We start from the raw sequence: 220,914 nt of genomic DNA on the forward strand, positions 1-220,914 counted from the left end.
TACCCTTCTTCGTCGCGGTCGGCCAGAATGCCTAACGAACGTAACGTAGCAATTTCTTCGTCGATCTGGCCAATACGTGTGCTGAGTTGATCGTAATACGTATCAGGGACGCTGAGAAATTCGACGCCCCGATCACGTAGTGCAGTCACAGTTTCCAAGATGTTGTCGGTTGCAACGGCAATGTGCTGAACACCAGGACCGCCGTAAAAATCAAGGTATTCTTCTACCTGCGATTTCTTTTTGCCCTCGGCTGGTTCATTAATCGGAAACTTAACCCGCCCGTTGCCGTTGCTCATCACCTTGCTCATTAGCGCAGTGTATTCCGTCGAAATGTCTTTATCATCGAACGAAACCAGTTGCTGAAAACCCATCACGTCGTGATAAAATGCCATCCACTCATTCATTTCATGCCAGCCAACGTTGCCCACCATATGATCGACGTAGTTGAGACCCACATCAGTAGGCTGGTAATCGGGATTCCAGGGCTCGTAACCCGGCAGAAAAACGCCTTTGTAATCGTTACGTTCCACAAACACATGGACTGTATCGCCGTAAGTATGAATACCCGAACGTACTACGTAGCCATGGTCGTCCTGTTCATTCGTTGGTTTTAAATACGGTTTAGCTCCCCGGCGAACGGTTTCCTCAAAAGACCGCTTAGCGTCGTCGACCCATAACGCAATTACCCGAACACCATCGCCATGTTGGTCAAGATGTTGACTGATTTCCGAATCACCGTGCAACGGAGAGGTTAGCACAAGTCGAATTTTTCCCTGCTGTACTACGTACGATTCGCGGTCGCGCAGGCCCGTTGCCAGACCTGCGTGCGCCAGCGGCTGAAAACCAAAAGCTGTCTGAAAATAATGAGCCGATTGCCGGGCGTTACCAACGTAAAGCTCCAGATAATCGGTACCGTTCAGCGGCAGGAAATCGTCTAGTTGGGGTTCAAGAATGTCTAATGCTTCCATATCTGTTTGTTGATGTTGTTATTGCTGACGCATAGGAGACGTAGCATGCTACGTCTCTACAGCCACGATTTATAGTATTTACCGTCGTCAATTTTTAGCGCCTGTTCGGTGATCATGAGCGGGCGGAAGGTATCGACCATGACAGCGTATTCCTCTGTTTCTTTTTTGCCGATGCTACGTTCCATCGCACCCGGCGCCGGACCGTGCGGAATTCCGCCGGGATGTAGCGTAATGTGTCCGGGAGCGATGCCGTTTCGGCTCATAAAATCACCATCGACGTAGTAGATTACCTCATCTGAATCGATGTTCGAATGGTTATAAGGGGCCGGAATTGCCTGTGGATGATAGTCGTATAGGCGGGGCACGAATGAGCACACAACGAACGTATCGGTCTGAAACGTCTGATGAACAGGCGGTGGTTGATGAACGCGTCCGGTAATGGGTTCGAAATTATAGATCGAAAAGCCGTACGGATAATTATATCCATCCCAACCCACTACGTCGAACGGATGCGACGCGTAGACTAGTGAATGAAGCGAACCCTGTTTCTTAATTTTTATCAGAAAATCACCAGTTTCATCGTGCGTTTCCAGTTCGGTAGGGCGAATGAAATCGCGTTCGCAGAAAGGTGCATGTTCGAGTAATTGGCCGAAATGATTCCGATAGCGTTTGGGTGTGTAAATTGGTGAATGCGATTCGACATAAAGCAGTCGCGTTTGTTCACGATTATCGAAATCAATCTGATAAATCATTCCGCGCGGAATAATCAGATAATCGCCTTGCTGAAATGGAATGTTACCAAGCAACGTCCGCAATTTGCCCGATCCACGATGCACAAAAAGCAACTCGTCGGCGTCGGCGTTTTTATAGAAATACGTAGTAAGCGACTGACGCGGAGCCGCTACGCCTACAATCAGATCATTATTTACCAATAAAGGGACTCTACTTTCTAGAAAATCGTTGGCAGGTGCTACGTCGAAGCCAATCAATTTTCGCGACAACATAGTTTTCGCTTTGGCCAGTTTGGGCGCTACGTCTACACTTTCCAGTACATCGCGTACCATTGTAGGTCGGTGTACATGATACAGCAACGACGACATGCCATCGAATCCAATCGTACCGAACAATTGCTCATAATAAAACGCATCTGCACTACCAACAGGCTTCACAAACTGCGTGTGCCGTTTTGGAGGAATCTGGCCGAGTGAGTGGTAAAATGGCATTGTAGTTTGATTAGAGGAATTTTGTTGCTATAACAACTATTGTTTAGCATACAATTATACTAACAACTTTTAAAATAGAATATTGTTTAGAATAAATTTTATTTATTGGTGTTGAGGTATGCAATACAGATAAGCAAAAACGCTCATAATTATGCGCTTCTTTATTTTAGAATAGTAGAGGCCAGTCCTTTTCTCTAATTTTGGCCGTGCAAACCTGTTCGGGAAACATGGGCCGAATAAGAGTTGCCAACTGAACACTATTTCTTGTAACCTCAACATGCAACCTACGCTTCTAATTCTGGCCGCCGGTATGGGCAGCCGTTACGGTGGCATCAAGCAGCTCGACCAGTTTGGTCCGAACGGCGAAACCATCATGGATTATTCTCTTTTCGATGCCATCCGGGCCGGTTTCGGGAAGGTCGTATTTATTATTCGCGAAGAACTTCGGCAAGACTTTGAGGAAGTTTTCGGGAAAAAATTAGCCGGAAAAATAGAGGTCGATTATGCAATTCAGTCGCTGGAATCATACGTACCCGAAGAGTTGGGCGAAGTAAAACGGACGAAGCCCTGGGGTACCGGTCATGCTATGTTGTGTGCCTGGCATCAGACCAAAACACCGTTTGCGGTAATCAATGCCGACGATTTTTACGGTCTCGAAGCCTTTCAACTGATTGGTGACTTTCTAAAAACCGACACCGACGACGAGCTTCATGCTATGGTTGGCTATGAAATTAAGAATACGCTCTCGGAAAATGGTTCGGTATCGCGGGGAGTTTGTTCGGTGGGACCAAACGGCCATTTGCTATCAGTGATTGAGCGGACAAAAATTTACGAACAGGAAGCCGGACAAGATAACAAACGTATCGTTTTTGAAGAAGGTGATACGTTTACACCTTTATCGCCCGAAACGCCCGTGTCGATGAATTTCTGGGGTTTCAAGCCTTCAGTGTTTCCGCTTGTGAAGCACCAGTTTGAGAGTTATGCAATGGCTAATATTGATTCGCCCAAAGCCGAGTTTTATATTCCAACGGTAATGACGAATCTGATTGAAACGGATACCGGTCATTGCAAGGTTTTCCGGAGCCAGTCGGCCTGGTTTGGCGTTACGTATCCAGAAGATAAAGCAACGGTTCAGGCTGCTTTGCAAAAGCTTCACGACGATGGCGCTTATCCAGAAAAACTCTGGTAATGAACGTACTGATACGTCTAAATACAAAAACGCCCCGAAAGCTTTGAAACTTTCGGGGCGTTCTGTTAGCGTAACGTAGTGGTGCCGGGTTCTCAAACCCGACACCACTACGTTACAGTCAATCAAGTTGGTATTATTTTTTCGTTACTCGAATTGCAATTCGACGATTTTCGGCACGACCCGCTTCTGTATCATTCGACGCTACCGGATGTTCAGGGCCATAACCTTCGGCTTCCAGACGCGATTTATCAATGCCAAGCTTAACTAATTCGCCCAATACCATATCGGCACGATCCTGCGAAAGTTTTTTATTGATTGCTGCGCTGCCTGTATTGTCGGTATAGCCACCGAGCTTGATGTTTACAGCCGGATATTCTTTCAGAATGGCGGCAATGTTGGTTAATTGCTCCTGTGATTCAGGACGTAGCGTTGCTTTTCCTGTATCGAACAATAGTCTGTCGAAGTTGAACCAGGTTGTTTTGTCAACAGGCTTGCTCTTGTCTTCAATGAACTTAATGAGGTTATTCTCAATGCCCAGTTCTGGAATGTTCAGTTCAAGGCCCGATGGTAGTTTCCGCTTGAAGAATGCTCCTAATTTGGCCGCAGCATCTTCTAATGCAGAACCGGCAGAATCTACGGCTGCATTAACCGAATCGGCAGCCGCTCCCATACCCGTAGCTGCTTCGCCCAATGTAGCGGACGTGCTATCGATGATGGTTTCGGTTGTAGTAGAGACGGTTTCTTTTTCTGTTCCGCATGAACGCATGAAGTAGAACAAAGCGCCCAAACCCAGTAGTAACAATAGCCAGGGCAACCATTTCGCTCCTGACGAACGGTCGTCCTGATTCTGATAGGCAGGCGGTGGGGTAGGGCGAGCTGGCGGTACATTGCTGGTTGGCGCAACACGAGCAGTTGGTTGATTAACGGATGAGATGAACTCACCAGCTTTGCTACCTAATCCGCCTAAGATGCTTAATCCCGGAATAGCTCCTAATAAGGCTCCCAGACCTGATGGCATGGCCGATGTAAGATTCGATGCCTGTCCACTCAATAGACTACTTAGACCTGAAATGCCTGTTCCGTCATCGGCCAGTTTTTTACCTAGCACACTTACCAGAACCGGCCCTGCCAGATTCAGCAGCGAAGAAGCTGATGTTTGTTTAACGCCACTGTAAGAAGCTAAAGAGCTGGTCAAGGCATTTGTTTTGTCGCCAAATAAGCTTTTCAGAATGCTCGCCCCCATCGACAGCAGGCTACTGGATTGAGTTTTATTGGCCAGAATATCGCCTAGTTGGCCTAAAATACCATTCTCAGGAGTAATCAGATTACCAGTTGCTGGATTAGGCGACATTATTTCGCCAATCATGTCCATAACTGAACCGGCCCCGCCCGGCTCGTTCACTTTCTGAATAAGCCCGCCTAAAATGGCTGGCAATGCTCCCTCAATAGCCCTTTGTGTGTTTTGCTCATTTTCGCCGAGCATTCCACTGAATTGGCTTAAAACACCGTTGCTGAGATAGCTTTTTGCTAGGTCTAATAAATTGATTGCCATATACTTATCTTTTAGTAGTGACTTTAATCTGCGTTCAGTAATTCAGGGTTGAAACCAGAAACCTAATCTATTGTTTGGATGGCCAATAAGCTACATTAGCTGGCCTTTGTTTCGCTGATTAAGGATTTTGACCTACTGTAACGACAAGCCATTAGACGGGGTTGGTAACATTCGTCACAAAACGTATTGAGAATAATGACAAGTGATATAAACAAAAAAAGCTCGCAGTAGAACATTAATCTACTGCGAGCTTTGAGTACTGATAATCAATACTTATTCGCCGGCACTTTCGGGGAATTTCTCGACAATACGTTCGGCTTCCCGGCTCAGTTGAGCTGTAATACGGGAAGGGTTTGCCAATGCGTTTTCAACTGATCCACGCCAAACTAGTTTGCGGGTTTTCGCATCAACCATATCAACGACCAGTGTCCCGGCTTTGTAATTTTCTTCCCGATATTGAGGTGCCGACCAGCCCCACCAGCTAGGTCCCCAGCCACGATAACCCCAACGCCCCCAGCCTAGATAGGGGCCGTAGATAGATGAAGAAGGTGTAGAAACAGTACGTGTTTTGTTTTCTACAAAGAAGTGGTATCCAACAAGCAAATCAGGCTTACTTTTATCTTCTTTCAGACCTTTTTCCTGCAATACACTACTCATCGTATTTTCAACACTTTCCGTTGCCAACTGATTATAATATACCGGATTTTGACCTGCTTTTACGTCTGAGTCCATCCATGTAAACGTTTTATACTTATTAAAGTCAGCTTTACTGCTTTTATCGACCGCTACGCGGGGCGAGCAGCCAAAAGCTACAGCCAATAGGCCGATCATCATCACGAATCCTTTCATAACGTTTGTTGTCTATTTGTCTATAAAACGAATAGACATTGAGGATGTTTGATTCATGTGAGCTTTTGGCACCTTACTACGTTAGTACAAAACGGGATGTTTTTTATGCCAGGACGTAGCATCCTGATACGCTTTGGCCACAGCCAGTACTTTACCTTCTTCAAAAAGTTGTCCCATGAACGTAATGCTGGTCGGCAGATTCTGTTTGGAGAAACCATTCGGCAGCACGACACACGGATGGCCAGTCAAATTTGTAAGCGTAAGATTACCACCGGCATACGTGGGCGATACGTATACATCTACTCTGGCTTTTTTGAGTTGCGTGGCCATGTCGTTGATGAGCTTGGTACGTGCCCGATTGGCCTGAATGTATTCAACAGCCGGAACGAACCGTGAAGAACGAAAAGAATTCGGCCAGGCATTTTTAGTCTGCCGAGTCAGTAAATCATCTTTTCCCGAACGGGTAAGTTCATCAAATGAAGCAGCCGCTTCGACACCCAATAAGAACGATATTCGGTTGGCTGGCACTTCCGTTGGCAAGTCAAAAGGAATTAATTCAGCGCCCAAACTACGTAGCGTTTGTAGCGTGAGTGAGTCGTTGGAACGGTTAGGATAATTGCTTTCAAACGCTTTTTTGACATAGCCAATTCGCGTACCTTTTAAATTGACCAAAGGAGCGTAACGAAAGGGGGCTGCCATAACCGTTGGATCGTTGCCATCGGGGCCGTAAATAGCGTTGAAAACCAGCGCGCAATCTTCTACCGACCGGGTAATTGGCCCAATTTTATCCATGCTCCAGCTCAACGCCATTGCCCCATGACGGCTGACACGGCCAAACGTGGGGCGTAGTCCAGTGGTACCGCAAATCGTTGATGGTGAAACGATTGAGCCCAGTGTTTCGGTGCCAATGGCAAACGGCAATAAACCTGCCGATACGCTTGAGGCTGATCCGGCCGACGAGCCACTGGAACCATTATTCGTGTTCCATGGATTACGGGTCATGCCACCGAACCAGACGTCGCCCATGGCCAGCGCACCCAGCGTCATTTTACCACAAAGCACGGCTCCGGCTTCTTCGAGTCTTCGAATTACCGTAGCGTCCATATCAATTTTCTGGTCTTTGTATGGGTCTGCTCCCCAGGTCGTTTTGTAGTCTTTGGTTGCCAGCAAATCTTTAGCTCCATAGGGAATGCCATGTAGAGGCCCCCGGTATTTTCCGGCTTTCAATTCGGCATCGGCACGTCGGGCCTGACGTAGTGCCAGATCATCTGTCAACGAGATTACGCAATGTAATTTAGCGTCATAAGTCTTGAGCCGTTCCAGGAAAAATGTTGTTAATTCAACGGACGAAATCTGTCTGGTTCGGATAAGCTGGCCCAACTGACCAACTGTGTAGTACGCTAGCTCTTCCCGATTTTTGGATAGGACGATTTTCTCGGGGGCCGATGCTTTAAACGACGATGCGCCGATTGGCATCACAAAACCAGACGGTAATGGATTAAAATAAAGAGCCGGTGCTACGTCGTTCGGTAGATCAATTTTACGCAGTGCCTCGTAATTTTGCCGGGCATTGTTCAGATTATCGAGCATCGAATCCCGTTCGGAAGGCGTAAATTCCAGGCCGAAAACTCGAGCTGCTACGTTGACCATATCGGCAGTTATCGGCTTTTTGTCGTCATCGCTATTGACAAAAGCTCCAAGTAAAAAACTACCAATGCAGGCGACAAGAAGAAGGGAAAATTGTTTCATAATTCAGGTTATTCAGAAGTGATAACCCAAATTAATGCAATGCACGTACTAAGCCGATTGTAGGCGTAAAAATTCTTCGTGTAATCGAATGATTTGTGGCACTAACAACTGACTTTCGTCATTGTGTACTACGTAGTTGGCCAGCTTAAACCGGTCGTCGTCGGTAATCTGACGGGCAATAATGTTGAGAATTTCCTCGCGCGAGCGGTGCGGGTCGCGTTTGTGAATGCGCTCGATACGTAGTTCGGCAGGTGCATGAACCACAATCACTTTGTTGAGGGAGTTATTATCTCCGGCTGCTTTCATAATCGCAGCTTCTTTAATGACGTAGGGCTTCCCAATCTGCTGACTCACCCATAAATCTGTATCGGCAAATACGCGCGGATGAATAACCGCGTTCAACGCTTTTAGCAGATCGGGATTTGCAAATACCTGTGCGGCCACCCATGCCCGATTATAACGCCCTAACGCATCATAAGCATTACTGCCAAGAACGCGGCTAATATCAGCTTTTAGAATAGGATCGTGCTCAGTGAGCCATTTAGCGCGTTCGTCAGCTTCGTAAACGGGAATGCCTAAAGCCCGAAAAACATGACAAACTGTACTTTTGCCAGAGCCAATACCGCCCGTTACGCCTATTTGAAGTGGAGTCATAAATGAGTGCAGGAGGCAAAGACAAACAATAAACGTAGTAGCCTATTTCTTCGCTTTTGTAGTACTAGTCGGTGGCGACAATAATTCACCCACTTCGAAACTCACGGCCACCCGGTCGGCGCTGGCACGTAGTAACGGATGACGTAATGAGTTGACGGGCAACTCTTCGTCATAATTATCAGCGATACGTTTTCGAGGTATTCTGACCAGTATTGTATCGGGCAAGCCACGGACCAGTTTGGCCGGTCCTTCAATCTGGATGGTTCGGGGAGTCAGGTTAATAACGCTCGAAACAACGTAGCGAGGGGCCAGATTTATATGTGCGCTATCGGGTTTCAACTGAACCGTTTTGCTTAAGCGACGGTCGAAACTAATCGCCACTGTATCGGCTATCACATGGTTAACGTGTAATTTTTTGGAGTGTTCGGCTAATGATGCCGTAAGGGATGCCGTATTAATGGCATTGGTCTGCAACGGATTTTTAACAACGTAGTTAATCGGCTCTGTCCGAAAAGGTAACCACGAATGACGTAACAGTCCCCAACCGTCGCTTGATACGTTAACCAGTACGGTGCGTGGCAATGGCGACGTTGGTATAAAGAGCGAGTCATTATAGACAAACCGAATCGGATACTCAACATTGAGTGTGTAACCCGGTTTGTTTAACTCGCTTAGAAACCAGAACAACGTAGCAGCTCCCAAACAGAGCAACGCTTTGACTGGTTGGAAAGAGCGGACGTTTTGCGTATGGGTGCTCACAGAGGGGAGGACACGTTTCAAATTCCAGGTTTCATGTTCCAGATTTTACCGACTAAACCAGAATCTGGAACATGAAACAACCTTGAAGTTACTTGCTTTCTTCGGCTGGTTTAGAAGCCTCGCGTGAAATAGACGTTTTCTCGAACGTCATTTTTACGCCACGATCTACTTCCAGCGTAACAGTCGTTCCATCGACCGAAGCAATCTTTCCGTGCAGCCCGCCAATAGTCACTACGTTGTCGCCTTTCTTCATGTTGTCGACAAAGCTTTTCTGGTCTTTCTGCTTTTTCTGCTGCGGACGAATCATGAAAAAGTAAAAAATACCGATGATACCGATCCACAATAATACGTTGTAAATCATCGACGTATTTGAACCGGTAGAGGCTTGTAAAAGAATGGAATACATAGAGTTAGTTACGTTTTGACTCTTGGGATGAGGTAGTTTTGGCGTTCACCATGGCTTTAAAATGCAAATCGGTCATGGCTGGTTCCGTATTCGCAAAGATGGTAATGGTTTTGTTCTGTTCACCACTTTTGCCCCGGCTATTGAAGCGGACACGTACTGATGATTTTGCACCGGGAGCTACGGGTTCGTGCGGCCAGTCGGGCGTAGTGCATCCGCAGGAAGCTGTGATGTTGTTGATAATGAGCGGGAATTCGCCGGTGTTGGTAAAGGCAAAAATGTGTTCAACCGTGTCACCTTCGGTAAGGCTACCAAAGTCAAAAATCTCTTTCTGATCGAAAGTGATTTTGGGCATTTTTCCAGAAGCTTCCTGTTTCGAGGTTTCACCCTGCTGTCGGTTATCGCAGCCTATTTGCCCAGCACTAACAAAGGCTACAGCGGCTACAAGCAACCATTTTTTAAGATGCATTTCTATTGGGTTATTAAGTTGTTGTAAAGTTATAGGGTTATAAAGTTGTAGCGTTACGTCTTGATTAACGCTACAACTTTATAACCCTATAACTTTACAACTAAACATTTATGCGTTCTGCTGTTTGATTTGGGCCATTAGTTTGTCAACATCTTCCAGCAGCCGTTCTGCTTTTTCGCGGGCATCGTTAACTACCCGTTGCCCTTCGTTTTTCGACGAATTTTCGGGTAAATCAACGGAGTTTCCTAAATCATCGAGCAGCATATTGATCTGTTCCCGGTATTTCGATAAGCGAAAAGAAAGTCTGTCGCGGGTAATTTTCCCCTTGTCGGGCGCATAGAGCATGCCAAGGAGCGAACCGGCGGCAATACCGGTCAGTAAAAAGGTTAAATCACGGCCAAGTCTGTTCATGTCACTAACGTTATAAGGTTTTCGAGTTATAGAGTTTTAAGTAGGGCAGAGTTGGTTTCAATGGTATACCATTTTACATCCGCTCCGGTAGCCCGGCTTACAACTTTACGACTACATAACTCTATTTATTGTCCAGTAGCCCACGTCCGCTTTTGCGTAAACGGCCAGAGGCTTGTAATTTCTCCGACAGATTATCTAGTATTCCATTGACAAATTTACCGCTTTTAGGCGTACTATAGCCCTTTGCCAACTCGATATATTCATTAATCGTTACTTTCACCGGAATGTTTGGGAAGCTTAGTAGCTCACAAACAGCCAGTTTTAGAATGATCTGATCAAGTATCGCTACGCGCTCTACGTCCCAGTTTTGAAGCTGGTCGGCCAGTAATTGTTCATATTCGGTCTCGTTCTCGATTGATTTCTGAAATAATGTATTCAGAAATAACTCATCTTCTTCCCAATCGTCGGTAAGCGGTTCAAGTTGCAAACCCGTTGCGCTATGAACCGATTTCAACGTTCGAATTGCCAGCCCACGAACTACCTCACTGTTTTCGGCCCAACTCAAATCAATTTCGGCCAAATGTCCACGAATGGTTTCATGCTTGAATATCAGAGTTCTAAGCACGTATTGTGCCAATGTTTGATCTTCGTCGGCGGTGTGGGTACGTTGGTCACAATAGGCCCGATACGTATCGTCGGTTTTAAGCACTTCACGCACGGCTTTTCTGACAAAAGGCAGATCGTCGGCCCACGTAATGTTGTGGCGAAGTGCTTCGTTACGTAGTGGCTGATGTTCGGCCAGTGCCTGCACTACGGTGTTATCGTTCAGATCCGATTCAAATGGGAAAGGTGTTTCATCGGGATCGCGATACTGACGCTCACGGTCAACACGTGTTGCACGCCCAAGATCGACCAGCAGCAGCATTACTCGCAAATAATCGTCGTAAATTCCGTTGACCTGCTTAATCATCATCTGCGACAGATGGGTGCGGTCTTTTTTAGTGCGAGCCTGATAGAAGATAAAACCATCATTGGCGGCTTTCAGAACTTGCCGTGGAGCCTCGTTATCCTGAGCGGGCTGATTGGTTTTGATAGCTTCCAGAAAGAGTACCTCGGCTAGTTTTCTGTAACCTTCGAGTTGCCGTTTATTCTGCGGCTCCATCGAGTTGAGATCTGGCTGAAAAATGTCATTGATGCCATCGATGGCTAATTGTTGATTGGAGAATTGGGCCTGTCGAAGCGCATAGAGTGCCTGCATGACCTTTATTCGAAGTAGTCGCCTATTGAGCATCTGCCTGAATCTGATAAACTGCCGGTAGGAAAAAGAACTGATTTTTCTACAAAATTAAAGCTTTTTGCTGGAAATGGCAAGGAAAAAGCGCGGGGCATGGGTCAGGGATAGCTTGGAGAAGGGTTTTTAGGGAATGCATGACCTGAATAGTACAAACGGTTTTTGGCCATTCCATCCTTACACCGCCCCTTGCCACCCCTGCCCCAAGCCCTACGCTTTTTCCTCTGCAACTTTTCCGAACACCCTACGGTTAGGAAATAAAGCCTGTCGACGTCTTTGTGAAAGCTCTAGCTTATCTCAACAAATACCTGGTTAAGTACAAGTGGTACCTAATTCTGGGAACGATTTTCACGATTATCTCCAACCTGTTTGGCATTTTTCCGGCGCAATTAGTACGTTATGCGCTGGATCTGGTGCGCGAAACACTGGATGTATATTATCTCTACGACAAATCTCCGCTGCAAGCCGATCTGTATTCCATTTTCGGGGTCAGTATTCTGTTGTTCGGTGTACTCACGCTAGTGATGGCGCTGCTGAAAGGGTTTTTTCTTTTTCTGGTGCGTCAGACGCTTATTGTTATGTCACGGCATGTTGAATACGATCTGAAAAACGAGATATATGACCATTACCAGACACTCCCGCTCAGCTTCTACCGTCAGCATAACACCGGCGATTTGATGGCGCGGATTTCGGAAGATGTGAGTAAAGTGCGTATGTACATTGGGCCAAGTATTATGTATGGTCTGAACCTGATCGTACTGTTTATTCTGGTTATCAGCTACATGGTGAGCATTAACGCCCGATTATCGTTGTACGTACTACTTCCGCTCCCGATTCTGTCGGTAGCCATTTATCTGGTCAACAATATTATTATTCAACGCTCGGAAGAAATTCAACGGTCATTGTCGCGTTTGTCGACGTATGTACAGGAAGCGTTTTCGGGAATTAGGGTATTGAAAGCATTTGTGCAGGAAGATAACTCGGCCGCTAAGTTTGCGATTGAAAGTGATGAGTACCGTGCCAAATCGCTTGGTTTGACTCGTGTCGATTCGCTGTTTTTTCCCATCGTTGCCATTCTGGTTGGGTTGAGTAACGTACTGGTTGTGTATGTGGGCGGGCAGGAAATTCTGGCTGGTCGGCTTACGCCGGGTAATATCACCGAGTTCATTCTCTACGTCAATATGCTGACTTGGCCCGTAATGGCGCTCGGCTGGACGACCAGTCAGACACAACGGGCGGCTGCATCGCAGGAACGTATCAACGAGTTTTTACGGATAAAAACCGATATCGTTTCGCAGAAAAATCTGCAACATATCATCAGCGGGGGTATTACATTTAAGAACGTCCGGTTTGTGTATCCCGATTCAGGAATTGTTGCCATCAAAGATTTTTCGATGAATGTTCGGGCTGGCGAAAGCGTAGCGATTCTGGGTACGACGGGGTCAGGGAAAAGTACGCTGGCCAATCTGCTGACCCGGATGTATGACGTAACAAATGGCGAAATTCGGGTCGATGATATTCCAATTAAAGATTATAATTTGACCTCGCTACGTGAGCAGATGGGCTACGTACCACAGGACGTCTTCTTATTTTCCGAAACCATCAGTAACAATGTTCGTTTTGGCAAACCCGATTTGCCACAGGAGCGGGTAGATCAGGCGCTACGTGATGCTGATTTGTATCAGAACGTATTGAGTTTCCCCGAGCAGTTCGATACGCGTGTGGGCGAACGTGGTGTTACGTTGTCGGGCGGTCAGAAACAGCGGTTGAGTATTGCACGCGCCATCGCCCGTGATCCTAAAATCCTGATTCTGGATGATTGCCTGTCGGCTGTCGATACCAACACCGAAAACATCATTCTCAACAACCTGCAACGTATCATGGCCGACCGGACGTCCGTCGTGATTTCGCACCGGGTTTCCTCCGCCAAACTTGCCGACCACATCATCATGCTCGACGATGGCGAAATCATCGAACAGGGAACTCACGAAGAACTCCTTGCCCTAAACGGCGCCTACCGCGAACTCTACGAAAAACAGTTGCAAACGGAGGAAGTGTAATTGATTTATAGATTTTGATTGTCATCAGGCGGAGATAGTTGGTATCTTCGCCTGAGTTGTTTTGTAATAGTACTATTACTAATTGGGTATGGCTACAGGAAATCCCCGCGTCTGGTTCAAAAGCATTTCATTAGAAAACATCCGCTCTTTCGGTACGAATCAGAAAGTCGATTTTACTGGCAAGGATGGTAAGATAGCTCAGTGGAATGTAATTCTGGGAGATAATGGAACAGGTAAAACAACTGTCCTGAAAGCCCTGGCCGTTATTACAGGTAGAGCTACCAATAGCGATATTATTCCAATGGTTAGAAATAACGGTGAGCGTCCATCAATCAGAGGAATCATTGATACTGGAGAAAAGAGCTTTGACCTATTCAGTAATATTAATTTACAAGCTTTTAAGAATGTTGGCCTATTTGTATCATCAAGTTATTTAGCTAAAAATTACAATGAACTTGGAGAGCAATTTGTTCTTTGTGCTTATGGAGCGGCAAGGCGAATAGGGCCTCCTGAAAATGTGCAAGACCAGACAAATACGGTTGTCAGCTTATTTAATGAAACAGCTCATTTGACCAGTGCAGAATCTTGGTTATTGGAAGCAGAGCTAAATTATTTAAAGGGTAACAATTCTAAAGACTATTACGAATTAGTGAAGCGGTCTTTACTAAAACTCTTTAGAGGAGAGGTTGAAGAAATTAAATCTAAAGGCTATAATAGCTCGGCAACTGTATTTTTTGAAACTCAATACGGAGATGTGATGATGCGGGAATTAAGTCTAGGTTATAAAACGCTAATTGCCTGGATAGTTGACTTTGCAAAAACCTTATTTAGTTATTACTCAAATAGCGAAAATCCACTTGCCGAACCCGCCGTTTGTTTAGTCGATGAAATTGATTTGCATTTACATCCTAAATTTCAACGTACCATTATTCAGTTTCTAACTGATACGTTTCCCAATACACAATTTATTGTTACGGCGCATAGCCCGTTGATTGTGCAATCGGCAGAGGATGCGAATATTATTCTATTGAAACGAGAAGGCGATGAAACCCATGTTGCTGATGGAATTGATGTACACAGCTGGCGTATCGACCAGATTTTAAGCAGTGACTTATTTGGAGGTATCGGTGGCCGTTCACCTGACGTAGAAGAAAAGATGAAACGTCGCCGGGCATTACTACGGCAAAATGAAATGACCGTCGAAGAAAAGGCAGAGTTTAATGCTCTCGAAAAAGAGTTAGGCAACTTGCCCGTTAGCGAGTCTCGCGAAGCCCTTAAAGCTTTAGATATTATAAGCCAGGCACTTATCAAGCAATAATTACAAGTGGTAAAAATTGATAAGTCAACAGTTGATGTTCCGGCAATACTCACAAAAGAAGGTCGGGGCGGAATGGCAACAAATGCGTTAATTCAGAGAGCTGAAGCTGGTACTCCGACGTTTGAGTTTGATAGTAGCATTTATGGACATAAATCTGTCAAAGTGTTGCTACGTCAATTGCAACATGGGAAATGTTGTTTCTGTGAAGACCATATTGCGCATGTTGAACATGGTGATGTTGAGCATTTTCGACCGAAAGGTGGTTTTCAAAAAGATGAATTGCAATCATTACAGACACCTGGTTATTATTGGCTTGCTTACGACTTTTACAATCTATTTTACTGCTGTCAGATTTGCAATCAGGTTTATAAAAAGAACTACTTTCCACTTGCCGACGAAAACAAACGTGTTCGCTCGCATAGTGAAGATTTTCGATTGGAGGATAGTTTACTAATTCATCCAGAATTAGATAATCCTGCTGAACATCTAACTTTTGTGGGTGAAGTTATCAAACCGGTAAATGGTTCTCAAAAAGGTATTGAAACGATTAAACGAACAGGTTTAGAGAGGCCAGAATTAGAAGATGATCGTTTTGTCTATTTAAAGACATTACGTATTCTGGCTGCGGTAGCAAGAGGTGATGGGCCACAAGCCCAAAATGCTCGAGAGCATTTTAAAGAAATTGGTAAATCGTCTGCAATATATTCTCTTATGGTTCGCGCGAATTTTCGGGATTTGGTTTGACGCATGAATTGAATCAAAACCATAGCAAGAGCTTACTCAATCACCCACCAGCCGTAGCTTTCGGGAGCTAGCTCTACGGTTAATTCGACTTCGTAATTTCGATTTAGTCGGTATGATTTGGGCTTGCCTTCGCCCTGACGTATTAGGACCGTTTCGTGGAGGCCGGTGTAGTATAGTGGCAACGTAATGGTACGTGAAATCTTTGTTTTGAGTGGATTGAAAAGCATAACCAGCCCTTTCTGTTTTGAGCTTGGGTCTACGTGCAGGAAACCATCCCAGTCGCGGCCGTCGGCACGGCGTAGGTGAATCAGGTCGGCGTTGAGAATGGTTCGGTATTTCTTGTACCAGTCAATGACCTTTGTTACGGTACGTTTGGTTTCGTCAGTATCGTATAAACGTGGACCGCGATAACAGGCTTGTACGCCAGCACCGTAATATTGCATCATCAGTTGCTCATAATCAGAAAGATGCTCACTGAGGGGTTCCAGAACCGCTTCGGGGCCACCGCCCTGATACTTGGTAAGCGGTACGAATCCCCAGCCCATCGCGGGTGTTTTCTCCCACGTACCGTCGAAGATATTCTGTCGATTCAGGAGTTTCTGTTGCTCGCGGGATAGTGAAAAGTTGACCTCCCGATAGCCCAGCGCAATCTTATTTGTACCATCCATGAAATACCAGTCGGGCGCGTTGATGTAAATGCCCTTTTCGTTCAGAAATCGGTAAAACCCCTTCTGCATTTCCATTTGCACCCACTGCGAATCGTCCAATCCTTTATGGCCCGGATGTTTGGTCGATGCACAGACATCGCCGGGGTAGGGACCGTCATGTTCAAGCAAATCGAAGCCAGTTTCGGTAATGAATTTCTTTAGTTTGTTCAGGTAATCGATTCCCCACTGACTAGCCAGACAAGGCGCATGGCCGAAAAACGCTCCTTTATCAGGAAGGCCGGTTTTGGGGTCTATTACGTCGGTTTCATCGTCAATCCGGCGGCTGCTGAATAGTGAATAGCCACCAAGCAGAATTTTTCGGCTGTGGGCATAATCAGCCAGTGCTTTGAATTTCTGGATGTTGGCATCGCTGACGTCTTCCATGTTCAGACCACTGCCAAAGCTGAGAATCACCATTTCATAGCCCGTCTCTACGCATTGGTCGATGGCGCGTTTAACCACCGCAGGATCAGTACTGACAAGGTGCATGAAAATAGGATTCTGCGTAGTCCAGGGCGTAACGGTTCGGTAGAAACGACGACGCGCTAATCCATTGCGTTCGCGGTCGTATGAATCCAGCAACAGCTCATTGCTACGTATCGACGTATACGTTTGGCCGGGTTCCAACGTAACACCGATGCCGAGCGTCGGATATACTTCGAGCAGACAGGGCGTCTCGTAATTATAATTGACCTGCGAGGTATAAAGTGAATCGGTTTTCCAGTGCGTGGCCTGATCCGATAGATCGTAGCGCATGGCGTTGTTAAACGCAAAGTTGTTCTCGATATAAATACGCTGCGGTTTCTTCATCTGGTCGGGCTTACCAACCACCGCCGATTCTTCTTCGGGCGTTGCCAGAATTTCGTTCACAACCTGATCGATACGTAGTGGATTCTGACTTTTATTCTCAATCGTTACCCATTTGCAAAGTGTCGGAATGCCATCGTAAAGGACGTAGTGAACGGCTACGTCGATGCCTTTTAATTCAGGAAGACTGGATTGAAACAGTAGCGTAAGTTCTTTGCCTGATGGCTGTTTTTTGTTTAATGTCCAAGTACGTGACTGCCAATTGATATATGGTTTCGGCGACGTAACGCTAAAGGATTTAAACTGAAAATCGGTTGAATTTGCGGTGAAACTATCGAGCCATTCTTCGCGGAGATAGGCATGTTCTTTCTGGCCGTAAAGTCCGCCAACGCGATACGTCTTTCCATTCAACGTTAGCATCGCTTCGGGACGTATCGAGCGTACAAACTGCTCCTGAGTAACCAGATGCTGATAATCAACCGTAGCCAGATTGGGCGAAACTCGAAACCGTCGGGCGATTAAGCCATTTGCTACTACCAAATCTTTACCGTTGTTGTCCTGATAAACCCCCGCTTTCTGTGAGACGGGCTGAATGAGCCAATCTCCTTTAAAGGCGTTATGTTGGTAAACCGGCAAAGAATTTGTCTGACCAAATCCGTTTAGCAATAGCAGCCAAAAACTGAACAGTAAATAGATACGTATCATCTGAAGAAAAAAGTCATCAAAAATCCAGTTTCGCCAGTTCTTCTACGCGAATATCCAGAGCACACCGAAAATGACCGAGTGGGCAGGCCGTCTTACCATGTAAATTACAAGGTTTGCAGTCAAGTTTTTCGGGCGTTTGAACCACTCGCGATACGTCGGCCAGTGGACCAAAACCAAATTCAGGCACCGTCGAACAGAAAATAGCCGTTGTAGGGGCATTCATGGCCGAACATAAATGCAGCGGTGCCGAATCGTTTACGTAATTCATCGTTGCCTCTTGCTGCAACGCGGCAGATTGTAGCAAACTCAACTTTCCCGCCAGATTCACTACTCTTTCACTACGTCCGGTTGCCTGCCTGATTTTTTCACAATCAGTTGTATCGGTGGGGGCTCCTAATAAATAAATTGTCAGATTTTCGGGCAATGCCTGAATTAATTCTACCCATCGTTCGGGAGGATATTGCTTGGTAAACCAGACCGACATCGGAGCCATACAGATGTAGCGTTGCTGCTGGTATGATTTTACGGCTTCATAATCTGCTCCCGACGGATACAATTTGGGCCGCGCCAACGTAGCACTGACAGAAGCGGCCCGGTTTGCATCCAGTGCTTTAAGCAGTGCGAAATTACGATCAACTTCGTGTACGCCCGGTTCGAATCGGTGTTCGACCTGATGGGTAAAGAAGCGGGAAAACGGATTTTTCGAAAAGCCAATCGTCTGACCAGCACCCGACAACGTAGTAAGCAATCCCATCGTGCCAAATCGTTGCAGATTCAGCACAGCGTCGTATTTTCGGCTGCGAACGATACGTAGCAATCGCCACAAATCCCGATATTTAGTGCCTTTTTTATGCCAGATCAATACGTCATTCAAAAACGGATGATTAGCCAATAAACCTTCATTTCCTTTACGTACCAGTACGTCGAGTGTTGCTTCGGGCCAGGCCGCGTGAAATTGTTCGAGCAGAGCGGTAGCCAGAATGACGTCGCCGATGAAGGCGGTTTGTATAATCAGGAACCGGGGCGAAGTGGTTGTGGTTATCATCAGTACGCTTAATACGTCGTTATGACTGCGTAAATTATTTAGAATGGAAGATTACGAAGTTTATACCCTGCCCAACGGCATTCGAATTGCGCATAAACAAATACCACATACTCAGATTGCTCATTGCGGCATTATGCTCGACATCGGGAGCCGCGACGAGCAGCCGCATCAGCAGGGACTAGCCCATTTCTGGGAACATATGGCTTTCAAAGGTACGGAGAAACGAAAACCCTACCACATCATTACCCGACTGGAAACGGTTGGCGGTGAATTGAATGCGTATACGACCAAAGAAAAAGTCTGTTTTCACGCATCGGTTCTCGACGCCCATTTTGAAAAAGCGACCGAATTGCTGGCTGATATTACGTTTCATTCGGTATTTCCCGAAAAACAGATTGAACGTGAGCGGGGTGTGATTCTGGAAGAAATGGCGATGTATTACGATTCGCCCGAAGATGCCATTCAGGACGATTTTGATGAGCTTGTGTTTCCGAACCATGCGTTGGGCGGAAATATTTTGGGCACGACCGAAACCGTATCGTCCTTTAGTCGCGAAGACCTTCAGCGGTTCATTGCCGAGAATTATGATACCAGTCGGATCGTATTTGCATCGGTGAGCAAACTGCCGTTTAAACAGGTGGTAAAACTTGCCGAAAAATACCTGCGCGACGTACCAACTCAGCAATCGATACGTCTACGTAAAACTCCGACCGACTACGTACCACGTCATACGCGTGTGGAGCGCCCGATTACGCAGGCTCAGTGTGCACTAGGACGACCGGCTTATGGGCTGACGGATGTACGTCGGTTACCGTTTTTTATGCTGGTGAACCTGCTTGGCGGCCCCGGTATGAACTCGCGGCTGAACTTGAATCTGCGCGAAAAATACGGTCTTGTTTACTCGATTGACGCCAGTTATACGCCTTATCTCGACACCGGTTTTCTGGGTATTTATTTTGGCACCGACCCTAAAAAAGTAGACAAGGCGCAATCGCTGATTATGAAGGAATTGAAACGCCTTCGTGAGCAGCCGCTTACTACGTTGCAACTGCATCAGACCAAAGAGCAACTGATAGGGCAACTGGCAATGGCCGAAGAAAGCAACAATAGTTTTATGCTGATGATGGCCAAGAGTCTGCTCGACATCAACCGGGTAGAAGCGTTGACGGATATTTTCAACGATATAAAAGCCGTTACGTCGGAGCAGCTTCAGGATCTGGCGCAGGAAGCGTTCGACGAAAATCAGTTTAGCTCGCTCACATTTGTACCAGAAAAATAAGATAAGGCCCGAACAGGCTCCGGCTGTTTGATTGGGAAGTAGTAATTATAACTTCCGATCAGCATTCAGTTCAAACAGCCGGAGCCTGTTCGGGCCACAATAGTTACTCATTCAGTTATTGGCAATCAAGTATAACTATGACAATCAATGAAGCTCAACGTACCGTCGACGACTGGATAAAAACTGTAGGCGTTCGCTACTTCAACGAACTCACCAACATGGCTATGTTGACCGAAGAAGTAGGCGAAGTAGCCCGAATTATTGCCCGACGCTACGGTGAGCAATCGGAAAAAGAATCGGATAAACAGAAAGATCTGGGCGACGAAATGGCCGACGTTTTGTGGGTGCTTATCTGTTTGGCTAACCAAACCGGAATCGACCTGACGGAAGCGTTTGAGAAGAATCTGGCCAAGAAAAACATCCGTGATGCTACCCGGCATTTGAATAACGAGAAACTGAAATAAATCCATTTCTCAAGCGTATTTATAGTAGAATAAAAGGAAATAGTAGTAGAAAGGCTATGTGGACGTAGCAGATTTATAGGTAAAAAAGTGTAGATTTATCTACGATTTTTTCTTCATCAAGGGTGAATACGTTACTCAACTACGATAAAGCTACGGATGCGCAAATCTGGGACGATTTTCTGCAGGGCAGTAAAGTGGCTTACTCGTTTATGTATGAAAAATATGCCCGCTTGCTCTATAACTATGGCTATAAAATTGCGCAGGATCGCCAGCTAACCGAAGATTGCCTACAGGATTTATTTCTAAACATCCTCGAAACCCGCGAACGGCTCGGCCAGACCGATTCCATCAAATTTTACCTCATGCGCTCCCTTCGGCGCGAAATCGTTCGTAAGCTGAACGGGCAGCAGCGTTTCCTGTCGGGAAGCGAAGAGCAGATCGATTTTAAGGTTGAGTTTTATTACGAACCGACCTGGCTCGATTCGCAAATAAGTCAGGAGCAGTCGGAAGCGGTTTTGCGGGAATTAAACCAGCTTCCCGCCCGGCAGAAAGAAGCGCTGTTCCTGAAATTTTTCGACAATCTGAGTTACGAGGAAATTGCGGGTATCATGGGTATCGAAACCACATCGGCTTATAAAGTGATCTACAAAGCCATTGCTTCCCTCCAGAAACGTATGTCCGCCGACTTGCTGATGCTGTTGTTAATAGCCAGTAGTCGATAAGCAAGGGTTCTATCATTTTCCTGCTAAAAAATTTTCTCTTTCCGAGGGATAATTCGACTTATTATTTTCTTCTGGTGATAAATGGACACGTATCACCGTATGGAGAAGTCTTACCAGCAGTTTACCCTTCGTGACTTTGTACTTGATGAAGCGTTTCGTAAATGGGTTTTTCAGCCCGACGAAATCAACATGACGTACTGGCACACGTTTATGCTGAAAAATCCTGATAAGCAGGCCATAATTGATGAAGCCGCTTCACTGTTGCTGCACCTGAATGCCCGCTATGACGATCTTACCGACGCCAGTCAGCAACGTATTCAGCAGGTAGTCGAACGAGCTTTTGACGATCAGGCTGTCAAGTCAGTTGTGCAGCCACTTTGGGGTTGGCAACGGCCCAAAGCCATTTGGCAGGTTGCCGCATCAATAGTAGGCCTGCTATTAATTGCTGGCGGCATTATTTACTATCAGCTCTTACCGAAACAACAGCAGATCCATACCGCTTTTGGCGAAAACCGGAATGTAACACTACCCGATGGGTCTACCGTATTGCTGAATGGGAACTCTACCCTTACCTACACCGATCAGTGGGACAACGAAGAATCTCGTGAGGTCTGGCTCGATGGGGAAGGTTTTTTCAAGGTGACAAAAAAACAGAACGTAGCAGGACGGGTGAAATTTATTACTCATACACCCGGCCTCGATATTACTGTACTGGGAACGCAGTTTAACGTGAATACCCGCCGGGGAAGTACAGCTGTAACGTTGGTAGAGGGCCGAGTTCAATTGTCGAAGCCCGATGCGCCGTCTGGACGTATCATCGATATGAAACCCGGTCAGTTTGCTTCCACAAAGCCAAGCATTGAAAACGTAGAAATCCGGGAAGAGAAACCCGAACTACATACCTCATGGGTCGACCATCAATTTGTTTTTGACAATACGTCGCTGGCCGACATTGCGCAGCAGCTCCGCGATACGTATGGGCTGGAAATCGTCTTTGAAGATAGCGATCTGGCGAACCGACGGTTTACAGGAAACCTCTCGAACCAGAGCATCGAAACTTTACTGACCACCCTTTCGCTCACATTCGACCTTACTGCTCAGCGCGATGGCAACCGGATCAGTTTACGACATAACCCCTAATTTCTTACCAACAAATTTTACCCGCGACAACCTATGAAGAACCAGTATATTGTCCTTTCCATGCTATTGGTCGGGGTTTATACCATGCCGCAGCCCTCCGTTGCGCAACTTCTGACCCGCGCTCATCGAGGTTATGAAGGCACAACGAGCCAGCAGCAGACGGTGCCAGAAGTGCCGACAAGCCCACGTACGAATCGAGCCCGTTCGCTGAAAAAAGCACTTACGGAGCTTGAGCGTCGATTTACTATCAATTTTGCGTTTGATGAACAACTGTTAGCCGGTCGGCAAACGGAACTGAACCTGGACGGCCTTTCGCTGGAGCAGGCACTGACCCAATTAGTGGATTCACAAGGGCTACGGTATCGTAAAGTGACCGACAAACTGTTTGCTATTCAGGCTCCTTTACAAAAAAACGTAAACGCTGGTCTCCCGGTAGAAGTGGCCGTGCCGATAGCCAGCGAACGTACTGAAACGGTAACACAAGCGGTCAACGCGCCACAGGTCAGACGTATTACCGGAAACGTAACCGATGAAAATAACCAGAGTTTGCCGGGCGCAAACGTCATCGAAACGGGAACCACCAACGGAACCACAACCGATGCCGAGGGTAATTTTGTATTGAACGTCAGCGATGCCGCTACTACGGTAACCATATCGAGTGTAGGTTATACGCGGCAGGATGTGCCAATTGGTAGCAACGGGGTGGTAAATGTAAAACTTGTTCCGGACGATAGAACGCTTAACGAAGTGGTTGTGATTGGTTACCAGACCGTTCGGAAACGGGACGTGACGGGAGCCAACGACGTAGTGAGTCCGACACAGGCCAATAAAGTGACTGCTAACTCACTGGCTGAGTCGATTCAGGGGTTGTCGCCGGGTGTAACGGTACGTAACACGGGCGTGCCCGGTCAGCAGGCTTCCATCCAGATTCGGGGCGTTGCCAGCTTCCTCAACACGGAACCGCTTTATGTTATCGACGGTATGATTGCTGATGCGAACGTAACGATCAATAATGATGATATTGAATCGATTCAGGTGTTGAAAGATGCGTCGGCAGCGGCAATTTACGGTTCGCGGGCGGCAAACGGGGTTATTATTATTACCACCAAACAGGGGAAAGAAGGTCCGGTTAGAATTTCGTTTTCTGCTAAATATGGCGCACAGGACGTTTACAAACGTTGGGATATGATGGATGCGGCCGGTTTTGCCGCTCTCCAGCGCACACAATACCAGAACTCTGGACAGACTCCTCCGGCGAGCGTAGCGACGGGCAGCTTCAATCCGAATATTAACACCGATTGGCAGGATCAGGTGCTACGTACCGGAAGTTTGCAGGATTATAACCTTACACTGTCGGGTGGTACCAAAACCGGTACGTATCTGATTTCGGGCAGCTATTTCAAAAACAACGGTTACGTTATTGGAAGTGGCTTCGACCGGGCCAGCTTGCGGATCAATACAAAAAGCCAGTTCGGCCGTTTTACCTTCGGCGAAAACGCACTGATAACCAATTCGAGTGTAGAGAATTTTCCGGCCGGAAACCCCATCTACGACATGGCCGGGATGTTACCAGTTATTCCGGTGCAAGACCCGCGCTACGTAAGTGCAACGAATCCGGCTGGTTACGGCATTGGTACGTACCCCGACGCTGTTACGTATAACTATAATCCCGTAGCGGCTCGGAATCTGGCTTCCAACAAAAGCAATTTTGCCAAACTGGTCGGTAATGCATTTCTGGACGTAAAACTGGCTGAATGGCTAACGTATCGTGCCAACGCGGGTCTGGAAGTAAGCTTCGATTATACCCAGAACCTCCGCAAAATTGGCGTTTATCAGTACAACGCGGCTGTAGTCCCTAGTTCGATTAGTGAAGATCGGTCGCGCTATTACAGTCTGTTGTTCGAACATACGCTGAATTTCAACAAAACGTTTGGCGCGCACGCTATTAACGGCGTAGTCGGTATCAGCCAGCAAACGGCCCGGCGCGATGGCACAACGGGTGCTCGTACAAATCTTACTACGTCGGGCGATCAGTATTTTACTACGATTGATGCCGCAACGGGTATATCTAATTCGGCTGGAGGCACAGGAACGTACTACCGGATTCTGGGTTACCTCGGACGTATCAACTACGCGTTCAACGATAAATACCTGCTGACGCTGACCGGACGTATCGATCAGGATTCCCGTTTTGGAGCGGAGTACCGTACCGGTTTCTTTCCGTCGGTTGCCGGAGCATGGCGGATTAGTCAGGAGCCATTCTTCAAGGTTAGCTGGATTTCAGACCTGAAGTTGAATGCTTCGTATGGTAAGCTGGGCATTGTGGTGCCAACGCTGGGTTCGTTCCCATATACGGCGTTCATCAACAGCAATCCGCGCACTATTTTCGGGGTCGATCAAACGGCGAACGTTGGTGCATATCAGGCGCAACTGGCAAACCCGTCGCTACGTTGGGAAGAGCGGATTTCGCAAAACTATGGCGTGTCGGCCAGTTTCCTGAACAACAAGGTTACGGCTGAAATCAACGTATATAATTCGCTCTCGTCCGATGCTATTCTGAATCTGGCTGTGCCGGGTTATCTGGGAAATCTTCGGGGCAATCCATATGTAAATACGGCGTCTATTCGCAACCGGGGTGTCGAGTTTTCGGCAACGTACCGAAACAACGAACACGCTTTGAAATGGGACGTATCAGGTAATTTTACGACCATCAAAAACCGGGTCGAAAACATTGGCAATCAGGGTCAAAACACCGATTACATTCAGAGCGGAAACACGCGCTCGAAAGTAGGTAATCCGGTTGGGCAGTGGTACGTACTGAAAACGGCGGGCATTTTCCAGACGCAGGAAGAAGTCAACAACTATAAAAGCGCAAGCGGCAAGGTGATTCAGCCGAATGCTAAACCCGGTGATATTAAGTACGTTGATGCCAACGGCGATGGGCAAATTACGCAGAACGACGACCGTCAGTTTGTAGGCTCGCCCTGGCCGAAATTGCAGGCAGGTGCCCAGTTCAACGCCAGCTATAAGCAGTTTAGTCTGAACGTTCAATTCTTGGGCGTGTTTGGCTACACAATTTACAACGACGTTCGTCGCGGGTTAGACAGCTACCAGAATGTAAACTTCCGTCGGGATATTAATCCTTGGTCGACGTCGAACACAAGTGCTACCGATCCACGTATCGGTCTGGAAGCTGGCGATCAGGGAATTATCTCCAATAATTTTGGCTATACCGACCGTTGGCTGGAGGATGCCTCGTATGTGCGGCTACGTAACGTAGAGGTCGGCTACACACTTCCATCGGCGTTTCTGAACCGGATCAAGGTGCGCAATTCACGGGTGTTTGTGAGTGCGCAGAATCTGTTCACCATTACGAGCTATTCGGGTCTCGACCCTGACGTAACGGGATCGAATATTCAGGAGCGCGGTCTTGATAACGGACACTGGCCTTCACCCCGCGTGATTTCGGTTGGTATAACCGGTGATTTTTAAGGCATAAAGTACTACGTCGTCGTTACGTTCAACAACTCATTTTACTTATGAAAAAGAACCTTATCTGTCTGGGGCTGGCTGCTATATCGCTGCTTACCGCCTGCGACCGAAGCTTAGATATTGTGAATCCAAACCAGCTTACCACGCAATCGTTCTGGAAAACAGGAGCCGATGCGCTGGCTGGGGTTAATGCTGTCTACAGCACCACACACCGGGGCGCTATTTCGCGCTGGATGCCATTCTATTACATCATCCGTTCGGATGAAGGACGGAGCCAGAGTCCGGCAACCGATATCGTGAATAACATGGACCAGTTCCTGATAACGGATTATAACTACGGCAACGCTACGGGTATCTGGAACGACAATTATATTGGCATTAACCGGGCCAACCAGGTGATCGACAACGTACCGAATATCCAGATGGACGCTACGTTAAAAAACCGCTATATCGGTGAGGCTAAATTCCTGCGGGCGATGTATTACTACCATCTGGTTACGCTGTGGGGAAACGTACCACTTGTGCTAAAAACCTCCGTAGTGGGTGATAAACCTGCTTCGGCTACTAGTGCGCAGGTGTGGGCGCAGATTGAAAAAGACCTTACCGAAGCGGCTGCTACGTTGCCCACTACGTATGGTTCGGCTGATCTGGGACGGGCTACGAAGGGAGCGGCTTATGCGTTGCTGGCGCGTGCACAGATGCAACAGAAGAAGTATGCCGATGCTGTTACACCTTTACAATGGCTGGTAGAAGGCGATGGAAAGAGCATTTATTCGCTGATGCCCAACTATAGAGATAACTTCTTGTCGACTACAGAAAATAACAAGGAGTCGGTATTTGAATGGCAGTTTCAGATTAACCCCGCCGAGTATACCGATGATGATACCGAAACGCCCAACCAAAACTACGGTACGTCGCTGGCGCAGTTTTTTGGGCCAAGTGGCATTGGCTGGTCTGATGGTGAAGCGAGCCGGTGGCCCACGCGTGAATTCTACGAAAAAACGACAACTGGTGCTCGTGATCCTCGTTTAGCAGCTTCGTTTCTGTATGATTCGACAGACGTACGTGGCCCCGGTTTCACGATGATTTACGGCCAGACATTCACACAGCGCTATGGCAATGACAACAAGCGCGTGTGGTTCAGGAAGTTTCAGAACGATGCCACGAAAAATGAAGAAGGCTATCGCTCACCGAACAACTGGCGGTACATTCGTTATGCCGACGTATTACTGATGTACGCCGAAGCGCTCAACGCTACGGGCAAAACAACACAAGCGTATACGTATGTCGACGTAGTGCGTCAACGGGCCGGATTACCTACGCTTACGGCGGCAAAACCCGGCTTGACGCAGGCACAGTTTTTGACGCAGTTGAAACACGAACGGGTCACAGAGTTATCGGGCGAAGGTCATCGCTGGAACGATCTGGCTCGCTGGGGTGATTTAGGCCCTGAGTTAGCTCCACGCGATCCGGCTTTCTCTACGTTCGTTAAAGGAAAAAGCGAACTGCTGCCCATTCCGCAAATAGATCGGGATTTAAACCCGAATCTGATTCAGAATCCAAATTATTAACAATAGATAGCTAAAGAAAGCGCGACGGATTTCTAACACGTTTAGAGATTCGTCGCTTTATTATTAACTCAATCGTGTATGAAAAACTGGTTTGGTTATTCATTATTGGCCTTTGCACTGGCTGGTGCTGTCAGTTGTAAATCGTCCGGTCCAGGCTCAACTACGCCACCTGTAACGACTGTTGATACGGTAGGGAAATTTCAGAACCCACTTCTGACTGCGGCTCCTGACCCCTGGGTTACGTATAGAGATGGGTTTTACTACGTGATGCATACCACAGGCGGAAACCTACGTATCTACAAAACACGTAGTATGAGTCGGCTCTCCTCGGCTCAGCCTGTAACGGTCTGGACTCCTCCTGCTTCGGGGCCAAACTCCCGCGATATATGGGCGCCAGAACTCTTTTTTCTGAATGGCAAATGGTACATCTATTACGCGGCCGATAACAATGGTGTTGATGCCACGCACCGGATGTTTGTGCTCGAAAATGCTTCGGCTGACCCAACTCAGGGGACTTGGGTCGATAAAGGGCAACTTAACCTGCCGGAAAACAGATGGGCAATCGACGGAACCGTGTTGCAGCTAAACGGTCAATTATATTTTGCCTGGTCGGGTTGGGAAACGGATTTGGGCGGTTCGCAACACCTGTATATTTGTAAGCTCACAAATCCATATACGGTAGAAAGTGGTGCAACGCGCGTCCGGCTGTCGTCGGCTGATTATGCGTGGGAAAAGCAGGGATTTGGTGTGAATGAAGGCCCCGAATTTTTGGTGCACAACAACAAAGTTTATCTGATTTATTCGGCTAGTTTCTGCGGTACAGATTTATACGCGCTTGGTCAGTTAACGGCTGACGCGAGTGCTAACCTGCTCGATCCTAAAGCTTGGACAAAATCGGCAAACCCTGTTTTCGGGCCAAATGCCGGTAATGGAGCCTATGGGGTTGGACATAACAGCTTTTTCACTACGCCAGATGGAGCCCAGAACTGGCTTGTTTACCACGCTAATGCCGGGCCGGGGCAAGGCTGTGGGGATCAACGTTCTGTACGTATGCAACCGTTTACGTGGAAAGCAGACGGCACACCTGATTTTGGTACACCAACACCATTAACTGAATGGATAAAACGGCCAACTGGTGAATAAGAGAATGTCAATAAAAAAGGCGGCAGATACTATTACGTTTCTGCCGCCTTTTTTATTGATAAAGAAATCTATTTCTGGAACGATCCGAATACGTAGTCCCAGAAGGGTGATGATACGCCGTAGTTGCTTTCAGGATTTTTATAGTGGTGAACACTATGATTTATCCACAACTGCTTGAAGATATTCTTCGGTGGTGCGTAAGCGTGTACGATGAAATGGGTAGCCAGATAACCCGAATAGCCAACCAGAAAGCCGGGGAAAAAGGCATAAGCCGCTTCTCCCATCAGCAGAAAGAACACACCGAAAAAGAAAGCCGCTACAATAACAGCAAGTGCTGGTGGCATAGCAAGCCGGGTTTTGTCTTTCGGATATTCGTGGTGAACGCCATGGAACGTGTATTGAATTTTCGCCCGTTGTGGAGTAGAAGGTGCCAGGTGATACAGATAACGGTGTAATACGTACTCGAACAACGTAAACGAAAACAATCCTACCACAAATAAAAGACCAATCATGCTATTGGTCATGTCAGTATATGTAAAGGCGTACCAAACCAGAAAAGCCGACAAAACGAGCCACATAGTGATAGGAACCATAATATGTGTTCGAGAGAGCGCTTCCAGAATTGGGTTATCAAATAACTGTTTGGTGCCGCTATTTTTGGGTCGGGTTTTTCCATGCCCGGCCATCGTTTGCAATTTTTCTTTGGTCGATTCCATAAAGCTGTACTCAATTAAGAATGCAAAAATACAACGAAAATCTTTATTAAGGAGATGATTTTAATTAGTAAAATTAGTTTACTATCTTGGTTATGTCTTATTAACCTCGATCTGATCGGATAGTTTTTCCTGCATGGCTTTCACATCTCCCTTGGGTAATTTAGGTCGGATTATTAGACGGAGTGAGTTGCTGTATGTCAGGTAGTTGAACATCCAGTTGAGGAAGATGAACAATCTGTTTTTTACGCCAACTATAGCCATCAGGTGAACAAATAACCACGTTATCCAGGCGAAAAATCCCTGAAATTTTAAATATGGCAAATCAACAACAGCCAATCCACGGCCAATGGTTGCCATTGTGCCCAGATCATTATAGAAAAATTCTTCGGGCTGTTCGTTACGTACCCAGTGAAGCAGGTTTTTGGCTAAATGGTTTCCTTGCTGAATGGCGGGCTGTGCTACCTGTGGGTGTCCGTTGGGCCATTTCTCTTCAGTCATCAGTGCTACGTCGCCAATGGCAAATACGTCTGTAAAGCCCTGAACCTGACTGTATCGATTCACCTGAACACGTCCGCCACGGCCAAGTACTTCGGGAGGCAAACCTGCCAATGGATTCGCTTTAACACCGGCCGCCCAGATCAGATTGTTGGTACGTAGTGTTGACCCATCGTTCATTGTGACGATACGTCCATCGAAGTCTTTTACCCGTGTATTAAGTTTCACATGCACGCCCAGATCCTGTAAATACTTCAACGAGTGCTCCTGCGACTGAACTGACATTGGCCCTAACAACTCGCCACCCGACTCGATGAGGTAGATGTCCATCATCTTAAAATCCAATTCTGGATAGTCGGCAGGAAGAACCGTTTTACGCATTTCGGCCAGCGTACCGCAGAGTTCTACCCCTGTTGGCCCACCGCCTACCACTACTACGTCCATCAACCCTTCTTTTTCGTCAAGGGTCTCAACGCTCAGTGCATCCTCAAAATTCTGAAGCATGCGGTTACGTAGCGCAATAGCTTCAGATACAGACTTCATGGCCAGTCCTTTTTCAATAATATTCTGCTGGTTGAAAAAGTTGGTGTCGGCACCCGTAGCCATAACCAGATAATCGTACGTAACAGGCCCTAATTCTGTATCGACGGTTTTATCGGCTGTGCGCACGTTTGTTACGTTGGTAACCCGGATATGAACGTTCTGACAATTCCCAAATGCCGCTCGTAGCGGAAACGAAATCGAATTTGCTTCCAGACCCGCAGTTGCCACTTGATAATAAAGTGGCTGAAATTCGTGGTAATTATGTCGATTAAGCAGAACTACCTGAAATTCACTACGTCGGGATAACTTGCGAGCCAGCTTTAAGCCGCCAAAACCTGCGCCTACAATGACGACTCGTTTTCGATCTGTTTTAGGTATGTTTGGGTTCATTCGTATCAGTTTACCGTTCTCAACTTAGGATGGCCGGAGACTGTTCTTATTAATGACACTTAAACTGCTGTCTCCCCTAAATTTTAACTGTAAAATTTTAGCCCACCATCGGTTTGGCTTCCTGAAGGACTCGCTCGTAGTGAGCTTCGTAAAGCGGCAAGATACGCGATAACTCGAATTCTTTAGCCCTTGCCAGTGCGTTTTCTTTGAAAGTAGGCAGGTTGGCGTCATCCAGAACGTAAAGCGCATTTTTGACCATATCGTCAACATCACCCACTGGGCTCAGAAAACCTGTTACGCCCTGAATATTCAATTCGGGCAAACCACCGGCATTAGACGTGATTAACGGAACTTCGCAAGCAAGTGCTTCAAGAGCTGCCAAACCAAAGCTTTCATTTTCAGATGGCATGATGAATAAATCAGCAACTGACAGCACCTCTTCAACAGCATCGAGTTTACCCAGAAACCGAACCTGTTCATAAATGCCAAGATCGCGTACGAGCCGCTCTATACGGGCGCGTTCGGGGCCATCGCCAACCAATAATAATTTGGCTGGGGTTTGCGCCTGAACATGATAGAATGTCATGACGGCATCATCGATGCGTTTTACCCGACGAAAATTTGACGTGTGCACAATCAATTTTTCACCATTTGGGCAGATCGCTTTCTTAAAATGCTCCTTCTGTTGGCGTTTAAACCGACTGAGGTCGATGAAGTTTGGAATTACTTCAATTTCCCGGTGAACCTTAAAGTGTTTGTAGGTGTCCTGCCGCAGATTTTCGGAGACTGACGTAACACCGTCCGATTCATTAATGCTGAACGTAACAACGGGCTCATACGATGCATCTTTACCTACCAGCGTAATATCGGTGCCATGAAGCGTAGTTACTACTGGTACGTAGCGCCCTTGCGAACGTAGTATCATTTTGGCCATATACGCTGCCGATGCGTGTGGAATGGCGTAGTGAACGTGCAGTAAATCAACGTTTTCGTTCAATACTACATTCACCATTTCACTAGCAAGTGCCGATTCGTATGGAGCGTATTGGAAGAGCGGATAGGAAGGTATATTTACTTCATGATAGAAAACATTTTCATTGAAAAAATCGAGACGAGGTGGCTGCTGATACGTTATGAAGTGAATCTGGTGACCATTTTTCGCTAACGCTTTGCCCAATTCGGTGGCTACAACGCCACTTCCCCCAAAAGTTGGGTAACACACGATGCCAATTTTCATGCGTGATAGAACGAGTTTGGTGTGTCAACAACAAACCTGTACAAAAGGATTCATTTCGGCAGCGGTAAAGAAACTTAGGTATATAAGCAAAATCAGTATTGTTGGCTATTAATGCTTGATTTAGTCTGATTCTTTGCGGGTTTTCTCTTTACTGCTTCCTCTAAAATCTTTATTTTTGAAGGAAAAAATAATATAAAGGAAATCTGAGATTCAAATTAACGACTTAGGTTCAGTGATATAACATCCATGAAAGCAATCGGCCTCCTACTCTTTTTTGTACCATTTCTTAGTTACGCACAGGATAAAAATACGTTTCGTAAAACGACCTGGGGAATGACACGAGCGCAGGTGATTGCCTCTGAATCACCACGTAAACCCGTGAAAGATGGAGCCGATCGGGTTGAATATGCCGACATACCCGTTGGGCCGGCGAAGTGCAAGCTATTTTATGAATTAACTCAGGATCAGTTAATACGGTCGCATTTTTACTACCGTCCTCAGAATAAAGACCAGTATACAACAACTGCTTTACATGAGGATGCACAAAAAGCATTGAACCGCAAATTCGGAAAACCCGTTGCTACGGATAAGGCGAGTATGAGCGAGTTGGCAAGAAAAGCACCCGCTCATGGTGTTGCACTAAGCATTCTTGATGGAAACATGGTTAAATCGTTGATGGCCTGGGAAACTCCTGTTACGCTGGTTGTGCTGACGTACTGGAAGCCCGAAGGCGGCAAAGGGGCCGATATTATGATGCTGGATTATTTCAGCAGAGCGGCTAAACCAAAGAAATAGATTTTTAGTGCCTGTTATTGAGGGTGCTACAGTGAATTCTTTCTTGACTTATAAGGCTGGCTTTTTACTGATTTTCCAGAATAAGCTTCAGTTGTATCGCTAAATTTCACGTACTACGTTGGATTAAGGTATTAGCTTAAAAGTTTATGTTGGTGCGTCAACCCATTCCTTTCTCGGCTTTTACATTTGGCTTTCTGCGGCTCATACGCGTGCAGAATTTGCTGATTGTTATGCTGACACAATTTCTGGCGCGTATGTTTCTTGTTGGCCCCCAGCCCGACGAGCAACCAATTAGCCATCTGCGTTTGCTGATTGATCCGTCGCTGTGGCTGCTATCTGTATCAACCGTTTGTATTGCTGCCGCTGGCTATATTATCAATGATTACTTCGACGTAAAGATTGATCTTATCAACAAGCCCGAGCGAGTAATTATCGGTCGTTACCTTAAGCGTCGAATTGCCATTGGTGTTCATCAGGTGCTAAACGTAGTGGGTTGCCTGATAGGGCTTTACCTGAGTAAATGGGTCTTTCTGGTCGATGTAGTATCTGTTACGTTATTGTGGTTTTATTCGGCGCAGTTCAAACGCCAGCCTTTTGTTGGCAATCTGATTGTTTCGCTGCTAACGGCTTTTTCGTTGATTGTGCTGGCCGTTTATTATCGCCAAAATGTCGATATGCTATTGATTTACGCCTTGTTTTCGTTTGGTATATCGCTCATTCGTGAAATCATCAAGGATATGCAGGACATTCGGGGGGATGCCCGATTTGGGTGCCGGACGTTACCTATCGTTTGGGGGCTTCGCCGGACAAAATACCTGCTTTATGTATTGATTGGGGCCTTTGTAATCAGTCTGTTTCTGATTGCGCTTTCCTTACAGAATTTTCGGCTCAACCTTATTTTTCTTCTGCTCGCCATTCCACTTTCATGGCTGATTTACAGACTTGTTATTGCAGACACCCGGCGGGATTTTGGTTACCTGAGTGGACTCTGTAAGCTCATTATGCTGATGGGCGTAGTAAGCATGATCTGGGCCTGAAAACCGTTAACTCAAACATTCCTTCTTTTAGTTGATTGATAGATTAGCTTTGGCCTATTAATCAAATTCGCATCATTTTATGAGAACTCTTATTGCTTCGTTACTACTGACGTTGAGTTTGTTACGTACTGGTTTGGCTCAGGATTGTCTGGGTATTACGTTTAAACAGGGTGCCAGTTTTGAAATGAGTATGTTTAATGCCAAGGATAAACCCACAGGTAAAGTCCTCTATGAAGTGAAGGACGTGCATAAAGAAGGCGGTTCGACAGTTATTGAAATGTCGACCATAGTTCAGGATGCGCGAGGTAAATCACAGGCACCGGCCATTATCCGCTACACCTGTACAGGCACCGAATTACTCGCCGATATGTCGGGTATGATGCAGTCGATGCAAAATAGTGGTTTGAAAGACAGTGAGATGAAATTAAAGATCAACAAACTGGCATATCCCGCTAAATTCAGTGTTGGGCAGAAACTAACTGACGGGCAGATGGAGGCAGAAATGGTGAGTAGCGGAACAGCTATGATGACCATGAACATGACCATGACGAATCGGCAGGTAGAAGGGCAGGAGTCATTGACAACGCCCGCTGGTACGTTTAATACCTATAAAATTACTGCCGATACCAATTTTGAGAGCCGGGTGATGGGAATGCCCATTCGTAATTCGATGAAGACGATTGCGTATCGGGCTGAAAATCAAATTCTCGATGTAAGATCAGAAACCTACAATAAAAGCGGAAAGCTCATGGGATACACCCTGCTTACCAAAGCTAATTAAGACCAGTACAGAAAAAATTGACCTTTGCGCAACTTTGTTGCAAAAAAGTAGGTTGAAAGGAAGTACGTTTGCGAAAAGCGTCGTATTTTCGCCCTATCTATGAAAACAGATATTCTCGAGCGCAAAGCCGATTACATTGGCATTACCGGTTCCGTACTGTGCATTATTCACTGTCTCATTACGCCCATGCTGTTAATGACGACATCTTTTTTTCAGGATGAGCAACTTCGTATCGGCTACCTCAGCCTCGATTACGTCTTTATTGTTGTTAACATCATCGCCGTTTATTTTGCCACAAGGCACTACGCTCCAATAGGTATCAAACGGGCGCTGTGGGGCTTTCTTCTTCTATTTTCGTTCGCCATTATTCTGGAAGATGTAAACGAAGCGTTCGAATACCTTGGTTATGCAGCATCCGCAGGTCTTGTAATTACTCACCTGCTGAATATCCGGCAACATCGTTTAAATCACGTTCACTGACCTGGATTTAAGAGATTTAGGGTTTAGTTTGGCCCATAAGCCCGGTTGCCGATGAACGTATCGTCGGCGAGGGTTTTCAGAAAGGCAATAATCTGTTTTTGTTCGGTGCTAGTGAGCGAAATTCCGAGTTTTCCATCTTTTTTCAACAGCGGATCGAGCGTTGGGCTGTTCGTAACGCCCGAATTATAGTGCTCTAAAACCTGCTCCAATGCAATAAAACGGCCATCGTGCATATATGGATACGTCCGATCTATGTTACGTAGGCTGGGCACTCTAAATTTCAGCCGGTCGGTTTCGTTGAGTGTAATTACGTAGCGCCCCTGATCGTTGATTGGCCCAGCAGGAAGTCCGTTATTTCGGTAACTTTTATCTGTAAATAAATCGGTAGCATGGCAACTGGCGCATTTTTGCTGAAATAGATTCAGTCCTGCCAGTTCATCAGGTGTTAATTCCCCACCCGCTTCTTTTCGAACGTATTTATCGTAACGGGAATCTGCCGAAACAAGCGTAAGCATAAACTGGGAAAGTGCCTTCAGAAAGCGGGCTGTTGTGACCGTATCAGAGCCAAAGGCCGCTTTAAACAGCGATTTGTATTTCGGAATTTTCTGAACCCGGCTCAACGCATCCGAAAATTTCAAATCCATCTCCACCGGATTTTGAATTGGCGTCATCGGAAGCATATCCAGATCGGTAACACCACCATCCCAGAAAAACTCACGATCCCAGGCCAGATTCTGTAAACCGGGTACGTTACGTGTTCCTGTTTTACTATCGATACCGTGGCTCAACGGATGATCGGAGTGAGCAAAACCGGCAAATTGTTGATGGCAGAAACCGCAACTAACCGTACTATCGCGCGAAAGCTGAGGATCGTAAAACAACGTTCTCCCCAACGTAACGCCTTCTACAGTCAGCGGGTTTAGGGCTAAATTATAGACCGATTCGGGAAAATTGGCGGGTTTACGCAACGTAACAGGCGTAGTCTGATACCCCACACCACCGCCAGTGGTTGGTGGATCGGTGCCGGGCGCCGGGTCAACTTCTTTCTGTTTCTGACAGGCAATCGTCAATCCAAACAGAGTTACGCTGATAACTATTCCGACGCGTTTTGCCAGTTGAGAAGTTAGTTTCACCATTAATTTGCCTGCATACGGTCGTAACGTATCATCTGTGCGTAGTTATTCGCAATGCCTATCGAGAAATCTTCAAACATAACCGTCGAATGTTGAGCGATACTCAGCTTCGTTGACCCATCGAAGACTTTCAGCAAATCGGTAGTTAATTGTACAGCGGGCGTTGTTGTGGGTTGAACACTAATAACATCTGACCCAAACGGTAACGTAACAGTTCGTAGATTATTGATGGTTTTCTTTCCGTTATAACCACCACCAAAACCGCCAACATGGTAAAAAAACTGATTATTCTGGGTAGCGGGCGCTACGTTCGAAATACCTTCTAGTTTCAGGAAAATATAGCCGGAATTCCAGTCCCAGTACATAGGGTCGTGTGTTGTGAGGCCGGGATCAAGCACACCGGTTCGTTTGCTGATATCGGCAAGGCTGCGTAAGCTATCGACCCCAATCAGAAACGATACGCCTGTGTAGTTACCGGCTGGCAAATTGGCCAACGTAACAGTTTGTGAAGCCGGGCGCGATTCTTCGATCAAAAAATAGCTGCTGTCCTGCGGAACTACGTAGTCACTACCGTCCTGTTTTTTGAGCCGGATATTGCTGACGTAGTAATTGAATTTAGAAACGGTGAATGATTCGCCTGTTGAATTCTTATAGGTAGTGTTGTTGAGCTGTAAATCCGACGTTCCTACTATATTATTGAACACGATACGTAGCTTGCCGGGTTTGGCATTGAAGGAATCATCAGTATCGGGCGTATCGCAGGCACTGATGGCCAGCGCAATACAGGCGCTAATCACCCAACTAAGAGCAGTAATACCTTTCATCATGGTTCTAGAGCTGTTTGCAGGCAGAGGTTGGTTGTACGTAATAGTAACGCTGATAAAGCTGAAATCATGTAGAAAATTGTGATTTTAATCCATGTAAGTAATCGCATATATAAGAATGGGTTCCTTAAAAAATATTTAGCCTATAATATTTGTGGAATAAAGAATCCTGTGCTTAAATTTATATTCCCGTTACGCAAATTATGCCATTCCCGTAGCCGGGTTACCCGATGATTTTTTTCACTATAATCAGCTCGTAAACCGACCAGATACGTCATGACATTAGTACGTAACCACCGTTACTGGTGGGCTTTAGGATTCTTTTTTCTAAGTCTGCTACCCATAATTGGAAAATCGTCTGCCGATCGCTCTGCCGATCAGATTCTTGGCCGATGGTTGTTTCCGGCAAAAGGATCGAGTGTTGAAGTATATCGCAATGGAGATCGTTATTTTGCCCGTATTGCCGATGTTAGTCAAACTGGTAGCCAGTTTTTCGGTTTAGAAAAAGACCAGTTGCTCATGCGCGATCTGGTTTTTGACGGAAAAAGCTGGTCGGGTGGCGAATTGATTCATCCGAAAACCGGTCAGCATTTCGGGATCGAACTTAAACTGGTTGATGCGCAGACGATGACAGCTACGGTCTATAAAGGGTGCAAGTGGCTGCATAAAGAATTTGTCCTGACCCGACCTACAAAAGTGTAACCTTCCTCTCTTTTATAAAAAACGGCGTCGCTCAGCAATGGGCGACGCTTTTTGTTTTCTGATGGGCCGAGTGGTGGTTAGCCCTGATAAATGGTAGAAAGTTGGGGAGACTTTTTCCGCAAAATAGTTGTTTTACTAACGACGATGAACTAGGTTGCTCGTCGAAATAAACCACAAACCTGACTAACGGACAATGATTTCACCTTGGTTAATTATGATTATTGTCTTCGGCCTCAGCGCTTTTGTGAGCTGGCGGTTACGAAGTAAATTTAATGAATACTCACAAATCGGCTTAAGTAACGGATTGAGTGGAGCCGAAGTTGCGGAGCAAATGCTACGCCAGAATGGCATTTACGATGTTCGCGTTGTGTCGGTAGAAGGTATGCTGACCGACCACTATAACCCGCAGGATAAAACGGTTAACCTTAGCGCCGACGTGTATTATGGTCGAAGTGTGGCGGCTGCGGCTGTTGCCTCACACGAATGCGGCCACGCGGTTCAGCACAACGTAGCTTACGGCCCGTTGAAGTTCCGGTCGGCTATGGTACCTATCCTGACGGTTTCGTCGCAGTATATGCAGTGGATTTTGCTGGCGGGTATTTTCCTGCTGCAAACAACGCCTATTCCGCTGGCTATTGGCGTTGCGCTGTTTGCATTGACTACGTTGTTTAGCTTTGTTACGTTGCCAGTTGAGTTCGACGCCAGCCGTCGGGCACTGGCCTGGATTCAGAATAACGGCGTGGTGAATTCCCGCGAATATGGTTATGCTAAAGACGCGCTTTGGTGGGCAGCTATGACCTACGTAGTGGCGGCTTTAGGTTCGCTGGCTTCCCTGCTTTATTATGCCAGCCTGCTGTTGGGTGGCCGACGTAGCGACTAAGTTATACGATTTATAAAAGTGAAGCGGGGACGTAGTGAAATTTTCATTACGTCCCCGCTTCACTTTTATGTATTTTCTGATCAGACCATAAGCAGATTATTGAGTTGCAATAGTGCTTCATAGCCCGACGATTGAGGCATTGTAGGAGTAGGAGCCGACGTATCGATAAGCATACCAGCAACTGCAACCGCTAAAGCAATTACGAGCGCTGGCCAGAAACCAACAATCGTAAAGCTGTCCATAAACTTGTCAATCAATTTGAGCAAGAGGGCAGTAACTACAACCCGAACCAGACCTGTCAACAGGAAAAAAGTGACCAGGTTGAGCGGGAAACGAACAAGCCAACCGACTAAAAAATTAAGTAAGCCAAGGATAACGGCAATGAGCAGCGCTGTTCCAAAACTCTTGACATCAACTTGAGGCATAATGTAGGCTAGGCCAAAAATGACGGCAGCATCAAGTAATAAGTGTAGTATAAGATTCATAAAATGGTAGAATTAGTTCATTTCAACAACCGCTTTCCCCTTACGATAGTTTAGAGAATATAGTACTAATCGTTACTGATATGACCCGGCTTTTGATTTTATTTTTTGTGCTGTTGATGTCCTATGCGCGCAGTTCGGCACAACAGCCAACCGCAATATCATCGCCGAACGACGCTGCAAAAGTGTATCGGTTTGGTGAACCAAGTCGGGATGGTATCGGTAAAATTTATCGAGGGCGTGAAATCGCACAAGTGATGGGTCATCTGGGAGCGGCCTGGCTTGAACGACCCGAGCGCGAACAGGAAGAACGTACCGATTTATTGCTCAAAGCACTATCTCTAAAACCAACCGACGTAGTGGCCGATATTGGCGCTGGTACGGGTTTCTTTACGTTCCGAATGGCTCCTGAAGTGCCACAAGGTCGTATACTAGCCGTTGATATTCAACCTGAAATGATTACGTATCTGAACGAAGGGAAATCAAAACGGAAACTCACAAACGTAATGCCTATTCTGGGTACCGAATCAAATCCAAAACTGGCCGCAAACAGCATCGACATGGCTATAATGATTGATGCGTATCACGAATTTTCATACCCCCGCGAAATGGTAGCGTACATTGTATCGGCCCTGAAACCGGGTGGACGTATCGTATTAGTTGAATATCGGGCCGAAGACCCAACGGTTCCAATCAAACCGCTTCACAAACTGAGTGTAGCTCAGGCCACTAAAGAAATGAAAACTGCTGGTCTGCGTCTGCTTAAAACCGACAATCGACTGCCGCAACAGCATATTATGTTCTTCGGAAAGTAAAATATCAACGTAGCATTTAGGGAATTGGCAACGTAACACCTTTTTCTACAGCTAATTAACCTCTGTCCCTTACAACCTTTTGCTATGTATAGGAATCTTTAGGGAAATTAGCCAGATAGCCTTATGCGTATTGTTTACCCGCTCATTGGAGTCATTTTTCTATTGCTCAGTTGTCGGACGAATGACGGTGATGAACTGATTGTTGCACCCGTAAAATCGCTTTCCGATTTACCTACCGATTATCGACCAATTCAAACTGGGGGCGTAGTGACTGGCCGGTTAAAAAGCGAGGTACATGCTGGTCAGTTGAGTAGCGAATGGCGTTATAACAAACAAGGTAATTTGCTGGAAGGTCGGCGATTTCGTTCAGGGGAGCTGCTGGTAGCTGACCAATACTACTATGATGTAGAAGGCCGATTACGGTTTATCCAGCATTTTGAAAGTGCGTGTATGTTAGTAAGTACTTCTCAATGTTCGGCACCTGTAAAATGGACTAGCTACGATGAGGTAGACGTTGATAATGCAAATCGTATTCAGGAAAGCCGTACGTTTTTAAACCAGTCGGGCAAGTGGGAACTACGTAGCATAACTAACTACGTTTACGATAGCCAGGGCAGGGCCATTAAACTAATACGTCATGACGGCAGCCGTAAACTATCAACCACGCAGGAATTTACCTACGATAACCAGAGCAATGTCACTGCCCTACGAGAGATAAATCACTACGTAACGTCTAGCCCTGATCTGGCCGACCGAACATTTACCTATAATTATGATAAAGGCTTAAACCCCTATGTTGGTACTGTACACTACGTATCACCCTACTTTATAAGTCGCAATATTCAGTCAACCCCTGGTACTACGTATGAGTATAATATCAGAGGTTACCCAACAAAGATTCATCAGAGCAACGTAGTGACTGAATTGGCCTATTACTGATTCGCCAGTTTACTTTTCCGAAAGCCATACGAAAAGTAAATAGCCAGTCCAATAACTAGCCAGATACCAAAAATCTGCCAGTTACTAGCCCCTAACTCGGTCATTAAATAGAGATTAGTCAGTATACCAATTACAGGAAGTAGCGAAAAATTGTAGCGAAAACCCTGTACAGCTAACAAGAGCCATACGCCCCAAAACACAATCAACAGAGGTTTCTCGTCTACTGTCTGGGCCATATCGCTTGTCGTTAGTGTATACGCCAGTGCGGCCAGAAGCACAACGCCAATGATATATTTTCCATTGATGTAAGGCACTTTAAACTTCGATTGTGCTGTCAATCCTCTGGCATCCAGAAATAATATACCTGCACAGACAAGAATGAAGGCAAAGAACGTACCCACGCTTGTCAGATCGACAAACGTTTTGAGGTCCATGAACAAAGAAGGCACTGCCACAATGATACCTGTAATAATAGTAGCAAAGGAGGGCGTTTTGTATTTGGGGTGAACCTGCGAAAATCGTTTCCAAAGCAGGCCATCGCGACTCATTGTCATCCAGATACGTGGTTGCCCAAGCTGATATACCAACAGAGCACTCGTAATAGCAACAACGGCACTCACCGAAATGACTCCAGCCACAAAATCAAGGTTTACTTTTTGAAATACATAAGCTAGAGGATCGCTTACACCTAACTCTTTATAATTGACCATTCCTGTAAGCACCAGCGTGATCAATACGTATAAAACAGTGCAAATGCCTAAACAATAGAGCATAGCGCGGGGAAGATCGCGTTGAGGGTTCTTACATTCTTCAGCCGTAGTCGAAATGGAATCGAAGCCGATAAAGGCAAAAAAGACCGATGCTACCCCGCTTAAAACACCCGAAACCCCATTCGGCGCAAATGGCGACCAGTTGGCTGGTTTTACGTAAAAAGCCCCTACACCAATAACTAGTCCGATGACGGCTAATTTGAGTACGACCAGAATATTGCTTGCCGTGCGTGATTCTTTAATGCCGATGTATACTAAAGCTGTAATTAACACCGTAATGGCTCCGGCAGGTAGATTTGCAATTAACTTCAAACTACCTAGCATGGGCGCATTAGCGTATGCATCAGCGAGCAGACGTGTATTTTCGGGTAACGTAGTCAGCGCAGTTCCTGCCTGTTTCGTTTGTTCAACTAATTCGAAGGCACGAGATGCGGTACCGTAATCAGTTGCGAAGTATTTAGGAAACGTAATCCCAAAACCACTGAGCATAGACGTGAAATACTCCGACCATGAAATGGCGACAACCATATTACTGACCGCATATTCGAGAATAAGCGCCCAACCAATGACCCACGCGAAAATCTCTCCAAAAGCCACGTAAGCATAGGTATATGCGCTGCCACTCACCGGAACAGTACTGGCAAATTGCGCATAACTCAAGGCCGTGAACACGCAGGCAATAGCCGTAAAAACAAACAAAAGTGATACTGCCGGACCACCGTTATAACTTGCCAGACCAATTGTGCTAAAAATACCAGCCCCAATAATAGCCGCAATGCCAAATGATGTTAAATCGCGAACTCCCAGTGTTTTTACCAATTTGCTGGATTCTCCTTCGGAGGCATCACTTAAGATTTGAGTTACGGTCTTTTTGCGAAAAAGAGACATAGGCTAACGGGAGAAAAACAGGGTCTATTGATGTTAAACGGCTAAAATATAAATTTTTTCACTGTTCCCTTAAAATAGCCCTATTACGGCCTATATATCCTTATACAAGAGCGATAATAATAAGCAAAGGTTACTAAACTACTGACTATCAGAATTTACAATTTACTTACTAATAAGGGTACTAAATATTAAATTATGGTCACACGGGTTCACCAAATCTGTGTACCATGTACAAGAAAATGAAAACCCTATTCTGGTTTAGAAAAGCACAAACAAACACCAATCGCAAAGGCACTATCTACGCTACCATAACTATTCAGGGCGAACGCTCCGAACCTTTTAGTACTGGCATACAGATAGTAAAAACAAACTGGGATGCCAAACGGCAACAAATTACGGGTAAAGCCAATCAGGTGTTTAATGATGAATTAGTGAACCTTACTAACTCGCTTTTAGCCATTAAACAGCAATTACAAGCACAGGGTAAAGAGGTAACGGCTAATTCTGTTAGAACTGAATTTCTCAAAAAACAGGAAAAAGCTCCATCAATTTTTACACTGATGGATGAACACGAACAGCATCAACGGCTTTATGGTGTAGGCAAAAAGGGCAAACCCCTTACAGATGGTACGTTTGCATTTTACCATACCAATCGTATCCGATTTACTGAATACGTTACCAGCCGAAAAATAGAACATAATCCTGAGCACATCAATGCAATTTGGTTAACGAAATACACGGACTATCTAAGAAACCAAAAAGAGGGAAAGCATCTTAATTCGACATCTATAAAAATGGCGATTGGCTACTTAAAACACGTTTTGCGGTTTGCGTTGGCAAACGAACGAATACAAAAAGCGCCCGCCCTTTTTTATAAATCTGGTCCGCTTCAATTTACTGAGCCTAAGCCACTCACAGAGAAAGAAATAGAAAAATTGCATAACCATCAATTTAAGTGGTCGCAACAGAAGGCCGTAGACTGTTTTTTATTTCTACGGTATACTGGCTTGCATTACGTGGACGGTAAACAACTAACCAGCGCGGCTATACGTGTCGATGAAACCGGGATGGAATACTTGTACATAAAACGGCAAAAATCGGAGGAAATCGCCCTAGTACCTTATCATCCTGAAGCTAAAAGGATTGTCGAAAAGTACGGCAGTATTGAAAATTTGCCCTTTACAGAATACAGCAACTTTAGCAATCAGCTTGTAATAGCGGCTAAAGAGTCAGAAATCCGCTCACACATTACGCCGGGAATGGCACGCGATACATTTGCCGATGATTGTTCTAACAATATGGGAATGAGTGACGAAGCCCTTGCCGGGATGCTTGGACACACGACTACCAATATTGTAAAAAAAGTATCGAAAAATAAAAATTGGTAGAATTAAACGTGAATGCAAAGTTTAATTTTGTTTACTTCAAGCAAAATATTTACCACCATGAACACAAAAACAATTGCCCTATTCGCCTTACTTGCCTTTGTTGGATGTAGAAAGGATAACGAACCTACTCCAACAACAACGCAAATTCAAACCACCTACGTAGGCGACTATCAACTGAGCGGAACAGAAACAACTGATGTAGATGGACGGGTTACGCCCATCCCATTAAATCAAGGAACCTTATCTGTTTTTGCTGGCACGAAACCTAACACTTACTTTTTTTGGGAGCAATTAGGCACAAGGGAAGTAGGGTACTTCGTAAAAGTCAACGGTACGTCATTTACAATTGAACCGTATTATGACCAGATTTTTTATGACGGTAATAGATGGTTAGCCCTAGTGAATGGCACAGGAAGTTTTGAAAAGGGGAGAGTTCAAATATCTAAGTCAACAAATAATTTTAACATTAATAATCCAACGTCTAACCCTAAGCCGAACAATCACCAGATAACTAAAAAGTACGATTTCTCTGGAAATCTTAAGTAAACAGAAAACCCCGGCCAATTGGTCGGGGTTTTACACTAAGGGATGTTGTTGATATAAAAAATACATGTATACTTGTTGGTATAAAGATAAGTACACCTTTTTCTTCCCGCTTAAACTATACCAAATGAAATAGGAAAGGATACGAGTCATTTATTAACCAAGTGTAAGTATAAAACATAGCATATTTATTTTATACGATATCACTTTCTAATTAATTACTCTTTAGTTATACTTATAATACAATTATTATTTATGACAGCATCTGACTTTATTAGATACTTCTCAGCTAAAACATGGTTTAAGATTCAATTCGCTCGTAAATATCCTAAAATAATACGATTAGGCGAGGTGACTATAACTCAAAATCTAATTTTGAGTTTTGCTTTATGGTTCAAATATTTTTCTAAATCTGTCTATTTGTTCGAAGCAAAAAACGAAAAGGCTAATGGTAATGATATAGAATTGTTTATACGAAATAAGAGAGGTAAGCTGATTTCGTATCCATGTCAGGCCAAAATAGTTGACAAAAAAATCAAAGAGGTTTATAGTCAAATTAACCACTCTAGTAAAAGTGGCCGTCTCCAAATTGACGCCTTGCTAAATTACAGTAAGCGATTAGGAGGCATTCCAATTTATGTATTATATAATTACAGTAAGGAGGTTTTTTCTTTACATAGTTTAAAAGGCATAGAAGAATTATATGGCTGTAGTTATGTGCCTGCTGCATACCTTAAACACAATTATTGCCCTAGCAAGACTTGGAAAACACCTTTACCTACATTTAAAGATTTACATCCCCTAATTGGAAAGCCTTTTTTCTGTCTTTTTGAATTAGGTAGTAAAGCACTGAAAGATATAACAGACGAGCTTATTGGCGCAGATAATGATCCGGGAAATATCATTAATTGGACTATAAAAGAATATACACTTGATGAATTACAATCAGATAGATCATGGAGGGCGCTTGACGATTTTGAAAACTTAGAAGATTCCGAAGAAACTCCTATTCTAGAGAATGAAATTAGAGACATATATGGTTCTAGCGAAGACTTAGATTTGTTTGCCCCAAAGTATAGAATTATTATTAATTGATAACAGAATGTATATTTCCTAATTATATATTCACTTTGTAATAAAAGATACCTATTGATTCTAGTTTAATCAGCAAAAACTAACAGGTAATACTAAATATAATACCCCTATAATTTATGCCGATTTTAGCCCATTAATGAAACCATATTATGCTAACCACAGAATTATATGTAGCGGAATAAAAACACTGTTCATATAACTGTCGTTCAGGTTGCCAACCTCTATACTCAAACCAGTCTTCCAAATCAATAGGTTCGATAGATGTATATTTGGCATTATCTTTTAAATAAGATTCACCAGCTACAGTTGTAGAAGGAACTTTTGAACCACGTTTAAAATTATTAGCTAATCTTGGAAAATCATAGCTTCGAAATGAATATTCAATTATCCCATTTTTAGAAAAAACAGCCATAATTTCGTGCGTGCCAACTTCAATAAAGCGTAAAACAGCTGAAGTTAGACTCACATTAAAGAAATTAGATAGCTCTATTATTCGATCTATTGAAAATTTTTTGCCCCCAGTTAAGGCTCTTAATTTATCTCGTGGCATTAATAAGTTAGCCGCAAAATAATCAGCCTCTCTCTCTATTTCATCAGAATGTGAAAGGGATAAGTTCGATGCATGAACGGGAATATTACCTGTTCTTATACCTTTATTATGATAATCTATAAAATAATGACCAAGCTCATGGGCTATTGTAAACCTACCCCTTCGACTATCAATAGTATTACCCTTCTTCGTATTTAAATGGATGAAGAACTTTTCTCCATCCCAAGCCAACATTCCATCGAAAAAATCTTGATAATCATCAGTAATAATTGAAATTCTTTCATCTCTACAGATGGCTAATAGATTGCTTTCTCCTTTACCTGAAAAATATTTAGATAGAAAAGAAGTAGTTCGAATTATTTCAACTTCAACTTTCGGGTTTATTATTTGAGCCATCATTTATATTCTGCTGATTTTGCTTGATCTGATCTAATATATCTTTTGGAAGCCCATCATATTTTCTTGCTGCCATTCTAAGTACAGATTGGCTATTTGGCACAAAAACATCTTTGACACTTTTAATGGAAAGATCTTTTTCTTGTAAGTTGCCTGAAATTATTGTTAACGGATCAATACTATTTACATTAACAGTTATACTTTCTTTAGGATAAAGTTGTTCAAATCGGTTCAATTCTCGCTCATTTCTTGGTAACAAATGACCGGTTGAACATAACCATTCGTAGAAATTATCCTCATTGACATTTATATTTTTACCTGCCATTTTGATTAGCTTTTATTAGTTCGATAGCTTGCATTTTATAAACACGTATAGTGCTTTGTGTAAGATTTAACAAGTCTCGTAACTCTTTACGAAGTCGGTCTGGTAAGTATTTTCCCTCTTTTTCATGATATAAATATGTAAGATATATTATTTTATGTGCAGGTGTTAAAACCGAGAAAATTTCGTCTAGCTTTTGGTCATACATTTGCAGTTCTTTTAATTTTTCAGGATTGTACTCTTTGCTTGGGTCAATGACAGATGTTATCACTTTTTCGCTTCCATTATACACCGTTTCATCTGGAGATGCGTAGTCAAATAGTTCGTTTCGTGCAATTTTATAAAGGTAAAATTGAAGGCACTTTTCGATTGATTTTTGCTTACAGAAAGTCTTATCAAAAATAGGATGCTTATAAATTTTACTAAATACACGATTTGTTATTATTTCAGCATCGGTATCAGTCAGATGATTTTTCCTGCACATAACCGTACATTTTTCTAAAATATCCTTTCGATAACGAAATACAATGTTTTCGAACGCTGCATTAGCCCAGTTTATTGCCTCTGCGTCTGATCTTAATTTTAGTATTTCAATCAAATTATCTAAGGTTTCGTGTTGTAGTTCTTGCCAGTTCAAGTTATGTAGGTTTTAATATACCTAATGCGTTACTAACGCTTTTGAGTACTTTATTATAACGCTTTAAGGTACTACTATACTAACGCATAGGGTATATAGGTGGATGGCTTAATAAGATGATTTGCTTGATAGTCTAATCAGTCAAATTTATTAAATGGTAAAATTTGTGTTGAATGAACACTTATTGATCCCATAAATAGCCATCGATATATTACTATAATTTAAACCATTCACGTATGATGGAACTAGAAAGACTAAAGTTTTTAATTGGAAGATTCGATCACTTTTATGACACGATCAACAATAAATGCGCTGTATTTCTTGCACTAAACACATTTATTGTCGGAGGATTGGTTGCTGCTTATCCTCCATTGCTAGAGAAAGTCAATTGTAATTTTTGGTTACATGCTAATATGAGTGTATTACTCCTGTTAGGTATAATTATAATGATAATAGTTACAAAAGCTTTGATCCCATACTTGGGACAACCTACTAACTCAATATTGTTTTTTGGAGATATTTCTAGATTTGACCACCCCGCTTTTGCAGATTTTTCGAAAACTCTATCCAATGAAGACGAATTGTCAGATTTTCGGCGGCAGGTTCACCAATTATCAATTGGGTTATTAGCTAAATTCAGAAAACTGAGGTTAGTAGGACAATTGATGATTGCTCAATTTATATTATTTGTGCCACTAATATTTATGATAGTTACTAACCTGAAAATTAAATAATAATGAACATTTACAAAGATTACATTAACACAATTGAAGCGGCTGTAAAGGCTGATCCTTTTAATCGAAGTTTAGAGAATCTAACTTCTCGCGATCATCAACCTTTTTCTAAAGGACTGACATATGATGAATTTAACAAGAGAATTCCACAGGACAAGATTCAACCTAGTCTTGAACTCTTTAGGAAAGAGCTAGGACTTCAACCGGATTTTAATCAGAAACTTGGCTTACATCCAGATTTCGCACATCTTAAATATTCTCCTCAGATAGAGAAACATTACATTGTTTCAATGTTTGTAGATATAAAAGGATCTACGAATCTATTCAAACGATATACTCCAGAAACTGTATTAATTATAACAAATACTATACAGAGGGCTGCTATTCATACATGTTTAATTCTTGGTGGTTATGTTCATCGTTTGCAAGGAGATGGGTTGTTAGTTTATTTTGGCGGAAAGAATTTAAGTATTATTAATGCAGTAAAGCGGGCACTTCAATTTGGAAGTATGCTAACTTACTTTGTAGAAAATGACTTAAAAAATGTATTTGATCTGCAAAGTATTGAGAAGATAAATACTAGAATTGGTATTGACCTAGGCTACAATGAGGACGTAGTCTGGGCATTAGCTGGTATTGGAGAAATAAGCGAAGTTACCACTTGTAGTCTTCACACCAGTTTAGCGAGTAAGATGCAAGCGTATGCTGATACTAATGGCATTGTAGTAGGACAAAATATTTTGAATGAATCTTCAGACTTTCAGGATTTATTTAAGCCTGTCTGCCATAGAACAGAAGACCCTAATCATAGATATATTTTTCAAATACCAGAAAAGAGTTTCAGGTATACGCAGTATGATTTCGATTGGTTGAAATTTTTGAAACGACAATTCTTTGTAGCTACTGATTTACAGGGAAATCTTCAACTAAAAACTAATAATGTAGCATCCCAAACAAGAATTGCTTCAAATCTACAACCAATAGCAAGTCCTAATAAGCCATATTCGATCTAATGCAGAAGCCAAGCAATATGTTTGAACGCGATATTATAGATGTATTTGAGCGATTTCCAAAACTTCGTTTGATACATACCGCTACAAATAAATGGGTGATTGGTGGAGAATTAGACATTTGTGATATGAAGGGTAATTATTGGGATACATTTAAAATTGAAATTACAGTTCCTAATAATTACCCATTTTGTATTCCTGTTGTTAAAGAAATTAGTTATAAAATTCCTCGTGAGATAGATTGGCACATAAGCCTATCTGGAGAGTGTTGTTTGGATATTACCCACACTTTAATGTATCAGGCAAGATTAGGGATTGGTTTGTCTAATTTTATACTAACGAAAGTCTATCCTTATTTTTCCAATCAGTTGTATAAAATGCAGACTGGAAGCTATGCCGGTTCTGAGTATGCTCATAGTTGTGAAGGTGTAATCCAATTTTATAGAGAAGAATTGATGCTTGAACCTACACATGCGCTAGTTGTATTAGAAAGGCTGTTAAAAAGAATCCCTTTCGCGCGGAATGAAAATTGCGTTTGTGGTAAGACTGTTAAAGTAAAAAATTGCCATTTGTCAGCTATTAATTTCTTGAAGTCAATAGATATTAAGCAGTTATCTATTGACTTACAATGCTTTCGAAATTTGTAGTATATACTTTTTATAGAAACTGTGCGATCATTGACGCATCATAGCCGCGTATTAGCCAATAGTTCGACAAATTATCTGATTCAAATAGAAAGCGGACGATACGGCAATCGTTCTTCTCTTCTGACTCTTCTACCAACGGGGTTAGATAATCGTCAAAATTGGCTCCGTCTGGAATGGTTATGACCATATATTTAACGTGTTGCTGTTCGGCCATCTTTTTATTCACGGCGGCTAAATCAGTCTTTACGCCCGTTAGTCCGGTGAGTAGTTCGTCAATACGTCGGTTTACCGTTTTGAAATCATCGCGGATTTGAGCCACTAGGTTGGTTAATTGCTCTTCTAGTTTTTTAAAATAGTCCATCGTAATTTGTTGTTAAGCTTTGTAAATCGTCTCTAAGCTGGGTACGTCTTTCTGCCACTGTGCGCCTAATTTGGCGAGTGCTTCTTTCTGGCCGTTTAGGGCGTCTTGTTGGGCTTTGAGTCTATACAGAATATACAATAGCACCAGTAACATGAGGATGTCTTTTAGCATAAGTGGTAAAGGTTTAAACCGTAATAGTCAGTCCTGAATCGAGGTAATTGTACGTTGGTCGTTTCTCCAGCACGAATACAGCCACGCCGATCAGCGCGCACACAACCAAACTGCTGGCCGCTTTCTTGGCTCCCAAATTCACCCAAACCAGTAGAAGAGCAATCACCACGACACCAATAAATACCTGTTCGTTCGGCAGTAAGGCCGCAAACGAGTTCGGAGCGATAAAACCGTTATAGATCGTAAAGCGAATCGTTTTGCCTTCGCGGTCATTTGGAGAAATCAGGCAATCGGGCAGGATAACCGCCTGTGCGCCGACCCAAATCGGTATATAACTGGTGTGCCGATCAGTCTGACTGGTTTTGTTGAAAAAGTTAAGACTCTGACTATTGTAAAGGGCGTTCACGGTTTGCAGGGGGTGCGTATGAAACCGGAGCGGCAACAGCCCCGATGTAACGGCAGCAGCAATGGCGGCCTGATAGGGCACGGCAAAGGGAGCATACGTACTGTCGTTGGTGGCTCCGTTGGGGATTTCTACGACCGACACGATCTCTAACCGACGGTTGTTTACGTCGGGTTGGGCATAGAGAAAGCCGCCCGTTTCTTTGTTGGTGGGATAAATCTGTGTCAGTGTTTTGAGTATCGGCGCCGGAACCACCAGCGTAACGGGCTTCTGTAGAATAAGCGTATTGCGGCCATCGGTCATTATCGACTCAAACAGACCACTATTAATTAACTGGTTTGCGTCCATTCGTTACTGTGTTAAAAAAGAACCCGAAACAACTGTTTCGGGCCTTTATCGCCTTAACCCTTAACCTTGTTGCCGTTTGCGGTAGATCAATACTGCCGCAAATAGTAAAAGAACAATGCCCGACCGCGCCCGAAAGCGGCTGTTTAGCAGTCCGAGTAGAAACAGAGCCGCTAACCCGTAGAGTATATAATCGACTTCGGGCGTTGCCACTACGGGAGAACGTTCATAAATAAAGTCTTCGACGGTGGCTGTTATGGCTACGTCGGGTAAAACCGGGATGCTTTGCCCAAAAAAGGCACCCGTCAAACTTGCATCCCAGTCACTCGCAAATTGCGCCTGTCCCGTTACCGTTAAATGCGCGTCGGCATCATGCAAGCCGGGATTGCCCCAATACCCTGCGTTAAAATCCGGCCCTTGCCAAACGTTCGGCGTGGAGCTAATGAGCGTTTTTTGTGCGCTGCCGATTTCGGCGTTTCCAAGTCGGTCAGTCTGTCCGGTCGTTTCCTCCTGGACGATGACAAACGCTAAATCCGAATGGCCGAATTGATTACGCGTATAGTCGATGACGTAGCGAAACTTTTGGCTAAAATCCGCCCCGGTCAGCCCCTTATCATTGTAGCCATGTTCGGCCAAAATAGCCCGTGCCCCGGTTTCGGGTAGATAGGTCTGCATGACCTTTTCTAAGGGTCGGTAGGGCTGACGGTCGGCATACTTGATAAAGCTATGGGCAAAGGGTTCGCCCGTCAGCACTTTATAATTCTGGTCGATATTGGTGCCGCCAAAAGCAGTATTGTAAAACAGCACGGGCACCCCTAAACGAGCCACTAATTTATCACCCAGCATTCCGGCAAAACCGGCTCCATCGGGCAGAAACGGCCCAACGCGGTTTGTGAGTCGTTCAAATTGGTAATTCGTTTCGGCGAGCGTATCCGATAGGGTAAATACGTTGGGGTTCTGAGCGGCTGAACCTAGTTTCCACTGCATGAACGAATGCCCCCAAAGTATGAACACTTCGCCAATGCCAGCTTGTAGCGTAGCGGTTTCGGCTCCGGCTGAAATGGTTACCTGATACGTTCCGCCCACGGCGGAAATGCCGCCCGAAAATGTGCCATTACTATCGGAAGAAACCACCAGTGACGTAGCTTCACCGGATAGGGTAGGAGTTAGTGTTATCGTTACGTCCGTATTTGGCCGCGTCTGTCCGGCTATCGGAATGACACCCGTATTTTGGTTATCGCGCTGGTAAACAGCATTGGCAAAGGGTTTAGTTAGGGTCAGCATGGAAGGCAATAAAATAACAGGTTATACATAGGTAGCACAAACACCCAAAACCTAAGAAGTAGTATACGCTGGCATCCAGTAGCATCCACAAAAAGTAAATACCGAACCACATACCGCAACCCAGCGCAACGTAATGGACCAGCGCAATCAGGAAGGCTAGAACCACAATGAACGTATCAGTTGTAAAGTGTTGACGCCACCACATAGGCCATTGATTTAGGACGCCGTTTCAATCGTACTGCGTCGTTTTTGTTGTTGTCTCGATACACATTGGCACTCGTGCCTGTGTTGCCTTCGACGGCATAATAGTAGTCGCCTTTATCGGGCCATTCGACAATGATCCCGATGTGCGAAATCTTTCCCGACCGAAACCGATAACCAACGACATCACCGGGACGTGGTTTGCGCGGGAGTATCTTCCGTTTGCTGTAGACGTAGGCTTTCGCGTCTAAAAACCAGCTTGCCGCCTGTGCCGGATTTTTGCAGGTTTTGGGCAGTTTACCGCCCCCGGTTTTGTAGCACCACGTCACGTAATAGGCGCACCACGGATCGACCCAGCCTTTCACCTTGCGGCCTACCGTTGCACTTCGGTAGTCGTCAATACGGGGCGCATCATTGTTGCCCCGAATTTCATGGACGCCGATTTCGGCCCGTGCCACGGCAACCACGGCGTCGGCGGTTAAAGCGTTATCTGGTAAATCGACGCTAAGAATTGGGTGATCACGTAGAGCAAACCCAACACAAAAAATAAGCGCGATTGTAAGGAAGCCTCCTGAAAATCCTGCGCGAGTGACGCCCCGCGTGCCCCTCGGTTCAGATACTCCGTGACCGAATAGAAATACCGACGAATCACCAAAAAGACGAACAATAGACCCGCAAATAGCAGAAAGGCATGGAACGCGGGTTTGCTTAATACCTGCGCGATATAGCCCAGATTGCCGGTTGCTCCTTCGCCTACGTAGTAGAGTAGGAACCATACAGAAAGGAATAGAATAGACAGATTTAGATTGCCCCAGATTTGGCGCGAAAGCCAATGCTTATGCCCTTCGTCGGGATCGGCTTCGGGTTCGCAATCATCCGATACAATACCCAAGTCAATCCGTAACGCGTCGGCTTTTTCTTCGGCTTCTTTGGCATAGCGTCGGAGCGTAGCGCGGTCATCGTCGGTGGTGGCTTGGGATGCTTCCAGCCGGAACGCTTTGGCATCGTTTTCGAGTTGCACCAACTGTGCGCGTTTGGCTTGCTCGATACGTTCTTGCTCGGCTTCCCAAAGCAGGTTAAGCCGTTGTTCTTTCGCCTTAACCTGCTCGGATTCTGCCTGTAATTCGTCAATGAGCCGCTTTAGTTCCGCGTTCTCGTCCATGACTAAATGCGTTCGTAGTTGACGGTTTCAATGACCAATTCTACCCGCCCCGTCATCCCAGCATCCAGTTCAAAGCGCATGTTGTCCGAAATGCCGGTCAACAGGTCAACGCCGGATTCATCCTGCCATGATTTATTGAGTTGCCAGACGGTACGTTCGCCTAACGAACGACGGGCGTTGTTGCCTAGAATCAACGCATTCATGAGCGGTAATTCGTCTCCGGCTTTGCTCACTTTGGCAAATTCGCGGTCGATTTGCCGAAACACCCGAACCCGCTTACCCGCCCCGTAGACGACCATTTGTACATACGCTTCATCGCCTTGAACCAATAGCGAAACGGGCGCGGTTTCCGTAACCAGAATGCGTTGGAAACTACTACGTTTTACCAGTCTTTTTTCCATTGTTGTTTACTTTCGTTACGTGTAAATTAGTCCCGAACCGAGATACGGCCTACTGCTGTGGATCGGTAGTTTCGATAATGGCGACTAGCCCCGTACCGAAATAGCCGCTAAAGTTGACCTGATACGTACCAGCCGCTAACGACTTTTGCGCCCCCGGTTCCAGTCCATACAAAGCGTATTGAACGGCTTCTTTAGCCCGTGCCGAAAGCCCGTTCAGTTCGTCCAATGCACCCGATTTGCTGACCGACGCGGTTGATTCGCCCGTATTGATGACCGTTGTTTTGGCCCCTACCGGAGCCGTAAATTGACCCGATGAATTGAGTTCAATAAATTGTTTTGCCATGTTGATTTGTTGGTTACCTGTTTAAAAAGTAGAGTGCTAGTAGCCCGATGGCCAGAAAAGCAACTGGTTTTACGTTCGTTTCGCCCGTATCGACACCTGCCGGAACGTAGCGAGAAATAGCATTTTTGATTTCGCCGATGGTGATGTTGCCGTCCAGATTTTTGTCCAGCACTTTATTCAGTTCGTACTGTCGTTTGCCCACGGCGGTCGTGGCATGAATACTATAGGCTACCTGTGTGTCTGGCTTGCCCAGATACGCCGGAGCGAAAACGGCAATGTATAAATCGTACACGTCGGCAATTTTCGACACATACGGCCTGATGTATTTTTCGACGTAATCCAGTTGCGTAACCGCGTCCATTGCGGCCAATTGGTCGAGTGTAACGCCCCAGCCTTTAATGGCCGTTTCGGTAAACTGGATTAACCCAACCGCGCCCGATCCGGCGTAATTGCGGATACTGGGTGTAAACTTCCCTGCCGTTTCCACCCGCATGACAATCATTAACCAATCGGGCTTTATGCCCAAATTGGCCGACACCGCCCGAACCTTTTGGATAAAAGCCGCTTGGTACGTTATGGGTACTAAATCTTCGTATGCTAAAGCCATGTTAAGCAGTTGGTAAATAAGCCAATGGGTTCACGTATTGACCTGTTTCGTCTCGGAGTGAAAAATGCAAGTGCGGCCCCGTTACGTTGCCGGTTTTGCCACTGTAGGCGATCACCTGCCCTTGTGTGACCGATTCGCCTATGACTACGGCATAGTTGCTCAAATGAGCGTAGCCCGACACCATGCCGTTCGTGTGCCGGATGGTTAGCTGTTTACCACCTGCCGCGCTGGTGGAAATACTAACTACGTTTCCCGACGCCGGAGCGTAAACGGTAGTACCTTCACCGACAGCAATGTCGATACCGTTGTGGTACGTACTAGCCCCAACTGTAGGGGCTACTCGCGCCCCGAACGGTGAGCTTATACGTAGGGTTCCTTTTATGGGCCATCGGAGTGTTTTGGCTCCCTTTCGCCAAAGCACCACCGCTACGGCTATCACTAAAAACAGTACGCCCAAAATTTCCCGGCTCATTAGACAAACGTTAGTGAATCTTTATGAATCCAGTAATCCACGTAGTACAATCCGTAAAGCGCGGGTTTTTTGACATGAGCAAATCTGGATTTACTCCCGTTGATGGTTAAATCCGCTTCGGCCACGTAGATACCGACGTTATCACCTTTGTCGGCTAAGCCTTCCGAATAATTCGGCTCTTTATACAGTCGCTTGTTTACGGCCTGTTTCGCGATGCACGTTTTATTGACCAGTGAAGCCACCGCCGTTTCTTTACCCAATAGAACCGTTACCCCGCTTCCCGTGGTGTTGGTTGTCTGACTGGTCGTAGTTGCTGGCTTAGTTGTGGTGCCCGTGGTTGTGGTGGTCTTTTTCGTGTTAACCAACCGCCAAAACTCCGCTAGTTGGGCAATGCTCAGTTCTTCCGATAAATCATTCGATAGATCCGCATTGTACAACGTTCGGTACGCACTGGCTACGGCGGTATAGTCGGTAATTTGCCCCGCCACGTTCATCACGGCAGGAACGTCCGTACCATCAAAGCCCATACCAACGGGGAAGCCCAACGGGATAAACGCCTGTCGCAATTGTTGGGCAAACAGCGCGCTTTGGTCAGAGCCGATAGCGTCCGACAGCGTTTCTTGTTTGGCCTTCATCCAGCCGCGTGCAATGATGTAGAGCAACACGCCCACGGCCAGAAATAACAATACGTTGCTGTACCGCCCGTCGTTTACGTCCTGTATGTCACGCCGATAGTCTGCCATTTACTTGAAGAGTTTACCGAACATGCCGCCTTTCATCGCGTTACCGATTCCCGGAAACGCTTTTACGAAGTCAGTTAATCCGACGTTACCTGTTTGCGCCTTTTTCTGTAAGTCAGAAAAGGCCGCTAAATTTTCTTCGGTAAGTACACTCCGAAATACATCGGGGTCGTTTTCCGCCGTTTCGGTTAGTTTTTCAATCAGTTCGTAAGCCCGAACCACGCCGTTATCGGCTGGCGTTTCAAAGGCTTTTTGTAGGGCTTTAAATAACCGGATGAGCAAATCCGTTGTGGCTTGCTTGGTTATTTCAAATGTTTGGGGTTGGGGTTGTTGCTTGCTCATTAGTCAAATAGGCCACCGCCTGTAAATACTTTTTTAACGGCACTGACTGAATCGGCGGCTTTCGCGACGTGACCGATGTTTTCAGCAAAATCGGCAATGCCGTTGCCGTCTTCGTCCCGATAAAAGTCCTCATGCATTTTATCAATCATCCGCTTGTAGTCTACCCACTCTTTTTCAAAAGCCGTAAAGCGTTCGACAATCATTTTAAACAGGAGATTACGCTCAATCTCTCGTTCGATTTGGGCATACTTGCTGTCTGATATTCCGTAGGGATTATTCGATGCTTCCATTGTCGGGCTTTTGGATTCGTATCTGCTTTTTCGCGTTTCAATGGCGACATCATACCACGCGGCCCCGTTGTGTTTTTTTGGGTTGTTAGCCGCTTTGAGCCGGTAGGTTCCGGCAGGTAGTTCGGCTAATGCGCTCTTCAATCGGTGTAGGCTTTCGTCCATGTCTACCGTTTCACCACTTCGCGCGGTAATGGTCGAACCATCGTACAAGTACCAGTACGGTAGTTCATCGTTACGTAGCGTGTCGAGTATGGTGTCTTGGTTTTTCATGGAGTTGAAAAGGTAGCCCTAACCCACTGGCTAGGGCTACGGCTTATTTGCTGTGTTTTTTAATCAATGCGTTGCTACGGTCGAATTCCGTTTTGCGTTGGTCATACTTAACCCACGAAGACTCTGGAGCCGATTTTTTGGGCTTTTTGGGAGCTTTAGCCATTGTATTAGGTTGTGTTTACTGTGAAAGAATCAGAGTAGGGTAGGGGACGTAGTTAATTAATAATCCCGCTCCCTACCTTCTATGTAGCTGTACTTGATACTACCGACGACGGCGTGATGTACGAATGCCCAACGCCGGAGCAATGATGGGTTTCCAGAGCAAGGCCACTACGATCAGCAACACCGCCCACCAGTATTTACTAAGGAAACTTTCAATGGTTGTGCCGGTATCACCCGCACTAAACAGGGTAGTTGTACCCCCGCCCGTGGTGGTTGTGCCCCCGCCTGTAGTTGTCGTCGTGCCACCTGTGGTCGTGGTGGTTGTACCTGTTGTGGTAGTGGTAGTCCCAGCAGTGCCGCCTGTAATGGTTTTGGTGTCTTTTGGGCCACCTTCTTTCCAGTCGGTTGACGTGTCAAACTGCGCCACATACACGTGACCCGCCCCTAAGTCGGCAACCGGGAAACGGTTATCCCGTTGGGTTTCGTTGTAGGCTCCTAAATTTAACGCGGCTTTCAAATCCGCATCATGGTCGCTAAACTTCGCAACCAGCGTTGCCGCAAAACCCATATTGCCCAGCCATGACGCGGGTTTGGCTACCGCTAAGTTTCCTGAATCAGTACCAACGATATAGCGTTTGGTACCTACGACGACCTCCCAAAACGGCAGACTTGCTGTTTGCTGGCCTAATTGACTGATTTTTACTGTTGCCATTTTTTATTTGTTGTTTACTCGCTAAAAATTATCCATTTCGCTTGCGCCCTTCTTTCTTGAAAAACAGGAAGTAAGCCAGTAGCATGAGCACGATAAACGTGACGATGATGACGGTAGGGCTTGAAAAATCCAGCCCGAATAGTTTGGCTCCGGCTGGTAAAGGTGCTTTTTGGGTTGTGTCAACCTGCCCGATTTTTATCGTTCCTCCGGCATCCTGCGTTACGTTAGTATAGCCTGATTTTGCCAACGCGGGGCCATCCAGTACACCCGCCGTAACCAGCGCGGCAACGGCTTTTTCGCCGTACTTGAAAATTAGGTCTAACGTATTGGTTAGCTTCTGATTGCCCGATTTGACAGCCGCGTCACGTGCCGCCGTGAAATCGGCAACCATTTTGGGGTCAGAAATAGTGCTTGAAAAATCAGCGTATATCTCGCTTTCGGGATCGTAGCCAACGTCTTCCAGATACGCCGAAATATCATTGTTTGCTACGCCGTTTAGCTTGCCATTTAACCAGTTTTGCCACCAGTCATCGGTATAGGTTTTCCCCGCTATAGGTTCTTCATTCATACGTATTAAAGTTTGGGTACGGGAAACTCAAAACTGCTTTTCATGGGAATCTGGAACCCTTCGGCATAGATTACCCCGTCGATTTCTAAGCCGACTTTACCCCCCTTGAGCGTTTCCCAAAAGCCACCAGCCGCGTTCAGAATATCAGCGTACTGAACGGCTACCGCTACGTTGACTACCGTTTCTGAACGCGGCTCAATCGTTACCGCTTCGCTGACCGTGGCCCGACCTAAATATTTTCCTGCCGTATTGACATCGGCCTGAACACCTTTCAGATTGATACTGCCGCCCGATGGATTAATGATTCGTAAGGGAAGCAGAAAGGAGAGTTCACCGCCCTTTACGCTGATTTGTTTGGGTAAGCCTACCTGATAATCCAGCCGTTGCGCCGTGTTGACTTTGTATAAAATCCAGAGCGCAACCAGCACGATAATTGCCAGTAGGATAAATGTCTTCTTATTCATCGACGGTTTTTGCGCTTGTTTTTGAGATAGAGTAAAACCAGCATCAGCAGTCCGAACCCTGCCAGATAATAGTAGAGCGTTGTGTTCGGGCTGGGTGCTTCATTCCCGGTTTGCGGATTGCCGCCTGTTACTATTGGCGTTGGTGTTGTGCCATAGGTCGCATATTCGGCCATGAGTTGCTTTTTAATGGCCGCTAATTCCTGTACGTCTGCCGAATAGCGAGAAACAATGGTTTGGGCGTAGGCCAGTTGTTCGGCGTTATCGCTGGCAATCACTGACTTTAATACCGCGTTGGCAATTGGCCCCAACACCGGAATCGTTGCCGCACCGATGTTTGATATAGTTAGCCCAATAGCTTCGGACGCATCGGGCTGTCCATTGCGAACAAGAATAGTTCGTAGCCCCGCCGTTCGTTCCTGAATCAGGTTGACCCGAATGTTTACCGCGTCGATTCTATCCTTAAGCCATACGCCCCGATTTATTCCGCTTTCGTAAGCAACCTTGACATCGGCTACCGTATCCTTCGACGCCCGATTAAATGCTAGGATTTGTTCGGTAGATTCTCGGTTAAACTCGTTATACGATTCGTCTACCTCTTCCTCGCCCCAAACGCACCACCCATTCAGTACAGGACCATTACACCTATAAGAGACTTTCTTATAAGGGAGGTCTTCGACGAAGCCGGGATATGTAACATTGAGGTCTGCCATAGACTACAAAATTCCCGAAATGAATTTCGTAGGGCAATCACTAGAGTGATAGAGTTACATACCTAAACGCACAACTTTTTTGACAAAAACAACCATGAGTCATCCCGAATGTTACCTCCGTAATTGGATGGAGGCCATTCGAGATGACTCATGGTTGTTTACAGCTTTGTTTACTTATAAATGACAGTTCGTAAAGGCACTCTCAAATTATGGAGCGTTTGCTGAGAATTGAAAACTGGGGTGTCTCCGGGCTGATCGGGGCAAGCACTAGGAAAAGTAGGTCCTTCCCCGTTGTGTCTCTGGTAGCCTAAGAGCTGCTTGACCTCCCGAACTCGCCGACGAGCAAAACGACCTCTTACTAACTACCAACCACCCCTAACACAACTGGCCAGCCTAGTTGCTATGCCGACCCACAATCAGCTCAGGAGCAACAGCCAGATGCTTGCTTAGTCGGATCAGGTAGGGAAACCGTTGACAGATTCTACCCAGCCTGATGGTCGAAAGATAGTAATCTCCATTGTGAAAATATACATGCATGTAGTTACTTTCAGCCAGCGTCCATCTCACCTAGGGCAGACTGTGGGGTTAAAGTAGGGCGTTGGTTTCATGATGCAGTCAGAGCTGGCTTCATGACGCAAGACAAGTTCTTCAGATTAGTTAGGGTCAGTGGCTGTATGTACCATTTCCACGGCCACTGATCCCTTAGTTAATTGCTTCCCAGCCGCAGTCGGCTGTTAATGCTCAGCAACAGACGTCCCCCAGACGAATACACCACCCGCTGGGCCTGTCCCTGGTAACTGGCCGGCAAGCTCACAGCATGGTTCAACGTCACTAAATCCGTGAGTAGCGGCACCCGCCCACATGACCAAACACTCGCATCGCTCCAAGACCCCGCTTTTACACTGTACTGGCTCGCGCAACTCCCCCCTGTACTCACCACATTCAGCGACAGCAGCGTCGAAACGGCCCCACCCGCCGGATCGCTGGCCACCACCGTTACACTGTAGACTGAGCTGGCACTGGCCGACACCGTACCCGTGATCGTGGCTGGCGCTACGAAGTTCAGCCCCGCCGGTAATCCCACCACTGATAGGCTCAGACTGTTAGGCGTTTCCGCATCGGTAAAGGTGTTGGCCGGAATGGTATAGCTAAACGCCTGCCCCACTGTCACCGACTGGGGGGGGATGACATTGGCTACCACAGGCGCACAGTTCAGATAAATGACGGTGGTGCTGGTGCTGCTGACACAGCCACTGGCAGTAGCCACAGTGACTGAATAGGAATCTGGATCGCTCACCGTTCGTGTGTTACCCGAGCCGGTTAGCATAGTGCCACTGCTGTTGAAGAAGGTGTACGAGTTCCCCCCTGAAGCCGTCAGCGTCACGCTGGTCAGCGTGCAGCTCAGCGGCCCGTTGTTGGTCAGTCCTGCTATAGGCAAGCTATTAACTGTTACAGTAGCAATCGCTGAAGTCAATTGACTGTTATTACTCAAGATCAACGTAAAGGATTGAGAACCTGAACCAGATGCCGTCAGGTTCTGACTAAAAGCGGTGCTGAACGCACTACCGGCTACCGAGGTGCTACTGCCGTTGGTCAGCGTGTAGGCATAACTGCCCGTTACATTGCCCACTGTGGCCGTAAAGGTCACCGGGCTACCCACGCAGACAGTATTGACTAACCCAGTGAAGCCGGAGATAGTGGGAGCAGGCGTATTTACCACCAATGTGTAGGTAGCACTCACGCCCGAACAACCATTGGCATCGATTGCCCGGACAGTGATGGAAAAACTGCCTGTTTGAGTCGGTGTCCCACTCAATACACCCGAAGTAGTCAGTGTGAGACCAGTAGGTAACGTGCCGCTGGACAGACTAAAACTGTAGGGGCTAGCTCCGCTTGATGCAGTAAACGTGCTACTGAACGTGCTATTCTGGACCGCTGTAGTCTCGCTCGGATTGGTGAGAATGAGCGTTGCAAGGCAGGACTGGAATTCATACGCGCCCATATCGATGCTATTCTGCTGAATTCGGGCATTACCGGCCAGATCAGTAGCCGGACCACCAGCCGACTGATAAGCCTGGTTGCTACCGGTGTTGATAGCGGGCGAGCCGGTCGCTAATTGGGTACTGGTGGTGCTGGCAAAAGGAGAACTGCTTGCCGTGAGGTCCGTGGGATCACTGGTGTAGCCCGTTACGGTGTCGTCTAACAAACTGTATGTCGCCGTGACGGACGCGGTAGTATTATAGAACGTATTGTTCCCACCATTGTTAAACAACACACAATTCGTGAGTTGTACGCTAGTGTTGCCGTTGGCGATTGCTCCGCCCAGGTTAGTGGAGGCTCCCGAAACCGAATTGCTCAGAAAACTACAGTTGATCAGCTGAGGGCTGCTGCTGCCGTTATTGATGGCTCCGCCCCGGGTAGTAGTACCGCCCACGGCCGAGTTATTGAGAAAACTACAATTAATCAACTGTGGGTTACTGCTAACGTTATTGGCCATCGCTCCCCCGAAGTTATTGGCACTTCCCGACACCGAGTTATTAACAAAACTACAGTTGAGAAGCAGCGGGCTACTATTGGTAAAGTTACTGATCGCGCTACCGTAGCTAGCATTGCCACTAGAACCCGAAATAGAGTTGCCCTGAAAGCTACAATTGGTCAGTTGTGGGCTGCTACCATTGCCGTTATACATCGCCCCGCCCCGGCTGGTAGAACTGCTGGTCACCACCACTGAATTATTCACAAAGCTACAGTTGCGGATGGTGGGGCTGCTGGCATCGTTGAACATCCCGCCCCCCAGGCTACCACCCGCTCCGCCCGTGATCACAAACCCATCCAGCACCGCTGTGGTGGTCAGGCTCAGACTGGCCGGATTGCTGATGACCCGAAAACTGTTGTCGCTGGTGTTGCCCAGGCTGCCAATATCCCCGCTGAGGGTGGTGCTGGAAGGCTGCCCTGTGACGGGATTGATGGCCGGGCGATCGGTCAGGGCGGTTTCGGTGCCCGCAAAACCGCCGTAGAGGGCTACCCCATTCCTCATGGAAAAGCTGAGGGTACGGTCACTCCCAGTAGTGGATTTGTACGTTCCGGTAGCCACCCACACCTGCCTATTACCCCCGCAGTTGGCCGCCGTATTGATAGCGATCTGGAGCTGATTGGCGCCTAACGCGTTGCTCCAACTGCTGCCGTCGCGTAGACCCGCACCCTGCTGGGTTACGTATAGGATTGGGCTACAAGTAGGGGGGATAACAGTAATGGTCAGGCTGGCACTGGCAGTACAGCCCGCTCCGCTCCGGGCCGTTACCGAGTAGGGCGTGCTGGTGGTGAGGCTGACCACGATCGAGCTACTGGCGCTGCCCGTTACCCAGGCGAAGGCCGTTGCCCCGGTGGCTACTGCCGTCAGGGTAACGGAGCTGCCCTGAGTAATGGTGGCCGACGGGCTGGCGCTGATGCTAACAGTAGGTACATTATTGACCGTTACACTGGCCGTGGCTGTGTTGGAACAGCCCCTGCTATCCACCCCCGTCACGGAGTAAGTGCCGGTGGTGGTCGCCGTTAGGGTGTTGCCCGTAGTATTGTCGCTCCAGGTGTAAGCGCTGGCCCCGCTGGCGGTTAGTAATGCCGACTGGCCTTCACAGATGCTGACCGAGCCGGGACTGATGCTAACGGTGGGTCTGTACACGGTCACCTGAGCGGAAGCGGTGTTGGAACAGCCATTGCCATCTACCCCCGTTACGGAGTAGGTGCCGGTGGTGGTCGCCGTTAGGGTGTTGCCTGTGGTATTGTTGTTCCAGGTGTAGGAACTGGCCCCACTGGCAGTTAAGGTTACGGACTGACCTTGACAAACCGTCGCTGAACTGGGGCTGATGCTGACCGTCGATTTATTGACCGTCAGGTTGAAGGCGGTAGAGGTGAGTGAGTTGCAGGTGCTGGTCACTACCAGCGAATAACTGCCTGCATTGGCAGGTTGTGGATTGTTCAGGGTGAGCGTGGCCGAGGTTTGGCCCGCCACGGGGTTGGCAAAGCTGTCTTTGTACCACTGGTAGCTACTGACGGTACCACTCACACTTACCGGCACCGAGACGGCCGTGCCCGCACAGACCACCGAACTACTGGCGGGTTGGGCATTAATGGCAATTGGCTGGAAGGGATACTGAAATTCTAGAGCGCCCATGTCGATTTTGCAGCCCACGATACGGGGATTACCCGCTGCGTCCGTTGCGCCAGCGTCGACACTGCCATCCCCAGCGTTGATGGCGGGCGAGTTGGCCCGTAACTGGGTGGTGTTCGTACCAGCAAAGGGCGAGACCGTTGTCGTCAGGGTATTGCGAATATTATACCAGCCCGTCACCGAGGCCTCGATCAACGAGTAATAGACTCGCGGATAAACTTCTATATTGTAGAACGTGTTGGCCCCCGCATTGCCAAATACCACACAGTTGATCAGTGTAGCGTTGCATTCGCCAGTCGTCGTGTTGGACACTGACGTATTGAACATGGCCCCACCCTGGAAGGAAGCTGTATTGCCTTGAAAGGAGCAGTTGGTCAGCGTGGGGTCGCACACGCCATTACTCCCATCGTTGGCTATGGCCCCGCCCTGGTAGGTAGCTGTGTTGCCTTGAAAGGAACAGTTAGTCAGCTTGGCGTAGGTCCTGCCTTTGCTCGTCCCAACGTTATACATTGCCCCGCCTATACCGTAATCATCAATTGCTGAATTGGCCACAAACGAACAGTTGGTCAGCGTAGGGTCGCTTTGGCCAAAACTACCAAACCCGCTGTTGAACATCGCCCCACCAAATATGGCTGAATTGGCCACAAACGAACAGTTGGTCAGCGTAGGGTTGCTTCGGCCACCACAAGACGCATCGTACACTGACCCACTATTGGCTATTGCCCCGCCTTGCCTGGCCGAATTTCCCTGAAAGAAGCAGTTAATCAGCGTAGGGCTGCAACGGCTGCCACACCCAACGGCACCGTTATAGACTGCCCCGCCTGAAGACAACGCCGAATTGGCTACAAAGGAACAGTTTCGAATTAGGGGGTTCGTGTGTTCAGCCTGAAAGCTGGTAAAGTTGCGCATACCCCCACCACTGTTCGTAGAGTTATCTGAACTAGGCCGATTGGCATTACCGCCCGTAATCACAAATCCATCCAGAATAGCGGTGGTCGTTAGGAAATTAAAATTAGCGATGACGTGGTAACTATTATCTGAGTTATCGCCTACCGTACCGATATCCCCGCTGAGGGTGGTGCTGGAGGGGTTACCCGTGATGGGGTTTATCGTTGGTCTGGCGCCGAGGGACGTTTCATTGCCCACAAACCCACCGTAGATGGCCAGGTCAGGCAGCATCGCGAAGTTGATGGTACGGTCGGTTGTGGTAGTGGGTTTGTACGTACCGGCGGCTACCCACACCTGGTCGCCCGCGGCACTGGCATTGATCATGGCCTGCAAATTACCACTGGCACTGGCCCAGGAGCTGCCATTGCCGGTACCGCCCGCTTTAACGTAGCGAATGGTGCCCGCTTGGGCTAAAACGGAGCTGATACTAACGAGCATCAGCACTAGGGTGTAGTAAAGAGAGTGAGCAGGCCGAAGCGCAAAACCAGCAGGAAGTAATCGTGTTTTCATAGACTAGGTAGAAAGATCGGTAGGAGTCAACCCCAGTTATTGGAGGGTGGACAGCCAGAAAAACCGGCAGATGTACAGGACGTAGCGAATCAAAATGCCCCATTTATCGCTGGAGCAAGATTAGGTGTTTCGTCAGGGAGTGACTCGGAGATTTCACCCAAAAACTCGGAGAATTGTCCCAACCGGGAGTAGAAACGATTATTTTTTGGTTACATCCCGGTACTGACTCGGCGAGAGGCCGAATTCCTCGGCAAAGACCCGGCCGAAGTAACTGGGGTCCTGGAAGCCTACCGCATCGGCGACCTGAGTAATGTTCAGCTCAGGTAACTGGAGTAATTCTTTGGCTTTCTGTAGGCGCATTGTGCGCAGATAGCGGTTCATCGACAGCCCCGTCAGCGCGGTCATCTTGCGGTGCAGGGAGTTGCGACTCGTCCCCATCATCGCGCAGATCATCTCAATATCCAGTGCTGGGTTATCCAATTGGGGCAGTACGTGGCTGCGAAGCCTGAGCAGGAACTGGTCTTCCCCCGTCTCAGGCGCTTCGTCTGGAATTGGCTCGGCTACGCCCAGGGCTACTTGGCCATAATAGCGCTGCAACCGATGCCGGAGCAGGAGCAGGTTACTCAACACGATCAACAATTCCTCGTTCGAGAAAGGCTTCACCAGATAGGCATCGGCTCCCCGGCGTAAGCCCGCGATGCGGTCACTCACCGCAGCTCTGGCCGTTAGCAGCACAATGGGAATGTGGCTGGTGCGTTCGTCCTGTTTCAGGGTATCACAGAGTGCAAAGCCATCCTGGATTGGCATCATCACATCACTCAGAATCAAGTCCGGAATAGTCGCCAGCGCCTGGTCGATACCGACCTGCCCATTTTCGGCACGTATCACCTGGTACGTATCCCGCAGGCAAATCTGTATATACGTTGCTACGTCCTCATTGTCTTCCACCACTAACACCACGGGCCGCGCACTGGCTACGTCGGGCGTGGGTTCGACCCATTGGATGTGGTCAGGATTTATAGTTGGCGGTACTGGAGCTTGCTCTTTCGATAGAGGTGCCCGACGGGTAAGAGGTAAACTGACCACAAACTCAGCGCCGGATGCGGCCTGGACAGGTCCATCCAGACCGGACCCATCCAGGCCGGACCGGTTACGAACGGCCAGACCACCCTGCATTAGTCCCACCAACTCCCGAACCAGCGAGAGGCCAATGCCGGTGCCACCACCCGATGCGTTTTGCTGATTCTCCACTCGATAGAAACGGTCGAAGATCCTCGGCAAACTGGCTGGCTCAATGCCGGGTCCGGTATCGCTCACTGTAATCCGAATCCACGGCTGATCCAGGTGACTGTTTGGAATAATTGCCTCGTGGTATCCTGCCGCCGTAAGCGGATGCCAGCTGTCCTGAAGGACTAACGTATAGGTCACCTGCCCACCCGTAGGCGTAAATTTGAGCGCGTTGCTTAACAGATTGGCCAGAATATCTTGCAATTTGTCTTTGGTAAAGTCAGCCTCACAATGCGCTTCCTTCGATTGAAACTGTAGATGGATTCCCTTCGCCTGAGCAATGGCATGGAACGACTCCCCGACGTAGCGGACGAAGCTGACCAGATCGGCCCGTTCGAAGTGAAGCGGCATCTCTCCAGCTTCGAGTTTAGAGAGGTCCAGTATTTGGTTGATCAGCCGTAGTAAGTTGCTGCCATTGCGCTCAAGCAGACTGGCCATCTGTCGCAATTCGGGGTCGATCTTCTGGTTCAAGGTGGCCGCCATGCCCAGAATCACGGTCAGGGGTGTACGAAATTCATGGGAGATATTGGCAAAAAAGCGTGATTTGGTTTCGTCGAGCCGCCGTAGGTCCTGTGCCTGCTGCGCAATAAGCTCCGTAGCCGCTTGAATCTGGGTCTGGAGCCGGGCTTGTTCCTGCTGGTATCGCCAGGCCCGCCATCGACCCCACCCCCATGCGGAACCAATCAGCAAGAACAGCATAAGCAAGAGAAACCAACTGCGCAGATAAAACGGACGTAGCACGATGACCTGGATAGCCAGGTTCGCCGACGACATTTGCCCATCGGCCGCCTGTCCTTTCACCAGTAACTGGTACTCGCCGTAGGGTAAATTGCTTAAACGTAGCGAGGGTTCAGCTTGATACGTCCACTCGTCGTCCAAGCCCTTAAACTGATAAGCGTATACATTTTTTTGAGCGTCGGCGTAATTAAGCAGTGCAAAATCCAGCACACTCGTCCGATCATCGGGCCGGAGAATGATCTGGTTGCTTTTGATCAGCTCTTCGGTTTTGTCGACTAGTTTGTCCAGAGAATTATCAAACTGGCGAAACGAAACGATACGTAGTGGAAGGTTGATGGGGGGCTTCTCCTGTTCAAAATCCTGGGGATTAAACGAGGTGATTCCGTTCAGGCCACCGAAATAAAGATGACCGTTCTTGTCCTGAAAATGCGCAATACGATTAAATTCATTGTGTGTAATGCCGTCCTGAACTGTGTACGACCGGGTTGTCATTCGGATCGGATCAAACTGCATTATGCCGTAATCGCTACTCAGCCAAAGATGGCCCTGCCGGTCAGCATACACCGCGTAGATATTATCGTTCGATAACCCTTCAGTACGTCTGAACTGTCGGTAGCTATGCTGCTGGCGGTCCCACCGAATCAGTCCGGCATTCGCCGTAGCCAGCCAGAAGAGACCTTGTGCATCCTGGTAAAAGTGCTGATAACTGTCGGTTGGTAGCCGAAAGCGCCCTTTGCCTCCGCTCCAGTAGCGAGCCGTGATGCCCCCCGATGGATCAACCGTGTATAAACCCGTCGTCGAACAGATCCAGATAGCACCCTGTCGGTCAGCACCAATGTAGAGCACATGCGACTTGGCTAATTCTGGAAACTGGTTGTAACGGCTAAACGGTAAAACCCGTCCCGTTTTCGTTTCGACGAGCCCGAGACCCGATAGACCACCCGCCAGAAAGTGCTGGTTGCTCAATGGATGGAGTGTCCAGATCGATCCGCCATTGGGCAATGGAGACTGCGAGTTCGTACCAGTTCGAATGTCGTAGGTGACTAAATTTATCTGGCCGATCAGCAGTTTCTCCGGCTGGCTATTGATTAAGCCGTAAGAAATACCACTCAACAACTGCTTTTTTGCCGATTCACCCGAGAGACTGTAGCTAAACAAGCCTATTTTCTCCAGGTTAGCATACAGCGTATTGCCCACAACGGTGATTCCCCGAATGGCTGCCGCCTTTTCCTGGGCATTGGTTGATTCGTAAAAGAAGCGATGAAAGTAGTTTTCTGCTACCTTGACCTGGTACACGCCAAAGCTGGTTCCTAACCACATCCCACCGTTTCTGTCCGCGAAAAAACAGCGATTGTCAATCGACTGGCCTTCTAGTTGGCCCTTCAAATCGAGCAGGGTTCCTTTTGTTGGACTGAGCAGCCGGGTGCCCGTCCAGATCAATCCATTACGATCAAATGCGTAGTAAACTGGGGATGATAGGGCTGTTCTGCCCTGCCCCAATAAATCCGGTAGTTGGCGTCGGTTTCCCCGCTCGTCTATACTATACTGGGTGCCCTGAAGATCGGCGTCCGAACGGTAGACCGCATAGAAAAATTCAATACCCGCATGCTGCTGCCCGATAAGAACGTCAACATTGGCCCGACCATGCTGAAAGGCATGAAGCTCGCGCCCATCCGCAGACAGTTCGACCAATTGGTTCTCATCCGCAATGGCCCAGGCGGTGTTACGGACGGTAACGTGGTGAATAGTCAGCTTTTTATAGCGGGCAAGGGATACGTAGTGAAGGCCCGACTTGGGATGGTACGATACCAGGGTAGCCGGCTGGTAATTAGCGAAGAAGATCGTGCCGTCAGGGCTACCAAACAATTGCTGACCGGCAACCAGGGAATTCGTTAGGGGATGCTTTTTGAACTTCTCTTCAAATGAAACAGCCGCGCCCGTTAGGGGATTAAATAGGGCAATTTGCGCTCTACCTTCCGTGTAGGGGCCCATGAGCCACAAAAGGCCATCAGCATCCTGGGCAATAGACTGAATTTCATCGAAGCCGAGCCCGTTACGTTCTTTAGTATACGTAGTAAATTTTAGCCCATCGAATCGGTTTAGCCCAACCTTGGTACCGAACCACATATAACCCCGCCGATCCTGAAAAATGGCGTTTATTTCCCGATGCGACAGGCCATTTTCAGGGCCATAGTGTTGCACAGAAGCGGCAAATTGCTGAGCCTCAGTCGCCAAACAAAGGCAGAGTAGTAATCCAAGGATAAAGCTTACCGCTTTCAAGTTAACTAATAATGTAGCCTGACGCCTAACGCGTATTGAATCAGCGTGTAAGTTCGCTCATTTGTATTAAACTAGCTGTAAATTCTAGAATAGTATTTATACCATTTAAGACTATTCTACATTGTATAAGTATCAATTAGTAATAAATAGGACTCACTTTATTACTCTGCGATTTAAGATGATGAGCCAAAACTCGCGCATAATGTCTCCAAGTATTTTAATAATGAATTGTAAGAGGTAGCCCAGTTAGCTACGAGTGATGTACTGATAATTGACACTAAAAAAGGAAAGCGGTACCAATTTTTTACGCCCCTGACTTTTGCCCATTCGGGTAGGTGATAAGTCGAGTATGAACCTACTCCAGCAAACAAGACCTCAGCTTTACTTAACGACAATTGCAGAGTGTTGCTGAGAAATCAGCAGATTAATATAAGTGCGAGCAATCAGCGACCGATCTAGGCCAGCAGCATGATGGCCGGCCGAAGTATAACGAGGTAAGTTTGGCAACTACAATAAAAACAATAAGCCTCTTGGACCTTTTGTTAAGGGTAAAGTGGCAAAGTGTAACTGATTGGCAATAGGTAATAGAATCGTCTCAAAAATCGCCCGTTTATCTTCTATGGCTGTCGTACCTGCTACGTAGTTGTTCTTGATTTGACCCACTGTCTTAAATTGGCATCTCACAAATCAAAGTTTCTTTTTCAGCGAATTAGATGAGTTCACGATACACGTTTACAACCCTATGCCCAACGTCGCATGGTTTTAAACGCTCAGTTTTGCCCACAGGCTAATGGTCGTTTATAAGTAGATAAAGGTGTAAACAATCATGAGTCACCCCCAAAAGTCTCCATCTAATTACGGAGACAAAATTCGGGATGACTCATGGTTGTCTTGATTCGGGGTTGATTAGGCTAATCGGTCGTTGACCCAATCAATAATTAGTTCGGCTTCGCGTAGACCACTTTCAGCAACTGTTACGTCGGTTGCACCATCGTAGCCCATAAACATATGCAGGTTTTCATACGCCACGTTATAGGAGCGTAGAAGCTTCTTGTCCATCTTGGTCAGTTCGGCACGGTAAAACTCTTCGGTTTTGCGGCCTTTTTTGGGCTTTGGGGTAACCGCATCCAATGCCAGCAATACACCTGTATAAGCTTGGTGTCCGGCTGTTTTTACATACTTCTTGTCGGTGTAGTAGCGGCCCTCTTTTTTAGCGGATTTGCTCAATGTCTGCCTTGCATTATCAAGGTAGCGTCTGGCTTCCTGAACGGGATTATCAAACATGGTAGTCAATAAGTAAGTCTTCTGGAAAGTCGTTAATGAAGTCTACCCGAAAGTCTTACGAAAATACAGGACTTTCGAGACTTTACAATTAAAACGGTAAATCATCGCTGGACGTTTCAGTCGTACCGTTTGACGTATCTTTCGTCTCTTGGTTACTGTCAATTTTTGACTCTTCCGGTTTGGCTGAAAGCAGTTCAATGCTACGTACCTGAATCCCAAAATCAACACGTGGCTGATTATCTTTATCCCGATACAGCGATACTTTCGGCTTGCCCTCAATAAACACCTTCGTACCCCGTAGCAGAAACTTTGCCACCGTTGTTTTTTGCGGCTGATACAGGCAATTGTACCAGTTGGTTTTCTCAACGTCTATACCCTCACTGTTTTTATAGCGTTCGTTGACGGCTACCGAGAAGGTAATAAACTCCTGTCCGTTGTGGTTTTTAATGGTGGCTTCCTGTCCGATGTTGCCAATAATCTCAATACGTTGCATAGGGCATTTTGTTTTTATAGGGTTGATAATCGTTGTTTTCGTAGTCGTTCAGGTGCAACTGGCCGCGTAAATCAAATTTGATTACGTCCTTTAACGGCAAGCGCGGGGCAATCCTGAAGAGTAGTTTGTGGGGTTTCATCAGATACCCTTCGTAGGGCGTAGGGGAGTCCGACGGTCGATACAGCAAATCGGTTGGTTTGCCAATCGCTATCTCAAATTCAGAGCGTTTGGCGGGTTCACCCGTGAATGGGTTTATAATATTGGCTTCGACGTTATCGACACTGGTTTCGGTATCGTGTTGCTCTACCCAATTATCCCATTCATCGGCAACGGCTTCAAGACTCAAATCCTGCTCATTCTCCGAATCATCGGTTTGCAATACGTTGAAATTCAATAGACTTTGCCGATAGAAAGCACCAAAACGGCTATACATGCGTAAATTCTTGGTATTGCACAGAATCTCATCAATCAATTCAATATCATATGCCCCGTTTTCAGCCTGTATGCAATCGGGTTTAAAATGGTATTTGATACATTCCAAAACCCCGCTTAAATACTGGTTCAGATCAGATTGCCCCGGTTTGATGTAGTCCTTAACGGGTTTGCCTTTTTTGTCGAGAAATATGCCGCCTTGTTCGTCACGTTTCCATGTGTACAGGGTTTCGTAATGAATACCGGAATAGCCCGATAGATTGCCCGTTTGCTTGCGCCAAAGCCGCTCAATAATCTGCCTAACCTTGTCGATTGAGTATTGCGGATGTTGCAACAAGAAACTGTGCATGTGAATATGCAAGCCGTGCGACTCGGAGCGTTTGACTTCAATGCCATACTCTCCGGCATATACGTAGCGTTTCCACTCCGGTTCTTTCCGCATCGCGGTAAACGCCTTGATTAATTCTCGTGCATAGAATCGCTTGCTTTGCCAAAGGCCGTTAATGTGCGGCACGGTCAGCACCATGTGAACGGGTTTGTAATAATTCAGCAGGAGAACCCCGGTTTCGTCGGTGGCTGATTCTAAAAAGCGATAGTAGCGATTACGGATAATCTGCGATTTGCGCCAATTCCAAACGTGGTCGAGCCGATGTTTAGAGTACCAGAATGCTAACGGCTGTAGTTTCTCTTTGCCTTCGTGCCTGAATCGGGCGTAATAGCCTTTCGTATCGCCAATGGCATAGCGAAGGTTTACGATTTGCTCGAATCGACTCCGTAGAGCATCGCCGTATTCGTCATATCGGTAGATTTTGGCCGCGTTCTCATTATGGGCCTGTTTTGATGCGGGTAAATGAATATCGAATTGACAAAGGAAGTCGTCAATCTGGCTCTTAAGTCGGTTGTTCTGAATCTGCTTGTTGCGTACTGTGTAGCCAAAGCGATTCTGTCGGGAAACTTTGGTAGCGTTGGGGGAAAGTTGAGTCATCGACGGGAGGAAACCCAAAGGGAAATTTCTGAAAGATGTTTCTAAATTTATCGAGAGAGAGCCAACCGACTGAAAATGGGGAGCTTATACGTCATACTTGCTCGACTTGTTCAAAACCGAACTCGTCTGTATACTCGTTGCCATTTAAGATTCCAGCGATCTGGTTAAATACGTCCGCATAAGCGAATTCGGCCCCCTGATACCAATTGTCTTCCCCGTCTTTGTTTTCAGTCTCATCCGCGTTTTTACAGGATTCAATTTCTCTGTCAAGCCACGTTTGTAGGATTTCTAATTTTTCTTTCATGCGAAAAGATTGGTTTGAATGTTTGGGGCTATGCCGTCCCACGTACCGACGTATTCGAGGTTCTGCAAGATTTGCTGTAGTTCTTCCAACTGCTTAATGTCTGCTTCGCCCGAAAACGGGTGCAGGTTGGTTTCGTAGTGTTGCCGACGCTTTGCGTTTAAAGCAATCAGATACTTGCTGATTAGAGCTTTGTGCGCTTTGAAGGAGAATTTGGGCTTGTTGATCTTTGCCATGCGTCTATGAGTAGGGGACTAGTTGAAAGGCTATGCCTTTCGGCGGGTTTGCTTACGTCGGCTTGTCTGGTGCAAGTTGAAATGATGATTGTTTCATTTGTGCCCCTGTGCGTTGGCTTCAAGCTACCAAACGCACAGGGATTACACCAGCATAAGCACACGCTACGTTATCCGGTCAGACCCGCCAAGAACTGATTGCGGAATATCCTACGTGCTGAACCTGTTGGGGAATCGAACCCCAACCAGAACCATTCAGGTTGATTATTTGCGAAGACGGTCTAAACCCCTCGCCAACACTTCGATAAAGACAATGGAGAGAATGAGAAAGACGGCTATCATGCTACTTGTGGAATAGGGTAACGACTAGCATTGTATAGCCGTCAATTACCGTAGATGGGTAAATCCAGAATTCACAGTTAGCCCGATTGAGCACATGCATCATTTTGTTCAATGCATCCATGTGAAACTGATAGCCATGAATACTCACACGGTTCTCGTTGGTGGCATCGACGGCGAATAGAAACGGCTCATTAACCAATTCACCATTCTTACGCCGACACATTCCAGTAGAAGCTATTTTTTGTAGCTTCTCTTTTACTTGTTCAGGTGTTAGTCTCATTTGAACATTTTACGGGTTACGCTGAAATCGACGGGTACAGGCTTCTTGTCTTTAATTCGTGGCTCCCCGTAGCTGAAATATTTGGGGTCGTCTTTGTACTTGGGATTACCACCCAAGCGAACGGCTGAAAAGCGCATTTCGGGGAATACCGACGTGAAGAAATCCACGGCCTTCTCTAATTCGTCGGCATCATCGGAGCATAAGCGAACCTTAACCATGCTTAATTATTTTTAGCTAAGGCCAATTCATTCACTCGCGCCATATCCGTTTCGAACTGGTATACAATCAAGGCATCAATTACTGTGTCTAGTAGGTCTGGTGACGAATGAAAAACCGTTACGAGTGTATCGCGCATAGTGTTGTAATCTTTCGCATCAGCATCACAGGTTACCCCCTTCTGTTCATTGTCGTGAGCAACGAGTAATAAGAAGGCCGTCATATTGCCCCGTTTTGGGTGACGTGGGTCGGGTTTGCCGATTTCTAACACAGGCAGATTTGTGTCCATGATTTATGAGTTAAGGGAGATTAGTAAATGCGAGTACAATTGCGGAAATAGGGGATATGACAGCGAAGGCGAACGGGAGTGATATAGGTCGGGTGTTCCCGATAGAATGGCATTAGTACATCGTCGCATTCGCGATTTGCCCGAAGATTAATAGCTTGATGCACGCCAATTTTTTCGGGAATTCCGATATAATTGGCAACTAACCGACCGTGAATCAAAATGCTGACAGTCGGGTAATTTGGTTCTGTGACAGTGATACGTAGCGTTTTCATGGTATTGGCGGTTTTGAATGTATTAAGGGTGATTGGTGATTTAAGCGATTGCCCGATTTTGAGAGAAGACCGCATAGGGGACGAAGTCCACGCTGTTACGTGCCATCTGTTCTACTGATACACCCAGATAGCGACCGACCAGCGATACAACACTGGCTTTTGCATTGGCAAGGCTATTGCCCCGGTCGCACAGATACGTTTTAAAATGCCAGTAATCCCCCGCGTTATGTAGTTCGTTGGTCATTTCTTCCCGCTCAGAGCGCGGCAAGTCCATAAAGCGTTGATAAAGAGCACGTGACGCCGGATTGTCTTTGTAAAGACTTTGCGGTTTAGTTTCAGGTTTTTCTACTTTAATCATGTTCATAGAGTGCTTTTTACTAAATAATTTGGTACGGGATTAAGCTTTTTTGCTACTTTAGTGTCAAATAACGACACAATGTTAATTAAGTTTAAAGTATTTGATAAGGTTTTTGTAAAATAAATTTTAAAAATTAGTTTTCAAATGAAAGCAAATACATACAGTGGGCTGGAAATCAAACAGTTACTTCAGTCTAGGGGAGTGTCTGTTCGACAAATGGCCGAGATGTTAGAGGTAACGGCACAAAGTGTCTACGAAATTTTACGAAAACCAGAGGTGAAAAGGTCTACTGCTTTAAAGTTTTATGATGCTCTGGATGTGCAAATACCTGATTCTAAAAACCTTATTAATAAGGATATTAAGGAAAGTAAGGAAAATTATGCAATCTATTCCCCTGAATACATTGAAGAGCTAAAAGCAATAATTGCAGAACAAAAGGAAGAACTGAAAGAACAAAGGGAGGAATTAAAAGAAAAGACCAGACTGCTATCTCAATTAGCTCAGTCGAATGCGGCTTTAATTGAGAAACTGGGAAAGTTTAGTGCAAGTGGATTGCTGGCAGGGTACGACGCTTAATTTTTTTAGCGTTTGCTTACTGTTTCGCTTGCTATAGGCTAAAAACAGCCTTACCAGCTTATAAGGAGGGAATCAAAAGAATATAAATTCTTTCCGGTTTTTAATCTGTTCAGTTTACATTCGCTTTATGCCAATTAGCCATCGGTTATCGTTGAATGTTAAGTATTGCCAGTAAACTATGTCTATTCGGGTTCAGAATCTTATAAAAGAATATAATCAGCAGCTTGCTGTCGATCAGATTTCACTGACGGTTCAGCCGGGTGAAATCGTTGGCTTTCTGGGGCCTAACGGAGCCGGAAAATCAACCACTATGAAAATTGCTACGGGTTATCTCCCACCAACCGATGGCACGGTTGACGTGAATGGCTTCGATGTACGTACCAATCCAATGGATGTGCGACGTAGCGTTGGCTATCTACCGGAGCATAATCCGCTTTATCTGGATTTATACGTAAAAGAATACCTGCGTTTTGCTGGTTCGCTTCACGGTTTGGGCGGTTCAACGCTTCAACGACGTATTACCGATATGATTGAACTGGTTGGCCTGACGCGTGAGCAACATAAACGGATAGGACAACTATCGAAAGGCTATCGGCAGCGGGTCGGGCTGGCACAGGCGTTATTACACAATCCGCCTGTATTGATTCTGGATGAACCAACTACGGGGCTTGACCCAAACCAGCTAGTCGAAATTCGACAGGTAATTCGCGAAGCAGGACGCGATAAAACCGTTTTGTTTTCAACGCACATCATGCAGGAGGTCGAAGCCCTCTGCGACCGGGTAGTGATCATCAACCGAGGAAAAATTGTTGCCGACGGTTCACTGAGCGAATTACGTAGTATGTCGGCTAGCGAAGGTGTGAACGTAGTGGCCGAATTTGAGAGCGATCTAGCGAACCCGGATATATTAATGACTGTGCCGGGTGTTGAACGTATCGAATCAATTGGTGGAGGCAAATACCGTATTGAAGCTAGTTCAACTACTGATTTAAGAGGAGCTATTTTCCGCTTAGCGGCCGACCAGCAACTAACCCTTATCGGACTACGTCAGCAAGAGAACTCACTAGAAGGTATTTTTAAAGAACTAACGCAGTAATGTAACGCGGACATTCTGTCCGCGTTACATTACTGCGTCCTGACAATACGTATGAGGCCAATCTTGCCAATTCTCAACGAGTCCGGCTTTAACAGGGTTCTGAAGTATATAAGCGATAATTCGTTTAAACGATTCTTTGTTACGGACAACGTGATCGTAAATCTCCGATTGCCAGAAAGTCTGTCCAACCCTATTTAATAGCTTATTCGCCTGAACCGCCGAATGCGTTTTTAAGCGTTGTAGAATTCTATAGAAAGGAACGTTGTTTTCTAGTATAATCAACAATACATGCACGTGGTTCGGCATGATGCAAAAGGCATGTAGATCATACCACGTAGTGTCCCCGAAATGAATACCCTCTTTTAACTATCTGGGCAATTTCACCGTTTCGTAACCAATTGTTACCACTGATTGAACGGTCCATATACCGATCAAACGAAACAAAATAGCTACTTTCTAAACGCTTTCTAACCTCGACTTCTGTATTCGTTTCTGTAATAAGCGCTTTAATTCGGAGATTATGCTCTTGCTGGAGAAAATATAGTACGTCGGAAGGTATCGTACCCTGAAGTCGGTAGGTAATAAACAACGTTTCGCGGCATTATGTGAGGTAAATGGCGCCGGTACGGTTCATGCATACCGTACATACGTGGACTAGATAAAAAAGTAACGCGGTCGGACAGAATGCTGGAGCGCCAGTCCGACCGCGTTACTTTTTTACTTGGCTGACGCCATCAGCGGGTACTGGTCGAAGATCGAACGGACAATACCTTTGAAATAATTATTCTTGAAATTCTGATTGCGCATCATTTTCGACGCATAGCCTTTCCAGATCACCTGATACGACTCGGCATCGATGAGCGAAATCATCAGTGTACCCTCATCAAGATTATAATCGATACGCTTATACGTAGCGTCATCATCTTCCCGAACAACCCAATCTTTCATTACTGGCTGCTGATAGCCACGGAAACGCAGATCTGAACGAAAGATATTGTATGAAATAAGCAAATTGGGATTTCGGTTGCTTACCCGGTAACCGCGAGCTTCCATCTGGTGACGAATAGCATCCTGAATGTCGGAGCAAAGAAGGGTCGAATCGACAAATTCGCACTCCAGAAAATTGAATGATTCGTAGTTCTTGAAATGGCCTTCATAGCTATAGTCATTCTCCACAAATAAACGGCTCGGCGAACAACCTGCCATCGCTATCACAGCCAGGGTAAATAGAAGCCCAATGCACTTTTTCATACTCGCAATTGTAAAAGTTTTCGATTAATAAATGGAGTAAATTAATTTGTGTGTAATTGGTAACTTAGCGTTTAACTCAAATATAAAGGTAATTGTTTGGCAAACAATGCTATACGGCAAATATTTTACGCCTTATTTAGCCCTCGGTAAAACTCCAGTCCACGGCGCATTTCGGCCGATGTAACGATAATATCGAAGGCACATTCGCCGGGTCCGCTAAGCAATGACATCCTTACTTGACTCCCCCGATTTTTCTTATCCTGCAACGTAAGATGCAGAATTGGCTCAACATCGGTATCGAGCAAACGCACAGTTCCATATACGGAAAAAATATATTCTTCGATTTGCGTCAACAGCGATTGGTCAATCATTTTTTTGTGGAAAGCAATGTACGCTTCTGCCACCATGCCAACCGCAATCGCTTCGCCATGAAGTAATCGCTTGCGAGGCTGATTCAAAAAGTAAGTTTCTACCGCGTGCCCAAGCGTATGGCCGAAGTTCAGAATCTTACGTAACCCTTTTTCGGTTGGGTCCTGGGCCACTACGTTCTTCTTTACTTCTACCGAATGAGCAACTAGCATTGGCCAATCCTGCTCAGTGAGATCACGTCGGCGAATCTCATCCCACATACTGGCATCAGCGATGAGGCAATGTTTAATAATTTCGGCAAATCCTGACCGAAGTTCCCGTTCGGGCAATGTCGACAGAAATTGCGTATCAATCAACACCCTTGTCGGTTGCTGAAAAACGCCGATATGATTCTTGAATCCTCGGAAATCGATACCGAGTTTTCCGCCGACGCTAGCGTCAACTTGTGCCAGCAACGTAGTAGGCAATTGCGCAAAAGCGATACCACGTTTATACGTAGCAGCGCAGAAACCACCCATATCGCCGATAACCCCACCGCCCAGATTCAGCACAAGGGCGTGTCTATCGAAATTAGCACGGGTAAGTCCATCCCAGATCAGCTCGCACGTAGCAATGTGTTTTTGTTCTTCGCCGGCTTTAATTCGGATGAGCGTGTGTTTAGGTAATAACGGTTTTAGTTCGGGGTAGCAAAAGCGCGAGGTGTGACTATCGACGATAACAGCGACGTCAGAAAAATCGTGAGCGTCCAGAAAAGCGGGTAAGCTTTCGGAAAGTGGGGCAATGGTTACAGTAGACATGTCGTAAAAATACATTGGGTACTCATTGGGATGAAGGCAATGCTGTAAGTATTTTTGGTTTTCCGGCCTAAATCTTTTTTCTCCTCCTATGAAAGTTCGCTACCAGGTTCTCAGCGGTTTATTTCTATTGTCTACCATTACGTATCTCGACCGCGTTTGCATGAACGTAGTGAGCAAATATGTGAAGGCCGATCTTAATCTCGACAACGAACAATTTGGCTGGATTCTGGGTGCTTTTTCACTAGCCTACGCCTTATTCGAAATTCCAACGGGTTCACTTGGCGACAAGATTGGCCCCCGGCGGATTCTGACTCGGGTGGTTTTGTGGTGGTCTGGGTTTACAGCATTAACAGGAACAGCATTTAATTTCTTATATCTACTGATTGTACGGTTTTTATTTGGCGCAGGAGAGGCTGGAGCCTATCCCAATGCGTCGATTGTGATTGCCCGATGGTTTCCGGCGGTCGAGGTCGGGCGGGCTCAATCGGTTATCTGGGCCGCTGGTCGGTTAGGTGGCGCGTTGACACCCTTGCTCGTAATTCCGCTCGTTCACTGGGCAGGTTGGCGATGGGCATTTGGCGTTTTAGGTATTGTTGGCGTACTGTGGGCAATCGGTTGGTACGTCTGGTTTCGGGATGAGCCTTCCGAAAAATCGGGCATCACGGCCGATGAAATACAGGAAATAGAAACGACACGGAGCGTAAAACATTCGGATCACCAGATTCCGTGGACAACCATTATTCGCAATCCCGATTTGTGGGCGTTGATGCTAATGTGTCATCTATTTTTTTACGGATCGTATTTCTTTACAAACTGGTCGTCGGTGTATTTTCAGGAGGGCCGTGGCCTGAGCGAAGATCAGACCAAGAATTTTATTTCACTTTCATATTTTCTCGGAGCCATTGGGTGCCTAGCTGGAGGTGCTCTAAGCGACGTATTGACCAAACGATACGGCCTAAAAGTAGGACGTAGAGCTGTTGGCGTTGGTGGCCTTGGTCTGTCGAGTCTGTTTTTTCTGTTGGCCGGGTTAACGCCCGACAACGAAATGGCTGGTTATTTACTGGCTGTCTGTGTATTGTTGAAAGATCTGGCACTGCCCGTAGCCTTTGCCGTTTGTGTCGACATCGGGCAACGTAACGCGGGTACAGTAGCGGGTTCGATGAATTTTGCCGGACAATTGGGCGGCTTTTTCATCACGGTTTTATTCGGGATGATTGTTAAAAATACCGGCAACTTCAATTATCCGCTGTTTATGATTGCAGGATGTTTGTTTGTAAGCGCCCTACTCTGGCTACGTATCGACCCTACCCGAACTGTAACGATACGTTGATTTTCAGAAATTGGATGAAAGGAGCCAGTATTTATCTAGTTGTAGATAAATGCTGGCTCTATTTGTTACGTCCTAATCTGAATTGAGTGAGATTGTTCCAGACAGCAAGATGCTATCTAAAACAACCTTATACCTAAGTTTTGCTACGTCCTAATCGTCCAAAGCCTGATATACCAGTACGTCAAATTTTCTGTCGATTTCGCCACCGAACGAAGTACCCCACATTTGCTTCATCAGTACGATGCTGATTTTCTCTTTTGGGTCGGCAATGTAGTGTGTGCTAAAAGCACCGCCCCATGCGAACGTACCGACGCTGTTTAAATCATTGGCGTGACCTTTCTCGCCAACAACACGAAAACCTAAACTGAAATAATTGCCCGGTTCTGGAAACAGCGTGCCGGTTTGATCACTTTGCGTAAACAGCTCAACGCCTTTGCGACTCAAGAAACGCTTTCCATTATACACACCGTTGTTGAGCAGCATTTGCAGAAAAATAGCGTAATCATAGGCTGTGCTCGACAAACCGCCCCCGCCCGAAAAATAGGCTTTAGCTCCGTTGATCGGATAATTCGGGTCAGCAGCTATGCCCTGATTAGCTGCCAGCTTAACCAGTTTTTTCGCTTCTTTATTTTCGGAGTATAGCGGTACGAGTCTATCTTTTTTCGAATCGGGTAGATAAAAATAGGTGTCTTTCATGCCCAAAGGCTCAAAAATCCGGGTTTGAAAAAACTGGTCTAACGGCACCCCGGAAACTACTTCAACCAGATAGCCCAGTACGTCGATACTCAGTCCATACGTCCATTTTTCGCCGGGTTGGTGGGTCAGCGGCTGTTTCGCCAGCTTCTTAACCATATCGCCAATTTTTACATTGTCGGTTGTAAAAGCGTCGATAATGCCGCCCGATTTGGTATAAATCGCCCGCATACGTGGGTCGCTCGCAATAACATTATAATTGATGCCCGACATGTGCGTAAGCAGATGACGTACCGTGATTTCGCGTTTGGCCGGAACGGTGGTATACGTACTGTCTTTCTCGTTGAATTTATCGAGCACAACAGGTTTGGCAAACTCAGGAATGTATTTACTGATAGGATCATCGAGCATGATTTTACCTTCTTCGTGAAGCATCATCACCGCCAGCGACGTAATAGCTTTGGTCATTGATGCAATCCGATAGATGGCATCTTTGGCCAGTGGCTTATCGCTATCAAGATCTGCTTTACCAAATGATTTGTGATACACGATTTTGCCGTTACGTACCACAATGGCCGCTACACCCGGAAAAGCACCCTTATCGACATAGGACTGAATCAAACCATCGAGCCGATTGAGTCGTTCGGCCGAAAAACCTGCCGCATCTGGATTTGCCACGGCTAATAGGGGAGGGTTTTGCTTGGTTGCCGTTTGCGCATGAACCGACAACGTAACAGCCAGTACGAACAGACACGAACGTAATGTAGATCTGATAAACATAAAGTTAGGTGTTAGGAATAACTGGCTGAAAGTTAACAAATAGTCAGAAATGATAATACTACGTAATGGCTCAGATAGGCTCCGGCTGTCGGTATTATGTTAGTCGCTGACGCAACACCGATAGTCGGAGCCTGAACACGTCCTTTTGATTATTTGGTCGTAATAAAGACCTGCGTTACGTTATCCAGCAAGTCTTTCAGTACTAAAGTTAGTACGTTCTACCTTGACACACTTGATTGAACACTCTCGTAAAATTGGCTACCTTGCTTGCCATCAGCCCTATTTGTTTTGAAAGTGCTTATCATAAGTTTAATATTACGTAACAATTTATTCTTATTAGTTTTCGATACGCTATGAAACGTAATTCCATTCTGTTCGGTGTTTTGTTTGGGCTTGCTTCGGTAACACAGGCACAACCATTTGGTAAACTGGTTAAACAAACACCCGGCATCGTTTCCTATACGCTACGTGATAGCTTTAGTAAAGATGTTCCGAGTACGCTCGACAAGATTAAATCGTGGGGACTTACGAATATCGAATTTTCAGGATTGTTTGGCAAAACGGCTCCTGAGCTACGTGCTCTGCTCGATCAGCGCGGACTACGTTGTACGAGTTATGGCGTGAGCTACGATGCCATTGACCAAAAACCCGATTCGATCCTGCAAAATGCCAAAGCATTAGGCGTAAAGTATATACGTATCGGTTCGATTCCACACAAAGGCCCGGCCACGCTCGACATCATTCAAAAAGCGGCTGAGGTGTTCAATCGTTTTGGGAAACAGGCTAAAGCGCAGGGATTCATGTTTTGCTACCACAACCACGGCTTCGAATTTCAGCCTTACGAAAATGGTACGTTGTTTGACCTATTGCTGAAGGAAACAAACCCCGAATACGTTGGTTACGAAATGGACGTTACGTGGACCTATCTGCCCGGTCAGGACCCCGCGAAACTGCTGACGAAATACCCGAACCGCTTTCGGCTGATGCACCTGAAAGATGTTCAAAAAGGTGCACCCCATAGCGACAAAGGCGGTATGCCTAACGAACAGTCGGTGGTGTTAGGGACGGGACAAATCGACTGGCCTGCAATTCTGAAAGCCGCGAATAAAAGCTCGGTTGAGTATCTCTATATCGAAGACGAAAGCAAAGCCGCAGAGCAACAGGTGCCGCAGAGTATAGCTTACCTCAAAAGCCTGTAAGGAAATCGGATAAATTCTTACTAAATAACACCGCTAATTGATTCAGCATCTTTGAGTAAACGAGTCGTGCTCGGCGCATGAATTGCGTTAATCTTGATCTCGGTATTCTTGTTTGGTGTGGAAAATCCCAAGCCAGAATGGGGCGTATTATGGATGCTGAAACCACTCGTTATCGTTCCGATAGCTGGGAGCAATGGGCGGTGTGTTTTGCTATGTTGTGAATCATTTACGCTATGCAAGCGGCTGGAAACAAATAGTTGGGTATGCTAGGATACATTATTGCTCTTTGGTACCGTTCTGGGTCTGGATGCTACACTCTGGAATTAAGCGTTTAACCTGTCTGGTTCTATATACATAAAAAAGGAGATGATTCTTTCATCTCCTTTTTAGCCAACACTTGATAGCGTTTAATAGCCCTGTTTGATACGTTCAATCAGACTGGACGTTGAATAGCCCGGCACCAGCGCGACTGTTTCCACACGGCCACCCCGACCGAGAACAAAATCGGCACCAACAATCGTAGCAACGCTATAATCGTTCCCTTTTACCAGAATATCGGGCTGAACAGCTTCTATAAGTTCGAGTGGTGTTGGTTCGCCAAATAACGTAACGGCGTCCACAAATTCGAGGGCTGCCATCAGACGGGCGCGGGCATATTCGTTCACTACAGGACGTAGCGGGCCTTTAATGCAACTAACCGACGCATCAGTATTAAGGCCGAGAATAAGTTTAGTACCCAGATTTCTGGCTTTTTCTAGGTAATCGATATGTCCTAAATGAACAATGTCGAAGCAGCCATTCGTAAATACAATCTGATGCCCTTCGGCCCGCCACTGACTGGCTTGCTCAATGGCTTGTTCACGCGTAAGAATTTTGGATTCAGTCATGGAGAATAATGTAGAATGAATAATGGATAATGTCTGCTACGTGTAGTTTATTCGAGCATTGTTGATTTTGCATTATCCATTATTCATTCCTACTGTGTAATGGCTTTAGGATCGTCCAGAACGTCGGGTAACGTAGTGGTTTTGTTACGACGTAGTAACACAATTAACAGCGCGCCAATTCCCAGCAGGATAATCATAATGCTTGAAACGCCGTGGATGAACGTAGCGAGAATCTGCCCATCCTGAGCCGTCAGACCATACAACAAAGCAACCTGACCCACCAGCAGGTGAAACGAGCCGATGCCACCGGGCGTTGGTGCCGCCATGCCTAACGTACCAACAACCAGAATAGTAAGGCCAGCCAGCGCACCAAGATTGGCCGTAGCGGGTAGCGCAAAAAACAACGTGTACGACATCAGATAATACAGCGTCCAGATGAGTACAGTATGAAAGATGAACGTACCGGGCCGACGTAATTTTCGGACGCTCAGGAGCCCATCAAGTAACCCTTTCAGGAAGCCGCTAACTTTCTGATAAACTGGATGCTTGCCCAGCGCTTCACGGTAGCGATTAAATAAAAACCAGCTAAGCAGAGCAAGCCCAAGAATTACAGCAACGCCCAAAAGCAGAAGGCTCGACACACTGGAACCTTTCGGCAATTTACCGCCTAAAAACTCCATAAAAAACTGGCTTAATCTGTCAAATTCCAGCACGAACGTAGCTCCAAGCAAAATTACCAGCATCAGCAGATCGAACAAACGCTCAGCTACTACGGTACCAAAGCTAACATTTACCGGAACCCCCGACAACCGATATAACGTACCGCAACGGGCCACTTCGCCTGCTCTTGGCAGTGCCATATTGGCCAGATAGCCCGTCAATACGCTAACTGTGGCTTCGAGTGCAGTAGGCTGTTGAGATACAACTGGTTCAAGTAACGTGCGCCAGCGTTGTGCGCGGCTCCAGTGGGCAACAAATGTCAATGCAGCCGAGAGAAGTACCCAGCGATAATCGGCGGAACGAATCTTGTCTAGTAAGTCACCTACGTCGAGATGGCTTTGTTGAAACGTAAAATAAAGCAGACCTCCGGCAATAGCCAGCGAGATGAGGTATTTTAGGATATTTTTGAGATTCATGTCGAACGTAGCGCAACCTAAAAGCAGCGCGTATAAAAAAACTCCGATACAAAGTAACGGAGTTTCAGGCAAAAGGTAGTTACTAATACGTAAAGGCTTAGCCAACGGCACTGAGGGAGGGTGGCATGGGTTGCTGGTATTGAATCACCCTGCAATCTCAGCAACCCTCAATAAACCGCCATTTCAGGTTCGATTTCCCGTGCCCAGGCGTGAATACCGCCTTCCAGATTATACAAATTTGTAAAACTGCCCTGTGTATAAAGATATTGCACTACGTTAGCTGAGCGAATGCCGTGATGGCAATAAATCACAACGGGTCGGTCGGTTGGAATACGTTTCTGGTTGTTGGGAATCATACCTACCGGAATCAGAACGGCGTCGTCCAGATGACAAAGGTCGTATTCGGGGCGTTCGCGAACATCCAGCAGGAAAATATCTTCCTTTATCGCCAGTCGATTGGCCAGTTCCTGCACCGACATTTTTTGTGGTTCCGTTCCTGCCCGATTTGCCTGAGCATTGGTTGGCATTAACCCTTGTTTGGCCACTTCATCGGCATTGGCCCGACGTTTGGTTTTGATTTTCTGCTGATTCATCGTTAGTAGATCAACCATGAGCAGGTGCTCACTCAAGGGCTCACCAATTCCCGTAATGAGTTTGATGGTTTCGCTGGCCTGATACGTACCGATAACACCCGGTAATACACCCAGAACCCCCGTTACGTTGCAGTTAGGAATTTCAATGTCGTTTGGAAAGTCGGGAAATAAGCACCGATACGTTGGCCCCCGGCGACCGTTGCCCAGATCGGCATTTAACACAGCCACCTGCCCTTCGAACCGATGAATTGCGCCATACACAAACGGTTTGCCGAACGTAACGCATACATCATTGACCAGATAACGGACTTTAAAATTGTCGGTACAGTCAATCACTACGTCGTAGCCTTCGATAATTGCACGAGCGTTGCTAATGTCGAGTGCCATTGTATACGTATCGAAATGAAGCGTAGGATTCAGTCGTTTCAGATGACTGACAGCTACTTTGGCTTTGGGTTTACCCACTTCGTCGGTTGTGTACAGGACCTGCCGTTGCAAATTGCTCAGATCTACTACATCGGGGTCGATAACGCCAATGGTGCCAACGCCAGCCGCTGTCAAATAGAGTAACACTGGACACCCTAACCCACCGGCACCAACAACCAGCACACGGGCGTTTTTGAGCCGTAGCTGGCCCGACGGACCTATTTCGGGTAAATTAAGATGCTTTTGATAACGTTGCTTCTCGGCGGGTATTAATGACGTAGCTTCCATAATATCAGGCTAGTAAGCTTTATGTGTAAATGGTGCATTAATCAAACAGATTTTACCGGGGGAAAATTGCATTAATTTAAAGACGGACGTAAATAATATGCTGTATTTTGAGGATTCGGCTCTATTTCATTTTTGGTCTAAATACGTAGTAAACCGGGCTTTGGCTGCGAAAGACATACCAGTGTGTCTCATTTTTTAGTACTATTGTCTCGACAAAATACAAACGTTTCTTTCCTATGAACCATACGCGTTTTTCGGTAACAGGCAGCGTAGCCTCGGGCCTGTTGGCTCTTACCTTAACTCTCAACGTAACTCCGGTTAATGCTCGCATCAATCCAATTCACGAACCACAAACGGTAGCCAAAAAAGGTCCCTGGCAAACCTTGTTCGATGGGAAAACCTTGACCGGCTGGCACAATTATTTGAAAGCCGGCCAACCCGTGTCCGAAAAATGGACTGTCGATAACGGCGCTATTCATCTGACGGCAGGTGGCGCAGGTGATTTGGTGACGGATAAAGAATTCGGTGATTTAGAACTCGAAATCGAGTGGAAAATCTCGGAAGGTGGCAACAGTGGTATTATCTATCACGTTCACGAAGATCCTAAATATAAAGCTACATATCAGACAGGGCCAGAAATGCAGGTGCTTGATAATGAGAAGCATCCAGATGCTAAAAATGGTCGTGATGGCAACCGTACGGCCGGTGCATTGTATGATCTTCAAAAGCCCATCACGCCCAACGCAGCCAAACCCGTTGGCGAATGGAACAAAGCTCGGCTGGTAATTAAAAATGGTCGGGCTGAACAGTTTCTGAACGGTAAGAAAATTGCCGATTACCCAACCAGCGGTCCTGAATGGGATAAAATGGTGTCGGAGAGTAAATTCAAGGGCTGGGAAGGCTTTGGGAAGTATTCTACTGGCCGCATTGCGTTGCAGGATCACGGCAACAAAGTGTGGTATCGGAACATCAGAGTTCGTGAGCTTTAATACGTTGTAGGGTTGTGAAGTTGTATGGTTATAAGGTTGTAGTACGTACCATACACAACTGTACAACTTTATAACCATACAACTTTACAACCCTATAACTTTTTCGCTATGACCACCCGCCGAACGGCCCTAAAAACCTTAACTGGCACGGCGCTGACCCTGCCCGCTCTGACCAACTCGTTTGCTGCTTCCATGACACAATCAGAACAAACAGCTCCCATGCTGAAAGGCAATATCAACCACGCAGTTTGTAAGTGGTGCTATAGTAAAATTCCGCTCGAAGACTTCTGTAAGTCGGTTAAAGAAATGGGTATTACCGGCATCGACCTGCTCGGCCCGGCGGAGTGGCCTGTTGTGAAAAAATACGGACTTACCTGCTCCATGGCACAGGGCGCGGGCAAAGGTATAGAACAGGGGTTCAACGATCCGAAACTGCACGACGAACTGGTTGCGAGTTACGAAGCCATTTTCCCAAAGCTAAAAGAAGCTGGTTTAACTAAAGTCATCTGCTTCTCCGGAAATCGTCGGGGTATGAGCGACGAACAGGGTATGGAAAACTGCGCTGTTGGCCTGAAACGGCTGATGCCAAGTGCCGAAAAATATGGTATCACCATGATTATGGAGTTGCTCAACAGCAAAGTGAACCACAAAGATTACATGTGCGATAAGAGCGCATGGGGCGTGGCACTTTGTAAAAAAGTTGGTTCGCCAAACCTAAAGCTGCTGTACGATATTTACCACATGCAGATCATGGAAGGCGATATCATTCGTACAATCAAGGAAAATCACCAGTACTTTGGCCATTATCACACAGGCGGAAATCCCGGACGTAACGAAATCGACGAAACGCAGGAACTCTATTATCCGGCTATCATGAAAGCGATTGTTGAAACGGGCTATAAAGGCTTTGTGGCGCAGGAGTTTATTCCAAAACGCGACCCGCTCACCAGCCTGAAGGAGTCGGTGATTATTTGTGACGTGTAGAATTTTTACGTAGTAGGAGCGAGGAGTGCGTAGTAGGAGAATGTATGCGTCAGCAACTCCTACTACGCACTCCTCGCTTCTATTACTATTTTAAACGAATATAATTCTTGTATTCGCCAATTCGCCAGCCAGTTAACTTTTCGATAAATGTTAGAAAGCGGACGCGGGGCGAATAATTTTTCTGGCGAGTATCGAACGCAAATTTCCAGTTCTGGCGGTCGACACGGGCTTGCATTACGGCCGGGTGTTTACCGGTAAACGGAGCCAGCGAGTCTATACCACTGTAATCAAAGGTTTCGAGCGATTCATGCGCTTTCTCAATCGTATCATCTCGATGCCAGAACCGATTGGCATACCGTAGCCGTTTCTTCTGCGTTTCGGGTGGTTTTACCCAACCATAATGGTAGATATAGGCGTCAATTAATTTAACGTTCAGCTTCTTATTGTCGCGTGTGCGGAACCCCTGTGCATCCTTATACGACACTACGTTGCCCGTATTACGTATCACCCGAATTTCACGCCGATACCACCTGCGGGAATCGCCAACGTAACTGTACGAACCGTAGAAATGGACGTAGTGAAATAGCAATCCCTCAACGGTTTTATCGGTTAAATACGTCTGCATGGCTTCGCGAACAGCGGGGACTGAATCTTCGTGCAATACCTCGTCGCCCTGAATGTAAAACGCCCAATCAACATCGGGTGAAATGGCCGCTAGTGCTTTATCCGTTTCCTGAGCAAGTACGCGCCCACCCGCGTGCGATTGTGCGCTCTGATCCCAAACGGTATGAACGATACGTATCTTATCGGAAGGAATAGACTGAATCAGTTGCAACGTAGCATCGTCCGATTCGCCAACGGCAACCACGAATTCATCACACAAGGGCAGCACCGACGTAATGGCTTCTACAATCGGATAATCGAACAGAACGGCATTGCGGATAAAACTAAATCCGGCTACTTTCATGGAAACGAGCAAGTTTACTAAGAACCGCAAAGATACGCCCGTTTTCTGCCTGTTAGAATGTAGTTGTTTATTTCAACTAAAAACTGACCTGTTAACTAAAATTCCCGATTCGGTTTTAATACGTATTGCGCCAGTACCGGAAAATGGTCGGAAAATGAAATGCCCGACAGCGTCTGACAGGTTTTAATTTGCCAGTGATTGCTCACAAATTGTTGATCAATGCGGGCACAGTAGGGGTGGCGATTCAACGTAAAGCCAAGTCCCTGGCCGGCTTCTTCGAACGCATTCTGGAAATTCTGACGCAGCTTTCCGTATGAATAGCCAATCGGCAACTCATTGAAATCGCCACAAATCAGAACCGGGTACCGGCTGCCTACTACGTAGGATTCTACTTCAGCGAGTTGTTCGTTTCGGTTTTCGAACCCTTCTTTGAGTCGGCCAAAAATATCGGCAAAGGCGGAAAAAAACTGACTAACATTCGCGGTTTTGAGTGCGCTGATTAGTTGGTCGGTTCGAACACCCATCGACCAAAGATGTACGTTTACTACCCGAATCGTATCGGATTTATAGGCAATGTCGGCACAAAGAAATCCGTTAATTTCAGGGCCATCGGGGCGACTCCAGATGCGGCCGTACTCTTTTACAATTGGATAGTTTGAAAATAAAGCAAGCCCGATTTGCCGATCTCTGTCGAAACAGCGCAGCTTTTCAACTTTAGATTCGTACTGGCGTTCAATAAGTGCATTCGGCGAATATTCCTGAAAACAGGCAATGTCGGCTTTGAGAGCCGCCGGGTCAAAACCACTTCCTTGTGGATTAAGCGAAAAAGTTTCGCTATTGAAACTCAATACGTTGAGAGGTTGACTATGCTCAAGCGACATCAATTTTCCATCGCTGCTGCCGATCAATCGTTTCGCCACCACAAACGAAAACAAAACCCAGATCAGTCCGGCGGTTGCAACCAGTGACTGTTGCCGGTAGAACAGGTAAATGCTGGCTGCTAATCCACCGGCCATTGCCAACGGCAAGCTCATCATGATGAATCCCGTCAGCCAATGGTCAATCATTGGGTAATAACAAAAAGCCATCGTGAAAAACAGATAGCTCAGCATGGTATAAGCAACAGGAAACTCCCGGTATCGATTAACAAAGTAGCTGGCCAGCGCCTTTAACGTATTTCCCCAATGTCGTAGCGCAGGTGGAAGCGAACCGATAAATAGATTAAACGTAGTCATAGCTTTAGCCGTTAAGAGGAATGGAAACAAGAATGAGCGCGTTTTTACCGCACATCGAAATGAGCGTCGCCTATTCTGAATCCTTCTGAATATAATTCTATTGTATAATGCCCTGGTTTATAGGGAGATTCTCGCCGAAAGAAGATGTCGACCCGCTGGTCGTTATTTTCGAAGGGTACCGTCTGTCGGATGCTATATCCAATTTCGTGGCCGTCGTAGGTGATAATTCCGCCAACTCCGCTTTCACTGATAACGGCCCCGTTTGTATCGGTCAGCCGTGCGTAAATATCTTTGTTACTCTTCGATGCGACCGGATTGGCTGGCATAATGAAACTGAACTTCAGCCGGTCGATGCGGGAGGATTTATACGAACTACCCCGACGTTCTCTACCATTAGACGCTACGGCTATCACCTCCAGATTAACGGCTTTCATGGCCGACGCTAGCGTCATTTTATCCTGAAGGTCAGCATTTTGCAAGGAATAATCGACCAGTGTTTGGGCGAGGGCCGCTTTTTCCTGTTTCAGGCCAGCGTTTTCGCTCAGAATGGTTTCTTTTTCCTGTTCAAGTTCACGGGCGCGGCTAATTAACGTACCGTTTTGGGCTTTCAGCTCACGAAGGTTGGTAGTATTATGCGCCAGAAAGTTTTTGTAATCTCTAATTTTGAGGTTATACTGCTGAATCGAGAAACTCAGGTCATACTTTAGCTTCTTTTTGTCGGTTTCCAGTTGACGCTTGATACGTTCTAGTTCAACTACGCTGCCCCCCAACTGCCTGACTTCAATGATTTTTTTATCCAGTACCGTCGAAATGGAGTCGAGACGGGCTTGTGTAGCGGCAAACTGTTCCACTTTAGCCGTCAGCAGTTTCTGGATTTCCAGCGTTTCGTTACGAGAACCAACAAACAAATAAGCCAGTAGGGCCATAATACCAACTAGTGCGCCAATAATCATATTGACGGCGCCAGATCGGTTATTTGTTACGTCTAATTCCATGATTTTTTCCAGATTGTATGCTACAAAGCAACAACATGAAACTTAAGCAGGACTTAATCTGACTTTAAAATAACCTTAAAATGAACCGGAAGACGGCAATGTTAAGCTGAATGTAGTGCCTTTTCGGCTAGAGTTTACTGTAATAGACCCATTGTGAATTTGTGTAACCTGCCAGACAACAGCTAGCCCCACGCCATGCCCCTTGCTCGATTGGGCTGTAGCATTACTACGAAAGAATGGCTGAAAAATATGCGGTAAATCAGTTTCGGGAATCTGAGGCCCTTCGTTGAAAACGGTTACGGTTATTTTACTCCGCTTCGACCGAAAATCGACAACTGCCGCGCAGGTTGGTGAAAATTTGCAGGCATTATCGATTAAATTCATCATCAATACTTTCAGCGATGCGGGATTGCCTAATGTAATCAATGCTTCTTCATCGTCTGGGAAATCGGTGAAGGTGAGCTGAATACGGTAGTCGTCGTGCCATTTCTGCAACTGAGTTTTTACTTCCCAAAGCAGCTCATCAATACGTACTGGTTCCATCGGTAACGTATCAACCCGAATTGACGTATTCGCCAGTTCCAGCAACGTATTGGTCAGTTGGGTCAGTGTTCGTGTATCTTCCTGAAGCGATTGTAAGGTACGTTCATAAGCTTCGGGATTACGTTTTTGAATAAGTGCTACGTCGATTTGTGAGTTGATTTTGGTCAGCGGGTTTTTCAGTTCGTGCGATACGTTGGCGATAAACATTTTCTGCGTGTTTAGCGCCTGTTCGATACGGTCGAGTAATTGATTGAACGTAGCAACCAGCAGACCGATTTCGTCGGAGCGGTTCGGGTGTTGCACACGCTTCTCCACATTGGCCGGAAAAATAGTATTCACCTGCTGAATAATACCCGACATCGGTGCCAGTGCCCGGTTGGCAAAGACCCATCCCGAAACGCCCAGTAACAAAATGGCGACCAGAATCATGATCAGCAAAATTTTCTTCAGATCGTCGAGTGCATCTTTACCCGTCTGATCAATGCCGCTGACAATCACCCAGTTATTTGCTTTGCCGGTGGTCAGATGAATGGCTACAATCTGGTATTCATTCTTACGCAGGTATAACGTCTGAGCCGTTGAATCGAGCTGTGGAATAAACTGTTCGTGAAACTGCGCGTTGGCCGGATTGCTGGTAAACAGAACCTGTTTGGTTTTCTGGTTATAAACCGAAATATTCTCGGACAAGAGCGGTTCTTTGTCCGATGCATCGATGACACGTAGCACCGTGCTGTCGGTTTGCTGAAGGTCGAAAAGGAGGGTAGTGGTAGTAACGGCGCGGTCCTGTAGTCGCTTGAAAAAACGTTTTTCGAGGTAAAGCTTGCTGAAAAAATAAACGCCGAGCGAGAACAACAACAGCACCAGCGTTACCAGAAAGACGAATTGATACGTGAGCCGGGTTCGAATATTAACCATTACGACACAACCTTTACGACGTAGCCCATGCCAATCTGCGTATGAACCAGTTTGGGCTCAAAGTCCTTATCGATCTTTTTGCGGAGGAAATTGATGTATACCTCAATAACGTTTGTCCCCGTATCGAACGTAACGTCCCACAACCGCTCGGCCAGTTCTACCTTCGAGATAACGCGCCCCTGATGCCGCAAAAAATATTCGAGTAGTTGAAACTCCTTGGCTGTCAGGGTAATTTCTTTTCCGGCACGTATTACCTGTTTGGTGTCTGGATTTAGTTCTAAGTCAGCAATTTTCAGCAGATTAGCCGTTGGTATTGTCCCATTGCTACGTCGGGTAAGGGCCCGAACTCGCGCCATCAGTTCCCGAAATTCGAACGGTTTTACCAGATAGTCATCAGCGCCTGCGTCGAGTCCTACAATTTTATCGTCAGTCGTGCCGAGGGCTGTAAGCATCAAAATGGGCGTTGTTACGTTGGCGTCGCGTAGTTTCCGGCAAAGCTCTAAACCGTTGAAGCCGGGCAAAATAATATCAGAAATAATGAGCGCGTAGGGCGACCGGGTTGCTAGCTGAAAGCCCATAGCCCCATCATAAGCTATATCTACTTCCCACTGGTGCTCTTCGAGTCCCTGTTTTATACTTTGAACCGTTTTGACCTCATCTTCTATCAGTAGAATTTTCATGATAGCGCCGTTTCCACGCCCGAATGTATGGAAATAACGCCAGAAACCGACGTTTTGAGTCAGTTATCGATGTTTTGTTACGTTTGGCAAAACGGATTCCCCTTTGTTTTAGGGCACAATTAGATTGGTAATATTATAGCCGTAGCCCGAATAGATCATACTATGCTGAAAGAGCTAGAAAAAGGTTTTGTTAAAAAATAGAAAAAGTACATTTTTATACACTTTTAGGAGAAAAAACTACATATGTCGGCCGAAGAACTTGTATCACTTACCAAAGCCAAACGATTTGCTTATCTCGATACAATGGATATTGAGAGTGAGGAATACTTCAATCTGTCGATGGAAATTGAGGCATTGCTCAAAGAGATGGTGCAGGAGTTACTGGGCGATGAGGATGACGTAACAGAAGAAATGGAAGAGGAATTGATGGAACTTGTCGAAAAATCGGCTTCTTTTGATCAATCAATCGATGCCATTAAGAAGTTACAGCGTTTTGTCGACCATGGCGAAACAAAATCATTTCTTTACCTGAAAAAAGTATTGACCAAATACAGTACACAGTAAAGATTAATTGCTAATTGACGACCTCAAAAGCATCCTGATTTTTATAAAAGCGAATGAAAACAATATACTTTATCTTGATCAGTATGATTTGGGGTTGCACATCAAAAAAAGAACAGTTTATCGGGATAGCTGATGGGAAATCCTACACATTTTACACGCACACAGTTAACCGTATTTTCAATAAAGCGTACTACCAATCGCTTCAGTTAGCAGGTATTCAAAAGCCTCTTCCAATTGATGATAAAACCACTAGTCCCGGTTATCCTTATTCGCTGGAAGTTTATAAAAACGTACCACATGTCGTTATAGATTCAGTTTCTCATACGTATCAAAATAATTACGATGAGTCAGGGAAGAATTTTGCTGTGTTATACGTAAATCCTCAAGATTTTTCCCGGAGAAATTTTGAGGATTTTGCTCATTTTTTTCAAACCGAGTGGCTATGTGTCAAAACGAATGTAGCACTTCAGCAGGGCTATCGCAGCCTGAATATAGTGGCACTGGTATACGGAACAGACGAGCAATTTACCCATCACTTTGCAAATGGTAAAGAAAGTATTGACGTCTGGACGGATGGAGCAATTTACTACGACACTGGCAACGGATCTTTAGAAAGCACTAATCTTAGCAAAAAAGTGCAAATGCCGGGCGAAATTATTGCTGTTCAAAAAAATGGAAAATTTAGCCTTGCCGATTTGAAAAATTATCGAGACAAAATAAATAAATCATTGAGTAGTTATTTTCAACTTAAGGAAGAATAAAAATTCTATTTTATTACCTTTAAAACTTATTCAAGGCTTCTACTTTACTATATACATGAATTTTTTGTAAATATTGTAATGTGCTTTTTCATAATTTTTACGCTAATGAATAATTGTAATGACAGTAGTACAGGATTGCCCATTTGACGAACGTAGTATAACTCGACTGTGTCAACGTAGCACTCATGTCACAACGTAGCAAACTTTTGCCTTTATTCGCGAAATATGTCGACCACGGTTATCCTTTTATTTACGATGAAAAGTGCACTCATCCTTGCCTCTATTTTGATTATTTTGTCTGTGATCGGGTATAAGCTATTTTCAGGATGGGGTACGTTTTATGAAACCGATTATAAGGGTAAACATTTTGTACTACAGGAAAAAGAAACCAAGGGTTTCAGCACCAATAGTTTTCAGTGGCGTTTTAAGCTTGGCAAACATCCTTACGTATATATAAACGCCCTTACCAGAGATTGGGGACAACCCTACAGTACTGATGTGTATGGTACCAATCCCTACTCTTATATCAAAGAGATCAATACAACTTACGTATCAGCTTATGAATCGTCAGATAGCGTTGACAGAACTGTTTATACATTCCTTTACATTGATCCTGATGAAGTTTCCGAAGCTGCTTACAAAGATTATCTCGATTTTATGAAAAATGCCTGGCAGCTTATCGATAGTGCTTATGCTGGCGATGACCTGCGTGGTTTTCCACGTATTATGGGTCTTGTATATGGCAAGCAGGAAAAATTCATACTGGAATTTAAAGGAAAATTACGTTTCCTGGATCAGCCGCCCGCGCCTTATATCTGCCTCATCAGACCCGATGGTCGAGTGGATATGGTAAACGATGATGGTGTCGAAAATGTCGTTTTCTCAGGGTTGTCATCGCAAGTGCAGATGCCGGGGAAAATACTTTATTATCAGAAGTCTGATTTTAAGCTGACCGAACTGAAGCAACTTAAAACCCAAAACGGGCGTAGTCTGGAACATTATTTTACGATTATAGAACAGGAGTAATAGCTTTCTATGACTAGCTATCTGAAAAATTTCGAATATGGCTATCGTAAAGTGTGTTTCTATCCGGATAAAAAAACAAGGCTTATAGCTAGACGTAACAAACCCATCCACAACTGTCGACCAGCCAGCGGATGGGTTTGTTACGTATTACATCACATCTGTTGAAAGCCAAAGAACACAATTTTCCAGGCGGCTCCAATTCGGCTTGGTATGCGTTCCAGAATTCGTACTTCGCGTTGTTTACCAACCACTTTCCCGGCTTTATCCAGCTCTTCCTGTGTGTAGGTTGCCCAGGCTGTTTCGCCCGAAATATGAACGTCGTAGTCGGCGAAGCGAACGGTGTGACCAGTGGGGTGCAGGGTTTTGAAGTAGCTGTTAGTCAGCGATACCAGTTTGTTTCCTTTCAGATAAGGTGCATCTGTTAGGCCCAGTAGGTTGGGTTGCTGGCGTTCTACATATGGCTTTTCGAGTGCCCACTGCGCTTGCAACAGATCGCCATCGGCTTCCTGATAGGCGCGCACTTCTGTTTCTATAGCCTTACGAACCAGGTCCTCTTCGAATTTATTCTGTCCATAATCGAGTAGGGCAATTACGCCATCAATTTTCCAGCTTCCATTTACTTTCTCCATCAGTCGAATCTCTTTCGTTGGCTTGTTATTTTCCTTACCGTAGAGATATTGATCGTAGGTAACACGGGCAGCATTGGGTCCGTAAAACTTGAAAACATAATTTTCCGTCAGCGGATTTACTTCACGAGGTTTGGTGCCAAAGGTCTCGGATAGTTTTCTGTCGTTTGAAGCAATCAGGTAGCCCGACCTCGTATTGTAGGCCTGCAATACGTTGGCGAGATTGGCAAAAGAGGCATCGTATTCTGCCTGTTTAAGCGCATAAGCATCTTTGGTTGATTGCGTTAGTATTGTTTTGATGGCTGCTTCATCGGCAGTAGTTTGCGCCATTGCTCCCGTACTCAAAAGCAATAGCACGCATGTAAACATATTGGTTTTCATAAGGCTTGGTAGTGGCTACGTTTAAATGGATTGACTAATTTGTATGACCGGTTGAACGTTGGTGAAGCTGGGAATATCGGCCAGCAGAACAGGGGCGTGAGCAGCCAGTGCCGCTTGTAAATCCTCAAGAGAATTGAAATTGAGCTGGGTTATCATAGCATAAGCGGGCGGAGTATCGGGGCCACCACCGGCCAGCCCAGCTTTGAGGTCGATGCTGACCAGCCCGGCCGGGTCGAGGTGCTGATGCACCAAAGGCGTGTGCGTCTTGAGGTAGTAATCCAGATCGAACCGACTATCGGTGGTTTTGGGATACAGAAGCGTTGCGCTAATCATGGTTTTAAGAGAACAGAGTATGTTTTAGAATGAAAAATTATTATCGAACTTGGCCGAAGGTTGCTTTACCCAGATTTGATTGAAAGCCTGGCCCGCCGAGAATGAAGATGCTTTCTGAAAGCCCCACACTGTTGCCGTTATCGGTGTTTTTGCCACCTGTTGGCTGTAGCTTCTGGAACTGACTCCACGTTGTGTTGCTACGTAAAAAAAGGTAAGCCGCTCCCTGATTCGCCCGCTCACCAATAGCCCCTATCAGTAGGCGGTTGCCCGAAATGGAGACACTATTTCCAAACGAATCTCCTGTTTGACTCTCGCTGTTGATGAGTTTTGCCTGTTGCGCCCAGGTTGTATTTGTGCGAAAAAAAACATAGACCGCTTCTTTTTTAGGCGCGCCCACAACAACGTAACTGCCTGCTATCGAGACGCTACTGCCAAAGTGATCATTTGCCGTGCCGTCGCTGGCTAGCAATTTTGCCTGTAACGTCCAGCTCGTGTTGGTGCGAATGAAGACGTAGGCCGACCCCTGACTGGTATTACTTCCTACGTTATCTCGATCAGCCCCTACCACTACGTAGTCGCCCGAAATAGCGACACTACGTCCAAAATTATCGTCAGCCGCGCCATCATTGGCCGACAAAAAATAATTGATTACCCAGACCGTACCGCTTCGTAAAAAGACGTGAGCCGACCCTTTTCCTACGATACCTGATACCTCATCCTGTTCGGCACCTACTACTACGTAATTTCCCGAAACCGACACGCTGCCCCCAAAATAATCATCGGCTACGCCACTGCTTGCGGTCAGTTTGCTTTGCTGTGTCCAGGTCGAACCACTGCGGAAGAACATATAAGCGGCTCCCCGTGCTGCATCATCGCCGGGGGCTCCAACAGCAGCGTAATTGCCATCAATGGAGACACTGCTACCAAATTCGTCACCAGACGCCCCATCACTGGCTGTCAGTTTCGCCTGTTGTAGCCATACGGTACCAGTTCGCGCAAATACATAGGCGGCCCCTCGCTCTGACGCATTGCCCCGCGCTCCCACAATGGCGTAGTCGCCTGAAATAGAGACACTATAGCCAAAGCTGTCACCATTTGCCCCATCGCTGGCTTTCACTACGCCCGAAAATTGATTCTCAGGTGCCGTGAAAGCTACGGGCATCCAGTTGATTCCATCGTAGAGATATAAACTCCCTTCATCCGTATCGAAAACGAGTGCGCCGGGCTGTGGGTCGGCAATACTGCCCCGTTCTTCCGTAGTGAGCCGGGGCGGGTAGAACGCTTTGTTGGTACCTTTCAAATCCAGCACCGCCGACGGATGCGGTTGACCGCCCATACCAATCTGAGCCTGCCCCACAATCGGCAGCAGAAAGATGGCTAACGGAAGCAGGTATACGTATCGGCTTATATGTTTCATGGATAGATTTGGTTATTGTGAGAAAGAGCCTTTTCGTTGCACTTGCTGAGTTTGCTTAACCAGAAAAACCGAACAGTATTGGTATAAAAAATGGCCCTGTAGTTTTAGTGAATTAGTCCTTGTCGCATGGCTTCCTTCACAAGCCCGGCCATGCTACGTACCTGTGCTTTGCGGAATAAATGCCGCCGGTGCGTTTCTACGGTCGAAATAGATACACCGAGTTGCTGGGCAATTTCAACTGTAGTCAGTTCGGCGGCAATCAATTGTAATACGTCGGCTTCGCGTGGGGTCAGGTTCATAAGCAGGGATAGAAAACGGATTGCCGGGTCAAAATTGCTAGTCTATTCCAACGGGTGTTCTCATGGTTTTCCATGATTTTCGCTACTTGTTTTCCATGATATTGCCTCGGATACTTTCGAATTGTAGGATAAATTTTAATTTGCATACTGAGACGTAGCACTCAGATTACGAACGGCTTAACGTCTAGTTCATGCTATTTAGGATGATGTTCACGCGTTACTTACTTTGTTGCCTGATTGGTATTCAGACGAGCTATGGGCAATCAGAAACGGAGCTTCGTCGGCTAATCGAAACCACGAAAGCTGAACCCGTTTCGATTCGGCGCGATTCGCTATTGCATCGGGCCTATATTGCTCTGGCTGAGAGATATAATTGGGGAAGTAATGATGCACCTGCTAACTATGATTCGGCTGTATATTTTGCTACGCAGGCCATTCAGATTTCACCAAATCTGCGTCTGAAAGCCGATGCACTACGTATGCGAGGAACACTCCATCATTCAACGGAATTGGGGTTTACGTCGGCCTGGATGGGACTCGACGATCTTAATCAGGCGGCTAATCTGTATATTTCACTACATGACCGAAAAGGACTTCAGGAAACCTATGCGGCTTTAGCGACGCTTTATCTGATACGGTACAATCCGGATGATGTTATTTGGGGAAATAGTCTGAAGTATGCTACGCTGGCCATGCGTATGCAATCGGATTCTACATTTCGGATACCTGAACACGTAGCGGCCCCGGCTACCGATTCGCCTGCTACGTTGGCGCAGATTCAGGAAGCTATTCAGGTCTTCAAACAAAATCTGGCGTACTGGCGGCAAAAAGAATCGAAGCCGCACCAGATGTGGCGACTTGAGCGGCTGGGTCAGCTTTATCATAAATCGGGATTGGACGTAGCCAACGGAAAAAAGTACATGCAGCAGGCACTGCAACTGGCCCTTACCTTACCCGATATGCCTATTGCATTTGCCTGTCTGACTAATCTGGCACAGTGGGAGCTGGACGACCGGAACTATGCGGCATCGCTGCGATATGCACGGCAAGGGCTACAACTGAGTCAGCAACAGAACGCTATTTCCCGACAGGCGGGTTTTCATGACCGTCTTTATCATACGTTTCGGGCAATGGGGCAGATGGACAGTGCCTATGCCCACAAAGATGACAATATTGCTATCAACGATAGTCTGGCTCGGGTAGGTGATCAACGGCAGATTCTGCATTTGAAAGAGAAAGTTGAGGCCCAAAAGCGGCAACGTGAACTGGAACAGAAGTTGCAAAAACAAGCCAATGTGTTGTACCTGCTCATGGGAGTTGGATTATTACTGGCGAGTATTGTGGCTTTATTCGTCTGGCGTAACAAACTACTTTATCGAAAAAATATCGATTTACGGAAGGCTTTGCTGGAAGGGCAAACGATTGAACGTCAGCGTGTAGCGGCCGATCTGCACGATAATCTCGGTACTACGTTGTCGGCTTTGCGCTGGAATCTGGAATCTATCGACAAAACCCAGCTTAACACCGTCGAACAATCCATTTATGATAATATTAGCCAGCAGGTGGGGCAGGCATATAACGATGTGCGGTTACTTTCGCACAACCTGTTGCCCGGAGAACTTGCCAAACAGGGGCTGGCAGTGGCGTTGCAGAATCTGGTCGAAAAGCTGACCTTCAATACGTCGGTACGTTTCTCAATCAGGGGCATTGATGCACTTCCCCGGCTCGATCAGCAAACGGAGTTCGAGTTATATAGCATCTGTCTCGAATTATTGAACAATACGCTCAAACATGCACAGGCCAGTGAGAGCGAAATTTCTATCAGTCAGACGAATGCTACGTTGCATCTGACCGTGAGCGATAACGGAATTGGGCTGAGTCCGCAGCGTCAGAACGGACGTGGCTTGCAGAACGTAGCAGCCCGAATCGATACGTTGGGCGGAACATGGACAGTTACGGCTGGCAAGGAGGGAGGAGTGTACCATCAGATTACTGTACCGATCAGGAAACCAGCCCGTGTTTCATCGCAAACTTAACCATGCCCACTACGCTTTTTACGCCCAGTTTCTGCATCAGATGCCGACGGTGCGTTTCGACGGTGGTAATGCTGATGAATAACTTTTCGGCGATATGATGCGAAGGGTGTTCGTTGGCAATCAGACGTAGTACGTCGACTTCGCGGTCGGTTAAGGTTGTGATCAGGTTGGTTTCGGCGGGGTCCGTTTTTTCCAGTCTGGCCAGAAGCTCCATAACGCCGGGGCTAAAATAACGTTCTCCCTGACTGAGCGTTTTCACCGCTTTTTCGAGTTCGCTACGTCCGGCCCGTTTCAATACGTATCCGGCTGCGCCCAGCCGAATGGCTTCCCGAATGGTTGGGCCATCTTCGGCCATGGTTAGCAGCAATACCTGCACCATCGGGTATTTTTTTCGCAGCAATACCGTCAGTTCAATGCCCGATAAAAGCGGCATGTGCAAATCACAGATCACAATATCGACCTCTATTTGGGCCAGCAGGTCGGCAACCAACCGACTATCGTTGGTCATACCAGCAACCACTACGTTCGGCACCGACGCAAAAAGCGTTTTCAAACTATCCAGAATCAGTTGATGATCATCGACGAGTAACAACCGAGTGGGGTTCATAGGTTACGGCCAGGTATTGAGAATGAGTACCTAGCCGTAAAGCTAGATTATTTTGCGAATAAGCATCTGTTACAGCAAAAGTTGTTCGTATAAGGTCAATAAGGTGGTGTATATTGGCTGAAAGGAGCCGGAAAATCCATTAGTTTAATTCTGTCGCAGTTTAAGCTGCCCGCCTGTATTAACGAGAAGCCTGCCGCGTTGCTGTATGTCTTTGCAGATGCCTACTACGTTAGTTCCAATAGTTACTACGTGTCCGGGAGCTATCGTTACTACGTCGCCCGCAATGGGAATCCGTCCGCAACTCCAGGTCGATGGGGCAATCCAGAGCCCGGATTGGACCGAAGTCATGGGTGAGCAAGGGCCAACAAGTACCATTACGGATGCGGCATCATCCTGACCATCAGTATAGCCTGAGCTGTGCTGTGAATCGACATCCCAGACAACATAATCAGTCATTTGGGCCATTACGTTGGCTGTGCCGTTGGCCGTGGCCCTTGCCGTAAACGAAAGCGGTACGCTGCTGCCGGGTGCCAGTAAGGCTTTTTCGGTAATAATTACTGGCCCCGCAACGGTTTGATGGAGATGAGGTTTTACAACGATCAGGCCATTTTGTAGCTGCAACGTATTACTACCAACAAAGCTAAAATTGGGCGGTAGTGTCAACGCTACGTCGCTGGTTGTCTCTTTATAACCCGGTTCGTTTTGAAGGGTGAGCGTAAATGCCACGTCCTGCCCCACGGTCACCGCTGTCTGGCTGGCCTGTAGGGTCATGCTTACATCTGCCGAGCGCACATCGGCAGTAGCCGTAACTGCTGGCGAAAACGTAGTGGTGCCACATTCGTTGCTGGCCGACGTAACGGTATACGTAGTGGTTTTGGTAGGCGTAATTTTAAAATCAGAACGATACGTATACGACGAAGATATATCGGTTTTATCGAATCGAGTGGTGCCCGAAAGACCGTGACTGATGGTGAGATTGACGGGCCGATTGTTGTTAGACGTAGCGCGGAGATAGGCAAAGTTGGCGTTTCTGGGAGTTATGAATGGATAATAGCCACTTTCGTTATTCCAGTAATCTATTGACAAGCTCACCATAGGTAACCGCCTGAACTGCACAACAACGGTATTGGATGTGTACTTACATACACCCGAACCTGTGGCTTCGACCCGATAGTAGGCAGTCTCTTCAGAAGAATAAGATTCTGGCACAGGTATGTAGCTATTGGAATTTACGTTATCAATAATCGAATTGCTACCTCTTACCCACGTATAACTGGTTAATCCACTCAGCACGCTCAACGTAACGGGGCTATTGGTGCAGCTACGTATCGGCAGGCCGTTGCTCATTCCGGGCGTAATCGAAAAAGAAAATGTTGGACAGCTATTCACATTCACCCACTTGTTAATGAATACATAATTGCCACGCTGGTCATAACCTTCAGCCGTAATCAGATACGTACCGCTTTGCGTAAAGGTATAGGGCGATGTGATCTGGGTTGATGAATTCTCCGGGTAGTTATTGACAAAGTAGTAAACAGTTCCGGTAAGGCTGGTGGTAAGCGTAACCGTTTGACCATTTAGCGAATAAGAGAAGTCAGGTGGGGCGTATGATATTGCGGGTAATGCGCTCAGATTGATGGGGTTCGATAAATCGCCCGTACAGCTAATGGACGAATATACATCACTCTGCAAGGTGGTGATACGTGCCGTGTACGTACCGGGAGTGTCGACGGTTAGTCGGGCTGTGAGAATAGTGCTTCCATAAGTAGCCGTCAGGGTTGGAAGGGCATCGAAAGGCTGACCGTTGCGATACCATTGAATGAGAAAATAATTACGGGTAAGATTGCTGGGTTTAGGAGCCTCTAAGTTAAGTTGCCAATGTGGTAGGGGAGACGATTCGAGCGTAGCAGTTAATACGCCCACGGTTGCCGTTGTCGAGTTAGCCACAGATCGTGTGGCTATAACAGGGTTACTACATCCGGGCAGAATAGGAAAGACTTTAAACGAATAAGTTGACTCTGTTTCGCGCGTGATCGTCAGGCTGTTGGTCGAGCTAACTAATTCTGAGTCGTTGCGCCACCATTCTACACCGGTTACCCCTGTACCGTTAACTACACCGGTTAAGACCAGTGGTTCGTTCACACATTTAGGCGCATTTCTATTATTATCGTCAGGTAGTGGAAGTATAGCAAGGGTAGGCGATGGCAGCACACTAACACTAACGGGGGCAAACGTAATGGGGCAACCCAGATGATCAGCAACCAGTCCGTACTCGCCCGATTCGGTTGGGTTAATCGGTAAAATAATCCCTGAAGAAGCATTATAAGACGCCACTCCTCTCTGATATGGAAGTCCATTTCGGGTCCATGTGTAGTAGCCGTCAGGTGCGTAGTAATCGGGTAAACTGATAGTCGGTCGGTCGTGATACGTTATTTCTGCTTTGCAAATGGGGTTGCGGCCCGTGAGTAGTAATTGCGGGTTGCTCTGGGGACCATAAATGACAGTTTGTAGGCTAAAAGGATCTTTTGTTTCACAGCCATTACTGATCGCAACTCCATAAATTCCCCGTTCGGTCACTGTATACGTTTGGCTGGTAGCTCCTGTAATGGCTACCCAGCCGCTGGGTAAACTATGAGCGATCCAGTCCGGATCAAACGTATGCCATTGATACGTTAGTCCGCCCTGATTGTAGGCTGCCTCGCCATAAGGAACAAAGCGGGCAGTGAGTTTTACGCTGGTTGCACCTGTGCTGCTGCATATCATCGGCAGACGGTCGGGTTCAATCAAAAACCGACTGGTGCCAAAACTTTGTCGGACGGTAAACGGCGGAGAATATGCGCTTGCTACGTATGGGCTAGTGCTGATAACCCGCAAACGATGCCCCGATCCGTAAAGCTCATGAGGAATAGTAAAGCGGATATTCCCTGCGTCCAGAAATCCATCGACTGTCTGATCGTATTGCCCGGTTGCGTCGGTAATCGCCATCCGGAAATTATACCCGCTATTTTCGTTCTGAAACGTACCAGTCGTGCTGAACGGAATGGTTATGTATTCGCCCGCGCAGAGCGTAGTAGAAGGCAAAGGCCCAATGGCAATCTGAAGATCATTGCCGCCCGTATTGACGGAAACAGTAGCGGTTCCACTGCCCGGATTGTTCATATTGCCACATGTAGTAGCGACTTTCTTGATAAAATAACTGGTTGTTTTTCCGGGCTTAACCTGAAATGTTTTCGTTGCAGAATTGCCGAACCACGTAATTGGGAAGCTTTCACTATGTGTATAATCGGATAGGTAAATACGTAGTACGGAGTTTGTTGGGTTGGGGCGGGTCAAGGTCAACGTAGCGGTCTGGTTTTGGTTGATGGAGGTGCTGCCGCTTAGGTTTACAACTTCGGGCGCAGCAGTGCCTGGTTGCGAGTAGCCAATATCTTCTGTGGTTGAACAGCCGGCTTTCGTGGCTCGTATGGTAAACGTACCAACCTGCGTTGTCGACAGTACGTTGCTTGTCTAGCCGGACATTGGCAGGTTATCTTTAAACCATTGAAGGTCTGCCTGAAGCTCGTTTTTTACCTCGAAACGAGCAGGTTTGGCGGGGCATATATACTGACTAGTGCTAACAAAAGGCTGAAGGCTAATTCTGAATTTGGAATCGCCCGTAATGGGCATGCCGTTTTCCGGAGCAAGCGTAAAAGGCTCACTCAGAGTACTGCATACAGTGCCTACGCAGAGTTTGAGCCGGTATCCATTCCCTGCCGGAAGTACGTGCCGACGGTTTGTCAGCGATATATGGTCATAAAACGTACCATTCGTTTTTGGGTATGCCGTTAGTTCGTAAGGTGTAGCAAAAGAACCGTTGGCATCCGATAGAAATACACTCACCGTAACAGTTGGGTACGCTGGTGTAAGTGTAAAGCCGGATAACGTAAAGCCAAGCTGAAAATCACCGCCGTAGCAAATGGCTGTCGTGTTCAGGACAGGTGTTGTAATACTCTGGGCCGTGCTACGTTGAGGAAGCAACAAAAAAAGCCCCCAAACCCCCACACAGAGGAATAAGTTAAGACAGGATTTCATGGATGATGGTAGGATAAGAAGGCGTTAACGACGGTAATGAATACGATGTGTTTCGAGCTGCCGGATTCGCTGCTGCACTTCTCCGATTTGCTGAGTTTGCTTTTCGAGACGTATCACGTGTAAGGTCAATTCCTCAATTTTTTCCAGCAGTTTGGCGTTCAACTCGGCTAAATCGACACCTTTCTGTGCTATGTCCTCTGCTGAGGGCATACCGGGTAAATGTTTTTCGGTTTGGACGTAGCGTTCAATTTCAGAAAGTGGTTTGAGTTGGTAATCAGGCGCAAATACGCGGTCGGCCCAATTGTCAGGATGGTTTATTTTTAGCCGATAACGCGCCAGCACGGTTTCACCCTGTTCGTTTACGGTCAGAAACTGGTCGGTTGTGCCCTGAAACAGTGGATTCGATAAGTGGCTGAATTTGAGCGTGCCGTTGTTACGTAGGTTAATAATGCCGCGCACATCGAGTGGATACAAAGGCGAATCAGTACCGATACCAACGGCAATACTGGCATTTGTATGATCGCCCAGCACAATGGCGTTGTTTAACGCTACTTTAGCATTGGCACCAATAGCCACCGCATTTTGAAGGTTTCCGCTGGCTGGATGGGCATTGTATCCCAGCATGACGTTATTGCTACCCGTTGTGTTTGTTTTCCCGGCATCGAAGCCTGTAAACGTATTCGCAAAACCGGTTGTATTTACTTGGCCCGAAAATGCTCCTGTAAATACATTATACCAGCCTGTAGTGTTGCTATACCCCGCCTGATTCCCGGTAAAAACGTTGTAATACGCCGTCGAATTCGAATAGCCAGCTTCACTTCCTGTAAAAACATTAAACCTACCTATTGTATTGTTTTCACCAGCAGTGAATCCCGTAAAGACATTATAACAACCTGTCGTGTTGTTATACCCTGCTGCGTAGCCCACAAATGAATTGTTAAACCCCGTTGTGTTACTATACCCCGTATAACCGCCCACAAACGAATTATTAATTCCCGTCATAGTTAAATTACCAGCCAATGGGCCTACCAACGTATTATAGTTAGCTGGTATAACCGAATTAACCGTTCGTTGTACATAATTATTCTGAGCAAATAAATGGTTGCTTACCAGGAAGATTATTAGGAAGTTATAGGTTTTCATAAGGTAGGTGAGGATAAAAGTTTGATAATGCTACGTATGTCTAAAAACCATAGTTTGCCAGCTACTTCGCTTTGACGTCATCTTTGGCATGCACATACTCGCGGTCAACACCGTTGACGGCCATGTAGAGCGGGGTACGTAGCGGGCGGGTGCCTTTGTCGATGTTTATTAGTGCCAGCGCAACATTGCTCCAGCTTTTGTCATCGAGTCGATAGAAAAACGGTTTCTCCGAAAGTGGCTTCTGACCATTTTTGGCCGGGCTACTGAGCGAAAACATAGCCTGAAAAACAGGTAAATACCAGAATCCATATGCTGACAAATTTCATCGTAAAAATCAGTAGCAGGTGAACGAGTTTGTGGCATAAAATTGACAAGAGGTTTCTGGGGTTTATTGTACAAATGCGACATTTTCAGTACATACAATTGTTACGTAGGCATCTTGATTGATAAGTTTGTCCCAGACATCGGCCCACCGAAGCGGCAGGATGCTGTCTGAGACAAACTTATCAATCAGTTGAACTCAATACATGTAAGCATCAGAACACCAATTTCAATACGTTGGGCCATTCGAGCCGTTTTGCTTTTCTGAACGGCGGTTTTGATTTTCTGAAAAGCTGAAAAGCTACTGTTTGCTATAGCCACTATCGAGCGCGGTAGCCTGATAGCTGGCCATTTTCCAGCCTCCGTTTTTCCAGACGAAGAGCTGCGTCCAGTAATCTTTGTGAGTAAACGTACTACCATCTTTACGCCGATAGGTCGACGTAGCAATGCCGGTCATTACGCCCGTTGGACCGTATTGCCGGATGAGCAAGTCTTCGTAATCACGCTTGTCGCAGACGAGGTTTTGAAATATCTTCTTATTGCTTTCCTGCGAACCGCGCTTCCCGTCGGCACCAACGGCCACGAAGTCGGGGAGGCAGTCTTTTTCGAAAAACGTAACAGGGTCTTTCATAAAACGCCCGGTGATTTCGCGGTACGTTTTTTCCGTAAACGGCGTGGGATTTTGTGCCAGAGAAAGGGTACTGACGAATGCAAACACAGCACAAAGAAATAAACGGTTAATCATGATAAATGGAGGTTTAATGGATGCTGCAAACCTCACAGTTATCGGCTGGAATACCGGCTAAATTTGGGGCAATTCTGGTTAATTTTGGGGCACAAACCGAGTTTGTCAGGCGTTGATGCCTTGATTTACAAATTCAGTAGGGGTGAGCCGATAAATTTCCTTGAAACACTGGCTAAAATAATTCGGCGTTTCGAAGCCAACGCAATAGGCCGTTTCAGAAACGTTGTAGCCGCTACGTAGCAGATCAGCCGCTTTACGCAGTCGATACCGTCGGATGAGTTCGTTGGGGGCTAACTGCGTCAGGTGCTGCACTTTGCGATACAGCGTTTTTCGATTCATAGCCAGTTGATCGGCCAGCCACTCCACAGTCAGTTCGGGATTGTTGAGGTGATGATCGAGCAGTTCGTATACCCGTAGCAGAAACTTATCCTGAATAATTGCAACCGAATTTTCTGTCTGCGGGTGGTTTAGCTGTTGTTGATAATGCTTCTGGAGTTTTTGCTGATGGGACAGAAGATTTCGGAGTCTCAACCGAAGTTCAGTTAAGGTAAAAGGTTTGGATATGTAGTCGTCGGAACCTTGCGCCAAACCATCCAGTTTGCTTTCGGTATCGGATTTGGCAGTTAATAAAATGACGCCAATATGGTCTGTGTCGGGAGTCGTTTTGATGCGTTGTATAAGTTCATAGCCATTCATTTGCGGCATCATTACGTCCGAAATCACTACGTCGGGAAGTTCACGTTGGGTGATTTTCCAACCATCTTCCCCATCGACCGCACTCAAAACCCGATACGTAGTTTGTAGTTCACTTACCAGAAACGAACGCAATTCGGCATTGTCTTCAACCACCAGCACCAAAGGCGAATTGATGTTTTGGGTTTCAGATCTGTTGATTTCTATAGATTTTTCGGCTGGAATCGATTCGGGTACTGAGCGCAAAATGGGCAAAACGGGTGGCGCTACGTAGTTGCCAGAGGCTAAACGGATGCGAAACTCAACTGTAAAAACCGTATGGCCGGGACGACTATTCACCGAAATAGAACCGCCCAGCAAATCGACCAGTTCTTTCACCAGCGATAGTCCGATGCCGGTTCCCTCGTGCGGTCGCGTCAACGAATCGTCGGCCTGATAAAATCGGTCAAAAACATGGGGAAGTTTGGCGGGAAGAATTCCAATGCCGGAGTCCGTAACCTGCATACTTGCCAGATATGTTGGCCCTATCGGCAATAACTGCAATGAAAGCCGGACATCTCCACTGGGTGGAGTAAATTTTAAGGCATTAGACAACAGATTCGACAGGATTTTCTCCCATTTATCGGCATCAAAAAGCCATTGATTTTGGTCGGTAGGTGCCTGATACGTTAGCGAAATCTGTTTTTCATCGGCCATTGGCCGGAACTGATCAACAATACTGGCTACGTAATCGACCAGATTCCCCTGCACTTCGCTAACTGGCATACTACCCGCTTCGATTCGGGCAATATCGAGCAGTTGATTAATGAGGTGTAGTAGTTTCTGAGTGTTACGTTGAACGGTTACCAACAACTGGCGATACGTAGCCGATAACGTAGCATCGAGAAGCAGCTTCTCAACCGGAGCCGTAATGAGCGAAAGTGGCGTTCGAAATTCGTGCGTGATGTTGGCAAAGAAACGCATCTTCATCTCATCGGCGGCTTTGGCCTGCTCGGCTTCCCGGAGTTGGCTGGCTTTTAGCTCCGTTAAAGCAAAGTGCAGTTGCTCAGCTTGTTGCTGAAGCCTAGCGTTTATCGCCTGCTTCTGGACGTTGTTACGTAGCAAAATGAACCCCACCAGTGCCAACACGCCCAACCCAGCCAGCAACGCGTATTGTTTCACCTGATTCTGGTAGGCCGTTTGTTCGGCTTCGGCTTTTTGCTGACGTTGCTGCTCATCGAAAGCGACGAGTTGGGTCTGTTGAATTTTCTGGCGATTGAATAACGTATCCTGCGCGGCCAGTTTGATTTCCTGATAAAAAAACGCACTATCGAGGTTGCGTCGGGCTTTGTGTATACGCGCCAATAACGTACTGGCTTCCCACGTATCGAGCGGAAACCGAACTTTTCCGGCTGATCGAATAGATTGTCGGGCAAAAATCAGGCTGGAATCGATCTGATTCTGATTATAATACAGTTCCGCCAGTTTGACGGCATTGTGGCTAAATGTGCGAAAATTCTTCTGCCGACGACAAACTTCCAGACTGTTTCGATAGAGCGTAATGGCCGAATCTGATTTGCCAAGCCGGGCATATACACTGGCCATCGACGCCATCATATAGCCCAGATGAAGCTGTTGTTTACGTACATGGCCGTATTGTAGCCGTGTTTAACGTACCAATAAGCCGAATCGAGCTGATTCAGTCCTTCGTAGGTGTTGGCCAGATGCGCATAAATAAACTGCGGAATTCGTTGGTGCGGAAAATTTTTGGCAATCAGCAGGTATTCTTTCGCCTTCTCATAATCGCCGTAGACCAGATAGAGGTAGCCGATGGAGCGATAGATATCGATCAATGCTTTTTCAGGGCCAATTTCTTTCGTAATCGCCAGCGATTTGAAATGATGACGTAATGATTCGGCATAATTTCCCTGATTCATATATACGTAACCCAACTGTTTGAAGGCGTTGGCTTCAATGGCTGGCCGACGAAGGTTTCGGGCAATACGCAGAAATTCTTTCCCGAAAAACAAAGCCGAATCGTTGTCGATCTCTTCGTAACTGTTAACAAGCGCTGTTAAAATCGTTGCCCGGATGCTGTCGTGCCGGGCAAGTTGTAATACGTAGCGAAGACTATCGACAGGCTTTTGCTGGGCCGTAGCCAGCAACGTAGTGAAACTAAACGCCCAAACGAATACGTAACGCCAATTCATTGGTAGACAGGGTAGGTAGTGTTACCAAAATAGCGCAAAAAAAATGAAGTTGAACGATAGGGTTTTGTAAATGGCTATCGATGTTCGCTCATTTCGCAAGAACATCAAACGTAGCCGTTGCGAGCACGTTATCCCAGTTAAACGTCAATTCGCCCCCGTTTGTGGTTTCCTGAATGGTAATCGTAAATTGTTCGCTGCGATTTGTAGTCGTCTTTGCCGGAATAACTACCTGAGCAAAATCTTTTCTGCGATTCGGGTCTGTTGGCCATGACGTAAGATCGGAGCTAAAAATGAGCACCCATTTGTCTTTTTGAGGAATCGAATAAATGCTGTATTGCCCCGGCGGAATGTTTGTTGTTCCGATTCGGATTGGATGTTGAAGACTTATTCGCGTTGGGCCGTTAGCGCCTGTTCGCCAGATCGAATCGTACGGTACAATCCCGCCAAACACTACGCGCCCCCGTTTGAACGGCCTGCCATACGTCAGTTCAATTTTTGATTTTTTTACGTTGGCCCGAATGGTTTCCGTTGGAGAAGGAATGTCAATGCCGGGAGTTTTAGCCATTCGTTTCGCAATCTGTTCAATATCAATTGGCGGATGTTTGGATACGTAGTAATTCCACGGCGTTCCAATACCGTCTACCTGAGAAATTCGGCCTTCCGGATCAACGTTAAGTTTGGTGTATTCGAGAAAAGGGCCGCCAAAGATGATGGTATCTTTAGCCGCGAAATGAACGCCAATATCATAAACGCCAATTCGGTGATTGATCATTTTCAACGGTATCTTCGATTTTCCGGATTTCACCAGTCGCAGGCAATTCCATTCCATTAATGAAATAAACGGTACCCAGCCTCCTACGAAATCGACCGACTTTGTTGGATGCCGGAAAACAGTTTGCGTTTTTTCTCCTCGCTCCGAATTGTAATACGTGCAGGTATCGTTCCGGCAGTTCATATTTAATCGATATTCGAATACGCCCGATTTCGCCTGAAAAGGAATGGAGCTGTTGAGCGGATTCATCGCATTGACATTGAATTCGCGTATGGAGCCATCTGGATGAAAATGGATGCTAAATTCGCCAATATAATCTTCAGGTACCCGAACAAATGCTTTGCCATACAAATGATTATTGACCATTGTGTAGGTCTCAACTAAAACTGTGTCGGTACCCATACGCCCAATAAAGGAAGCTGTATATGGCTGATTGCGTTGCCCTGAAACGTTGGCAGAGGTCAGGCAGGAAATGGCGAATAAAACAGCGATCAAGCGCATTTTCGGAGAATCTGGTAGGAAAACGCTCTAAAAATACGTGACTGCCAATAGGTGAAATTGTAAAAATGCGACATTCTGGGCTGAACCGGTTCGCATTTATAAACAAAAAGAGACTGTTTTTTGACAGTCTCTTTTTGTTTATAAATGCCTGATAAATTAAACCGTTATGCGTGTTGTCGGTCGTGTTTTCCTTCTTTGATCTCTTCAATCATCTTCTGATTAAAGGCAGGAATATCGTCGGGTTTCCGGCTTGTCACTAATCCCTGATCGGTCACCACTTCAGCATCGACCCAGTTGGCACCTGCGTTTTTGAGGTCGGTCTGAATCGATGGATAGGAGGTAAGCTTACGACCTTTCACTACGTCGGCTTCAACCAGCAGAATCGGCGCGTGACAGATAGCGGCCACCGGCTTATGATTCTCAAAAAAATGCCGGACAAACTGAACCGCTTTCGGCTCCATACGTAGTTTGTCGGGATTCATAACACCACCCGGCAACAGTAGGGCATCGTACTGGTTTGGGTCGGCACCGGCTAGTGGTAAATCAACGGGGAACGTATCGCCCCAATCAGTATGCTCCCAACCTTTCACTTCGCCACCTTCTGGCGCAATAAGATGCGTGGTTGCTCCAGCATCCTCTAAAGCCTGACGCGGCTCGGTCATTTCAACTTGTTCAAACCCATCGGTTAGCAGAATCGCCACCTTCTTTCCCTGCAATCGTTGCTGCGTTTCCATACTACGTTGATTATGTGATTACGTAGTAACAACTCTCCAAAACGCAGAAAGTTGGCAAAATGTGTTACTGGTTTGTTGGAAATGGTTTATCGAGGACGTAGTAACTCGTTGTTCAAAGTTTATGTAGTGGCAATATGGCAGGTATAGTAATTCTGAAAACTTAGATCAGGAATCCAGTCTCACTCAGCGTATAAATCCCCGGCTAGGTATTTCATACCCGAATCGCAGGCGACCGTTACCACAGTACGTCCCTTGCCCAATTCCTGAGCTAGTTTGATAGCTGCTGCAATGTTCAATCCGCTTGACACACCCGCAAAAATACCCTCTTCGCGTGCTAGTCGACGGGCCATCTGCCGAGCGTCAGCTTCCTCAACGGTACGGGCTTCATCGTAAAAATTGGAATTCAACAGGGGCGGCACTATACCAACCGCAATTCCTTCAACCCGATGCGGGCCGGGTTTACCCTGCGTGAGCAACGGTGCCGATGCTGGTTCGAGGGCTACAACACGAGTAGTTTGCCCTGCTTCGCGCAACTCCATCGAAACACCCATTAACATGCCAGCAGTACCAATGCCGCCACAAAACGCGTCAATTGGTCGGTTGAGTTGCGCCAGAATTTCGGCACCAATACGTCGGTAGCCCTTTTTTGAACCGGGATTGTTGAATTGGTCGGTGAAATACGCATCGGGACGCTGGGCAATTTCGCGCGCCCGTTCGCGCATGGAAGGAATCAGATCGGGCGTGATTTTCCCTCCCTGGCTGGGTATAATAACCAAATGGGCTCCAAAGGCACGCATAGTCTGTAGTTTTTCCCTGGCAAACGCATCTGACGTAACAACTTCAAATCGATACCCTTTTATGGCGCAGACAAACGCCAGTGATGTGCCCGTGCTACCGCCAGTACATTCGACTACGGTCATGCCCGGACGTAGTGCTCCACTATGTTCGGCTTCCTCAATCATTGCCAGCGCCATCCGGTCTTTGTAAGAACCAGTTGGATTATAGTATTCGAGTTTCACAAATACGTCGGCACTGTTGGGAGCCACTACGTTATTGAGCTTAACAATTGGGGTATGACCAATTACTTGCAGTGTGTTGGCCGAGACTGGAAGAACAGGTGAAATCATAACAGAATTTATTTGCTGGTAAGGTACGTAGTACGTTCTGAAAAAGGGTACTAAAAACTTATGCAAACCGAAGAACGACCGTAATTTTTAAGGGTAGACAGCAGTAGCTGTAAGCTACAGGGTGCGGTTGTTAAAGCGTAGATCGACAAGTATGCTATCAAAGCCTATAGAAAATAGCTATCAACTTATGTGGTTATGTATTGATAATAGTTCAATTTTTATTGTTTATTAATAAATTTTTATTAATTTTGAAGTGTAATAAAATATCTGTTCAATTATGTCAAACGCAAACGACTTCGTATTTAACAGCTTGAAAATTATTGCCTGGATCATCTTTGTTGGCTTATGCATAGAAGCCGGAGGGTTAATAGTCAATTTTATTTTCAGCCTCGTCAAACCTGAATTTGTTCAAAATCTTTATCAAAAGCTGGATTTAAGTGAAATGTACAATCGGAGTAAATGGGCTTTTTTCGGTATGTACACATTTATTCTGACTATCTCCATTTTGAAAGCCTACTTGTTTTACGTGGTTGTTAGGCTTGTGAGCAAGTTTACGTTAGCAAAACCGTTCAATAGCTTTGTTTTGGAGCAGATAACGCAGATTAGTTACTACACTTTTTCTATAGGTCTTTTTAGTTATGTAGCCCGGCAAACAGCTAAAAATTTACTTCATCATGGGTATGTAATAGATAGTCTGGATCAGTTCTGGGCAGACAGTCAGGCATTTATACTGATGTCGGCAGTAATCTACATCATTGCAACCATTGTTAGAAAAGGGGTCGAAATTCAGAACGAAAACGATTTAACCATATAGGCTATGCCAATCATTGTAAACTTAGATGTGATGATGGCAAAACGTAAAATCTCTCTGAATGAACTCTCAGAAAGAGTTGATTTGACGTTATCGAACCTTTCAATATTAAAGACTGGAAAGGCGAAAGCTATTCGTTTTAGTACCTTAGAGGCCATTTGTAAAGCTCTGGACTGCCAACCGGGCGACATTTTAGAGTATCTTAATGAGGAATGAAAGCAACGAACCGATTGCTCGAAAAGAAATAACCTATGTTACGTTACAGCTAGTTCTATTGGTTAAATAAGGCTTTTTCAACCTCATCCTTATAATTACGTCCGAGGGGAATCTGCTGCCCATCCGTCAATACCAACCGATTTCGTTCGGCACGTATCACACGGGATTGGGCTACGATAAACGATTTGTGAACCCGAATAAAGCGAACTTCCGGGAAAATGTCGTGCATGGCTTTGATCGAGCCTTTAATAACAATTTTACCCGTCGTTGTATGAATAATGGCGTAATCTTTTAGTCCTTGTATGTATGTTACGTCGCTGAAATTGAGCTTGATACGTTGTACGCCACTTTTTACAAAAATTGAATCGTTTTGTTCGGAATTGTCTTCTTTCGGATTGCTTTCGAGGTTCGTATTGTACACTTTAAGGGCTAAAAAGTCGCGGATTTTTTCGATGGTTTGTAAAAAACGAGGATACGCAATCGGTTTGAGTAGAAAATCGATAACGCCAAGCTCGAAACCTTCGAAAGCGTAGTTGCGGTAAGCGGTGGTAAAAACCGTGATGGGTGGTTGTAAAAATGATGATTCGGCGATGTGATTCAGAAATTCAATACCACTCATGCTGGGCATTTCGATATCGAGAAACAGGACGTCGGCTTCGTTACTTTTCAGATATACAAGCGCATCCTGAGCATTGCCAAACTGACGTACTGATTTTATAAAATTCAGGCGTCCGAGATAGCCTTCCAGCACTTCCCGCGCCAGCGGTTCATCGTCGATGATTACACAGGTTAACATAGCGGGATTGGGTTGAGGTGCTACCAGATCGACTTAAGATATGAGTACGCTCGAACCTCTAGCATACTATATGATTTTTGGCCGTGGTATACTAGAGGTTCGAGCGAGAAACTACTAAAATTTGTCAGCTTTACATGACTTAGGCACCAAAAAATAGCTGACTAATTTCGTTACTAAAGGCTTGTTGGCCAACTTCCTGACGTCTTGCATAATAGCCTTTGGCATCGTTGCCCGCCAGATACCGTAATTGGTCTTTTCCATCTGTTGCAGCTTCGTAAACTACCTCGGCTATTTGCTCCGCAGTTGAGTAATTCGCCCGGCGTTCGGGGTCTTGAAAAACAACCAATACTTTTTCAAGATCTTCCTGATACGCTTCGTGTTGTGCCATATCTAACGAACGGCCAGCAAAGTCAGTGGCAATACCTCCGGGCGCTACCGTTTTAATGCCAATTCCCATTCGTTTTAGCTCAAGCTGCATACTTTCGCTCCAGCCTTCCAGACCAAATTTGGTGGCATGATAAACCGAATTGAAGGGCAGTGCAATACTTCCTCCGATAGACGTAGTGCTAATAAAGAGTCCGCTTTTTTTAGCTCTGAAATGACCAAGAAAAGCTTGCGTTACACGCAGAGTACCCAATAGATTGGTAGTAATATTACGAACTATCTGTTCATCGGTTGCACCCTCAAAAGGTCCGGCAAGGCCATATCCAGCATTATTAAATACTACGTCGATAGGGCCTGATTCAATGGCCTGTGCAGCTACGTTCTTGATTTGTTCCGGATTTGTAACATCCAGTTCCATCAACGTTACGTTGGGAATATTGGCCAATTCTGTTTCTTTTTCGGGGTTGCGCATGGTTGCCATTACGTTCCAACCTTTATCCGCAAATAGTTTTACGGCGGCTTTTCCCAATCCGGTAGACGTACCGGTCATAAAAATGGTTTTCACTTTATTCACAGGTTTACTAAAAAATGGAATGAATGTTCACTCCAAAATCTTGACAAATTTTTATTGTTTAACAGCGTCCCATGTCAATTTTAACTGGGCAGCTATAGTTGTTTCGGTAGTCTTGTTATTAGCGCTCAGTGCCCAGCGCACATAGCTAGTAAGAGTGCCTCCCAGAAATTGAATGAGTATCTGTAAATCCATCGCTTTAATGAGGCCCTGTTTTTGTCCTTTTTGCAGGAGCGACGTAATGGGCTCCAGCGTTTTTACACCTGCTTCTTTTGTTTCTTTTGTGATGATAGGCGAATTCTGGAACTGATCCATAAACGCAAAAGCAGTGGGGTTGTTGAGGTAAAAATGAACGAGACTGCTGTAGTAGTAATCGAATTGAAACTTGATGGAATCCTCTGAAAACGGTTCCTGAAGCATACTCAATTCTTCTTCCTTTATGAACAGGTAAATGGCATTGACGAGCTCTTCTTTTGTCGAGAAATAGTTATAAATCGTTCCCATGCCCGTACCGGCTGCTTTTGCAATGGCCGACATCGGCGTAGCCTGTAAGCCATTGCTCACCAATAATGACATAGCTGCCTGTAGTATGGTTTCCTTTTTGTTCACGTTGCAAATGTATATGAAATGGAATGAATATTCCAAATGGTGTATCTGTTATTTTCAATCCGCAAATTGAATCGATAGTGCCGCCCGATACGTATCGCTACGTTCTTCGGTCTGGAGACTGTAGCGGCCGGGGTAAAGCAGTTCGAGCCGTTTCCGCAGATTAGCTAATCCAATGCCTCCTTTTTGAGCTTTTGCCAACGTATCGGGTTTGTTGTTCTCGACGGTCATTTCGATGGCGGTCGGATTGAGCGTCAACGTACCGTGCAGCCACGAATTACCGGTTTGTCGGCCAACACCGTGTTTAAACGCATTCTCGACCAAAGGAAGTAGTAAAAGCGGAGCAATCTCCTGCCCGTTGGGTTTTCCGTTGATTTGCAAAGCGATATCGGAATGGTCGCCACAGCGGATTTTTTCCAGTTCGATGTAGTTCTGCAAATAGCCGATTTCCTTTTCGAGCGGCACTTTAGCGTCGTCGCTGTCGTAGAGCATATATTCCATCATTTCCGACAGTTTCAGCACCATATCGGGCGCGAGGTCCGACTTTTTGAGTGTCAGCGCGTACAGGTTATTCAGGATGTTGAATAGGAAATGTGGATTCACCTGCGAACGCAGAAAATTCACTTCGGCCTGTAATTTCTCGACGGCTATTTTCTGAAGGGTTCGCTGCTGTTCGTACCAGTCGATGCTTAGTTTCAGCGGTACCATCAGACCGAGATACCACAACGTACTAAAGAAATTATACGACAGCGTTTCAACCCAGTCGTGGTTTAGGGTGGGCGCAACCACAAATCCATACAGGAGAAAATCGTAAAACGCCTGAACGAGAAGATAACCCAGAATTGACAACAGCACAAGCCCGAAATAGCGCCAGTAACGTCCGGTGAGCAGATAACGAGGTAGAAAGTAATGGATGTTGAGGTAGGCAATGGCAATTAGCAATACCACCCGGATGATGACGCAGGCAGCAAAATACGGTAGCCCGGCCTTGTAGAGCAGATATCGTTTTTCGTACAGGAAAAACCCCGTAATCAGTATCCAGTAAGCCGTATGGACAAGGGCATATTTAACCGAAGTGGTGCGGTTGGTGAGCGGAATTTTTATCGTTCGATCCAGAAAGTCCATACCGTTTCTGATTTGTAATTCGATGTAAATGAACACAAAAGAGCAATACGTCAAAAATTATATCGACCAACGACCAAAAAAGTAGAGCAACGAAAAACGACTTTGTAACTCGTCTATTTTTCTGCCCGTTGGTCTACTTTCTTTTGTGATGAAAAATGCGCTACGTTGCTTTGTCCTGGAGTTTTCGAAAACGTTAAACCTATTCACCATGAAAACACAACGGTTGATACTCTTGGCTACTACGTTGGTTGTTACGTTAACAACCTTCGGCCAAAACAAACAAGTCGGCGGCCCCTGCGAAGGTTGCGAAGCGATTCACGAAAGTCCGGTTCCTTTCGACAAACTGGAAGTCGTCGCTAAACTTCCCGACGCTACGTGGGACGGCAAAAAGCCATTGGGAATAAATGGCGTTGTTTATAAAGCCGATGGAAAAACACCTGCGCAGGGTGTCATTATTTACGTCTATCACACCGACCAAACTGGCCATTACACCGCCAAAGCGGATGCCAAAGGTTGGGAAAAACGGCATGGTTCCATTCGGGGATGGATGCGTACGAACGAAAAAGGCGAATATAAATTCGTTACGTTACGTCCGGCACCCTATCCCGGCCACACTGATCCGGCGCATATTCACGTAACCATCAAAGAACCCGGTTTGCCGGAGTATTATATTGACGAATATCTGTTTGATGATGATCCGCTCCTAACCGCCGATCAGCATAAGAAGCTTGACAATCGGGGTGGTAGCGGCATCGTAAAACTCAACGATGTGGGTAACATGTACAAAGCCGAACGGCACATTTACCTCGGCAAAAACATCCCGAATTACCCTGCGAATCAGTAAATCTCCTGCTACGTATCGAAAGTCATAACACTCGCCGATTTGCGCGAGATGCTGCACTGTTGCCCAAATTATCGACTGATAATCTATTCGTTACATCTATCCCTTATGAAACGCTACGTTGTTTTTCTGCTGTCGATACTGCTCAGAGTTACAGTTGCAAACGCACAATACGTTGATAATCTGGGTTCTGTGCATGGTGTACTGACAGATTCGCTTACGGGAAAACCAATTCCGTTTGCTACGGTTTCCGTGTTTGCAGAAAGCAGATTGATCGACGGTACGTTGACTGATAGTTTGGGGAAATTTCAGGTAGGAAAACTGTCGTTTGGTACCTATCAGGCTACGTTTAGCACGGTTGGTTATCGACCTCATCAAACGTCCGTTTGGGCGCTACGTCTCGATCAGCCAGTGGTGGATTTGGGCGTGATTTCGCTACGTCCTGATGTGAAAAATTTGAGCGCAGTAACCGTTAGAGGGCAAAAACCATTGATTGAGCAACGCGCCGATGGCATTACGTTCAATGTAGAAAGTCTGCCAACGATTGCCGGGAGCGATGCATCGGACATATTGCGTAAAGTGCCGTTGCTGTCGGTCGATGCGAACGGTGGTTTGTCGATGCGGGGAAGTTCGAATATTCGGGTGTTTATCGATGGAAAACCGTCGGAAATCTATGCCTCGTCGGTGGCTGATGCGCTGAAAATTGTTCCCGGCGAAAGTATTGTGAAGGTCGACGTTATTACGCATCCATCGGCCCGTTACGATGCGGAAGGAACGGATGGCGTTGTGAATATCATTACCCGAAAAGTGCGCAACAACGTAACAAATGGCAACGTGAGTAGCGTATTGGGCAACCGAAGCCATCAGTTAATGGGCAACGTGCAGAGTAAATACAATAAATGGCTGGTGAAACTCGACGGCTTTTACCAGATATACTGGAACCGAAATGGTTCGGTGCTGACACGGGAATCGGAACAGTTTCAGGTTTTGCAACAGAACGAAACGCGGAATACGGGCGAATTTGCCGTTGGTGGAATTAACGTACTGTACAGCCTCGATTCCACAAAAACGCTGAATATTGGCTATCGGCTGCGCTACACACCAAATCGAACGCATTTGATATCCGACAATTTTCGGGCTGAAAACGGAATAATTTTGCCAACGTTTCAACGGCAGGTTTATACGCCGTCCGATATCAAAGGAAATATTTTTACATCAGGTTATACCGGAACGTCGACCGATAAACGGCATGAGTTTTCGCTTTTAGGCATCTATTTTTCGGCAAACCATTTAAATCGCTACACCCTTGCCCAAACCGATACCGATCTGGCGATTTATCGGGAGAATTTCGATAGCCATACATTAAATCGTGAGCTGATTCTTCAGGCCGATTATAGCCAATCGTTTGCCAATAAAATGAAATGGGAAACCGGCGGAAAGTTTTACGGAAAATATATCGACAGCGATAGTCAGTTCTTGGTTTATGATAATTGGAGCGATACGTACCGAAATGATCGGACACGGTCGAATGTATTTTCGTATCGAAGCAGTGTGTATGCGCTGTACACGAATCTGAATTTCCAGTTTCATCAATGGCAGTTTATGACGGGTTTGCGTTATGAGCAAACCTTATTAAATGCTACGTTCAAAGATATTTTGCTAACTATCCCGTCGTTTCAGAATCTGCTGCCAAACGTATTGATTAGCCGAAATCTGAGCCAGAAAAGCAGTATAAAATTGGGCTATTCTACAAAGATTGTTCGGCCTTATTATTTCTTCCTGAACCCGACGGTGAACAATAGTGATTCACTAAACATCCAACGGGGAAATCCGTACTTGCAGCCCGAAATCACAAGGCGTTACCAGATTAGTTATTCTCAAAATGGCACGAAGCTTTTCACCGATATAGCGCTTTTTTTCAACAATAACCAGAACAGTATTGAAACGATACGTACTCCACGTAGCGACGGTGTTTTTGTGACAACCTGGCAAAATGTTGGGCGTAACCAGCGGTTGGGTATATCGGCCAATCTGAACTGGAAACCGACTACCAAAATTAGCCTCGGCACTACGTTGACGCTCCAATACGTCCGGCTGGAGAGTCCGCTGATGAACCTACGTAACAGTGGTTTGATGCGTCAACTCGTTGTGAATTATAGTCACAAACTGCCTGGCGGCTATAGTGTTGATTTTTATGGGTTCTTCGATACCAACAACCTCCAGCTACAGGGTTATCGCTCTGGCTGGAATTACTACAGCCTCACGTTTAGCAAAAAATCGGCGAACGAACGATTCAATGTCAGCTTGCGCATGGACACACCGCTAACGCCTTATACGTTTATTGAGGAAGAAATCCGGACGGAATCGTTCCGGCAATTGCTGACGAATCGCTACCAGAATCAGAATATCCGGCTTACGTTTTCGTATAAGCTTGGCAAGAAAGAGATTAAGTCGCCACGGATGAGGCAGACCGAAAATCCGGATTAACTACGTAGCGATTTTCTGCCCGAACCGTAACGTATTGCCGCTAGGGTCGGTTACATAGAATTCGCGTATACCCCACGTCTGGGTAGTTGGTCCCTGATGAACCGGCGATTTCTCGTATCCTGACGTATCAAGCCCCCGCGTAACGTAGTGCCGAAACAACGCATCGACATCCAGAACGCGCACATTCACTACGTTGCCAAATAACGTATCACGTTCCAAAACAGTCAGTTGCAATTCGGCCACACCATTGATCAAATCGACTACGTAGTCGTTGGACGAAGCCTTCGGATATTTAAGCGAAAAGTCGAGAATGGTGGTATAGAACGTAACAGCTTCGGGCATGTTCCGGCATTTGAACAGCGGTATCAGTTTCATAAAAGCAGACGTTCATTACGTTAAAAAAGGGTGTTTTTTGTCACTCCTACTGTTGATGTTGAAGTGACAAAAAACACGCAATTTTTAGGGAAGTCTAAACAGTTTCTATTGCTGATTCTCGTTAAAACTTACCATCCATTGAATACCAAATTTATCAACCAACATGCCAAAATAATCACCCCAGAATGTATCATTCATCGGCATTGTAATTTGTCCATTTTCAGCTAAACCAGTAAAAATTTTATCAGCTTCTTCCTTGCTTTCTGCGGTAACAGAAATTGAAAAATTATCACCTTTTACAAACGAAGTTCCATATGCTTCAATAATATCACTTCCCATTAAAATCGATTGCCCAATGGGTAGTGATACGTGCATTACTTTGTTTTTGTCTTTATCTTCAATTTTAGATTCATCGCTTTCGGGCATGTCGCCAAAGCGGCCGAGGTAGGTAAACTCTCCGCCAAATACGGATTTGTAAAACGTGAAAGCTTCTTCACAATTTCCATCAAAGTTTAAATACGTGTTTGTTGTAGCCATAAAAGTAACTGGTTGGTTGTTAGAATTTAAAAAGTGAAACAATAATGCAGTAGTTGGTGGAGAAATATAGTCGTCGGCTGTTAGTTAGCTTTTGTTCGGATAAAAATCATGGCTATTGCAGTTGTGATAATACCCATCATTAGCGAACCTATTGCACCCTGAATTGCGTAATTTTTGTAATTAAAATTTGCTTCAGCCTCAGCCGTTGTTTTGTAATAGCCAATCTCTACGGATCGCTTAATTACGTTCGGAAAATAGTCTGGTGTGATTACGTATGACGTTATCCATTGCGTTAAAGGGCTGAGCAAAGCAATTAATATAGATAGAATAATTCCGGAAATGAGCCCTTGTTGATACGTTATTTTTCCGCCGTAGAAATTTTTCTTTTTATCAATAAGAGCCAGTACCATAAACCAGATAGCTGGTATGGCAAAAAGATTGGTCAGGTATAAATGATAGTCAATATATTTTCCGTGAAGCCCACAGATTTTTTCTAATACCATCCAGGCCAAAACCATTATCGAAAATAGAATTGCCCACTTAATTTCTACTCTATAATATGCCAACATATTGTTTTTGATTTAGGATAGTTTTACGAATAGGCAAAAGTTAATTTCTGGTTCTTCCAAAATGGGTAGAACGGTTTGCCTGGCTGTCAGTATTTATGTAGGTGCTTATTAGCTCTGCAACAGTGCCCGTAGCTCAGTGTCCTGTTCGGTCAGGAAGGCAATTGGAGCGGTACCTTCTTTGTTGGGCGTATCTTTATCTGCGCCAGCGTTGAGTAGCAAACGCACACATTGGGTCTGGTTGTGTTGATTATCGGGGCCGCCAAATTTATGCCCGTGAACTGCCCATAAAAGGGGTGTGCTTTGGAACTCGGTACAACGTTTATGGATGTCGGCCCCGGCTTCAATTAGTCGCTCTACGAGTTTATCCCGACCCGTCCAGGCGGCCCAATGCAAAGCCGTTCCACCGTTGCAGCCCGGATGGTTAATCGCAGCACCTTTTTCGATGTACAGCATACCGACTTTTTCTGCTTGTAAACTCGCAGCCGCTACCAGGGGCGTATCGTGATTGTTAACCAACTGACCACCATCGACGTTCGCACCATAATCCAGAAAGAGAGTAGCTAGCTCAACTGCTTCATCGTCTGAATAAATTTTGCTGAACACGTCGTCGCAGATTCGGTGAAGCGGGTGGGCTTTGGCGGTGTTGTGGTCGTCGTAGGGAAGGCCTTCGTTGGCGAGTGCCGGATTTTGCTTGAGTGCCTGTTCGATGGCACCAACGTCTTTGCTGGCAATGAGTTTACGTAGCGTCATAGTTTATGAGTTGTTTACTGTTTGCAGGAATGCACTGCAATAGTACGTGCCTCAAAACGTAACCTTTTTACGTTATACAAACTTTCTGGTGAGGGCTGCCGATTTAATTTATCCAGCCCGCTTTCCGACGCCATTCGTCAGGAGCCGAATTGATGGGTGAATTACCAGAATTCTGCTCCACAATACGTTCCTCCGGCACAGGGGTCATTCCCAATTCTTCGCGAAGATGGTTCACTACGTGCTTATTTTCGACGGGATACATGCGTTCGGGAACGTCGTATTGCGTACCGTAGCGTTGCGGGCGACCTTCGAAATAGCAGATACGGTCGTAGAGATAAGCCAGATTATGCGGGTTGATGTCGCCTGCTACGTCCTGCATCAATACGTAGCAATCACGCATAAACGAAGCCTCGCCAATGGAATGCTGCACAATGAGCCAGGCGGCTTCACTGGCTTCTTCGCCAACTTTAGAGCGGGTTGGCCAGCCGATTAACGTAATGATTTCGCGAAGTCGGGCCGCATTGGTACGGTGAACCGATTCCATTTCGGGATGATAGCCCTCAAACAGTTTTCCCTCGGATAGCAATCGCTCCCGAACGGCTAAATCAGTCTTGGCCATCTGAATAATTTCCTTGGCTATGTTTTTCATCCTGATTTAGTCAGTTTGTTCACAGTCAATTCGATGGCCGAAACAGAGAAGATGGCCGTCTGGGTCGTTGATGTACATTTCCCGCATGTTCCATGGATGGTTTTTGGGGGGAGCTACGATGGTGGCTCCTTTAGCGACAATGGTTTTATAATAAGCGTCTACATCATCCACAATCAGGCAAATCCAGGCTCTGGAGTGTCCATCCGGACTGAAGAAAATTTCCACGCCGTCTTTTTCTACACCCCCAAACGTAGCTGGAGATTCCCACTCCCATTTTTCGTCAAAACCCAGAATTTCAGTGTAATACGTCAGGCTGCGGCTGATATCTGATACGTATAGAACTGGTGCAGTTTTTTCCAGTTTCATGGTTTTGGCCGTTAGTGCGCGCAATACTAAACGGCAAAGGCCATAATCTTTTTACGTTCTGGATGAAAACAAAAAAATACAATCTGTAAACACTTCTGAATCGGTGTAGTTCTATGAATGTGAGTCGCTGATAGATAGAGATGCTATAAAAGGCATCCATTTTTCCAGTTGAATCAATCTAGCCAGCGAACAAAAAAAACGAAAGCCAGGTGACTTCACGTCGTCTGGCTTTCGTTTTTTTGGGCTTGGGGCAGGGTGCTATGCGCATGGATGGCAAGGAGAGTAGCAGGGATTATTCCATGCCAGCCCCGCAATCCATGCGCAATTCCCTTTGCCACAAGCCTTATACTACTCCGAACGTAGTGAACGAATTGGGTTCACCATTGCGGCTTTAATAGCTTGATAAGCAACAGTTAAGGTGGCAATGAATAACGTAGCACTAATCGCTATGATAAAGATTTCGGCACCGATTTCGATGTGAAACTGGAAGCCTTGCAACCAGATATTCATGGCGTACCAGGCTACTGGCGCGGCAAGCAGAAAAGCGATGACAATCAGGCGTGAAAACTCCTTACCGAATATCCAGAGAATCTGTGCGAAACTGCTTCCCAATACTTTTCGAATACCAATTTCCTTTGTTTTCTGAGCTGCCATAAACGATACCAAACCATATAGGCCGAGACAGCCGATGAAAATGGCAATCAGCGAAAAGAACTGAACCAGTTGCAGCATCCGCTCTTCGGTTTCGTAGAACTGCGCAATGCTTTTGTCTAGAAACTGATACTCGAACAGTTGGTCGGGGTGCTGCTGTAGCCAGGCTTCTTCGATAGCTGCCAGCGTGGTTTTAGCCTGCGCTACGTTCAGTTTTATGGCATAATCGGTATAATCTTCCCGATAGGTTGTGATAACAATGGGGCTGATTTCCTGATGCATCGATAAGTCGTGGAAATCTTTGACCACGCCAACAATGGGCGCTACCATGCTTCCACCATTGGCTACAATGATTTTTCCAATAGCCTGTTTGGGGTTGAGATTGAGTTTTCGGAGGAAGGTTTCGTTGACTAAAAACTCTCGAACACTGTCGGCTGGAAAAAGATTTTTGCCCGCAGCCAGTTCCAGACCAAACGTAGACAGATACTGGTCATCGGCCGATTTGATGCTCGTTCTGAAGTTCGTTTCTTCATTATCGACCTTCACAAAATTGCCCCAACCATTATTAGAGGCAGGTGCCGCAAAACAAAGCGAAACTTTCTCGACGCCGTTGATACGTAGCAGCTCATTTTTGAGCGTATTCATTTTGCTACGTGTCGAATCATTACCCGCCGGAACCATTACAATAGCATCTTTATCAAAACCTAAATCAGCCTGTTGAGCGTAGCGCATCTGGCTCATAATGACCAGCATACCAATAATAAGTACCTGCGAAATAGCAAACTGAGTAACAATCAGCGTCCGGCGCGTATTGAAACCGCCCACGTTTTGATGCGATAGTTTTCCTTTCAGGGCAACAACAGGCTGAAAACCAGCCAGAATAAGCCCCGGATAAGAGCCCGCAAAAAACGTAATGATCAGACCAAGACCAGCGATGAAGAGAGCCACCCGACTGTCGGCGAATAAATTGATACTCATCTGCGACTGGAAAAATCCGTTAACAGCGGGCAGAAGCAGGTAAGCCAATCCCAACGCAACCACAATCCCGATTGACGTAATAATGGCCGTTTCGGAAATGAATTGCCAGAAAAGTTGCCCTTTTACGCCACCCAGCACTTTCCGAACCCCCACTTCTTTTGAGCGTTTCAGAGCCTGCGCCGTAGCCAGATTGATAAAATTGACGCAAGCTGTAATGAGTAGGAATAGGCCAATAATAGCCAGAACCCACAGATTCTTTTTCTCCATAGCACCCCCAAAACGAGCGTCAAAATGCACTTCGGAGAGGGGTTGTAGTTTGTAATGGTGTACGTTTTTGCTGGTCGGGCGGTATTTTTTGACATAAACCGGTAACACGCTTTCGACCTGAGCGGGTGAAACGGACGGACGTAGCAGCACGTAGCACGATACGCCATCACGAATACCATTCCAGCCATCGGTATCATGCGCTAGCCAGGGGTCGTAGGTTTTCAGCGTTGGAAACGATACAAAGATTTCGGCTTTCTGTTCGGTGTTGGCCGGTAGATTTTTCAGAAGACCAGTAACCCGGAAACTGATTCGGTTATTGAGCCAGAACGATTTGCCGATTGGGTTTTCGTCGCCAAAATACTTTTTCGCGATACGCTCGGTCAGAATAGCCGTATTCGGCTCACTAAGAGCGTTTTTGGCAGTACCGTCGAGCATCGGAAAGTTGAAAATATCGAAGTATTCAGGTTCGGTAAAGGCCAGTCCCTGCTCTTCCTTGATCTTTTTTACGTAGCTGCCCTCTTTCAACGTAATCAGCGGGTCGTCGATATGAATAATCCGGCCTACCTTTTCGCCGAATGTATAGTCATTCCGAAAATGCTTACCAAGTGGCGATGGTACGTTGTTATTATAACCAATATTGTCGCGGTGCATTTCGGTAACCATCCGATAAATCCGGTCGGAATTGGCGTGGAAATTATCGAAACTCAGGTGGTGATTCACGAGTGTAAAAATGAGGATACCACAGGTAATACTCAGGGCAAGCCCCAGCACATTGATCAGGGTATACCCTTTGTTACGTTGCAGATTCCGAAAAGCGATTTTTACATAATTACGTAGCATAGCAGGTTGTAAATAAGAGGGTTGTTCGTATTGTTGTTTAGCTTGTGTTCGTTTTCGCACAAAGGGTGGCAGCACCGACGCTACGTTGAGCAGATAACGTAGCGTTGCCTGCGTTTTGCCCGCTCGCTCATACCAGTACGTATAGAGTTCGTCCAGATCGCCTTCCACTTCCTCCAACGTATTGTTGGGATGCAGATGGGTTAAGAGCCAATGTGCCCAGCGGGGAGGATTCATAATGAATAATGATCAATGGATAGTGAAGAATGAGGGCGTAAGGGGGGGGGGAATGTTCTCATAGAATCGTTATACATTTTTCGTTACCCACTATTCATTTACATCTATACTCCGCCGAGCCGAAGTGTATTGGGTGGTAACAATTGCCAGAGATCCTGACGAAGTTGCTGGATTTCCTGAAGTGCCCGATTGCCCAGCGCCGTAATCCGAAACAGACGCTTGCGTCGGCCACCGCGTTCGGCTGTAGCGCCACCCAGTTCTGATTTCACGAATCCCTTCTCTTCCAGCCGAATCAGCGTGTTATGCACCGTGCCGAACGTAACGATACGCCCGGTATGCTCTTCCAATGCCTGACTGACCGTAACGCCATAGCCTTCGCCATCCAGAATAGCAACCATCAGCAAAACCACTTCTTCAAACTCGCCCAGATACGTCCGACGCATAGGTTCAGGTATTAGTTTATATTTTATCGTACAAATCCATTGCCAAATCCTGAAAACCTTACGTATTGATTCTGATGGCCTATTTTACTACGTAGTGATGCAATACGTTTGTCCGCAAATGGACAACTTCTGTCCTTGGTCGGACAACGTAGCGTGAAAAAAAATGAAAAATTTTTATGATTTATAAACAATTGTATCTGTCGGAAGTTATGTAGGTGTATTCGCTGATAGAGAGGGATGCTGTGAAAGGTATCTGCTTTAGTTTTAGTAAATTGCTTTATCCAGCGAACAAAAAAGCCAGGTGACTTAGCGTCGTCTGGCTTTCGTTTTTGGTGGCTTGACAAGATGCCTATTTCCGTCTACTTTTGAGAAAAGAGAATCTGTATGAATCTGCAAGTTATTCACGATAGCAAAGGGAATCCAACAGGCGTTTTTATTCCGATGCAGGATTGGAAGCAGCTTAAAAAGCGTTACGCCGGATTGGCACAATACGAAGTTGAAGAACCAACGAAAGAACAGCTTATTACGGAGTTGAAAGAAGCGATTCAGGAGTTGAAAGAAGTAGAAAAAGGCCAGAAAAAAGCCCGCCCCCTTGCCGATTTGCTAAATGAGCTATAAAGTTCTGACGTTATCGATTTTCGATAAGCAGTTGAAAAGGCTAGCAAAGAAATACCCATCCATAAAAACTGATCTGGCCCAACTTGGTGAGGAGTTAATGGAGAATCCGACACTGGGAAAATCATTGGGTGGTAACTTTTATAAAGTTCGTCTTAAAATTACATCGAAACGTACGGGCAAATCAGGTGGCGCCAGAGTCATTACCTACGTCAAGATTATTAATGAAACGATTACGCTTTCTTTCATTTACGATAAATCAGAACGTAGCACGATTGCCGATGACGAACTAGATACGTTACTGAACATGCTGGAGGAGTAGTCATGTTTGGGGAAATGTATTCGGTAATAGACGGGTATGCTATGATAGGTATCTGCATTTGTAGAGACAAGGCATGCCTTGTCTCTACGGGGACGGTATTATTCACTCCGCAAACTTTTAACCGGATTCGATATTGCGGCCCGGACGGACTGAAAACTGACAGTGAAAAAAGCAATGATAATTGCCAGCGAAGCCGTTGCAATGAACACCCAGACGCTGATGTCGATGCGATACGGATAATTTTCAAGCCATTTGTCGATGGCGTAGTATGCAATTGGGAAAGCAACTAGGAACGAGAAGGCAACCAGCCGCAGAAAATCCGAGGATAATAACTGGACAATGCTTGACGTCGATGCGCCCAGCACTTTCCGAATGCCAATTTCTTTGGTACGTCGCTCGGCTGATAACGTAGCAAGACCAAAAAGTCCGATGCAGGAGATGAAAATGGTCAGGATGGCACCGAACAGCATAATTTGCTTCCACTTTGCTTCTGATTCGTATTTTTTCAGGTTGTCTTGATCCAGGAAGCTATACGAATACGGACTGATCGGAAATAATTTTTTGAAGGTTCGCTCAATAGTCTTAAGACTTTCGGTTTCGGTATTGGGCTTTATTTTGATGAATACTTTACCGTAGTTGTTTTTCGGTTTCATTGTAAACAATTGCGACCGGATTTTTTGATTCAAGGCCTGAAAGTGATAATCTTTTACCACACCGATGACCTTGTATTTTTCCGGGGTTTCGTAAGCAAAGAAGTTTACCTCCTGACCAATCGGATTTTTCCAGCCGGCTTCTTTCACAAAGCTTTCGTTTACCAATACAGACTGTGTCGAATCGCTGGGGAAATCGGGCGAGAAGTTGCGACCGGCCAGAACGGGAATCTTAAACAGCGGCAGGAAGGTTTCATTAACGGTTTCATAGGCAAAGGAAAGTTGCTTGTCGCCATTAACTTTTGCTACCGTTCCCCAGAAACCCCCATTCTTGGGCGCTACGTCGAGAATGATTTGGGATTTCATAAGTTCATTTTTGAGCAAACGCACGTCACTACGTTTCATATCTGATTTATGCACCGCTACCAGATTACTGTCGTCATAACCCAAGTTCTTCGTTGTCAGGTAGTTGAATTGCGAATTGATGGTCAACGTAGCAACAATCAGAAACGAAGCCAGCGAAAACTGCAAAATAACCAGCCCTCGTTGCAGGTAATTCTTTCCCGCAAACCGGAATCGATTGTACAGACTCTGCACCGGGCTAAATCCAGACAGAATAATAGCGGGATAAAATCCGGCCAGTAAACCCGTTGCGATAAACAAACCGATGTAGCCGATAATTAATTTTATATCAAGCAGATACGTGAAAGAAAGGGCTTTGTTGGCAAGTTGATTGAACGTGGGTAAGACCAGGAGCAGCAATAGAATTGCCAGCGAAAACGCCATAAAACAAAGCAGAAACGACTCGCCTAAAAACTGAATAATGAGCTGCGTTCTACCGCCACCAACCACTTTTCGAACGCCAATTTCCTTAGCCCGTTTCAATGAACGGGCCACGGTAAGATTGACAAAATTGATGCACGCAATCAGCAATACGAACAGCGCAATACCCGACAAAATGTAAGAAAACGTAGGATTGCTTTCGTCTACCAGCCCGTTATTCACGGGTAAATCCGTGCTTAGGTGCATGTCGGTAATCGGCTGGAGTGAATAGATCGTTTTACTTTTGATACCGAATTTTTTCGCCATTTCCACAATCGTGTTTTTGGCATCGGATTGATAAATTCGATTCATCGTAGCCTCAACCGCCTTGATATTAGCGTCGGGCCGTACCAGTACGAATGTGTTCAGAAAAACAGAAAACCAGTTATCGTTTTGGGCAAATTCTTCGTTCGACACAACCATTGGTATCAGTACGTCGAATTTTATGGACGAATTCTGCGGGCATTTCGCCGACACGCCAGTTACGGTAAAAGGCTCAAACTGCTCTTTGTTTCTAATGAGCATAATTTTACCAAGCGCATTGGTTGTGCCGAATTGTTTTTCGGCCATTTCTTCTGAAATAACCACCGATTTTGGGCGAGCCAACGCTGTTTTAGGATTACCGCTCAGCAATGAGAAACTGAACAGTTGGAAGAAATCGGGATCAGCCGCGAACATTTCCTGACTCTTTACTTCGTTGCCCTGCTTGATATCAAACATATCGGTTTTGAAACGGACAAACGACTGAATATCAGGGGTGCCCGCCGTGAATTTTGGACCCTGAAAAATACCTGTGTTTGTGTTGTAGTTTGCCTTCTGATCGCCGGGTGTAATGTCACGGCTTGTGATACGATACAGATTTGGGTTGTTGGCATGAAAACGGTCGTAGCTAACCTCGTCTTTGGTATAGAGCATGATCAGCATCGCAGCCGCCAGACCGATACTCAGACCCACTACGTTGATGATAGAATACGCCTTGTTGTGAGCGAGCGTTCGAAGCGCGATGGTCAGATAATTACGTAGCATAGCAGGATGTAAGAATGAGGGAGATGGGTATTCAGAAGACTTGTTGTTACGTTGGCGCGCTTTGAAAAAGTAAGGATTTACGTAGTGGAGCACTGCCCAGATAAATTCCCGACGAGCTTTCCGCGAGCCAATCTGATCGACCTGTTTATAAAATACTTCATGCAAATCGCCCTGTACGTCTTCGCGTAGGGGAGGGGCCACAAAGACTTCTAAAAGCCAGTCGGCCCAGCGGGGTGGAGTCGATTGTTTTTTCATAATTTACCCGCCAATCAGTTGAAATTTTCCCGGTGGAATGGCCTGCCAGAGTCGGCTTCGAACTTCCTGAATATCGTTCAACGCCCGAACGCCTAAGGCCGTTAACGTAAAAAAACGCTTCCGGCGACCTCCTCGCTCAGCGGTAGCTCCGCCCATGGTTGAACTCAGAAATCCTTTCTCCTCCAGTCGATACAACGTAGCATGAACGGCGCTCATCGTGATAGATCGACCCGTTTGCTGCTGAATATCTTCCCAGATCATAACGCCATAAGCTTCGGCCGGACAGGCGGCAACTACCAGCAGAACAATCTCTTCAAACTCGCCTAAAAAAGACCTTCGCATACGTATCGGTTACCAAAAATGATTAGTTGTAATTTTGCAAAACAAATCCCCTGCCAAATTTGAAAATACCCGTTTCCATCAATTGAGGGCGGTTTTTGACAAAATGGTCTGTCCGAAATCGTACAACGATTGTTCAAAGCCGGACGAAATAAAAAAGACGTAGCATTACGCTACGTCCTCCCTATTACCTGAAAAATTAGTTGCCCGATGCTACGTCAGCTCACCTGATACAACTGAATATTATTGCCGCAGGTATCGTTTAAAACCGCCAATGTTACAGCCCCCATCGGAGTAGGTGGCATACTGAACGTAACGCCCAGCTTCGTTAACCGGTCTACTTCCTGCTTAATATCATCGACCTGAAAAGCGGCTATCGGAATTCCCGCATCGAAGAGGGCTTTCTGATACGTTTGAGCGGGCGGGAAACCCATTGGCTCAAGCACGATTTCGGTGCCGTCCTGTTCTTCGGGCGACACCACTGTGAGCCATTTATGTTCGCCCAGTGGTATCTCCGTTTTTTTGATAAAGCCTAATATGTCCGTATAAAAGGCCAGCGCTTTATTCTGGTCATCGACCAATACGCTCAACAGCTTGATTTTCATGAAACGTTCCGTTATTACCCGACAAAGGTCTGCCGAACGGACGAAAACGAACTCTTCAAAATTGCTTTTTTGAATAAGCAGAAGGCGTATATCCGGTGTATTTTTTGAACAGACCGATGAACGTAGTGATACTGCCAAAATTGAGTGCGTAGCAGATTTCACTGGTCGAAAAACCGATTTCTACTAACCGCTTTGCTTTTATAAGTCGTTGTTCGGTGCGGTATTGATGCGGAGTACGACCGTAGCATTTCTTGAACAAGCGTAGAAAATGGAATTTCGACAGCGATGCTTCAGCGGCAATTGTCGTCAGATTGATCGCGGCTGAGAGATCGCTGTCGATAAATAGTTTGGCCTGTACTACCCGTCTTACCTGATACGTGTTTGGGTAATGTTCAAACCGGATTTTTAAAACCTGTTGCTCGTAAAAAGTCATGAGAGCCAATTACCTTAAATAATACGTCCGAACGAGTTGCATCGCTTCTTTATCGTCTTGCGCGCAGACATTGCAGAACGTACCGATACCATTTACCGGACCTTCATACTCCCAGGCAAAGGTTTTTTGATACGTTGCCTGCGCATCGACTAGGCGAAGTTTGTTGCCTACAGGTGCTACATAAAGAACGTAGTTGTTAGGAAATTGAACGTTAAAACCACTGCCTTTTGCCTTTGGCGATTTCCCTAGATACGTTAACGTGGTTTCTTTTCGATCTTTGCCGTAGGTATAGCGAATTTCTGCCCGCTGTCCGTTTTTGGCCCAAAAACTTAGTTGTTCGTATTTATCAGTGCCCGGTTCGCCGTAAGAAAAGTTGGCAACTTTCATCTGGGCGTTGGCAAACGTAGTGAGAATTGTACAGAAAAGAATTGTTAACGTTGCTGTTTTCATCGTGTTGATACGTATTTATTTGTGGATTCTTCTTTGAGATAACTAACTGGGTAAAGCGGTGTTTAGAAGTTCGGTTATGAATAGGTAGCTAAAACCTGTCTTAAAGTTTTGTTTATCAGGCGGTAATGTTTATAGATAAATCTTACGTACCGCATTCATTCACTTTTCCGTACTTTTGCACCACGTAGGCTTTTCTGCCAAGTTTTCGTATTGTTTCAATCGTTTATAAACAAGTCAAATGGAAAAAATTAAGGTAGCGAATCCGGTTGTCGAACTGGATGGCGACGAAATGACCCGTATCATCTGGAAATTCATCAAAGACAAACTGATTCTTCCCTACGTTGACGTTGATATTAAATACTACGACCTCGGCATTGAATATCGCGACGAAACCGACGATCAGGTAACGATCGACGCGGCCAACGCTATCAAACAATACGGTGTAGGTATCAAATGTGCTACCATTACGCCCGATGAAGATCGCGTTAAAGAGTTCAACCTCAAGCAGATGTGGAAATCGCCGAATGGTACGATCCGGAACATTCTGGACGGTACAGTATTCCGTGAGCCTATCGTAATGAACAACGTACCACGTCTGGTAACGAACTGGACTGCCCCGATCATCGTTGGCCGTCACGCGTTTGGCGATCAGTATCGGGCTACGGATTTCTTGGTTCCTGGCAAAGGTAAACTGACCATGAAGTTCGAAGGCGAAGACGGTACGGTGCAGGAGTATGAAGTGTTCAACTTCAAAGGTCCGGGCGTAGCAATGGGTATGTACAACGTCGATGAGTCGATTCGTGGCTTTGCGTTGGCGTGTTTCAACATGGCGCTGCAAAAAGGATGGCCGCTCTATCTGTCGACCAAAAACACGATCCTGAAAAAATACGACGGTCGTTTCAAAGATATTTTTCAGGAAGTTTACGAAGGCCAGTTCAAGGCGAAAGGCGTTCATTACGAACACCGTTTGATCGATGACATGGTGGCTTCTGCACTGAAATGGAACGGTAACTTCGTATGGGCCTGCAAAAACTACGATGGCGACGTTCAGTCGGACACCGTAGCACAAGGCTTTGGTTCGCTGGGTCTGATGACGTCGGTACTGGTTACGCCAGACGGAGGCACGATGGAAGCTGAAGCGGCTCACGGAACCGTAACGCGCCACTACCGCGAACACCAGAAAGGTAACAAAACCTCGACCAACCCAATTGCTTCGATTTATGCGTGGACACGCGGTCTGGCTTTCCGGGGTAAACTCGATGGTAATCAGGCGCTGATCGACTTCGCCAATACGTTGGAACAGGTTTGCGTAGAAACGGTTGAAAGCGGCAAAATGACCAAAGATCTGGCTTTGTCGGCTTTCTCGAACGATACGAATCTGGTAGCGGGTGAACATTACCTGTATACCGAAGATTTCCTCGAAGCACTAGATGAAAACCTGAAAGCAAAACTTGCTTAAGTAATTGCTTGCGTTTGTTTATAAGACGTGCCACCTTACAAAGTAGGGTGGCACGTTTATTTTCTTTTCCCTGTAAACCTTATTGAATAACATGAAAAAGATCGTTCTGGGCGTGATACTGGCCCTGTTGTCATTTGTCACAACCACGCAAGCCAACTCGTTAACTAACGAACCTCCTACCAAGAAAAAAATGAAAGCAAATGTTGTTCAGCATATTGTGCTGTTTAAGTTCAAACCAGAAACTACGCCCGAAAAAGTAAAAGAAATTTTGATGGCTTTTGAAGCACTCCCGTCAAAAATCAGCCAGATCAAAGGCTTTCAGTGGGGTACCAACAATAGTCCCGAAAAACACGCGCATGGTTTGACGCACGCGTTTATTCTGACGTTCGATTCCGAAAAAGACCGCGATGCCTATTTGCCGCATCCTGACCACGCAGCTTTTGGTAAAATTGTTGGCCCTTGGCTAGCTGACGTGACCGTAGTCGATTTCACGAATCAGGCGAAATAATAACAATGCGATACTGCCTTCAGAATAGTACAACAAACGCCATCAGCATACCTGATGGCGTTTGTTGTTATCGCTTTTATATCACTGCTTAATTAGCCGAATCTCCCGGCGTTGTGTGGGCGTGCTGACTTGCAGTAAGAATACTCCTTTGTTGGTAATCGGGACTCGTACGCGCTCCTTATCTGCTACATTTTCAAGACGAGTTTGATGCAGTGGTTGCCCGTTCAGGTTCGTTACGCTCAGTTGAAGCGGTAGCGCCAAAGCTCCTTCGATTTCAATATCTACAAATTCGCCTTCAATTGGATTGCCCAATATGCTGACCTGCAAATCCGTGCTACGTTCAGCGATTCCCTGCCGTGGACTACCACATCCCGCCAGCCAATTGTAGGCATAACTAGCCATCTGATTTCCCTGCTGGGCGCGTAGCTGGATGGTGGCATTATCGTTGTACAATTCCAACGTATAAGGCCCCGGCAACGTAGTAGGCAGTAGCTCGTTCACCACCGAAAAACTCACCGGCTCGCCCGTTAATCCAACGTACTGCGGCTGAAAACGTATCGACTGCCGATTAGGACCTACACTTAAGCAACTCAGTGTTTGAACCCCCGTAATGGTAAACGTAGCAGAAGGAATATTGGCAGGTTGTACGGTCAGTGTAAACGTAGTGCTTACACTCAATCCCTGTGGATCGGTAGCGGTTACGGTTACACTGCTTACGCCACTCATGCTGGGTACTCCGCCAATCTGAGTTGGTGGACTGAAATTCAATCCGGCCGGGAGCCCTGAAATGGTGAGCACCAGACTATGGGGCGATTCATTATCGGTAAATGTCGTTTGCGGGATCGTATAGCCAAAGCCTTCGCCCACACGGGCCGTCTGGTCGGTCAGTGGTTGGTTCACGCGGGGCGGTGTGTTGGGCTGCGGGCTTTGGCAATTGGCTAGCCAGTTGTAGGTAAACGAAGCTTCATTTGGGCTACCCTCCTGTTTCGCCTTCAGCACAATGGTCGGATTGTCGTTATACAGTTGTAATGAATAGGGCCCCGGCGCTGTCGTTGGAAATAACTCGTTCACAACCCAGAAATTGAGCGGTTGGCCATTCTGGCCCGAATAACGAGGCTGAAAACTTATTTCGTAGCGATTGTTAGCAATTTGAGTACAAAAGAGCGGGTTTACTGCGGTAATGGCAAAGGGCGCGCTGGCCGTTACCGACGTTGGCTGGATTAGTAAAGCAAACTGTGTGCTGGCACTAAGCCCTCCCGGATCGGTTGCCTGTAACGTAATGGTCGACGTACCGCTGAGGGAAGGCGTTCCCGTTATGGTCGTACCAACCAGATTTAACCCAGTCGGTAAGCCACTAGCCGTCAGAGTTAGCGCATTTGGCGTTTGCGCATCGGTAAACGTAGCATTTACATTTAACCCATATGGCTGGCCCTGAATGGCTACCTGATTCGGTATTGGATTAACCAGCGTTGGCGGTGTATTGGTTGCTGTTGGCTCGACTACCGTCAGCAGGAAATGGGTGCTTACGCTCAATCCCTGTGGATCGGTAGCGGTTACGGTTACACTGCTTACGCCACTCATGCTGGGTACCCCGCCAATCTGAGTTGGTGGACTGAAATTCAATCCGGCCGGGAGCCCTGAAATGGTGAGCACCAGACTATGGGGCGATTCATTATCGGTAAATGTCGTTTGCGGGATCGTATAGCCAAAACCTTCGCCCACACGGGCCGTCTGGTCGGTCAGTGGTTGGTTCACGCGGGGCGGTGTGTTGGGCTGCGGACTTTGGCAATTGGCTAGCCAGTTGTAGGTAAACGAAACTTCGCCCGGCGTGCCAGTCTGTTGCGCTTTTAGAATAATCGTTGAATTATCGTCGTAAAGTTGCAGTGTGTAAGGACCCGGTGCGGTTGTGGGAAATAGCTCATTAACAACGGAGAAGCTAACTGGCTGACCCGTAAGCCCGCTGTATTGAGGGGTGAAACTGATGACATAACGGTTGCTGGCAATCTGTTGACAGGTGTTGGTTGTAACAGCCGTGATGGCAAAAGGCGCATTCGAAACAGGCTGAACAACGGTAACAGAAGCCACACGCTGACAACTACCCGTAGTGCCAGTTACCGAATAAACCCCCGATGCGTTGACCACAATAGCAGACGTAGCAGCGTTAGTATTCCATAAATACGAATTGGCGCCATTAGCGGTTAACGTAGTGGTCTGACCTGAAGTAATAGTCAGTGAAGGATTAGCCGAAATACTGACGGTAGGTGCCGAATTATCCTGCGTAATGACAATACTCGCGGTGGCGGTGCAGCCGTTAGGCGCTGTCAGAGTAACGGAATACGTACCGGCTGCTGTAATCGAAATCACTTGCGTTGTTGCGCCCGTACTCCAGCGATACGTTCCACTCCCAACAGCACTCAGACTAACCGACGGGTTGACGCAACTCAACGTAGCATTACCAGGGTTTATCGTAACGACAGGTGAATTGTTATCCTGACTCACGACGACGCTGGCTGATGTGGTGCAATTGTTTGTTGCTGTCAATGTCACCGAGTACGTACCAGCTATTGTGGCAGAAATGCTCTGGGTAATCTCACCGGTATTCCAGCGGTATGTACCCGTGCCTGCCGCACTCAGACTTACCGACAAGGTTGTACAGGTCAACATAGCACTGACTGGGCTGATACTTACCGTTGGCACCGAATTATCTTGGAATACCTGCGCCGAAGCCGTTGCCGTACAGCCATTAGCTGCGGTCAGTGTCACCGAATAAGTGGCTGCCGACGTAGCACTAATGGCTTGCGTCAAGGCTCCGGTGCTCCAACGATACGTACCACTGCCTACCGCACTCAGACTTACCGAAGACGTAGCACAACTCAACGTAGCGGAACCTGGAGTAATGATTACCGAAGGCACATTATTATCCTGAATAATCGTTAACGTAGTAGTGCTGGAACAACCCGACGTAGTGACGGTTACTGAGTATAAACCCGCTACGTTGACCTCCGCCGTACCCGAAATACTGTTCTGGCTGAGAATTCCCGGTCCACCGAAAACGTATTGACTACCGCCACCCGCCGTGAGCGTTAGCGAAGACTGAGCGCAGGTAAGTGTCCCTCCCGAACTGGCCGAAAGAGTAGGTATGGGCAGATTATTGATGGTAACGGAGGTAGTGGCGGAACTGGATAGGCCATTACTCACTACGGTTAGCGTAAAGCTCTGAATACCTGAGCCATTGGCTACGAGCGATTGACTGAAGGCTGTGACCGATGTAGTGCCTGTTGTGTTGCTGTTGCCATTGGTAAGCGTATAATTATAACTACCCGTTACGTTCCCGATTTGTGCGGTGAACGTAATTGAACTTCCCACACAGACAGTGCCCGTATTTGCCGTGAAACCAGCCAATGCAGGAGCAACCGCCTGAACGTTTAAATATACTGTGGCTGTAGCGCAGAGTGGGGGAGTTGCATTATCACACGCTCGATAGGTAAATTGATCTTGACCGATAAAATTAGCGTTCGGATTATAGGTAAAGCTGCCATCGGAATTCAGCAATAAGGTACCGTGGGCTGGGAGATCTATAGAGCTAGCCACCAGCGGGTTGCCATCCAGATCGAAGTCGTTGGTAAGCACATTGCCCGTGATTGCAGTGTTAATGGTACCACTTAAGGTGTCGTTGCGGGCTAGGGGCGGGAAATTAGGGCGAGGAATCACTGTGACTGCGGCAAAACTTATGCCAGTGCAGCCTGCCTGATTGGTGCCCGTAACCGTATAAACCCCCGAAGCACTGACAGAAATAGCAGGACTAGTCTCGCCCGTTGACCAAGTATAGGAATCGGCTCCCGATGCAGTGAGCGTGGCGGATTGACCTGAGAAGACAACCGCCGAAGGCAATGCTGTGATTGTGATCGAGGGTGGGGAACTCACCGTCAGGCTTGTTGTTGCCACTGTGGTTAAATCATTATTCTTTACGGTAAGGGTGTAATTCTGTATACCAGATAGGCTGGCGGTTAGTGTCTGGCTAAACGCTGTAGTGGACGTAGTGCCGGATAAGGGGTTACTTCCCTGGGTAAGTGTATAGGCGTAGCTACCTGTTACGTTACCGACTGTAGCCGTAAATGTGACGAGCCTACCCACACAGACTGGATTTGGGGTAGCTGATAGATCGGCAATACTTGGGGGAAGTATATTCACCGTAACACTCACACTGGCTATCGATGAGCAGCCTCCGCTGGTGCCGGTGACCGAATAGGAACCAGTGCCAGTAGCAGAAATCACTTCGCTTGTCGCCCCCGTCGACCATCGGTACGTATCGGCTCCCGACGCGGTGAGCGTAGTTGATTCGCCTTGAGTAATAGTCAGAGAGGGCGAAGCTGCGATACTGACGGAGGGTGGGCTATTCACCGTTAGACTTGTAGTGGCGGTTAAGTTGCTACTTAGAACGGTGAGCGTAAAATTCTGAGGGCCTGACCCCGCAGCCGTTAAACTCTGACTAAACGCAGACGTAGATGCAACGCCGGTTAGCGACGTCTCGCCGTTCGAAAGTGTGTAGGTGTAGGTACCTGTTACGTTACCCACTGTAGCCGTAAACCGAACAGGGCTACCGACGCAGACAACAGTAGGGCTGGCCGCCAAGCCCGCGATAGTAGGAGTCGGGGGAAGCCCATTCAGTCGTACACTCACATTGTCGTTGATATAATTAACGTTTAAGAAGTCCAAATCCCCATCCTCATCTACATCCCCCAACACCACACTATAAGGCCAACTGCCCACACCCAGGTTGGGGTTGGTCGTGGGAGGGGTAAAGTTACCCGTGCCATTGTTGAGCCGCACGCTCACCGTGTTGCCAGACGTATTGGCGGTAAGCAGGTCCAGATCGCCGTCCCCATCTACATCCCCCAATACTACACTAGTGGGCCCATTGCCCACGGCGGGGTTGGGAATTGAGGGGGAGGTGTTGAAGCGCCCCACCCCATTGTTAAGCCGTACACTCACATTGTTACTATTAAAATTGGCGGTGAGCAGGTCCAGATCGCCATCCCCATCCACATCCCCTAACACCACACTACGGATAGTAGTACCCACGGTGGGGTTGGGGGCTGTGGATGGTGGGGTGAAGTTGCCTGTTCCATCGTTGAGCCGCACACTCACACTGTTACTACCGTTGCAGGAGATCAAGTCCAGATCCCCATCTCCATCCAAATCCCCCAGCACTACATTAGTAGGGCTAATGCTCACACCCGGGTTGGGGTTGGTGGTGGGGGCGGTGAAGCGGCCTGTCCCATCATTGAGCCGCACACTCACCGTATTATCATTATTGGCGGTGAGAAAGTCTAAATCCCCATCCCCATCCACATCCCCCAACACCACACAGGCGGGGGCATCGCCCACGGTGGTGTTGGGGGATGTGGATGGTGGGGTAAAGTTGCCCGTTCCATCGTTGAGCCGCACACTCACATTGTCAGTATAAAGATTGGCGGTGAGAAAGTCCAGATCCCCATCTCCATCCACATCCCCCAACACCACACTATATGGACCATCACCCACGGTGGGGTTGGGGTTGGTGGGAGAGGTAGTAAAGCTGCCTGTGCCATCATTGAGCCGTACACTCACATTGTCACTTTCAAAATTGGCCGAGAGCAAATCCAGATATCCATCCCCATCTACATCCCCCAACGCCATACTTATAGGCCTACTGCCCACAGCCGGGTTGGGGTTAGTGGAGGGAGAGATGAAGTTGCCCTCTCCCGTGCCACCCACCTGGGTGGTGAACTGATAGACTTGACCCCGCGTCAGCGAATTACCCCCCGTACTCTGAGCCTGCGGGGTGATCGTGGTGAACAGGGTCTCCCCCGGACGAAAATTGGTGGTGGGGTTAAACGTGAGCGTGTTGCCGCTGGCACTGGTGCTGCCCCCCACCCCGTTGCGCAGCTGCCCCCCGCGCTGGGCACTGAAAACCCGCATGGCTCCCAGCGTAGCCGCACCACTGCTCATAGGCTGGCTAAAGCTGACCGCTACGTTGGTGTTGGTAGGGGCATTGCGCAAATTACGGACAGGGTTTAGGCCCGTTACGGTAGGCGCCTGAGCATGGGATACCTGAATGCCCAACAACCCAATTAAAATAAAAAAAAGATACTGATTTTTTAATTGAAGGATCAGGTACAGAGAAGTGTACAGCGACCGGGTAAGGTGCTTCCGTTGGATACGTAGCGTTTGTTCCATAGCGATAAGTAATAAACCCGTGGCGATGAGTAGCCACGAATTCAAAGCTAGGGACGTAGTAGTCCGTCGACTTTCACTGGTGTAACATCGGCTTGACCTATTGTAACCTCTATCGGTAAAATCCCGGAAAACAGTGTTTAATTATGATTAGCTACGTAGCTGGAGGGAGTTATGCCGTAAAACTGACGGAAACTCCGGGTGAAATAAGCCGGACTCTCGAAACCCACCGCATAAGCCGTCTGACTGATGGGCTCTCCCGCAGCCAGTAGCTGAGTGGCCCGTTTGAGTCGGTAAGCGCGTATAAAATCGGAAGCCGATAAGCCGATCAGACTTTTCAGTTTTCGGTGCAGATGCATTCGGCTCAGATTCGCATGGCTGGCCAGTTCTTCAACCCCAAAGCTCGAATCGTCCAGATGCGTTTCCAGAAGTTGATACAACTGTTCCAGAAATGGATTGGATGCCAACGTATCGGTTTCGGGTAACGTAGCGTCAGGGCTTGTCAGCTCTTTTCGGATCTGGTCGCGCAATCGACGCTGGCGTTCCAGCAGGTTAGTAACCCGTAAGCGAAGTTCCTGAATATGGAATGGCTTTGTGAGGTAATCGTCGGCTCCCTGCGTAAGTCCCTGCAATCGACTTTCGAGAGCGGTTCGGGCCGTCAGCAAAATAACGGGAATATGGCTGGTTCGCGAATCTTCTTTTAATTTCTGGCAAAGTGTAAAACCATCCATACCCGGCATCATTACATCGCTGATGATTAAATCGGGCGTTCTGGAAAAAGCTTCTTCGAGCCCCTGCTGGCCGTTCGTAGCCTGATAAATGCGATACGTATCGGGCAAACTACTGCCGATAAATTCCAGTAATTCGAGATTGTCTTCTACCAGCAATACGGTTGGTATTTCATCGGTTTTATTGTCTGTCGTTGAATCGATTAGTAGTTCATTTTGATACGTTGGCGGAGATTGATTCGTTAAAGCAGACGTAACCGCAAGGTAAGGCAGAAACACGGTGAACGTAGTGCCCGATCCAACCTGACTCACTACGTTTATTGACCCACTTTGTAAATTGACCAGTTCGTTTACCAGCGACAAACCAATGCCTGTACCCTCGGGTCGGTCAAGCAACGTACTACGTTCATCGGAATGATCAAAAGAAGGTGAAGCCATTTTTTGCGGCTGATCTGAGGTATCCGAGACCTGATAAAACCGGTCGAAAATATGCTCTATTTTGTCAGATGGAATACCAATACCCGTGTCGGAAACAACCAGATGAATACCCTCCGTCAACGTAACACTAATACGCCCGCCCGACGGGGTAAACTTGAGTGCATTCGCCACCAGATTATACAGAATACATTCCAGCTTACCCATGTCGAACCAATAATTACCCTCAATTTGCGATTGATACGTAAGGTGAATATCCTTCGCATCGGCTTCTGCGCTAAATGACTCGATGCGCTCGCCGATAAATTCGCTCAGTGAGCCCTGACTTTCATTGACCGACAAACTGCCCGATTCCAGTTTCGACAAATCAAGCAACTGATTGATCAAGCCCAACAATTGATGTGCGTTTCGGCCAATCACATCGAGTCGTCGCTGGTCATTTTTCGGTCGGTCTTCTTCCTTCATCTGCTCAACGGGCGTCAGAATCAGGGTTAAAGGCGTGCGAAACTCGTGTGTGATGTTGGTGAAAAAGCGCGTTTTCATGGCATCGACTTCGCGCAAGTGAGCCGCTTCTTTCTGTTTAAAGACAACGGATTGTTGCAGAAATATTCGTCGGCGATACTGCTGAGCCAACACATACATAATCCCAAGAAAGAGCAGCACGTAGCAGAGGTAAGCCCAATACGTTGCCCACCAGGGCGGTTGAATAGTTAGATGAAGCGTACGTATGTGCGAACTCCAATGCCCCGACGTATTAGACGCATTCAGCCGGAGAACGTAGCTGCCGGGACGTAGCGCCGTATATTCCGCTACCGGGCGGTCTGTATAAATCCAGTTATCATTTAGCCCTTCCAGCCGGTATCGGTACCGAATTTTTGTCTGACGATTATATTGCATGGCCGCAAATCCAACCGTCACAAAATCCTGATCGTGAGGCAAAACAAGTTCTTGCATCGCCTGAACCGTGAGCGAATCCTGACCAGGTTTAAACGGACCATTATTGACCAGAATATCCGTTAGCTGAACATCAGGCTGATACGTGTCTTCGCCAATTTGTTTCGGATCGAAGGCCGTAATACCATCCACTCCACCCAGAATAATTCGGTCGTCTGGCAAATGCAGATTGTGAAATCGGTTAAATTCATCGGCCTGTAAACCGTCTTCCTGCGTATAGGTGCGGGTACGTAGCGTTTGCCGATCAACCCGGCACAACCCCTGATTCGTGCCAACCCAGATTCCGCCCCGATGATCAGGAATAGCCGAATACACTACGTTGTTGGGTAAGCCGTTCTGCGTGGTCAGCCGCAACGATTGTCCAGTACGTTTGTCGAATCGACATAGGCCGCTTCCGAACGTACCAATCCATAACAGGTTCGTATCCAGCGGGTCGTCAAATAAGGCAATTAACTCGTTGCTACTCAATGAGGTTACGTTACCCGCCTGAGAAGCGTAGTGTCGAACCTGACCACTAGCACGATCAACGCGGTAAAGCCCTTTGGATAACGTTGCCAGCCAAAGCGCCTGCTGATCAACAACGAGTTGAACGGCGGGTAAACCAACCTGTTTCCGAATTGAGAACGGAAAACGTTTCCATTGACCATTGTCCTGATAAACCACTAACGTATCGTAAATAGCCCAAACCCGGCCATTCGGATCGGTAGCCAGCGACGCTGATTGATCTAGATTTAACTCATTCGGATTGAGCGTTACCGGAAACGGGATTGGTGTAAGCTGTTTCGTGGCAGGGTTTAATCGGAGAAACGGCGTAGTACCCGCATTGAACCACAGTTGGCCTTGTTTATCAAAGGTATAGCGAAACTTGTAGGGGGAGGAGAGAATGGGAAATCCGGAGAATTGGCCGGTTGGTACGTTAAGATATCTTGTCACAATATCTGTCTGGAAACCTTTGCTGTAGGGTTGGGCATCGAATGCCGCAGCGCGCAGATTATACTTCCGAATGCCTTGCCCGTTGGTACCCATCCACAGCACGTCGGATCGGTCAATGAACAAGCTTCGACAAAAACGTGAACCGGGTAGTTTCTCAAGGCGCTGCTGATCTTGTTGAGGATTATAACGTAGCAGCAATGTATCGAGGTTAAAAAACGTATTGCCACGGCTGTCAGTTGCAAAGTAGTATTTCCAATGGCTTTGATAGGAGGGCAGAGAAATATGGTGTAACAAACCGCGCTGTGGATGCAGAACCGTCAGACGATGAATCGTGCCCAGCATCAGAAGGCCATCGGGCCGAATGTAAACGTTTCGTATGGTGTCCGGTTGCGACTGATACGTAGCGGGTTGGGTAAACCAATGGATGAACTGTCCTGTCTGTTTATCCTGCCGAAGTAGCTGATCTTTAGTGGCTAACCACGTAGTGCCGTCACGATCCTGCCGAACATTTATAGCTGCTTTTATCGAGGGAAACCGACGAATATGATTCGTTTCCAGATCAATGCAGATAACCTGCCTTAAGTTACGTAGTATCACCCACAGTCGATTCTGACGGTCGGGATAGAACTTGTCGATATGTTCATGCCCAAGCGCCCGACGGAAGAAAGGCAAGCGGGAAAAATTGATGAATGTTTCCCGAACAGGGTCAAATAAATCGATTTCGCCTTCTTCGCTCATGATCCAGATTCGCCCTTTCGTGTCGGTCTGGATATCGGCCATTGATGAGGAGCTTAACGAGGGCCGTTCTGGAATAGGTTGAAATACCTTGAAGTTATGCCCATCGTAGCGGCTCAACCCATCGCGGGTGGCCATCCAGATAAACCCCTGTTTATCCTGAACAATAGCCGGTACAAAAGCCTGTGGCAAACCTTGGCGGGCCGTAATGAATTCGGGACGGGGTAGATTGAACGATTGCGCCCAAAGGGCCGGACGTGCAGATAATGTCAATAGAAGAAACCATATCAACTGGCGCAATGTCTCTGTTGTCCGGTAACTACTCAATAACCGACAGCGATAAATCATTAGGGACATAGATCAGTCAAACGAATGACAGATTACTTGTATCAATTCCTTTTACGATGTTTAGAGTAGTTAGGGTGTTCGGTGGCGTATTTTGTTTGTAAAATACGAAAAATGACAAGATAATGGTAACGGTTTGGTGATTATTCTAACCTATAGGAGAATGTATAAGGGTATACCTGACCTGAAGCTAAAGCAGGTTACAATAGGTCAAGTCGATGTTACAATAGTGAAAGCCCTGTAATTCGGGCTTTCCTAGTTTTGAACCCATAACCATTTTCGGTTTTATGAACTCGTGCTCACCAACCTTAAGCCTAACCCATAAATCTTAAGCAGAACTGAACCGGCCTGAGTAGACTATAAGTTCTTCTCGATAAAGTCGGTCATCATCGTGTACAGGTGCAGACGGGTGTTGCCACCGTAGATGCCGTGATTGCGGTTCGGATAATAGAATGACTGGAACTGTTTTCCTGCCTCAATCAACGCATTCTCGAAAGCAACGGAGTTCTGAAAATGAACATTATCATCGCCAGTGCCGTGGATGAGCAGGAAAGGACCACGTAGTTTTGACGCGTGCGTAACCGGCGAATTATCGTCGTAACCTGCTGCATTTTCCTGTGGTCGTTTCAGGTAGCGTTCGGTATAAATTGAATCGTAAAAACGCCAGTTCGTAACGGGAGCTACCGAAATACCCGACTTGAAAACTTCGGCACCAAGAGTCATGCAGAGCGCAGTCATATAACCGCCATAACTCCAGCCCCAGATGCCAACCCGGGCGGGATCAACGTAGGGAAGCGTTTTTAACTGACGTGCCACGGCAATCTGATCTTCTGTTTCGAGTTTACCGAGCTGTGCATACGTAACATTCCGGAAAGCGGTTCCGCGTGCCCCCGTTCCCCGACCATCGACCGAAACAATAACGTAGCCTTTCTGAACCAGGGTTTGATACCAGAAAAAATCTCGATTGTCCCAATCATTTTTAACGGTCTGCGAACCCGGTCCACCGTAAACAAACATTAGAACCGGATATTTTTTTGTGCCGGTACTGTCAAAATCTGCCGGACGCATCGCCCAGCCATGCAACGTAGTACCGTCGGCAGCTTTTGTCTGGAAAAACTGTTTTGGGACAATCTGATACGTAGCAAGTCGGGTTTTTAGCGGTTCGTTGGCTTCAAGTATACGTAAATCATTGGTTGTTTTCGTATCGCGCAGACTAACAGAGATAGGTGAACTAGCCGATGTATGATACAATAAGTAATACGAGAAATCAGGACTGAATGTAGTGGTATACGTACCAGCTTTCTGGGTAAGCTGTTGCTTATTTTTTCCATCGATGCCTATACTATAAAGGTGTCGTTCAAGCGGAGATGGTTCTGTACTCGTAAAAAAAATCATGCCACTTTTCTCATCGATACCCGCTATTGTTACCACTTCAAACTCGCCTGACGTAATTGGACGAATTAATTTACCAGTGAGATCATAAAGATACAGATGCTTATAACCGCTACGTTCGCTGGTCCAGATAAACGATTTTCCATCGTTCAGGTATGTTAAATCGTCGGTAAATTCCAGATCGACATACGTAGCACTGGTCTCGGTGAGTACCGTATTAGACTGACCAGTGATTGCGTTGATGTGTAGCAAATCGAGCTTGTTCTGCAATCGATTCATCCGACGTACCGATAACAGATTCGAATTCTTTGTCCATTGAATTCTAGGTAGGTAAATATCTGTGTCTTGCGGTTTGGCGTTTCGGTTAGTCTGTGCCAGCACTTTTTTGCCTGTTACTACGTCGGCTATCCAAACCGAAACAACCGAATTTGCTTCACCGGCTTTGGGATATTTAAACCGATATTCGATAGGATAGAGGCCACCCCAGAGTTGCATGTCGTACTCAGGAACGCGACTTTCATCGAACCGAATCCAGGCCAGTCGACGGCTATCGGGCGACCATTCGAAAGCACGTGCCATGCTGAATTCCTCTTCGTAAACCCAATCGGCACCGCCGTTGATGATGGCGTTACGTTTGCCGTCGGAAGTAAGTCTGGTTTCTTTTCCAGTGGCTAATTCAACTGTAAAAAGATTATTATCGCGCACAAAAGCTACCCGTTTACCATCGGGCGAGAACGTAGCGTATTGTTGTTTGCCACCTTTGCTCAGTGGAAACAAACGCTTGGTTGTGAGGTCGTAAATAAAAAAAACGGCTTTGCTCGACCGGCGATAAATTGGCTCCTCCTGCGTAGTAAGCAACAATTTACGCTCATCGGCCGCCAATTGATAATCTTCGATATGTATCTTCTTGGTTGTTCCGCTGACAACCACATCGCGTTCATCAAATAGCGTTTCAACTGGATTTCCGGTGGTTATGGTAAACTTTACCACTTTTCCGGCGTCGAGAGTCGTATAAAAACCGCCAGTTTTCATCCAGTTTACAGCGGCCACGGTACGTTGGTTAAAGATTCCCTGGTTACGTCCCCAGATGTCATCTAACGTAACCAATTTTTTAGTTTGACCAGTGGCCACAAAAGCTACCAGCGACAGCGAATAGAATAGGATAAAACGGTTGGCGATATTCATAGTTGAATGAACGAAAAAATCCAACTTCGCCAGGGCTGGGCCGAAGCAAAGTTGGAAAATAAGCTAAATACAGGGATAACTTTGAGGTACTGTATCGTTTCGTGTGCCTTATTTCACCGTTTCGGCAGGAACCGCGCCCGGTAATAAGCCCTTACGTTTCAACAATGCATCGGTAAAACGAAGATCATTATCGCTGGTGAAAATACTGAAAGGCAGATAGATAAACTGGGCTTTCGCTAATCCTTTGGTCACGATTTTGGCAATCCAGTTGGCTTTTACATTTGCCATTGCTTCTGAATTGTCCAGAAAGAGAATATATGCCTCCTTATCTTTTATAACACTATCGATCTGGCTCCATTTTAGAATACCACCTTCTTTGGCGTTGATACGCATAAGAATCTGACGACTATCAATTTCATACACGTACTTCTGAAATAGTGCCTTGCTCTGCTCCATTTGCGAAATACCGGTAATCTGTACAGCCCAGAACAGTACATACAGAACCGTCAGTAACACAATGACGATATAAATCCAATAGTTGGGATAGACGTTGGTCAGACTGAGGACTACGTTCAGAAGAATGAGGCTCAGTGGTACAAAAGCCCATTTCCAATTTTGTTTTACCCACTGACGGAGGGCAATATTAATATACGTTTTTTGGTCTAAAGCGTATTTTTTGGTCTTAACAATCATGATACCTCTGCATAAAAACGCAAAGTTAGGATAAAAGTCGGTAGTCGTCTGTCAGGATAGATAAATAAGGTGTTTTGCTGGTCGTTTCAATTGCAAAACGTATATCCTTAATCCCTTCTGAAATGCAGCGCGTTGATCGTGAATTCTCGATTCGTATTCTGACGCATTAGAACATAGACCGAGAAATTTTGCCCACCCGTTACGTAGGTGCCTGTGCTATAGCGCATTTTGTCGGACGAGCCCCGGTAAATGAATTGAAAATTGTTGGGTGGGTATTTCCGGAAAAACGACCGAAGAATTAACGTAGCGTGAGTGGCCTGAACCGACGAAAAATCTACTTTCTCGGTATCTATGACCAGTTCTATATTTTTGGCAAAACGTGTAGATAGCTGGCCGGCATCGCCACTACGTAATGATGTTCCCACGGTTTGCGTGATGTCTGATTCGGTGAGTGCTGCACCAGGAAAGAACCTGATGAAAAAGAGAAAAATAAAATTAACAACTGTGTGCATGGTTCGGGAGAAAAGTAGATACGCTTTGCTCCACACTAGGCGAAAACTGTGCCAACCAGATTGCCGGTTTACATATTTCATTGGCTAGTGGCTTTTTACCATCTTTGCAGCGCCATTTTTTTCGTAGCCGATTGCCCATGAATACGAGCCAGCCAACGCTTATTCTGAATGCTGAACAGATTCGTCAGAAAATCAGACGGATAGCGTTTCAGATATATGAAAATAATTTTGAAGAAACGACTTTGCTGCTAGCGGGTGTCGCGGGCGAAGGATATGTACTGGCAAAGGCATTGGCACAGGAATTGCAAACCATAGCCCCGTTTACCGTCAAATTAATTCAGCTCACGCTCGATAAGGCACAAACGACACAGCCCGCCGTTCAGGCGGATGAACCAATCGCAGAATTCACCGATAAAGTTGTAATTGTGGTCGACGATGTGCTTTATACTGGCCGGACGCTGGCATTTAGTTTGCAACCTTTTCTGACCGTGCCGATTCAAAAGTTGCAGGTAGCTGTTCTGATCGACCGGAACCACCCGCGCTATCCGGTTGCCGCCGATTATAAAGGATACGAACTGAGTACTACGTTGACAGAACACGTAGAAGTTGTTCTCAGCGACGATGCAAGAGCAGGAGTTTATTTACGATAAATCGGCCCAGACAGGCCCTGGCTGTCTGTCTGTAGCTACTTTGTAAATTGCTGACGCTACAACAGACAGCCGGAGCCTGTCTGGGCCAGTAATTTATGCTTTTGTGCTACGTATCAGGCTGACGCCGGTGAAGAAAAATATAGCACCCATTATTACGTAGACGAACGAAGCCTGAGCAACTCCGCCTTTGGTGAAGTCGATACCGCCATAAATCAGGCCAATCAGGCCAACTAGTGTCAGAATAATTCCGAATACGCTTTTTACATTCATGACTACGTTGATTTTAGTGTACAGAATAGTGTGTCGGTTAGATAACTAAAACAAACGGATAATGTCACGAAACGTAGCGTTTTCTGTCGGCTGTTTACTCCAGCAGCACCATAATATCTTCTTTGGTCAACGATTTCATGAAGTTCTCTTCGGTAGTTATCAGGCTTCCGGCGAGTTGCTGCTTGGCGCGCTGTAGCGATAATATTTTTTCCTCGACCGTATTCTTGGCGATGAATTTATACGTAAACACCGTTTTTAGCTGACCGATACGGTGTGCGCGGTCAACGGCCTGTGCTTCAATGGCCGGATTCCACCACGGGTCCAGAATAAACACGTAGTCGGCGGCTGTGAGGTTGTGCCCCAAACCACCTGCTTTTAACGAAATAAGGAAGAGTTTAACCGAATCGTCCGTCTGAAAAAGGGCTACCTGTCCCTGCCGGTCGGTGGTGCCGCCGTCGAGATAGGCGTATTTAATGGATTTCTCTTTCAGATATTGCTGTACTACGTTCAGGTGCTTAATAAACTGACTGAATACTAGTACTTTATGGTTTTCTGTCATGGCACTTTCGAGCCGCATCAACACGTCGTCGAGCTTGCCCGAATCGCCTTCGTAATCGGCATCGACCATGCGTGGGTGGTTGGCAATCTGCCGGAGTTTGGTAAGTCCCTGCAAAACCACCATCTGCGATTTGGCCATACCTGCTTCTTCAATGTGTTCGAGAATCAGATTGCGGTAATACGATTTGGCTTCTTCGTACTGTTTTTCCTGATCGGGGGTCATCTCGCAATACAGCACACTCTCGACTTTTTCGGGCAAATCGGTTGCGACCTGCGATTTGTTACGTCGGAGCATAAACGGCTTTATCAGCGCATAGAGTCGACTGGTCTTGGCTTCGTCGTGCCGTTTCTCGATTGGAATCTGGTATTCGTTCCGGAAAAACGACTGCGTGCCCAGTAATCCCGGATTGATAAACGATAACTGCGACCATAAATCCATCGTACTGTTTTCCAGTGGAGTACCGGTCAGAATAAGTCGGTGCGCCGTGTTGAGTTGGACAACGGCTTTGGTAATGTGCGACGACGGGTTTTTGATGGCCTGCGACTCATCGAGAATAACGTAGTTGAATCGGTAATCGCTCAGTAAGTCTATATCGATACGTACAATCCCGTAAGACGTCAGAATCAGATCGTAATTGTCGAATTGAGCCGTGTTTTTGTCGCGGTACGTACCCGTATAAACCATCACGCGCAAATTTGGCGTAAACTTACGCGCTTCCAATTCCCAGTTATACAGCAATGACGTTGGCATTACCAGCAGACTTGGGGACGTAGCACCTGCTTCTTTCTGACCCTGCAACATGGCCAGCGTCATAACGGTTTTACCCAATCCCATATCATCGGCCAGGCATCCGCCGAAATTATACTGCCGCAGAAAATTCATCCAGTCGTAACCCGCTTGCTGATACGGACGTAGCGTACCATTGAAGCCAGCCGGTAACGGATATGTTTCAATGGTTTCGAAATCGCGCAGACGTTCCAATTTTCGGCTGATGGTTGTGGTTGCCAGGTTGTTACGTTCCAGTTCCTGAACCAGCGCAATGTGATGTTTTTGGAGTACGAGCCGCTCATCAGCTTCATCATCGAGCCGTTCGAGAAAGCCAAAAAGTTCGGAATAACGGGTAAACCAGACGTCGGGAATAACGGCTATTTCGCCGTTGGGAAGTTTAAATTCGCGCTTTTTATTCAGAATCAGATTGCGCAGTTTCAGGAATGGAATCTCGAACTCACCAAAGCGCACATTGGCGTAAATATCGAACCAGTCGCGTCCCTCCTGAATCGATACGCTAATGCTGGAGTAACCCAGAAAATACCGTTTGCTATCCTGAACATCCTGCCGAAGCAGAAACCCGGATTCCTGAATTTTCTGGCTCTGTTCCGACAGCCACGTAAACGCTTCAGCTTTCGAAAGGGCCAGTCTTCCGTGACGTATGTCAAGTCCCGAATCGCGCAGAAGGCTTAATTTCTGACGTTCCAGACGTTGGTCGCGACGGATTTTATGGAAAATATAGTCGTCATTTTTCTTTTCCAGACTCACATTGGCCGATGAACCGAAATTATCGAACCGAAAATTAAAATCACCGTATTGAAAAGACAGGTCGAAAACAATACGTTGGCTGGCTTCATCATCTTTATCAGCCGTTTCAATGCCGTTTGTTCCGTTCTGGAACAAGGCTGTCGATGCGGGAACTGTTCGGCTCGATTGTACCATCTCGGAAATGGTTAGCACGGGCACAGGATCAAGAACTTCCGACCGGATTTCGAACCCTTTCGGAAATACGTCGTAAGACGCAATGAGCTGAGTAACAAATCGCTCGTAATACTGCTGCTCAATATTGCGTGGAATAATGATGTGATTTTTGTTAAAGAATGGCCGTAGTTTTTTTCCGTCTACGTTTTTGCTGAAGTGATAGAGCCGATTCCCGACCATCATATAGGCCGGTTCATCGCAAATCATCAGTGCGCCTTTAAATTGAAATTCAACCCGTTCTGTCTCCACAACATCCCGGCCATCAGCCGAACGAACGGGGTAGCGAATAATCGGAAAATAGTGCGTTGAGTCTGGATTTCTGACAAAATGGAAGTGCACACGGGCAGGTTCTGGCATCCACGTAATACGCTCCCAGGCCGGATTGCCGTCGTTACCCATAATGAAGAAAGGCTTGCCGGGCATGAGCGCCATAATCTGCGATTTGATGGTTTCCAGATAGCCACAAATAGCATCCTGAACTAGTTTATCGCCTTTCTGTGGGTCATAGATTTTCAGAAAGAAATCGACGGCGGGCAGTTTTCGGGTATTGAATTTTTTGACGATGGTATCCTGCTGGATACTGTCGATGAGTTTTACCAGTTCAAAATCTACTTCATTGAGTTCTTTGGCAAACTCGCCAACGTTCTGGGTCGATAGTGTCTGATTCTGTAGTGTCAGTTCGCCCCGCGAGTTCAACTGCACCACGAACGCTTCGATTAAATAACCCAGAAACTCGTGATCGAGTAATGAGTACACAATTTGAAACGGCTGCAGGGGCGAAACTTTCATGGTAATACATTACAAAGCACCAGCTCGTAGGGGAGTGGTACCAGTACTAGAATAAGGTGAATAACTGGTTAAGAAAAGCGGCCGGATATGGATGTTGATAAATGATAAAAAAAACTTGTAAAGAACTCAAAATGAGTCTATTGTACAGTATTTACAATTATCAACGGTTTCAAATATACGAATCAAAACAAAATGTACAAGAGAGATTCTGACAAATTATGTAACCGGCTTAATGCCCGGATCAGAACCTTATTTTATGGTATAATAGGGAGCTGATAACTGGCCTATTTCTTCTCATAAACCAATCCTATTGTGAACCGAAAATCGTCGTTTTGTCGACCCGGTGCTACCAGACTTTCGTAGGCATTGGCCGCTGTTGTGCGCAGGCTGATTACCTGCGTCAGCTTAACCTGAACGCTCACACTGCCATTCCAGCGAACGTTATACGTACCGAGTGCAGGCTGGTAGAACGCAGTGTGGGTTACCGTCCAGCGATCTTTATCGAACGAATATTCGCCAAATAGACGTAGTGAATTTCGGAAGATGTAAATATCCTCGCGTTCAAAAAAGTCGGTATTCTCGTGTAGAAGCACATTCGTAACCGATACATACGCCCGTTTTCGATTCACTAATTTGTAGCCAATACCACCGGCGGCCGTCCAGCGGTGAGCTATTTGCCGAAGATTGCTACGTTCATACGACCCAAATGCCAGATAATACAATCGTTTTTCGTGTCGATACGTAGTACGAAAATCCCCGAACCATTCGCGCTCGGCCAGAATACCACTTTGCTTCCCAAAAACGAACGATGGATTGCTCGATAGTTTGAAATTACGACTGAGCTGATAGTCGAAGGAGCTAGTGAGTTGAAGTAAGGTTCGGTTCACATTTCCTGCCGTAATGGTACCATCGGCGGTTAGTCGATAGCGAAAGATCACCTTGTTCGTATCTACGGATGGAGTTACAATTTTTACGATTATGGTATCGGCTTCTGTTGAATCGGTAGCGGGAATTACTTGAGTGCTGTCTGCTTTAGGCGTTGATGGACGTAGTGGATCGGGTTGTTCAACAATCTGTGCAACCGATACGTAGTGAACGCCAAGCAGGCTGAATAAAAGCACCAAAAGACGGATGTTCTTCATGAAATGCTGAGTAGTGAACCCGCAACTTAGAAAAAACAACACAGTTGACGATGAATAAAAGCCACTATTTATTCTATGACTCACGCGTCTCAGTCAGGTTTTGATCAAAGCAATACTAGAATGAAACAAGTATGACGTAGTGAAGTCGGGTTTAAGAACCCGACTCTTTGCATCAGAAATTAGGCCGGGCTGAAGAACCCGACTTCACTACAAATAGAAGCGTGGACGAACAACTAGCTTCATCTTGATTTATAACTCGACTTTCAGCCTAGCTCGTTGGTTTGTCAGGGAGTGGGGCCGATGCGTGGAATTCCTGGTAAATTCGGTGCATGTACGTATCGAGCAGTTCCAGAATCTGTTCACGGCTGTCGGAGTTGATAATCAGGCCAACGTGGTACTCCTTTTTCATGCGCCACCAGATTTCTGACTCGGTAAAGACCGACAGATCAGGCGATTGCTGACGAGCTAGTGAAACGATCAAACCCGCATACTGACCCGTATCGGTGGGCGGAACGTAGTGATCTTTGTGGGCCATCGCAATTTCCAGTTTAGCCCACTCACGCCAGAGATTGACGCCCGAAGCGGCTTCAACCATTTCGGCAATATGAGCGCCCCCTACCCGCGATGAGGTTTCGAGGAAATACAATTCGCCATCATGATCGCCCCGGATATATTCGGAATGTGAAGCACTGAAACGCATACCAAATGCCTCCAGTACCTGATCGTTTATCTGGCGTAAGGCGGCAGTCTCAGGCGTGTCGAGCGGCAGCGTAGCCGTGCGGAATACGCCCCCACCATGAGCAACTTCCATGGGTGTAGCCAGATACTGACTCACGCGCGAAAACACAGCTTTTCCATCGACCGACAGCGCATCAACGTGGTACACTTTGCCCGGTTTAAATTCTTCGATCAGGTAATGATGCCGAAGATCGCCCAGCAGGTGAATGGCCGACCAGGCTTCATCCAGCGAATGCACTTTGCGGATACCCGTTGTTGAGGCTTCGGAGCGGGGTTTGATTAGCCAGGGTGATTCGGTAGTTTGCAGAAAAGCCGTAATTGTTTCATCACGAAAAAGTGGACTGAAGGCAGGAACCCGTATACCCGCCGAAAAAGCCCGTATACGCATGGCCAGTTTATCGCGGAAATAGCGGGCGGTTGTCTGTCCCATACCATCGATGCGGAACGTTTCGCGAATGAGAGCGGCTTTTTCAACATCAAAATCGTCAAGCGCAACTACCCGGTCAATTTTTCGTGACCGCATCGAATGGGCCAGCCCGAGAATCATCTGTTCGAGATCGTTGGGGTCGTTGCTGGGCGAAGGAAGATAAAAGAACTCGTCGATGGCATCGCGGGGCCACTCGTCGTTCGATAGTTTTTGGTCGGTTAGCAGGTAAACGGTGTTGCCCAACTCTTTGCAGGCTCGCATGAAATCATGCCCTTTAAAAAACGTAGCAATGCATAAAATAGACAACTGTTTCATAGGTAGGGAGTTTCAGGTTCGATGGATCAGGTTTCAAGTTAACCTTATACTTGAAACCTGAAACTTATGGTTGTGTTTCGGCAATCAACGTACGTAAATACGCAATTAATAGCCGAATCCCAAATCCTGTTGCGTTTTTCTGCGAACCAAATTCAGTATCAGCGAAAGCCATTCCGGCAATATCGAGGTGAGCCCAGGCAGGATGTTTTTCGGTAAATACTTCCAGAAATTTAGCCGCGCTGATGGCTCCGGCAGTGGGTTTGCCGCTAAAATTTTTCAAATCTGCTACGTCCGATTTGATGTCTTCCTGATAACTATCCCAAACAGGAAGTCGCCAAAGCCGTTCGCCAGTCTGGTCACCTGCTTCGGTCAGTTTACGAGCCAGTTCATCGTTAGGCGTAAATAAACCGGCGGCATGATAACCCAGTGCTGCAATGACATTGCCCGTCAACGTAGCTAAATCGATCAGCACATCGGGCTTGAAATTACGGACCATATACCCCAACCCATCGGCCAGAATAACCCGTCCTTCGGCATCCGTATCAATAATCTCGATAGTTTTGCCAAGATAAGACGTAATCACATCGCCCGGTTTGGTCGAACGTCCGTCGATGGCATTTTCGGTAGCAGGTACAATGCCAACCACATGAATCGGCAGGTTGAGTTTGGCAGCAACTTCCATAGCACCCAATACAGCCGCTGCGCCCCCCATATCGCTTTTCATGAGGTGCATACTGGCCGACGTTTTTATGGAAATACCACCCGTATCGAACGTAACGCCTTTGCCTACCAGCCCCACAGTCAATACGTTATTGACACCTTCGGGTTTATACTCGGCAACGATCAACACTGGTGGAGCATCGCTGCCCTGACTCACGCTTAGTAAGGCACCCAGATGCTGAAGCTCCAATTCGTTTCGGTCAAGAATCGTTACGTTGTAGTTGTGTTGCTGCCCCGACCGAATCGCCCAATCGGCAAGTGTTTGCGGTTTTTTAAAGTTTGCGGGTGCATTCATCAGATCAAGCATCTGACGTAGCGTTTCGGCTATGGCTTCGGCACGTAGCAGGGCTTTTTCGGCTACGGCCAACTGGTTCGGGTCGACATAAATTGTTAGCTCACCTGATTCGGAGAAGATGGCTGGCCCTTCGGATTTATCGGTTTGGTAAAGCCGCAGGTCATAGCCTCCGCCCCGAATTCCTACTATTACATGTTCGATAATCTCGCCCGAAAATGCAGTTAAGTCGACGCCTAACGTAGCAGGAAGTTTTGCCTTATTATCGAAAAAAAACTTCCGGAAAATACGTAGCCAGTCAATTGCCTGTGGCGTAGCGCCCATGCCCAATAAATACGCTTTGGTATCATTGGCATTGTAAATTGATGCCGTTTCTTTGGCTTCGGCCTTAAAATCACGGTGTAACAACGCCAACGCAAGGCTTATTCGAGGAGCCAGCACCGATAAGCGTTCTGTTAGTGTTTCGTCCTTTACGAATGGTATCAGTACATCACCGCTCGTTGGTAATTGGGTGCTCAGTGTAATTTTCACAGAAAAATCGGATTGAAATCTGGAACAAAAAATACTACTAATTTAAGTTGCGCGATAGTGTGTACTCGTACAACGGACGGGGCCGCCCACGCGGTGGTATGAAGCAGAAGCATCTCACAACTTGAGTTAATACTAATAAAACAACCATTCGACAGCTTTCGGGAATTCCCGGCTCCAGTGAGCTTCCTGATGGGTACCTTCCGGATCGACTGACAAATGCAAATCAATAGGATTTCCGCCGTATTTCTGCCGAATCAGGGCATCTTTGAAACGCTGAATATTCGGAATCATGTAGCGAGATTCCTGTTCACCGCCATAAGCATAGATTTTGATCGGAACAGGCGCCTTAAAGCGAATGGCCTGGAAATAAATTTTAGGCGAAATCCAGAGCGAGGGCGAAAAAATTAATAATCGGCCAAAAATGTCGGGGTGTAGCAGGCCCGCGTACAGACTAATAAGCCCGCCCAGCGAACTGCCGCCAATACCCGTATTGCTGGCATCGGGTAAGGTGCGAAAGCTACGGTCGACAATCGGTTTTAGGATTCGACAAATAAAGTCGAGGTAATACTGGCCGCGCCCGTTGCCCGCCCGTGTTCGGTGAAACGTAAATTCCCGAATTCGCTCGTCGTGGGCATGGTCAATCGAAACCAGAATCACTTCGTGGTGATGGCGAGCCGCCAGAATTGCCATTTTCTGGTCAATTTCCCAGCTTCCGAAACCTGCACCTCCGCCAAACAGATTCTGACCATCGTGCAGGTAAAGCACAGGGTAGCGTTTGTCCGACTGTTCGTAGTCGTATGGCAAAAGAACGTGAACACGGCGGGCACGGTCGAGTTTTGGTACTTGAAACGTATCGCCAAGTAGCTCAATTTTGGGGAGTAAGCCCGGATTGTAGGGCATGCCAAACCAGCGCCAGTGGGGTACGTACTCGCGCTTTACGTTGGTCAGTCTGGAAAGGGTGCGGTTTGGAACCGACTCGCCCAATGAGTCGAGTTCAACATGATCCCAGCTTCCACGTGTGTACTTGTATTCGAGTTTTTGGGGTAATGCTAAATCTGAAGGAAACTCATAAGTAAATTGCCCTGGCCCAACAGGTTGCATCCGGAAGGCATCCAGATCAGGAGACCAGTCGCAGAAATTTCCCGACACAAACACAGGCCGGTCGTCGTGGTCGGTAGTTGTTAATTCTAAACGTAGTGATGAAGACATACAGACAAAATCGGATACCAGCGGCAGTTGGTTCAGATTGAGTTTGTAAAATTAGCTACGTTCCCGTAAAAGCGTTTATAAACAATATGTTACGCCAGTGCCCATTGTTCGGTTAAGCCTTTAACCATTCCAACTAATTGGTTATAACTGGCGGGTTTGGTAAGGCATTGATTGGCCCCCAAATCCAGGCTTCGTTGCCGATCATCATAATCTGACGACGTAGTAAGCATCACAACGGGCAATTTTGAAAACGAGACCGAGTTGCGAAGCTGAACAAGAGTTTCAAAACCATTCTGCCGTACCATGTTGATATCAAGCAAAATAAGCTGTGGCAACGCTTCACTGTTTGCGAGTTTGGGAAGCAACTGATCACCGTCAGTAAGGGTAAGTACACTCACCGGCTTGCTCATGTCTTCAAAAGCAGACCGAAGAAAAAGTCGGTCGTCCTCATCGTCGTCGACAATCCAGACGGCTGGCGGAGACGTGAAAGAAGTGTTGTTGGTGAAGTGGAAAGCCATAACTGACAGGGTGTTAGACGTTGAATACGCTAATTGAAGCGTTTAACTATTCACCGACTGATTACGGCGTAAAAGAAAAAACAGAGAAGGCAACATCGTTTTGATAGGCGTCATTTATACCTACAGAACTGCAATGTAGTGTGGAAACAAAGAGATGAGGTGTGGTGCGTTAGAAGTAGGAATCAAAGATAACCAGCAGGGTACTAGCATGCAACATAAAACCTATCTATTTAATAGTGAATTAATTGATTTTAAAGTCCTATTAATAGTGAAACCAGGTCTGATAACACTAGCTCCTTACTAGTTCAACGCATTTTTTTAGAAAAGAATTTTATACTTAGTCTAAATAGTACTTATTTTTGTGCCGGAATATCTATTATACAAAAACTCCATATACATGCTATCACGTAATTTACTGTCTCAATTTGCTTCTCTGGCGTTGTTAACAGCGTCATTGACAGCTTGTAGTAATTGGGAAGAGAATCCAACAACGGTTTCGCCCCAACTCCGGAAAAGTGTCGATTACGGCAAATTAACGGATACTACTACCTACGCCAATTTCTTTGTAGACGATAAGGGGGCCAAAACTGTTGATCTGACCAATGGTGCTAACCGTCTGGCCATGTTCCGGGCCATCAACACCTACAACGGAACGGCTGCCAGTGCCGGTGCTACGTTGGATGCCACGGTGCTGAAAAATATGTTCTCGAACACAGGAAGTCCATTTTCGGGTACGGCCAACGCTAGTCTTAATACGTCTGGCGTTCAACTACGGAACGTAACGGCTTCGTCGTTAGCGGCTGCCGATGCGGAGAAAGAACGCGCTACCATCGAAGCTGGATTTACACCAATGGCGGCTATCAGTAAATTTGCTTCGGCCACTGCTTCGGATGGTAAAGCTGGTAAACTCGGTACGTATCTGGTTGATGATAAGGGTATTGAGTGGGCGCAGATCATCCAGAAAGGGCTGATCGGTGCTTTTCAGGTCGATTATATCGCCAACGTATTACTGAGCGAAAAAAATCTGGCGTTAGACAATCAGACGTTGGTAGCCGGAAAAAGCTATACGCAGCTGGAGCAAAACTGGGACGAAATCTATGGTATTCTGACCATCAACCCGGTTTATGGTGCAAAAGCCACCGCTACGTCTTCGGGCGAGAGCTTTATTGGTTCGTACCTGTGGGAATACAACAAAGAAGATTTTCCGAAAATCCACAAAGCACTTCTGACGGGCCGGGCCGCTATTGTGAACAACGATAAAACCCTGCTGAAAACACAGGCTACGCTGATTCGGGGAGCGATGGAAAAGGCAATTGCTGCGGCTGCGCTCGGCTATCTGGGCAAATGGAAAACCGCCGGTACTAACACAGCCGCTGCTGCCCACGCAATTGGTGAAGGACTTGGCTTTATTTACAGCCTTCGCTACGCCAAACTGAACAATGCCGATGCCGCTTTCTCGGATGGCGTATTGACCAACCTGATTTACACGACACCAAACCAATTCTGGGGGTTGACCAATGCTAAAATTGATGCTGCTTCAACTGCCATCAAAACGAAATTTAAACTGCCTTAAATCGGGCCAGACCTTATTTCAATAATTCACCACAGAGCGATACGTAATGAATCGCTCTGTCTTCTTTTTTAGGTTATGAACCAATTCAGGTTTAAACAAATCGGATTAATTGGTGCGTTGGTGGCCATTATTTGGGCTTGTGGCGGTGGTAGCGGCACAGATAACCCAACACCTAATCCTCCTAATCCAACCACCCCAACCGATCAGGCTACGTCTGACCGAAAGGCCGTGTTGACCAACATTGCCGATAATATTATTGTGCCGAGCTACGCCAATTTCAAAACTAAGTTCGACGCGATGCTGGGGAAATCGGACGCGTTTACGGCAAAGCCCGATAAAACAACGCTCACCGAATTTCGTCAGGCGTGGGCTGATGCCTATGTAGAATGGCAGAAAATAGAACTCTTCGACGTTGGGCCAGCCGAACAATATACGCTACGTAATTTCTTTAACATTTACCCCGCCGACATAGCAGGCATAGAATCGTACGTAACGGCTGGTTCGGGTGCGTTCGATATACCGGCTTCTTATCCGAAACAGGGCTTTCCGGCGCTGGATTATCTGATCAATGGCCTCGGCACTACCGATGACGCGATTCTGGCAAAGTATACAACTGCCACCGATGCTGCTAAACGTATCGCCTACCTCAAACGGCTAACGACTCAGATGAACTCGGTATTCACGACCGTTAATACGGCCTGGACCACAGGTGGTTATCGTGATACATTTATCAATTGCACAGCATTAAACGCGGGTTGTTCGACATCGAAACTGGTAAACGGATACGTATTGAATTATGAACGCTACGTTCGTTCGGGCAAATTCGGCATTCCGTCGGGGGCAATGACCAACGGTACCGCAGCACCGGATAAAATCGAAGGTTACTACAAAAAAGACATTTCGCTGGCATTGGCCAAAGCTGCTCATCAGGCTTCGGTTGATTTGTTCAACGGTAAAGGCGTGAAAACCGGGCAGGAAGGCCCCAGCCTGAAAAGTTACCTGAATTCGCTGGGTGCTAAAGATACCAGCACTGGTACGTCACTTTCTGAAACCATCACGAAACAGTTCGACGCCATTACGCAGCAACTCAATACGTTGAAACCCAATCTGTACGACGAGGTGAAAACCAACAATACGGCTATGGTTCAGACATATACACAGATGCAGAAAATTATCCGGATGCTTAAAGTCGATATGACCACCGCCATGAGCATCACCATTACGTATACAGACAACGACGGAGATTAATATCTGTGGAAAGACATAGGCTCCAACAGGCTCCGGCTGTTGGCTATATTGTAGCTATTTAGCCCCTATTATTATTCCGACAGCCGGAGCCTGTTGGAGCCTATGTCTATCGACTTTCGTTCATGCAGGCTTATTTTCGAAAGACTACTTCGGCAGCACCACTGGCTGTTTTCAGGCTTCTGTTTGGTCTGATGCTGCTCGGCAGTACGATTCGTTTCTGGAGTAAGGGGTGGATTGACGAACTCTATATTAAGCCACGCTATTACTTCCCGTTTTATGGCTTTGAGTTTGTAAAACCGCTGGGAGAATACACCTACGTAATGTTTGCCATTTGTGGCGTATCGGCGTTGCTGGTGGCAATTGGGCTTTTTTATCGGCTGGCTGCGGTGGCTTTGTTTCTGAGCTTCACTTACATCGAGCTTATCGACAAAAGCACCTACCTGAACCATTACTATTTCACCAGTCTGGTTTGCCTATTGCTGATTTTTTTACCTGCACACGCTTATTTTTCCGTCGACTCGTACCGACAACGTAACGTAATGGCCGACCAGATTCCGGCCTGGTGTCTCGATTCGCTACGTCTGTTTGTTACGTTACTCTACGTTTTTGCCGGGCTGGCGAAACTCAACAGCGACTGGCTCCTGAATGCCTTGCCGCTACGTATCTGGCTTCCTGCTCACAACGATCTTCCGGTGGTGGGTTTTCTGCTCAATTACCGTTGGGTGGCGTATGCGTTTAGCTGGTTTGGCTGTTTGTATGATTTGACGATTGCGTTTCTGCTCTGGTACCGCCCTACGCGTTTACTGGCCTACATAACCGTCGTGCTTTTCCACGGATTGACGGCCGTGCTGTTTCCGATTGGGATGTTTCCGTATATCATGATCGTGACGGCGCTGATTTTCTTTTCGGCTCATTTCCACCTAACAATCATCCGGCAACTGAGTCGCTGGTTGTCGATTCCGGCTACGTTTCTGATTCCGCACCGGACGTATCACTATCGGCCCATCCCTACAAAACTCATTCTTAGCCTTTTTACCGTTTTCTTTGTGGTTCAACTGCTGATTCCGCTACGTTATTTGCTCTATCCCGGCGAACTTTTCTGGACAGAGCAAGGCTATCGGTTTTCGTGGCGGGTGATGCTGATGGAGAAAGCAGGGTACGCACAGTTTACGGTGAAAGACAATGCTGGCAATCGGATTATTGTCAATAACAACGACTTTCTGACACCATTGCAGGAAAAAATGATGTCGACGCAACCGGACATGTTGCTGCAATACGCTCATTTTCTGCGCGATTATTACGCAAACCACGGGTTTCATACGCCCCAGGTGTATGTCGATTCTTACGTAGCACTGAACGGGCGAATGGGCAAACCACTCATCGATCCGGACACGAATCTGGCCAACGAACAGGATTCGTTCAGGCATAAAAAATGGATTACCTCACTGAATGACACGATTTACGGTTTTTAATACTCCCCACGCTTTGTTGGGGTTCTTTTTGTTGCTTTTTGTTTCTTCATCTACGCTGGCGCAATACCAGCTTTCGGGCGTAGTGCGGTCAAAGCAGGATAGTATGGCCGTGAAAGGCTGTACGGTGTATCTGAACAATGGTCGACGTAGCGTTACGACCGATAGTCTGGGTACATTTACGTTCGCGAATTTGCCTGATGGTCAATACGTTATTCAGACAACCTGCCCCGATTTTAAAGCATCGAAACAAACTGCTACGATTGATGGACGAAATCAGGACGTAGCAATCTGGCTGGTAAGTCGTTCGGAAACGCTGTCGGAGGTGACCGTTACAGATAAACAGTCCGATTTTGGGTTTACCCGGATGCGTGGGGTTGAAAACATGGGTATTTACGAAGGCAAGAAGTCGGAAGTTATTATTCCTGAGCAGCTTGTCGCCAATTTATCGACTAACAACGCCCGTCAGATTTACGCCCGTGTGGCTGGTCTGAATATCTGGGAAAACGAAGGCGCGGGTTTGCAATTGAGCATTGGCGGTCGTGGACTCGATCCTAACCGGAGTTCCAATTTCAACGTTCGCCAGAATGGTCACGACATTAGTGCCGATGCGCTGGGTTATCCCGAAAGCTATTACACCCCACCCATCGAAGCCGTTGGACGGATTCAGATTGTTCGCGGTGCGGCTTCGTTGCAATACGGGACGCAGTTTGGCGGATTGCTCAATTTTGTGATGAAAAAGCCGGTTACCGACCGGAAATTTGAGCTAATTGCCCGGCAGACTATTGGCTCGTTTGGGTTTTACAACGCGTTTACGAGTGCCAGCGGAACCGTCGGGAAGCTGAGTTACTACACGTATTTTCAGTATAAAAAAGGCGGTGGCTGGCGACCCAATTCAGACTTTACGAACTATACCGCTTTTGCCGATATCGATTACCATTTTTCAGAAAAAACGAGCCTAGGTTTCGACATTACGCAGATGAGTTATTTGGCTCAGCAGCCGGGTGGTTTGACCGACGCCATGTTTGCTGAAAATCCACGCCAGAGCAATCGCGAACGAAACTGGTTCAAGGTGAATTGGACTATGCCCGCGCTTCACTTCGACCATAAATTTAATACCAATAACGAGTTCAATCTGAGGCTGTTTGGCTTATATGCGTATCGTTACTCGCTCGGATTTCGGCCAAATCGGGTTGCCAGTGTCGATGATAACAGCGAGCGCGATTTGATTAAAGGCGATTTTCAGAACTGGGGTGCCGAAGCGCGGTACTTGAAGCGGTACAACGTAGCGAAAAAACAGGCGATTCTGTTAGTTGGCGGGCGATATTATCATGGCTACAATCATAGTATTCAGGGATTTGGCAGCACAGGGAAAGATGCCAATTTCAACTTTATCGACAACGAACAGGCCATCGCGTCTGACTACCAATTTCCCAATCGGAACGTAGCGTTGTTTGCCGAAAATATTTTCTACGTTGGTGAAAAACTGTCGATTACGCCCGGCCTCCGCTACGAATATATTCATACAACAGCCGACGGATTCTACGGAACCATCACGCGCGATCTAGCCGGTAATATTCTCAGCTCGACACGTACCAACGAATCCCGGACGAATACCCGGCAGTTTTTACTGGGTGGTCTGGGTATTAGTTTTAAACCCACTGCGCAACTGGATATTTATGGCAACCTATCGCAGAATTACCGTTCCATTACGTTCAGCGACATGCGTATTGCCAATCCGTCGATGGTGATTGATCCAAATTTGCAGGACGAAAAAGGATATTCACTCGATTTAGGCATACGTAGCACGCAAACCACGTTATACAATTTCGACGTTAGTGCGTTTTATCTCAACTACAACAACCGCATTGGCGAGGTGCAATTTTACGACCAGAACGACCGGGTGCTACGTCGTCGGGGCAATATCGGGCAAGCCATTATTATGGGCCTCGAAACGTATGCCGAGGGTGATTTTCTCCGATTGGCCAATCCACAGAATCCGAATCTGAGCGGGGTAGTATTTGCCAACGTAGCGTTGATCCGGTCGAAATATAATGCCAGCGAAGTGGCGGGTGTGGTTGGGAACCAAGTTGAGTTTGTACCGAATGTGAATTTGAAAAGCGGTTTACGTCTGGGTTATAAAAACCTAAAAGCATCGTTCCAATATACGTATCTCTCCGACCAGTTTTCGGAAGCGACTAATGCACGCGATGGCGGAGTTTCGGCGGTAATCGGGTTGATACCGGCGTATTCGATTATGGACGCGAGTTTGTCGTATCAGTTTAGTCGGTTTCGGTTGGAGGGTAGTCTAAACAACCTGGCCAATCGGGCATACTTCACACGGCGGGCTACGGGTTATCCCGGACCTGGTATATTACCCTCCGATGGACGTAGTGTGTATGTAACGATACAGGTGAAAATATAAGTAAACCTATTGATCGTTATATAAAGACGTTTTCCTTGGATAACTGTGTGTAGAATTGCCTTAGAATGAGAATATTAAGATGTATATTGCTGCTGATTAGCCTGTATTAAGTTCTTGTGAAGAAGAGCGTTATGGGCAATTAGATTCTATGGGTCACGTTCTAACTATATAAAACAGCCGATTTAGGCAGAACTCCCTCCCTCAATCACTAATCAATCTGTACTAGTATAAGCAAGCGTATATACAAAGTGATTAGGTAGGTTTTAGCGGTTATTCACATTTAAAAATTATCATCTTTTCTTTTATGGCGTTTATTGACAGAGTTCTTCAAGTACCATCTTATGGGTGGAGTGATCAAAATGGCGAATTAATTGTTCCGACAACCAAAGAACTCTATCAGGAAGCCTTTTCCAGAATTAATATTTTTGCCGACAAAAAGAACTGGATTTCCGGAATAAGCTGGCTGATGGCCGCTTGTCTGGCTCCGTTCGTTTTGTTAGCTTTTTTTAAATACTTTTCTTTTCCGCTGCTTGCCTTTGGCATCGTGTACGGCATGATTATCATGAGTACGCACGCAACAATCTGGTTTCACCGGTATTGTACGCATAAAGCTTATACGTTCAGCCATCCCATCTGGCGATTTATCACCCAGAACCTTGTCTTAAAAACCTTTCCCGAAGAGATTTACGTGGTATCGCACCACGTTCATCACTCTAAATCGGATGAGCCCGGTGACCCTTATAATGCCAGAGGAGGTTTTTGGTACTGTATGTTATCGGACGTAAATCACCAGAGTATTGCCAAAGATTTAACCGAAGATGAATACGCAAAGACCGCCAATTTTTTAAAACATACCGGCGTTTGGGTTAATAGTTATTCGGCCTACCAGAAATGGGGTTCGGTTGCTTCTCCGTTTTACACGGTTGGGTTATGGCTGCTGAACTGGTCATTCTGGTTTACTGCTTTTTTCCTGATGGGTGGCCCTGGACTGGCCTGTGCTGCATTTACAGGCGCTTTGTTCTGGTTTGTTCTAGTACGTGCCTTTAACTATACGGGGCACGGGAAAGGAGAAGAACAACACGTAGATGGTATTGATTTTGACCGGCGTAATCTTTCCGTAAATCAGATGCGTCCGGGCCTTTTTGCTGGCGAATGGCATAATAACCACCACCTGTATCCGAGCAGTGCCCGCGCTGGATTTCTTCCTTTTCAACTCGATCTGGCCTGGATTTATATCTTCTGCTTATACAAAATGGGCGCCGTTTCTTCCTACCGGGACAATAAGAAAGACTTTCTACAGAAGTATGTCAACAAGAAGCAGATAGAAGAGTTAGTCCAGTGACAAGATTGTCTCAGACAGCATCTTGCTGTCTGAGCTAGCCAAACCATTCGGCAGACTGACAGCAGGATGCTGTCTGAGACAACCTTCATTATTAAATTATCTCGTTAAAAAATTCAGGCCGTCGATATGAGCATTTCGTTCATATCGACGGCCTGAATTTTTTAACGTAAACTCGAGGTTAGATTTGTTTTTCAGTGAGTTAGTTGGTGATCATCACACATTTGGACAGCATCAGACGGGAAAGATCACCTGGCACTACGCGGCCACGACTAACCCCGAATTCACGTTAAAAATGTTGTCAATCATCGTCTTAACTGATTGAGTACTTCCGGCTTTTAGATTAGTTCTGTTACGTTGATACGTAGCAGACTGCCTAACCGCTGATGATTGTTGTGTGTAGCTGAGTCTTAACCTGCGAACCGTTACGTCGGTAATTGTTGAACAACTCCTTCGACGTATAAATAGGTGCCTGATCGGTGGATGGGCTTGGCAGGAAAATAAGCTCGATATTCCGTGCTTTAGCTGAAATACCAAAGTTCTGAATTGCCTGTACTACGTCGGCGTCGATGTAGGTTGAGCTGCTACCGTCAATTTCCAGAATAGAATTATCAGGAACGCTCTTCAGTAATTTTACCATTTTGGCTTTACTCAGAAACGATACGTGGTCGCCCAGGCTTACGTGGATACGCTTGATATCGTTGTTCCAGTCAGACTGGATATGGTGTGTATTGCGATAGTTTTCGCGAAGAATAAAGAATATCCCCGTAACCAGACCAATACCAATACCCGTTAACAGGTCTGTCATCACAACCGCCAGTACGGTCACAACAAACGGAATAAATCGGGAAGGGCCTTCGGCAAATGTGGTTTTGAACACATCGATGCGCGCCAGTTTATAGCCCGTTACCAGCAGAATAGATGCCAGACTGGCCCAGGGCATTTTGTTTAGTAGTGTAGGAAGGGTGATCACACAAACCAGCAACAACGTACCGTGAACGAGTGCGGCTATTTTGGTACGTGCCCCTGCGTTGATACTTACCGAGCTACGTACAATAACCGACGTAAGCGGAATACCACCCAGCAAACCACTTAGCATATTGCCAATACCCTGTGCTTTCAGTTCGTGATTGGCTGGTGTTTTCCGTTTCAGCGGGTCCAGTTCATCCGACGCTTCAATGGCAAGTAAGGCTTCCAGACTGGCAACCAGCGCAATCGACACGGCCGATGTATAAACCAGCGGATTGTTCCACTGGGAAAAATCGGGCAGAGTGATGAGTTGGGCAAAACCAGCCAGACTTTCCGGAACCGGTAACTGTACCAGATGATTGCCTGAAAGCGCCCATGTTGGTGCCATTAATTTTACCACTTCATTGATGGTAATGCCAAGCACAACCACGATCAGAGCAGCCGGTACATTTTTCACCAGCGCCCACTTACGGGAGGCTGATTGTTCCCAAATAACAAAGATTGTCAATGAGACAATAGTGATCAACACGGCCACAAGGCTAAATTGACCCATTGCCATTCGAAGCTGCTCATTAAGGTTAAAGCCATCAGGCTGAAAAAGTGCCATATCTTCGGCGGCATCGGCATCATACCCAACAAGGTGTGGTAGTTGCTTTATAATCAGCATAATACCGATACCTGCTAGCATACCTTTGATAACCGACGAGGGAAAGAAATTACTGATTATACCCGCCCGTGCAAAACCCAAACCAATTTGAATTAGTCCGGCAATACACGTAGCCAGCAAAAAAGCAGGAAATGATCCTAAAGCCTGAATGGCTCCTAACGTAACCACAATAAGCCCAGCTTCGGGGCCAGAAATACTAACCGCCGAACGGCTAAATAGGCCGACAACAATGCCACCGACAATGCCGGCAATAATGCCCGCGAAAAGTGGGGCTCCGGATGCCAGCGCGATGCCCAGACACAATGGTACGGCCACCAGAAACGAAATTGCTCCGCCCCGGAAGTCGCCCATGAGATTGCTGGAATTTATAGTCTTTGGTATGTTCATCTTGAAATCCACGTTAATGGAGTTGTATTTGTCGTTGAGTACTAGTTTGCTAAGAGCTGGCTAATGAACAATGTAGAATGATAATGGGGCATTTTTCCGTTGAGTAAATCATCCGACTGGGCTTTTCACTACTCATTTTACATTGTTCATCAATCCCAGTTTGTGCCTGCTATAAAGTAATATATTTCACCGTCATAGTCTCATCGGGCAAGCATCACCTATATAGCAGGGCTTTATTCGTTCGAAAAGATTACAATTCGCGGGCGACCGGTTTTTGCTGGTTTTGTACTGATTGTCGCGTTGAAATTTTAGTTGTCGAATTAGATTCGGCTTCCTGTAGTCGTTGCTCCAGCCGAAGCGTTTCTTTGTATAAAGAATCGGCCCGCTGGCTTTCATTTTCATACTGCGCCCGATATTCGTTTTTATTCTGACGATTATCGAAGTACAGATTAAACGCGATACAACAGAAAACGAATCCCCAGATTGTCAGCCAGTTAACGTACCTGCTGGTTCTGCCATTTCCACTTAAGTTGTTATCCATAGCGCAAAACGTGTTGAGAAGAACGCATGGTGCGGTTCTTAGATAACAAAGTTCATAAATACAACTCCTCAATTAATTAGGGGCTCGTTAGAAGATAATGAGAGGATAATTAGAAGTTGATTAGAAAACGATTAGAACGTCTTCGGAAGCCGCACCGTGAACGTAGTGCCTTTGTTTAATTCGGATATAACGCTGATCTGGCCACGATGAAACTGAACGATTCGATACGTTAGTGGTAGCCCAACGCCGTGCCCCTGAATACGTTTGACATTCTGTGCCCGAAAAAAAGGCTCATAGATGCTTTTAATGTCTGCTTCGGCAATGCCAACGCCTTCGTCTTTAAACTGTACCGTTATCCATTTTTTGCTTGCTCTCAGCGTTACGTGAACCTGCTTGTTCGGGGAAAACTTACAGCCATTTTCCATAAGATTAAAGAAGGCTGAGTACAGCAGCGATTTATTTCCGGGAATGGTCAGCGAGGGTTGAATTATTTCCATTTCGCCATCGAACGCAAACACAACCGAATACTCGGCCTGATGATTCATAAGCATCTGAGCCGCCTGATAAATCACTTCGTCAATAGCTACTCCGCTGAATTTTAAAGGCGTTGCATCGAGGCTTACCTGTGTGAGGTTCAGGAGGTTATTGGTTAGTTTGTTCATGCGCTGAATCACATCGAGTGCAGCTCTCCATTTGGCTTCGTGTTCGGCAACGGTACGTGGTTTCAGGAGCGTTACTTCAATCTGGCCCGTAATAATAGTCAGAGGAGTACGTAGTTCATGCGACGCATTGGCTACGAAATTTCGCTGTACTTCAAACGCTTCCTGCACCCGGTCGAGCATGAGGTTGAACGTACGGGCAAGTTGCGCCAGTTCGTCCTGCTCTTTGCCAATGGTTAATCGTTGGTTCAGGTTCGAGGCCGTAATCTGGTCGACCTCACGGATAACGTTCGAAATAGGACGTAGCGACCGTCCCGAAAACGCCCAGCCGACTGCCCCAACCAAAGCCAGACTGCAAATCAGCCCAACGACCATAATTGTACCTAGATGGCCAATTTCCTCAATGCCATACTGATCATAGGCCGACGCAACCAGAATGTATTGTTGCTGATTATGCTGATACAGAAACCCAACGATTTCAACTTTATTCTGCCGGAGAAATATCTCTTTTTTTTGCCGAATCCGGTTCAGTATTTCCTGTTTAACAATATCATTGGCCTGCGTTGAATAAACTCGTCGGCCCTGTGGGTCGTAAATATTGATCTGCTCTTTGGGCAATGCCGTCAGGTTATTTCGCTCAATGATATGCAGCAGATTTGTGTCGATTTTTTCTTCATCGAGATAAAGCCGGGCAATGGTTTTGGCCTTGTCGCTCAGGCGCAGGTAAAAATCTCGCTGCCGGAAATACTCGGCCGTAGCAAACACAACAAATGAAAACAGCAGCAGAATAGTTGCCACTACGCCCACAAACGTAAAAGAAAGTCGGGTGCGTATTTTCATGAGTTATTGTTCGGATGCCTGCATGATGTAGCCAATTCCGCTGATGGTGTAGATGAGTTTTGGCGAAAAATCTTTGTCGATTTTTCGGCGCAGGTAATTCACATACACATCCACTACGTTGGTACCCGTATCGAAATTCAGATCCCAGACGTGTTCCATGATTTCATTCCGGCTAAGCGCCTTATTCTGATTTTTCATGAAAAACTCGAGCAACGCCAGCTCGCGCGCCGTCAGCAGAATCTTGTGGTTCCCCCGTTTTACCGCTTTGCTTTGTTGATTGAATTCGAGATCGGCAATTTTTAAGACTGTAGACTCGACCGCTACGTGACCACTACGTCGGTTGAGGGCACGTAATCGGGCCACCAGCTCACGAAACTCAAACGGTTTTACCAGATAATCGTCGGCCCCCGCATCGAAACCTTCCAGTTTATTGTCGGTGCTGCCAAACGCGGTCAGCATCAGAATGGGCAATGATTCGTACTTGTTACGTATCATCCGGCAAAGATCGAAGCCGCTGATAACCGGGAGGTTAACGTCCAGAATTACGACGTCATATTCATGCTCGGCGAGTTGCTGGTGCGCTTCCATGGCGTTGCCCGCTGTATCGGCCGTAAAGTCGTATTCTTCCAGGCCACTTTTAATGAGCGAAGCCACTTCCCATTCATCTTCAACAATTAAAATTCGCATACTGACGCTGGTAGTCGATTGGTCAAAAAAAGCCTGAGGTAACGTACTTCGTTGGTTTGTACGTGCCGAACACCAAATATAGGGCGATAGTTGCCTCGATACGGTTCGTTGCACGACCAATAAATCGGCTGGCTAATCGAAAATCACGCTCATCAGCTGATTGCACGTAGCACCGTGTCGCTCTACATACGGATTATTCGTATCGTTTGGATTACTAAGCCAGTACCCTCCGCGATTCTGATTGGCTCCCGGACAGAAATGATAAAGCATCGGCTTTGCATTCAACTTCAGCGTACGTACCAGCGAATACAAACTTTTCGACAAATCACCGAAATGGTCGCGCTGGTGCATAATCAGCTTGATACCGTACACATGCTTTGCGTCGTAAATGTGCCGGGCGTCGAACAGAAGTTTGTTGTAGAGAATATCGAAATACATCTTCTGCTGCGCCGTTAGCAGGGTTGCGTTAAGCCCCGACAAATCGCTCACCATCCGATTGGCTGCCTGACTGGCCTGTACGCTATCGTTCTGAGCCAACGCATTTTTAATGGCCGAATAATTGGTCAGTACGTTGTTGAAACCCGCTTGCAGACTGGCATCGGTCACGGGTAGCACTTCGGGCCATTCCGGAGCTTTGGTGGCAGGTGTTGGTGCGGGTAAGATGGGTGATTCTACGTTGCCAGCAGCAGGGGCAACGGCCGGAGCAACTGGAACCATAGTCATCATCGTCGATTCGGCAAAACGCTGATCCTGCAAAAATGAATCGTCGGTCAGCGTATGCAAAAAGGCCACGATGTTAGCCTGTTCGGTTGGCGTGAGTGAGATGCCGATAATACCTGTTTCGCGGTCTTTTTTCAGCAGATGATCTAGCGTTTCATGATGCTGAATGCCTGATCCGTAGTGCGCTACGACTTCTTCCAACGTAGCAAAACGACCATCGTGCATATACGGAGCCGTTACGGCTACGTTGCGCAGTGTCGGCACTTTAAACTTGTATAAGTCTTCCGGTTTCAGCGTGATGTCGTAATGCCCCTGATCTTCGTTTACCGTTTTGGCGAGCCCGTTGTTTCGGAATGAGAAATCGGTAAATAATGGTTCTGGATGGCAGCCGCTGCATTTTCGTTCAACCAGTATCCAGCCAGCCCGTTCGGCGGGGGTAAACGTAGCGCCTTCATTCAGTACCGCCCTGTCGTAGCGTGAACTGGCCGAAACCATCGTCAGCATAAACTGCGAAAGTGCTTTCAGAAAACGTTCGGTATTGATTTCGGGACTACCGAACGCCTTCGTAAACAGGACCGGATATTCGCGCGTTTTGCGAAGCTTCTCCAGAATATTCGGCAGCGATTCATCCATTTCGGCCTCATTCTGAATCGGCACCATTGGAAATAAATCCAGATCGTGAACGCCACCATCCCAACCGAAATGCCGCGACCAGGCCAGATTTGCCAGCGGCATCGCATTACGTTTCGTCAATAAATCGTTGATGCCGTGGCTGAGCGCATGGCCGTGCTGCGTGAAACCTGATGCCTGCTGGTGGCAACTGCCGCAACTGATGGTGTTATCTTTCGATAGCAGAGCGTCGTAAAACAGGGTTTTGCCTAACTCGATTCCGGATTCGGTCAGCGGATTTTTGTTGAATGGATAAACCGGCTTTGGAAAGTGAGACGGTACGTGGAAAAGGGGCGCTTTTGGGTTGGCCGAAAAGAAGACGGCTATTGCAAAAAAAGCGACCGACGTAACGAGTATCGTGATTTTTACCTTCATGACCTTCACAATCAATTCATTTCCAACGCCGATTTTGGGGCTGACGTATCCAGATTCGGTAAAATTCCCGCAAACGAAAACATCGACTGGTAATTATCGGCAATTTTCTGCGAGAACGGGCTGGCCATGACCACCGGATTCTGCGCAAAACTTATCGACGTAGCACCACCGAAAAACTGATTCAGATCGGCCCGGATACCAACCGCAATGCCTTTGCCCTTTTTCACCTGCACCATCGCGTTGCTAAACTCAACGGTAGCTGTTCGGAGGTTATTTAGGGTCTGTCTGGCGCCCATACCGCCAAACAGACCAATGTGATACATGAATTCGTGGTTGGGCCGCTGTGCCGTAACCGGCGCTTGTGGAGACGTCCCTTCCAGTTTTATAAAAATATAGCCGGAATTCCAGGCCCAATACATATCTTTCCCATCACCCCCCACATCCAGACAGCCTTTGCGCAAACCCACATCCGACGTACTACGCAAGCTATCGACACCAATCAGAAACCGAACAGCTGTATACGTATCAACCGGAATATTGTTGAGTCGAATCTGTTTGGTTGCCGGAACATTTTCCCGAATCAGAAAATAACTTTCGTCCTGCGGTACTACATATTCGGAACCGTCTTTACGAACAAAGCGAATGTTGCTGACGTAGTATTGTAGCCGCGTAATCGTGAATTGTTCGCCGTTGGGCGTCGTGAATTGTTTGTCTTTCAGCACTACGTTATCCTGCCCCACTACGTTCGAAAACGATAACGTAACGGAACCCGTATTTTGCGCATTCACAACGCCAAAAACGAATAGAAACAGAAAGACAGTTAAAATTCTTTTCATGATACCTCGTGTTCGGTAATCGATACGTACTCAAAGATAGTGCAGATGACGGAAACGGTAAAGACGTTAAAACGTATCGACCCGCCGAACAATGATAACAGGCTTCTGTTTATCAGCCGTTTGTTCGTAAGCGATGAGCATGCCGTTTTTTACTGAGATGAGGGTTGGATACGTAGCGTCAACGGTTTCGGGCGTCAGGTATTGAGTGGAGCCGCTCGTCTGTCCATTTACGACGCGCATACCGATACGTTGCCCAAACGAACCCATTTCGCCAGAGCCATCTTTCGAGATCGATTCATCCCAAAGCCAGACTAGTTTGCCACCGACATTGGCTATCTGCGGGTGTTTCGCCCGATTGGTCATTACGCCATCAACCAGTTTGTCGGAGCCTAACCGGGCCAGCCGGATACCAGCCGCATTTTCTTTCCCCGAAAACCAGCTTATCAACACGTCGTTGCCGAGAGCCGCTACCGATGGGCCCGCATGTGGACAGGCATTTATTTGCCAATTGTCGGTAAACACAGATTGTGGTTTGCTGAACGTTTTCCCACCATCGGTCGATACGGCTGTACTGATGTCGCGCGAGGCTGGTTCATTTGTTTTACCCGATGGGAATAAATCGCGATACGTAATGTGAATGGCTTTTTTCGCGTCGATAAACAGGTTTGTTCGGCAGCATTGGCAGGCATTATCATCGACCTGAACCGCAGCGCCAAACCCTTTACCGGGCGAAGTTTGGGCAAAAACCACTGGCCGTCCTTCCCGGCCCGCTAGTTTCTCATCGAGCCAGACAACGCCAATTTCGCCGTTGGACAACCGGGTTATATCGGCGAAGGAATGACTTTTGCCGGGCGACGCATCCTGATAAACCGGCTTTGGTTCGGCCCAGGTTTTTCCGTTATCGGTCGACATCGTATACAGCAAATCACCCGCAAACCGCGATGATTCGGTGGGGCGAGGCACTTCGAAAACAGCCAGTAACGTACCGTCATTTTTAACGGCAATCTTGGGCATCCCTTCCGCATGGGACGACAGATTTGCAGGCGCTTTTACACGAATTTTTTCGCCAAACGTCTGCCCGCCATCGGTAGAGATAGCGTAGTAAAAAGCACCTTTTCTCTCGTCGTCAAGTTCTACCCAGCTTAACAGCGGATTGCCGCTTGCATCGCTTGTCAGCCGGGGAACCGCGCTGGTCATTTTTGGGTCAGAAACCTGCGTTTCAGCTACGGGCTGGAAACCTGACAGCCAGATTAATATTGGAAATAACAATGCGTAAATCATGATGAATGCGTGCGATTAGAAACCTTATTTACCAGAGAATTCATATTGAATGCCAAACACAAATGTGCGGGGAGCCGCCGGATTGTACGTAGTGCGGTCGGTAGCGTTGTTACCGCGTGTGGCGTTGGTAGCGAAGAGCGCATTCGTTACGTTAAGTACGTTGGAAAACAGTTCAATACCCTTCCACTGATACCCAACCCGAACGTTGGCAAAATCGTAGCCGCCATAGCTAACCGTGTTGGTCTGATTCTGAAACCAGCCTGAAACGTGCTGCCATTCCAGCGACGTGCGGAAGTTTTTAAGCCAGCTTGGATAGTAACTGATTTCGGTGTTCCAGAGCCAGCGCGGGGCCGACGGCATGTCTTTTCCGTTCACGTTCTGAACCGCATCGGACGCGCGCTGGCTAAGGGTGAACTCAACAAACCGGTGAATAGCATGGGTACCGCCAGCCCGGAAAAACACCTGTTTCGATGGGCGATACGTAACGCCTAATTCGATCCCCCGGTGCAACGTCCGCCCGGCCGATTGGTAGTCAAACGAATTGTCGGGCAGGCGGATGTTGAGCAGTTCGTTCGTGCCGTTCATCTGATAAATAGCACCATCGATATACACTTTGTTGTTCAGTAACGACGCCCAGCCGCCGAGTTCCATATTGTCGAATCGGGCGGGTTGCAGGTTGTAATAGAATAGATCGCCGGAGGGCGTTGGCGTGCTACGTTTCTGGAAAATAGACGTAAGGGCCGGGGGCGAAAAGCCTTTGGCATAGTTGGCATACAGCCCCTTACCGTTCCCCAAATCATACGTAGCACCGATTTTGGGAGTTGCCTGACTGTAAATACGCTCTCCGGTGTTGTTGTCCAGCCCGTTAGTGTAGTCGAACGCCATCCGGTCGTAACGTAGGCCAGCCGATAACTGTAATTTAGGTAGCGGTTCAAAATCGTATTGCAGATAAGCCGCCGTGTTGTGGATATGTGCTTGATAATTAGCGATCTGTAAATCAGGTCGTTCGCGGAGTTGGGTGTATTTCGCTACCGATTTTTTGTCGGGTCGCAACTCAGCAGCTAGTTCGGTCTGATAAGCGTAATACGTATTGGGCGAGAGATCAAGTGTTGCCCCAGCCGTGAGTTTACTGCTCAGAAAACTGAATCGCTGCGTGTGCTGGGCAATGAACCCATAACTCTTGAAATCGTTGCTGTTAATCTGCCCAGTAGCGGTCGATGCACCCGATGTCCAGCGAATGGCGTAGGTTGGATTCTGACCTATGCTGTTGTTACGTATGAAACCCGTAATAAACGATTCGGAGCCATTTTGCCAGGTATGCTCAAGCGTGAGCCGACTACGTAGCGAAAACGTTTTCCGATACGTAAAATCGGTTGTGCTAACGTATTGGCGAGCAAAAAACGACGTACTGTCGACACTGCCGCTGGTTTGCGAATCGTAATCATTATACGACAACGTACCTGCGAGTCGGGTTTTAGGCGTAAAAGCGTATTCGAGCCGGGTGAAATACGACGATTTTTTGTAATCGGAGCTTGCCATCCAGGAATCACGTTGCCGCGAGAGGAAGCCACCAAGATAGATACCGAATTTCCCTTTCTGAGCCCCAGCCCCAAACTGGAGTCGCTGATATCCCCACTGGTCGAGCTGAATGCCGACGCGGGCGGTTGGCACGGCGGTTGGTCGCTGGGTAATAAAATTAACGGCACCACCCACTGCTTCAGGCCCGTAAATAGACGAAACCGGCCCCTTGACAACCTCAATGGAACTGACTGTAAACTGATTCATTTCGAGCAGCGCATTGTGGTTGAACACACCCATTGGCCGAACCGGAACGCCATCTTCCAGATAAAGGAAATAAGCGTTGGTAGTCATCGGCTGACGTATTGCCATCATGTGCTGCTCGTTGTTCAGGTTCACCATCAGCACGCCCGGCGTTTTGTTGATCACCTCATAAATGCTCGTCGGTTTTGTTTCGTTGATCAGCTTTGGCGACAGTTTAGAGATAGCAATGGGCGTCTCGGTACGTAGTGCGGCTTCCCGGTTGCCCGTTACGACGACCGTTTGTAAATCTTCGACGGAGGGTTCGAGTGCGATACGTAGCAGCTGCCCGGCGGTTACCGTTACGTGTTGCTGCCGATAACCCACTGCCGAAATCGTAACTTCCGACGTAGTGCCGGTTAAAGCAAAGCGACCGTTTGCGTCCGAAATAACCCCGGTTTTCTCATTGGCCCATCGAATGGTTACGCCCGGAATCGGTTCTTTGGTTTGCGCGTCGAATACCAATCCTTTTTCTGCCGATTGCGCATAAGTATATATGTGTAGCGATGTCACAGTCCATAACATGATGGCTGTGAGTAACTTATAAAGTTTCACGAAATGTATAATTTAGGTCAAGAAAAATGAAATACCATCCCAGACGCTTTTACGTGGGACTGGATTGGGCAAACAGGAGCTATGCCTGCCTGAGAAGTAGACCTAAACTTGTGGAGGACGAAACAGACCCGTTAATGGAGTCGAATAGGAGGGGAAACGATACGCAGGTAAATCCGCCAGCGACTGGTCAATCGAAACGACCGAAAACTGAAAGGGAGCATTGGTTTCGCAGAACAGTTGCAGAACCGGACTGTTTTGTACACGTTCAGTCGTTTCTTTATCCTGTTTGTCCTGCTGCGTTTTCAGCTTTTTGGCCAGATAGCATTGGCCGTCGCAATGGAGTTCGGGTTTGCTCCGGTTCTGGCAAAGAACACGGGCAATGTACTCCTTATTGGCGTGATAATACGCGATCGTTCCCCACTGGCTCACCGTTGGGAGCAACGTAGCAATGAGGAGAACATAAATCAGCGCATTCTTCATGACGCGGCAAAGATAGTGGGAAAACGTATCCAGTTTTCTGAATTGACGATATTGTTATGAAAAGCGTGTCTAGGATGAGCAGGTAGCGTATTAGTGGAGTCTTACCACCCCCAACCCCTTCCTAAAACAGGAGGGGGGGTAAAAATATAAACCGCTACGTATCAATCTTTGAAGAAATACGATTCTGTCACAAGGCTCAACGATGAGGTATAACTTCGGCGAATCATTCGATTTTGGGCATCGTATTTGGGCGTGTAATTGGTTGGCTGTGGGATGGTTAGTTTATCGGTAAATGTTCGACTGATCAGGTTATTGTTACTCAGATTCTGGTGAATATAATCCAGATTCAATGTCCAGTTAACACCTTTCATTACGTTGGGCTTGTTGTCATACTGGTACTCTGTTTGTACGTTGGAAATCGTGCCATTCGCATACTTATGGCTAAGGAGTGTCATGTTGCTACCTGAATAGTCAAAAAGCTGGCCGACGTGATAGCCGTTTGGGTCTTTGACTTCGATCAATCGATTGGCGGAGTCGTAAATAAGGACGTTACGTTCCAGTATACGCGCTTGCCCATCCAGTTCCACACGGTACGATAACTGGGCACTATGACGACCTTTCGCATCGTATACCATTTCATCCATAAAATAGAATAAAGTGCTACCCGACTGGATTAATTTGGTGAACGTTCGGTAGGGCTTATCATTTTTATACTCGTAAATCACCGCATTGTCTACGCCTTTAGAGGGTGAATCGAGTACGGTCCGACCAATAATTCGCTGCCTGGCATCGTAGAGGAGATTCATTGTAAGACTAGTCGGATTTCCCTGCGTATACGTAGTAGTAATGCGATCCAGTTTCCCTCTGGGCGTTACAGAAGCTTTGATAACAGCCGCAAAGTCAGGAATCATAACCTTTATGAGGGAGTCATTCAGGTTTGTGGTTGTTGGTAGCGAATCGCTGGGGTTCTGGACTTGCGTAACAGGTTCGGGCTGGCTTGGCTTACACCCTTGAATCAGCATCACAAACAGAACGAACGTAGCGGAAAACCTGAAAAGAAAGCGCATTACGTATACAGTTGAGTTTATACTATGTATATCGGTTGATTGGCTGTAAATCTATAACGAAATCAGGAAGCTTCGAGTCGGTCAAATTTACTTTTTATGATAAATTCCAGATGCATAGGGTAAACGTTTTGACTTCATGCATTTATCGTGTTATGTAACGGTTAATCGGCATTACGTAAAAGAAATTCTGGGCGTTAACTTTTTCTGTATGAATCATTTCCTGAAATCATTGCTGCTGGTTGCATGGGGATTTTTTATCGCCAATAGTTGTAAATCGAAAGAAGATCCGTTGCCGGCACCAACTACAGAAGGACTCAATACGTTTGGTTGCAAAATCAATGGCAAGACCTGGATCGCTAATGGAATACGTAACGATCAGGAGCCAGCCGCCAAGGCAATAGAAGTGGAATACAGGCAGTTAAGCCCCACTACGTTCTATTTATTCATTCATACGAATGCTAGCTCTAAAGACCGCGTACAATTAACACTGACTAAAGGAGTAATGGGCACCAATACGTTGCGAAACCGCTATGACGACCCCTTTGCTATTTATTACGATAACCAGTTCCGACTTTTTAACTCAATGGAGTCAACTCCGGGCAAAGTCGTCATTACGCGTCTGGATACCACCAACCGGATTGTTTCCGGAACCTTCGAATTTGATGGTCAATTTTCTGTGAATAAGGAGATTGTGAAGATTACAGAAGGCCGGTTCGATATCAATATGAATAAGCTGTAGCCAGATTAACTAAGCTTGATTTTTCGCCTAACGTCTGACATTCTTTCGATATATATCGAAGAATGTCAGACGTTAATTTTTTGTATATAGATAGAAATTTAATTGTAAAATATTGTACTTTATTTTATTATCAATAGTTTATTTGTCTAAAAACAGATAATACAAAATTTTATTTATAAAAAGGGGTGCCCTTCCCCAATAGCTCGGTTGTCTTCTGGATATAAACCAAAAAATCCGATGAACGAGCGCAGAATTCTGGAAACCCTGCTGAAACGCTATCTCAGCAATCAGGCAACCGATGCCGAACTGGAGGTCTTTATGAAGTTGCTCGCGCAAGAAAATCTGGACGATTTGATCCGAAACTATATGGATCAGGAAGAAGAAGCCAGTAATGATTCAACGGCTGCCCTGTCGACACGTAACATTGAACAGTTGCTAAAAATAGCCGCTTCGATATTCCTGATTTCGGGTAGCTTTTGACTGATAGGGACGTAGCAATTACATCGTCAATTACTCTTTCCTGAATTACACTCGACGGGGTATCATCCCGGAACACTTTTTTATAAATACAACCTGCTATAACTGATTACCGCAATGAGCCTATTGTTACAGAAAAGAATCCGAGCCCTGGCGTATCTGGCGGTTTCGGCTTCGCTAATTGCCCCGACCGGCGCCTGGAGCCGACCGGTTGGTAAGGATGAAAACGACGGTACTCGCCTGAAAAATGAAAATAGGCTTGAAACCCGTCTGCTACGTGCCCGCCCATTGACATTGACCAACAGTCGGGCTGCGGTTACGATAAAAGGACGCGTAACGGCACAGGAAGACCGAATGGGTATGCCGGGGGTAAATATTTCGGTAAAAGGCACGACGACCGGTACAACCACCGATGCAGAAGGCAATTATTCGATCACTGTTCCCTCGCCCGAAAGCACGCTTATCTTTTCGTTCCTCGGTTACGTATCACAGGAGGTTCAGGTTGGCACACAGACTACCATTAACGTTACGCTAGCGCCCGATTCGAAAGTGTTGAACGAAGTGGTTGTAACGGCGCTCGGTTTTAAGGAAGAAAAAGACCGGCTTGGCTCTACGGCTTCGACCATCAAAGCCGAAGATATCAAACGGTCGGGCGAAACGGGCGTTATCAATGGCTTAGCGGGTAAAGCGGCTGGTGTCATGATTGCGCGCTCTACCGGTGATCCGGGTGCTGGTTCGTATATCCAGATTCGTGGTCAGAACACCATTACCGGCTCGAACCAGCCGCTGATTATTATCGATGGCGTGCCGATGAGCAATAGTACGTCTGGTGATTCCCGGTCGGGCGTAGCGCAACAGTCACGGCTCAACGACATCAACCCCGAAGACATTGCCAGTATGCAGGTGCTGAAAGGTGCCTCAGCGGCTGGTTTATGGGGTTCAAGAGCCGCTAACGGGGTTATCGTGATTACCACCAAACGGGGCGCGAATGATAACAAACTTAATGTCAGCTTTACCTCTACGGCTTCGTTCGATAAAGTCAACGTAATACACCCATTGCAGGAAGCGTATGGGCAAGGTTCCAATGGAATTTTTAACGCAACTACGCAGTATTCGTGGGGGGATAAAATTGCAAATCGCTCTGGTGCCGAAGATGCACTGAACATGAACGGTGCCCGTTTTGAATCGTATCAGGGCAAAACGTTCTATCCGATTGTTACGAAAAACTCGCGCGAAACGTACAATGAAGCCAGAAAGGATGCTGTGTTCCGCACCGGAACGTATCTTGACAACAACCTGAGTGTCAGCGGTGGTAATGATAAAGGTAATTTTTACCTGAGTTTCGGAAATCTGGCGCAGCAGGGCATTTTCGCGGGTCAGAGTGATTACAAACGTAGCTCGGTTCGCTTTAACTCGGTACGTCAGTTCAACGAAATCGTTCGGGCGTCGGCCAATGCCAACTACGTTCGTACTACGTCGAATCGGATTCAGAAAGGTGATAACACCAGTGGCGTATACATCGGTATGCTACGTTCGTCGCCCGATTTCGACAGCCGTTACTGGAAAGGTTCGTACTTCGCATCGCCAACGGCGGCTGGTATCCGCAACCGTCAACGCTCGTACCGGAACTATCTGGGTGCATCGGCCAATCCAAGCTATAACGACCCGCTCTGGACAATCAACGAGTTGACCAACCTGACCGAAGTTGACCGACTGATTATGAATACGGAACTGGTTATTACACCGAAAGACTGGTTCAGCATCACCGCTCGCGGAGGTATCGATACGTTCAATGACCGTCGGGTTACGAACAATCCGGTTTCGTCGGTTGTGAACTCGGGAGCTGGTCAGTATGAACAGCAAATCATTTCTGAAACCGAGATGAACCTCGACGTAATTGGTCGGGCCAGCAAGGATATTAACGAAAACATAACGAGTACACTGATTGCCGGTTTCAACATCAACGATCGGAAATACAACAGTTTAGGTGGTCAGATGAATGGTTTCATTCTGGAAGAAGCCCCACCAAACTTCGCGAACTCGACAGCCGTCAATAACTATCCGTACAATTCGCAGTCGCACCGCCGGACCGCCCGCTTGTACTCGACCCTGAATCTGGGATTCTATAATCAGGTATTTGTAAATGGGTCTATTGCTGCCGAGTCGGGTTCTACGTTCGGCAGTGCGTCAAAATCGACATTCTACTACCCATCGACCGACGTAGCGTGGCAGTTCAGCCAGTTACCTGTTTTCCGGGCAACACCACTGTCGTTTGGTAAACTGCGGGCATCGTATGGTATTGTGGGTATTCAGCCCGAACCGTATCGGAATACGACGCCGTACATCAGCGCGTCATTCAGTAGCTGGGCGACCAACCTGACCGGCTCGGGTTACGGTGGTGCTTACGTAGAAAGTGCTACGCAGGGCGACCCAAACCTTTTGCCCGAACGTAAAACCGAGTGGGAAATCGGTGCAGACTTGCGCTTCTTCAAAAACAAAGTGTCGATTGGCTACACCTATTACCAGAACCAGATTCGGGATTTGCTGCTACAGGTATCATCGGCGGGTTCGACTGGATTTAGCCAGAAATACACCAACGCGGGTAGCATGGAGAACAAGGGGATGGAACTTGATATCAATGTGAACGTATTGCAAAAGGATGATTTTCAGTGGAATGTATTTGCCAACTGGAGCCGTAACCGCAACCGCGTAACCAATCTGGGCGGTACCGAAATCATTACGTTTACGGGTGGTGCCATGAGTACGGTGGCGCACGTAGGCGATGCACTTTCTGCCTTCTACGGCGGAACGTATCAACGGAAAGATGACGGCTCGATGGATTTGACCCCAACGGGTTTCCCAAAACTCAGCACTACGTTGGGCGTGGTGGGTGATCCAAACCCCGACTGGCGCGGTGGTTTCGGAACGAATCTTTCCTATAAAAAACTGTCGCTCAACGTATTGTTTGAAACCTTTCAGGGTGGTGATTTCTACGAAGGTACGCGCGGTGTGCTGGTCAACTTCGGTACGTATGCCGACGTAGGCAATGAAGTAACACTGCAACAGGATATGTACAACTATGCCGGAACGCTCTTCAAAGCGGGTACTACGTTGCGCGGTAATGTACGGGATTACGGCGGTGGCCCGGTGCTTCAGGATCAGTCGTTCTATACATCGATTGGTGGTCACTCGGGGCAATTGGTGGAACAGTTTGTTCGCGATGGAAGCTGGACCCGGATTCGGGAAATCTCGCTGGGCTACGTACTCAACTCAGCTACGTTCCGGAAGAAAACCAGACTGGAATCGGTCAGCTTCGGCGTAACGGCACGTAACCCAATTCTCTGGACTAAAGTCGTGGGCATCGACCCCGAAACCAACGTATCGGGTGTGGGTAACGCGCGCGGTGTGGATTACTTCAACAATCCAAGCACAAAATCGCTGGTATTCAGCCTGAAAATCAACTATTAATCTATGAGTAATGTGTTAAAAGCTTACCACCCCCCAACCCCCTCCTAAAACAGGAGGGGGCTTCGCCCGGAGGTTTTTAGCCCCCTCCTGTTTTAGGAGGGGGTTGGGGGTGGTAAGCTTTTAACACATTACCCATCATCCATTAAAAAGATCATGAAACGTCGATATAAAACCATTCTTTCGGTGCTGGTTGGGCTGGCTTCGTTTTCCTGCGAATCGCTGGTTTCTGACATGAACCAGGACCCCAATAACCCAACTGACGCTTCGGCCGAATATACATTTACGGGTACACAGATTGCGCATATTGCCGCTGAGGAAGGTATGGCCAGCCGTCTTACCATTGTCTGGACAGGCTACGGATTTGGCGCTTTCCAGCAATTCGGTACGTGGGGACAATATCAGATCACAGCCGCTAACTTCGACGAAGACTGGAATCTGTTTTACACGGGCGTTAATAAAAATGCGGTTCGGACGCTGGCAAAAGCTACCCAAAATGGCAACCGGGTTATGGCGGGTATTCTCAAGGTAATGCAAGCCCATAATATTGGTACAGCTTCCGAACTATGGGGCGATGTCCCTTTTTCAGAAACATCCAACACGGTCGATTATCCGAATCCGCGTTTTGAATCGCAGGCTGAGTTGATTCCGAAATTGATTGCGTTGCTCAATGATGGTATTGCCGATCTGGAATCAGGTATCGGTGCCGTGAGCACGCGCGACATTTTCTTCAGTGGCGACGTAACGAAGTGGAAACAGACGGCCAATACGTTGAAAGCGCGGTTGTATCTGGATTTAAAACAGTACGATAATGCCTACACCGCAGCGCAGGGGGGTGTTAGTACGTATGCCAACTCGATGTATGCTACACACGGAACAACGGCCAGCGTAAACGAAAACCAGACGTACAGCTTATTGACAAACGTTCGGGCGGGAAGTATCACCGCTGAAGGAGCTTATAATGCTGAGTTGCTCAATCCGGCCAAAGCCGCTACGTATCGCGGTAATTCGAAAACCAACGAAACAGCTCGCTTTAAGTTTTACTACCTCGAAAATGGCGTGAATGCGCCCGGCGTTATTGAGCCCAATACGTTGACAACAACCGCTAACCGGGGTTTCTTTGCACGCGATGCCAGTTTCCCGCTTGTTACGTATCAGGAGAATATTCTGACGCTGGCCGAGATGGCGTTACGTTCGAACAAAGGCTTCGACGTAGCACTGGGTCACCTGAATACGTATCGTAGTTTCCTGAACGGGGGCGGCTATCTGCACGCTACGTATAAGGTGGCCGGTACCTACAAATATGACCCATACGTAGCGGCCGATTTTGCTGCGGGAGGCATTGAGAATAAAGACGGTATTACGGCCAACAATGCATTACTGCGCGAGATTCTGGAAGAACGGTACGTTTCGTTCTATGCCCAGCACATTGGCTGGAATGATGAACGTCGTACACGTAGTGAAGCCGTGGGAATCAAACTTAAACCTAACAACGGCAGCCAGCTACCCGGTCGTTTTATCTATTCGCAAAACGAAATCAACTCCAATCCAAACAGCCCACGTACGGTGCCAAGCCTGTTTGAAACAACCGCTATTTATAAGTAATAGCCAGTAATTTTTCTGACAGGATTTACAAGATTTACAGAATAAATTAATATTGAAATCTTGTGAATCCTGTCAGAAAAATAAGCGTGTAATCGTATGAATTATAGAGAAATGCAGCATAAAGTATACCTGTTTCTGGTCGCTTTTAGTTTGTGTGTCAGTACTGTTTTTGCGCAATCGCCTTTTACGGCGCAGGAAGCGAAGGAACTGCAAAAGCGGGCCAAAGGCATTGAGATTGTTAAAGATAAATACGGTGTGCCGCACGTATACGCCAAAACAGATGCCGATGCCGTGTTTGGCGAGATGTATGTGCAATGCGAAGAGTTTTTCGAGAAAGTAGAAACCTCGCTGATCGGTCGATTGGGCCGAACGTCAGAAATCGAAGGCGAAAGCGCACTCTATAAAGACCTCTGGACGCGGATGTTCATTGATTCGGCACAGGCCGTTCAACTCTATCAGAAAACCCCCGACTGGCTCAAAAAACTCTGCGACGGGTATGCGGCTGGTATCAACTATTACCTCATTACGCATCCGGCCGTAAAGCCCAAATTACTGACGCGCGTGGAACCGTGGACGATTCTGATGAACAACGTACCGGCTATGGGTGGCAGTAATGTTAGCGAGGCCGATTTTAAAGCGTTTTACGGAAAAGAAGCTGCCCAAGCCGTTGTCAATAGTCGAAGTTTTACAGCCGAACCTCCTAAAAACGATGGCTCCAATGGATTTGCGTTAGCACCATCGCGCACGCAGAGCAAAAAAGCGATGCTCTTCATCAATCCGCACGCTGAATATTACGGACGTATTGAAATTCAATTGGTTAGTGAAGAAGGGTTGAATTCGTACGGTGCACCGTTTATTGGACAATTCAGCATTTTTCAGGGATTCAACGAGTTTTTGGGCTGGATGCATCCGGTTTCATTATCAGATGCGAAAGACCTGTATGCCGAACACGTAGAATTGAAAAAAGGCAAGTTCATGTATCGCTACGATGGGCGCTGGAAACCTGTCGATAGCACGACGATTGAGCTTCGGTACAAAAAAGGTGATAGTTGGGCGACGAAGAAATTCACTACGTATCGCACGCACCACGGCCCGGTTGTGTATGCCACGGCTACTCGCTGGATTACGCTGAAAACCTTCGAGCCAAACATCGAACTGCTGGGCATGCACTGGCTCAAAATGAAAGCCCGTAACCTGAACGAATTTACGGAAGCCATCAACGCGCGGGCAATGGTGGGCAGCAACGTAGTGTATGCCGATAAAGACGGTAACATTGCGTACTGGCACGGCAATTTTGTACCAAAGAAAAACCCACTTCTCGATTGGCGACGTCCGGTTGATGGCACTACGTCGGCAACGGAATGGCAGGGCACACATGAGTTGACCGAGATTCCGCATTACATCAACCCGGCCAATGGCTGGCTCCAGAATTGCAATTCAACGCCGTTGTATGGTGCCGGTACGTTGGATACGACGATGCTGAATAAACTGCCGTCCTATATGTTGCCCGATGGTCATACGCCCCGCGCCGTTCATGCGGTACGTGTGCTGACGCCGTTGAAAAACGCCACGATGGACGATGTGATCAAAGCATCGCATGATACGTATCTGCCTAGCGGTGAGCGGTTCGTGCCGACTCTGGTTGCGGCCTACAATTCGACAACCAATGATTCGCTACGTTCGAAACTGGCTGGACCTATCGACGTATTGAAAAAGTGGGATTTCAAGACCGACACCAACTCAATTGCCACTACGTTGACGGTGCACTGGCTCGAAAAAGTAATCCAGCTCGATATGGCGCGATTACCCCGTCCGGCCACAACGGAAGAACAATATTCATTGACCAACGGTGCCGCTCTAACCACCGAATTTCTGTCGGCGACAGAACAGCTTACCGCACTGGCGCAGGCTGTGGCCGACCTCGAAAAAGAATTTGGTACGTGGCAGGTAACCTGGGGGCAGGACAACCGGTTTCAACGAATTCCTGACAAAGATCCAAGTGACGATAAACTGAGCTGGGGCGTACCGGCAACGCCCGGATTTATGGGGTCGCTGAATGCGTACGTAAGTAAGAAAGCCGCTAAGACGCACAAACGGTATGGCATCACAGGCAATACGTTTGTAGCTGCTGTAGAGTTTGGCGATAAGCTTCGGGCTAAAACCATCCTGACCGGCGGTTCCAGCTCCGATCCGAATTCACCACATTACCTCGATCAGGTGAAAGGGTATATCAACGGCGAATACAAAGAAATTTATTTCTACAAAAAAGACGTCTATAAACACGCCGAAAAAATCTATCACCCCGGCGATAAGTGATGTTAGTTTCTGATGCTCGTCCGCGATCCAATCGCGGACGAGCATAGTTCTAGCAGTAAAAAGAAGCTTTATGAAAAACATTGACTTCAACATCCTGACAACCTGACCAATGCTATGAAAAGGCGTGATTTTGTAAAATTATCCGGTCTGGGCATGAGCGCTACGTTGCTACCTGCCGGATTAATAGCCGGAAACCGGATTTCAGCCGAGGATTTGCTGAGTCCGGGTATCGACGTAGCGGCTAAAAAACAACTGGCCGACGTAGCACTCAACGCGGCCAAAAGTAAGGGTGCTACGTATGCTGATGTGCGTATCGGGCGGTACCTCCGGCAGTATCTGTTCACGCGCGAAAACAAGGTGCAGAATATTGTCAATTCGGAATCATATGGTATTGGTATTCGGGTGATTGCGAATGGTACGTGGGGATTTGCTTCAACGAACTTAATGACACCGGAAAGCATTGCCGAATGTGCCAGAGAAGCCGTCGATATGGCGAAAGCCAACGCCATTATTCAGCTCGAACCCGTTGTGCTGGCTCCGCAAAAAGGCGTTGGGGAGAAAACCTGGAAAACACCCATCAAGAAAAACGCTTTCGAAATTCCGGTTAAGGAGAAGATCGATTTGCTGATGGAAGTGAACGGCGCGGCTCTGAAAAATGGCGCATCGTTCGTTACGTCGAACCTGTTTTTCGTGAACGAGCAGAAATATTTTGCGTCGACCGATGGTTCCTACATTGATCAGGACGTGCATCGGATGTGGCCCACGTTTACGGTTACAGCGGTCAATAAACAAACGGGTCGCTTCAAATCGCGCGATGCGCTGAGTGCGCCGATTGGGATGGGTTACGACTATCTGTCGGATAACCCGGCTGAGAAAATTGTGATCCCCAACGGCCCGACTACGTATCGCTACGCCTACAACATGATTGAAGACGCTACCGCAGCGGCTATGCAGGCGAAAGAAAAACTGAGTGCAAAATCGGTTCCGGCGGGTAAATACGACATGCTTCTTGATCCGTCGAATCTGGGCCTGACCATTCACGAATCAGTGGGGCACCCGCTCGAACTCGACCGCGTATTGGGCTACGAAGCCAATCTGGCCGGAACGAGTTTTGCGTCGATGGAAAAACTTAAGTCGAAAAATTTCCAGTATGGCAGTAAAATCGTCAATCTGGTAGCTGATAAAATTCAGCCGAACACAATGGGGCTGGTTGGCTACGATGATGAGGGTGTTCCCTGTAAAAAGTGGAATCTGGTTAAAGATGGCATTCTGGTCAATTTTCAGGCCACCCGCGATCAGGTGCATTTGTTAGGCGAAACAGAATCGCAGGGGTGCAGTTTTGCCGAAAGCTGGGATAGCGTTCAGTTTCAGCGGATGCCGAACGTATCGCTTCAACCAAACCCGGAAAAATACAGCATTCACGACATGATTCGCGATACCGAAAAAGGTATTTACATTCTGGGTCGTGGTTCGTCGTCTATCGATCAGCAACGGTATAATTTCCAGTTCAGCGGTCAGCTTTTCTACGAAATCAAGGACGGTAAAATCGCGGGTATGCTCGACGACGTAGCGTATCAATCGAACACGCAGGAGTTCTGGAATTCCTGTTCCCGCATCTGCGATCAGGACGATTATCGGTTATTCGGTACGTTCTTCGATGGTAAAGGCCAGCCCGGTCAGGCAAGTGCCGTATCGCACGGTTGCCCCACGACGCGCTTCAACGGTGTCAACGTAATCAATACCGGACGGAAAATCTAAAGAGATGTATGATGTGTGATATATGAAGTATGAAATAACTTAAATCGACAGTCATACTTCATATATCACACATCATACCTGAATACCATATCCTAAAAACATGGCCATCCTAACGCAAGAAGAAGCCAAAAAAATCATCGATAAGGTTTTGGGGTTTTCCAAAGCCGATGAAACGAAAGTAGAATTGAATGGCGGCCGGTCGGGGAATATTCGGTTCGCCCGTAATTCGGTGTCAACATCGGGCGCAACCAATAATTTATCGTTGTCGGTAACGGTCGTGATTGGCAAACGTATCGGTACGTCGGATATCAACGAATTTGACGACGCATCGTTGGAAAAAGCTGTTCGTCGTGCCGAAGAAATGGCTCGATTAGCACCCGAAAATCCAGAGTATATGCCGATGCCGGGACCGCAAACCTACAGCCAACCGAAGGCATTTGTGGACACGACTGCCAGTATGAAAGCGCCGGATCGGGCCAGACTTGCCGGAGCCAGTATCAAATCCATTATGGCCAGTAAGCTAAGTGGAGCCGGTTTTCTGGAAGATTCGTCCAGTTTCAATGCTATTGGCAACAATAAAGGTTTATTCGGTTACCATAAGAATACAGGTGCGAATTTTTCGCTCACCATTCGCACGCCCGACGGTACCGGCTCAGGCTATGCAGCTGGCGATTTCAACGATGTCAGCAAACTCGATACCGGGTCGCTGACCGACGTAGCGATTCAGAAAGCGCGTGCGTCGCAAAAGGCGGCTGCACTGGAACCGGGTAAATATACCGTTATTCTGGAGCCAATGGCCGCTGGCGAGTTGATCCAGTTTATGATTAATGCCATGGACGCCCGCACCGCCGACGAAGGACGTAGCTTTCTTGGTAAAAAGGGTGGGGGAACGCGGCTGGGCGAAAAACTGCTCGATGAACGCGTCACGATTTATTCGGACCCAGCCGATTCGCAGATTCCGAGTTCACCGTTTTCGTCGGACGGTTACCCGCACGAAAAAACAATGTGGTTTGAAAAGGGTGTTGTGAAAAATATGTCGTATTCGCCGTTCTGGGCCAAGCAGAAAGGAGTGAAGCCACTGCCCCAACCATCGGGTTTTGTGATGGAAGGCGGAACACAATCGCTGGCCGAGCTAATCAAAGGCACCGAAAAAGGGATTCTCGTAACCCGATTCTGGTACACGCGCTGGCTCGATCCGCAAACATTGCTGTACACTGGCCTCACCCGCGACGGTACGTTCTTCATCGACAAAGGCCAGATTAAGCATCCGGTCAAGAATTTTCGCTTCAACGAAAGTCCGATTATCATGCTTAACAACCTCGAAGCATTGGGTAAGCCGGTACGTACACGCGGCAATATGGTTCCGCCCATGCGTATCCGCGACTTTACATTCAGCAGCCTTTCCGATGCCGTGTAAAGCTCGTCCGCGATTGTATCACGGATGGTTGAGGTTCGCGTTTTTAACGCGATTACCGATTGCCAGTTCATTGGGTCCGTTTTCGTGCGTCACAGACGCGAGCCTCGTGCATCCGCGATGCAATCGCGGACGAGCATAGCTTTCATTCTCAACAATCAACAATTCTCTTTTACCTACCAATGAAAAAAATTACCGGACTTGTTCTTTCTCTGTTTGCGGGAACAATGCTTTATGGTCAGACGCGGGCACAAGCCCCGGAAGCCAATCAGGTTGCTACGTTGCAACGGCAACTGGCAGGTATGCAACACCAGTTCGATGCCCTCGATAAAGCCATTGACGATCTGACGTGGTCGCAGCGGTTGGGCGATGCTACGTTGGTCGACAAAATTATTATCACTGGTCCACCACCGGCGGTTGTTAAAAATCCGACGGGTCAGGGAGCAAAGAATCCAGTACGTTTTTCGGCTTACGTATTCATTCCGTCGAAGATCGATCCGTCGAAAAAGTACCCGTTGCTGGTGTTGCCACACGGTGGCGTTCATAGCAACTTCAATACGGCTTATGCGCACATTGTGAAAGAGTTAACGGCGCAGGAATACGTAGTGATTGCCCCTGATTATCGCGGAAGTACGGGGTACGGACAAGGTTTTTACCAACTCATCGACTACGGCGGGCTGGAAGTGGAAGATACCAAAGCCTGCCGCGATTATATGCTCGAAAACTATGATTTCATCGATAAAAAACGGGTCGGTATCTTGGGTTGGAGTCACGGCGGTATGATTACGTTGCTGAACCTGTTCAATCACCCGTCCGATTATGCGGTTGGTTACGCCGGTGTACCCGTGAGCGATCTGATTGCGCGGATGGGTTATAAAGGTCAGGGTTATCGGGATGCGTATTCGGCTGATTACCACCTTGGTAAATCGGCAGATCAGAACGTAGAAGAATACCGGAAACGCTCTCCAGCCTGGCAGGCGCATAAATTACAGACCCCGCTGTTGATTCATACCAACACCAACGACGAAGATGTGAACGTACTGGAGGTTGAGCATTTGATTAAGTCGCTGAAGGCCGAAGGCAAAAAGTTTGAGTTCGAGATTTATAAGGAAGCGCCGGGTGGCCATACCTTCAACCGGATTGATTCGTATGGGGCCAAAGAAAGTAGGATGAAAATCTACGATTATCTGGCGCAATACCTCAAACCGAATAAGAAATTCAAAGACGTAAAAGAACTGATTGAAGCGAGCTATTTCCCGAAATCAGGCAAGTAGCGAATAATCCCGACGATACAACAAAAACTACAGATTCTACGGTTGTAATCCGTGGTACGTAACAAAGCTGTTTTCAATGAAAAAAGTAGCAAAAATTCTCTTCGTGAACGTACTGAACGTAGTGCTGGCGTTTAGTATGTTCACGCAATTGCTGGCGCAACCGATTGACGAACGCTACGTTCAGAATTATTTGCAGCGTGTAGCCAATGAGAGCGGAGCACCGGGTGTGTCGGCGGCTGTGTCGATAAAAGGCAAAACAGTTTTCTCGGGCGGGATCGGGTATGCTGATCTGGACAATCAGGTTGCGCAAACTGGTAAAACGGTGCATAATATTGGCTCAGTTTCGAAAGCGGTGGCGGTAATTGCCATCATGCAACTGGAAGAAAAAGGATTGCTTAGTCTGACCGACGAAATTCAGAAATTCCTGCCGTATATGCCGCGCAAGAAAAAGCCCATTACCATCAACCACATTCTGACCCATACATCGGGAATTCGCCATTATGCGAAACAGGATAACGATAATTATGGCCTGAAACGGATGCGCCATTACGATAATTTCGAAGAAGCCACGACCATTTTTCGCGATGATTCGCTGCTGTTTGAGCCGGGTTCGTATTATTCGTATTCGTCATATTCCAGTAATCTGATGCACGGGATTGTAGAGAAAGCGTCGGGTTTGCCGTTCGAAGAATACCTGAAAAAGAACATCTGGCAACCGGCTGGTATGCTCAGCACAAGTTTCGACGTACCGTCGCGCATTGTTGCCAATCGGGGTAAAGGTTACGTCAGAGAATCTGATGGTACGCTGGCCAACGCGCCTTATGAAGACGTGAGCTACAAATATGCGGGCGGGGGAATTCTCTCAACGCCCGAAGATATGCTCAAGCTGGGCGAAGCATTAAACAAAGGTATTCTGTTGAAACCCGCTACGTTGGAAAAACTGTATAAACCGCATTTCGACAAGAATAAAAGAGATTTTCGGGCCAATCCAAAACAGCAAAAAGACCCACTCTGGCAAGGGCTGATCTGGTGGAGCGGTAAAGATAGGCAGGGGCATACGTGGTACGGCCACAGCGGTACAGTGAAAGGAACACGGACCTTTCTGATGAATTTCCCGGCTGAACAGGTTGTTGTAGCGATTCAGGCGAATATCGGGAATATAAAAATTGACGAATACGCGCTAGAATTAGCCCAGTTATTTCTGCTGGAATCCACTACGTCTGCTATAAAGTGATAATCAGGGTGATAAGATTAAATCGCTGGATTGGAGCAGTACGTTCAGGAAAACACTGAAGGCAATACCCATGTCTTTCTCAACGGCAAACTTGATCGTTTTCATTGACCGGACCATGTGCTTTTTGATGGCGCTGCTTGAGATTCCCAGAAGCTCGGCGGCTTCGTCATAGCTTTTTCCCTGTTGCCGGCACAGTTTGAATACGTTTCGGCTTTGTGATGGCAACGTATCGAGTACTGACTGAAGAAACTGCTGATACTCTTTAAGTTGTAATACGTCCTCCGTGTCGTTTTTCGATATACTGTAGTTACTCAAAACCTCTGTTTTGATGCGATCTTCTACGGCTGCCCGTTTCAGTACGTTGAATGTATGGTTTTTGGTGATGGTGAAAAGATAGGAGCGGAACGAGTTGACTTCGCGGATTTCCCAGCGGTCTTCCCAGATTTTCATAAAAACCTCCTGACAGATGTCGTTCGACAAATCGGTCGATTTTATGAATTTGTAGATAAATCGGTAAATGCCTGGGCGATATTCATCGTAAAGTTTTTTAAAAGCCTGTTCGTCGCCAGTAGAAACCTGATTGAGCAAAACACGTTCGTTCGTAAAATTCATTGTAATAGAGTGAGTTAGGTAGGCATATTGGTTAGCATAAGAGGAGTGGTTGAACAGGTGATGGAAGGTATTTCTATTAATTCTTGTGATTGTCCTAATTGGAAAGATTATTAGAATTTTATTTTGCTTATTATTCAAATATAAAAATTATGTATTTAATAAAATGTTATTACACGAATTATATTTTGAAATGTAAAGATTTTTGGTTGCTTCTGTATTTTCAAAAGATTTGGTCGTGATAGAAGCGCGTTTTGGCTTTGAAAAACACACGTTTTTATATTAACAGGCTGATTCAGGCTAACTTAGTTTATCGGAATTATGGCCGGATAAGCGGACCCAGTCAGAAAGATACAATGCTTGAATAGTTTGCAACTTTGTTGCAGTAAGGCTTATCTTTACCCCAAACACAATACCAGTTATGCGCTACGCAATTCTTGCTGTCCTGTCGATCAGTTTGGCAGCCTGTTCCGGGAAGTCAGACGCTGATAAAGTTGTTCTTGACGAAGCTGCTCGCTACCATAATGAAGCTATTGAGGTGCAGGAGCAACTGGAGCCGATGATCGATCAGGTCGATTCGGTGAAAACCTTGCTTGCGTCGAAGAGTGCTGTCGAGGCAAAAACAACGACTAAATCGCTTGATAGCCTGAAAACGGCTTTTGAAGAGTGGGAGGAAAATCTGGTCGAAGTGCCCGGTATGGAACACGAGCACCACGACCACGGTAAAGGTGAGCATAAACATCACCACCATCACCACAACAATAACGACACAAAAGACATGCCTGCCGACCAAATGCGCGATCTCCAGCGTGAATTGCTCGCAAATATCAAACAGATTCAGCAGCAGACACAGCAGGCTTTCGAGCAGGCAAAGAGCTTGAAATGAGCCGTTGCTTAGAAGGATTCGTCAATCAGTTCTTTATTGATAACGGCCGCAGCACGAAGTCCGTTGGCCCCGGCAACCATAACCTGTCGCATCATGGTATGTGTGTCGCCAGCGGCATAAACGCCCGGAACATTGGTACGCCCGAATTCATCGACCTCGACAAAACCCATATCGTTGTGCTTACAGCCCAATTGCTGGGCTGTATCGGAAGCCTGCTGAAGTTTGACACGGGCAAACAGAGCCGTTAGCGGGTACGTTGTTTGATCGGCCAGTAATAGACTGTTCAACTGCCCATTCTGGTGAATAATAGCCGAAATTGGCGTTTCAACGATGTTGATGTTATGACGACGTAGCGCGTCTGTCTGCTCGCTCGATAGCATGGACGAGCCGTTGGTAAATAAGGTGAGTTTTGGGCTCCAGTGACGAATGAGTTTGCCGAACTCAAACGCTTCATCGCCGTTTGCCAGTACGCCCAGCGGTTGACCGTGTACTTCATAGCCGTGACAATATGGGCAGTGAAGCACCGAAATTCCCCAGCACTCGGCGAAACCGGGAATGGGTAATAGTTCGTCGCGCAATCCGGTTGCCAGTATCAACTTACTGGCCGAATACGTAGCACCATCTGACGTAGTGACGGTAAAACTGTTACGTTCACGGGTGGCGGTTGTTACGTTAGCTTCGATAAATTGTACGGTAGGGTAGACGAGGGCCTGTTCTTTGGCAAGCCCACTCAATTCAGCAGGTGTAGCGCCGTCTCGGGTCAGAAAACTATGTGAATGAGGAGTTTGCCGATTGGCAGGTTTGCCGCTGTCGAGCACCAGTACCCGACGTAATGAACGTCCTAAAACCAGAGCCGCGCTTAAACCGGCGTAACTGCCACCAATAATAATAACCTCGTAAGATAAAGTTGAAGATGTCATTACGTTCGTATGTGTTGTATTGATAGTCAGAGAAATAGATAATTTATTCCCAAACCGGAAAAGGGTCTTTGAACGTACCGTCCTGCTCCAGATGCTTCAATTCCAGTTCTGTGCATAGGCAATCCTGAAGTTCAGCCGTGATACGTTCAGGCTGGAGATCTTGCCCGATAATTACCAGTTCGTTTTGTCGGTCGCCGAAGCGTTTGTGCCAACGGGCTTCTATTGTTCTCTGATTCTCCAGAAAAGAGCCATAGTTGGTACGTTGGTTAAACGGCATCGACGCCCACCAGACACCCGCCGATTCGGCTCGTAAACTACCACCCGCCTGACTGAAATTTAGCGCATCGTCTGGCCGGGACGCCAGCCAGAAAAGTCCTTTGCTACGTATGATACCTGCCGGAAAATTTTCGCTGAGATATTCCCAGAAACGTACTGGATGAAATGGCCGTCGATCCCGAAATACAAACGAACTAATGCCATATTCTTCGGTTTCGGGTGTGTGCGCTTTCCCATTTTGCTGATTCTGCAATTCCTGAATCCAGCCTGCCGACCGTGATGCTACGTCGAAATCAAATCGGCCCGTGTTTAGAATTTCGGTAGGGTCAATTTTACTGAACTGACTTTCGATGAGTTTTGCAGTTGGGTTAAGCTTTTGAAGAATCGCTTTTAACTCGCCGATCTGGTGACGAGTGAGTAGATCGGTTTTGTTAAGAATGATGACATCGGCAAACTCAATCTGATCGGTCAGCAGGTTTACAATCGTTCGTGTATCAGCCGAATCGTCGTTAAGGGCGCGACTATGCACCGTATCGACGCTCCCAAAATCGCGCCCGAAATTGAATGCATCAACTACGGTGACCAACGTATCGAGCCGGGCAATGTCCGATAAGTTGATGTTGAGTGATTCGTCAGCGGACGTATCGGGTTCGAACGTAAAGGTTTGCGCTACGGGCAACGGTTCTGAAATGCCCGATGATTCAATGAGCAGGTAATCAAACCGTTTTTCCTGCGCCAGTTTATGCACTTCCAGCATCAGATCTTCACGTAGCGTGCAGCAAATACAGCCATTCGATAATTCGACCAGTTTTTCATCAGTACGTGAAAGCGCGCCTTCCTGGCGGACAAGTTCAGCGTCGATGTTTACTTCACTCATATCATTGACAATCACCGCCACTTTCAACCCTTGTCGATTGTGCAGGATGTGATTCAGCAACGTCGTTTTACCAGATCCCAGAAAACCACTCAATACGGTCACTGGCAAACGATTGTCGCGGTTATTGATAGCGTTGGGTTGATTTATCATAAAACAAAACTAGGGGACAATTTTTCTTTTTGCAACATTGTTGCAAAAAGAAAAATTGTCCCCTAGAATCTCAGCCATGTAAGCAGGTCTATTTACTAGCTCATGGCTTCGGCAAACTCCTTGGCTTTTTTCGGCTTGGTAAGTTTGCCAACGGTAAGTCCCTGAACGAGAATGGAGAAAACGACGATGAAATACGTGATCGCCAGAAACAGATTTTTATTCAACGATTCATCGATGGACAACGCCAGCGCAACGGATACACCACCCCGTAAACCACCCCATACCAGAATTGTGATGGTTTGTCGGTCGAATTTTGTTCGGAAGGGGATAAGCAGCGTAGGCACCCAAATCGAAATAAATCGGGCAAAGAGCACAAGCGCAATGCTGATAATTCCAATCAGCCAGTAATCGGTAATGTGCGGAATCAGAAGTAGTTCGAATCCGATAATCAGGAACAGAATGGCGTTCATGATTTCATCAATCAGTTCCCAGAACTTATCCAGATAATCGCGCGTATTGACCGAAATGCGGGTCGCTTTACCGAAGTTACCAACCACTAATCCGGCTGCAACCATAGTTAGTGGGCCTGAAATATGCATGGCGCGGGCAATCAGATAGCCACCCATCACTACCGCCAGCGTAATAAGAGCCGATACGTTGGCACTATCGATACGTTGCATGGCTCGCGAACCAATAAAACCAAGCAATACGCCCATTCCAAAGCCGCCGAGTGCTTCTTTGATGAACAACCACGAAATATTTAAGAACGAAAGGTCTACTTCTGATCCCTGCGCCAGTTGAAGTAATACTGCAAACACCACAACGGCCACGCCATCGTTAAACAATGATTCACCAGCAACCTTGGTTTCCAGCGATTTACGAACACCCGCTTTTTTCAGGATGCCCAGTACAGCAATAGGGTCAGTTGGGGAAATTAACGCGCCAAAAACTAAACATTGAATGAGCGGTACGTTCAGACCAAATAGCGGTAATAAATAATAAGTTAAACCGCCGACCAGTAAGGTTGAAATGATAACGCTAATGGTCGAGAACACAATGATTGGAGCCCGTTGTTCGCGCAGGTCTTTTAATCGTACATGAATAGCGCCTGCGAATAGCAGAAAGTTAAGCATGGCTCCCATCAGGATTTCGGTGAAATCGAGATTGGCGATGAAACGAGAGAAATTATTGAACAGATTTGGAAAGATGTTACCCGTAATTACCAGCGCAATAGACACCAGCATGGCCATCAACATGATACCAATAGTAGAGGGTAGTTTCAGGAAGCGTTCGTTTACATAAGAGAATATAGCTGTAAGAACGATTAGTACAGAAAACGAATAGTATAATTCCATATAATAACGATTAGAGTAAACTTGTAAATCGCATTATACGAAAAATAACGCACTTTTGCCAGCTTTTCTCGGAAAAATACTAATTAGGACTGCGTGAAAAAAGGAATGAAATCATCCTCAAAACGATTAATTTATGGATGAAAAACGAAGAAATCTGGCTACTGAAGTGCTGTTTCCCGCTCGAAGGCAATAAAGTTGACGAGTTGTTTTTGCCGGTTTAAAATCGGACGTATTTTAATCTGGCACCAATAAGGCGTTCGATCTTTCCGATAGTTTAACAGTTGACCACTGATGGGTTTTCGGTTGGTAAGTGCCTCTCTGATACGTTGCCGACCGATTGTCGAAGTTGCTTGTCCCTGAAACATAGCTGGGCGATTGCCGATTATTTCTTCCCGAACGTAACCTGTCATTTGCTCGAACTGAACATTAACGTATTGAATTATCTGTTCTGAATCGGTGATTATAACGGCCCATTTTTCGTTCTCCAAGTCGGCCAGAATCGATTTGGTTATTACCCATCCCTGCCTTTGCGCAATAGATAACCAACCCGCCTTATCAGACGACAATATTGACCGTTGCCAAAATTCCCAACCGGCCAGTAAGGGCGTAAGCACCGGCGGAGGTTCTTGTTTGGCTAGTTGTTTGTCGTAAGAACTGCAGAAGTTCATGCTCGCAAATTTACAGTCTTCTACTAACCAATTTGCTAGTAGGGGACTTTATGTTCGAATCGTTTAGAACTAATAACTATTTTGCGAGCATTTTGGGTAACCTAAATCAGATCTTTTTTAACGATTTAGCACACTAAGTAAAATTCGGAATAATACGTTTCTGAAACGAGGCCAGTTAAACGAACCAAATCAAAGCAGTTTGATTTAAACGAAGATTAATCTGCGAACTAATTATCAAATAAGTTTAAAGGGTATTATGGGAAGTTTATCCTCTGTAATTTCCCAACAGCAAACTATAAACGATAGCATGATCTGGTACGAAAATGAAGTTCAGCAATTAGAGAAAAACATTCACAACACTCGCGCAATTACAGGCCGAACGGTTTTTTATGGTTCCTCGTCCATCCGGCTCTGGTCTACTCTGACTTCTGATTTTCCCGATCAGTCTGTTCTGAACTTAGGCTTTGGTGGCTCCACACTGGCGGCATGTGGCTGGTTTATGGAGCGAATCCTGATTCCAGTGCAGCCCAAAGCTATTGTTCTTTATGCGGGTGATAACGACCTCGGCGACGGACGAAATCCGGAAGAGGTTTACCTGCTCTTTATCGGATTTGTGGCTAGACTTCGCCGATTTCTGCCCGATGTGCCGCTTACCTTCCTGTCTATCAAAACCAGCCTTGCCCGGATGTCGTTGGTTCCTCAAATTCAAAAAACCAATCATCTTATTTCTCAGGAAATTGCGCATATGCTCAATACCCAGTACCTCGATGTCGCTTCAGCACTTTTAGGTTCCGATGGTAAACCCCGTTGGGAGTGTTTTGAAGCGGATGGCCTTCATCTGTCGCCAACCGGCTATCGGGCCTGGCAAACTGTATTACAGCAAAACCCGTCTATTTTTAATAATTTGATAACCAACTAAATCGGTCCTCATTGCAGGAAAAAAGCCAATTTCGTTGGTCGCTATATTTATGATACGTACCTATCACGCCTGGCATAGTGCCCACTTGAATCGTCAGATGGAGTTACTCGTGTTTGGCCATGCCGGTGCACGGGTACTCGTCTTTCCCACTCGTTTTGGACGATTTTACGATTATGAAGACTTCGGTATTGTTGGTGCTCTAGCCGAAAAAATTGAGAATGGCTGGATACAACTCTTTTGCGTGGACAGTGTAGACGGCGAAAGCGTTTACAGCGACCGTCCCCCTTATGAGCGCATCCAGCGGCACAGCCAGTACGAAAAATACATTCTGGATGAAGTGCTGCCCTTAACCCGACAACTAAACCCTCAGCCGTTCATGATTGCGCATGGGTGCAGCCTAGGGGCCTATCACGCCATGAACCTTGCCCTGCGGCATCCTCAGCATTTTGGTAAAGTAGTTGCCCTTAGTGGTCGTTACAACTTATCGGAGCCAGTTGCTGTTTTTCGGGGCCTGTTCGACGACTATTATAATGAGGAAATTTATTTCCATTCTCCTAATCATTTCCTGCCGAATCTGAATGCAGACGAAATTCTGGACGAATTGCGACGACTGGAAATTGTGCTGGTCATTGGCCGCGAAGATCCCTTCTTGGAGAGTAATCTTTCGCTCAGTAAAGCCATGGATGATAAGCGTATTGCCCATCAATTTCATGTTTGGGAAGGACGTGCTCACAAAGCCAGATACTGGCGACAAATGGTTGGGCTTTATTTGTAGCTAACTGGCAAAAATGAAAGCTGATTCAGGCGTTTTCTGCCACTCTAAATTTAATTATTTCGACAATCAATTCTATAGGCAAAGGTTGGGTATGTGGAAATTGTACAGAACCTTTCCCTTGCTTATAGCTTGAAAGTTTATCCTTAAACTGCTCGTGTCCAGTTGGTGTAGCATAGAAGCCAATATGATTTTTAAACCCTCCAAAATAAACTAACGGTTTTTTGTTGAGCTTGTAAGCCGCCATCCCATAGGCCATACTTTCTATAGCGTCTGTAGAATTCTCTTTAATGAGATGACGCATGGTTTGAAGTCTCTCCCTAGCTTCTTCAGGAAAACTGCCAATGTAATCGTCAACCGTTTTGATTTCGTTGTTCATAGGGTTTAGGGTATTTTCCTGACTGAAGCGTTTATACTGTTGACTGCCCGAAAATGCAACACTTTATGGCAATGTACTCAACGACCATAAGGGCTGATGGTGATGGCACAAGTTAATCAAAACAACTCTATTTAAGCCTTTACACACTTGTTTGGTTTGGCTACAAACTCCCTTTGGGATGAGAATTTCGCCTGCCTTATCGAGTTAGCTTAGTTGTTAATTATTAGTAGCAATTTTATGGATAATAATATATAAAATTATATATTACTTTTATATTAAAATCGCATTGTAATTTGCAACCCTTAATATGAATCGTATTACAGAAACTAAATTATCTAATATACTGCCTGCATCAGTTAAAGCTCTTGCAGAAAAACGAAAAGGTGGACGTGTTAATATAGCAGGTATTGAGTACCAATTACAATATGCCATATACAAAGCTCTGACTGTACTATCTCCTGACAGCGGAGAACGGCTAATTCGATTGGAAGGGGTTGAAGACGTTGATGTACTGAGTAAAATCCACATTGATAACCAAGAACTGTTTCAATTAAAGCACACATCTGACGCACTTACTCCAAGTAAAATCTGGCAGCTCAGAGTTCTACAGAATTTTGCTGAGGCTCACCTTCTCAATAAGAAAGCTACGTTTGTAATTGTAACTAATCAGCCAACAAAAGATGCCAAGCTGGCTTTTTTATCCGATGCTAATATTGACGAACAGTCGTATACATATTGGCAAACTAAATTCGATGAGTTTCAAGTTAAAGATCGCGTTATTAATTGGAACTGGAATGAGTTTGATCTACGATCCTTTTTAAAGGCTGTTACTATCCAAGTTATTGATAGAGCAACACTACGCGCTAAAGTAGAAAGTTTGATCATTCAATATTTTGAGTTGACAAATTCAACATACCCCATCTATCAGAGTTCTCTATTCCATCACTTTTTTATAGTGTCACTAGCGGGTGGAACGGTTGACCGTCAAGAACTGCTGAGGCTAAAGCAGTACGTACAAGATCAGCAAGCATTAGGTATGGTCAATCCTGCTATTCAGCAGCGATTAATTACACCGGTTGATTTCGCCATTAAAGCAAATAAGGATTATACAAGTTACTTCGATGGTCAGCCAGCACAGCCAGTACACATTGCTGCTGGACTGCCTGCCCCACGGCCAAAAATAGAGCGGCAAATTCTGGGGCATCTAGGCAATTTTGATGTCGCTGTGATTAAGGCATCAAGTGGGCAGGGTAAATCGACCCTTGCCTGGCGAGTGGGTCAAACTCTATACCAGCAAGGTCGTCAGATTTACCAACTCCATAGCTGCCCAACTACGGAGTCAGTAGGCGGATTGGTTGAATTTTTAGAAACTAGGGTACGCATTGGTGAGGCACCTGTTGTAGTCATAGATGGGCTGTCAACAAAGTATGCCGAATGGGCTGAATTTGCCAGTCGGTTAATAGACTTGCCGGTGCAACTCATAGTGACTACGCGCGAAGAAGATTGGGTACGTTTTGGAAGAGAAGCTTACCGCGTTCAAACAGGGGAGTCTATCAGAATGGATTTTAACCAAGTCGAAGCTAAACAGGTATATGAAGAATTAAAGCGGCACAAGCGAATACATCCTGCTTGTGGACATTGGCAAACAGCTTGGGAGCGTGTACATCAGCGCGGATTGCTAATGGAGTACGTTTATCTGCTCACGCGTGGTGAGATGTTACAGCAACGTCTATCATCTCAACTAACTTCACTGAACGCAGAGCGAGATGGGGCCATTAAGCTTACTATTTTACGTCTAATTACCACAGCTCATGACATCGGCATTTCACTACAAACGGCTCGCCTACGTCAATATATAAAGACTAGATTTGAGTTTATTCTACAAGGCGATTTAGGCGAATTGCTGCACCAATTAGAGGCTGAATACTACGTCCGATTCGACCGACATTATGTTGAAGGACTACATCCTGTTCGCTCAAATCACCTTATAACATTGCTACATCGAACTGACCCAGTAAGCGAAACGCTACTGGAGTTAGTAACACTTATTGAACCAGCAAATCTACTTACGTTCGGTAAAGTAATCCCTCAACGAATTGACGAAGAAGAACAGAGTACATTTCATAAGAAACTAGTTGGATTGTTACAATCATCTACGTCTGATCAATGGTCTACGCTCTTGCTGGGTATTTATCAAGGTGAAGTAGAGAAACATCGTCAGAAGCACGGTACATTGTGTGATAGCGTATTTAAAAATGGTGGATATGAAATTTTTGCAATGTCGACTATTCCTTATCCTCATGAAGATGCTGACCCAGTAGGTCTAATCCAACAAATAACAAGCGATTCGGAAAATCATGTAATAAAAGCAATACGAGAACTACCGGCTGTGCCGATACAAGCAACGTCGCTGCGTTTGCTACTACCACTTATTTACAAGCAGTTGTTTTATCAGGGGGTACCATTGATTCAGATGGGGCAACTACTGACTTGGTTCTCTTTATTTCAATTAAAAATTGATTTGCCGAGTGATGAGGAGACTCTTAGCTGCTTAATTAATTATGACACTAAAACGTCATATTATTGTGCGCTGGGCTTAGGGGCTGTCCAGACGAATGGTTTTAAGGATTTTGTTAGTCGTCATCAAGAAGAAATTATTTACTGGCTTAAACGTAAGACAGGAACCTTAAGAATTGAGCCTGATAATAGCCGAATACAAATAGAATATTTATTAACAGAAGATAATACCGGCAGAGCCAATGATAAGAGTGTAGAGCTAATTGATATTGTTCACGCTTGGTTGCCTATATTTCAGACTTATGAAACAAACGCAATTGTTTTCCCTTACCCGAACGAGGAGATAACAAGTGTTGTGCGTCAGGATGCTCATAAAATTCTATCGCCTAAGGTAATCCCCAACCCACTCACTGTAAGCCTGAATCGTTCTTGGCGAGATTCTTTGTTCGAACCTTATCGGGCGGACTCTATCTACAGTTGGCAGTTAGCTATCATTACTCTTCGTGAACAGGCTGTCAATTGTGCCCAAAGGTGTTATCAACTTATAGATTTATTACTACAACGAAAATCAGCGAGCCGACCGTTCGAGAAAGCCTTTCGTGAATGGGATCAGTATAGTGATGATTTCTTGGCGACATACAGAAGAATACCATATTTCCCCTTTACGATAAATCCTTTAACTCAAGATGAGGGTGAGCTACAACAACAAAGAAAAGTAGTCAAAGACTGGATTTTACATGTTAGTAACTACTATCGGCAGGTTGCAGGATTGCTTAAAATTAATGAACCAGAGACTCGGCGATTAGCATTATTGAACTTACGACAGTCAAATGTCTGCCTGCCTAAAATGCAACAGGCATTTGCTACAATTGCTGAGCAAACAATATCTTACTTTGATACAACCGACTTAGAAAAACAGGAGACGTATTGGTATGGTCGGTTGCGAAGAGCTTCCGTTTACTACGGTGAACATGTTTTTGATTCGACTTTTGAGACAGTGAGCGATGTGGCTGTAACTATAGCTTCACACTGGAAAAGCCAACAATCAACTCGTTACCAAACTCTAATAGCTTGCTTAGATAATTTTGCCGAGCTGAGCGGCTACACCATCTATAAGCCCGATAGACTGGTTGATGAGGAACTAACTACTCATGCTACGGTAGGTATTGAAGGCTTAACAGCTAAAGAAGTTGAGGAAGATTTTGAGCAGTTCGTTACCTGTTTGGCGAGTATAGCATTGACAGATGTAGATTTTTTAACTGTGATTATTTGCAAGGGAAGAAAAGCGATAGGTGGATTTCGGTTTAACCGTAATTTGTTTGACAAAGTGATGAAAATCTTTGATGGTGAAGAAGTGGACATTTTGCCATCAGACGCACCCATACCTATTAATTTGAATGCGGATGCTATAAAGACTTTACCAGACGTGACTTGGTCGGAGTCAGCTTTACATCCTATTGGCAAACCAATTAGTAATCTCTATCAGACATTGTGGATGCTGATAGAAACTGTCAAACGTTATCAAGTGATAAGTGAGGCTGATAAAAACTGGAAAGACGAACAAATAAATACTTATAATGAACAGGCAAATAGTTGTTTACGTCAGATTACAGAAAGTCCATTTATTAATGTGGCAAATAGAGTTAAACTATTGTGTGAAGACATATTAACTCTTCCTTCCGAATGGTCTGGAAAGCTACTTGCTGAACATCTACTTGCTACTGCAAACTCACTACTCGAAGAACATTATCAATAAATTACTACATTACAAATTTACTTCGTGCAGCATTACTTATTCGAAAACCTCCTGTTTTGTGGTTAAGTGGCCATAAAACAGGAGGTTTTCATTTGTATGGTCAGGCCCAAAATTCAAGAGGGCTGATGTTTGATTGACCGATTATGCTGTCGTTATAACGCTACGTTCACGAACGTCCGTCGGAATTCGTTGGGGGTTATGCCGAGGTTTTTCTTGAAAAACTGGCTGAAGTTGGGCTGATCGGCAAAACCGATGCAGTAGCCAATATCCTGCAACGTCCAATCGGTTTGCAGCAGCAGCGCTTTACTTTCGTCGAGCAGACGGCTTTTGATGTGCGTACTGATCGTCTGACCCGTGTGTTTTTTTAACAACGCATTCAGATGATTGGGGTGCAGTTGCAATAATTCGGCAAACTCTTTGGCCGTACGTATCCGCAGTGGCTTGTCGTAGTTGATGTTGGCGGTTTCGTTTTCGAGTAGATGAAAGAAGTCGTGCACGTGCCGATAATCGTCCGAAACCACCTCCGGTTCAGGAAAATTTGCTTCTTTCATACTCTCGATCATGATCAGTTGCAGATACGCCTGCATGGCATCTTCGGCCAGCGTCCCGCTCTTTGTGGATTCGGTCTGTAACTGCCGAAACAACGTATCGACAACGGCCGCTGCGGTTGGCTGCAAACGAATTACACTACGTTGCGGATCGGAAAAAAGGCGGTATTTATCCATCGCCGATTTCAGTGTCGGGTGCAAATCAACGTAGCGTTTTTTGAACAAACAGTAATGCTTTGTCCACCCGTCCGACAGATTTCGCCAGGAAATGATTTCGTTAGGATGCATGAACACAACGGTCGATTCTTCGACGTAGTAACTATGCATACCCAGACTGAACACACCCGACCCGCCGGTTACAAACATAGCCTTATAAAAATCCCGTCGATTTGGGGAAAGGTAATTGTGACAAGCACTGTCTTCGGCTGCACGGATGTTCCAATTTTCGAAATAATGCCGTTCAACGGGCGTTACGTTCGGGAGATCCTCCAGTAGGGTAATTTGTTTGTTATCTGCCGTAGAGCCAAGCATAGCCGATCATGCGGTTGCGTTATAACGTAGCCATATCAATTACAAACCGATACCGAACATCACCTTTCAGCATTCGGTCATAAGCGGTTTGAACGTCCTTCATATCAATCACTTCAATGTCCGACACAATGTCGTGTTCGGCACAAAAATCGAGCATTTCCTGCGTTTCGGGCAAACCACCGATCATCGAGCCCGCCAGACTTTTACGACCCGGAATCAGACTAAAGGCTATAATCGACGAGGGTGTTGGTGGAGCACCTACGCAAATATGAACACCATCGGTTTTGAGCAGTTGCAGGTATTGATTGTAGTCATGTTCTGCCGACACAGTATCCAGAATGAAATCAAAATAACCGGCTACAGATGCCAGTTGATCGGGATCGCTGGTTACCACAAACTTGTGCGCACCGAGCGCCTTCGCGTCTGCTTCTTTCTTGGGAGAGGTGCTGAGTACAGTCACTTCAGCACCAAACGCAACGCCAAATTTCACGCCCATATGACCTAGTCCGCCCAGACCCATAACCGCCAGCTTGTGGCCTTTACCAACGTTCCAGTGACGTAGTGGTGAATACGTAGTGATACCGGCGCAAAGTAACGGAGCTGTAGCAGCTAAATCCAGCTTTTCAGGAATACGTAGCACGAAGTCTTCATGGACGACAATGGTATTGGAATAACCACCATAGGTTGGCGTTTTCTTATCCTGCTCCAGACCGTTATAGGTTTGCGAATGTCCATTGGTGCAATACTGTTCTAAGCCATGCTGGCAATTGTCGCACTCGCGGCAGGAGTCAACCAGACAGCCTGTACCGGCCAGATCGCCAACCTTGAATTTTGTTACGTGGTTGCCCACAGCTACCACACGACCAACAATTTCGTGGCCGGGAACCATCGGAAAAATACCACCGCCCCATTCATCTTTAATCTGATGAAGGTCTGAATGGCAAACTCCGCAGAAATCAATATCAAATTGAACATCGTGTGGCCCCACTTCCCGGCGATTAAAATCCCAGGGAGCCAGATCCGTATCTTTCGTTTGTGCAGCGTATCCTTTTACAGCAATCATAGTTTATGAAGGAATGAAGTTGAAGTTCAGGCAGACACTACGTAGTATCCACTCCTGCAAAATTGGCCCTTGCTAAATGGTTATTTTATAGCAAAGTCAAAGCAATTTATATGAAAATCAAAGATGGAGCACGTAGCGGCAGGTAGTAGGAGAGATAATCAATTTGTCTGGAATCGCCTGGGCTCTACGGCAACGTTCAATCGCCCTAAACAATTAGGGGCTTGTTGTCAGCTACTTACCACCCCCTGCCCCCTCCTAAAACAGGAGGGGAACTGAAAAAGGGTCACTTCTGCACCTTCCCCTCCTGTTTTAGGAGGGGCTAGGGGTGGTAAGTTCATTCATCACTTTATTGCGTTTCGATCTGGTCGATAAACTGGCGGATGAGGTTTTGATCGTCAGGTTTCAGCAACGTAATGTTTTCGGAAAGAACCCGGCTGACGGCCTGCCATTGATGCGACTGAACCAGTAATAGTTCGGCAGTAAAATCGACCGTTTCCTGATTTGTTACGTTAGTTTTTGAATTCGTGACGATTGAAAGATGGGGTTTCAGTGCGTTGACGAGTTGTATGGAAAGCTCATTTCGAACGTACTGATCGAGTGTATGTTGCGGCACTCGTCCTTCGGTGTCCGCTTTTTTTAGCGAGGTAATGGCTCTGTATTTCATGTATACCGACACCAACTACCGGCATGGCTTACAAAATACGAATCGGCTTTTTGTCTTCGTCGAGGGCTACGAATGTGAACGTACCGTGAATGGCCTGATGCCGCTCCATCGAATACATTTCTTCTACGTAAATCTCGACGGCAATCCGAATGCTGGTGTTTCCTACGTGGTCAATCCGGCCAACGAGTTCGATGATGGTTCCGGCGGGGATCGACTTGGTGAAGTTGATTTTATCGCTCGAAACCGTCACCATCCGTTTACGCGAAAAACGGGTAGCCGTGATAAAAGCCACTTCGTCCATCAGTTGCAGGGCGGTTCCGCCAAAAAGTGTATCGTAATGATTGGTTGTACTTGGGAAAACAGCTTTAAAAATTCGGGTTTCGGCAGCAGCAATTCGTTCGTCGATAGAAGAAGATTCGTTAATGGCCATGCAGCAATTGATTTACTTTTTTCTGGTGATTAAGTTGATTGTATTCTGATCGAAGAATCCGCAGACAATCGGCACATAAACAGCCCTGATATAACGAACTAACGTAGTGTCGCTGCGCTTCGGTTAACGTAAGCGACTGACATTGACACAAATTGATGCTGCCAACGCGACATTCAAAAGACCGATGACAACGCGGGCAACCGGTATGTTCGTGTTTACCAATACAATCAGGGCTCATCGTGCTATGTATCTGATAGTAAATGTTTTCGACAGGATTTACAGGATTAACAAGATTTTCTAGCTCAAAAAAGAATCTTGTTAATCCTGTAAATCCTGTCGAAAATTAACGTTTAAACCGATTCAGAAATCAGTTCGTGGGCAGTTTGAGCGGCCTGAACCATATTTTTCAGGGCTTCCGTCGTTTCCGGCCAGTGACGTGTTTTCAGTCCGCAATCCGGGTTCACCCACAAATTACGAGCGGGCAATACGTTCGACGCTTTCTGTAGCAACTCCACCATTTCCTGAACAGTCGGTACGCGTGGACTGTGAATGTCGTAAACGCCCGGCCCGATTTCGTTTGGATAATCGAAGCGCGAGAACGCATCCAGCAACTCCATCTGCGACCGCGACGTTTCGATGGTGATTACGTCGGCATCCAGATCGGCAATGGCACCAATAATGTCATTGAACTCGGCGTAGCACATGTGCGTGTGAATCTGCGTCTGATCCTGCGCACCCGAAGCCGCTACGCGAAACGCCATTACGCCCCAGTTCAGATACGTATCCCAGTTTTCGCGACGTAGTGGTAACCCTTCACGTAGCGCCGGTTCGTCAATCTGAATCACGCCGATACCGGCTTTTTCGAGGTCAACCACTTCGTCGTGAATGGCCAGCGCAATTTGCAGACACGTATCACGGCGGGGCTGATCATCACGCACGAACGACCATTGCAGGATCGTAACCGGGCCGGTCAACATACCTTTTACGGGTTTGCTTGTCAGCGATTGCGCAAAGGTCGACCAACGTACCGTCATTGGTTCGGGGCGGTACACATCGCCGAAAATAATGGGCGGTTTCACACACCGTGAGCCATAACTCTGTACCCAGCCGTTTTCGCTGAAGGCAAAACCGTCCAGCAATTCACCGAAATATTCGACCATGTCATTCCGTTCGAACTCACCGTGAACCAGTACATCGAGGCCAACTTCTTCCTGCCAGCGAATCGCTTTTTCGGTTTCTTCCCGAATAAAGGCTTCGTACTGCTCCAGCGTGTGATCACCTTTTTTGAATTTCGACCGATTGGCCCGAACAGCGTCAGTTTGCGGAAACGACCCGATGGTTGTGGTGGGGTAAAGAGGCAGTTGCAGTTGTTCATGCTGAATACGTTGACGTTTGGCGAATGCACTTTGCCGTTGCGCATCTTGATCGGTCAATTGTTGCACCCGTTGCTGAACAGCTGGCCGGTTAATAATCACCGAGGTTTTCCGGGCCGCGTGAGCCGCCTGATTCGCGGTTAACGTAGCGTTGGCTGTTACGTTGCTGGGCTCCTGAATTAACGTAGCTAACGTAACAACTTCGTCGAGTTTTTGCCGGGCAAAGGCCAGCCATTGTTTGATTTCGGGCGTTAAACCCTGTTCGTTCGTTTCGTTGGCCAGATCGAAGGGAACGTGCAGCAGCGAACACGATGGCGCAATCAATACACGCTCTTCGCCTAACGTAGCAATAGCGCGCTGAATCGTAGCCTGTGATTTGGTGAGGTCGTTAATCCAGATGTTACGTCCGTCGACTACACCCAGTGATAGGGAAATTGATGTATCAACAAAATCGCTTTTCAGAATATCATCGAGTTGACTCGGACAACGTACCAGATCGAGATGGAGCGCATCGACCGGCAAATGCAAGGCAAGGTCCAGATTTGACCCATAGCACTCGAAATACGAAGCCAGCAGGAATTTCAATTGAGGAAATTCGCTACGTAACCGACGATACGTTTTGGCGAAAGCAGCCCGTTGTTCGTCTGTCAGGTCGAGCGATAATGTAGGCTCGTCTAACTGAATCCACGTAGCGCCTTGTGCATGTAAGCGCGTTAAAATCTGCTCATAAACTGGCAGAAGTTTGTCTAGCAGATCGAGCCGATCGAAACCCGATTCTTTTTCTTTACCAAGCAACAGATACGAAACTGGCCCGAGTAAAACGGGTTTTGCTACGTTGCCCAACGTTTGCTTCGCTTCGTCGAACTCGTTGAAAATTTTCTCGGAAAGCAGCGAAAACGACTGATCTGCGGTGAATTCCGGCACAATGTAATGGTAGTTCGTATCGAACCATTTGGTCATTTCCATTGCCTTCAAGTCGAGACCATTCTGCTGATAACCACGTGCCATCGCAAAATAGAGCGCCAGAAAATCGTCGGGCTGCTGGTCACGTAGCGGCTGAAACCGCTTCGGAATTGCCCCGACTGTGAGCGACGTATCAAGCACGTGGTCGTAGAACGAGAAATCGTTGCAGGGAACGAGCGTAATGCCTGCCTGCTGTTGAGTTACCCAGTTGCTTTGTCGGATTTGCTGCGCAATTTCCTGCAACTGCTGTTGTGTGAGTTTACCGGCCCAGAACTGTTCGCAGGCCCGTTTGAGTTCGCGGTGGCTACCGATTCGTGGATAGCCAAGATTGTGTGCGATCATGTTGTTAAAAGGATAAAATGATTGATCGCGTTCGATGCCGAACTCCATACACCCACCACATTATCAGAAAGTTAATCAACACGACACACCCTTTCCGGCTTCGGGGAGAAGCTGAAAAATGAAAGGATTGTCAATCTTGATGAAGCCCAATAGCGTGTAGGCGCAATCAGCAAGGCTAAGGCAAGTCTCCTGGCTCGTGACAGTATTTGCCGTCCTTCTCACCCCTTTTCAGGAGCAATGGACATCGAGGGCAAACCCTTTTCTAGCGGTCACATACAGTAGCAACGTCTGCTCGTGATTTTCACACGATTCCTTTTTCATTTCCTGAACCTCTCAGGAAAACCATAGCCTGTTTGACGGAAAACAAAGAACGTTAACACAAAGTAACTCGGTACGTTCGGCAAAAGCAACTGATATATGGCATATCGCTAGCTACAATGCTAAAGAAGTAGTTGGTGGCTATTAGCTGCACTTGCCTACGGATCGCATATCTTCTATCTTTCTAGACATTATCTGGGCCTCATTTGCACAAGAGTTGCACAAACACTACTTTTGCGACCTCTTTAAATCTATTTATTCGCTTGAGGTTGAGAATACAGCAAGGGTAAAATGATACAAAAAGGCTTCTAACGAATTGATTGTTAGATTCTAGATGTTATAATATAGAGAGGTGTCCGAGTGGTTGAAGGAGCACGCCTGGAAAGTGTGTATGCGGGCAACCGTATCGAGGGTTCGAATCCCTTCCTCTCTGCAAAAATTGCGTTAACTATTTGATTTGAAAATAGTTAACGCAATTTTTTTTGTTCTTCACGTTTCAGTAGCTAAAATCAGTGCTGCATGTGTGAGAAAAGTTCTTGGTCTATCGAAGTAGATTGACTTTGTAGGCAATAAAAAAGCCCGGCACAGACTAATCTGTACCGGGCACATTCAAAACATTTGTTACTTTTCCGGAAAAGTAAAAGGTCACTTATATACACTTGTAATAAAATTTAGCAGACGGTAGATAATTGATTTAACACCAATAAATGCTTGCCTTTGGGAGACGTAGCATTTTGCTGCCCTTAACGTATTGCCTCCGATTTAAATACAATTCAGTCGATCATCGCTGGACGATAAGCTTTACTGATTCCGCCCATCGAGCCAAACGAAAATACTCAAAAAGCCGACTCTGTTCTAGTCGGTAGGAGAGAAGCATACGTAGTACCTGATAATACGTTGCTAATACCACAAACGCACAGAGTAGATACCAACCCCTATCCAGTAAGCCAATGATGAGTTCTGGTTTTCTAGCGAATTTGGTACTGGAAGCAAGCCATTGAGTGAATTTGTTCAGTATAATCAGGGTTACACAGGCTAGCCCAATGATGAACGAGTTTCTGTAACGAGGGTCAATCAAGGGCAAAAGAATTACAACTGTGTATATACTTATTTTTAGGAAACAATATGTTACCTATAAAATTCATTGATTTATTTGTTGAGTAGTAATACGTAATTTTAAGTGACTTTGTTGGCTCTCTGTTGATAGACTTAACCTAATTTGGTTTCAGTGATTACCAGATACTTATGCTTAAAAAATGAGTATTTTTTAAGCATAATTCTTTTCTTTTTACTAAATCAACAGATGTATAAAGACCTAGTTTTAAATATAAAAGAGCCTGATAACCAGCATGAAATTTGCTGTATAATAAAATTATATTGTCGAAAAATCTATTTCGTTAATCTATTTAGATAAATAGTATTTATAATATAAAAAACGGAGACTTTTCTGATAATGGCATAGTATTTGTGAACGCTGCTTACGCCTAGTAGCCCAGTTAGGCGTGAACCGTTAAATACTTACCTTTATGCTTACCTGTATTGCCACCTCTTTAGGAAAAGAAAAGCCTTTTTGGACATTCTTTTCTGGCAAACTAACCAGAATAGTTTTTACAGGTATATTCTGGCTAATCGGTATGCTAATGTACTTCGGTGCTGAAGCCCAATGCATAACGACTTCCTCTTCGTCTGTATCCATTTCCGCCAGCACCAATTCGGCTATCAGTAGCGATGATGCTACGGAAGTGGGCGGAAACGTATCTACAAACATGCCAAACCTACAACTAGGAGCAAGGTATATTGGTTTACGATTTCCATCGGTAGCAATTCCCAAGTCGGCCACGATTACGGGTGCCTACATCCAGTTTACGAGCAGTTCAAACTCAACTGCAGATATATCGGACGTTGCCATTAAGGGCCATAATGTAGGTAACTCCGGTACGTTTACAGCAGCAACAGGCTCTAATGAGCTTTCAACACGTTATAACTCTGCAGGTACGAATGCGATTGTGTACTGGGGTAATGGGGCCGACTGGAGCAGTGGCGAAGCTGGGCCAAATCAGCGCACAAACGATCTGAAAGCTATTGTTCAGGAAATTATAGACCGCCCTGACTGGAATCCTGCCAACCCTATTACGTTGCTGATCAATGCAACCTCTTCAGGTACTGGCCCTGTTGCTCAATCTTCAGAAAATATCGGTGCCGCAAGTCCCAGATTGATCATTACGTATCAGCAGATAACAACAATCGGACTTACTGCTACCGTATCAGGATGCTATAACACAACCGCGGGCAGTCGCGCAACGGTTAGTGTAGAAGTAAACTGGACCAATGCACCGCCTAATGAAAATATTCTTGTTACGTTAAATGGTCAGACACGTACTATCTTACCCGGATTAAATGTTTTAAATTTCTACGATCCCGATGGCTATTCAACTCCTGCTTCTGTTGAGATTGCCTCCCCACAAATCATAGCATTTGAAGTACCTGCCGATGGCGCAAGTGGTCCAATAACAGCTACGTTTCAGACCAATACCACCTGCTCTGCTTCAGGATCATATACAGCTCCGCCCGCCTGTCTTCCGCTTACCTGTACGCCCGGAACCGACCTCAGCGGTATCGCTTTCAATGACTTCAACGCCGATGGTATCCATAACGCAAGCGAAACGGCAGGGGTACCGGGTATTACGGTTATTGCATTCGACTGCGCCGGTACTACGTTCAGTACGGTCACCAACGCGAATGGGCAGTATAAATTAACGATTCCACTGGCCAATTATCCGGTTCGGGTTGAATTTAGTAACCTGCCAGCCGGATACACGGCTCAGGGAACACCGAACAACGTGGATGGTCGTACAACGGTGCAGTTTGTCAATGCGCCCGATTGCAGCATCGATTTAGGTATGCTGAATCCGGCCAATTATTGCCAGGCGAACCCTAAAGTATTTGTGCCACGCTACGTCAATGGCAATCCGTTAGGGGGCGGAACGGCCGGTTCTTTAAGTGCTTTTCTATCCAGCAATGATGTCGACAGCTCTTCATTTACACCGGGCTCGCCGGGGTCTGGTTTATATACCAGCACTGCTCCGCCTGTTCAGATGGTAGCAGCTTCGCAGGTTGGCGCACTTTGGGGGGTAGCTTATAATCGGCAGACAGGAACCATTTTTTCATCGGCAGTTCTTCGCCGTCATGCCGGGCTAGGAACCTTGGGACTAGGTGGTATTTACACCATCAATCCAGCCACCAACGCGGTATCTAATTTCCTGAATGTTAGTACTATTGGTATCAATGTTGGCTCTGTTGGCTCGAATACTGATCGGGGTCTTCCGGCCAGTACAACTGCCACCAGCTACGATACGGATGCTTTCTCGCAGATTGGTAAAACTGGTATTGGCGGACTCACTATTTCGGATGCTGGCAATCAGCTTTATTTTGTGAACCTCACCGACAAAAAAGTGTATGGCCTTGATATATCAGCTTACAATATCGGTGGTGCAGCTCCGAGCACTTATACCTCGTTCTCGATACCAAATGGCTGTGCTGTAGGTGGTAGTAACATGCGTCCGTGGGGTATCAAATATCATCTGGGCAAAGTATATGTTGGTGTAGTTTGCGATGGTTCGGTTTCCAGAAACCGCTCTGAGTTGCGCGCTTTTGTGTATTCACTCGATCCGTTGAGCAATACCTGGAATACAGCGTTCAATTTCCCGCTGACCTACCCAAAAGGCCCTGCAGAGCTTTTTAACGATATCTCCAAAGCCAGAAATTCGAACAACTGGCGCACCTGGACGGACACATTCACCGATCTGATTCCTGATGGTAACACGCTTAGCTATAACCAGCCTATTCTAACCAGCATTGAATTCGATATTGATAATTCAATGATTCTGGCTTTTGCTGACCGGACAGGTTTGCAGGGCGGAAGCCGTAACTATGGCCCGAATGCTGGCGATACGAAACAATATAATACCATCAGCGGTGGTGAACTGCTCCGTGTTGCCAACCGCAACGGCATTTATACACTGGAATACAATGGACGTGTGGGAGGTCAGCAGGGCGTTTTTGTGAATAACAATCAGGGGCCGGGACTTGGTGAATTTTATAACGACAACGCCAATTTTGAAGGTCCAATCCTGGGCTATGGTGAAAATACTCTGGGTGGTTTAGCGCTACGTCCTGGTTCGGGCAATGTGATTGTATCGGCCATGAGCCCGATGAACGTTATGTCTCAGACGTTTACATCGGAGCAGGTCAATTCAGCCAATGGCTTACGTCGACTCTCGAATACAAACGGTACACTTCAGTCGGCTTACGTTATTTATCAGAATGCAAGCCCCGATTATTCACAAAATACGGTTGGGCTGGGCGATATTGAATTAGGTTGTGCGGCCCCTACATTCATCGAAATTGGCAGCCGGGTTTGGACAGATACCGATAAAGATGGTATTCAGGACCCCTGCGAACCCATATTGGCCGGTGTGAACGTATCACTCTACAAAGCGGGCGTATTGCTGGCAACTACCGTTACGAGTACCAATGGCGAGTATTTCTTCTCCTCAAGAAGCAAACTAACCGGCGGAACCTGGAGTGGTACAGGAGCCGACACTACGTTACTACCCAGCACAGCTTATCAGGTTGTATTCGGCTCTGGTGGTCAGTTTGCAGGTGGTGCACTTAACATTAGCGGTAAATATTATGAGCTAACACAGGCATTCAGCACTGCTCCTACTGCCAGTACGTTAAATGATTCGAACCTTCAATTGGCAACGGTTGCCGGAAATAACTTACCAACCGCCAACGTAACAACTGGTGCACTGGGAACAGTTAATCATGCAATTGACGGTGGCTTTGTCTGCACAACGATCAACGTAGCAACGATTAGCGCAACACCAGCCAGTTGCACAGGTGCATCGGCCAATAACAACGGACAAATTACTCTCTCAGGGGTTCGGAATGCGGAGAAAGCATTCATTTACACAACCTCAGCACCATCTTACACCGCCACCGGTAGTCAGCCTATTTCGGCTTCGGTAGTGTCTTTCACAGGACTTGCCAATCCGAGTACATCGGCTGGACAGAGCTATTCGGTTATTTTATACAACGGACCAAGCTGTTTCACCATCGTAACGGCTACGCTTCCTCAGAATAACTGCAACGGCTGCACATTAAGCCTAACGGCAACACCGGGCGCTTGTTCGCCAGTCAATAACGCCTTTTCAACGTCGGTAGTAATCCGCCTGGCCAGCACGGTTACGGGGGTTCTTACCGTAGCCGATGGCCCGAACAGTTTGACCTTTGCCGCCACTGCTGGCACTACGCAATCATTTACAGCCATCTTCAACGGTATTACTGCCAATGCATCCAGCCATACGGTAACCGCTACGCTGCCCGGCTGCGCTACTACGTCGGCAACCTACACCGCACCAGCCTCCTGTTCGGCTCCTGTTTGTTCGGTAGTAACGTCGGTTCAGCCCGGCGCGTGTTTCCCGGCTACCAATACGTTCTCTACTATCATTTACGTAACTGTTCAGAATTCGATAGCGGGCACTCTAACTATAAACGATGGCGCACAAAGTCAGAGCTTTGCTACCACCACATCGCCCGCCACGTATTCAGCAGTATTCAGCGGTATGCCCTCAAACGGAAGTTTACACATTGTAACCGCTACGTTGCCCGGTTGTGCAACGAGCACCGCTACGTATACAGCTCCCGTTTCCTGTACACAACCTGCCGGAGCGCAGTTGACGCTGAATAAAGTGGTTGATAAATCGCGGGCAGAAGCGGGCGAAACGATAACTTATACGATGGTTGTTTCGAACACCGGTACGGCTGCTGCATCGACCATTGTGGTTCGTGATTCTATATCGACTGGTTTACAGCATATTGGTACACCCAGCGTACCAGCCAATACAACGTTTGCAACAGGCACACCCATCAGCACCTGGACCATTGCTGGCCTTTCGGCCGGGCAGAGCTTATCACTGACGTTTCAGGTTCGGGCAGATAGTGCAGGTATCATGTATAATCGGGCAACAATTCCGGGCGATACGGCTGTTGTCTGCACATCGGTTCCCGTTATTGTGTGTACGGGCGATCAGTATACTTTCGAGTTGGTAGCAGCCCTTGGGCGTTCCAGCTATCGGTGGTATAAAGATGGTACTGAGATTCAGAACAATGGTTCTAACGTACTGTTAGTTAATTCGCCGGGTTCGTATAGCTTAGCCGTTGATACTGCTGATCCAAACAAATGTCCTGATTTTAGTTGCTGTCCGTTTATTGTGGAGGAAGATGTATTGCCAAATTATCAGGCAAGTGCAGTATCGGCTTCCTGCGTAAATGGTACGGCGCAGGCCAACGGCAGAATTGTTTTAAGTGGCTTTAATCCAGCCTATAAATACCAGTATTCGCTGGGCACCGACTTCAATCCAGCGGCTTCATTATCGGGCGCTCCGCAAACGATTCCTGCCAACGGTGTAATTGCAAGTACGCTGGCGAATCCGGCAATGGCTCAGACCTATACGATTCGGGTATATAATCGTGGTACGTGTTATACCGATGTAACGGTAACCTTAAATCCAACGGTTTGCTGTTCTGTTAACGTAGTCGCAACTGCTGGCCAATGCGTTCCAGCTACGAACACGTATTCATCAACGGCTACCGTTACGTTATCGAATGTAACAGCCGGTACGCTGACCATAACCGATGGCGTAAGCAGTGCTACTTTTGTGACGACTACAACAGCCAGCGCTACGTTCTCTGCTGTTTTCGCAAATATCCCCGCCAACGGAGCCAGCCATACGGTGGTTGCTACGTTGCCCGGTTGTTCAACGGCAACTACTACGTATACAGCGCCAGTTTCCTGTTCTATGGCACCAGTCTGTTCGCTCACAGCAGCCGTAACGGCGGGGGCTTGCCAGACAGCAAGCAATACATATTCGGCCAACGTAGTAGTCAATCTCTCCAACGCTGTAGCAGGTTCAGTTTCGGTAACGATTTCCGGAGCTGCGCCGGTGAGTCAGACCATTGCTGCCAACGCTACGTCGCTAACCCTGATTGTGCCGAATCTTGTTTCGGATGGAGCTATTCATAGCGCAACTGTTAGTCTGCCGAACTGCGGCAGCACCACTGCTACGTATTCGGCACCGGCTTCCTGTTCAGTGGCACCAGTCTGTTCGTTAACGGCAGCGGTTACAGCGGGAGTCTGTCAGACGGCGACCAATACGTATTCGGCAAATGTGCTGGTGAATCTGACCAA

The 220,914-nt window shown here is 46.6% G+C and carries 194 protein-coding genes, 1 tRNA gene and 1 riboswitch (1 of these 196 running past the window's edge); of the genes, 65 read left to right on the plus strand and 130 right to left on the minus strand.

Going from position 1 to position 220,914, the window contains the following annotated elements:
* Both hppD and ACYVD4_RS24935 read right to left on the minus strand, forming a co-directional pair.
* Positions 1 to 968 carry the 5' portion of a 4-hydroxyphenylpyruvate dioxygenase gene (gene hppD, locus ACYVD4_RS24930; RefSeq protein ID WP_460950335.1) on the minus strand. The gene continues 154 nt to the left of window position 1, outside the view, so 968 of the gene's 1,122 nt are visible here — the first part of the coding sequence; its start codon is at positions 966 to 968; its stop codon lies off the left edge, out of view.
* 56 nt (positions 969 to 1,024) lie between these two features.
* On the minus strand, positions 1,025 to 2,191 hold the full coding sequence (locus ACYVD4_RS24935; protein WP_460950336.1) for a homogentisate 1,2-dioxygenase: 1,167 nt from the start codon (positions 2,189 to 2,191) through the stop codon (positions 1,025 to 1,027).
* A 277-nt stretch (positions 2,192 to 2,468) separates the two neighbouring features.
* Between ACYVD4_RS24935 and ACYVD4_RS24940 the strand changes: the two genes are divergently transcribed.
* Positions 2,469 to 3,380: a nucleotidyltransferase family protein gene (locus tag ACYVD4_RS24940; RefSeq protein ID WP_460950338.1), complete on the plus strand. Its 912-nt coding sequence runs from the start codon at positions 2,469 to 2,471 to the stop codon at positions 3,378 to 3,380.
* A 133-nt stretch (positions 3,381 to 3,513) separates the two neighbouring features.
* Here ACYVD4_RS24940 and ACYVD4_RS24945 read toward each other — a convergent pair whose 3' ends face one another.
* From ACYVD4_RS24945 to nusB, 9 genes are all read right to left on the minus strand, one after another.
* The gene (locus ACYVD4_RS24945; protein WP_460950340.1) at positions 3,514 to 4,932 is read right to left on the minus strand and encodes a DUF937 domain-containing protein; all 1,419 of its coding nucleotides are present in this window, start codon (positions 4,930 to 4,932) and stop codon (positions 3,514 to 3,516) included.
* A gap of 273 nt (positions 4,933 to 5,205) precedes the next feature.
* Positions 5,206 to 5,781 (minus strand): DUF4136 domain-containing protein, encoded by a 576-nt coding sequence (locus ACYVD4_RS24950; RefSeq protein ID WP_460950342.1) that lies wholly within the window; start codon positions 5,779 to 5,781, stop codon positions 5,206 to 5,208.
* A gap of 81 nt (positions 5,782 to 5,862) precedes the next feature.
* Positions 5,863 to 7,530: an amidase gene (locus tag ACYVD4_RS24955; protein WP_460950344.1), complete on the minus strand. Its 1,668-nt coding sequence runs from the start codon at positions 7,528 to 7,530 to the stop codon at positions 5,863 to 5,865.
* Between the two features lie 48 nt (positions 7,531 to 7,578).
* The gene (coaE, locus tag ACYVD4_RS24960; RefSeq protein WP_460950345.1) at positions 7,579 to 8,184 is read right to left on the minus strand and encodes a dephospho-CoA kinase; all 606 of its coding nucleotides are present in this window, start codon (positions 8,182 to 8,184) and stop codon (positions 7,579 to 7,581) included.
* Between the two features lie 42 nt (positions 8,185 to 8,226).
* A complete protein-coding gene (locus ACYVD4_RS24965) occupies positions 8,227 to 8,943 on the minus strand; it encodes a YbbR-like domain-containing protein (protein ID WP_460950347.1) in 717 nt (238 codons plus the stop codon).
* Between the two features lie 88 nt (positions 8,944 to 9,031).
* Positions 9,032 to 9,349 carry a preprotein translocase subunit YajC gene (gene yajC, locus ACYVD4_RS24970; protein WP_460950349.1) on the minus strand — a complete coding sequence of 106 codons (318 nt, stop codon included), beginning with the start codon at positions 9,347 to 9,349 and terminating at the stop codon, positions 9,032 to 9,034.
* Positions 9,350 to 9,353: 4 nt separating this feature from the next.
* Positions 9,354 to 9,815, minus strand: a complete 462-nt coding sequence (locus ACYVD4_RS24975; RefSeq protein WP_460950350.1) for a DUF1573 domain-containing protein — start codon at positions 9,813 to 9,815, stop codon at positions 9,354 to 9,356.
* A gap of 108 nt (positions 9,816 to 9,923) precedes the next feature.
* Positions 9,924 to 10,226 carry a YtxH domain-containing protein gene (locus ACYVD4_RS24980; protein ID WP_460950351.1) on the minus strand — a complete coding sequence of 101 codons (303 nt, stop codon included), beginning with the start codon at positions 10,224 to 10,226 and terminating at the stop codon, positions 9,924 to 9,926.
* 121 nt (positions 10,227 to 10,347) lie between these two features.
* Positions 10,348 to 11,484, minus strand: coding sequence for a transcription antitermination factor NusB (gene nusB, locus ACYVD4_RS24985; protein ID WP_460950353.1), 1,137 nt, complete (start codon positions 11,482 to 11,484; stop codon positions 10,348 to 10,350).
* A 311-nt stretch (positions 11,485 to 11,795) separates the two neighbouring features.
* Here nusB and ACYVD4_RS24990 point away from each other — a divergent pair, with 311 nt between their 5' ends.
* The 3 genes from ACYVD4_RS24990 to ACYVD4_RS25000 all read left to right on the plus strand — a co-directional run bounded on the left by ACYVD4_RS24990 (position 11,796) and on the right by ACYVD4_RS25000 (position 15,639).
* On the plus strand, positions 11,796 to 13,577 hold the full coding sequence (locus ACYVD4_RS24990) for an ABC transporter ATP-binding protein (protein WP_460950355.1): 1,782 nt from the start codon (positions 11,796 to 11,798) through the stop codon (positions 13,575 to 13,577).
* Between the two features lie 88 nt (positions 13,578 to 13,665).
* On the plus strand, positions 13,666 to 14,895 hold the full coding sequence (locus tag ACYVD4_RS24995; protein WP_460950357.1) for an AAA family ATPase: 1,230 nt from the start codon (positions 13,666 to 13,668) through the stop codon (positions 14,893 to 14,895).
* A gap of 6 nt (positions 14,896 to 14,901) precedes the next feature.
* Complete coding sequence (locus tag ACYVD4_RS25000; protein WP_460950358.1) at positions 14,902 to 15,639, plus strand: HNH endonuclease family protein; 738 nt, start codon at positions 14,902 to 14,904, stop codon at positions 15,637 to 15,639.
* Positions 15,640 to 15,671: 32 nt separating this feature from the next.
* Here the strand turns inward: ACYVD4_RS25000 and ACYVD4_RS25005 are convergent, their stop codons facing one another.
* Both ACYVD4_RS25005 and ACYVD4_RS25010 read right to left on the minus strand, forming a co-directional pair.
* Positions 15,672 to 17,858, minus strand: a complete 2,187-nt coding sequence (locus ACYVD4_RS25005) for an alpha-galactosidase (RefSeq protein ID WP_460950360.1) — start codon at positions 17,856 to 17,858, stop codon at positions 15,672 to 15,674.
* Between the two features lie 16 nt (positions 17,859 to 17,874).
* Positions 17,875 to 18,903 carry a glycosyltransferase family 9 protein gene (locus ACYVD4_RS25010; protein ID WP_460950362.1) on the minus strand — a complete coding sequence of 343 codons (1,029 nt, stop codon included), beginning with the start codon at positions 18,901 to 18,903 and terminating at the stop codon, positions 17,875 to 17,877.
* A 43-nt stretch (positions 18,904 to 18,946) separates the two neighbouring features.
* On the opposite strand from ACYVD4_RS25010, the gene ACYVD4_RS25015 reads away from it, so the two are divergent.
* The 7 genes from ACYVD4_RS25015 to ACYVD4_RS25045 all read left to right on the plus strand — a co-directional run bounded on the left by ACYVD4_RS25015 (position 18,947) and on the right by ACYVD4_RS25045 (position 28,714).
* Positions 18,947 to 20,182, plus strand: a complete 1,236-nt coding sequence (locus ACYVD4_RS25015) for a M16 family metallopeptidase (RefSeq protein WP_460950363.1) — start codon at positions 18,947 to 18,949, stop codon at positions 20,180 to 20,182.
* A gap of 137 nt (positions 20,183 to 20,319) precedes the next feature.
* Positions 20,320 to 20,646, plus strand: coding sequence for a nucleotide pyrophosphohydrolase (locus ACYVD4_RS25020; protein ID WP_460950364.1), 327 nt, complete (start codon positions 20,320 to 20,322; stop codon positions 20,644 to 20,646).
* Positions 20,647 to 20,768: 122 nt separating this feature from the next.
* Positions 20,769 to 21,368: an RNA polymerase sigma factor gene (locus ACYVD4_RS25025; RefSeq protein WP_460950365.1), complete on the plus strand. Its 600-nt coding sequence runs from the start codon at positions 20,769 to 20,771 to the stop codon at positions 21,366 to 21,368.
* 99 nt (positions 21,369 to 21,467) lie between these two features.
* Complete coding sequence (locus tag ACYVD4_RS25030; protein WP_460950366.1) at positions 21,468 to 22,508, plus strand: FecR family protein; 1,041 nt, start codon at positions 21,468 to 21,470, stop codon at positions 22,506 to 22,508.
* Between the two features lie 33 nt (positions 22,509 to 22,541).
* Positions 22,542 to 26,000, plus strand: a complete 3,459-nt coding sequence (locus ACYVD4_RS25035; protein WP_460950367.1) for a SusC/RagA family TonB-linked outer membrane protein — start codon at positions 22,542 to 22,544, stop codon at positions 25,998 to 26,000.
* Positions 26,001 to 26,047: 47 nt separating this feature from the next.
* Complete coding sequence (locus ACYVD4_RS25040; protein WP_460950369.1) at positions 26,048 to 27,571, plus strand: RagB/SusD family nutrient uptake outer membrane protein; 1,524 nt, start codon at positions 26,048 to 26,050, stop codon at positions 27,569 to 27,571.
* A 78-nt stretch (positions 27,572 to 27,649) separates the two neighbouring features.
* Positions 27,650 to 28,714, plus strand: a complete 1,065-nt coding sequence (locus ACYVD4_RS25045) for a glycoside hydrolase family 43 protein (RefSeq protein ID WP_460950371.1) — start codon at positions 27,650 to 27,652, stop codon at positions 28,712 to 28,714.
* Positions 28,715 to 28,782: 68 nt separating this feature from the next.
* Here the strand turns inward: ACYVD4_RS25045 and ACYVD4_RS25050 are convergent, their stop codons facing one another.
* The 3 genes from ACYVD4_RS25050 to bshA form a co-directional block, all read right to left on the minus strand.
* A complete protein-coding gene (locus ACYVD4_RS25050) occupies positions 28,783 to 29,430 on the minus strand; it encodes a sterol desaturase family protein (RefSeq protein ID WP_460950373.1) in 648 nt (215 codons plus the stop codon).
* Positions 29,431 to 29,520: 90 nt separating this feature from the next.
* On the minus strand, positions 29,521 to 30,858 hold the full coding sequence (locus tag ACYVD4_RS25055; RefSeq protein WP_460950375.1) for an NAD(P)/FAD-dependent oxidoreductase: 1,338 nt from the start codon (positions 30,856 to 30,858) through the stop codon (positions 29,521 to 29,523).
* Between the two features lie 97 nt (positions 30,859 to 30,955).
* Positions 30,956 to 32,095, minus strand: coding sequence for an N-acetyl-alpha-D-glucosaminyl L-malate synthase BshA (gene bshA, locus ACYVD4_RS25060; RefSeq protein WP_460950377.1), 1,140 nt, complete (start codon positions 32,093 to 32,095; stop codon positions 30,956 to 30,958).
* A 246-nt stretch (positions 32,096 to 32,341) separates the two neighbouring features.
* On the opposite strand from bshA, the gene ACYVD4_RS25065 reads away from it, so the two are divergent.
* From ACYVD4_RS25065 to ACYVD4_RS25080, 4 genes are all read left to right on the plus strand, one after another.
* Positions 32,342 to 32,890, plus strand: a complete 549-nt coding sequence (locus ACYVD4_RS25065) for a hypothetical protein (RefSeq protein ID WP_460950379.1) — start codon at positions 32,342 to 32,344, stop codon at positions 32,888 to 32,890.
* A gap of 146 nt (positions 32,891 to 33,036) precedes the next feature.
* Entirely contained in the window at positions 33,037 to 33,927 is an 891-nt protein-coding gene (locus tag ACYVD4_RS25070; protein WP_460950381.1) for a geranylgeranylglycerol-phosphate geranylgeranyltransferase, read from the plus strand.
* A 79-nt stretch (positions 33,928 to 34,006) separates the two neighbouring features.
* Positions 34,007 to 34,708, plus strand: coding sequence for a TapB family protein (locus ACYVD4_RS25075; protein ID WP_460950383.1), 702 nt, complete (start codon positions 34,007 to 34,009; stop codon positions 34,706 to 34,708).
* A 99-nt stretch (positions 34,709 to 34,807) separates the two neighbouring features.
* Entirely contained in the window at positions 34,808 to 35,188 is a 381-nt protein-coding gene (locus ACYVD4_RS25080; RefSeq protein WP_460950384.1) for a MerC domain-containing protein, read from the plus strand.
* Positions 35,189 to 35,211: 23 nt separating this feature from the next.
* Here the strand turns inward: ACYVD4_RS25080 and ACYVD4_RS25085 are convergent, their stop codons facing one another.
* Positions 35,212 to 36,324, minus strand: a complete 1,113-nt coding sequence (locus tag ACYVD4_RS25085; RefSeq protein WP_460950385.1) for a cytochrome-c peroxidase — start codon at positions 36,322 to 36,324, stop codon at positions 35,212 to 35,214.
* Positions 36,324 to 37,148, minus strand: a complete 825-nt coding sequence (locus ACYVD4_RS25090; protein ID WP_460950387.1) for an MbnP family protein — start codon at positions 37,146 to 37,148, stop codon at positions 36,324 to 36,326. The genes ACYVD4_RS25085 and ACYVD4_RS25090 overlap by 1 nt, the downstream gene beginning before the upstream one ends.
* Before the next feature lie 273 nt (positions 37,149 to 37,421).
* Here ACYVD4_RS25090 and ACYVD4_RS25095 point away from each other — a divergent pair, with 273 nt between their 5' ends.
* Positions 37,422 to 37,847, plus strand: coding sequence for a DUF2147 domain-containing protein (locus tag ACYVD4_RS25095; protein WP_460950389.1), 426 nt, complete (start codon positions 37,422 to 37,424; stop codon positions 37,845 to 37,847).
* 214 nt (positions 37,848 to 38,061) lie between these two features.
* On the plus strand, positions 38,062 to 38,727 hold the full coding sequence (locus ACYVD4_RS25100) for a zinc metallopeptidase (protein WP_460950390.1): 666 nt from the start codon (positions 38,062 to 38,064) through the stop codon (positions 38,725 to 38,727).
* 80 nt (positions 38,728 to 38,807) lie between these two features.
* Here the strand turns inward: ACYVD4_RS25100 and ACYVD4_RS25105 are convergent, their stop codons facing one another.
* The gene (locus tag ACYVD4_RS25105; protein WP_460950392.1) at positions 38,808 to 39,212 is read right to left on the minus strand and encodes a phage holin family protein; all 405 of its coding nucleotides are present in this window, start codon (positions 39,210 to 39,212) and stop codon (positions 38,808 to 38,810) included.
* 80 nt (positions 39,213 to 39,292) lie between these two features.
* Here ACYVD4_RS25105 and ACYVD4_RS25110 point away from each other — a divergent pair, with 80 nt between their 5' ends.
* A complete protein-coding gene (locus ACYVD4_RS25110) occupies positions 39,293 to 40,024 on the plus strand; it encodes a class I SAM-dependent methyltransferase (protein ID WP_460950393.1) in 732 nt (243 codons plus the stop codon).
* Between the two features lie 123 nt (positions 40,025 to 40,147).
* A complete protein-coding gene (locus tag ACYVD4_RS25115) occupies positions 40,148 to 40,963 on the plus strand; it encodes a hypothetical protein (protein WP_460950394.1) in 816 nt (271 codons plus the stop codon).
* Here the strand turns inward: ACYVD4_RS25115 and ACYVD4_RS25120 are convergent.
* A complete protein-coding gene (locus ACYVD4_RS25120) occupies positions 40,957 to 42,621 on the minus strand; it encodes an amino acid permease (RefSeq protein ID WP_460950395.1) in 1,665 nt (554 codons plus the stop codon). The two genes, ACYVD4_RS25115 and ACYVD4_RS25120, sit on opposite strands and share 7 nt — an antisense overlap.
* 239 nt (positions 42,622 to 42,860) lie before the next feature.
* On the opposite strand from ACYVD4_RS25120, the gene ACYVD4_RS25125 reads away from it, so the two are divergent.
* From ACYVD4_RS25125 to ACYVD4_RS25135, 3 genes are all read left to right on the plus strand, one after another.
* Positions 42,861 to 44,009, plus strand: coding sequence for a phage integrase SAM-like domain-containing protein (locus ACYVD4_RS25125; protein ID WP_460950397.1), 1,149 nt, complete (start codon positions 42,861 to 42,863; stop codon positions 44,007 to 44,009).
* A gap of 12 nt (positions 44,010 to 44,021) precedes the next feature.
* Positions 44,022 to 44,555 carry a hypothetical protein gene (locus ACYVD4_RS25130; protein ID WP_460950399.1) on the plus strand — a complete coding sequence of 178 codons (534 nt, stop codon included), beginning with the start codon at positions 44,022 to 44,024 and terminating at the stop codon, positions 44,553 to 44,555.
* A gap of 252 nt (positions 44,556 to 44,807) precedes the next feature.
* Positions 44,808 to 45,647, plus strand: coding sequence for a hypothetical protein (locus tag ACYVD4_RS25135; RefSeq protein WP_460950400.1), 840 nt, complete (start codon positions 44,808 to 44,810; stop codon positions 45,645 to 45,647).
* Positions 45,648 to 45,780: 133 nt separating this feature from the next.
* Here the strand turns inward: ACYVD4_RS25135 and ACYVD4_RS25140 are convergent, their stop codons facing one another.
* The 3 genes from ACYVD4_RS25140 to ACYVD4_RS25150 are packed head-to-tail and all read right to left on the minus strand — an operon-like array spanning position 45,781 to position 47,552.
* The gene (locus tag ACYVD4_RS25140; protein ID WP_460950402.1) at positions 45,781 to 46,596 is read right to left on the minus strand and encodes an ImmA/IrrE family metallo-endopeptidase; all 816 of its coding nucleotides are present in this window, start codon (positions 46,594 to 46,596) and stop codon (positions 45,781 to 45,783) included.
* The gene (locus ACYVD4_RS25145) at positions 46,565 to 46,918 is read right to left on the minus strand and encodes a hypothetical protein (RefSeq protein WP_460950403.1); all 354 of its coding nucleotides are present in this window, start codon (positions 46,916 to 46,918) and stop codon (positions 46,565 to 46,567) included. The genes ACYVD4_RS25140 and ACYVD4_RS25145 overlap by 32 nt, the downstream gene beginning before the upstream one ends.
* Complete coding sequence (locus ACYVD4_RS25150) at positions 46,908 to 47,552, minus strand: RNA polymerase sigma factor (RefSeq protein WP_460950404.1); 645 nt, start codon at positions 47,550 to 47,552, stop codon at positions 46,908 to 46,910. The genes ACYVD4_RS25145 and ACYVD4_RS25150 overlap by 11 nt, the downstream gene beginning before the upstream one ends.
* Positions 47,553 to 47,788: 236 nt before the next feature.
* Between ACYVD4_RS25150 and ACYVD4_RS25155 the strand changes: the two genes are divergently transcribed.
* Genes ACYVD4_RS25155 through ACYVD4_RS25165 form a run of 3 tightly spaced genes read left to right on the plus strand, consistent with a single transcriptional unit; the run spans position 47,789 to position 49,943 of the window.
* Positions 47,789 to 48,286 carry a Pycsar system effector family protein gene (locus ACYVD4_RS25155; RefSeq protein ID WP_460950406.1) on the plus strand — a complete coding sequence of 166 codons (498 nt, stop codon included), beginning with the start codon at positions 47,789 to 47,791 and terminating at the stop codon, positions 48,284 to 48,286.
* A 2-nt stretch (positions 48,287 to 48,288) separates the two neighbouring features.
* Positions 48,289 to 49,299, plus strand: a complete 1,011-nt coding sequence (locus ACYVD4_RS25160; RefSeq protein ID WP_460950407.1) for a nucleotidyl cyclase domain-containing protein — start codon at positions 48,289 to 48,291, stop codon at positions 49,297 to 49,299.
* Between the two features lie 17 nt (positions 49,300 to 49,316).
* Entirely contained in the window at positions 49,317 to 49,943 is a 627-nt protein-coding gene (locus ACYVD4_RS25165) for a hypothetical protein (protein ID WP_460950408.1), read from the plus strand.
* Between the two features lie 10 nt (positions 49,944 to 49,953).
* On the opposite strand, the gene ACYVD4_RS25170 is transcribed toward ACYVD4_RS25165, so the two are convergent.
* The 24 genes from ACYVD4_RS25170 to ACYVD4_RS25285 all read right to left on the minus strand — a co-directional run bounded on the left by ACYVD4_RS25170 (position 49,954) and on the right by ACYVD4_RS25285 (position 73,613).
* Positions 49,954 to 50,304: a hypothetical protein gene (locus ACYVD4_RS25170; RefSeq protein ID WP_460950409.1), complete on the minus strand. Its 351-nt coding sequence runs from the start codon at positions 50,302 to 50,304 to the stop codon at positions 49,954 to 49,956.
* Positions 50,305 to 50,316: 12 nt separating this feature from the next.
* Positions 50,317 to 50,475 carry a hypothetical protein gene (locus ACYVD4_RS25175; protein ID WP_460950410.1) on the minus strand — a complete coding sequence of 53 codons (159 nt, stop codon included), beginning with the start codon at positions 50,473 to 50,475 and terminating at the stop codon, positions 50,317 to 50,319.
* Between the two features lie 13 nt (positions 50,476 to 50,488).
* Positions 50,489 to 51,226: a hypothetical protein gene (locus ACYVD4_RS25180; protein ID WP_460950411.1), complete on the minus strand. Its 738-nt coding sequence runs from the start codon at positions 51,224 to 51,226 to the stop codon at positions 50,489 to 50,491.
* Between the two features lie 60 nt (positions 51,227 to 51,286).
* A complete protein-coding gene (locus ACYVD4_RS25185) occupies positions 51,287 to 52,507 on the minus strand; it encodes a hypothetical protein (protein ID WP_460950412.1) in 1,221 nt (406 codons plus the stop codon).
* A gap of 176 nt (positions 52,508 to 52,683) precedes the next feature.
* The gene (locus ACYVD4_RS25190; RefSeq protein ID WP_460950414.1) at positions 52,684 to 53,175 is read right to left on the minus strand and encodes a CHAP domain-containing protein; all 492 of its coding nucleotides are present in this window, start codon (positions 53,173 to 53,175) and stop codon (positions 52,684 to 52,686) included.
* A gap of 11 nt (positions 53,176 to 53,186) precedes the next feature.
* Entirely contained in the window at positions 53,187 to 53,870 is a 684-nt protein-coding gene (locus ACYVD4_RS25195) for a hypothetical protein (protein ID WP_460950416.1), read from the minus strand.
* Positions 53,871 to 53,872: 2 nt separating this feature from the next.
* Positions 53,873 to 54,271 carry a hypothetical protein gene (locus tag ACYVD4_RS25200; protein WP_460950418.1) on the minus strand — a complete coding sequence of 133 codons (399 nt, stop codon included), beginning with the start codon at positions 54,269 to 54,271 and terminating at the stop codon, positions 53,873 to 53,875.
* 49 nt (positions 54,272 to 54,320) lie between these two features.
* Positions 54,321 to 54,614, minus strand: coding sequence for a hypothetical protein (locus ACYVD4_RS25205; RefSeq protein WP_460950419.1), 294 nt, complete (start codon positions 54,612 to 54,614; stop codon positions 54,321 to 54,323).
* 13 nt (positions 54,615 to 54,627) lie between these two features.
* The gene (locus ACYVD4_RS25210; RefSeq protein ID WP_460950421.1) at positions 54,628 to 55,221 is read right to left on the minus strand and encodes a transglycosylase SLT domain-containing protein; all 594 of its coding nucleotides are present in this window, start codon (positions 55,219 to 55,221) and stop codon (positions 54,628 to 54,630) included.
* Position 55,222: 1 nt separating this feature from the next.
* Positions 55,223 to 55,693 (minus strand): M23 family metallopeptidase, encoded by a 471-nt coding sequence (locus ACYVD4_RS25215; protein WP_460950423.1) that lies wholly within the window; start codon positions 55,691 to 55,693, stop codon positions 55,223 to 55,225.
* The gene (locus ACYVD4_RS25220) at positions 55,693 to 56,436 is read right to left on the minus strand and encodes a hypothetical protein (protein ID WP_460950425.1); all 744 of its coding nucleotides are present in this window, start codon (positions 56,434 to 56,436) and stop codon (positions 55,693 to 55,695) included. The genes ACYVD4_RS25215 and ACYVD4_RS25220 overlap by 1 nt, the downstream gene beginning before the upstream one ends.
* The gene (locus tag ACYVD4_RS25225) at positions 56,437 to 56,775 is read right to left on the minus strand and encodes a hypothetical protein (protein ID WP_460950427.1); all 339 of its coding nucleotides are present in this window, start codon (positions 56,773 to 56,775) and stop codon (positions 56,437 to 56,439) included. It abuts the gene before it with no gap.
* On the minus strand, positions 56,775 to 57,335 hold the full coding sequence (locus ACYVD4_RS25230; protein ID WP_460950428.1) for a hypothetical protein: 561 nt from the start codon (positions 57,333 to 57,335) through the stop codon (positions 56,775 to 56,777). Before ACYVD4_RS25230 ends, ACYVD4_RS25225 begins: the two co-directional genes overlap by 1 nt.
* A 262-nt stretch (positions 57,336 to 57,597) precedes the next feature.
* Complete coding sequence (locus ACYVD4_RS25235) at positions 57,598 to 58,209, minus strand: hypothetical protein (protein ID WP_460950430.1); 612 nt, start codon at positions 58,207 to 58,209, stop codon at positions 57,598 to 57,600.
* A 28-nt stretch (positions 58,210 to 58,237) separates the two neighbouring features.
* Entirely contained in the window at positions 58,238 to 58,777 is a 540-nt protein-coding gene (locus tag ACYVD4_RS25240; RefSeq protein WP_460950431.1) for a hypothetical protein, read from the minus strand.
* Between the two features lie 5 nt (positions 58,778 to 58,782).
* The gene (locus ACYVD4_RS25245; RefSeq protein ID WP_460950432.1) at positions 58,783 to 59,241 is read right to left on the minus strand and encodes an LEA type 2 family protein; all 459 of its coding nucleotides are present in this window, start codon (positions 59,239 to 59,241) and stop codon (positions 58,783 to 58,785) included.
* A complete protein-coding gene (locus tag ACYVD4_RS25250) occupies positions 59,238 to 59,951 on the minus strand; it encodes a hypothetical protein (protein WP_460950433.1) in 714 nt (237 codons plus the stop codon). Before ACYVD4_RS25250 ends, ACYVD4_RS25245 begins: the two co-directional genes overlap by 4 nt.
* A 706-nt stretch (positions 59,952 to 60,657) precedes the next feature.
* Positions 60,658 to 65,577 (minus strand): beta strand repeat-containing protein, encoded by a 4,920-nt coding sequence (locus tag ACYVD4_RS25255; protein WP_460950435.1) that lies wholly within the window; start codon positions 65,575 to 65,577, stop codon positions 60,658 to 60,660.
* A 198-nt stretch (positions 65,578 to 65,775) separates the two neighbouring features.
* On the minus strand, positions 65,776 to 69,837 hold the full coding sequence (locus ACYVD4_RS25260) for a hybrid sensor histidine kinase/response regulator transcription factor (RefSeq protein WP_460950436.1): 4,062 nt from the start codon (positions 69,835 to 69,837) through the stop codon (positions 65,776 to 65,778).
* A 951-nt stretch (positions 69,838 to 70,788) separates the two neighbouring features.
* Positions 70,789 to 71,166 (minus strand): DUF5618 family protein, encoded by a 378-nt coding sequence (locus tag ACYVD4_RS25265; RefSeq protein WP_460950438.1) that lies wholly within the window; start codon positions 71,164 to 71,166, stop codon positions 70,789 to 70,791.
* Positions 71,167 to 71,254: 88 nt separating this feature from the next.
* Positions 71,255 to 71,659 (minus strand): single-stranded DNA-binding protein, encoded by a 405-nt coding sequence (locus ACYVD4_RS25270; RefSeq protein WP_460950440.1) that lies wholly within the window; start codon positions 71,657 to 71,659, stop codon positions 71,255 to 71,257.
* On the minus strand, positions 71,646 to 73,076 hold the full coding sequence (locus ACYVD4_RS25275) for a hypothetical protein (protein WP_460950441.1): 1,431 nt from the start codon (positions 73,074 to 73,076) through the stop codon (positions 71,646 to 71,648). Before ACYVD4_RS25275 ends, ACYVD4_RS25270 begins: the two co-directional genes overlap by 14 nt.
* Positions 73,077 to 73,167: 91 nt before the next feature.
* Positions 73,168 to 73,380: a hypothetical protein gene (locus tag ACYVD4_RS25280; RefSeq protein ID WP_460950442.1), complete on the minus strand. Its 213-nt coding sequence runs from the start codon at positions 73,378 to 73,380 to the stop codon at positions 73,168 to 73,170.
* Entirely contained in the window at positions 73,377 to 73,613 is a 237-nt protein-coding gene (locus tag ACYVD4_RS25285) for a hypothetical protein (protein ID WP_460950443.1), read from the minus strand. The genes ACYVD4_RS25280 and ACYVD4_RS25285 overlap by 4 nt, the downstream gene beginning before the upstream one ends.
* Positions 73,614 to 73,619: 6 nt before the next feature.
* Here ACYVD4_RS25285 and ACYVD4_RS25290 point away from each other — a divergent pair, with 6 nt between their 5' ends.
* A complete protein-coding gene (locus tag ACYVD4_RS25290) occupies positions 73,620 to 73,808 on the plus strand; it encodes a hypothetical protein (RefSeq protein WP_460950444.1) in 189 nt (62 codons plus the stop codon).
* A 145-nt stretch (positions 73,809 to 73,953) separates the two neighbouring features.
* Here the strand turns inward: ACYVD4_RS25290 and ACYVD4_RS25295 are convergent, their stop codons facing one another.
* From ACYVD4_RS25295 to ACYVD4_RS25315, 5 genes are read right to left on the minus strand one after another with little or no spacing between them, the layout of a single operon-like run.
* Entirely contained in the window at positions 73,954 to 74,232 is a 279-nt protein-coding gene (locus ACYVD4_RS25295) for a hypothetical protein (RefSeq protein WP_460950445.1), read from the minus strand.
* The gene (locus tag ACYVD4_RS25300) at positions 74,229 to 74,450 is read right to left on the minus strand and encodes a hypothetical protein (RefSeq protein ID WP_460950447.1); all 222 of its coding nucleotides are present in this window, start codon (positions 74,448 to 74,450) and stop codon (positions 74,229 to 74,231) included. Before ACYVD4_RS25300 ends, ACYVD4_RS25295 begins: the two co-directional genes overlap by 4 nt.
* A gap of 2 nt (positions 74,451 to 74,452) precedes the next feature.
* Positions 74,453 to 74,737: a hypothetical protein gene (locus ACYVD4_RS25305; RefSeq protein ID WP_460950448.1), complete on the minus strand. Its 285-nt coding sequence runs from the start codon at positions 74,735 to 74,737 to the stop codon at positions 74,453 to 74,455.
* A 20-nt stretch (positions 74,738 to 74,757) separates the two neighbouring features.
* On the minus strand, positions 74,758 to 75,084 hold the full coding sequence (locus ACYVD4_RS25310; RefSeq protein ID WP_460950450.1) for a hypothetical protein: 327 nt from the start codon (positions 75,082 to 75,084) through the stop codon (positions 74,758 to 74,760).
* Positions 75,050 to 75,367, minus strand: coding sequence for a hypothetical protein (locus ACYVD4_RS25315; RefSeq protein WP_460950451.1), 318 nt, complete (start codon positions 75,365 to 75,367; stop codon positions 75,050 to 75,052). Before ACYVD4_RS25315 ends, ACYVD4_RS25310 begins: the two co-directional genes overlap by 35 nt.
* Positions 75,368 to 75,511: 144 nt before the next feature.
* Between ACYVD4_RS25315 and ACYVD4_RS25320 the strand changes: the two genes are divergently transcribed.
* Positions 75,512 to 75,943, plus strand: a complete 432-nt coding sequence (locus ACYVD4_RS25320; protein ID WP_460950452.1) for a helix-turn-helix domain-containing protein — start codon at positions 75,512 to 75,514, stop codon at positions 75,941 to 75,943.
* Between the two features lie 178 nt (positions 75,944 to 76,121).
* A complete protein-coding gene (gene gldA, locus ACYVD4_RS25325; RefSeq protein ID WP_460950453.1) occupies positions 76,122 to 77,039 on the plus strand; it encodes a gliding motility-associated ABC transporter ATP-binding subunit GldA in 918 nt (305 codons plus the stop codon).
* A 24-nt stretch (positions 77,040 to 77,063) separates the two neighbouring features.
* Here the strand turns inward: gldA and ACYVD4_RS25330 are convergent, their stop codons facing one another.
* The 3 genes from ACYVD4_RS25330 to aroB form a co-directional block, all read right to left on the minus strand.
* Positions 77,064 to 77,393: an REP-associated tyrosine transposase gene (locus ACYVD4_RS25330; RefSeq protein ID WP_460950713.1), complete on the minus strand. Its 330-nt coding sequence runs from the start codon at positions 77,391 to 77,393 to the stop codon at positions 77,064 to 77,066.
* A 363-nt stretch (positions 77,394 to 77,756) separates the two neighbouring features.
* Positions 77,757 to 78,290 (minus strand): DUF4136 domain-containing protein, encoded by a 534-nt coding sequence (locus ACYVD4_RS25335; protein ID WP_460950455.1) that lies wholly within the window; start codon positions 78,288 to 78,290, stop codon positions 77,757 to 77,759.
* Positions 78,291 to 78,415: 125 nt separating this feature from the next.
* Complete coding sequence (gene aroB, locus ACYVD4_RS25340; protein ID WP_460950457.1) at positions 78,416 to 79,456, minus strand: 3-dehydroquinate synthase; 1,041 nt, start codon at positions 79,454 to 79,456, stop codon at positions 78,416 to 78,418.
* 88 nt (positions 79,457 to 79,544) lie between these two features.
* On the opposite strand from aroB, the gene ACYVD4_RS25345 reads away from it, so the two are divergent.
* Positions 79,545 to 80,786, plus strand: coding sequence for an MFS transporter (locus ACYVD4_RS25345; RefSeq protein WP_460950459.1), 1,242 nt, complete (start codon positions 79,545 to 79,547; stop codon positions 80,784 to 80,786).
* A gap of 150 nt (positions 80,787 to 80,936) precedes the next feature.
* Here ACYVD4_RS25345 and ACYVD4_RS25350 read toward each other — a convergent pair whose 3' ends face one another.
* Positions 80,937 to 82,259, minus strand: a complete 1,323-nt coding sequence (locus ACYVD4_RS25350; RefSeq protein ID WP_460950461.1) for a serine hydrolase domain-containing protein — start codon at positions 82,257 to 82,259, stop codon at positions 80,937 to 80,939.
* Between the two features lie 353 nt (positions 82,260 to 82,612).
* Here ACYVD4_RS25350 and ACYVD4_RS25355 point away from each other — a divergent pair, with 353 nt between their 5' ends.
* The gene (locus ACYVD4_RS25355) at positions 82,613 to 83,458 is read left to right on the plus strand and encodes a sugar phosphate isomerase/epimerase family protein (protein WP_460950463.1); all 846 of its coding nucleotides are present in this window, start codon (positions 82,613 to 82,615) and stop codon (positions 83,456 to 83,458) included.
* A 407-nt stretch (positions 83,459 to 83,865) separates the two neighbouring features.
* Here the strand turns inward: ACYVD4_RS25355 and rfaE2 are convergent, their stop codons facing one another.
* The 3 genes from rfaE2 to moeB all read right to left on the minus strand — a co-directional run bounded on the left by rfaE2 (position 83,866) and on the right by moeB (position 86,788).
* Positions 83,866 to 84,345 (minus strand): D-glycero-beta-D-manno-heptose 1-phosphate adenylyltransferase, encoded by a 480-nt coding sequence (gene rfaE2, locus ACYVD4_RS25360; RefSeq protein ID WP_460950465.1) that lies wholly within the window; start codon positions 84,343 to 84,345, stop codon positions 83,866 to 83,868.
* Positions 84,346 to 84,434: 89 nt separating this feature from the next.
* A complete protein-coding gene (locus tag ACYVD4_RS25365) occupies positions 84,435 to 85,481 on the minus strand; it encodes a lysylphosphatidylglycerol synthase transmembrane domain-containing protein (protein WP_460950714.1) in 1,047 nt (348 codons plus the stop codon).
* Positions 85,482 to 85,648: 167 nt separating this feature from the next.
* A complete protein-coding gene (gene moeB, locus ACYVD4_RS25370) occupies positions 85,649 to 86,788 on the minus strand; it encodes a molybdopterin-synthase adenylyltransferase MoeB (RefSeq protein ID WP_460950466.1) in 1,140 nt (379 codons plus the stop codon).
* Positions 86,789 to 87,024: 236 nt separating this feature from the next.
* Here moeB and ACYVD4_RS25375 point away from each other — a divergent pair, with 236 nt between their 5' ends.
* Entirely contained in the window at positions 87,025 to 87,777 is a 753-nt protein-coding gene (locus ACYVD4_RS25375) for a 3-keto-disaccharide hydrolase (RefSeq protein WP_460950468.1), read from the plus strand.
* Positions 87,778 to 87,885: 108 nt separating this feature from the next.
* Positions 87,886 to 88,761: a hydroxypyruvate isomerase family protein gene (locus tag ACYVD4_RS25380; protein ID WP_460950470.1), complete on the plus strand. Its 876-nt coding sequence runs from the start codon at positions 87,886 to 87,888 to the stop codon at positions 88,759 to 88,761.
* An 85-nt stretch (positions 88,762 to 88,846) separates the two neighbouring features.
* Here the strand turns inward: ACYVD4_RS25380 and ACYVD4_RS25385 are convergent, their stop codons facing one another.
* The 5 genes from ACYVD4_RS25385 to ACYVD4_RS25405 all read right to left on the minus strand — a co-directional run bounded on the left by ACYVD4_RS25385 (position 88,847) and on the right by ACYVD4_RS25405 (position 94,096).
* On the minus strand, positions 88,847 to 89,728 hold the full coding sequence (locus tag ACYVD4_RS25385) for a glycosyltransferase family protein (protein ID WP_460950472.1): 882 nt from the start codon (positions 89,726 to 89,728) through the stop codon (positions 88,847 to 88,849).
* Between the two features lie 95 nt (positions 89,729 to 89,823).
* Positions 89,824 to 90,963: an endonuclease/exonuclease/phosphatase family protein gene (locus ACYVD4_RS25390; RefSeq protein WP_460950473.1), complete on the minus strand. Its 1,140-nt coding sequence runs from the start codon at positions 90,961 to 90,963 to the stop codon at positions 89,824 to 89,826.
* Between the two features lie 44 nt (positions 90,964 to 91,007).
* Complete coding sequence (locus ACYVD4_RS25395; RefSeq protein ID WP_460950475.1) at positions 91,008 to 91,958, minus strand: hypothetical protein; 951 nt, start codon at positions 91,956 to 91,958, stop codon at positions 91,008 to 91,010.
* Positions 91,959 to 92,033: 75 nt separating this feature from the next.
* Positions 92,034 to 93,416: a sensor histidine kinase gene (locus ACYVD4_RS25400; protein ID WP_460950476.1), complete on the minus strand. Its 1,383-nt coding sequence runs from the start codon at positions 93,414 to 93,416 to the stop codon at positions 92,034 to 92,036.
* Entirely contained in the window at positions 93,416 to 94,096 is a 681-nt protein-coding gene (locus tag ACYVD4_RS25405) for a response regulator (protein WP_460950478.1), read from the minus strand. The genes ACYVD4_RS25400 and ACYVD4_RS25405 overlap by 1 nt, the downstream gene beginning before the upstream one ends.
* Positions 94,097 to 94,339: 243 nt before the next feature.
* On the opposite strand from ACYVD4_RS25405, the gene ACYVD4_RS25410 reads away from it, so the two are divergent.
* From ACYVD4_RS25410 to ACYVD4_RS25420, 3 genes are all read left to right on the plus strand, one after another.
* Positions 94,340 to 94,660: a hypothetical protein gene (locus ACYVD4_RS25410; RefSeq protein WP_460950480.1), complete on the plus strand. Its 321-nt coding sequence runs from the start codon at positions 94,340 to 94,342 to the stop codon at positions 94,658 to 94,660.
* A 53-nt stretch (positions 94,661 to 94,713) separates the two neighbouring features.
* The gene (locus ACYVD4_RS25415; protein WP_460950481.1) at positions 94,714 to 95,421 is read left to right on the plus strand and encodes a hypothetical protein; all 708 of its coding nucleotides are present in this window, start codon (positions 94,714 to 94,716) and stop codon (positions 95,419 to 95,421) included.
* A gap of 255 nt (positions 95,422 to 95,676) precedes the next feature.
* Positions 95,677 to 96,447, plus strand: coding sequence for a hypothetical protein (locus ACYVD4_RS25420; protein WP_460950483.1), 771 nt, complete (start codon positions 95,677 to 95,679; stop codon positions 96,445 to 96,447).
* A gap of 152 nt (positions 96,448 to 96,599) precedes the next feature.
* Here ACYVD4_RS25420 and ACYVD4_RS25425 read toward each other — a convergent pair whose 3' ends face one another.
* The 4 genes from ACYVD4_RS25425 to ACYVD4_RS25440 all read right to left on the minus strand — a co-directional run bounded on the left by ACYVD4_RS25425 (position 96,600) and on the right by ACYVD4_RS25440 (position 99,524).
* On the minus strand, positions 96,600 to 97,454 hold the full coding sequence (locus ACYVD4_RS25425; RefSeq protein ID WP_460950484.1) for a hypothetical protein: 855 nt from the start codon (positions 97,452 to 97,454) through the stop codon (positions 96,600 to 96,602).
* A gap of 21 nt (positions 97,455 to 97,475) precedes the next feature.
* The gene (locus ACYVD4_RS25430) at positions 97,476 to 97,787 is read right to left on the minus strand and encodes an EthD family reductase (protein WP_460950486.1); all 312 of its coding nucleotides are present in this window, start codon (positions 97,785 to 97,787) and stop codon (positions 97,476 to 97,478) included.
* A 40-nt stretch (positions 97,788 to 97,827) separates the two neighbouring features.
* The gene (locus ACYVD4_RS25435; RefSeq protein WP_460950487.1) at positions 97,828 to 99,204 is read right to left on the minus strand and encodes an FG-GAP repeat protein; all 1,377 of its coding nucleotides are present in this window, start codon (positions 99,202 to 99,204) and stop codon (positions 97,828 to 97,830) included.
* Between the two features lie 104 nt (positions 99,205 to 99,308).
* Positions 99,309 to 99,524, minus strand: coding sequence for a response regulator transcription factor (locus ACYVD4_RS25440; RefSeq protein ID WP_460950716.1), 216 nt, complete (start codon positions 99,522 to 99,524; stop codon positions 99,309 to 99,311).
* A gap of 170 nt (positions 99,525 to 99,694) precedes the next feature.
* On the opposite strand from ACYVD4_RS25440, the gene ACYVD4_RS25445 reads away from it, so the two are divergent.
* Positions 99,695 to 101,539, plus strand: coding sequence for a tetratricopeptide repeat-containing sensor histidine kinase (locus ACYVD4_RS25445; protein ID WP_460950489.1), 1,845 nt, complete (start codon positions 99,695 to 99,697; stop codon positions 101,537 to 101,539).
* Here the strand turns inward: ACYVD4_RS25445 and ACYVD4_RS25450 are convergent.
* From ACYVD4_RS25450 to ACYVD4_RS25500, 11 genes are all read right to left on the minus strand, one after another.
* Positions 101,505 to 102,146 (minus strand): response regulator, encoded by a 642-nt coding sequence (locus tag ACYVD4_RS25450; protein WP_460950491.1) that lies wholly within the window; start codon positions 102,144 to 102,146, stop codon positions 101,505 to 101,507. The genes ACYVD4_RS25445 and ACYVD4_RS25450 overlap by 35 nt on opposite strands.
* 144 nt (positions 102,147 to 102,290) lie before the next feature.
* Positions 102,291 to 105,485, minus strand: coding sequence for a hypothetical protein (locus ACYVD4_RS25455; protein WP_460950492.1), 3,195 nt, complete (start codon positions 105,483 to 105,485; stop codon positions 102,291 to 102,293).
* A 168-nt stretch (positions 105,486 to 105,653) separates the two neighbouring features.
* A complete protein-coding gene (locus ACYVD4_RS25460; RefSeq protein WP_460950494.1) occupies positions 105,654 to 106,217 on the minus strand; it encodes a hypothetical protein in 564 nt (187 codons plus the stop codon).
* Between the two features lie 24 nt (positions 106,218 to 106,241).
* Positions 106,242 to 107,360 (minus strand): hypothetical protein, encoded by a 1,119-nt coding sequence (locus tag ACYVD4_RS25465; RefSeq protein WP_460950496.1) that lies wholly within the window; start codon positions 107,358 to 107,360, stop codon positions 106,242 to 106,244.
* 61 nt (positions 107,361 to 107,421) lie between these two features.
* The gene (locus tag ACYVD4_RS25470; protein ID WP_460950498.1) at positions 107,422 to 107,637 is read right to left on the minus strand and encodes a hypothetical protein; all 216 of its coding nucleotides are present in this window, start codon (positions 107,635 to 107,637) and stop codon (positions 107,422 to 107,424) included.
* 345 nt (positions 107,638 to 107,982) lie between these two features.
* Positions 107,983 to 108,426, minus strand: a complete 444-nt coding sequence (locus ACYVD4_RS25475) for a nuclear transport factor 2 family protein (protein WP_460950500.1) — start codon at positions 108,424 to 108,426, stop codon at positions 107,983 to 107,985.
* A gap of 105 nt (positions 108,427 to 108,531) precedes the next feature.
* Positions 108,532 to 110,715 (minus strand): hybrid sensor histidine kinase/response regulator transcription factor, encoded by a 2,184-nt coding sequence (locus tag ACYVD4_RS25480; protein WP_460950501.1) that lies wholly within the window; start codon positions 110,713 to 110,715, stop codon positions 108,532 to 108,534.
* On the minus strand, positions 110,712 to 111,308 hold the full coding sequence (locus ACYVD4_RS25485; protein ID WP_460950503.1) for a tetratricopeptide repeat protein: 597 nt from the start codon (positions 111,306 to 111,308) through the stop codon (positions 110,712 to 110,714). The genes ACYVD4_RS25480 and ACYVD4_RS25485 overlap by 4 nt, the downstream gene beginning before the upstream one ends.
* Positions 111,309 to 111,396: 88 nt before the next feature.
* The gene (locus tag ACYVD4_RS25490) at positions 111,397 to 112,581 is read right to left on the minus strand and encodes a DUF2911 domain-containing protein (RefSeq protein WP_460950505.1); all 1,185 of its coding nucleotides are present in this window, start codon (positions 112,579 to 112,581) and stop codon (positions 111,397 to 111,399) included.
* 164 nt (positions 112,582 to 112,745) lie between these two features.
* On the minus strand, positions 112,746 to 113,315 hold the full coding sequence (locus ACYVD4_RS25495) for a type 1 glutamine amidotransferase domain-containing protein (RefSeq protein ID WP_460950506.1): 570 nt from the start codon (positions 113,313 to 113,315) through the stop codon (positions 112,746 to 112,748).
* 179 nt (positions 113,316 to 113,494) lie between these two features.
* On the minus strand, positions 113,495 to 114,442 hold the full coding sequence (locus ACYVD4_RS25500; RefSeq protein ID WP_460950508.1) for a PLP-dependent cysteine synthase family protein: 948 nt from the start codon (positions 114,440 to 114,442) through the stop codon (positions 113,495 to 113,497).
* Between the two features lie 310 nt (positions 114,443 to 114,752).
* Between ACYVD4_RS25500 and ACYVD4_RS25505 the strand changes: the two genes are divergently transcribed.
* Together ACYVD4_RS25505 and ACYVD4_RS25510 are read left to right on the plus strand one after the other, a co-directional pair.
* A complete protein-coding gene (locus ACYVD4_RS25505; RefSeq protein ID WP_460950510.1) occupies positions 114,753 to 115,256 on the plus strand; it encodes a DUF2975 domain-containing protein in 504 nt (167 codons plus the stop codon).
* Between the two features lie 3 nt (positions 115,257 to 115,259).
* Positions 115,260 to 115,469, plus strand: a complete 210-nt coding sequence (locus ACYVD4_RS25510; RefSeq protein ID WP_460950511.1) for a helix-turn-helix domain-containing protein — start codon at positions 115,260 to 115,262, stop codon at positions 115,467 to 115,469.
* A 55-nt stretch (positions 115,470 to 115,524) separates the two neighbouring features.
* Here the strand turns inward: ACYVD4_RS25510 and ACYVD4_RS25515 are convergent, their stop codons facing one another.
* The 4 genes from ACYVD4_RS25515 to ACYVD4_RS25530 all read right to left on the minus strand — a co-directional run bounded on the left by ACYVD4_RS25515 (position 115,525) and on the right by ACYVD4_RS25530 (position 118,951).
* Positions 115,525 to 116,265 (minus strand): LytR/AlgR family response regulator transcription factor, encoded by a 741-nt coding sequence (locus ACYVD4_RS25515; protein ID WP_460950513.1) that lies wholly within the window; start codon positions 116,263 to 116,265, stop codon positions 115,525 to 115,527.
* Positions 116,266 to 116,404: 139 nt separating this feature from the next.
* Positions 116,405 to 117,214, minus strand: coding sequence for an SDR family oxidoreductase (locus ACYVD4_RS25520; protein WP_460950515.1), 810 nt, complete (start codon positions 117,212 to 117,214; stop codon positions 116,405 to 116,407).
* Positions 117,215 to 117,274: 60 nt separating this feature from the next.
* Positions 117,275 to 117,829, minus strand: coding sequence for a TetR/AcrR family transcriptional regulator (locus ACYVD4_RS25525; RefSeq protein ID WP_460950516.1), 555 nt, complete (start codon positions 117,827 to 117,829; stop codon positions 117,275 to 117,277).
* A gap of 54 nt (positions 117,830 to 117,883) precedes the next feature.
* Positions 117,884 to 118,951, minus strand: coding sequence for a sensor histidine kinase (locus ACYVD4_RS25530; RefSeq protein ID WP_460950518.1), 1,068 nt, complete (start codon positions 118,949 to 118,951; stop codon positions 117,884 to 117,886).
* A gap of 208 nt (positions 118,952 to 119,159) precedes the next feature.
* Here ACYVD4_RS25530 and ACYVD4_RS25535 point away from each other — a divergent pair, with 208 nt between their 5' ends.
* Positions 119,160 to 119,795 carry a dioxygenase family protein gene (locus ACYVD4_RS25535; protein WP_460950520.1) on the plus strand — a complete coding sequence of 212 codons (636 nt, stop codon included), beginning with the start codon at positions 119,160 to 119,162 and terminating at the stop codon, positions 119,793 to 119,795.
* 105 nt (positions 119,796 to 119,900) lie between these two features.
* Positions 119,901 to 122,279: a TonB-dependent receptor domain-containing protein gene (locus ACYVD4_RS25540; protein WP_460950521.1), complete on the plus strand. Its 2,379-nt coding sequence runs from the start codon at positions 119,901 to 119,903 to the stop codon at positions 122,277 to 122,279.
* Here ACYVD4_RS25540 and ACYVD4_RS25545 read toward each other — a convergent pair whose 3' ends face one another.
* The 8 genes from ACYVD4_RS25545 to ACYVD4_RS25580 form a co-directional block, all read right to left on the minus strand.
* Positions 122,280 to 122,654, minus strand: a complete 375-nt coding sequence (locus ACYVD4_RS25545; protein ID WP_460950522.1) for a VOC family protein — start codon at positions 122,652 to 122,654, stop codon at positions 122,280 to 122,282.
* Between the two features lie 105 nt (positions 122,655 to 122,759).
* A complete protein-coding gene (locus ACYVD4_RS25550) occupies positions 122,760 to 123,191 on the minus strand; it encodes a VOC family protein (RefSeq protein WP_460950524.1) in 432 nt (143 codons plus the stop codon).
* A gap of 80 nt (positions 123,192 to 123,271) precedes the next feature.
* Positions 123,272 to 123,760, minus strand: coding sequence for a DUF4199 domain-containing protein (locus ACYVD4_RS25555; protein ID WP_460950526.1), 489 nt, complete (start codon positions 123,758 to 123,760; stop codon positions 123,272 to 123,274).
* A 108-nt stretch (positions 123,761 to 123,868) separates the two neighbouring features.
* A complete protein-coding gene (locus ACYVD4_RS25560; RefSeq protein WP_460950528.1) occupies positions 123,869 to 124,510 on the minus strand; it encodes an ankyrin repeat domain-containing protein in 642 nt (213 codons plus the stop codon).
* A gap of 103 nt (positions 124,511 to 124,613) precedes the next feature.
* On the minus strand, positions 124,614 to 125,159 hold the full coding sequence (locus tag ACYVD4_RS25565) for a DUF6624 domain-containing protein (RefSeq protein ID WP_460950529.1): 546 nt from the start codon (positions 125,157 to 125,159) through the stop codon (positions 124,614 to 124,616).
* A 6-nt stretch (positions 125,160 to 125,165) separates the two neighbouring features.
* Entirely contained in the window at positions 125,166 to 125,525 is a 360-nt protein-coding gene (locus ACYVD4_RS25570; protein ID WP_460950531.1) for a glyoxalase superfamily protein, read from the minus strand.
* Between the two features lie 348 nt (positions 125,526 to 125,873).
* Positions 125,874 to 128,495: an ABC transporter permease gene (locus ACYVD4_RS25575; protein ID WP_460950533.1), complete on the minus strand. Its 2,622-nt coding sequence runs from the start codon at positions 128,493 to 128,495 to the stop codon at positions 125,874 to 125,876.
* 104 nt (positions 128,496 to 128,599) lie between these two features.
* Positions 128,600 to 128,938: a PadR family transcriptional regulator gene (locus tag ACYVD4_RS25580; protein WP_460950535.1), complete on the minus strand. Its 339-nt coding sequence runs from the start codon at positions 128,936 to 128,938 to the stop codon at positions 128,600 to 128,602.
* Between the two features lie 384 nt (positions 128,939 to 129,322).
* Here ACYVD4_RS25580 and ACYVD4_RS25585 point away from each other — a divergent pair, with 384 nt between their 5' ends.
* Both ACYVD4_RS25585 and ACYVD4_RS25590 read left to right on the plus strand, forming a co-directional pair.
* On the plus strand, positions 129,323 to 129,556 hold the full coding sequence (locus tag ACYVD4_RS25585) for a hypothetical protein (protein ID WP_460950537.1): 234 nt from the start codon (positions 129,323 to 129,325) through the stop codon (positions 129,554 to 129,556).
* Positions 129,546 to 129,875 carry a type II toxin-antitoxin system RelE/ParE family toxin gene (locus tag ACYVD4_RS25590; protein ID WP_460950538.1) on the plus strand — a complete coding sequence of 110 codons (330 nt, stop codon included), beginning with the start codon at positions 129,546 to 129,548 and terminating at the stop codon, positions 129,873 to 129,875. The genes ACYVD4_RS25585 and ACYVD4_RS25590 overlap by 11 nt, the downstream gene beginning before the upstream one ends.
* Before the next feature lie 98 nt (positions 129,876 to 129,973).
* Here the strand turns inward: ACYVD4_RS25590 and ACYVD4_RS25595 are convergent, their stop codons facing one another.
* The 5 genes from ACYVD4_RS25595 to ACYVD4_RS25615 all read right to left on the minus strand — a co-directional run bounded on the left by ACYVD4_RS25595 (position 129,974) and on the right by ACYVD4_RS25615 (position 134,455).
* Positions 129,974 to 132,628, minus strand: coding sequence for an ABC transporter permease (locus ACYVD4_RS25595; RefSeq protein WP_460950540.1), 2,655 nt, complete (start codon positions 132,626 to 132,628; stop codon positions 129,974 to 129,976).
* A 3-nt stretch (positions 132,629 to 132,631) separates the two neighbouring features.
* Positions 132,632 to 132,970 carry a PadR family transcriptional regulator gene (locus ACYVD4_RS25600; RefSeq protein ID WP_460950541.1) on the minus strand — a complete coding sequence of 113 codons (339 nt, stop codon included), beginning with the start codon at positions 132,968 to 132,970 and terminating at the stop codon, positions 132,632 to 132,634.
* A gap of 215 nt (positions 132,971 to 133,185) precedes the next feature.
* Positions 133,186 to 133,572 carry a VOC family protein gene (locus ACYVD4_RS25605; protein WP_460950542.1) on the minus strand — a complete coding sequence of 129 codons (387 nt, stop codon included), beginning with the start codon at positions 133,570 to 133,572 and terminating at the stop codon, positions 133,186 to 133,188.
* A gap of 55 nt (positions 133,573 to 133,627) precedes the next feature.
* Positions 133,628 to 134,005 carry a helix-turn-helix domain-containing protein gene (locus ACYVD4_RS25610; protein WP_460950544.1) on the minus strand — a complete coding sequence of 126 codons (378 nt, stop codon included), beginning with the start codon at positions 134,003 to 134,005 and terminating at the stop codon, positions 133,628 to 133,630.
* Positions 134,006 to 134,014: 9 nt separating this feature from the next.
* Positions 134,015 to 134,455, minus strand: coding sequence for a hypothetical protein (locus ACYVD4_RS25615; RefSeq protein ID WP_460950545.1), 441 nt, complete (start codon positions 134,453 to 134,455; stop codon positions 134,015 to 134,017).
* Positions 134,456 to 134,693: 238 nt separating this feature from the next.
* Between ACYVD4_RS25615 and ACYVD4_RS25620 the strand changes: the two genes are divergently transcribed.
* Both ACYVD4_RS25620 and ACYVD4_RS25625 read left to right on the plus strand, forming a co-directional pair.
* The gene (locus ACYVD4_RS25620; RefSeq protein WP_460950546.1) at positions 134,694 to 135,914 is read left to right on the plus strand and encodes an NADP-dependent isocitrate dehydrogenase; all 1,221 of its coding nucleotides are present in this window, start codon (positions 134,694 to 134,696) and stop codon (positions 135,912 to 135,914) included.
* 91 nt (positions 135,915 to 136,005) lie between these two features.
* Entirely contained in the window at positions 136,006 to 136,422 is a 417-nt protein-coding gene (locus tag ACYVD4_RS25625; RefSeq protein ID WP_460950547.1) for a Dabb family protein, read from the plus strand.
* A gap of 81 nt (positions 136,423 to 136,503) precedes the next feature.
* Here ACYVD4_RS25625 and ACYVD4_RS25630 read toward each other — a convergent pair whose 3' ends face one another.
* From ACYVD4_RS25630 to ACYVD4_RS25650, 5 genes are all read right to left on the minus strand, one after another.
* Positions 136,504 to 142,686, minus strand: a complete 6,183-nt coding sequence (locus ACYVD4_RS25630; protein WP_460950548.1) for an FG-GAP-like repeat-containing protein — start codon at positions 142,684 to 142,686, stop codon at positions 136,504 to 136,506.
* 92 nt (positions 142,687 to 142,778) lie between these two features.
* On the minus strand, positions 142,779 to 146,771 hold the full coding sequence (locus tag ACYVD4_RS25635; protein ID WP_460950550.1) for a hybrid sensor histidine kinase/response regulator transcription factor: 3,993 nt from the start codon (positions 146,769 to 146,771) through the stop codon (positions 142,779 to 142,781).
* 354 nt (positions 146,772 to 147,125) lie between these two features.
* Positions 147,126 to 149,345, minus strand: coding sequence for a S9 family peptidase (locus ACYVD4_RS25640; protein WP_460950552.1), 2,220 nt, complete (start codon positions 149,343 to 149,345; stop codon positions 147,126 to 147,128).
* 108 nt (positions 149,346 to 149,453) lie between these two features.
* The gene (locus ACYVD4_RS25645; protein ID WP_460950554.1) at positions 149,454 to 150,038 is read right to left on the minus strand and encodes a YcxB family protein; all 585 of its coding nucleotides are present in this window, start codon (positions 150,036 to 150,038) and stop codon (positions 149,454 to 149,456) included.
* A gap of 107 nt (positions 150,039 to 150,145) precedes the next feature.
* Complete coding sequence (locus tag ACYVD4_RS25650; RefSeq protein ID WP_460950556.1) at positions 150,146 to 150,631, minus strand: DUF4783 domain-containing protein; 486 nt, start codon at positions 150,629 to 150,631, stop codon at positions 150,146 to 150,148.
* 56 nt (positions 150,632 to 150,687) lie between these two features.
* Here ACYVD4_RS25650 and ACYVD4_RS25655 point away from each other — a divergent pair, with 56 nt between their 5' ends.
* Complete coding sequence (locus ACYVD4_RS25655; protein ID WP_460950557.1) at positions 150,688 to 151,200, plus strand: phosphoribosyltransferase family protein; 513 nt, start codon at positions 150,688 to 150,690, stop codon at positions 151,198 to 151,200.
* Between the two features lie 93 nt (positions 151,201 to 151,293).
* On the opposite strand, the gene ACYVD4_RS25660 is transcribed toward ACYVD4_RS25655, so the two are convergent.
* The 7 genes from ACYVD4_RS25660 to ACYVD4_RS25690 form a co-directional block, all read right to left on the minus strand.
* The gene (locus ACYVD4_RS25660; protein WP_460950559.1) at positions 151,294 to 151,470 is read right to left on the minus strand and encodes a hypothetical protein; all 177 of its coding nucleotides are present in this window, start codon (positions 151,468 to 151,470) and stop codon (positions 151,294 to 151,296) included.
* Between the two features lie 94 nt (positions 151,471 to 151,564).
* Entirely contained in the window at positions 151,565 to 154,567 is a 3,003-nt protein-coding gene (locus tag ACYVD4_RS25665) for a DEAD/DEAH box helicase (RefSeq protein WP_460950561.1), read from the minus strand.
* Positions 154,568 to 154,851: 284 nt separating this feature from the next.
* Entirely contained in the window at positions 154,852 to 155,709 is an 858-nt protein-coding gene (locus ACYVD4_RS25670; protein WP_460950563.1) for a DUF481 domain-containing protein, read from the minus strand.
* A gap of 268 nt (positions 155,710 to 155,977) precedes the next feature.
* Positions 155,978 to 157,189, minus strand: coding sequence for an ATP-grasp domain-containing protein (locus tag ACYVD4_RS25675; protein ID WP_460950565.1), 1,212 nt, complete (start codon positions 157,187 to 157,189; stop codon positions 155,978 to 155,980).
* A gap of 64 nt (positions 157,190 to 157,253) precedes the next feature.
* Positions 157,254 to 158,732 carry a leucyl aminopeptidase family protein gene (locus ACYVD4_RS25680; RefSeq protein WP_460950567.1) on the minus strand — a complete coding sequence of 493 codons (1,479 nt, stop codon included), beginning with the start codon at positions 158,730 to 158,732 and terminating at the stop codon, positions 157,254 to 157,256.
* Between the two features lie 132 nt (positions 158,733 to 158,864).
* Complete coding sequence (locus ACYVD4_RS25685) at positions 158,865 to 159,941, minus strand: alpha/beta hydrolase-fold protein (RefSeq protein WP_460950569.1); 1,077 nt, start codon at positions 159,939 to 159,941, stop codon at positions 158,865 to 158,867.
* 89 nt (positions 159,942 to 160,030) lie between these two features.
* Positions 160,031 to 160,459, minus strand: a complete 429-nt coding sequence (locus ACYVD4_RS25690) for a response regulator (RefSeq protein ID WP_460950571.1) — start codon at positions 160,457 to 160,459, stop codon at positions 160,031 to 160,033.
* 397 nt (positions 160,460 to 160,856) lie between these two features.
* Between ACYVD4_RS25690 and ACYVD4_RS25695 the strand changes: the two genes are divergently transcribed.
* The 5 genes from ACYVD4_RS25695 (at position 160,857) to ACYVD4_RS25715 (ending at position 168,516) form a co-directional block, all read left to right on the plus strand.
* Positions 160,857 to 162,032, plus strand: a complete 1,176-nt coding sequence (locus tag ACYVD4_RS25695) for a DUF4856 domain-containing protein (RefSeq protein WP_460950572.1) — start codon at positions 160,857 to 160,859, stop codon at positions 162,030 to 162,032.
* 75 nt (positions 162,033 to 162,107) lie between these two features.
* Positions 162,108 to 163,280 (plus strand): imelysin family protein, encoded by a 1,173-nt coding sequence (locus ACYVD4_RS25700; protein WP_460950574.1) that lies wholly within the window; start codon positions 162,108 to 162,110, stop codon positions 163,278 to 163,280.
* Positions 163,281 to 163,402: 122 nt separating this feature from the next.
* On the plus strand, positions 163,403 to 164,752 hold the full coding sequence (locus tag ACYVD4_RS25705) for an HTTM domain-containing protein (protein ID WP_460950575.1): 1,350 nt from the start codon (positions 163,403 to 163,405) through the stop codon (positions 164,750 to 164,752).
* Positions 164,730 to 167,174, plus strand: coding sequence for a TonB-dependent receptor domain-containing protein (locus ACYVD4_RS25710; RefSeq protein WP_460950577.1), 2,445 nt, complete (start codon positions 164,730 to 164,732; stop codon positions 167,172 to 167,174). Before ACYVD4_RS25705 ends, ACYVD4_RS25710 begins: the two co-directional genes overlap by 23 nt.
* A 304-nt stretch (positions 167,175 to 167,478) precedes the next feature.
* Positions 167,479 to 168,516 (plus strand): fatty acid desaturase, encoded by a 1,038-nt coding sequence (locus ACYVD4_RS25715; RefSeq protein ID WP_460950578.1) that lies wholly within the window; start codon positions 167,479 to 167,481, stop codon positions 168,514 to 168,516.
* A 373-nt stretch (positions 168,517 to 168,889) separates the two neighbouring features.
* On the opposite strand, the gene ACYVD4_RS25720 is transcribed toward ACYVD4_RS25715, so the two are convergent.
* The 10 genes from ACYVD4_RS25720 to ACYVD4_RS25765 form a co-directional block, all read right to left on the minus strand.
* The gene (locus ACYVD4_RS25720) at positions 168,890 to 170,536 is read right to left on the minus strand and encodes a SulP family inorganic anion transporter (protein ID WP_460950580.1); all 1,647 of its coding nucleotides are present in this window, start codon (positions 170,534 to 170,536) and stop codon (positions 168,890 to 168,892) included.
* Positions 170,537 to 170,786: 250 nt separating this feature from the next.
* Positions 170,787 to 171,077, minus strand: coding sequence for a hypothetical protein (locus ACYVD4_RS25725; RefSeq protein ID WP_460950582.1), 291 nt, complete (start codon positions 171,075 to 171,077; stop codon positions 170,787 to 170,789).
* 131 nt (positions 171,078 to 171,208) lie between these two features.
* On the minus strand, positions 171,209 to 172,576 hold the full coding sequence (locus ACYVD4_RS25730) for a HAMP domain-containing sensor histidine kinase (protein WP_460950584.1): 1,368 nt from the start codon (positions 172,574 to 172,576) through the stop codon (positions 171,209 to 171,211).
* Between the two features lie 3 nt (positions 172,577 to 172,579).
* The gene (locus tag ACYVD4_RS25735; RefSeq protein ID WP_460950586.1) at positions 172,580 to 173,263 is read right to left on the minus strand and encodes a response regulator transcription factor; all 684 of its coding nucleotides are present in this window, start codon (positions 173,261 to 173,263) and stop codon (positions 172,580 to 172,582) included.
* 132 nt (positions 173,264 to 173,395) lie between these two features.
* On the minus strand, positions 173,396 to 175,027 hold the full coding sequence (locus tag ACYVD4_RS25740) for a cytochrome c peroxidase (protein WP_460950587.1): 1,632 nt from the start codon (positions 175,025 to 175,027) through the stop codon (positions 173,396 to 173,398).
* An 11-nt stretch (positions 175,028 to 175,038) separates the two neighbouring features.
* Entirely contained in the window at positions 175,039 to 175,863 is an 825-nt protein-coding gene (locus ACYVD4_RS25745; RefSeq protein ID WP_460950589.1) for an MbnP family protein, read from the minus strand.
* 66 nt (positions 175,864 to 175,929) lie between these two features.
* Positions 175,930 to 177,144 (minus strand): sialidase family protein, encoded by a 1,215-nt coding sequence (locus ACYVD4_RS25750; RefSeq protein WP_460950591.1) that lies wholly within the window; start codon positions 177,142 to 177,144, stop codon positions 175,930 to 175,932.
* A 24-nt stretch (positions 177,145 to 177,168) separates the two neighbouring features.
* The gene (locus tag ACYVD4_RS25755; protein WP_460950718.1) at positions 177,169 to 179,487 is read right to left on the minus strand and encodes a TonB-dependent receptor; all 2,319 of its coding nucleotides are present in this window, start codon (positions 179,485 to 179,487) and stop codon (positions 177,169 to 177,171) included.
* 132 nt (positions 179,488 to 179,619) lie between these two features.
* Positions 179,620 to 179,997: a hypothetical protein gene (locus ACYVD4_RS25760; protein WP_460950593.1), complete on the minus strand. Its 378-nt coding sequence runs from the start codon at positions 179,995 to 179,997 to the stop codon at positions 179,620 to 179,622.
* Between the two features lie 161 nt (positions 179,998 to 180,158).
* Entirely contained in the window at positions 180,159 to 181,064 is a 906-nt protein-coding gene (locus ACYVD4_RS25765; RefSeq protein WP_460950594.1) for a hypothetical protein, read from the minus strand.
* A 136-nt stretch (positions 181,065 to 181,200) separates the two neighbouring features.
* On the opposite strand from ACYVD4_RS25765, the gene ACYVD4_RS25770 reads away from it, so the two are divergent.
* The 9 genes from ACYVD4_RS25770 to ACYVD4_RS25810 all read left to right on the plus strand — a co-directional run bounded on the left by ACYVD4_RS25770 (position 181,201) and on the right by ACYVD4_RS25810 (position 195,346).
* Positions 181,201 to 181,803 carry a Riean_0653 family protein gene (locus tag ACYVD4_RS25770; protein ID WP_460950595.1) on the plus strand — a complete coding sequence of 201 codons (603 nt, stop codon included), beginning with the start codon at positions 181,201 to 181,203 and terminating at the stop codon, positions 181,801 to 181,803.
* Between the two features lie 237 nt (positions 181,804 to 182,040).
* Entirely contained in the window at positions 182,041 to 182,283 is a 243-nt protein-coding gene (locus tag ACYVD4_RS25775; protein WP_460950597.1) for a hypothetical protein, read from the plus strand.
* A gap of 114 nt (positions 182,284 to 182,397) precedes the next feature.
* On the plus strand, positions 182,398 to 185,748 hold the full coding sequence (locus ACYVD4_RS25780) for a SusC/RagA family TonB-linked outer membrane protein (protein ID WP_460950599.1): 3,351 nt from the start codon (positions 182,398 to 182,400) through the stop codon (positions 185,746 to 185,748).
* Between the two features lie 153 nt (positions 185,749 to 185,901).
* Positions 185,902 to 187,350, plus strand: a complete 1,449-nt coding sequence (locus ACYVD4_RS25785; RefSeq protein ID WP_460950601.1) for a SusD/RagB family nutrient-binding outer membrane lipoprotein — start codon at positions 185,902 to 185,904, stop codon at positions 187,348 to 187,350.
* A gap of 96 nt (positions 187,351 to 187,446) precedes the next feature.
* Positions 187,447 to 189,666, plus strand: a complete 2,220-nt coding sequence (locus tag ACYVD4_RS25790) for a penicillin acylase family protein (RefSeq protein ID WP_460950603.1) — start codon at positions 187,447 to 187,449, stop codon at positions 189,664 to 189,666.
* 114 nt (positions 189,667 to 189,780) lie between these two features.
* Positions 189,781 to 191,424 carry a TldD/PmbA family protein gene (locus ACYVD4_RS25795; RefSeq protein ID WP_460950604.1) on the plus strand — a complete coding sequence of 548 codons (1,644 nt, stop codon included), beginning with the start codon at positions 189,781 to 189,783 and terminating at the stop codon, positions 191,422 to 191,424.
* A gap of 100 nt (positions 191,425 to 191,524) precedes the next feature.
* Entirely contained in the window at positions 191,525 to 192,841 is a 1,317-nt protein-coding gene (locus ACYVD4_RS25800; protein ID WP_460950606.1) for a TldD/PmbA family protein, read from the plus strand.
* A 179-nt stretch (positions 192,842 to 193,020) separates the two neighbouring features.
* A complete protein-coding gene (locus ACYVD4_RS25805; RefSeq protein WP_460950608.1) occupies positions 193,021 to 194,112 on the plus strand; it encodes an alpha/beta hydrolase family protein in 1,092 nt (363 codons plus the stop codon).
* A gap of 76 nt (positions 194,113 to 194,188) precedes the next feature.
* Positions 194,189 to 195,346, plus strand: a complete 1,158-nt coding sequence (locus ACYVD4_RS25810; RefSeq protein WP_460950610.1) for a serine hydrolase domain-containing protein — start codon at positions 194,189 to 194,191, stop codon at positions 195,344 to 195,346.
* Positions 195,347 to 195,349: 3 nt separating this feature from the next.
* On the opposite strand, the gene ACYVD4_RS25815 is transcribed toward ACYVD4_RS25810, so the two are convergent.
* Entirely contained in the window at positions 195,350 to 195,958 is a 609-nt protein-coding gene (locus ACYVD4_RS25815) for an RNA polymerase sigma factor (RefSeq protein WP_460950611.1), read from the minus strand.
* A gap of 418 nt (positions 195,959 to 196,376) precedes the next feature.
* On the opposite strand from ACYVD4_RS25815, the gene ACYVD4_RS25820 reads away from it, so the two are divergent.
* The gene (locus tag ACYVD4_RS25820; RefSeq protein ID WP_460950613.1) at positions 196,377 to 196,841 is read left to right on the plus strand and encodes a hypothetical protein; all 465 of its coding nucleotides are present in this window, start codon (positions 196,377 to 196,379) and stop codon (positions 196,839 to 196,841) included.
* Between the two features lie 8 nt (positions 196,842 to 196,849).
* Here the strand turns inward: ACYVD4_RS25820 and ACYVD4_RS25825 are convergent, their stop codons facing one another.
* From ACYVD4_RS25825 to ACYVD4_RS25840, 4 genes are all read right to left on the minus strand, one after another.
* Positions 196,850 to 197,761: an NAD(P)/FAD-dependent oxidoreductase gene (locus tag ACYVD4_RS25825; RefSeq protein WP_460950615.1), complete on the minus strand. Its 912-nt coding sequence runs from the start codon at positions 197,759 to 197,761 to the stop codon at positions 196,850 to 196,852.
* 43 nt (positions 197,762 to 197,804) lie between these two features.
* Positions 197,805 to 199,064 (minus strand): GTP-binding protein, encoded by a 1,260-nt coding sequence (locus ACYVD4_RS25830; RefSeq protein WP_460950616.1) that lies wholly within the window; start codon positions 199,062 to 199,064, stop codon positions 197,805 to 197,807.
* A gap of 95 nt (positions 199,065 to 199,159) precedes the next feature.
* Positions 199,160 to 200,419, minus strand: a complete 1,260-nt coding sequence (locus ACYVD4_RS25835; protein WP_460950619.1) for a cation:proton antiporter — start codon at positions 200,417 to 200,419, stop codon at positions 199,160 to 199,162.
* Between the two features lie 158 nt (positions 200,420 to 200,577).
* Positions 200,578 to 201,087 (minus strand): PAS domain-containing protein, encoded by a 510-nt coding sequence (locus tag ACYVD4_RS25840; RefSeq protein ID WP_460950621.1) that lies wholly within the window; start codon positions 201,085 to 201,087, stop codon positions 200,578 to 200,580.
* Positions 201,088 to 201,394: 307 nt separating this feature from the next.
* On the opposite strand from ACYVD4_RS25840, the gene ACYVD4_RS25845 reads away from it, so the two are divergent.
* Both ACYVD4_RS25845 and ACYVD4_RS25850 read left to right on the plus strand, forming a co-directional pair.
* Positions 201,395 to 202,006: an SGNH/GDSL hydrolase family protein gene (locus ACYVD4_RS25845; protein ID WP_460950623.1), complete on the plus strand. Its 612-nt coding sequence runs from the start codon at positions 201,395 to 201,397 to the stop codon at positions 202,004 to 202,006.
* A 49-nt stretch (positions 202,007 to 202,055) separates the two neighbouring features.
* The gene (locus ACYVD4_RS25850; protein ID WP_460950624.1) at positions 202,056 to 202,781 is read left to right on the plus strand and encodes an esterase family protein; all 726 of its coding nucleotides are present in this window, start codon (positions 202,056 to 202,058) and stop codon (positions 202,779 to 202,781) included.
* Positions 202,782 to 202,806: 25 nt separating this feature from the next.
* Here the strand turns inward: ACYVD4_RS25850 and ACYVD4_RS25855 are convergent, their stop codons facing one another.
* Positions 202,807 to 203,157, minus strand: coding sequence for an iron chaperone (locus ACYVD4_RS25855; RefSeq protein ID WP_460950625.1), 351 nt, complete (start codon positions 203,155 to 203,157; stop codon positions 202,807 to 202,809).
* Positions 203,158 to 203,464: 307 nt separating this feature from the next.
* Between ACYVD4_RS25855 and ACYVD4_RS25860 the strand changes: the two genes are divergently transcribed.
* Positions 203,465 to 207,430 carry a hypothetical protein gene (locus ACYVD4_RS25860; RefSeq protein WP_460950626.1) on the plus strand — a complete coding sequence of 1,322 codons (3,966 nt, stop codon included), beginning with the start codon at positions 203,465 to 203,467 and terminating at the stop codon, positions 207,428 to 207,430.
* A 152-nt stretch (positions 207,431 to 207,582) separates the two neighbouring features.
* On the opposite strand, the gene ACYVD4_RS25865 is transcribed toward ACYVD4_RS25860, so the two are convergent.
* The 6 genes from ACYVD4_RS25865 to metE all read right to left on the minus strand — a co-directional run bounded on the left by ACYVD4_RS25865 (position 207,583) and on the right by metE (position 213,344).
* Positions 207,583 to 208,509: a helix-turn-helix domain-containing protein gene (locus ACYVD4_RS25865; protein WP_460950628.1), complete on the minus strand. Its 927-nt coding sequence runs from the start codon at positions 208,507 to 208,509 to the stop codon at positions 207,583 to 207,585.
* A 19-nt stretch (positions 208,510 to 208,528) separates the two neighbouring features.
* Complete coding sequence (locus ACYVD4_RS25870) at positions 208,529 to 209,572, minus strand: NAD(P)-dependent alcohol dehydrogenase (RefSeq protein ID WP_460950629.1); 1,044 nt, start codon at positions 209,570 to 209,572, stop codon at positions 208,529 to 208,531.
* Between the two features lie 346 nt (positions 209,573 to 209,918).
* Positions 209,919 to 210,236, minus strand: coding sequence for a hypothetical protein (locus ACYVD4_RS25875; RefSeq protein ID WP_460950630.1), 318 nt, complete (start codon positions 210,234 to 210,236; stop codon positions 209,919 to 209,921).
* A 28-nt stretch (positions 210,237 to 210,264) separates the two neighbouring features.
* On the minus strand, positions 210,265 to 210,666 hold the full coding sequence (locus ACYVD4_RS25880; RefSeq protein WP_460950631.1) for an acyl-CoA thioesterase: 402 nt from the start codon (positions 210,664 to 210,666) through the stop codon (positions 210,265 to 210,267).
* The gene (locus ACYVD4_RS25885) at positions 210,656 to 210,904 is read right to left on the minus strand and encodes a cysteine-rich CWC family protein (protein WP_460950633.1); all 249 of its coding nucleotides are present in this window, start codon (positions 210,902 to 210,904) and stop codon (positions 210,656 to 210,658) included. Before ACYVD4_RS25885 ends, ACYVD4_RS25880 begins: the two co-directional genes overlap by 11 nt.
* Before the next feature lie 112 nt (positions 210,905 to 211,016).
* Entirely contained in the window at positions 211,017 to 213,344 is a 2,328-nt protein-coding gene (gene metE, locus ACYVD4_RS25890) for a 5-methyltetrahydropteroyltriglutamate--homocysteine S-methyltransferase (protein WP_460950634.1), read from the minus strand.
* Positions 213,345 to 213,506: 162 nt separating this feature from the next.
* Positions 213,507 to 213,706: riboswitch (cobalamin riboswitch) on the minus strand.
* A gap of 302 nt (positions 213,707 to 214,008) precedes the next feature.
* Between metE and ACYVD4_RS25895 the strand changes: the two genes are divergently transcribed.
* Both ACYVD4_RS25895 and ACYVD4_RS25900 read left to right on the plus strand, forming a co-directional pair.
* Positions 214,009 to 214,095: transfer RNA gene (locus ACYVD4_RS25895), tRNA-Ser, on the plus strand.
* Positions 214,096 to 215,296: 1,201 nt separating this feature from the next.
* Positions 215,297 to 220,914: SdrD B-like domain-containing protein (locus ACYVD4_RS25900; RefSeq protein ID WP_460950635.1), on the plus strand; the 5,618-nt coding region annotated here is incomplete at its 3' end.

The sequence above is a fragment of the Spirosoma daeguense genome, from assembly GCF_054776875.1.

Bases quoted from the DNA above. Each gene is read 5' to 3' on its own strand.
- ACYVD4_RS24935 (WP_460950336.1), bottom strand. From the start codon at position 2,191: ATGCCATTTTACCACTCACTCGGCCAGATTCCTCCAAAACGGCACACG.
- ACYVD4_RS24940 (WP_460950338.1), top strand. From the start codon at position 2,469: ATGCAACCTACGCTTCTAATTCTGGCCGCCGGTATGGGCAGCCGTTAC.
- ACYVD4_RS24945 (WP_460950340.1), bottom strand. From the start codon at position 4,932: ATGGCAATCAATTTATTAGACCTAGCAAAAAGCTATCTCAGCAACGGT.
- ACYVD4_RS24950 (WP_460950342.1), bottom strand. From the start codon at position 5,781: ATGAAAGGATTCGTGATGATGATCGGCCTATTGGCTGTAGCTTTTGGC.
- ACYVD4_RS24955 (WP_460950344.1), bottom strand. From the start codon at position 7,530: ATGAAACAATTTTCCCTTCTTCTTGTCGCCTGCATTGGTAGTTTTTTA.
- coaE (WP_460950345.1), bottom strand. From the start codon at position 8,184: ATGACTCCACTTCAAATAGGCGTAACGGGCGGTATTGGCTCTGGCAAA.
- yajC (WP_460950349.1), bottom strand. From the start codon at position 9,349: ATGTATTCCATTCTTTTACAAGCCTCTACCGGTTCAAATACGTCGATG.
- ACYVD4_RS24975 (WP_460950350.1), bottom strand. From the start codon at position 9,815: ATGCATCTTAAAAAATGGTTGCTTGTAGCCGCTGTAGCCTTTGTTAGT.
- ACYVD4_RS24980 (WP_460950351.1), bottom strand. From the start codon at position 10,226: ATGAACAGACTTGGCCGTGATTTAACCTTTTTACTGACCGGTATTGCC.
- nusB (WP_460950353.1), bottom strand. From the start codon at position 11,484: ATGCAGGCACTCTATGCGCTTCGACAGGCCCAATTCTCCAATCAACAA.
- ACYVD4_RS24995 (WP_460950357.1), top strand. From the start codon at position 13,666: ATGGCTACAGGAAATCCCCGCGTCTGGTTCAAAAGCATTTCATTAGAA.
- ACYVD4_RS25005 (WP_460950360.1), bottom strand. From the start codon at position 17,858: ATGATACGTATCTATTTACTGTTCAGTTTTTGGCTGCTATTGCTAAAC.
- ACYVD4_RS25010 (WP_460950362.1), bottom strand. From the start codon at position 18,903: ATGATAACCACAACCACTTCGCCCCGGTTCCTGATTATACAAACCGCC.
- ACYVD4_RS25015 (WP_460950363.1), top strand. From the start codon at position 18,947: ATGGAAGATTACGAAGTTTATACCCTGCCCAACGGCATTCGAATTGCG.
- ACYVD4_RS25020 (WP_460950364.1), top strand. From the start codon at position 20,320: ATGACAATCAATGAAGCTCAACGTACCGTCGACGACTGGATAAAAACT.
- ACYVD4_RS25030 (WP_460950366.1), top strand. From the start codon at position 21,468: ATGGAGAAGTCTTACCAGCAGTTTACCCTTCGTGACTTTGTACTTGAT.
- ACYVD4_RS25035 (WP_460950367.1), top strand. From the start codon at position 22,542: ATGAAGAACCAGTATATTGTCCTTTCCATGCTATTGGTCGGGGTTTAT.
- ACYVD4_RS25040 (WP_460950369.1), top strand. From the start codon at position 26,048: ATGAAAAAGAACCTTATCTGTCTGGGGCTGGCTGCTATATCGCTGCTT.
- ACYVD4_RS25045 (WP_460950371.1), top strand. From the start codon at position 27,650: ATGAAAAACTGGTTTGGTTATTCATTATTGGCCTTTGCACTGGCTGGT.
- ACYVD4_RS25050 (WP_460950373.1), bottom strand. From the start codon at position 29,430: ATGGAATCGACCAAAGAAAAATTGCAAACGATGGCCGGGCATGGAAAA.
- ACYVD4_RS25055 (WP_460950375.1), bottom strand. From the start codon at position 30,858: ATGAACCCAAACATACCTAAAACAGATCGAAAACGAGTCGTCATTGTA.
- bshA (WP_460950377.1), bottom strand. From the start codon at position 32,095: ATGAAAATTGGCATCGTGTGTTACCCAACTTTTGGGGGAAGTGGCGTT.
- ACYVD4_RS25065 (WP_460950379.1), top strand. From the start codon at position 32,342: ATGAAAGCAATCGGCCTCCTACTCTTTTTTGTACCATTTCTTAGTTAC.
- ACYVD4_RS25070 (WP_460950381.1), top strand. From the start codon at position 33,037: ATGTTGGTGCGTCAACCCATTCCTTTCTCGGCTTTTACATTTGGCTTT.
- ACYVD4_RS25075 (WP_460950383.1), top strand. From the start codon at position 34,007: ATGAGAACTCTTATTGCTTCGTTACTACTGACGTTGAGTTTGTTACGT.
- ACYVD4_RS25080 (WP_460950384.1), top strand. From the start codon at position 34,808: ATGAAAACAGATATTCTCGAGCGCAAAGCCGATTACATTGGCATTACC.
- ACYVD4_RS25085 (WP_460950385.1), bottom strand. From the start codon at position 36,324: ATGGTGAAACTAACTTCTCAACTGGCAAAACGCGTCGGAATAGTTATC.
- ACYVD4_RS25090 (WP_460950387.1), bottom strand. From the start codon at position 37,148: ATGATGAAAGGTATTACTGCTCTTAGTTGGGTGATTAGCGCCTGTATT.
- ACYVD4_RS25095 (WP_460950389.1), top strand. From the start codon at position 37,422: ATGACATTAGTACGTAACCACCGTTACTGGTGGGCTTTAGGATTCTTT.
- ACYVD4_RS25100 (WP_460950390.1), top strand. From the start codon at position 38,062: ATGATTATTGTCTTCGGCCTCAGCGCTTTTGTGAGCTGGCGGTTACGA.
- ACYVD4_RS25105 (WP_460950392.1), bottom strand. From the start codon at position 39,212: ATGAATCTTATACTACACTTATTACTTGATGCTGCCGTCATTTTTGGC.
- ACYVD4_RS25110 (WP_460950393.1), top strand. From the start codon at position 39,293: ATGACCCGGCTTTTGATTTTATTTTTTGTGCTGTTGATGTCCTATGCG.
- ACYVD4_RS25115 (WP_460950394.1), top strand. From the start codon at position 40,148: ATGCGTATTGTTTACCCGCTCATTGGAGTCATTTTTCTATTGCTCAGT.
- ACYVD4_RS25120 (WP_460950395.1), bottom strand. From the start codon at position 42,621: ATGTCTCTTTTTCGCAAAAAGACCGTAACTCAAATCTTAAGTGATGCC.
- ACYVD4_RS25125 (WP_460950397.1), top strand. From the start codon at position 42,861: ATGAAAACCCTATTCTGGTTTAGAAAAGCACAAACAAACACCAATCGC.
- ACYVD4_RS25130 (WP_460950399.1), top strand. From the start codon at position 44,022: ATGCAAAGTTTAATTTTGTTTACTTCAAGCAAAATATTTACCACCATG.
- ACYVD4_RS25135 (WP_460950400.1), top strand. From the start codon at position 44,808: ATGACAGCATCTGACTTTATTAGATACTTCTCAGCTAAAACATGGTTT.
- ACYVD4_RS25140 (WP_460950402.1), bottom strand. From the start codon at position 46,596: ATGATGGCTCAAATAATAAACCCGAAAGTTGAAGTTGAAATAATTCGA.
- ACYVD4_RS25145 (WP_460950403.1), bottom strand. From the start codon at position 46,918: ATGGCAGGTAAAAATATAAATGTCAATGAGGATAATTTCTACGAATGG.
- ACYVD4_RS25155 (WP_460950406.1), top strand. From the start codon at position 47,789: ATGATGGAACTAGAAAGACTAAAGTTTTTAATTGGAAGATTCGATCAC.
- ACYVD4_RS25160 (WP_460950407.1), top strand. From the start codon at position 48,289: ATGAACATTTACAAAGATTACATTAACACAATTGAAGCGGCTGTAAAG.
- ACYVD4_RS25165 (WP_460950408.1), top strand. From the start codon at position 49,317: ATGTTTGAACGCGATATTATAGATGTATTTGAGCGATTTCCAAAACTT.
- ACYVD4_RS25170 (WP_460950409.1), bottom strand. From the start codon at position 50,304: ATGGACTATTTTAAAAAACTAGAAGAGCAATTAACCAACCTAGTGGCT.
- ACYVD4_RS25175 (WP_460950410.1), bottom strand. From the start codon at position 50,475: ATGCTAAAAGACATCCTCATGTTACTGGTGCTATTGTATATTCTGTAT.
- ACYVD4_RS25180 (WP_460950411.1), bottom strand. From the start codon at position 51,226: ATGGACGCAAACCAGTTAATTAATAGTGGTCTGTTTGAGTCGATAATG.
- ACYVD4_RS25185 (WP_460950412.1), bottom strand. From the start codon at position 52,507: ATGCTGACCCTAACTAAACCCTTTGCCAATGCTGTTTACCAGCGCGAT.
- ACYVD4_RS25195 (WP_460950416.1), bottom strand. From the start codon at position 53,870: ATGGACGAGAACGCGGAACTAAAGCGGCTCATTGACGAATTACAGGCA.
- ACYVD4_RS25200 (WP_460950418.1), bottom strand. From the start codon at position 54,271: ATGGAAAAAAGACTGGTAAAACGTAGTAGTTTCCAACGCATTCTGGTT.
- ACYVD4_RS25205 (WP_460950419.1), bottom strand. From the start codon at position 54,614: ATGGCAAAACAATTTATTGAACTCAATTCATCGGGTCAATTTACGGCT.
- ACYVD4_RS25210 (WP_460950421.1), bottom strand. From the start codon at position 55,221: ATGGCTTTAGCATACGAAGATTTAGTACCCATAACGTACCAAGCGGCT.
- ACYVD4_RS25215 (WP_460950423.1), bottom strand. From the start codon at position 55,693: ATGAGCCGGGAAATTTTGGGCGTACTGTTTTTAGTGATAGCCGTAGCG.
- ACYVD4_RS25220 (WP_460950425.1), bottom strand. From the start codon at position 56,436: ATGGCAGACTATCGGCGTGACATACAGGACGTAAACGACGGGCGGTAC.
- ACYVD4_RS25225 (WP_460950427.1), bottom strand. From the start codon at position 56,775: ATGAGCAAGCAACAACCCCAACCCCAAACATTTGAAATAACCAAGCAA.
- ACYVD4_RS25230 (WP_460950428.1), bottom strand. From the start codon at position 57,335: ATGAAAAACCAAGACACCATACTCGACACGCTACGTAACGATGAACTA.
- ACYVD4_RS25235 (WP_460950430.1), bottom strand. From the start codon at position 58,209: ATGGCAACAGTAAAAATCAGTCAATTAGGCCAGCAAACAGCAAGTCTG.
- ACYVD4_RS25240 (WP_460950431.1), bottom strand. From the start codon at position 58,777: ATGAATGAAGAACCTATAGCGGGGAAAACCTATACCGATGACTGGTGG.
- ACYVD4_RS25245 (WP_460950432.1), bottom strand. From the start codon at position 59,241: ATGAATAAGAAGACATTTATCCTACTGGCAATTATCGTGCTGGTTGCG.
- ACYVD4_RS25250 (WP_460950433.1), bottom strand. From the start codon at position 59,951: ATGGCAGACCTCAATGTTACATATCCCGGCTTCGTCGAAGACCTCCCT.
- ACYVD4_RS25255 (WP_460950435.1), bottom strand. From the start codon at position 65,577: ATGAAAACACGATTACTTCCTGCTGGTTTTGCGCTTCGGCCTGCTCAC.
- ACYVD4_RS25265 (WP_460950438.1), bottom strand. From the start codon at position 71,166: ATGTTTGATAATCCCGTTCAGGAAGCCAGACGCTACCTTGATAATGCA.
- ACYVD4_RS25270 (WP_460950440.1), bottom strand. From the start codon at position 71,659: ATGCAACGTATTGAGATTATTGGCAACATCGGACAGGAAGCCACCATT.
- ACYVD4_RS25275 (WP_460950441.1), bottom strand. From the start codon at position 73,076: ATGACTCAACTTTCCCCCAACGCTACCAAAGTTTCCCGACAGAATCGC.
- ACYVD4_RS25280 (WP_460950442.1), bottom strand. From the start codon at position 73,380: ATGAAAGAAAAATTAGAAATCCTACAAACGTGGCTTGACAGAGAAATT.
- ACYVD4_RS25285 (WP_460950443.1), bottom strand. From the start codon at position 73,613: ATGGCAAAGATCAACAAGCCCAAATTCTCCTTCAAAGCGCACAAAGCT.
- ACYVD4_RS25290 (WP_460950444.1), top strand. From the start codon at position 73,620: ATGAGTAGGGGACTAGTTGAAAGGCTATGCCTTTCGGCGGGTTTGCTT.
- ACYVD4_RS25295 (WP_460950445.1), bottom strand. From the start codon at position 74,232: ATGAGACTAACACCTGAACAAGTAAAAGAGAAGCTACAAAAAATAGCT.
- ACYVD4_RS25300 (WP_460950447.1), bottom strand. From the start codon at position 74,450: ATGGTTAAGGTTCGCTTATGCTCCGATGATGCCGACGAATTAGAGAAG.
- ACYVD4_RS25305 (WP_460950448.1), bottom strand. From the start codon at position 74,737: ATGGACACAAATCTGCCTGTGTTAGAAATCGGCAAACCCGACCCACGT.
- ACYVD4_RS25310 (WP_460950450.1), bottom strand. From the start codon at position 75,084: ATGCGGTCTTCTCTCAAAATCGGGCAATCGCTTAAATCACCAATCACC.
- ACYVD4_RS25315 (WP_460950451.1), bottom strand. From the start codon at position 75,367: ATGATTAAAGTAGAAAAACCTGAAACTAAACCGCAAAGTCTTTACAAA.
- ACYVD4_RS25320 (WP_460950452.1), top strand. From the start codon at position 75,512: ATGAAAGCAAATACATACAGTGGGCTGGAAATCAAACAGTTACTTCAG.
- gldA (WP_460950453.1), top strand. From the start codon at position 76,122: ATGTCTATTCGGGTTCAGAATCTTATAAAAGAATATAATCAGCAGCTT.
- ACYVD4_RS25335 (WP_460950455.1), bottom strand. From the start codon at position 78,290: ATGAAAAAGTGCATTGGGCTTCTATTTACCCTGGCTGTGATAGCGATG.
- aroB (WP_460950457.1), bottom strand. From the start codon at position 79,456: ATGTCTACTGTAACCATTGCCCCACTTTCCGAAAGCTTACCCGCTTTT.
- ACYVD4_RS25345 (WP_460950459.1), top strand. From the start codon at position 79,545: ATGAAAGTTCGCTACCAGGTTCTCAGCGGTTTATTTCTATTGTCTACC.
- ACYVD4_RS25350 (WP_460950461.1), bottom strand. From the start codon at position 82,259: ATGTTTATCAGATCTACATTACGTTCGTGTCTGTTCGTACTGGCTGTT.
- ACYVD4_RS25355 (WP_460950463.1), top strand. From the start codon at position 82,613: ATGAAACGTAATTCCATTCTGTTCGGTGTTTTGTTTGGGCTTGCTTCG.
- rfaE2 (WP_460950465.1), bottom strand. From the start codon at position 84,345: ATGACTGAATCCAAAATTCTTACGCGTGAACAAGCCATTGAGCAAGCC.
- ACYVD4_RS25365 (WP_460950714.1), bottom strand. From the start codon at position 85,481: ATGAATCTCAAAAATATCCTAAAATACCTCATCTCGCTGGCTATTGCC.
- moeB (WP_460950466.1), bottom strand. From the start codon at position 86,788: ATGGAAGCTACGTCATTAATACCCGCCGAGAAGCAACGTTATCAAAAG.
- ACYVD4_RS25375 (WP_460950468.1), top strand. From the start codon at position 87,025: ATGAACCATACGCGTTTTTCGGTAACAGGCAGCGTAGCCTCGGGCCTG.
- ACYVD4_RS25380 (WP_460950470.1), top strand. From the start codon at position 87,886: ATGACCACCCGCCGAACGGCCCTAAAAACCTTAACTGGCACGGCGCTG.
- ACYVD4_RS25385 (WP_460950472.1), bottom strand. From the start codon at position 89,728: ATGAAAGTAGCCGGATTTAGTTTTATCCGCAATGCCGTTCTGTTCGAT.
- ACYVD4_RS25390 (WP_460950473.1), bottom strand. From the start codon at position 90,963: ATGACTACGTTTAATCTATTTATCGGTTCGCTTCCACCTGCGCTACGA.
- ACYVD4_RS25395 (WP_460950475.1), bottom strand. From the start codon at position 91,958: ATGGAATTAGACGTAACAAATAACCGATCTGGCGCCGTCAATATGATT.
- ACYVD4_RS25400 (WP_460950476.1), bottom strand. From the start codon at position 93,416: ATGGTTAATATTCGAACCCGGCTCACGTATCAATTCGTCTTTCTGGTA.
- ACYVD4_RS25405 (WP_460950478.1), bottom strand. From the start codon at position 94,096: ATGAAAATTCTACTGATAGAAGATGAGGTCAAAACGGTTCAAAGTATA.
- ACYVD4_RS25410 (WP_460950480.1), top strand. From the start codon at position 94,340: ATGTCGGCCGAAGAACTTGTATCACTTACCAAAGCCAAACGATTTGCT.
- ACYVD4_RS25415 (WP_460950481.1), top strand. From the start codon at position 94,714: ATGAAAACAATATACTTTATCTTGATCAGTATGATTTGGGGTTGCACA.
- ACYVD4_RS25420 (WP_460950483.1), top strand. From the start codon at position 95,677: ATGAAAAGTGCACTCATCCTTGCCTCTATTTTGATTATTTTGTCTGTG.
- ACYVD4_RS25425 (WP_460950484.1), bottom strand. From the start codon at position 97,454: ATGAAAACCAATATGTTTACATGCGTGCTATTGCTTTTGAGTACGGGA.
- ACYVD4_RS25430 (WP_460950486.1), bottom strand. From the start codon at position 97,787: ATGATTAGCGCAACGCTTCTGTATCCCAAAACCACCGATAGTCGGTTC.
- ACYVD4_RS25435 (WP_460950487.1), bottom strand. From the start codon at position 99,204: ATGAAACATATAAGCCGATACGTATACCTGCTTCCGTTAGCCATCTTT.
- ACYVD4_RS25445 (WP_460950489.1), top strand. From the start codon at position 99,695: ATGCTATTTAGGATGATGTTCACGCGTTACTTACTTTGTTGCCTGATT.
- ACYVD4_RS25450 (WP_460950491.1), bottom strand. From the start codon at position 102,146: ATGAACCCCACTCGGTTGTTACTCGTCGATGATCATCAACTGATTCTG.
- ACYVD4_RS25460 (WP_460950494.1), bottom strand. From the start codon at position 106,217: ATGAAATCCTGTCTTAACTTATTCCTCTGTGTGGGGGTTTGGGGGCTT.
- ACYVD4_RS25465 (WP_460950496.1), bottom strand. From the start codon at position 107,360: ATGAAAACCTATAACTTCCTAATAATCTTCCTGGTAAGCAACCATTTA.
- ACYVD4_RS25470 (WP_460950498.1), bottom strand. From the start codon at position 107,637: ATGTTTTCGCTCAGTAGCCCGGCCAAAAATGGTCAGAAGCCACTTTCG.
- ACYVD4_RS25475 (WP_460950500.1), bottom strand. From the start codon at position 108,426: ATGATTAACCGTTTATTTCTTTGTGCTGTGTTTGCATTCGTCAGTACC.
- ACYVD4_RS25480 (WP_460950501.1), bottom strand. From the start codon at position 110,715: ATGATGGCGTCGATGGCCAGTGTATATGCCCGGCTTGGCAAATCAGAT.
- ACYVD4_RS25485 (WP_460950503.1), bottom strand. From the start codon at position 111,308: ATGAATTGGCGTTACGTATTCGTTTGGGCGTTTAGTTTCACTACGTTG.
- ACYVD4_RS25490 (WP_460950505.1), bottom strand. From the start codon at position 112,581: ATGCGCTTGATCGCTGTTTTATTCGCCATTTCCTGCCTGACCTCTGCC.
- ACYVD4_RS25495 (WP_460950506.1), bottom strand. From the start codon at position 113,315: ATGGAAACGCAGCAACGATTGCAGGGAAAGAAGGTGGCGATTCTGCTA.
- ACYVD4_RS25500 (WP_460950508.1), bottom strand. From the start codon at position 114,442: ATGATTTCACCTGTTCTTCCAGTCTCGGCCAACACACTGCAAGTAATT.
- ACYVD4_RS25510 (WP_460950511.1), top strand. From the start codon at position 115,260: ATGCCAATCATTGTAAACTTAGATGTGATGATGGCAAAACGTAAAATC.
- ACYVD4_RS25515 (WP_460950513.1), bottom strand. From the start codon at position 116,265: ATGTTAACCTGTGTAATCATCGACGATGAACCGCTGGCGCGGGAAGTG.
- ACYVD4_RS25530 (WP_460950518.1), bottom strand. From the start codon at position 118,951: ATGGACTTTCTGGATCGAACGATAAAAATTCCGCTCACCAACCGCACC.
- ACYVD4_RS25535 (WP_460950520.1), top strand. From the start codon at position 119,160: ATGAAAACACAACGGTTGATACTCTTGGCTACTACGTTGGTTGTTACG.
- ACYVD4_RS25540 (WP_460950521.1), top strand. From the start codon at position 119,901: ATGAAACGCTACGTTGTTTTTCTGCTGTCGATACTGCTCAGAGTTACA.
- ACYVD4_RS25545 (WP_460950522.1), bottom strand. From the start codon at position 122,654: ATGAAACTGATACCGCTGTTCAAATGCCGGAACATGCCCGAAGCTGTT.
- ACYVD4_RS25550 (WP_460950524.1), bottom strand. From the start codon at position 123,191: ATGGCTACAACAAACACGTATTTAAACTTTGATGGAAATTGTGAAGAA.
- ACYVD4_RS25555 (WP_460950526.1), bottom strand. From the start codon at position 123,760: ATGTTGGCATATTATAGAGTAGAAATTAAGTGGGCAATTCTATTTTCG.
- ACYVD4_RS25560 (WP_460950528.1), bottom strand. From the start codon at position 124,510: ATGACGCTACGTAAACTCATTGCCAGCAAAGACGTTGGTGCCATCGAA.
- ACYVD4_RS25565 (WP_460950529.1), bottom strand. From the start codon at position 125,159: ATGAAAAACATAGCCAAGGAAATTATTCAGATGGCCAAGACTGATTTA.
- ACYVD4_RS25570 (WP_460950531.1), bottom strand. From the start codon at position 125,525: ATGAAACTGGAAAAAACTGCACCAGTTCTATACGTATCAGATATCAGC.
- ACYVD4_RS25575 (WP_460950533.1), bottom strand. From the start codon at position 128,495: ATGAATCCTCCCCGCTGGGCACATTGGCTCTTAACCCATCTGCATCCC.
- ACYVD4_RS25580 (WP_460950535.1), bottom strand. From the start codon at position 128,938: ATGCGTCGGACGTATCTGGGCGAGTTTGAAGAAGTGGTTTTGCTGATG.
- ACYVD4_RS25585 (WP_460950537.1), top strand. From the start codon at position 129,323: ATGAATCTGCAAGTTATTCACGATAGCAAAGGGAATCCAACAGGCGTT.
- ACYVD4_RS25590 (WP_460950538.1), top strand. From the start codon at position 129,546: ATGAGCTATAAAGTTCTGACGTTATCGATTTTCGATAAGCAGTTGAAA.
- ACYVD4_RS25595 (WP_460950540.1), bottom strand. From the start codon at position 132,628: ATGAAAAAACAATCGACTCCACCCCGCTGGGCCGACTGGCTTTTAGAA.
- ACYVD4_RS25600 (WP_460950541.1), bottom strand. From the start codon at position 132,970: ATGCGAAGGTCTTTTTTAGGCGAGTTTGAAGAGATTGTTCTGCTGGTA.
- ACYVD4_RS25605 (WP_460950542.1), bottom strand. From the start codon at position 133,572: ATGAAAATCAAGCTGTTGAGCGTATTGGTCGATGACCAGAATAAAGCG.
- ACYVD4_RS25610 (WP_460950544.1), bottom strand. From the start codon at position 134,005: ATGACTTTTTACGAGCAACAGGTTTTAAAAATCCGGTTTGAACATTAC.
- ACYVD4_RS25615 (WP_460950545.1), bottom strand. From the start codon at position 134,455: ATGAAAACAGCAACGTTAACAATTCTTTTCTGTACAATTCTCACTACG.
- ACYVD4_RS25620 (WP_460950546.1), top strand. From the start codon at position 134,694: ATGGAAAAAATTAAGGTAGCGAATCCGGTTGTCGAACTGGATGGCGAC.
- ACYVD4_RS25625 (WP_460950547.1), top strand. From the start codon at position 136,006: ATGAAAAAGATCGTTCTGGGCGTGATACTGGCCCTGTTGTCATTTGTC.
- ACYVD4_RS25635 (WP_460950550.1), bottom strand. From the start codon at position 146,771: ATGATTTATCGCTGTCGGTTATTGAGTAGTTACCGGACAACAGAGACA.
- ACYVD4_RS25640 (WP_460950552.1), bottom strand. From the start codon at position 149,345: ATGAATATCGCCAACCGTTTTATCCTATTCTATTCGCTGTCGCTGGTA.
- ACYVD4_RS25645 (WP_460950554.1), bottom strand. From the start codon at position 150,038: ATGATTGTTAAGACCAAAAAATACGCTTTAGACCAAAAAACGTATATT.
- ACYVD4_RS25650 (WP_460950556.1), bottom strand. From the start codon at position 150,631: ATGAAATATGTAAACCGGCAATCTGGTTGGCACAGTTTTCGCCTAGTG.
- ACYVD4_RS25655 (WP_460950557.1), top strand. From the start codon at position 150,688: ATGAATACGAGCCAGCCAACGCTTATTCTGAATGCTGAACAGATTCGT.
- ACYVD4_RS25660 (WP_460950559.1), bottom strand. From the start codon at position 151,470: ATGAATGTAAAAAGCGTATTCGGAATTATTCTGACACTAGTTGGCCTG.
- ACYVD4_RS25665 (WP_460950561.1), bottom strand. From the start codon at position 154,567: ATGAAAGTTTCGCCCCTGCAGCCGTTTCAAATTGTGTACTCATTACTC.
- ACYVD4_RS25670 (WP_460950563.1), bottom strand. From the start codon at position 155,709: ATGAAGAACATCCGTCTTTTGGTGCTTTTATTCAGCCTGCTTGGCGTT.
- ACYVD4_RS25675 (WP_460950565.1), bottom strand. From the start codon at position 157,189: ATGAAACAGTTGTCTATTTTATGCATTGCTACGTTTTTTAAAGGGCAT.
- ACYVD4_RS25685 (WP_460950569.1), bottom strand. From the start codon at position 159,941: ATGTCTTCATCACTACGTTTAGAATTAACAACTACCGACCACGACGAC.
- ACYVD4_RS25690 (WP_460950571.1), bottom strand. From the start codon at position 160,459: ATGGCTTTCCACTTCACCAACAACACTTCTTTCACGTCTCCGCCAGCC.
- ACYVD4_RS25695 (WP_460950572.1), top strand. From the start codon at position 160,857: ATGCTATCACGTAATTTACTGTCTCAATTTGCTTCTCTGGCGTTGTTA.
- ACYVD4_RS25700 (WP_460950574.1), top strand. From the start codon at position 162,108: ATGAACCAATTCAGGTTTAAACAAATCGGATTAATTGGTGCGTTGGTG.
- ACYVD4_RS25705 (WP_460950575.1), top strand. From the start codon at position 163,403: ATGCAGGCTTATTTTCGAAAGACTACTTCGGCAGCACCACTGGCTGTT.
- ACYVD4_RS25710 (WP_460950577.1), top strand. From the start codon at position 164,730: ATGACACGATTTACGGTTTTTAATACTCCCCACGCTTTGTTGGGGTTC.
- ACYVD4_RS25715 (WP_460950578.1), top strand. From the start codon at position 167,479: ATGGCGTTTATTGACAGAGTTCTTCAAGTACCATCTTATGGGTGGAGT.
- ACYVD4_RS25720 (WP_460950580.1), bottom strand. From the start codon at position 170,536: ATGAACATACCAAAGACTATAAATTCCAGCAATCTCATGGGCGACTTC.
- ACYVD4_RS25725 (WP_460950582.1), bottom strand. From the start codon at position 171,077: ATGGATAACAACTTAAGTGGAAATGGCAGAACCAGCAGGTACGTTAAC.
- ACYVD4_RS25730 (WP_460950584.1), bottom strand. From the start codon at position 172,576: ATGAAAATACGCACCCGACTTTCTTTTACGTTTGTGGGCGTAGTGGCA.
- ACYVD4_RS25735 (WP_460950586.1), bottom strand. From the start codon at position 173,263: ATGCGAATTTTAATTGTTGAAGATGAATGGGAAGTGGCTTCGCTCATT.
- ACYVD4_RS25740 (WP_460950587.1), bottom strand. From the start codon at position 175,027: ATGAAGGTAAAAATCACGATACTCGTTACGTCGGTCGCTTTTTTTGCA.
- ACYVD4_RS25745 (WP_460950589.1), bottom strand. From the start codon at position 175,863: ATGAAAAGAATTTTAACTGTCTTTCTGTTTCTATTCGTTTTTGGCGTT.
- ACYVD4_RS25750 (WP_460950591.1), bottom strand. From the start codon at position 177,144: ATGATTTACGCATTGTTATTTCCAATATTAATCTGGCTGTCAGGTTTC.
- ACYVD4_RS25755 (WP_460950718.1), bottom strand. From the start codon at position 179,487: ATGTTATGGACTGTGACATCGCTACACATATATACTTATGCGCAATCG.
- ACYVD4_RS25760 (WP_460950593.1), bottom strand. From the start codon at position 179,997: ATGAAGAATGCGCTGATTTATGTTCTCCTCATTGCTACGTTGCTCCCA.
- ACYVD4_RS25765 (WP_460950594.1), bottom strand. From the start codon at position 181,064: ATGCGCTTTCTTTTCAGGTTTTCCGCTACGTTCGTTCTGTTTGTGATG.
- ACYVD4_RS25770 (WP_460950595.1), top strand. From the start codon at position 181,201: ATGCATTTATCGTGTTATGTAACGGTTAATCGGCATTACGTAAAAGAA.
- ACYVD4_RS25775 (WP_460950597.1), top strand. From the start codon at position 182,041: ATGAACGAGCGCAGAATTCTGGAAACCCTGCTGAAACGCTATCTCAGC.
- ACYVD4_RS25780 (WP_460950599.1), top strand. From the start codon at position 182,398: ATGAGCCTATTGTTACAGAAAAGAATCCGAGCCCTGGCGTATCTGGCG.
- ACYVD4_RS25785 (WP_460950601.1), top strand. From the start codon at position 185,902: ATGAAACGTCGATATAAAACCATTCTTTCGGTGCTGGTTGGGCTGGCT.
- ACYVD4_RS25790 (WP_460950603.1), top strand. From the start codon at position 187,447: ATGAATTATAGAGAAATGCAGCATAAAGTATACCTGTTTCTGGTCGCT.
- ACYVD4_RS25795 (WP_460950604.1), top strand. From the start codon at position 189,781: ATGAAAAGGCGTGATTTTGTAAAATTATCCGGTCTGGGCATGAGCGCT.
- ACYVD4_RS25800 (WP_460950606.1), top strand. From the start codon at position 191,525: ATGGCCATCCTAACGCAAGAAGAAGCCAAAAAAATCATCGATAAGGTT.
- ACYVD4_RS25805 (WP_460950608.1), top strand. From the start codon at position 193,021: ATGAAAAAAATTACCGGACTTGTTCTTTCTCTGTTTGCGGGAACAATG.
- ACYVD4_RS25810 (WP_460950610.1), top strand. From the start codon at position 194,189: ATGAAAAAAGTAGCAAAAATTCTCTTCGTGAACGTACTGAACGTAGTG.
- ACYVD4_RS25815 (WP_460950611.1), bottom strand. From the start codon at position 195,958: ATGAATTTTACGAACGAACGTGTTTTGCTCAATCAGGTTTCTACTGGC.
- ACYVD4_RS25820 (WP_460950613.1), top strand. From the start codon at position 196,377: ATGCGCTACGCAATTCTTGCTGTCCTGTCGATCAGTTTGGCAGCCTGT.
- ACYVD4_RS25825 (WP_460950615.1), bottom strand. From the start codon at position 197,761: ATGACATCTTCAACTTTATCTTACGAGGTTATTATTATTGGTGGCAGT.
- ACYVD4_RS25830 (WP_460950616.1), bottom strand. From the start codon at position 199,064: ATGATAAATCAACCCAACGCTATCAATAACCGCGACAATCGTTTGCCA.
- ACYVD4_RS25835 (WP_460950619.1), bottom strand. From the start codon at position 200,419: ATGGAATTATACTATTCGTTTTCTGTACTAATCGTTCTTACAGCTATA.
- ACYVD4_RS25840 (WP_460950621.1), bottom strand. From the start codon at position 201,087: ATGAACTTCTGCAGTTCTTACGACAAACAACTAGCCAAACAAGAACCT.
- ACYVD4_RS25845 (WP_460950623.1), top strand. From the start codon at position 201,395: ATGATCTGGTACGAAAATGAAGTTCAGCAATTAGAGAAAAACATTCAC.
- ACYVD4_RS25850 (WP_460950624.1), top strand. From the start codon at position 202,056: ATGATACGTACCTATCACGCCTGGCATAGTGCCCACTTGAATCGTCAG.
- ACYVD4_RS25855 (WP_460950625.1), bottom strand. From the start codon at position 203,157: ATGAACAACGAAATCAAAACGGTTGACGATTACATTGGCAGTTTTCCT.
- ACYVD4_RS25860 (WP_460950626.1), top strand. From the start codon at position 203,465: ATGAATCGTATTACAGAAACTAAATTATCTAATATACTGCCTGCATCA.
- ACYVD4_RS25865 (WP_460950628.1), bottom strand. From the start codon at position 208,509: ATGCTTGGCTCTACGGCAGATAACAAACAAATTACCCTACTGGAGGAT.
- ACYVD4_RS25870 (WP_460950629.1), bottom strand. From the start codon at position 209,572: ATGATTGCTGTAAAAGGATACGCTGCACAAACGAAAGATACGGATCTG.
- ACYVD4_RS25875 (WP_460950630.1), bottom strand. From the start codon at position 210,236: ATGAAATACAGAGCCATTACCTCGCTAAAAAAAGCGGACACCGAAGGA.
- ACYVD4_RS25880 (WP_460950631.1), bottom strand. From the start codon at position 210,666: ATGGCCATTAACGAATCTTCTTCTATCGACGAACGAATTGCTGCTGCC.
- ACYVD4_RS25885 (WP_460950633.1), bottom strand. From the start codon at position 210,904: ATGAGCCCTGATTGTATTGGTAAACACGAACATACCGGTTGCCCGCGT.
- metE (WP_460950634.1), bottom strand. From the start codon at position 213,344: ATGATCGCACACAATCTTGGCTATCCACGAATCGGTAGCCACCGCGAA.